The organism is Chryseobacterium sp. A321 (assembly GCF_054489265.1).
Genome location: NZ_JBTMWZ010000001.1, coordinates 1,553,777 through 1,784,462 on the forward strand (window position 1 = coordinate 1,553,777; position 230,686 = coordinate 1,784,462).

General features: G+C 40.5%; 193 protein-coding genes, 2 tRNA genes, 1 other RNA gene and 1 pseudogene (2 of these 197 cut by a window edge). 116 read left to right on the forward strand and 81 right to left on the reverse strand.

Translation table 11 applies throughout. The annotated features are described in order from the left end of the window. On the forward strand, positions 1-176 hold the 3' portion of the coding sequence (locus ACX3PZ_RS07350; protein WP_459083817.1) for an alanine/glycine:cation symporter family protein. 1,273 nt of this gene lie to the left of the window's left edge; the window shows 176 of its 1,449 coding nt (coding positions 1,274-1,449); the start codon falls outside the window, past its left edge; its stop codon occupies positions 174-176. A gap of 78 nt (positions 177-254) precedes the next feature. Here ACX3PZ_RS07350 and metG read toward each other — a convergent pair whose 3' ends face one another. Beyond that, complete coding sequence (gene metG / locus ACX3PZ_RS07355; protein WP_459112364.1) at positions 255-2,282, reverse strand: methionine--tRNA ligase; 2,028 nt, start codon at positions 2,280-2,282, stop codon at positions 255-257. Positions 2,283-2,683: 401 nt separating this feature from the next. Between metG and ACX3PZ_RS07360 the strand changes: the two genes are divergently transcribed. From ACX3PZ_RS07360 to ACX3PZ_RS07400, 9 genes are all read left to right on the forward strand, one after another. Next, a complete protein-coding gene (locus tag ACX3PZ_RS07360; RefSeq protein WP_459083819.1) occupies positions 2,684-5,428 on the forward strand; it encodes a SusC/RagA family TonB-linked outer membrane protein in 2,745 nt (914 codons plus the stop codon). Between the two features lie 15 nt (positions 5,429-5,443). Then, complete coding sequence (locus tag ACX3PZ_RS07365) at positions 5,444-7,060, forward strand: RagB/SusD family nutrient uptake outer membrane protein (protein WP_459083820.1); 1,617 nt, start codon at positions 5,444-5,446, stop codon at positions 7,058-7,060. Positions 7,061-7,083: 23 nt separating this feature from the next. Beyond that, positions 7,084-8,217 (forward strand): SusE domain-containing protein, encoded by a 1,134-nt coding sequence (locus ACX3PZ_RS07370; RefSeq protein WP_459112365.1) that lies wholly within the window; start codon positions 7,084-7,086, stop codon positions 8,215-8,217. Between the two features lie 18 nt (positions 8,218-8,235). After that, positions 8,236-9,642: a SusE domain-containing protein gene (locus ACX3PZ_RS07375; protein WP_459112366.1), complete on the forward strand. Its 1,407-nt coding sequence runs from the start codon at positions 8,236-8,238 to the stop codon at positions 9,640-9,642. Positions 9,643-9,727: 85 nt separating this feature from the next. Then, a complete protein-coding gene (locus ACX3PZ_RS07380; RefSeq protein WP_459112367.1) occupies positions 9,728-11,884 on the forward strand; it encodes a glycoside hydrolase family 97 protein in 2,157 nt (718 codons plus the stop codon). A 64-nt stretch (positions 11,885-11,948) separates the two neighbouring features. Further along, positions 11,949-13,808: a glycoside hydrolase family 13 protein gene (locus ACX3PZ_RS07385; RefSeq protein WP_459112368.1), complete on the forward strand. Its 1,860-nt coding sequence runs from the start codon at positions 11,949-11,951 to the stop codon at positions 13,806-13,808. A 5-nt stretch (positions 13,809-13,813) separates the two neighbouring features. Further along, positions 13,814-14,320 carry a nuclear transport factor 2 family protein gene (locus tag ACX3PZ_RS07390; RefSeq protein WP_459083825.1) on the forward strand — a complete coding sequence of 169 codons (507 nt, stop codon included), beginning with the start codon at positions 13,814-13,816 and terminating at the stop codon, positions 14,318-14,320. Between the two features lie 37 nt (positions 14,321-14,357). Beyond that, positions 14,358-15,731: an MFS transporter gene (locus ACX3PZ_RS07395; protein ID WP_459083826.1), complete on the forward strand. Its 1,374-nt coding sequence runs from the start codon at positions 14,358-14,360 to the stop codon at positions 15,729-15,731. Positions 15,732-15,902: 171 nt separating this feature from the next. Continuing rightward, positions 15,903-16,652, forward strand: coding sequence for an SDR family NAD(P)-dependent oxidoreductase (locus tag ACX3PZ_RS07400; RefSeq protein WP_459083827.1), 750 nt, complete (start codon positions 15,903-15,905; stop codon positions 16,650-16,652). Between the two features lie 82 nt (positions 16,653-16,734). Here the strand turns inward: ACX3PZ_RS07400 and ACX3PZ_RS07405 are convergent, their stop codons facing one another. After that, on the reverse strand, positions 16,735-17,085 hold the full coding sequence (locus tag ACX3PZ_RS07405) for a DUF488 domain-containing protein (protein WP_459083828.1): 351 nt from the start codon (positions 17,083-17,085) through the stop codon (positions 16,735-16,737). A gap of 151 nt (positions 17,086-17,236) precedes the next feature. On the opposite strand from ACX3PZ_RS07405, the gene ACX3PZ_RS07410 reads away from it, so the two are divergent. Beyond that, positions 17,237-17,950, forward strand: coding sequence for a pirin family protein (locus tag ACX3PZ_RS07410; RefSeq protein ID WP_459083829.1), 714 nt, complete (start codon positions 17,237-17,239; stop codon positions 17,948-17,950). 93 nt (positions 17,951-18,043) lie between these two features. On the opposite strand, the gene ACX3PZ_RS07415 is transcribed toward ACX3PZ_RS07410, so the two are convergent. Continuing rightward, complete coding sequence (locus tag ACX3PZ_RS07415; RefSeq protein WP_459083830.1) at positions 18,044-18,910, reverse strand: DUF808 domain-containing protein; 867 nt, start codon at positions 18,908-18,910, stop codon at positions 18,044-18,046. Between the two features lie 387 nt (positions 18,911-19,297). Between ACX3PZ_RS07415 and purM the strand changes: the two genes are divergently transcribed. From purM to ACX3PZ_RS07445, 6 genes are all read left to right on the forward strand, one after another. Beyond that, positions 19,298-20,305 carry a phosphoribosylformylglycinamidine cyclo-ligase gene (gene purM / locus ACX3PZ_RS07420; RefSeq protein WP_459083831.1) on the forward strand — a complete coding sequence of 336 codons (1,008 nt, stop codon included), beginning with the start codon at positions 19,298-19,300 and terminating at the stop codon, positions 20,303-20,305. Beyond that, positions 20,305-20,877 carry a phosphoribosylglycinamide formyltransferase gene (gene purN, locus ACX3PZ_RS07425; RefSeq protein WP_459083832.1) on the forward strand — a complete coding sequence of 191 codons (573 nt, stop codon included), beginning with the start codon at positions 20,305-20,307 and terminating at the stop codon, positions 20,875-20,877. Before purM ends, purN begins: the two co-directional genes overlap by 1 nt. 40 nt (positions 20,878-20,917) lie before the next feature. Beyond that, complete coding sequence (gene purH / locus ACX3PZ_RS07430) at positions 20,918-22,432, forward strand: bifunctional phosphoribosylaminoimidazolecarboxamide formyltransferase/IMP cyclohydrolase (RefSeq protein WP_459083833.1); 1,515 nt, start codon at positions 20,918-20,920, stop codon at positions 22,430-22,432. A 64-nt stretch (positions 22,433-22,496) separates the two neighbouring features. Then, entirely contained in the window at positions 22,497-23,735 is a 1,239-nt protein-coding gene (purD, locus tag ACX3PZ_RS07435; RefSeq protein ID WP_459112369.1) for a phosphoribosylamine--glycine ligase, read from the forward strand. Positions 23,736-23,808: 73 nt separating this feature from the next. After that, complete coding sequence (guaA, locus tag ACX3PZ_RS07440; RefSeq protein ID WP_459083835.1) at positions 23,809-25,338, forward strand: glutamine-hydrolyzing GMP synthase; 1,530 nt, start codon at positions 23,809-23,811, stop codon at positions 25,336-25,338. Positions 25,339-25,469: 131 nt separating this feature from the next. Further along, a complete protein-coding gene (locus tag ACX3PZ_RS07445; protein ID WP_459112370.1) occupies positions 25,470-26,396 on the forward strand; it encodes a L,D-transpeptidase in 927 nt (308 codons plus the stop codon). Positions 26,397-26,424: 28 nt separating this feature from the next. Here ACX3PZ_RS07445 and ACX3PZ_RS07450 read toward each other — a convergent pair whose 3' ends face one another. Continuing rightward, on the reverse strand, positions 26,425-27,756 hold the full coding sequence (locus tag ACX3PZ_RS07450; protein ID WP_459112371.1) for a PDZ domain-containing protein: 1,332 nt from the start codon (positions 27,754-27,756) through the stop codon (positions 26,425-26,427). A gap of 192 nt (positions 27,757-27,948) precedes the next feature. After that, entirely contained in the window at positions 27,949-29,262 is a 1,314-nt protein-coding gene (gene ahcY / locus ACX3PZ_RS07455; RefSeq protein ID WP_459112372.1) for an adenosylhomocysteinase, read from the reverse strand. Positions 29,263-29,313: 51 nt separating this feature from the next. Between ahcY and ACX3PZ_RS07460 the strand changes: the two genes are divergently transcribed. Continuing rightward, positions 29,314-29,973 (forward strand): 4'-phosphopantetheinyl transferase family protein, encoded by a 660-nt coding sequence (locus tag ACX3PZ_RS07460; protein WP_459112373.1) that lies wholly within the window; start codon positions 29,314-29,316, stop codon positions 29,971-29,973. Here the strand turns inward: ACX3PZ_RS07460 and ACX3PZ_RS07465 are convergent. The 5 genes from ACX3PZ_RS07465 to ACX3PZ_RS07485 all read right to left on the reverse strand — a co-directional run bounded on the left by ACX3PZ_RS07465 (position 29,907) and on the right by ACX3PZ_RS07485 (position 36,439). Continuing rightward, a complete protein-coding gene (locus tag ACX3PZ_RS07465; protein WP_459112374.1) occupies positions 29,907-32,210 on the reverse strand; it encodes an FUSC family protein in 2,304 nt (767 codons plus the stop codon). The genes ACX3PZ_RS07460 and ACX3PZ_RS07465 overlap by 67 nt on opposite strands. Before the next feature lie 63 nt (positions 32,211-32,273). Beyond that, positions 32,274-33,455, reverse strand: coding sequence for a hypothetical protein (locus ACX3PZ_RS07470; protein ID WP_459112375.1), 1,182 nt, complete (start codon positions 33,453-33,455; stop codon positions 32,274-32,276). 14 nt (positions 33,456-33,469) lie between these two features. Further along, positions 33,470-34,309, reverse strand: a complete 840-nt coding sequence (locus tag ACX3PZ_RS07475) for a type 1 glutamine amidotransferase (RefSeq protein ID WP_459112376.1) — start codon at positions 34,307-34,309, stop codon at positions 33,470-33,472. A 20-nt stretch (positions 34,310-34,329) separates the two neighbouring features. After that, positions 34,330-35,463 (reverse strand): carboxylate-amine ligase, encoded by a 1,134-nt coding sequence (locus tag ACX3PZ_RS07480; protein WP_459112377.1) that lies wholly within the window; start codon positions 35,461-35,463, stop codon positions 34,330-34,332. 19 nt (positions 35,464-35,482) lie between these two features. Continuing rightward, entirely contained in the window at positions 35,483-36,439 is a 957-nt protein-coding gene (locus tag ACX3PZ_RS07485) for an ATP-grasp domain-containing protein (protein ID WP_459112378.1), read from the reverse strand. Between the two features lie 247 nt (positions 36,440-36,686). Between ACX3PZ_RS07485 and glgB the strand changes: the two genes are divergently transcribed. From glgB to apaG, 7 genes are all read left to right on the forward strand, one after another. Continuing rightward, the gene (gene glgB, locus ACX3PZ_RS07490) at positions 36,687-38,597 is read left to right on the forward strand and encodes a 1,4-alpha-glucan branching protein GlgB (RefSeq protein WP_459112379.1); all 1,911 of its coding nucleotides are present in this window, start codon (positions 36,687-36,689) and stop codon (positions 38,595-38,597) included. A gap of 79 nt (positions 38,598-38,676) precedes the next feature. After that, a complete protein-coding gene (locus ACX3PZ_RS07495; RefSeq protein WP_459112380.1) occupies positions 38,677-40,095 on the forward strand; it encodes a glycogen synthase in 1,419 nt (472 codons plus the stop codon). Positions 40,096-40,172: 77 nt separating this feature from the next. Next, positions 40,173-41,444 carry a glucose-1-phosphate adenylyltransferase gene (locus ACX3PZ_RS07500; protein ID WP_459112381.1) on the forward strand — a complete coding sequence of 424 codons (1,272 nt, stop codon included), beginning with the start codon at positions 40,173-40,175 and terminating at the stop codon, positions 41,442-41,444. A gap of 81 nt (positions 41,445-41,525) precedes the next feature. Next, positions 41,526-42,563 carry an SRPBCC family protein gene (locus tag ACX3PZ_RS07505; RefSeq protein WP_459112382.1) on the forward strand — a complete coding sequence of 346 codons (1,038 nt, stop codon included), beginning with the start codon at positions 41,526-41,528 and terminating at the stop codon, positions 42,561-42,563. Between the two features lie 113 nt (positions 42,564-42,676). Further along, positions 42,677-45,466, forward strand: a complete 2,790-nt coding sequence (locus ACX3PZ_RS07510) for a 2-oxoglutarate dehydrogenase E1 component (RefSeq protein WP_459112383.1) — start codon at positions 42,677-42,679, stop codon at positions 45,464-45,466. A 60-nt stretch (positions 45,467-45,526) separates the two neighbouring features. Then, positions 45,527-46,768, forward strand: a complete 1,242-nt coding sequence (odhB, locus tag ACX3PZ_RS07515) for a 2-oxoglutarate dehydrogenase complex dihydrolipoyllysine-residue succinyltransferase (RefSeq protein WP_459083853.1) — start codon at positions 45,527-45,529, stop codon at positions 46,766-46,768. Between the two features lie 114 nt (positions 46,769-46,882). Further along, positions 46,883-47,269 (forward strand): Co2+/Mg2+ efflux protein ApaG, encoded by a 387-nt coding sequence (apaG, locus tag ACX3PZ_RS07520; RefSeq protein WP_459083855.1) that lies wholly within the window; start codon positions 46,883-46,885, stop codon positions 47,267-47,269. A gap of 5 nt (positions 47,270-47,274) precedes the next feature. Here apaG and ACX3PZ_RS07525 read toward each other — a convergent pair whose 3' ends face one another. From ACX3PZ_RS07525 to ACX3PZ_RS07540, 4 genes are read right to left on the reverse strand one after another with little or no spacing between them, the layout of a single operon-like run. Continuing rightward, complete coding sequence (locus ACX3PZ_RS07525; RefSeq protein WP_459112384.1) at positions 47,275-47,832, reverse strand: 3'-5' exonuclease; 558 nt, start codon at positions 47,830-47,832, stop codon at positions 47,275-47,277. Continuing rightward, entirely contained in the window at positions 47,829-49,220 is a 1,392-nt protein-coding gene (locus tag ACX3PZ_RS07530) for an alpha-amylase family glycosyl hydrolase (RefSeq protein ID WP_459112385.1), read from the reverse strand. Before ACX3PZ_RS07530 ends, ACX3PZ_RS07525 begins: the two co-directional genes overlap by 4 nt. 40 nt (positions 49,221-49,260) lie before the next feature. After that, the gene (locus ACX3PZ_RS07535; RefSeq protein WP_459083858.1) at positions 49,261-50,241 is read right to left on the reverse strand and encodes a glycosyltransferase family 2 protein; all 981 of its coding nucleotides are present in this window, start codon (positions 50,239-50,241) and stop codon (positions 49,261-49,263) included. A gap of 13 nt (positions 50,242-50,254) precedes the next feature. Next, on the reverse strand, positions 50,255-51,136 hold the full coding sequence (locus tag ACX3PZ_RS07540; protein WP_459083859.1) for a lysophospholipid acyltransferase family protein: 882 nt from the start codon (positions 51,134-51,136) through the stop codon (positions 50,255-50,257). Between the two features lie 89 nt (positions 51,137-51,225). Here ACX3PZ_RS07540 and ACX3PZ_RS07545 point away from each other — a divergent pair, with 89 nt between their 5' ends. After that, a complete protein-coding gene (locus ACX3PZ_RS07545) occupies positions 51,226-51,801 on the forward strand; it encodes a thioredoxin family protein (protein WP_459083860.1) in 576 nt (191 codons plus the stop codon). 194 nt (positions 51,802-51,995) lie between these two features. Here ACX3PZ_RS07545 and ACX3PZ_RS07550 read toward each other — a convergent pair whose 3' ends face one another. Next, positions 51,996-53,363, reverse strand: a complete 1,368-nt coding sequence (locus ACX3PZ_RS07550; protein WP_459112386.1) for an aldehyde dehydrogenase family protein — start codon at positions 53,361-53,363, stop codon at positions 51,996-51,998. A gap of 73 nt (positions 53,364-53,436) precedes the next feature. Between ACX3PZ_RS07550 and ACX3PZ_RS07555 the strand changes: the two genes are divergently transcribed. Next, entirely contained in the window at positions 53,437-54,249 is an 813-nt protein-coding gene (locus ACX3PZ_RS07555) for an SDR family oxidoreductase (RefSeq protein WP_459112387.1), read from the forward strand. Positions 54,250-54,252: 3 nt separating this feature from the next. On the opposite strand, the gene ACX3PZ_RS07560 is transcribed toward ACX3PZ_RS07555, so the two are convergent. Beyond that, positions 54,253-55,152: a CorA family divalent cation transporter gene (locus tag ACX3PZ_RS07560; RefSeq protein WP_459112388.1), complete on the reverse strand. Its 900-nt coding sequence runs from the start codon at positions 55,150-55,152 to the stop codon at positions 54,253-54,255. Between the two features lie 300 nt (positions 55,153-55,452). Between ACX3PZ_RS07560 and ACX3PZ_RS07565 the strand changes: the two genes are divergently transcribed. Then, entirely contained in the window at positions 55,453-56,475 is a 1,023-nt protein-coding gene (locus ACX3PZ_RS07565; RefSeq protein WP_459112389.1) for a 3-oxoacyl-ACP synthase III family protein, read from the forward strand. A 79-nt stretch (positions 56,476-56,554) separates the two neighbouring features. Here the strand turns inward: ACX3PZ_RS07565 and ACX3PZ_RS07570 are convergent, their stop codons facing one another. The 3 genes from ACX3PZ_RS07570 to ACX3PZ_RS07580 form a co-directional block, all read right to left on the reverse strand. Further along, positions 56,555-57,043 (reverse strand): copper resistance protein NlpE, encoded by a 489-nt coding sequence (locus ACX3PZ_RS07570; protein ID WP_459112390.1) that lies wholly within the window; start codon positions 57,041-57,043, stop codon positions 56,555-56,557. 190 nt (positions 57,044-57,233) lie between these two features. Further along, a complete protein-coding gene (gene pruA / locus ACX3PZ_RS07575; protein ID WP_459083866.1) occupies positions 57,234-58,859 on the reverse strand; it encodes an L-glutamate gamma-semialdehyde dehydrogenase in 1,626 nt (541 codons plus the stop codon). A 182-nt stretch (positions 58,860-59,041) separates the two neighbouring features. Next, a complete protein-coding gene (locus tag ACX3PZ_RS07580; protein ID WP_459112391.1) occupies positions 59,042-60,595 on the reverse strand; it encodes a M20/M25/M40 family metallo-hydrolase in 1,554 nt (517 codons plus the stop codon). A 184-nt stretch (positions 60,596-60,779) separates the two neighbouring features. On the opposite strand from ACX3PZ_RS07580, the gene ACX3PZ_RS07585 reads away from it, so the two are divergent. Beyond that, the gene (locus ACX3PZ_RS07585; protein ID WP_459112392.1) at positions 60,780-62,546 is read left to right on the forward strand and encodes an aminopeptidase P family protein; all 1,767 of its coding nucleotides are present in this window, start codon (positions 60,780-60,782) and stop codon (positions 62,544-62,546) included. A 144-nt stretch (positions 62,547-62,690) separates the two neighbouring features. Here ACX3PZ_RS07585 and rplS read toward each other — a convergent pair whose 3' ends face one another. Next, the gene (rplS, locus tag ACX3PZ_RS07590; RefSeq protein ID WP_459083869.1) at positions 62,691-63,047 is read right to left on the reverse strand and encodes a 50S ribosomal protein L19; all 357 of its coding nucleotides are present in this window, start codon (positions 63,045-63,047) and stop codon (positions 62,691-62,693) included. Positions 63,048-63,203: 156 nt separating this feature from the next. Here rplS and ACX3PZ_RS07595 point away from each other — a divergent pair, with 156 nt between their 5' ends. From ACX3PZ_RS07595 to ACX3PZ_RS07605, 3 genes are read left to right on the forward strand one after another with little or no spacing between them, the layout of a single operon-like run. Beyond that, positions 63,204-63,341 carry an SDR family oxidoreductase gene (locus ACX3PZ_RS07595; protein ID WP_459112393.1) on the forward strand — a complete coding sequence of 46 codons (138 nt, stop codon included), beginning with the start codon at positions 63,204-63,206 and terminating at the stop codon, positions 63,339-63,341. Positions 63,342-63,352: 11 nt separating this feature from the next. Beyond that, positions 63,353-64,051: a CoA transferase subunit A gene (locus ACX3PZ_RS07600; RefSeq protein ID WP_459112394.1), complete on the forward strand. Its 699-nt coding sequence runs from the start codon at positions 63,353-63,355 to the stop codon at positions 64,049-64,051. A 5-nt stretch (positions 64,052-64,056) separates the two neighbouring features. After that, a complete protein-coding gene (locus tag ACX3PZ_RS07605) occupies positions 64,057-64,713 on the forward strand; it encodes a CoA transferase subunit B (RefSeq protein ID WP_459112395.1) in 657 nt (218 codons plus the stop codon). A gap of 133 nt (positions 64,714-64,846) precedes the next feature. Here ACX3PZ_RS07605 and ACX3PZ_RS07610 read toward each other — a convergent pair whose 3' ends face one another. Both ACX3PZ_RS07610 and ACX3PZ_RS07615 read right to left on the reverse strand, forming a co-directional pair. After that, positions 64,847-65,392 carry a helix-turn-helix domain-containing protein gene (locus ACX3PZ_RS07610; RefSeq protein WP_459112396.1) on the reverse strand — a complete coding sequence of 182 codons (546 nt, stop codon included), beginning with the start codon at positions 65,390-65,392 and terminating at the stop codon, positions 64,847-64,849. 153 nt (positions 65,393-65,545) lie between these two features. After that, complete coding sequence (locus ACX3PZ_RS07615; protein WP_459112397.1) at positions 65,546-66,637, reverse strand: TerC/Alx family metal homeostasis membrane protein; 1,092 nt, start codon at positions 66,635-66,637, stop codon at positions 65,546-65,548. A 353-nt stretch (positions 66,638-66,990) separates the two neighbouring features. Between ACX3PZ_RS07615 and ACX3PZ_RS07620 the strand changes: the two genes are divergently transcribed. Further along, positions 66,991-68,097, forward strand: coding sequence for a M14 family zinc carboxypeptidase (locus ACX3PZ_RS07620; protein ID WP_459112398.1), 1,107 nt, complete (start codon positions 66,991-66,993; stop codon positions 68,095-68,097). Positions 68,098-68,110: 13 nt separating this feature from the next. Here ACX3PZ_RS07620 and ACX3PZ_RS07625 read toward each other — a convergent pair whose 3' ends face one another. After that, on the reverse strand, positions 68,111-68,569 hold the full coding sequence (locus ACX3PZ_RS07625; RefSeq protein ID WP_459112399.1) for a DUF4920 domain-containing protein: 459 nt from the start codon (positions 68,567-68,569) through the stop codon (positions 68,111-68,113). A gap of 86 nt (positions 68,570-68,655) precedes the next feature. Between ACX3PZ_RS07625 and ACX3PZ_RS07630 the strand changes: the two genes are divergently transcribed. From ACX3PZ_RS07630 to ACX3PZ_RS07645, 4 genes are all read left to right on the forward strand, one after another. Continuing rightward, complete coding sequence (locus ACX3PZ_RS07630; protein ID WP_459112400.1) at positions 68,656-70,065, forward strand: APC family permease; 1,410 nt, start codon at positions 68,656-68,658, stop codon at positions 70,063-70,065. Positions 70,066-70,306: 241 nt separating this feature from the next. After that, complete coding sequence (locus ACX3PZ_RS07635) at positions 70,307-71,143, forward strand: 1,4-dihydroxy-2-naphthoyl-CoA synthase (RefSeq protein ID WP_459112401.1); 837 nt, start codon at positions 70,307-70,309, stop codon at positions 71,141-71,143. Positions 71,144-71,173: 30 nt separating this feature from the next. After that, positions 71,174-72,106 (forward strand): 1,4-dihydroxy-2-naphthoate octaprenyltransferase, encoded by a 933-nt coding sequence (gene menA, locus ACX3PZ_RS07640; protein ID WP_459112402.1) that lies wholly within the window; start codon positions 71,174-71,176, stop codon positions 72,104-72,106. A gap of 59 nt (positions 72,107-72,165) precedes the next feature. Next, complete coding sequence (locus tag ACX3PZ_RS07645; RefSeq protein WP_459112403.1) at positions 72,166-72,846, forward strand: metal-dependent hydrolase; 681 nt, start codon at positions 72,166-72,168, stop codon at positions 72,844-72,846. Positions 72,847-72,854: 8 nt separating this feature from the next. Here ACX3PZ_RS07645 and ffs read toward each other — a convergent pair. Further along, an RNA gene (gene ffs, locus ACX3PZ_RS07650) (signal recognition particle sRNA small type) lies at positions 72,855-72,952 on the reverse strand. Positions 72,953-73,026: 74 nt separating this feature from the next. Between ffs and ACX3PZ_RS07655 the strand changes: the two genes are divergently transcribed. The 8 genes from ACX3PZ_RS07655 to ACX3PZ_RS07690 all read left to right on the forward strand — a co-directional run bounded on the left by ACX3PZ_RS07655 (position 73,027) and on the right by ACX3PZ_RS07690 (position 80,679). After that, entirely contained in the window at positions 73,027-73,608 is a 582-nt protein-coding gene (locus ACX3PZ_RS07655; protein ID WP_459112404.1) for a DUF4199 family protein, read from the forward strand. A gap of 52 nt (positions 73,609-73,660) precedes the next feature. Next, entirely contained in the window at positions 73,661-74,611 is a 951-nt protein-coding gene (locus ACX3PZ_RS07660; RefSeq protein ID WP_459112405.1) for a glycosyltransferase family 2 protein, read from the forward strand. 1 nt (position 74,612) lies between these two features. Beyond that, positions 74,613-75,317, forward strand: a complete 705-nt coding sequence (locus ACX3PZ_RS07665) for a GIN domain-containing protein (RefSeq protein WP_459112406.1) — start codon at positions 74,613-74,615, stop codon at positions 75,315-75,317. Between the two features lie 13 nt (positions 75,318-75,330). Next, entirely contained in the window at positions 75,331-77,043 is a 1,713-nt protein-coding gene (locus ACX3PZ_RS07670; RefSeq protein ID WP_459112407.1) for a phospho-sugar mutase, read from the forward strand. A 259-nt stretch (positions 77,044-77,302) separates the two neighbouring features. Then, on the forward strand, positions 77,303-78,556 hold the full coding sequence (locus ACX3PZ_RS07675; protein WP_459112408.1) for a pyridoxal phosphate-dependent aminotransferase: 1,254 nt from the start codon (positions 77,303-77,305) through the stop codon (positions 78,554-78,556). 56 nt (positions 78,557-78,612) lie between these two features. After that, a complete protein-coding gene (kdsB, locus tag ACX3PZ_RS07680) occupies positions 78,613-79,362 on the forward strand; it encodes a 3-deoxy-manno-octulosonate cytidylyltransferase (RefSeq protein WP_459112409.1) in 750 nt (249 codons plus the stop codon). 33 nt (positions 79,363-79,395) lie between these two features. Further along, complete coding sequence (locus ACX3PZ_RS07685; protein ID WP_459112410.1) at positions 79,396-80,067, forward strand: LolA-like protein; 672 nt, start codon at positions 79,396-79,398, stop codon at positions 80,065-80,067. Positions 80,068-80,106: 39 nt separating this feature from the next. Then, positions 80,107-80,679, forward strand: coding sequence for a glutathione peroxidase (locus ACX3PZ_RS07690; protein ID WP_459083888.1), 573 nt, complete (start codon positions 80,107-80,109; stop codon positions 80,677-80,679). A 53-nt stretch (positions 80,680-80,732) separates the two neighbouring features. Here ACX3PZ_RS07690 and ACX3PZ_RS07695 read toward each other — a convergent pair whose 3' ends face one another. After that, a complete protein-coding gene (locus ACX3PZ_RS07695) occupies positions 80,733-81,383 on the reverse strand; it encodes an NAD(P)H-binding protein (protein WP_459112411.1) in 651 nt (216 codons plus the stop codon). 89 nt (positions 81,384-81,472) lie between these two features. Here ACX3PZ_RS07695 and ACX3PZ_RS07700 point away from each other — a divergent pair, with 89 nt between their 5' ends. Then, positions 81,473-81,826, forward strand: coding sequence for an MmcQ/YjbR family DNA-binding protein (locus ACX3PZ_RS07700; protein WP_459083890.1), 354 nt, complete (start codon positions 81,473-81,475; stop codon positions 81,824-81,826). Positions 81,827-81,971: 145 nt separating this feature from the next. Here the strand turns inward: ACX3PZ_RS07700 and ACX3PZ_RS07705 are convergent, their stop codons facing one another. After that, entirely contained in the window at positions 81,972-82,895 is a 924-nt protein-coding gene (locus ACX3PZ_RS07705; protein WP_459112412.1) for a bifunctional riboflavin kinase/FAD synthetase, read from the reverse strand. A gap of 216 nt (positions 82,896-83,111) precedes the next feature. On the opposite strand from ACX3PZ_RS07705, the gene atpD reads away from it, so the two are divergent. Next, on the forward strand, positions 83,112-84,617 hold the full coding sequence (gene atpD / locus ACX3PZ_RS07710) for a F0F1 ATP synthase subunit beta (RefSeq protein ID WP_459083892.1): 1,506 nt from the start codon (positions 83,112-83,114) through the stop codon (positions 84,615-84,617). Between the two features lie 50 nt (positions 84,618-84,667). Next, entirely contained in the window at positions 84,668-84,949 is a 282-nt protein-coding gene (locus tag ACX3PZ_RS07715; protein WP_459083893.1) for a FoF1 ATP synthase subunit delta/epsilon, read from the forward strand. Positions 84,950-85,038: 89 nt separating this feature from the next. Here the strand turns inward: ACX3PZ_RS07715 and rnk are convergent, their stop codons facing one another. The 3 genes from rnk to ACX3PZ_RS07730 form a co-directional block, all read right to left on the reverse strand. Beyond that, positions 85,039-85,449, reverse strand: coding sequence for a nucleoside diphosphate kinase regulator (gene rnk / locus ACX3PZ_RS07720; RefSeq protein ID WP_459083895.1), 411 nt, complete (start codon positions 85,447-85,449; stop codon positions 85,039-85,041). A 95-nt stretch (positions 85,450-85,544) separates the two neighbouring features. Beyond that, positions 85,545-86,801, reverse strand: a complete 1,257-nt coding sequence (locus ACX3PZ_RS07725) for an aminotransferase class I/II-fold pyridoxal phosphate-dependent enzyme (protein WP_459112413.1) — start codon at positions 86,799-86,801, stop codon at positions 85,545-85,547. 98 nt (positions 86,802-86,899) lie between these two features. Continuing rightward, entirely contained in the window at positions 86,900-87,937 is a 1,038-nt protein-coding gene (locus ACX3PZ_RS07730; protein ID WP_459112414.1) for a PLP-dependent cysteine synthase family protein, read from the reverse strand. A 213-nt stretch (positions 87,938-88,150) separates the two neighbouring features. Here ACX3PZ_RS07730 and ACX3PZ_RS07735 point away from each other — a divergent pair, with 213 nt between their 5' ends. The 5 genes from ACX3PZ_RS07735 (at position 88,151) to kdsA (ending at position 95,613) form a co-directional block, all read left to right on the forward strand. Then, positions 88,151-91,633: a glycosyltransferase family 117 protein gene (locus ACX3PZ_RS07735; protein WP_459112415.1), complete on the forward strand. Its 3,483-nt coding sequence runs from the start codon at positions 88,151-88,153 to the stop codon at positions 91,631-91,633. Between the two features lie 401 nt (positions 91,634-92,034). After that, positions 92,035-92,613, forward strand: a complete 579-nt coding sequence (locus ACX3PZ_RS07740; RefSeq protein WP_459112416.1) for an ATP-binding cassette domain-containing protein — start codon at positions 92,035-92,037, stop codon at positions 92,611-92,613. A gap of 660 nt (positions 92,614-93,273) precedes the next feature. Then, positions 93,274-94,071 carry a GLPGLI family protein gene (locus tag ACX3PZ_RS07745; RefSeq protein ID WP_459112417.1) on the forward strand — a complete coding sequence of 266 codons (798 nt, stop codon included), beginning with the start codon at positions 93,274-93,276 and terminating at the stop codon, positions 94,069-94,071. 149 nt (positions 94,072-94,220) lie between these two features. Beyond that, positions 94,221-94,769, forward strand: coding sequence for a DUF1697 domain-containing protein (locus tag ACX3PZ_RS07750; RefSeq protein WP_459112418.1), 549 nt, complete (start codon positions 94,221-94,223; stop codon positions 94,767-94,769). 34 nt (positions 94,770-94,803) lie between these two features. After that, positions 94,804-95,613, forward strand: coding sequence for a 3-deoxy-8-phosphooctulonate synthase (kdsA, locus tag ACX3PZ_RS07755; RefSeq protein WP_459112419.1), 810 nt, complete (start codon positions 94,804-94,806; stop codon positions 95,611-95,613). A gap of 39 nt (positions 95,614-95,652) precedes the next feature. Here kdsA and ACX3PZ_RS07760 read toward each other — a convergent pair whose 3' ends face one another. From ACX3PZ_RS07760 to ACX3PZ_RS07785, 6 genes are all read right to left on the reverse strand, one after another. After that, positions 95,653-97,170 (reverse strand): GNAT family N-acetyltransferase, encoded by a 1,518-nt coding sequence (locus tag ACX3PZ_RS07760; RefSeq protein ID WP_459112420.1) that lies wholly within the window; start codon positions 97,168-97,170, stop codon positions 95,653-95,655. Positions 97,171-97,267: 97 nt separating this feature from the next. Further along, positions 97,268-98,641, reverse strand: coding sequence for an MATE family efflux transporter (locus ACX3PZ_RS07765; protein WP_459112421.1), 1,374 nt, complete (start codon positions 98,639-98,641; stop codon positions 97,268-97,270). Between the two features lie 127 nt (positions 98,642-98,768). Then, complete coding sequence (locus ACX3PZ_RS07770) at positions 98,769-99,953, reverse strand: sigma-54-dependent transcriptional regulator (RefSeq protein WP_459112422.1); 1,185 nt, start codon at positions 99,951-99,953, stop codon at positions 98,769-98,771. Positions 99,954-100,059: 106 nt separating this feature from the next. After that, positions 100,060-100,719 carry a YggS family pyridoxal phosphate-dependent enzyme gene (locus ACX3PZ_RS07775; RefSeq protein WP_459112423.1) on the reverse strand — a complete coding sequence of 220 codons (660 nt, stop codon included), beginning with the start codon at positions 100,717-100,719 and terminating at the stop codon, positions 100,060-100,062. Positions 100,720-100,983: 264 nt separating this feature from the next. Next, complete coding sequence (locus ACX3PZ_RS07780; RefSeq protein ID WP_459112424.1) at positions 100,984-101,664, reverse strand: SIR2 family NAD-dependent protein deacylase; 681 nt, start codon at positions 101,662-101,664, stop codon at positions 100,984-100,986. Then, entirely contained in the window at positions 101,661-102,068 is a 408-nt protein-coding gene (locus ACX3PZ_RS07785) for an acyl-CoA thioesterase (RefSeq protein ID WP_459083908.1), read from the reverse strand. Before ACX3PZ_RS07785 ends, ACX3PZ_RS07780 begins: the two co-directional genes overlap by 4 nt. A 150-nt stretch (positions 102,069-102,218) precedes the next feature. Between ACX3PZ_RS07785 and ACX3PZ_RS07790 the strand changes: the two genes are divergently transcribed. Next, positions 102,219-103,085, forward strand: coding sequence for an aldo/keto reductase (locus tag ACX3PZ_RS07790; RefSeq protein WP_459112425.1), 867 nt, complete (start codon positions 102,219-102,221; stop codon positions 103,083-103,085). A 245-nt stretch (positions 103,086-103,330) separates the two neighbouring features. Here the strand turns inward: ACX3PZ_RS07790 and ACX3PZ_RS07795 are convergent, their stop codons facing one another. After that, a complete protein-coding gene (locus ACX3PZ_RS07795) occupies positions 103,331-103,804 on the reverse strand; it encodes a 23S rRNA (pseudouridine(1915)-N(3))-methyltransferase RlmH (protein ID WP_459112426.1) in 474 nt (157 codons plus the stop codon). 31 nt (positions 103,805-103,835) lie between these two features. Between ACX3PZ_RS07795 and ACX3PZ_RS07800 the strand changes: the two genes are divergently transcribed. Then, complete coding sequence (locus ACX3PZ_RS07800; protein ID WP_459112427.1) at positions 103,836-104,888, forward strand: YihY/virulence factor BrkB family protein; 1,053 nt, start codon at positions 103,836-103,838, stop codon at positions 104,886-104,888. A gap of 141 nt (positions 104,889-105,029) precedes the next feature. Here ACX3PZ_RS07800 and nhaA read toward each other — a convergent pair whose 3' ends face one another. The 3 genes from nhaA to acs form a co-directional block, all read right to left on the reverse strand. Next, positions 105,030-106,196: a Na+/H+ antiporter NhaA gene (gene nhaA, locus ACX3PZ_RS07805; RefSeq protein ID WP_459112428.1), complete on the reverse strand. Its 1,167-nt coding sequence runs from the start codon at positions 106,194-106,196 to the stop codon at positions 105,030-105,032. Between the two features lie 14 nt (positions 106,197-106,210). Then, on the reverse strand, positions 106,211-108,415 hold the full coding sequence (locus ACX3PZ_RS07810) for a RelA/SpoT family protein (protein WP_459112429.1): 2,205 nt from the start codon (positions 108,413-108,415) through the stop codon (positions 106,211-106,213). Between the two features lie 571 nt (positions 108,416-108,986). Next, positions 108,987-110,894, reverse strand: a complete 1,908-nt coding sequence (gene acs, locus ACX3PZ_RS07815) for an acetate--CoA ligase (protein ID WP_459112430.1) — start codon at positions 110,892-110,894, stop codon at positions 108,987-108,989. A gap of 240 nt (positions 110,895-111,134) precedes the next feature. Here acs and ACX3PZ_RS07820 point away from each other — a divergent pair, with 240 nt between their 5' ends. From ACX3PZ_RS07820 to carB, 6 genes are all read left to right on the forward strand, one after another. Beyond that, a complete protein-coding gene (locus ACX3PZ_RS07820; RefSeq protein WP_459112431.1) occupies positions 111,135-111,698 on the forward strand; it encodes a helix-turn-helix domain-containing protein in 564 nt (187 codons plus the stop codon). Between the two features lie 169 nt (positions 111,699-111,867). Further along, positions 111,868-114,279 carry a heavy metal translocating P-type ATPase gene (locus ACX3PZ_RS07825; RefSeq protein ID WP_459112432.1) on the forward strand — a complete coding sequence of 804 codons (2,412 nt, stop codon included), beginning with the start codon at positions 111,868-111,870 and terminating at the stop codon, positions 114,277-114,279. A 54-nt stretch (positions 114,280-114,333) separates the two neighbouring features. After that, the gene (locus tag ACX3PZ_RS07830; protein ID WP_459083916.1) at positions 114,334-114,552 is read left to right on the forward strand and encodes a heavy-metal-associated domain-containing protein; all 219 of its coding nucleotides are present in this window, start codon (positions 114,334-114,336) and stop codon (positions 114,550-114,552) included. Positions 114,553-114,836: 284 nt separating this feature from the next. After that, entirely contained in the window at positions 114,837-115,736 is a 900-nt protein-coding gene (locus ACX3PZ_RS07835) for an aspartate carbamoyltransferase catalytic subunit (RefSeq protein WP_459083917.1), read from the forward strand. Positions 115,737-115,849: 113 nt separating this feature from the next. Then, on the forward strand, positions 115,850-116,932 hold the full coding sequence (gene carA / locus ACX3PZ_RS07840) for a glutamine-hydrolyzing carbamoyl-phosphate synthase small subunit (protein ID WP_459112433.1): 1,083 nt from the start codon (positions 115,850-115,852) through the stop codon (positions 116,930-116,932). A gap of 9 nt (positions 116,933-116,941) precedes the next feature. Then, positions 116,942-120,121 carry a carbamoyl-phosphate synthase large subunit gene (gene carB, locus ACX3PZ_RS07845; protein WP_459112434.1) on the forward strand — a complete coding sequence of 1,060 codons (3,180 nt, stop codon included), beginning with the start codon at positions 116,942-116,944 and terminating at the stop codon, positions 120,119-120,121. 169 nt (positions 120,122-120,290) lie between these two features. Here carB and hisIE read toward each other — a convergent pair whose 3' ends face one another. Genes hisIE through hisG form a run of 8 tightly spaced genes read right to left on the reverse strand, consistent with a single transcriptional unit; the run spans position 120,291 to position 127,187 of the window. Further along, positions 120,291-120,878, reverse strand: a complete 588-nt coding sequence (gene hisIE / locus ACX3PZ_RS07850) for a bifunctional phosphoribosyl-AMP cyclohydrolase/phosphoribosyl-ATP diphosphatase HisIE (RefSeq protein WP_459112435.1) — start codon at positions 120,876-120,878, stop codon at positions 120,291-120,293. Beyond that, positions 120,875-121,630 (reverse strand): imidazole glycerol phosphate synthase subunit HisF, encoded by a 756-nt coding sequence (hisF, locus tag ACX3PZ_RS07855; RefSeq protein ID WP_459112436.1) that lies wholly within the window; start codon positions 121,628-121,630, stop codon positions 120,875-120,877. The genes hisIE and hisF overlap by 4 nt, the downstream gene beginning before the upstream one ends. Continuing rightward, positions 121,624-122,337 carry a 1-(5-phosphoribosyl)-5-[(5-phosphoribosylamino)methylideneamino]imidazole-4-carboxamide isomerase gene (gene hisA, locus ACX3PZ_RS07860; RefSeq protein ID WP_459083922.1) on the reverse strand — a complete coding sequence of 238 codons (714 nt, stop codon included), beginning with the start codon at positions 122,335-122,337 and terminating at the stop codon, positions 121,624-121,626. The genes hisF and hisA overlap by 7 nt, the downstream gene beginning before the upstream one ends. Then, complete coding sequence (gene hisH / locus ACX3PZ_RS07865) at positions 122,334-122,912, reverse strand: imidazole glycerol phosphate synthase subunit HisH (RefSeq protein WP_459112437.1); 579 nt, start codon at positions 122,910-122,912, stop codon at positions 122,334-122,336. Before hisH ends, hisA begins: the two co-directional genes overlap by 4 nt. Further along, a complete protein-coding gene (hisB, locus tag ACX3PZ_RS07870; protein ID WP_459112438.1) occupies positions 122,909-124,000 on the reverse strand; it encodes a bifunctional histidinol-phosphatase/imidazoleglycerol-phosphate dehydratase HisB in 1,092 nt (363 codons plus the stop codon). The genes hisH and hisB overlap by 4 nt, the downstream gene beginning before the upstream one ends. Beyond that, entirely contained in the window at positions 123,993-125,018 is a 1,026-nt protein-coding gene (gene hisC / locus ACX3PZ_RS07875) for a histidinol-phosphate transaminase (RefSeq protein WP_459112439.1), read from the reverse strand. Before hisC ends, hisB begins: the two co-directional genes overlap by 8 nt. Before the next feature lie 3 nt (positions 125,019-125,021). Then, on the reverse strand, positions 125,022-126,308 hold the full coding sequence (gene hisD, locus ACX3PZ_RS07880) for a histidinol dehydrogenase (RefSeq protein ID WP_459112440.1): 1,287 nt from the start codon (positions 126,306-126,308) through the stop codon (positions 125,022-125,024). 21 nt (positions 126,309-126,329) lie between these two features. After that, entirely contained in the window at positions 126,330-127,187 is an 858-nt protein-coding gene (gene hisG, locus ACX3PZ_RS07885) for an ATP phosphoribosyltransferase (RefSeq protein ID WP_459112441.1), read from the reverse strand. 294 nt (positions 127,188-127,481) lie between these two features. On the opposite strand from hisG, the gene ACX3PZ_RS07890 reads away from it, so the two are divergent. From ACX3PZ_RS07890 to ACX3PZ_RS07965, 16 genes are all read left to right on the forward strand, one after another. After that, a complete protein-coding gene (locus tag ACX3PZ_RS07890; protein ID WP_459112442.1) occupies positions 127,482-128,066 on the forward strand; it encodes a DUF2911 domain-containing protein in 585 nt (194 codons plus the stop codon). Between the two features lie 109 nt (positions 128,067-128,175). Then, positions 128,176-129,222 (forward strand): bifunctional transcriptional activator/DNA repair enzyme AdaA, encoded by a 1,047-nt coding sequence (locus ACX3PZ_RS07895; protein ID WP_459112443.1) that lies wholly within the window; start codon positions 128,176-128,178, stop codon positions 129,220-129,222. Between the two features lie 52 nt (positions 129,223-129,274). Then, positions 129,275-129,820, forward strand: coding sequence for a GNAT family N-acetyltransferase (locus ACX3PZ_RS07900; protein ID WP_459112444.1), 546 nt, complete (start codon positions 129,275-129,277; stop codon positions 129,818-129,820). A 108-nt stretch (positions 129,821-129,928) separates the two neighbouring features. Next, the gene (amaB, locus tag ACX3PZ_RS07905; RefSeq protein ID WP_459112445.1) at positions 129,929-131,479 is read left to right on the forward strand and encodes an L-piperidine-6-carboxylate dehydrogenase; all 1,551 of its coding nucleotides are present in this window, start codon (positions 129,929-129,931) and stop codon (positions 131,477-131,479) included. A gap of 37 nt (positions 131,480-131,516) precedes the next feature. After that, a complete protein-coding gene (gene lat / locus ACX3PZ_RS07910; RefSeq protein WP_459112446.1) occupies positions 131,517-132,854 on the forward strand; it encodes an L-lysine 6-transaminase in 1,338 nt (445 codons plus the stop codon). 132 nt (positions 132,855-132,986) lie between these two features. Then, complete coding sequence (locus ACX3PZ_RS07915; RefSeq protein ID WP_459112447.1) at positions 132,987-135,968, forward strand: amidohydrolase family protein; 2,982 nt, start codon at positions 132,987-132,989, stop codon at positions 135,966-135,968. 14 nt (positions 135,969-135,982) lie between these two features. Continuing rightward, positions 135,983-137,278 (forward strand): amidohydrolase family protein, encoded by a 1,296-nt coding sequence (locus tag ACX3PZ_RS07920; RefSeq protein ID WP_459112448.1) that lies wholly within the window; start codon positions 135,983-135,985, stop codon positions 137,276-137,278. Between the two features lie 108 nt (positions 137,279-137,386). Next, entirely contained in the window at positions 137,387-137,623 is a 237-nt protein-coding gene (locus ACX3PZ_RS07925) for a DUF2007 domain-containing protein (RefSeq protein ID WP_459083936.1), read from the forward strand. 144 nt (positions 137,624-137,767) lie between these two features. After that, positions 137,768-138,310 (forward strand): GNAT family N-acetyltransferase, encoded by a 543-nt coding sequence (locus ACX3PZ_RS07930; protein ID WP_459112449.1) that lies wholly within the window; start codon positions 137,768-137,770, stop codon positions 138,308-138,310. A 30-nt stretch (positions 138,311-138,340) separates the two neighbouring features. Then, the gene (locus ACX3PZ_RS07935; protein ID WP_459083938.1) at positions 138,341-138,910 is read left to right on the forward strand and encodes a sugar O-acetyltransferase; all 570 of its coding nucleotides are present in this window, start codon (positions 138,341-138,343) and stop codon (positions 138,908-138,910) included. A 198-nt stretch (positions 138,911-139,108) separates the two neighbouring features. After that, the gene (locus ACX3PZ_RS07940; RefSeq protein ID WP_459083939.1) at positions 139,109-139,570 is read left to right on the forward strand and encodes a GbsR/MarR family transcriptional regulator; all 462 of its coding nucleotides are present in this window, start codon (positions 139,109-139,111) and stop codon (positions 139,568-139,570) included. Beyond that, positions 139,563-140,756, forward strand: a complete 1,194-nt coding sequence (locus ACX3PZ_RS07945; RefSeq protein ID WP_459083940.1) for an efflux RND transporter periplasmic adaptor subunit — start codon at positions 139,563-139,565, stop codon at positions 140,754-140,756. The genes ACX3PZ_RS07940 and ACX3PZ_RS07945 overlap by 8 nt, the downstream gene beginning before the upstream one ends. Before the next feature lie 68 nt (positions 140,757-140,824). Next, positions 140,825-143,971 carry an efflux RND transporter permease subunit gene (locus ACX3PZ_RS07950; RefSeq protein WP_459112450.1) on the forward strand — a complete coding sequence of 1,049 codons (3,147 nt, stop codon included), beginning with the start codon at positions 140,825-140,827 and terminating at the stop codon, positions 143,969-143,971. A 34-nt stretch (positions 143,972-144,005) separates the two neighbouring features. Further along, positions 144,006-145,418 carry a TolC family protein gene (locus ACX3PZ_RS07955; RefSeq protein ID WP_459112451.1) on the forward strand — a complete coding sequence of 471 codons (1,413 nt, stop codon included), beginning with the start codon at positions 144,006-144,008 and terminating at the stop codon, positions 145,416-145,418. Between the two features lie 110 nt (positions 145,419-145,528). Beyond that, positions 145,529-145,602, forward strand: a tRNA-Ala gene (locus ACX3PZ_RS07960). Positions 145,603-145,914: 312 nt separating this feature from the next. Then, positions 145,915-146,670, forward strand: a complete 756-nt coding sequence (locus tag ACX3PZ_RS07965) for an SHOCT domain-containing protein (protein ID WP_459112452.1) — start codon at positions 145,915-145,917, stop codon at positions 146,668-146,670. Between the two features lie 53 nt (positions 146,671-146,723). Here ACX3PZ_RS07965 and ACX3PZ_RS07970 read toward each other — a convergent pair whose 3' ends face one another. The 6 genes from ACX3PZ_RS07970 to ACX3PZ_RS07995 all read right to left on the reverse strand — a co-directional run bounded on the left by ACX3PZ_RS07970 (position 146,724) and on the right by ACX3PZ_RS07995 (position 152,574). Beyond that, the gene (locus ACX3PZ_RS07970) at positions 146,724-147,386 is read right to left on the reverse strand and encodes a hypothetical protein (protein WP_459112453.1); all 663 of its coding nucleotides are present in this window, start codon (positions 147,384-147,386) and stop codon (positions 146,724-146,726) included. 274 nt (positions 147,387-147,660) lie between these two features. Further along, a complete protein-coding gene (locus ACX3PZ_RS07975) occupies positions 147,661-149,967 on the reverse strand; it encodes a hypothetical protein (protein ID WP_459112454.1) in 2,307 nt (768 codons plus the stop codon). Beyond that, complete coding sequence (locus tag ACX3PZ_RS07980) at positions 149,960-150,262, reverse strand: hypothetical protein (protein ID WP_459112455.1); 303 nt, start codon at positions 150,260-150,262, stop codon at positions 149,960-149,962. Before ACX3PZ_RS07980 ends, ACX3PZ_RS07975 begins: the two co-directional genes overlap by 8 nt. A gap of 4 nt (positions 150,263-150,266) precedes the next feature. After that, complete coding sequence (locus ACX3PZ_RS07985) at positions 150,267-150,599, reverse strand: helix-turn-helix domain-containing protein (protein ID WP_459112456.1); 333 nt, start codon at positions 150,597-150,599, stop codon at positions 150,267-150,269. A 104-nt stretch (positions 150,600-150,703) separates the two neighbouring features. Further along, on the reverse strand, positions 150,704-151,369 hold the full coding sequence (locus ACX3PZ_RS07990; RefSeq protein WP_459112457.1) for a hypothetical protein: 666 nt from the start codon (positions 151,367-151,369) through the stop codon (positions 150,704-150,706). Positions 151,370-151,371: 2 nt separating this feature from the next. Continuing rightward, positions 151,372-152,574, reverse strand: a complete 1,203-nt coding sequence (locus tag ACX3PZ_RS07995) for a tyrosine-type recombinase/integrase (protein ID WP_459112458.1) — start codon at positions 152,572-152,574, stop codon at positions 151,372-151,374. 116 nt (positions 152,575-152,690) lie between these two features. Between ACX3PZ_RS07995 and ACX3PZ_RS08000 the strand changes: the two genes are divergently transcribed. Further along, positions 152,691-152,766, forward strand: a tRNA-Ala gene (locus ACX3PZ_RS08000). Positions 152,767-153,000: 234 nt separating this feature from the next. Here the strand turns inward: ACX3PZ_RS08000 and ACX3PZ_RS08005 are convergent. Next, the gene (locus ACX3PZ_RS08005; protein WP_459112459.1) at positions 153,001-153,573 is read right to left on the reverse strand and encodes a DUF3667 domain-containing protein; all 573 of its coding nucleotides are present in this window, start codon (positions 153,571-153,573) and stop codon (positions 153,001-153,003) included. Between the two features lie 467 nt (positions 153,574-154,040). Between ACX3PZ_RS08005 and ACX3PZ_RS08010 the strand changes: the two genes are divergently transcribed. The 6 genes from ACX3PZ_RS08010 (at position 154,041) to ACX3PZ_RS08035 (ending at position 165,245) form a co-directional block, all read left to right on the forward strand. Continuing rightward, positions 154,041-154,952, forward strand: a complete 912-nt coding sequence (locus tag ACX3PZ_RS08010) for an NAD(P)/FAD-dependent oxidoreductase (protein WP_459112460.1) — start codon at positions 154,041-154,043, stop codon at positions 154,950-154,952. Positions 154,953-155,161: 209 nt separating this feature from the next. Beyond that, positions 155,162-156,313 carry a Pycsar system effector family protein gene (locus ACX3PZ_RS08015; RefSeq protein WP_459112461.1) on the forward strand — a complete coding sequence of 384 codons (1,152 nt, stop codon included), beginning with the start codon at positions 155,162-155,164 and terminating at the stop codon, positions 156,311-156,313. A gap of 12 nt (positions 156,314-156,325) precedes the next feature. Continuing rightward, a complete protein-coding gene (gene ppk1, locus ACX3PZ_RS08020; protein ID WP_459112462.1) occupies positions 156,326-158,368 on the forward strand; it encodes a polyphosphate kinase 1 in 2,043 nt (680 codons plus the stop codon). After that, the gene (locus ACX3PZ_RS08025) at positions 158,365-159,225 is read left to right on the forward strand and encodes an SdiA-regulated domain-containing protein (protein WP_459112463.1); all 861 of its coding nucleotides are present in this window, start codon (positions 158,365-158,367) and stop codon (positions 159,223-159,225) included. The genes ppk1 and ACX3PZ_RS08025 overlap by 4 nt, the downstream gene beginning before the upstream one ends. 2 nt (positions 159,226-159,227) lie before the next feature. Beyond that, positions 159,228-162,836 carry a BamA/TamA family outer membrane protein gene (locus tag ACX3PZ_RS08030; protein ID WP_459112464.1) on the forward strand — a complete coding sequence of 1,203 codons (3,609 nt, stop codon included), beginning with the start codon at positions 159,228-159,230 and terminating at the stop codon, positions 162,834-162,836. Positions 162,837-162,881: 45 nt separating this feature from the next. Continuing rightward, positions 162,882-165,245, forward strand: a complete 2,364-nt coding sequence (locus ACX3PZ_RS08035; protein WP_459112465.1) for a hypothetical protein — start codon at positions 162,882-162,884, stop codon at positions 165,243-165,245. A gap of 34 nt (positions 165,246-165,279) precedes the next feature. Here ACX3PZ_RS08035 and ACX3PZ_RS08040 read toward each other — a convergent pair whose 3' ends face one another. Together ACX3PZ_RS08040 and ACX3PZ_RS08045 are read right to left on the reverse strand one after the other, a co-directional pair. Beyond that, entirely contained in the window at positions 165,280-168,426 is a 3,147-nt protein-coding gene (locus tag ACX3PZ_RS08040; protein ID WP_459112466.1) for a DEAD/DEAH box helicase, read from the reverse strand. Further along, positions 168,423-168,803, reverse strand: coding sequence for a (deoxy)nucleoside triphosphate pyrophosphohydrolase (locus ACX3PZ_RS08045; protein WP_459112467.1), 381 nt, complete (start codon positions 168,801-168,803; stop codon positions 168,423-168,425). Before ACX3PZ_RS08045 ends, ACX3PZ_RS08040 begins: the two co-directional genes overlap by 4 nt. Positions 168,804-169,073: 270 nt before the next feature. On the opposite strand from ACX3PZ_RS08045, the gene ACX3PZ_RS08050 reads away from it, so the two are divergent. Further along, complete coding sequence (locus ACX3PZ_RS08050) at positions 169,074-169,886, forward strand: GLPGLI family protein (protein ID WP_459112468.1); 813 nt, start codon at positions 169,074-169,076, stop codon at positions 169,884-169,886. A 19-nt stretch (positions 169,887-169,905) separates the two neighbouring features. Here the strand turns inward: ACX3PZ_RS08050 and ACX3PZ_RS08055 are convergent, their stop codons facing one another. Further along, the gene (locus ACX3PZ_RS08055) at positions 169,906-170,676 is read right to left on the reverse strand and encodes an XRE family transcriptional regulator (RefSeq protein WP_459083953.1); all 771 of its coding nucleotides are present in this window, start codon (positions 170,674-170,676) and stop codon (positions 169,906-169,908) included. Between the two features lie 62 nt (positions 170,677-170,738). Between ACX3PZ_RS08055 and dinB the strand changes: the two genes are divergently transcribed. The 3 genes from dinB to ACX3PZ_RS08070 all read left to right on the forward strand — a co-directional run bounded on the left by dinB (position 170,739) and on the right by ACX3PZ_RS08070 (position 175,680). Beyond that, positions 170,739-171,887 (forward strand): DNA polymerase IV, encoded by a 1,149-nt coding sequence (dinB, locus tag ACX3PZ_RS08060; RefSeq protein ID WP_459112469.1) that lies wholly within the window; start codon positions 170,739-170,741, stop codon positions 171,885-171,887. 11 nt (positions 171,888-171,898) lie between these two features. After that, entirely contained in the window at positions 171,899-174,958 is a 3,060-nt protein-coding gene (locus ACX3PZ_RS08065) for a DNA polymerase III subunit alpha (RefSeq protein WP_459112470.1), read from the forward strand. Between the two features lie 284 nt (positions 174,959-175,242). After that, a complete protein-coding gene (locus tag ACX3PZ_RS08070) occupies positions 175,243-175,680 on the forward strand; it encodes a cold shock domain-containing protein (protein WP_459083956.1) in 438 nt (145 codons plus the stop codon). A 131-nt stretch (positions 175,681-175,811) separates the two neighbouring features. Here the strand turns inward: ACX3PZ_RS08070 and ACX3PZ_RS08075 are convergent, their stop codons facing one another. From ACX3PZ_RS08075 to ku, 3 genes are read right to left on the reverse strand one after another with little or no spacing between them, the layout of a single operon-like run. Next, the gene (locus ACX3PZ_RS08075) at positions 175,812-176,381 is read right to left on the reverse strand and encodes a DUF421 domain-containing protein (RefSeq protein ID WP_459112471.1); all 570 of its coding nucleotides are present in this window, start codon (positions 176,379-176,381) and stop codon (positions 175,812-175,814) included. Between the two features lie 33 nt (positions 176,382-176,414). Continuing rightward, positions 176,415-178,919 carry a DNA ligase D gene (gene ligD / locus ACX3PZ_RS08080; RefSeq protein WP_459112472.1) on the reverse strand — a complete coding sequence of 835 codons (2,505 nt, stop codon included), beginning with the start codon at positions 178,917-178,919 and terminating at the stop codon, positions 176,415-176,417. A gap of 3 nt (positions 178,920-178,922) precedes the next feature. Beyond that, positions 178,923-179,708: a non-homologous end joining protein Ku gene (gene ku / locus ACX3PZ_RS08085; protein WP_459112473.1), complete on the reverse strand. Its 786-nt coding sequence runs from the start codon at positions 179,706-179,708 to the stop codon at positions 178,923-178,925. Between the two features lie 404 nt (positions 179,709-180,112). On the opposite strand from ku, the gene ACX3PZ_RS08090 reads away from it, so the two are divergent. Beyond that, complete coding sequence (locus ACX3PZ_RS08090; protein ID WP_459112474.1) at positions 180,113-180,412, forward strand: hypothetical protein; 300 nt, start codon at positions 180,113-180,115, stop codon at positions 180,410-180,412. After that, positions 180,409-181,002: a hypothetical protein gene (locus tag ACX3PZ_RS08095; RefSeq protein WP_459083961.1), complete on the forward strand. Its 594-nt coding sequence runs from the start codon at positions 180,409-180,411 to the stop codon at positions 181,000-181,002. The genes ACX3PZ_RS08090 and ACX3PZ_RS08095 overlap by 4 nt, the downstream gene beginning before the upstream one ends. Before the next feature lie 242 nt (positions 181,003-181,244). Here the strand turns inward: ACX3PZ_RS08095 and arsB are convergent, their stop codons facing one another. From arsB to ACX3PZ_RS08140, 9 genes are all read right to left on the reverse strand, one after another. Continuing rightward, positions 181,245-182,321, reverse strand: coding sequence for an ACR3 family arsenite efflux transporter (gene arsB, locus ACX3PZ_RS08100; protein ID WP_459112475.1), 1,077 nt, complete (start codon positions 182,319-182,321; stop codon positions 181,245-181,247). A 3-nt stretch (positions 182,322-182,324) separates the two neighbouring features. Continuing rightward, on the reverse strand, positions 182,325-182,936 hold the full coding sequence (locus tag ACX3PZ_RS08105) for a low molecular weight phosphatase family protein (protein ID WP_459112476.1): 612 nt from the start codon (positions 182,934-182,936) through the stop codon (positions 182,325-182,327). A 14-nt stretch (positions 182,937-182,950) separates the two neighbouring features. After that, complete coding sequence (locus tag ACX3PZ_RS08110; protein ID WP_459112477.1) at positions 182,951-183,424, reverse strand: DUF6428 family protein; 474 nt, start codon at positions 183,422-183,424, stop codon at positions 182,951-182,953. Between the two features lie 91 nt (positions 183,425-183,515). Continuing rightward, the gene (locus tag ACX3PZ_RS08115) at positions 183,516-183,845 is read right to left on the reverse strand and encodes an ArsR/SmtB family transcription factor (protein ID WP_459112478.1); all 330 of its coding nucleotides are present in this window, start codon (positions 183,843-183,845) and stop codon (positions 183,516-183,518) included. 317 nt (positions 183,846-184,162) lie between these two features. Next, the gene (locus ACX3PZ_RS08120; protein ID WP_459112479.1) at positions 184,163-184,519 is read right to left on the reverse strand and encodes a DUF2200 domain-containing protein; all 357 of its coding nucleotides are present in this window, start codon (positions 184,517-184,519) and stop codon (positions 184,163-184,165) included. Between the two features lie 6 nt (positions 184,520-184,525). Further along, a complete protein-coding gene (locus ACX3PZ_RS08125) occupies positions 184,526-184,672 on the reverse strand; it encodes a hypothetical protein (RefSeq protein ID WP_459112480.1) in 147 nt (48 codons plus the stop codon). Between the two features lie 72 nt (positions 184,673-184,744). Next, a complete protein-coding gene (locus ACX3PZ_RS08130; protein WP_459112481.1) occupies positions 184,745-185,107 on the reverse strand; it encodes a helix-turn-helix domain-containing protein in 363 nt (120 codons plus the stop codon). A gap of 11 nt (positions 185,108-185,118) precedes the next feature. Beyond that, entirely contained in the window at positions 185,119-185,412 is a 294-nt protein-coding gene (locus ACX3PZ_RS08135; protein WP_459112482.1) for a type II toxin-antitoxin system HigB family toxin, read from the reverse strand. 240 nt (positions 185,413-185,652) lie between these two features. After that, positions 185,653-186,315 carry a hypothetical protein gene (locus ACX3PZ_RS08140; protein ID WP_459112483.1) on the reverse strand — a complete coding sequence of 221 codons (663 nt, stop codon included), beginning with the start codon at positions 186,313-186,315 and terminating at the stop codon, positions 185,653-185,655. 171 nt (positions 186,316-186,486) lie between these two features. Between ACX3PZ_RS08140 and ACX3PZ_RS08145 the strand changes: the two genes are divergently transcribed. The 3 genes from ACX3PZ_RS08145 (at position 186,487) to ACX3PZ_RS08155 (ending at position 189,229) form a co-directional block, all read left to right on the forward strand. Next, positions 186,487-187,074, forward strand: coding sequence for a C40 family peptidase (locus ACX3PZ_RS08145; RefSeq protein ID WP_459083974.1), 588 nt, complete (start codon positions 186,487-186,489; stop codon positions 187,072-187,074). 132 nt (positions 187,075-187,206) lie between these two features. Continuing rightward, a complete protein-coding gene (locus ACX3PZ_RS08150; protein ID WP_459112484.1) occupies positions 187,207-188,019 on the forward strand; it encodes a 2,3,4,5-tetrahydropyridine-2,6-dicarboxylate N-succinyltransferase in 813 nt (270 codons plus the stop codon). 97 nt (positions 188,020-188,116) lie between these two features. Beyond that, positions 188,117-189,229 carry a glycosyltransferase family 4 protein gene (locus ACX3PZ_RS08155; RefSeq protein ID WP_459112485.1) on the forward strand — a complete coding sequence of 371 codons (1,113 nt, stop codon included), beginning with the start codon at positions 188,117-188,119 and terminating at the stop codon, positions 189,227-189,229. On the opposite strand, the gene ACX3PZ_RS08160 is transcribed toward ACX3PZ_RS08155, so the two are convergent. From ACX3PZ_RS08160 to ACX3PZ_RS08195, 8 genes are all read right to left on the reverse strand, one after another. Further along, positions 189,226-190,419, reverse strand: coding sequence for a BaiN/RdsA family NAD(P)/FAD-dependent oxidoreductase (locus tag ACX3PZ_RS08160; RefSeq protein ID WP_459112486.1), 1,194 nt, complete (start codon positions 190,417-190,419; stop codon positions 189,226-189,228). The two genes, ACX3PZ_RS08155 and ACX3PZ_RS08160, sit on opposite strands and share 4 nt — an antisense overlap. A gap of 150 nt (positions 190,420-190,569) precedes the next feature. After that, on the reverse strand, positions 190,570-190,914 hold the full coding sequence (rplT, locus tag ACX3PZ_RS08165) for a 50S ribosomal protein L20 (protein WP_194739238.1): 345 nt from the start codon (positions 190,912-190,914) through the stop codon (positions 190,570-190,572). 122 nt (positions 190,915-191,036) lie between these two features. Then, positions 191,037-191,234 carry a 50S ribosomal protein L35 gene (gene rpmI / locus ACX3PZ_RS08170; RefSeq protein WP_459083978.1) on the reverse strand — a complete coding sequence of 66 codons (198 nt, stop codon included), beginning with the start codon at positions 191,232-191,234 and terminating at the stop codon, positions 191,037-191,039. 132 nt (positions 191,235-191,366) lie between these two features. Then, on the reverse strand, positions 191,367-191,930 hold the full coding sequence (infC, locus tag ACX3PZ_RS08175; protein WP_459084016.1) for a translation initiation factor IF-3: 564 nt from the start codon (positions 191,928-191,930) through the stop codon (positions 191,367-191,369). A gap of 45 nt (positions 191,931-191,975) precedes the next feature. After that, positions 191,976-193,919: a threonine--tRNA ligase gene (gene thrS / locus ACX3PZ_RS08180; RefSeq protein WP_459112487.1), complete on the reverse strand. Its 1,944-nt coding sequence runs from the start codon at positions 193,917-193,919 to the stop codon at positions 191,976-191,978. A gap of 48 nt (positions 193,920-193,967) precedes the next feature. Further along, complete coding sequence (locus tag ACX3PZ_RS08185) at positions 193,968-195,767, reverse strand: DUF4153 domain-containing protein (protein WP_459112488.1); 1,800 nt, start codon at positions 195,765-195,767, stop codon at positions 193,968-193,970. Positions 195,768-195,852: 85 nt separating this feature from the next. Further along, the gene (locus ACX3PZ_RS08190) at positions 195,853-196,440 is read right to left on the reverse strand and encodes a BlaI/MecI/CopY family transcriptional regulator (RefSeq protein WP_459112489.1); all 588 of its coding nucleotides are present in this window, start codon (positions 196,438-196,440) and stop codon (positions 195,853-195,855) included. Next, positions 196,437-197,066 (reverse strand): phosphatase PAP2 family protein, encoded by a 630-nt coding sequence (locus ACX3PZ_RS08195; RefSeq protein ID WP_459083982.1) that lies wholly within the window; start codon positions 197,064-197,066, stop codon positions 196,437-196,439. The genes ACX3PZ_RS08190 and ACX3PZ_RS08195 overlap by 4 nt, the downstream gene beginning before the upstream one ends. Before the next feature lie 113 nt (positions 197,067-197,179). On the opposite strand from ACX3PZ_RS08195, the gene pdhA reads away from it, so the two are divergent. The 5 genes from pdhA (at position 197,180) to ACX3PZ_RS08220 (ending at position 204,341) form a co-directional block, all read left to right on the forward strand. Further along, positions 197,180-198,184: a pyruvate dehydrogenase (acetyl-transferring) E1 component subunit alpha gene (pdhA, locus tag ACX3PZ_RS08200; RefSeq protein WP_459112490.1), complete on the forward strand. Its 1,005-nt coding sequence runs from the start codon at positions 197,180-197,182 to the stop codon at positions 198,182-198,184. 94 nt (positions 198,185-198,278) lie between these two features. Continuing rightward, complete coding sequence (locus ACX3PZ_RS08205) at positions 198,279-199,910, forward strand: pyruvate dehydrogenase complex dihydrolipoamide acetyltransferase (protein ID WP_459112491.1); 1,632 nt, start codon at positions 198,279-198,281, stop codon at positions 199,908-199,910. Between the two features lie 97 nt (positions 199,911-200,007). Further along, entirely contained in the window at positions 200,008-200,673 is a 666-nt protein-coding gene (locus ACX3PZ_RS08210) for an ABC transporter ATP-binding protein (RefSeq protein ID WP_459083985.1), read from the forward strand. 180 nt (positions 200,674-200,853) lie between these two features. Next, entirely contained in the window at positions 200,854-201,465 is a 612-nt protein-coding gene (locus ACX3PZ_RS08215) for an inorganic pyrophosphatase (protein ID WP_459083986.1), read from the forward strand. Positions 201,466-201,608: 143 nt separating this feature from the next. Next, positions 201,609-204,341: a sodium-translocating pyrophosphatase gene (locus tag ACX3PZ_RS08220; protein WP_459112492.1), complete on the forward strand. Its 2,733-nt coding sequence runs from the start codon at positions 201,609-201,611 to the stop codon at positions 204,339-204,341. A gap of 212 nt (positions 204,342-204,553) precedes the next feature. On the opposite strand, the gene ACX3PZ_RS08225 is transcribed toward ACX3PZ_RS08220, so the two are convergent. The 3 genes from ACX3PZ_RS08225 to ACX3PZ_RS08235 all read right to left on the reverse strand — a co-directional run bounded on the left by ACX3PZ_RS08225 (position 204,554) and on the right by ACX3PZ_RS08235 (position 208,175). Further along, the gene (locus ACX3PZ_RS08225) at positions 204,554-204,829 is read right to left on the reverse strand and encodes a hypothetical protein (RefSeq protein WP_459083988.1); all 276 of its coding nucleotides are present in this window, start codon (positions 204,827-204,829) and stop codon (positions 204,554-204,556) included. A gap of 630 nt (positions 204,830-205,459) precedes the next feature. Further along, on the reverse strand, positions 205,460-207,094 hold the full coding sequence (locus ACX3PZ_RS08230) for a TIGR02391 family protein (RefSeq protein ID WP_459112493.1): 1,635 nt from the start codon (positions 207,092-207,094) through the stop codon (positions 205,460-205,462). Then, positions 207,081-208,175 carry a DNA cytosine methyltransferase gene (locus ACX3PZ_RS08235; RefSeq protein WP_459112494.1) on the reverse strand — a complete coding sequence of 365 codons (1,095 nt, stop codon included), beginning with the start codon at positions 208,173-208,175 and terminating at the stop codon, positions 207,081-207,083. Before ACX3PZ_RS08235 ends, ACX3PZ_RS08230 begins: the two co-directional genes overlap by 14 nt. A gap of 991 nt (positions 208,176-209,166) precedes the next feature. Here ACX3PZ_RS08235 and ACX3PZ_RS08240 point away from each other — a divergent pair. The 16 genes and pseudogenes from ACX3PZ_RS08240 to ACX3PZ_RS08315 form a co-directional block, all read left to right on the forward strand. Further along, positions 209,167-209,268: a transposase domain-containing protein gene (locus ACX3PZ_RS08240; RefSeq protein WP_459112495.1), complete on the forward strand. Its 102-nt coding sequence runs from the start codon at positions 209,167-209,169 to the stop codon at positions 209,266-209,268. A 343-nt stretch (positions 209,269-209,611) separates the two neighbouring features. Continuing rightward, positions 209,612-210,694, forward strand: coding sequence for a DNA polymerase III subunit gamma/tau (gene dnaX, locus ACX3PZ_RS08245; protein WP_459112496.1), 1,083 nt, complete (start codon positions 209,612-209,614; stop codon positions 210,692-210,694). A 101-nt stretch (positions 210,695-210,795) separates the two neighbouring features. Then, a complete protein-coding gene (locus tag ACX3PZ_RS08250) occupies positions 210,796-211,404 on the forward strand; it encodes a hypothetical protein (RefSeq protein ID WP_459112497.1) in 609 nt (202 codons plus the stop codon). Between the two features lie 89 nt (positions 211,405-211,493). Beyond that, entirely contained in the window at positions 211,494-212,576 is a 1,083-nt protein-coding gene (locus ACX3PZ_RS08255) for a chorismate mutase (protein ID WP_459112498.1), read from the forward strand. Between the two features lie 10 nt (positions 212,577-212,586). Further along, complete coding sequence (gene rsgA / locus ACX3PZ_RS08260) at positions 212,587-213,510, forward strand: ribosome small subunit-dependent GTPase A (RefSeq protein WP_459112499.1); 924 nt, start codon at positions 212,587-212,589, stop codon at positions 213,508-213,510. 190 nt (positions 213,511-213,700) lie between these two features. Further along, the gene (locus ACX3PZ_RS08265; RefSeq protein ID WP_459083994.1) at positions 213,701-214,117 is read left to right on the forward strand and encodes a nucleoside-diphosphate kinase; all 417 of its coding nucleotides are present in this window, start codon (positions 213,701-213,703) and stop codon (positions 214,115-214,117) included. Positions 214,118-214,572: 455 nt separating this feature from the next. After that, positions 214,573-214,776 carry a helix-turn-helix transcriptional regulator gene (locus tag ACX3PZ_RS08270; RefSeq protein ID WP_459112500.1) on the forward strand — a complete coding sequence of 68 codons (204 nt, stop codon included), beginning with the start codon at positions 214,573-214,575 and terminating at the stop codon, positions 214,774-214,776. Beyond that, the gene (locus ACX3PZ_RS08275; protein ID WP_459112501.1) at positions 214,776-215,108 is read left to right on the forward strand and encodes a HipA N-terminal domain-containing protein; all 333 of its coding nucleotides are present in this window, start codon (positions 214,776-214,778) and stop codon (positions 215,106-215,108) included. Before ACX3PZ_RS08270 ends, ACX3PZ_RS08275 begins: the two co-directional genes overlap by 1 nt. Continuing rightward, positions 215,101-216,027, forward strand: a complete 927-nt coding sequence (locus ACX3PZ_RS08280; protein ID WP_459112502.1) for a HipA domain-containing protein — start codon at positions 215,101-215,103, stop codon at positions 216,025-216,027. Before ACX3PZ_RS08275 ends, ACX3PZ_RS08280 begins: the two co-directional genes overlap by 8 nt. A gap of 225 nt (positions 216,028-216,252) precedes the next feature. Then, positions 216,253-217,641, forward strand: a complete 1,389-nt coding sequence (gene mnmE, locus ACX3PZ_RS08285) for a tRNA uridine-5-carboxymethylaminomethyl(34) synthesis GTPase MnmE (protein WP_459112503.1) — start codon at positions 216,253-216,255, stop codon at positions 217,639-217,641. Positions 217,642-218,474: 833 nt separating this feature from the next. After that, positions 218,475-218,774 (forward strand): helix-turn-helix domain-containing protein, encoded by a 300-nt coding sequence (locus ACX3PZ_RS08290; RefSeq protein WP_459112504.1) that lies wholly within the window; start codon positions 218,475-218,477, stop codon positions 218,772-218,774. Then, the gene (locus ACX3PZ_RS08295) at positions 218,764-219,945 is read left to right on the forward strand and encodes a DNA cytosine methyltransferase (protein ID WP_459112505.1); all 1,182 of its coding nucleotides are present in this window, start codon (positions 218,764-218,766) and stop codon (positions 219,943-219,945) included. The genes ACX3PZ_RS08290 and ACX3PZ_RS08295 overlap by 11 nt, the downstream gene beginning before the upstream one ends. Beyond that, entirely contained in the window at positions 219,945-220,964 is a 1,020-nt protein-coding gene (locus tag ACX3PZ_RS08300) for a DNA cytosine methyltransferase (RefSeq protein ID WP_459112506.1), read from the forward strand. The genes ACX3PZ_RS08295 and ACX3PZ_RS08300 overlap by 1 nt, the downstream gene beginning before the upstream one ends. Before the next feature lie 7 nt (positions 220,965-220,971). Then, positions 220,972-222,639 carry an McrB family protein gene (locus tag ACX3PZ_RS08305; RefSeq protein WP_459112507.1) on the forward strand — a complete coding sequence of 556 codons (1,668 nt, stop codon included), beginning with the start codon at positions 220,972-220,974 and terminating at the stop codon, positions 222,637-222,639. Then, positions 222,636-224,414 carry a hypothetical protein gene (locus ACX3PZ_RS08310; protein WP_459112508.1) on the forward strand — a complete coding sequence of 593 codons (1,779 nt, stop codon included), beginning with the start codon at positions 222,636-222,638 and terminating at the stop codon, positions 224,412-224,414. The genes ACX3PZ_RS08305 and ACX3PZ_RS08310 overlap by 4 nt, the downstream gene beginning before the upstream one ends. Positions 224,415-224,864: 450 nt before the next feature. Beyond that, positions 224,865-225,080, forward strand: a pseudogene (locus tag ACX3PZ_RS08315) (transposase); the annotation flags it as partial. Between the two features lie 216 nt (positions 225,081-225,296). Here ACX3PZ_RS08315 and ACX3PZ_RS08320 read toward each other — a convergent pair. Continuing rightward, on the reverse strand, positions 225,297-225,815 hold the full coding sequence (locus ACX3PZ_RS08320; RefSeq protein WP_459112509.1) for a helix-turn-helix domain-containing protein: 519 nt from the start codon (positions 225,813-225,815) through the stop codon (positions 225,297-225,299). Positions 225,816-226,859: 1,044 nt separating this feature from the next. Here ACX3PZ_RS08320 and ACX3PZ_RS08325 point away from each other — a divergent pair. Both ACX3PZ_RS08325 and ACX3PZ_RS08330 read left to right on the forward strand, forming a co-directional pair. Beyond that, positions 226,860-228,128 carry a TlpA family protein disulfide reductase gene (locus ACX3PZ_RS08325; RefSeq protein WP_459112510.1) on the forward strand — a complete coding sequence of 423 codons (1,269 nt, stop codon included), beginning with the start codon at positions 226,860-226,862 and terminating at the stop codon, positions 228,126-228,128. Between the two features lie 18 nt (positions 228,129-228,146). Next, positions 228,147-230,686, forward strand: the 5' portion of a protein-coding gene (locus tag ACX3PZ_RS08330; RefSeq protein WP_459112511.1) for a SusC/RagA family TonB-linked outer membrane protein. The gene runs 658 nt beyond the window's last position; 2,540 of the gene's 3,198 nt are visible here — the first part of the coding sequence; it begins with the start codon at positions 228,147-228,149; its stop codon lies beyond the right edge, outside the window.

Sequence of the window (230,686 nt, forward strand, 5' to 3'; positions counted from 1 at the left end):
GGGGTCTTGGGGATATCGGTGTTGGAATCATGGCATGGTTAAACATTATCGCCATCCTTATTCTACAGAAAAAAGCCTTTGTGACTCTCAAGGACTATGAAAAACAGAAGAAAGAAGGAAAAGATCCTGTCTTTGATCCTAAGAAGTTGGGAATCAAAAACACCACCGAGTGGTAAAATTTCTTTCCTTATAAACACAAAAAAAACTCCAGTCACGCTGGAGTTTTTTGTTCTTGGTATAGGAATTGAGGTCGCTTAATTGATCTCTACTCCGTTGTCAACCTCGATTTCAGGGTTTACAAAAGTAAGCTTCCCATCAGGCTTTTGCGTGAGCAGTAGCATTCCCTGGCTTTCGATACCGCGGATCTTACGAGGCGCTAGATTCAGGAGGATGCTTACTTGTTTTCCAACACATTCTTCCGGTGTAAAGCTTTCCGCGACTCCAGAAACGACCGTACGGATGTCAATTCCTGTATCGACCTTAAATTTTAAAAGTTTGTCTGCTTTCTCCACTTTCTCTGCCTCTAAAATGGTGGCGGTACGAATGTCCATTTTGACAAAATCGTCGTATGAGATTTCTTCTTTCATAGCACTTGCGTTAGGGTTGGTTTTGGTATTGCCTTTTTTGGTATTCTGAAGCTTCTGCATTTGCGCCTCTATGGCTTCGTCTTCTATTTTTGAGAAGAGAAGTGCGGGCTCACCTATTTCGTGTCCCTTCTCTAATAGTACGGAACGTAGCTCCTGCCATGGCAACTTCTCTAAATTGAATTGAGAGAGTAACTTCTGGGAAGTGAAAGGAAGGAAGGGTTCTGAAAGGTGCGCAAGAGCAGCCGCAATCTGGCTAGAGACGAAAAGAGTTTGCGCCGTTTTTTCCTCGTCCGTTTTAATGGTTTTCCAAGGTTCGTTCGTTTGAAGATATTGATTTCCAAAGCGAGCGAGATTCATAAGGGCGCTTAGTGCATTACGGAACTCGTAATTTTCTAAGAAATTTGAAATTTCTGATTTCGCTTTTTCAATCTCTTGAAGTTCCTCTGTTTTCGGTTCGTAAGCAGGAATTTTGCCTTCGTAATATTTATGGACCAGAACCGCAACTCGGTTAATGAAATTTCCAAAGATGCCGACTAGTTCTGAATTGTTTTTTGTTTGAAATTCTTTCCACGTGAAGTTGTTGTCTTTGGTCTCTGGAGCTGACGATAAAAGGGCATAGCGAAGGGTATCTTGCTGGTCTTTAAAATCCTCTAAGTACTCATGCGCCCACACCGCCCAATTTCGGGAAGTGGATATCTTTTCGTTTTCTAAATTAAGGAATTCAAAAGCAGGGACATTGGTGGGAAGGATGTAATCCCCGTGCGCTTTAAGCATGGAAGGGAAAATGATGCAGTGAAAAACGATGTTGTCTTTTCCAATAAAGTGCACCAGGTCACTTTGCTCACTTTGCCAATAGTCTTTCCAGTTTTTCCCGGTCTCATTCGCCCATTCTTGGGTAAATGAGATGTACCCAATAGGCGCGTCAAACCAGACGTAGAGAACTTTCCCTTCCGCTCCTTCTAAAGGGACAGGGACTCCCCAGTCTAAATCTCGGGTCATGGCTCTTGGACGAAGACCTTGGTCGAGCCAAGATTTTACTTGACCGTATACGTTGGATTTCCAATCGGACTTATGCCCTTTTAAGATCCACTCATCCAAAAAATCTTGGTATTCTTCCAAAGGAAGGTACCAGTTTTTTGTTTCTTTTAAAACCGGAACTTCGCCTGAAAGCATGGATTTTGGATCTAAAAGCTCACGAGGGGAAAGCGTGGAGCCGCATTTTTCACATTGGTCTCCATAAGCGCCTTCTTGTCCGCAATTGGGACAGGTGCCCACGATGTATCGATCGGCAAGAAACTCTCCTGCTTGGAGGTCGTAATATTGCTCGGAGGTTTCTTCTTGAAACTTGTCCTTATTATATAGTGTCGTGAAAAAATCTTGACTTACTTCAATGTGTTTTGGAGACGTGGTTCTTGAGTAGTAATCAAAAGAGATTCCTAATTGCTCCAAAGAGCTTTTCAAAATCTCATGGTATTTGTCCACGACGTCTTGAGGCGTAATGCCTTCTTTTTTTGCGCGTATGGTAATAGGGATTCCGTGTTCATCACTTCCCCCTATAAAGGCCACTTCTTTTCCTTGGTTTCGTTGAAACCTTGCATAGACGTCCGCGGGTATGTAAACACCAGCCAAATGTCCAATATGCAATGGTCCATTGGCATAAGGGAGAGCAGCGGTAATAAGTTTTCTTTGCGACATGCGATTTTCGTATTTCAGGCAAAGATAAGGTATCTTAAGACGGTTTTAAAATTTTCAAATAGAAGACTCTTAATTTTTTTTTTTTTAACAGAGTAGTGCTATTTTTCCCAAGTAACGTTAAGTTTTGGTTAAATGTTTGTTTAATGTTTTTCTATATGGTAAATATTATGCTAAAAATAAGATATTTTGTAAAATATTAAATATCAATCTTTTAATTTTATATTATTGACAAAAAACAGATAATTATCATAATTTTTTAACTTTATTTATATTAATGATTTGTTAATGTAATTTTGATTAAATTAGACCACTGATTCCTATGTATTCAGATTTCATACATGACCCAACCATGATTCACGAGATGAAAAACAATAGAATATTAATCCTTAAACTTTATATTTGTGAGAAACTATAGTACAGTTTTGAAAATTGCGCCCGCATTTTTGCTTGCTGGAACAATGCTACAAGGACAAACAACCGATACCTTGAAAGGGGATCGTGAGACCGCCATTGAGGAGGTTGTTTTGATTGGTTACGGACAACGAAAAAAATCAGATCTGACAGGATCGATTGTTTCTGTATCCGAGAAAGATTTTAATGGAGGTGCTACTTCACCTGAACAATTAATTCAGGGAAAAGCGCCCGGTGTTGCAATTACTGGAAACAGTGGAGCACCAGGGGCTGGTTCTACCATTCGTATTCGAGGGGGAGCTTCCCTTAATGCAAACAGTTCTCCATTAATAGTGATAGACGGTGTGCCACAGGACTTTAACGGAGTGTCTGGTGCCTCGGATCCACTTTCTTTAATTAACCCGAACGATATCGAGACCTTTGATATCTTGAAAGATGCTTCGGCAGCGGCCATTTATGGGAACCGTGCATCCAACGGGGTTATTTTAATTACAACCAAAAAAGGAAGAGGGGGTGCACTTCGAATCAATTTCTCCACAATGGCCTCCGTATCAACCAAAATGGGGAATGCGGATGTACTAAGTGCAGATGAGTACAGAACCTTCGTAAATCAAGTAGGATCAGATGCAGCGAAAGCTTTGCTGGGAACGGCTAATACGAATTGGCAAGACCTAATCTATCAGTCTGCATGGGGAACCGACAATAACCTTGCAATTTCGGGAGGTATTAAAGGACTTCCGTACCGTTTGTCCATTGGATACAATGAGCAGAACGGGATTGTGAAAACCAACGAGTTTAGAAGAACGTCCGTCGGGTTGAATTTAAACCCAAAATTCTTTGACAATCACTTAACCGTGAATGCAAGTATTAAAGGATCCTTCACAGACAACCGTTTTCCAAACGGAGGAGCGATTAACAACGCGATCTATTTTGACCCTACGCAGTCGGTCTACATGGACGATCCTCGTTTTGGAGGCTATTTCGAATGGCTGAATGCGGACGGTGGACTTAACACGGTATCGAATAGCAACCCAGTGAGTCAATTAAATGCGACGGTAAATAAGGGATCAGTGTATCGACTAATGCCAAGTATTCAATTAGACTATAAATTTCACTTCCTTCCTGATTTGCGATGGAACGTGAATTTAGCGTACGATTATTCAAAAGGATACGGAACTAACCGTACCGCAGGTTTAAGTGGAGCCGGTCGTGGATTTGACAGTGTAGGTCCTTACGAACAAGAAAAGAAAAACAAATTACTAGAGACTTACCTTAACTACGTTAAAACCATTACGTCTCTTGATACCAACATCGATTTAATGGCAGGGTATTCCTACCAAGATTTCTATCGTGAAAATCCTGCAGGGGTTTCTGTGAGAACCAACGTGGAAACAGGAGTAGCCGAATTAACTCCTTTTAGAGAGTATGCAGATCAACTGACACTACTTTCCTTCTTTGGTCGTGCCATCTTTACGATCTCCGATAAGTATATCGTAACGGGATCCATTCGTCGCGATGCTTCTTCTCGTTTCTACAACGGAACGACGGACAATTTATGGGGGAATTTCCCAGCGGCTGCTTTTGCATGGAAAATTAACGAAGAAAATTTCCTTAATGAGTCGAAAGTCGTTTCTAATTTGAAATTAAGATTAGGATACGGGGTGACAGGTCAGCAGGAAGTAGGAGGTTCTTATCCTGCATTCGCTCGTTACAATTTAAGTAACGATACGGCGGAGTATTTATTTGGAGATGCATTCTACCCAATGTACCGTCCACAACAATACAACCCGTACTTAACTTGGGAGAAAACCTTAACAAAGAACATTGGTCTTGATTTCGGATTCTTAAACAACCGCATTAGCGGTTCGGTAGATGTATTCCAGAAAGACACAGAAGATTTGATCGCTTATGTTCCAGAGGCTGCGGGTGGACTTAGTAATTACAACACCAAAAACGTGGGAGATATGACCAACGAAGGGGTGGAGGTAATTCTAAACTTCACGCCAGTGAAAACGGAAAATGTAACTTGGGATGTGAGTGTGAATGCAACGCATTACACTTCAGAGATTACGAGTCTTTCAGACCAAGTGGCTGCGGATTTCAAAATCCAAGTGGGAGGACTTTCCGGCGGAGTTGGAAACAACATTCAAGCGCACAGTGTAGGTCGCGCACCGTATTCTTTCTACGTCTTCAAACAACTTTACAACGACCAAGGAAAACCTGTTCCTGGAGCCTATGTTGACATAAACCAAGACGGAGTTATCAACGATAGTGATAAGTATTTTTACAAATCCACTACGCCGGATGCGCAGTTGGGATTCTCCACAAGACTTGCGGTTGGAAACTGGGATTTAAGTACTTCGCTTCGCGCTGTACTTGGAAATTACGTGTATAACAACGCGGCTTCCAATAGTTCCATGGCTTCACTTAGAACCAATGGCTATTTGCAAAACGTGTATAGCTCTACGGTGGATTATCAATTCCCACAATTAAACCTTTGGTCTGATACCTTTGTGGAGGATGCTTCCTTCTTAAGAATGGACAATCTTACTTTAGGGTATAACTTTGGTGAAGTATTTGGCAACCGTAGTAGTCTTCGTGTTTATGGTATGGCACAGAATGTCTTTGTGATTTCGGATTATACAGGAGTGGATCCTGAAATTTTCGGAAACATCGACAATGGATTCTACCAAAGACCGAAAGTGTATTCACTAGGACTTAATTTTCAATTTTAATTAATTTACAGACAGATGAAACTTTTTAATATAAAAGCCAAACGTATCGTAGTGGGAGCTCTAGGTCTTTTGCTGGCCTTTTCTGCAGCGTCTTGTATGAAAGATTTGGAAAGGGAACCTATCACAGATCCTTCTTCTACGAACTTATATACCGACTTTAACAATTACCATAGTCTTCTTGCGAAACTTTATGGCGGTCTAGCTGTAGGGGGACAAGAAGGAGGTGATGGAAATTCAGATATTGGCGGGATTGATGGAGGATTCTCCAGCTACATGCGTCAAATGTTCTACCACCAAGTGCTTCCCACAGACGAAGCGAAAATAGCTTGGCAAGATGGAACTTTGCCTCAGATGAATACACAGACTTGGACTGCGTCCAATGAATTTGTAGCCGCATTGTACTACCGTATCTACGGTGAGATTGCCTTTACCAATGAGTTTATTCGCAATACAACGGATGAAAGATTAGCCGCAAACGGAATTACAGGCGCGGATCTAGAGGAAGCGAAAACGATGCGTGCAGAAGCACGTTTCCTAAGAGCTCAATCTTACTACCACGCCCTAGACCTTTATGGAAACGTTCCTTTTGTGGACGAAAACTACATGTCCGGTGGCCCAGAAAAACCAGCAAGAATCGAAAGAGCTGCTTTGTTTGATTGGGTAGAGAGCGAACTTCTAGCGGTTCAAAATGACCTTAAGGAGCCAAGAAGCAATGTGTACGGAAGAGTAGACAAAGCAGCAGCTTGGGCTGTTCTTGCTAGACTTTACTTAAATGCAGAAGTCTATAAGGGAACCCCTCGTTATGACGATGTCATTACGTATACAGAAAAGATCATAAATGCAGGGTACTCTTTGAAGAAAGATGTTGTGGATGCAGTGGATTACGGATACCAAAATCTCTTTATGGCGGACAACCATTTGAACAACCCAGAGGTGATTTTTGCGATTAACTACGATGGAAACAAAACCAGAACCTTTGGAGGAACTACTTTTTTAGTGCATGCTGCCATTGGGGGATCGATGCCTGCATCTGACTTCGGTGTGAACGGAGGTTGGGGAGGTCTTCGTGTGACCAAACAATTTGTCGGGTTATTCCCAGAGGATGGATCGGACAGAAGAGGTCGTTTCTATACAAACGGACAATCTCTTGACATTTCTGAGATAAGCGATTTCAAACAAGGATACGCTTTTATCAAATACAAAAATATCAATTTCTCTGACGGATCTGCTGGATCGGATACGGGAGGTGATTTCGTAGATGCGGATCTGCCCCTTTACCGTCTTGGTGATGTATACTTAATGTATGCAGAAGCCACCGTAAGAGGAGGAAATGGAAACATCGGTCTTGCAAAAGAATATGTGAATCAGTTACGCACAAGAGCAGGAGCTACTCCTGTGGTAAGTCTTAACTTAGATTTCTTACTAGCCGAACGTGCCCGCGAGCTTTCTTGGGAAATGACGCGTAGATCCGACCTTATCCGTTTTGGTAAATTCACAGGTTCTAGTATGCTTTGGCAATGGAAAGGCGGCTCGAAAGAGGGAGCTTCCGTAGCGGATTACAGAAAACTGTATCCGATTCCAACGAACGACGTGATTGCCAACTCGAATCTTATTCAAAACGACGGTTATTAATTCGAACCCAAACGATAGTTACAATGAAAAAACAAACGATAATACAAAAGGGGTTACTCGCATTAGTGATGCTGTTAGGCCTAATGGCCTGCCAGGACCGAGAGGAACTCAACATAAGCAATGAAACGCCAGCCATATTGATGGACCTGAGTTCTGAATCTTTATTTTTAGATCAGAATTTCCCAGACAATCCGGCGCTCAACGTTTCTTGGCAACAAGCGAAATATACGCAGCCTACGGAAGTGAAATACAAAATTGAAGCTTCGACTACAGAGGGGTTTGAGGAGGCCTATACCCTTGGAACGGTGACCGGATCCATCCGAACCGTTACCTACACGGTTTCAGAAATGAACAAAGCGGCTCAAACTCTGGGAATTCCAGCCGGAGAAGAAGGAACTATGTATTTAAGAGTGTCTTCTTACATTGGCGACGGTGGTGAATACCTATCTGTACTTTCCAACGTGACGCATCTAACCATTACGCCGTACAATTTGGTGTATCCAACCTTCTACCTCGTTGGAGACGCCTCGTATGTGGGATGGAGTGCAGGCGACGCACAGGAGCTATACAAATCGGAAAGCAAGTCGATTATCTATACGTATATGGAAAAAGACAAAGGCTTCCGTTTCTTAGGTCAGAAAGACTGGAACCCAATAAATTATAGTATTGATTTAGCCGGAACCAAAGACGGGTATCGTTACTTTAAACAAGTATCCGATAACCTCGTTCAAGACGGTGAGGAAAACATGAAATTCACCCAGGACACCGGGATTTACAAAGTAGAGATCGACGCTGCAGCAGGCGTACAGTCTCTAACCGTTGAAGCCTCTCCTGTAAAAGGATTTGATTTCCCAGTAATTTATTTAGTAGGTAGTGTAAATGCATGGGCTGCAGAAACAGCACTTCCTATGGCAAAGGTTTCTGCCGGTGTTTATACAATTGATATCACGCTTGCGGACAACGAAGAGTTTAAATTCCTCGGCCAACAATCTTGGGGTGATTTAGAGTGGGCGAACATCCTTAAGGACAACGCGGGGCACTCTGGATTCCTAGGACCGAAAGGAGACAATGGAAACATCCAATTCTCTGGCGGTGGAGCAGAGTACACGATCACTGTGAACCTCAAAGCAGGTACTTATACAATTGTTGCTAAATAATAAATAGAGAAGAACAATATGAAAACGATATTTAAATTTATAGTTCTCGCTTTGGTATTTCCAATCGTCTTTCAGGCGTGTCGGGACGATGAGTTCACCCTGGGCGAGAAAGAGCCTAGTTTTGAGCTCTACAATACAACCCTCGCGAGCAATGTTTTATACCCTACTATGGAAAATAACAGTTTCCGTTTGGTTTGGGACAGCAGTTTAGGCGGTGGAAATAGCTACGTAGTAGAACTTTCTAGCGCAGAGGACTTTAGTACAAAAGTAGAATTAGGTAGTTCCGATACCACGAGTTTAACCACTACGATTGGAGCCTTAAACGAAGCGGCGATTGCCGCAGGTTTACACCCGTACGAAAGCCAGAAGGTGTTCTTTAGAGTGGTTTCTGGATCGAATGTGTCCAATGTGATTTCAACAGACCTTACCACTTATCCCACGGCGAAACCAATCCTTACAAGTCCTAGCGCAGGAGCTGAATTTGTACTGGATATTAAAGCTCCCGATGAAATTGCAACGACAGTTACCTGGAGTGATTATGCCTACGGTACCAAGGTAGACTACCTGGTGGAAGTGGCCCTTGCAGGTTCTACGGACTATGTAGCTGCTGGAACTGTAGCCGATGCGACGAGTTTAGCGCTTACAAACAGGGAGTTCAATGATGCCTTAATGAAGTTAGGACTTTCTCCAGACGTATCTGCAGAGGTTGACCTTCGCGTTTCTGCGAACACAAGCTCTGTAGGAGGAACTTTACTTGCCGTTTCTGCACCGGTTAAGATTACGGTAACTCCGTACGTAGCCTATAAGGATTTATTCCTTGTGGGAGAAGCCGTCGAGGCAGATTGGAGCACTAACAATAACAACCATCCGCTTTACCGAGATTCTGAGAATGTAAATAAATTTTATTACACAGGGTATTTTAAGGCCGGTGGATTTAAAGTTCTTGAGCAGTTAGGGGACAATACTTGGCATCCTCAGTGGGGAGTAACCAATGGAGTAGTTCATCCGAGCAATCCAGACGGTACCAATGAGCCAGGAACCTTCGTGATCCCTACGGCTGGATTCTACACATTTGAGCTGGATATTCGTGAGAAAACGTATAGCATTGAAGCGTACACAGGCGCGCAAAAAATCTATCCTGTTATGGGGATTATTGGACACAGTACGGCTCTAGGTTGGGATGCTCAAACCGCTATGGTTAACTCTACCTTTGATGTACACCAGTGGAGTATTACCGATATAAGTCTTTCTGTGGGTGAATTCAAATTCAGAGCGAACGACAGTTGGGACGACAGCTGGGGAAGTTCTAACCCTATCTCAGGCGTTGGTCTTTATGGAGGACCGAACATTCCTGTGAATGAAGCGGGCGTCTATGACATCTTTTTCAATGACTTAGACGGTCGATACATACTGATCAAAAAATAGGGGAGAAATCTTTCTGTTAAAAATGAAAAACTGTTGCTTTTAGCAGCAGTTTTTTTTATCTTTCATGTTCATTAAAAAATCTATAATGCATAAATTAAATCTGAGCATCGTGGCTTTGCTTCTTGGAGGTATATCCCTTCATGCTCAAACACTTAAATCACCAAACGGAGAGTTTGAAATGAATTTCAAGCTGAAAGAAGGTGTGCCTTATTACCATTTAAAATACAAAGGGGAAACGGTCGTTGAAGATTCAAAATTAGGACTCAGACTTTTCGATGACAAAGGAATTGAATTTGCAAGTGCCATTGATAAGAATTCTTCTAGTCCCACGGACCTTCTAAGTAGTTTCGAGAAAACGGCAGAAAAAACGGATTCGAAGAACGAAGTATGGAAGCCTATTCTTGGAGAGAAAAAGGAGTATGTGAACCATTACAATGAACTTGCCGTTACGCTAGATCAGCCTGCAAACAAGCGCCACATCGTAGTAAAGTTTAGACTTTTTAACGACGGACTCGGTTTCCGTTATGAGTTTCCAGAACAGGAAAATCTAAATTATTTCCGTTTAAAAGAAGAGGACAGTGAGTTCGACCTACCTTGGGACACCAAAACGTGGTGGATTACGGGAGATTACGATTCTCAAGAATACAAATACATGACCACCAAACTCTCAGAGATTCCTGCTCGTTGGGCGACTTCTTTTGATAGCAATGCGTCACAAAAACCGGTGGAAAATTCGGTTCAATCTCCGGTCATGTTGAAAAAAGAAGGAAAAAATCCACTTTATTTGAACATTGCGGAAGCTGCGGTGATTAACTATGCCGCTTCCCATTTGGAAGTAGACGCAAGTGAATTTAAATTCAAAACCCATTTGACTCCGGATGCGCAAGGCGTAAAAGGGTATTTACAGACCCCGGCCGTGTCACCCTGGAGAACGGTGATTGTATCGGACAAAGCAGAAGAGGTTTTAGAATCGAAAATGCTTTTCAATTTAAACGAACCTACCGCTTATACAGATACCTCGTATATCAAGCCTACGAAGTACATGGGCGTATGGTGGGAAATGATTATTGGAAAGTCCAACTGGGCGTATTCCACGGCTAAAAATGTTCATTTAGGCAAAACCGATTTCTCTAAATTGACACCGAATGGCAACCATGCAGCCAACACCACGAAAGTAAAAGAGTACATTGATTTTGCGTCTAAACATGGATTTGATGCCCTTTTGATTGAAGGATGGAACGAAGGATGGGAAGATTGGTTTGGAAATTCCAAAGAATATGTTTTTGATTTCATTACTCCTTATCCTGATTTTGACATTGACGAACTCAATTCGTATGCCCATAAAAAAGGCATGAAGCTTATGATGCACCATGAAACTTCAGGTTCGGCTACGAATTATGAACGTTGGGCAGACAAGGCCTTCGCCCTAATGAACAAATACGATTATCCTTCTGTGAAAACAGGGTACGTGGGAGATATTATTCCTCGTGGAGAGCATCATTATTCTCAGTGGACCAACAACCATTACATCCGAATTGCGGAGAAGGCAAACGAATATAAAATCATGGTGAATTCACACGAAAGTGTGCGCCCTTCAGGACAAAGCCGTACCTACCCGAACTGGGTGGCTGCGGAGGCCGCTCGAGGAACTGAGTATGAGGCTTTCGGTGGAAACGATCCTGAGCATCAAACCATTTTGCCATTCACTCGTTTCATGGGAGGGCCGATGGATTACACGCCTGGAATCTTCCAAACGCAACTTAACTACTATTTTCCAAACGATACTCGTTTTGTAAAAACCACGTTGGCCAAGCAATTAGCTCTTTATGTGGTGATGTATTCTCCACTTCAAATGGCAGCGGATTTACCGGAAAACTACGAAAGACACCTGGATGCATTCCAGTTTATAAAAGATGTAGCTGCGGATTGGGACGATACGAAAATTCTGTCGGCAGAGCCGGGAGATTATATCCACACGGCTAGAAAAACCAAAGGAAAAGACCAGTGGTTTGTCGGAGGGGTAACAGACGAAAACGCAAGAACCTTCACTGTGGATTTCTCTTTTCTTCCTAAGAACAAGAAATACGAAGCGGTTATCTACAAGGATGGAAAAGATGCGGATTACATTACGAATCCCCAAAGCTATGAGATTGTGAAAAAAACAGTCACAAGCAAGACAAAACTTCCTATTCATTTGGTGAGAAGTGGCGGATATGCCATTTCTGTGAATCCGATTCAATAAATTCCATTTTGCAATGAAAGGCGCCGTAAGTAGCGTCTTTCATTTTTTAATTCCGATTTAGATTATGAAAAAATTATCCCTCCTTTTTCTTTTGCTTTCCTTTAGCCTCACCCTGGCTCAACTCAAAAAAGTGGAACCCGCTTTTTGGTGGAAAGGCATGGAAAACACAGACCTGCAGATTCTCCTTTATGGCCCCTCCATAGCGAATCAAACCCTTGAACTTTCAGGCGGTTTAAAACCAAAAGCGGTTGAGAAAGTCGAAAACCCGAACTACCTTTTTGTGACAATTGATACAAAAGAGGTTCTAGGAGACGATTTTAAAATTACATTGAAAGAAAACGGAAAAGTAAAAAGTACGTACAAATACGAACTGAAGACCCGAAAAGAAGGCTCCAAAATGCGCAAATCGTATACCTCTGCCGATGTGATGTATTTGATTATGCCGGATCGATTCGCAAATGGCGATCCTTCCAACGATTCGCAAAAGGATTTGATTGAAAAAAGCAATCGCAATGCTCCTGGAGGACGTCACGGTGGAGATTTAAAGGGCATTCTTAATCAACTCGATTATTTAGAAAACCTAGGCGTGAGCGCCCTTTGGCTGACGCCCGTGAATCAAGACAATGAGAAAGGGTATTCCTACCATGGATACGCTCAAACGGACCTTTATAAGATTGACGCTCGGTACGGGAGTAACGAGGATTACAAAAAACTCTCTCAGGAACTTAACAAACGCGGTATGATGCTCGTTCAGGATTATGTGACCAACCACTGGGGAATTTCTCATTGGATGATTCAAGACCTACCGGAACAAAATTGGATTCATCAGTTTAAAGACGGAGAAGGGCGCTATGGATTTAAACGCTCCAACTACCGAATTACTTCACAAATGGATGGGAATGCATCGGAAGTGGACCGAAATGGAGCTCTCAACGGGTGGTTTGATACCACGATGCCCGATTTAAATCAAGCAAACCCCCGGTTGCTAACGTATTTGACGCAGAATGCCATTTGGTGGATTGAATATGCAGAACTTGGAGGACTTCGAGTGGATACGTATCCCTACAATAACAAAGAAGCGATGGCGAAGTGGGCAAAAGCCCTCACGAATGAATATCCAAACCTTAACATCGTAGGAGAAGCCTGGATGCAATCGCCAGCGCACATTTCGTATTGGCAGAAGGATTCAAAAGTAGGGGAAATTGATCAGTACAACTCTAATTTACCCTCGGTAATGGATTTCGCTCTTTATACAGAGCTGCCTTCTGCTTTGAAAGGACCGGCGTCATGGGACAAAGGAATGATGCAGATTTACAATTCCTTAAGCAATGATTTTCTTTATCCCGATGTAAATAACCTTTTGGTCTTTTTTGAAAACCACGATACGGAAAGACTTAATGAAATTTTCGGTGGAGATCCCGCCTATTATAAACTTGCCTTAAGTCTCATTTCAACCGTTCGAGGAATTCCTCAAATTTACTACGGTTCTGAAATAGGGATGCGCGGAGAAAAATCAAAAGGAGATGCGGACATTCGTCGTGATTTCCCTGGCGGATGGGCGAGCGATACGCAAAATGCCTTTACGGAATCTACACAGACACCCGAGCAAAAGGAATACTACGCATTTACCAAAAAGCTTCTCAATTGGCGTAAATCCGCCGAGGTGATTCATTCCGGAAAAACCACGCATTATATGCCTACGGAAGAGGTTTATGTCTATTTCCGGTATACGGATAACAAGAAAGTAATGGTGGTACTAAATAACAACGAAAAACCTGTCGATTTATCCTTAGCGCGCTTTAAGGAAAGTCTCGAGGGGATTCGTAGCGGAAAGGATGTGCTTTCTGAAAAAACCTTCTCCATTTCTCCTGATCAAACCCTTACGGCCCCTGCTAAAAACGCGCTTATATTAGAACTAAACTAGAGCTTATGAAACCCTTTTGTTTTATCCTTATCCTTTTTCTAAGTTCCACGCTTAGCGCTCAGTCTTCTATAAGTAAAGAAGCACAAAAAGAAAAAGAAGTGGGAGTCCTTTTGGACCGCTTTCATAAAATGGCAGCAGAGGCGAATTTTCAGGAGTACTTTAAACTCTTTGCTAAGGACTCTGAGTTTATCGGTACAGACGCCCTAGAAACCTGGAACAAAGAGGAATTTATGGCCTATGCGAAGCCTTATTTTGATAAGGGCAGAGGATGGAGCTATTTTCCCCTTAAACGAACGATACACCTAAGTGAAGATTCCACGTGGGCTTGGTTTAGTGAGGTGCTCGAGAGTCACTATGGGCTCTGCCGAGGTTCAGGGGTCTTGGAATGGCAACAGGGGGAGTGGAAACTTCGTCAGTATGTGCTTAGTTTGACCGTGCCTAATTCGGTGGCCGATCAAGTGGTGGAAATAAAATCGTCACAAGAAGCGCTGCAAAAGGAAAAACTTAAGTAAATTTGACTTCCTTAGTCAATGATAATAATTAGTCTTTATGTCCAAATCTATAAAACCAAACCTGTCCCTTGCTCAGATTATTAACATGAGTATGGGATTCTTAGGAATCCAAATGGCCTTCGGCCTTCAAAATGGAAATGCCAGTCGTATTCTACAAAGCTTTGGTGCGGATGTGCACCATTTGTCCTGGTTCTGGCTAGTCGCTCCGATTACGGGCTTAATTGTTCAACCCATCATTGGCCATATGGGCGACCATACTTGGAGCGAAAAATGGGGCAGACGCAAACCCTATTTCTTAATAGGAGCCATTTTGACTGCCGTAGGACTTGTCTTACTTCCTAATTCCGCTTCTGTAGGGGTGTTTTTAGCAGCAGGAGTGCTGCTTTTTGCGGTTCTCTTCCTCGCACTAATGGATGCATCCATTAACGTGGCGATGGAACCCTTTAGAGCTTTGGTAGGCGATATGCTTCCCAAGCACCAAGGAACCATTGGCTTTTCGGTTCAAACCATTTTGATTGGAATTGGTGCTGTGATTGGCTCTAACATGCCCTTATGGTTAACAAAACTGGGGGTTTCCAATGTCGCCGCAGAAGGATTTGTTCCTAATTCTGTAATCTACTCCTTTTATGTAGGAGCGGTTATTCTCATTCTTACCATTCTCTATACCATTTTTACCACAAAAGAATACTCCCCAAAGGAGTTCGCTTCCTTTTCGAAAGAGGTTGAGGTTTCGCTGGAAAAACCTAAATTTTCAGATATCGTGAAGGATTTTACAAAAATTCCTCCTCTCATGAGAAAACTTGGACTCGTTCAGTTCTTTTCCTGGTTTGCGCTCTTTACGATGTGGGTTTATACGACAAGTTCCATTGCCACTCATCATTTTGGGCTTTCGCCCTCTGATGCCTCGTCTGCCGAGTTTAATGAGGCTGGGAATTTAGTAGGGGTACTCTTTGGGTATTACAATCTATTTGCCATTGGATTTGCTTTTTTACTCACTCCACTGGCAAGGAAAATTGGGAAGAAGCAAACCCATGCCCTTGCCCTGTTTTTTGGAGGATTAGGACTTATCTCCATGTATTTCATTAAAGACCCAGGGTATTTGTGGATTTCCATGATTGGGATCGGGTTTGCTTGGGCAAGTATTTTGGCTATGCCTTACTCGATGCTTATTCATGCCATTCCGCAGCACAAAATGGGTGTGTATATGGGAATCTTCAATTTTTTCATTGTCCTTCCTCAGATCGTGAACGGAATTATTGGTGGACCGATTGTGAGCTCGTTTTTTGGAAACCATACCATGGGCTATCTAATGGTGGGAGGGATTGCGATGTTCGTTGCCGCCGCTTGTTCCTTAAGCTTAAAAGGAGTAGGAAAGGAAGGGGAAATTGAGAATTCTGTAGAGCTTTCCTAAGAGAAAAAGCTCCCTTTTTTCGTACTCATAAGATTTGTTAAACTCCGGTATTTCTTTGGTTTTGAGTGAAATCGGTCGTAACTTTCCTATGTTCCTTTCGATAAGACAATCCCTTGTTTTAGGGGGTCTGGGAGGGGAAGTAGATAGAGTTTAACAATTAAAATCAAAGGTATGAGTTTATTAGGTGGAAAAGTAGCGCTTGTGACGGGCGCAGCCTCTGGAATTGGAAAAGCAATTGCAGAAATTTACGCCAAAAACGGTGCGAAAGTAGTGGTCTCTGACATTGATTCCAGAAGTGGAGAGACCTTTGTGGAAGAATTAAAGGCCCAAGGGGCTGAGGCCTTATTTGTGAAGGCCAACACGGCGGACGCAGGTGAGGTTGAGCAGCTTGTTGAAAAAACAGTGCAACATTTTGGTCGTCTTGATATTGCTTGCAACAATGCGGGAATCGGTGGCGAACTAAACCCTACAGGGGATTTGAGTTTAGAGGGTTGGAAAAAAGTCATTGACATCAATCTAAACGGTGTGTTTTACGGAACTAAATTCCAGATTAATCAGATGCTTAAGAACGGAGGAGGAGCCATTGTGAACATGGGATCCATCCATAGTATTACGGGTGTTTTGGGATCGAGCGCTTATGCAGCGGCTAAGCATGGAGTCTTAGGCCTTACCCGAAGCGCAGGTTCTGAATATGCCTCGAAAAATATTCGAATTAATGCAGTGGGCCCAGGGTACATTGATACGCCGCTTTTGGATTCTCTAGATTCACAGACCAAAGCCCTGCTCGTAGAGAAGCATCCTCTAGGTCGTTTAGGGAATGCGCAGGAAGTGGCCCAATTTGTACTGTTTTTAAGTTCCGATCTTGCCACGAACATCAATGCAGGGTATTATGCAATTGACGGCGGGTATACCGCTCTTTAAAGCTTAAATCACATTCTCAGGAAAGGCTTTTGCCTTCTCCGGAGAATGTGATTTTTAGATTCTTTTATATCTTTAAAGAAATTCACTGGTATTTTTCAATAAACTCCTTTAAGGTCGGAAGTTCACTTTTTTCAATCGGTTTTCTCGAAGTAAGTAGCGTGATTGTATCGTGGGCTTTAAGTAGGTCTAAAAAGGGAAGAGAATTAGGATTCGCTTCTAACTCCTCCCGGTATAGCATCGAGAACTCTTCATAAGAAACTTCCTCCTTATGGTAGGACTGCCTTAAGGCGGTCGTAGGAGAAATTTCTTTGGCCCAGTAATCAATTTGGGCATCGGATTTTTTGAGGCCTCGAGGCCACAATCGATCCGCCAGCACCCGAAACTCATCCTGCGGTTCGACATCGTCATAGGTTCGTTTGGTTCTTATTTTCATTTTGTCTTACCTTTTGCTGTTATCTTTACGAAAGTTACGATTTTGATTTTAAAAAGGAAATCACGCGAGGAACTTTCTTATCGTAGGTCAATGCACCGCAAGGATCCATTGCGCATCTTTGCAGTACCAAATTAACCTATATACATACATTATGAAATCAACAATTTTTAAAGCAGACTCTAGAGGAATGGCTGACCACGGATGGCTTAAGAGTTTTCATACGTTCAGTTTTGCGAATTATTACAACCCAGAGAGAATGAGTTTTGGCGCTTTGCGCGTACTCAATGACGATACCGTAACTCAAGGGATGGGTTTTGGAACTCACCCGCACCGAGATATGGAAATTATTTCCATTCCTTTAGAAGGAGATCTTGAGCACAAAGACTCGATGGGAACCAAGGCGGTTATTCGCAAAGGTGAAATTCAGGTGATGAGTGCCGGGACGGGAATAATGCACAGTGAGTACAATAAAAATGCAAACCAACCTGTTAAATTCCTTCAAATTTGGATCGTACCTAATAAGATGGGGGTGACTCCTCGATACGATCAAATCAACATTGAGAAAGAGGCAACGCCGAATGAATTTCAACAAATTCTTTCTCCAAGTCCAGAGGACGCGGGGGTTTGGCTTCACCAAGATGCTTGGTTCAATCTTGCAAAATTTTCAAGTGGAACTTCTAGAAAGTACACCTTAAACAAAGAAGGAAACGGCGTTTTTGTCTTTGTGCTCAAAGGAAGTGCGAAGATTGGAGATATCGAACTTTTAGAAAGAGATGCCGTAGGACTAGAATCTTTACTTGATTTTGAATTGGAAGCACTTGTGGATTCAGAAATCCTTCTAATGGAAGTACCTATGCAATTCTAATAGGAGTTAAATCACAAACTAGTGACTAAATAATAAGCCGTCTCGATACGTAATCGGGACGGCTTATTACTTTAGCTTCGCATTAGAGTAGTCTTAAGCCTTCTTTTTGGGAAAAAGCTTTTTTCCAAATCCGAGAACGAGGACCATTAGGGTTCCCGCTACAATCCCCAATAGAAATTGCTTTATCATGGCCGGTATCTCTGGAAAGAGGTGGTGGATAAATTCCACATTGTGATCGAAGATTCCTCCAGAAACAAGCAGTAAGGCAATGGTTCCAATGATACCAAGTGCCTTGATTACGATGGGTAGAGCTTTGACTAAAATTTCACCGAATGTTTTAAAGATTCCTTCGCCCTCCGATCTTTTGATCAGCTTGTAGCCCACATCATCCATTCTGACAATCACAGCCACGATGCCGTACACGCCAAGGGTCGCTATAATGGCAACAACGGAAACCGTGATGATTTGAATCATTAAGGACTGATGTAAGACCGTTCCTAGTGCAATTATGACAATTTCAATCGACAATATAAAGTCTGTAGATACTGCCGATTTGATTTTCGCTTTTTCGTTCTCAGAGTTGCTCGCGTCTTGTTCCTCGATGACCTCCACAGCCTTTTTAGATCGGTGAAAAAGAAACTCTACAATTTTCTCCATTCCTTCGTAGGCAAGATAGAGCCCTCCAAAAATGAGGATCACGGTGATAGCAGGAGGGTAAAGTGCTTGAAGGACAAAAGCAATGGGAACAATAATGAGTTTGTTCACAAAGGATCCTTTCATAATAGAAAGGAGTACAGGCACCTCCCGTGAGGAGAGGAATCCCGTTGCCTTTTCTGCATTGACCGCTAAGTCATCGCCAAGGATTCCTGCGGTTTGTTTGGTTGCTACTTTGGAGGCGACGGCCACGTCGTCCATTAATGCTGCGATATCGTCAAGTATTGCGAAAAATCCGGATGCCATAAATTTGAATATGTGCAAAAATAACTTTTTCTTGGGAAATTAGTTTACAAAACCTCGCAAAACACTTCTAAAATCCAGGGTTCCAAATTCAAAGTGGATTAATTGCCGTAATTATTTTTTAATGAGCCTAAAAACCCTTATTTTCGCAGAAGTAAAATTTAAGAGTTTTGAATCAGTCTCCATGCTATTTTCAGTCGGTGAAATTCCATACGAATGAGTCATGCATATGTGCTGAGTAAAAAATGACGCCGATGGTCTTAGGATAGTCGGCTTTTTTATTTAAGGTACCTGAACACAGGGCAGGTTCAAGAATCCTGATTTTAGATGAATTTAGTAACTTTAATGCGTCCTTTCAAAAAAGCAAAGGCGAGAAAATGAGCATTTAATATGAGCAATACGTACAAATCCGCAGGTGTAGACAAAGAGGAAGGGTATAAAACAGTAGATAAGATTAAGTCTGCAGTCGCAAGTACCCACAATAAAAATGTCCTTAACAATTTAGGAAGTTTTGGAGCGTTTTATGAAATTGCCGGGTATAAAAATCCAGTCTTAGTATCGGGTACCGACGGAGTCGGAACCAAATTAAAAGTGGCCTTAGATACAAAACAGTACAGTTCCATCGGCATTGATTGTTTCGCGATGTGTGCAAACGATATTGTATGCCACGGTGCGAAACCTTTGTTTTTTCTCGATTACCTCGCTTGTGGGAAGCTCGACTCGGAGGTAGCTGCAGAAATTGTCATGGGAATGGTCCATGCTTGCAAAGACAATGAATGTTCCCTAATTGGAGGAGAAACCGCAGAAATGCCAGGTATGTACCAAGTAGGAGACTACGACGTAGCAGGATTCTGTGTAGGGATTGTGGAAAAAGATGAAATTATTGACGGCTCCGCTATTAAGCGTGGGGATAAAATTATTGCCTTGCCGAGTTCAGGATTTCATAGCAATGGGTTTTCACTCGTTCGAAAAGTATTTCCAGACTTCCATGAAACCTTTGAAGGGAAGCCTTTGCATGAGACACTTCTAGTCCCAACCAAACTTTATTACCAATCCATCAAGACCCTTCGCTCTGAACTTGCGTTATGTGGAATCGCTCACATTACCGGTGGGGGACTTATTGAAAACGTACCTCGCATCATTCCAGAAGGATTGTGCGCTCGCATTGAGGAGAATTTGATCCAAGTGCCAAGCGTAATGTTAGAGTTAGAAAAACGAGGCGGAATTGAGCGCCTAGAAATGCACGGTACCTTTAATATGGGAGTGGGCATGGTCGTTGTAGTGGATCCTAGTTTAGAATCGAAGGTGCTTGAACTCCTTCCCGATTCGTACACAATTGGAGACATCACAGAAGGCACTGAAAAAATTGATTTGGTTTTTGGAAACCAAAAGGCATAATGAAAAATATAATCGTACTGGTCTCTGGAGGAGGAACCAATTTAGAGCAAATTCTTAAATGCATTGAAACGGGTGAAATTTCAGGGGCAAGAGTGAGTCGTGTGATTGCGGACCGGGACTGCTACGCATTAAAAAGAGCGGAAAAATGGGGAATAGAATCCTTTATTGTACCGCGCGGAGAAGAACTCAGCGAAAGAGTGAGTGAACTCATTCCTGAAAAGACGGATCTTATTGTATTGGCAGGGTTCTTGTCCATACTGAGCAAAGAATTTTGCGAGCGTTTTGAAAGGCGCATCATCAATCTTCATCCCTCCCTTTTGCCTAGGCATGGAGGCGCAGGTATGTGGGGGCCAAAAGTACATCGGTCTGTCCTAGAATCTGGCGACAAAGAAAGTGGGGCCTCTGTTCATTACGTGAGCCCAGAGGTCGATCTAGGAGAAGTCATTCTACAAGAAGCCTTTGCTCTGGAGCAGGGAGAGACTCCTGAATCTTTGGCTGAGAAAGTACATGCGGTTGAGTACCGAATCTTTCCTTTGGCCATTCAAAAGGTTTTAAACCAAGAACGAAAGTAAAATAGAGAAACTATCTTATTAAAAGTAAATATTGAATCGAATGAAAAAACGCGCGTTATTAAGCGTCTCAGACAAAGGGGGACTCGTAGAGCTTGCTCAATTTCTAGAGGCGAACCAGTACGAACTTATTTCCACAGGAGGAACTTTTAAATTTTTGAGTGAGGCAGGACTTCATCCGATCGGCATTGAAGAGGTGACCGATTTCCCTGAAATGCTAGACGGAAGAGTCAAAACTCTGCATCCTAAAGTTCACGGAGGCCTACTCGCGGTTCGTGACAACAAAGAACATATGCAAACGGTGATCGACCATGAAATTGGTCTGATCGACCTCGTGGTAGTGAATTTGTATCCGTTTTTTCAAAATGTAAACAAGGACATTTCTCTAGCAGAGAAAGTAGAATTTATTGATATTGGAGGTCCCTCTATGCTTCGTTCGGCTGCGAAAAACTTCGACAGTGTGACGGTTTTGACGGACACTGCGGATTACGCAAGGGTAATGGAGCAAATTGCTTCTAAGGGAAATACCACGCAAGACACGAGAAAAGAATTGGCAGGAAAGGTGTTTAATTTAACCTCTGCGTACGATGCAGCCATCGCAAGTATGCTACTGGACGACCCGTCCCCAGCTTATTTAAATGCATCCTATCAAAAAGTAGCCGATCTTCGCTACGGAGAAAACCCTCACCAAGCGGCGGCCTATTATGTGTCGACCTTTGAAAATGGGGCGATGAAAGATTTTAAGCAGTTGGGAGGAAAAGAACTTTCGTTTAACAATCTGCGCGACATGGATCTTTGTTGGAAAGTCGTTCAGGAATTCAAGGACGAGAAAGCGTGCTGCGCCGTAAAACATTCCACTCCTTGCGGGGTGGCTGTAGGAGAGTCGGCAGTGGATACGTATAAGAAAGCCTTTGAATGCGATCCTGTTTCCATTTTTGGAGGGATTGTGGCCATGAATTACAAAGTGGATAAAGCCACAGCAGAGGAACTTAATAAGACCTTTTTAGAAATCGTGATGGCCCCTGAGTTTGACTCAGATGCACTTGAGGTTTTAAATCAAAAGAAAAATTTAAGAGTCATTCAAATTACCAATCCACTTGTGGATCAAAAAACATGGGTGAAGATCGACGGAGGAATGTTAATACAAGACACCGATTCCAGCTTCTCTCAGGATTTAGAGGTAGTGACTGTATTTAAGCCCTCAGAGGAGCAGAAGAAAGCACTTCTTTTTGCTCAAAGAGTGGTTAAGTATGTAAAATCCAATGCGATTGTGGTTTCGAACGGAACCCAGGCCTTAGGCATTGGCGGCGGGCAAGTGAATCGAATCTGGGCGACAGAACAGGCAATCACGAGAGCGAAAGAAAAATTCGACGGAGAACTTGTTTTGGCTTCGGACGCCTTTTTCCCTTTTAGAGATGTCGTAGATTACTGCGCTAAGATGGATATTAAAGCGATGATTCAACCGGGTGGAAGTTTGAGAGATGAAGAAAGCATCGAGGCTGCCAATGAACATAGCATTCCGATGGTGTTTACAAAAATGCGCCACTTTTTGCATTAAGCTTTCCAGATAAAACAACAAAATCCGTAAGTTTGTCTTACGCAAAAATGAATACAATAACACTATGAGAGTACTAATAGTAGGAGAAGGCGGTAGAGAATCTGCCCTCGCAGTAAAATTAAAAGCCGATCCAAGAGTCACCAAAATGTTCTTTGCGAAAGGCAACGCAACGACCGATGCTTTAGGAAAAAACGTTCCTGAATCCAGTGTCGTTGAACTACGAAACTTAGCCATAAAAGAACAAATTGATCTTACGATTGTAGGACCTGAGGCTCCCTTAGTGGAGGGAATTGTGGATGAATTTAGAGCGCACGGATTAGCGATTTTCGGAGCCAAGCAAAGGGCTGCCCATTTGGAAGGAAGCAAGGCTTTCTCTAAGAAATTCATGCAAACCTATGGAATTAAAACAGCCTCCGCTCAAATAGTGGATTCCTATGAAGCTGCGAAAATGGCGATTGAGAAGCATGCGTATCCCCTCGTGATCAAAGCCAGTGGACTTGCCGGAGGGAAAGGTGTTGTAATTTGCGATACTTTGGAAGAAGCGCAAGCAACGATTCATGACTTTATGATCCGTAGAATTTACGGAGATGCAGGAATTCAGCTGGTCATTGAAGAATACCTAGAAGGCTTCGAAGCCTCTATTATTGGTTTTTCCAACGGAAGTAAAATTTTTACTTGCATCCCTGTAAAAGATTACAAAAAAGTGGCAGACGGAGATCGCGGTGCTAACACCGGAGGAATGGGAAGCGTAGCTCCAAGTCCTCAGTTTACAGCTCAGCATCAGAAAGACTTTGAAGAGTTAATTCTAGCCCCTACGATGGAGGGATTAAAAGCAGAGCTTTTGGATTTTAAAGGATTTATCTTCTTTGGTCTTATGATCACGAAAAAAGGATGTTATCTTCTAGAATACAACATGCGTATGGGAGATCCCGAAACACAAGTGATCTTACCCCTTATGGAAAACAAACTACTTGATGTGATCCAGGACTGTCTTGCAGGAAAAGAAGTGGAACTTAAATTCTCTGATAAAAAAGCAGTATGCCTTGTCATGTGTTCAGGGGGCTATCCTCGGAACATTGAAACCGGCTTTGAAATTCACGGGTTAGACCATGTGAAAGACAGCCAAGTTCTCTTTGCAGGTGCAGCGCGTCATGCGGACCGAGTGGTGACCACAGGAGGTAGAGTTTTAAACCTTGTTGCCACAGGAGATACCTACGAAGAGGCAAGAAACAAAGTCTACAAAGATGCTTTGCCCGTAAACTTTGATTACGGTTTTTACCGTGAGGACATCGCTAAATTTTAATTTTTAGGATTCTTAGGAGTTCCTAACACGGGACTCCTAAGGATTCTTCTTTATAAATCACCAACTTTTACCTATGAAAAATGGTATTCTTATTCTGGATTTTGGAAGCCAGTACAATCAGTTAATTGGACGTCGAATCCGGGAGATGGAAGTCTATTCGGAAATTATCCCTTACTATACGCCAATCGAAACTATTCTTGAGAAAAACCCAGTGGGAATTATTCTTTCGGGAGGACCTAGTTCCGTGAATTCAAAAGAAGCGCATTTGATTGACAAGGCTCTTTTCGATGCAGGTATTCCGATTCTTGGAATTTGCTACGGAATGCAGCTTACTACGCACCTTCTAGGAGGGAAAGTAACCAAGGGAGAGAAGGCGGAATATGGGAAAAGTGAGTTCGAAATCATTCGAAGTAGCCCCCTTTTCACAGGCATTTCAAGAAGATCCACTGTGTGGATGAGTCACTTTGATGAAGTAGAAGAGGTGCCAGAAGGATTTGAAATCTCAGGCCGAAGTGGCGTGATTGCCGCGATGGCAAACGAAAAGAAAAACATTTTTGCCATTCAATTTCATCCGGAAGTAACCCATACAGAGGAGGGAGCAAGAATGCTTGAGAACTTTGTTTTTCAAATATGCAAAGCCAAACAGAATTGGAAACTTACGGGCTACATTGAACGCACCATTCAAGACATTAAGCAAAAAGTAGGGGATCAAAAAGTGATTTTAGGTCTTTCGGGAGGAGTCGATTCCTCCGTAGCTGCGGTCCTTATTCACAAAGCGATTGGCGATCAACTTCAATGTATTTTTGTCGATACCGGACTTTTGCGACTAGACGAAGGGAAAAAGGTCATGGAAAACTACGGTGCCCATTTTCAAATGAAGATTGATATGGTGGACGCCTCCGAGCGCTTTTTATCCAAATTGGAAGGCGTTTCGGATCCAGAAGCGAAACGTAAGGTCATTGGAAATGAATTTGTAGCCGTATTCGACGAAGAGGCTAAAAAATTTGAAGGAGCTAGCTTCTTGGCGCAAGGAACCATCTATCCCGATGTCATAGAGAGTCAGTCTGTCAATGGACCTTCCTCGGTCATTAAATCTCACCACAACGTGGGAGGACTACCAGAAGAAATGAAATTACAGCTTTTAGAGCCCCTTCGTGAACTCTTTAAGGACGAAGTAAGGAAAGTAGGTGAGGAGCTCGGCATTCCGCACCATTTGGTGTACCGTCACCCGTTTCCAGGACCGGGATTAGGAATCCGGATTCTTGGGGCTGTCGATTCAGAGAAGGTTTCTATCTTGCAAAAGGCGGATGATATATTTATTGAAGAACTCTACAAAGCAGATCTTTACGAGAAAGTATCTCAGGCCTTTGTGGTGCTTCTTCCGGTGAAATCGGTCGGAGTAATGGGAGACGAACGAACGTATGAATATACCGCGGTCGTTCGCTCTGCAAACACGATTGATTTTATGACGGCAACCTTTAGTAAACTCCCATGGGACTTTTTAGAGAACGTTTCCAACCGAATCATCAACGAAGTAAAAGGAATCAATCGGATTGCGTACGATATCTCGAGCAAACCGCCTGCGACCATTGAATGGGAGTAATTCTGAAACAATAATTTAAAATTAAATAAATCCTTTGAAGTTTTTCGAAGGATTTGTTTTTTTGTCCTCGTAAAGGCGTTTTGAGGTAGGTTTGGTATCAAAATTGAAACCATGATTCGAAACGGAAATAGATGAATCATAGGAAAAAACTTTTCGCCATCGGAGCCCTTATTTTAGGACTTTGTGTCACGCTTATCGGTTGCAAAAAGAAGACGCAAGAGCTCCCGAAACCAGAGCCCAAGAAAGAGACGCCCGTACCAAAAAAGAAAGAAAAGGAATTAATGAACTATACGAGTTTTGTTTTTCCCAAGTCAAAGCATGCAAAAGATTCAGCGATGGCCGTTTTTACCCAAACCTACGACAAATCTCAGCAGCATACCATCTTAGCGTTAAACCGTTTGGATTTAAAAAACAAATGGCGAGCAGACTCGCTTATTATTCCCAAAAGCATAGAGAGTGATTATCTGAAGTACACTCCATTTCCATTAGAAGTGGAACTGTTGAAAAAAGTGGATAAAATAGCTCTGTTTTCATATCCTCTTATGGCCTACGCCCTTTATGAACACGGCAAACTTGTCAAATGGGGCCCCTCCAGTATGGGAACAAAGCGGGCCCCCACCAAAAAGGGGCTTATGTTCACGAATTGGAAGAAAGAAGTGGCCATTAGTACAGTGGACTCTAGCTGGAAACTGCGTTGGAATTTCAATATTCACAATACCCTTGGTATCGGATGGCATCAATATGACTTGCCGGGTTTTCACGCCTCGCACTCGTGCCTTCGTTTGTTAGAAGAAGATGCGAAGTGGATGTACTCATGGGCGGATATGTGGGTGATTACTCCTGACGGATCCGAGGTGGTTGCAAACGGTACGCCTGTGATTGTATATGGAGATACGGATTTTAAGACTAGACCTTGGCTCAACCTTGTGGAGGATCCTGGCTCGAACGAAGTATCCGAGAAGCAATTGGCAGACGAAATTTCTCCCTTTTTAGAGGACATTCTTTCCTCCCAAGAGAATCGACTCAAAGTACGTCAAGAAAGAGAAGCTAGGAAATAGAAAGGAAAAGAATTCAGATAAGACTCCATCACTCTCTATAGGGGATGGGGTCTTCCAAATAAAAGAAGATACTTTGGGTCTGGTAATCTCGCTCAATTTCAAAGGTGATTTTGCGTCCTGCTTCGGATTTTAGAACTTCAAAGATTTGTTTAAGGGAATAGGTGCTTGCTTTTTTCCCATTAATAGAAAGAATTTTATCCCCTTTTCGAAGGCCTGCTTTGTAGGCAGGAGAATCCGGACGAGATCCTGAAATTGAATACTCAGGTTTTAAAACAAAGCGATACTGAAAAGCGGAGGGAGCCGTATAGACTCGATCCCCACTCGAACTAGAAGTTGGCTTTTGTTGGCTTTCCACTTGAACCAAATCCTCGCCCCAAAACATTCCGTCGTGCTTAATGTCGAGTCCACTCATGTTAAAATGAAAAGGATCGGAGAAGAACTTGTTTCTCTTGAAAGAAATCGTTTTTTCAGGGTAATTGAGTACCACGGTAAATCTTCTAAGGGTTTCACTTCCGATGGATCCTTTGCGGTCGGCTACTAATTTTAAGTGTTGAATGGAGAACTCATCGGGCATGGCTGTGAGAGGGTAGAGCAGTTCATAGTCTGCTAAAACCAAGCGGTGGATGCGACTTCTTTTTCCATAAATATCTCCACTAAACCCTCGTCCTAAAAAATCATCGATGTTCGGTCGGTTGTATTGGAAGTTAGGAATGACACTTGGAAATAGCCATAGGGCATCGCTGTTGCCTAAATCGATCAGCATTTTTGAATCGTTAAGTTCACGGGTTTGCTCGATGCCGGCCTGCACATACGGCTTGTTAAGTTCAAGACTTAAATCTAGTGTAGAGTATCTTCGATTCAATTTTGGAGGATCGCTAGGGTCGTAAAGAGTGATTTTTTTTCGAACGTAATCGATTTTAACCACATGATCTTTAAAGAAATGATAGCCAAGGATTCCATTGACAGGAATTCCCACATGCGAGGAGAAATTGAATTCTTCGTCTAGAATCAAATAGATACTATGCCGAAGGTCGACTAAGTTTTCCCCAATTTGTACACGGTTGTTTACCGCCAGCAAGCCTTCAATCTGGACATTGTCTCCAAGTCCTGAAAATCTCATTTTTTCCACTTGGTTAAAGTCCACTTCCTTATTTTCTAAACTAAACAAAAGCGTCTCGTTTACGCCCGAATCTAGAAGGAAAGTGAGCTGCACTCCGTTCACGGTCACGGGAATGAAAATAAGGTTATTAATGAGTTGAAAGGGAATCTCAATTTTGCTTTTCCCACCCATTAGTTGAAAATGACTTTGCGAATACAAAGTGCTTGCAAGGAGTAGAAAAAGCAAACGAATCCATTTCATTCTTTGAAATTACAAAATAATTCCAAAGAAATATAGAGTTTTCGTATTTTTTAGTAGCCGCTAGAAAATGGATTTGGACCTGAGGTGGCCTGCACTTCGGTCCCTACGCCCTTTTTGATTTTTTCAAATAAAAAGCGATTTCAAAAAATGAAATCGCTTCGATAGATAAGCTATAAAAGATCCATGGGTATCTTAGTAGCGGTAGTATTCTGGTTTGAATGGTCCCTCTACTTCTACGCCAATGTAAGCTGCTTGTTCTTTGCTTAAAGTCTCTAGTTCCACTCCTAATTTATCTAGGTGGAGTGCAGCCACTTTTTCGTCTAGATGTTTAGGAAGCATGTAAACCTCGTTTTCATAACGATCGCTATGAAGCCAGAGTTCAATTTGAGCCAGGGTTTGGTTTGTGAATGAGTTACTCATTACAAAACTTGGGTGGCCCGTGGCGCATCCTAGGTTCACCAATCGACCTTCCGCCAAAAGGATTAGCTCTGTTCCATCCACATTGTAAATGTCCACTTGAGGTTTTACGGTGGATTTTGTGTGTCCGTAGTTTTTGTTTAACCAGGCCATGTCTAATTCATTGTCAAAGTGACCAATGTTACAAACGATGGTTTTGTCTTTCATGGCTCTAAAGTGCTCTTCACGTACGATGTTGAAGTTTCCTGTAGTGGTGATCACGATGTCTGCAACCGGAGCTACAGTCTCAAGTCTTTTCACTTCGTATCCGTCCATAGCCGCTTGAAGGGCACAAATCGGATCGATCTCCGTAACCGTCACAATGGATCCCGCTCCACGGAAAGAAGCTGCAGTTCCTTTTCCTACATCACCGTAGCCACAAACCACGACACGTTTTCCTGCAAGCATCACATCGGTAGCTCTACGAATGGCATCCACAGCCGATTCTCTACATCCATACTTGTTGTCAAATTTAGATTTTGTTACCGAATCGTTTACGTTGATGGCTGGCATGACAAGAGTTCCGTTTTTCATTCTCTCGTAAAGTCTATGGACTCCTGTAGTGGTTTCCTCTGAAAGTCCTTTTACCCCTTTGGCAAGTTCAGGGTACTGATCAAAAACCATGTTGGTTAAATCTCCTCCGTCGTCCAATATTAGGTTTAAAGGTTTGCGGTCTTCTCCAAAGAACAAAGTTTGCTCGATACACCAGTTGAATTCTTCCTCGCTTAGACCTTTCCAAGCATAAACGGGAATACCCGCTGCTGCGATTGCTGCTGCCGCGTGGTCCTGCGTAGAGAATATATTACAAGAGGACCAAGTCACATCGGCTCCTAAGGCCACTAGGGTTTCGATTAGAACCGCAGTTTGAATGGTCATATGAAGACATCCTGCAATGCGGGCTCCTTTTAAAGGCTGCTGCTCACCGTATTCTTTACGAAGAGCCATTAGTCCTGGCATTTCTGCCTCCGCCAATTGTATTTCTTTGCGACCCCACTCTGCTAGGGAAATGTCCTTAACTTTGTAAGGGACGTATTTAGTTTCCGTACTCATTATCTCGAATATTTTTTGCAAATTTACGAACTAAATCTCTCTCAGCAAAATATGCCATTTTATCAGGATTTCACCACCGAGAATGCTCAAATTCTTTTTTGGAAGTACGAATCTACCGATACGTTTGATCTTCCAAACCTTTTGGGACGAGAAACGCAACAGCAGGTAGAGAATTACCATCCCAAGAAGCGATTGGAATACCTAATGGTGAGACAAATGCTAAAATTAAATCGTCCCGGGCATCGCATTTTATACAAAAGCATAGGACAGCCTTACCTCGATCCAAAAGATGCTTTTGTGTCCATTACCCATTCGTTTCCTTTTGCGGCCTTGGCGATCTCACAAAGGCGCGTAGGGATTGATATTGAACAGATTATGCCTAAAATCAAACGAATTGAGCATAAATTTTTGCACGACTCGGAGATTTCTTGGACTCGAGGGGAGTTTCAAGTGGAATTCTTAACGGTGATTTGGGTGATTAAAGAAGCGCTTTACAAGCTGCATCCGTCCAAATATTGGTCTTTAAAGAAATACTATCGAGTCGAACCGTTTTCCCTTGAGGATTTATCGAAGGTTCGCTGTGAGGTCTTCGATACGCATTTTAAAGACTCGTACATAGCAAGGGTGCAAAAAATAGAGGACTATTATTTTGCCATCATTGAAGAGCACCACGAGCTGAATTTTCCGTTAAAAGCCAATGCGCTGTTATAATTGATTTTCAAATACAATTCAATCGTTTTTTTCTGTTCGTGCGCAACGTCGTAAATAAGTTCTAGAATTTCTTGAATGCTGCTTAACTGCGTTAAGTAGGTGATTTTTTGAGGGTCTCTCAGGTTGTGAAATTCTTTTTCTTGAATTTCAGATTGTCTTTTTTCGAGTAAGGGTTTTACAGGATCTCGAGGTTTAGGATCTTGAACTGGAGTGGGGGCGTGGGCTAAAGAATCTCCCTTTAAAAGCCATTCCGTCATTTCTAGTTCAAACACGATTCGTTTGTGCCAATTCTCAAAATCAATTTCAGAAAACTGAGGCTCCTGCGCCGCGTATTGGGCTAAGGAAGCTGTATAGGCCGTCAGCAGATGTGAGGTGGTCACAAATTGATGCACTTTTTGAAGTTTGTGCTGTTCTTTTTTCGGATCGGAAAGCATTCGCTGAAAATTATCCGAGAGATTTGCAAGGTCAATCATAGCCTCCTTTCGTCTCAATTTGTAGAGGTGAACATTGGTTTGTCCTTTTTTTAGTACGTCGACTACGTTCGAGAAATAAGCTTTGTTGGAGCGACTTAGTTTTTGCATCAAATCTAAATTCTGCGTATGCTCCCAAAGAGGCAAAACAAAATAAGAAACCAAAAAAACGAGTAAAGCTCCAATGGCCGTATCCAAAATACGGTCTTTGAAGATTCCATTTACATTGCCAGGATTTAAAAAATTAAAGGCAATAAAGATGTACACCGTCATAAAGAAGACGGCCCATGAATATTTTCCTTTTAAAAGAGCAAAGCATAAAATCATGCATCCTAGCATAAGGGCAAGTAAAACGCCAGGAGATACCACAAACTGAAGAAGAACATAAGCCGTGATGGCTCCGAGTATGGTGCCGTACAATCTGCGAAGGTTTCGGTGTTTTGTGGCGCTATAGGCAGGACGCATTATCGCAAGAATCGTAATTAAAATCCAGTAGGAGTGTCCAATGCCGAGAAAGGAAAATTGAGAGACTAAATAGCCAAGGACAAGTGCGACCGTAAGACGAATTGAATGCCGAAAGTGAGCCGATTTTAAAGAGAGGTTGTCCCTTAGAATACTAAGTTTTAAAGGAGCTTCTTTCGGCACAAATTTCTCTAAATCCAGGCCCGAAGATAAACTCTTGGCAATTTTGGTGTCTTGTTCAAGAACTCGATAAATCGTTTTAATCTGGTCTTTTAATTCTGTAAGTCGTTTTAGAATGAGACGAAGCGCCATGAACTGAGACAGATTCTGGGCGGTCAATTTCTGGTTTCGCAGCTCGAAATACGCGTTATACACCAGATCATGCTCGTGTTCAATGTCGTGGATAGGATGGGTTTTAATTCCACTTTGAAGCGCAAGTCCAATGTTGGTTATTTCCTCAGACAGTCCCATTAAATAATGACGAATGTAGGGGAGGATGTTTTCATCGTGGAACTGCTTTTGAATCTTCTCGTAGTTTTGGTCTGTCGTAAAGAGCTTCTCGTAGAGATCGATCGAATTTAAGAAAACAAGCATAAGTACACGGCTTGTGGTCGTGGATTCGTTCACCATCGTTCGGGTCTTAAAAACAAGTTCTCGGGTTTCCTCCTGCAAATTTTTGATTTCGATCTGTTTGGTAATGACCTCGCTATAGAGTGACTCATAGTTGGGAAGAGGAAGGTAGAATTTGGCTCTGATTTGCAAGTATTCCGCAAGCTGCAAATAGTTTTCTCCAATCATTTGCCCCGCGAGTTTATAGGGTTGAATTTTGCTCATCACAAGAAAGACGAGCACAAACCATAGACTGCCTAAGGTGTAGATGAGGATGCTTTTTAGTAGGTTCTCCCCAATGAGATGCCCATCGAGGAAGATCGAGAAGACCACAAGGGACAAACTCCCAATGGCCATTAGTCGCTGTCCGTAGATGCCCACAATGGAAAAGGCAAGACCTAGGATTACAATTCCGACGAGTGCAAGAGACGGATGGCTTTTAAAAACAGAGGCAAGTAAAGCCGCTACACTAAAGGCCAAAACGGCTAAAATGAGCGAGTTTCGACGACGGATAAAAGGGCCTGGTTGGTCTGCAAATCCGATGAAACTCGTGGCAAGTGGGAATAAAAAATAGTCTTTCAAGAGACCAAAGTAGGCCAGAATGAGGCTGGGAATAACGATGGCAAGTGCCATTCTTGTCCCTGCGTAGAGATATTGAGAGAATAAAAATTTTTGTAATTCCGCTTTGTAGTTCACCTAGGCAAATTAAGGATAATTTATCCTATATAAAAATCTCTTGCCGGCTTTTTTCAAAGGAATTTAAGGTTCGAAAAAAGCAGCGGAACTTCCGATCCAAGAGTCCTCTTTTTTGGCAAAGCTCATGCCGGCCATCGGGCTTTTGGTCATGCGTACAAGCGTATCCCACAAAACGGGTCTTTCCTCTTGGGAAGGGCAGAGGTACAGGAGCCTGATTTCCGCTTTTGAAAAGCCTCCGTCTAAATCTTTGAAAAGATCCGCGTACGTTACTTTCTTCTGCAGAATGTAATTTTCAGGATCCCGAATCTCCAAAAGGTCTGTTGGGCTGGGCGTTAAATTTACCCCTGCACCTGCGAAGGAATAAAGAGGTTTTAAAACGAAATCAGAAAGGGATTCGTGCGATGGAAAATCACGAGCAAAGTAGCTCTTGGGAATGTAGCGATTGCTTAGCCTAGGAAGTAAAATTTTAGAAATCATGAAAAACCAGTTGGGGTGGGTCACCCATTCTACGTCTAGTTCCTCTTGGAATTGAAATTCTAGCGGTAACCCCTTATGCTTAGCAAGTTCATCAAAAATCACGCGGTTGTAAATACGTCGAATTGGAATTTTCTTGCCCTTGCTTTCATAGAATAAATTTTTTCCTTCTTTCTTTACTTTCGTGATGCAAACCGTGGGGAAACCAAAATGCTTCTGAGTAAGAGCAAAATCAATATTCGTTTTCTGATTTTCAGGATACAGCTCTAACAGGACAACCTCCCGCGGGTCATGCGGACCCAAAAGTACAGATTTTAAAAGAGCAAGAGGATCTTCTACATCGGTGGATTTTTCTAAACTTTTCAAAAAAGGGTAGGTGCATTCATAGGCCCCGGTTAACTCGTATTGAAAAGAAAGCAAAGAAGGAAATCCTTGCAACTCAATTAGCTGCGGCTCTAGTTCTCCCTTTTTGTTTTGACAGATTGCAAAGTCAATGGCCAGAAAATGAGAGAATGAATTGCAATTCGGAACTTTGAGCTCTGCGGGTATCGCCTGCTCGAGCGATTCCTTAGAGAAATGCTCGATCTGAGCTAAGATCGACTCACAGGTGGACCTTAATTGGTCCTTAAATGAAAGGGGTAGAAATATGGGGGTTTCCGAAATTCGAAAAGAAGCAGACTGCTTCGCACGTTGTTGAAGTTCCTCTAGCACGCGTGCCTCAGATTCCTTGCTGTAGGCGGAATTGAATCTATTTCGTAAGTGCTCAATCATTTTTTTCAGCAAGTTTAGGAATCGTAGTGGCTTTCCGATTCTTTCGTTAAGTCTTTGATACTATCGCTTAAAAACTGGGGCAATAGAGTGCTTTGGGTGAGTTTGATTTTATCGGGATCCTGTGCCTGCTCAAGAGTCAGGTCTAATTTTTCCTGTCCGAAATTTTCAATCATGGCCTTTCTGTTGTCTTGATCCTTTAAAACCTCGAGTATCGCTTTATCCTCGGCTTCTGGATGAAACTGCGTCCCTACAATATGAGGGGAGAATCGAGCCGCCATCACAGCGCGTTCGAAATCGACGTGCGGACGAATCTTTTCCAGGGCAAGGATTTCAACTCCCCGTGCTTCTAGAACAGGGTAGTTCGGTTCAATAAATTGATAGCCTCTGGAATCAACTGCATAAAAAGGATCAGGTAGGTAAGCGAAAAGGGGCTCTTTGTCTCCCTTTTCTGTTTTGTGTACAGGCATGATTCCAAAGCCATAAGAATGTCTTTTGCTGATTGTTCCTAGTTCCCAATGCAAAATGGCCAATTGGAAGGAGTAGCAAATTAAAAAGAGAAACTTTTTCGTTTTCTGGTTTTGGTTGTGATTCCAAATCTCATCTAAAAACTGAAAATAAGGAGCCTCCCAAGCTTCTAAACTTGGATGTGGACTTCCAGGTCCACCTGAAGAGAGGAAGATGTCAAAATCCTCTACGCGAGGTAGCTGCCTTTCGACTCGTACTTCAAAAGTTTCTACTTGAATCTCCCGAGAACAGGATAACTCAAATTTTTGAATGAGGTCTACTACGTTTTTGATCCCTTGGTTAGGGATTTGGTTGTTTAAATCAAGCAGGGCGATTCTTATGGGTTTCATCTGTACGGGATTGCAAGGTTCTACTCGGTACTTGAAATGGGGATGTCTAGGGGCGTGGGAATGCCAATCTGGGTTTCTTCAATCATATAATCCACCACTTTTTTTAAATCGTTTGTCTCTTTATACACCTGCAAGATTCGATCGGCTCCTGTTCCATGCCTGAGAATTTCTCGAGCGTACTCAACCTCCTCTCTAGAACCGAGTTCATCAACGACATCGTCGATGAATTCTAAAAGTTCCTCTAGAAGCAGTTCGTAAGGAACGGCGGATTCCTTGCCAAAGTCAATGAGTTCGCTGTGAATTCCTTCTTTAGCAGCGCGCCATTTGTTTTCACTTATGAGCAGACGGCGGTAGGTTCGAAAGGTAATATTCTGCTGATGCAGTTTGTAAAGCTTTACGGTGAGCGCCTGCATGATGGCGGCCAAACAAACCGTTTCCTCCACACGAAGGGGCATATCGCAAATGCGAAATTCAATGGTAGGATAAACGGGATGAACTCTTAAATCCCACCATATATTTTTTGCGTTATCGATGGCTCCCGTTTTTATCATAAGTTCAATGTACTCATCAAGTTCTGCGATGGAGTGGAAATAACTGGGTATTCCTGTTCTGGGAAATTTTGCGAAGACTTCTTGTCGATAGGATTTAAAGCCTGTATTTCTCCCAATCCAAAACGGAGAGCTTGTGGACAGAGCATAAATGTGCGGTAGAAAGTACCGCATTGCATTTTGGATTTTGAGCCCTTCGCTTCGGGAAGGAATACCGATGTGCACATGCAGCCCGAAAATCAGGTTGCTTCGCGCCACATCGCCCATGTCTTCCACAATCTTATCGTAACGAACCTGACTTGTAATGGTGCTAGCTCGCCATTGTGAAAAGGGATGGGTTCCGCCTCCGCAAACTCGTAAATCTTGTTCGTAAGCAGTTTTAATAAGCTTATAGCGTAAATCGTAGAGTTCTGCTTTGGCCTGTTTTATACCTTCACAAATGCCGGTTTCCATTTCTACGACGGATTCGTGCATCTCGTGTTTTAGGTGCTCTTGCAGAGTGGCCTTTCCACCCTCAATGATTTTTGAGACATGAGAAATCAGATCTCGACTTTCTTTGTCAATGATCTGGTACTCTTCTTCTATGCCAATGGTAAAGGTATGCATGCTTTGGGCGATAAAGTTATTAAAAGTCTTTTAAAGAATCCTTCACAAATTCACCCCAAGGGATAAAGGGTTTTCCTTCCCTATGCAAATTCGCTTTTTCAAGGGCAAACTTTGCTACGTGCTCCACAACCCACTCAAAGTTTTGATCTCCTACCCTTGTTTGATCCGCATCCGGTGCGGGGTTGCAAAAGTCGATGGCATAGGGAATCCCATCCCTGATTGCAAATTCAACGGTGTTAAAATCATACCCTAAAGCTCGATTTATTCGCAAGGTTAAATCAACGAGTTGAGCATAAAGTTCGGGGTGGGTGTCTTTAGAAAAGACTTGGTGGGTTAGATAGCGGGAAGAAGGCTCGTTTTTAGGTTCGTAAGGCATAATGTGAACATAGGTTTGCCCTACACAATACACTCGAAAATAAGAATCAAATTCAATTTCTTCTTGAAGCATCATCACCAGTTCATCGGTTTGGCCATAAAAGGTCCAAAACTCTTCTCTGGATTCCAGGCGATAAACGTTTCTCCAACCCCCGCCATCATGGGGTTTTAAGTAGCAAGGAAAGCCAATGCGATTGAAAATGCTCTCCCAATCTAGAGGATAGGATAAATTCCGAAAGGAGGTTTCTGAGGTGTTTACCGGTCTTTTGTGGGAGGGGAGCAGCATGGTTTTAGGCACAGGAATAGAGAGAGTGGTCATAAGCGTATTGTTGAAAAATTTTTCATCGGCACTGCTCCAAAAAGGATTGTTAATGACGTAGGTGCCTAAGGCAGCTGCATTTTTTAAAGAGGCTTTGTAGAAGGGTACATCGTGGGAAATGCGATCTACAATGACGCTGTAGCCATAGTCCTTTCCTTGTTCTAACTGGTCTATTTTTACAGGTTCGGCAAGGACTTCCCCCTTGGAAAGTGTTTTGATTCGCTCGAGAAATGCCCAGGGGAAAGAATCTTCCATCCCAAACAATATTCCTATTTTCTTCATTCTTTGTGCTCTAATGCGACCCGTGTGGAGCCCTAAAGGTTCGTGTAAAGCTAAGGTATTGCTTTTCCCTTGTTTGGCAAAGTCGAATTCGGGGAATTCTGTGCCTGGCCGATTTTCTTTCTAATTTCCAAGCCACGATCGAGAAAATACTTTCTTTTTGATCCCCAAAATCTTTTTTTCTTTTTTGTCTCCATAAGTGCGATATATTCGTAAATTAGAGTCTTATTATTAATGCGATTTGAGCGATATGGGACCAGTCAAAGTTTATTCTTTATTTTCAGACGAGGATGTTTATCTTTTTCGCCAAGGAAAGCATTATCGCCTTTATGAAAAGTTTGGGGCACATACCCTTGAGCACGAGGGCAAAAAAGGTACTTATTTTGCCGTTTGGGCGCCCCATGCAAAAAAAGTTTCTGTCATTGGAAATTTTAATTCGTGGCATTCGGAGTCCCATGCACTTTTCCCACGTTGGGATGGATCGGGGATTTGGGAAGGATTTATTGAGGGCCTCTCTTGGGGTACACTCTATAAGTATGCGATTCGGACCTCGAAAGAAGAACTCTTAGAAAAAAGCGATCCTTTTGCCCTTAGTTGGGAGCAAAATCTACAGGCCTCTTCCTTGATTTCAAGTACCTGGTACGAATGGAAGGATAAGGCGTGGATGGACAGGCGTGCGGCTGTAAACAGTCTAAAGGCACCGCTCTCTGTCTATGAACTGCATTTAGGATCTTGGAAGCGAGATCCCAGTAGTCCTTCTCGCTTTTTAAGCTATAAAGAGATTGAAGAATCTCTCGTACCCTATATTCTCGAAATGGGCTTTACCCATGTCGAATTTATGCCTGTGATGGAGCACCCTTACGAACCGAGTTGGGGCTATCAAATCACGGGTTTTTTTGCGGCCAACTCTCGTTTTGGTTCACCTCAAGATTTAATGCATTTAATTGAAACGCTGCATCAAAATGGAATCGGAGTCCTTTTGGATTGGGTGCCTTCCCATTTTCCGGGCGATGCCAATGGACTTCATTACTTTGACGGTACTTACCTGTACGAACATGAGGATCCTCGCAAAGGATTTCATCCCCAGTGGAATTCTCATTTGTTTAATTACGGAAGACCTGAGGTTAAGTCCTTTTTGATTTCCAATGCCCTGTTTTGGCTAGATCGGTACCATGTAGATGGACTTCGCGTGGATGCGGTCACTTCCATGCTTTACTTGGATTATGCAAGAGAAGAGGGTGAGTGGATACCCAACGAGCACGGAGGCAATGTGAATTTAGAGGCCAAAACCTTTTTAGAAGAATTTAATACGGCTGTGGGAGCGTATTTTCCCCACACCCTTACAATAGCAGAAGAAAGTTCCGATTTTCCTCAGCTCACAAAACCGGTTTCAGAGGGAGGCGTAGGCTTTCATATGAAATGGATGATGGGATGGATGCACGATACACTTAGCTATTTTTCGAGTGAGTTTTTCGCTCGAAAAGAATTGCATCATAAACTTACTTTTTCAAGTGTCTATAAGGACAACGAAAGGTACATGATGCCCCTTTCGCACGATGAGGTGGTGCACGGAAAAAGTCCCCTGATCTACAAAATGCCGGGAGACGAATGGCAAAAGTTTGCAAACCTAAGGGCGCTCTACACCTATATGTTTACGCATCCGGGTGCAAAACTACTTTTTATGGGTGGAGAATTTGGGCAAACGAGTGAGTGGGATTTTTCCCAAAGTTTAGATTGGTCCTTGTTAGAGCACAAGGTTCATCAGGGGCTTCAGTTTCTCGTGAAGGATTTAAATTTGCTGTACAGAAGTCAAAGAGCACTCTTCGAAGCGCAGTTTAGTCCTGAGGGCTTTGAATGGGTAGAGGCAGACGATCTTGAGAATTCAGTTTTTGCTTATCTTAGGAAAACGTTCTCAGAAACCAAGGAGTATGAGCAGATCCTCGTGATTTTGAATCTTAAACCTAATGTCCTAGAGTACCGTTTGGGAGCAGATTATGGAACTTCGTGGGAGGTTTTACTGAATTCGGACGATCCTAGCTATGGAGGAAGCGGACAAAAAGTGAAGTTCTCGAACGTAGAGTCCCACGATTGGAAGAACCAAAAGGAGAGTTTTAAAATAAGTCTTCCTCCTTTAAGTGCTGTCGTGTTAAAACAAGTTTAAGCGCCAATAATAAAGCAGTAGGCTCTCCCTGCTTTTCGAAAGTGAAAGCATGCAGTATTCAACTATAAAGAAATAAGGTATGAGAATTTACCATCTTTCAATGGAATGTTACCCAGTCGCCAAAGTAGGCGGCTTGGGAGATGTCGTTGGGGCACTTCCAAAATACCAAAATAAAATTCCAGGAATAGAGGCCCGCGTAATTATGCCCTGGTACAACCGAGACTATGTCCACAGCCATGCGTTTGAATCGGTCTTTGAAGGATGGATTCATCAGAATCAGAAGGGGTATTTTTTTGAGGTTTTAAAACAAAAAGAGTGTACTCTTGGTTTTGAACTATACCTTGTTCGAATTCCCGGTCTTTTGGACCGAGAGAATCCCTACGGGTATTGGGATGAGAGTCAGCAATTTTTAGCATTTCAGCATGCGGCCCTTCATTATTTATGTGAAAGTGGCGAAAAAGTGGACGTACTGCATTGCCACGATTACCACACAGGTCTTATCCCCTTTATGGTGGAGCACTGCCCTGAATTTGAAGCGCTTCGGGGAGTCCTTACCTTTGGAACCATTCACAATGGAGAATACCAAGGACAAATGCATTGGGAGATGCTTTCTTACTTTCCTTTGGTTCGCGACCGATCTCACTTGGGACTCTTAGATTGGGATGGGAAAATTAATCCCCTTGCATCCATGATCAAATGTGCCCATGCCTTTAATGCGGTTTCGAGCGGGTATATGGAAGAATTGCTCTCGGAGTTTAAAGGCTTAGAGCATTTAATTCGAGCGGAAAAATCCAAAGCGTTTGGGATTATCAATGGCATTGATACGGAGCTTTGGGATTCGCAAACAGATCCTTATTTGCCTTATACGTTTTCCAAAGAAAATGCCCTTAAAGGCAAAGCAAAAAACAAAGCCAAAATTTGTGAAGAGTTTGGTCTGAATCCTGAGCTTCCACTCTTTGGGTTCATTGGGCGTTTTGCGGGTGAAAAAGGAGCGGATTTTCTACCCGAAATCATCGTAGAAAGCATTGTGAAAACGTATGGCGCGCTTAATATTATCGTATTGGGCTCCGGAGACAAAGCTTTAGAGCATTCCCTTGCAGAGTTAAATGAGAAGTTTTCTAATTTGGCTCTTGGACTTGGGTACAATGAAGGACTTTCCCATCAAATTTATGCGTCTTGTGATTTCCTGCTCATGCCCTCAAGAGTAGAACCCTGTGGGCTGAATCAAATGTACGCAATGCGCTACGGTACCGTACCGATTGTTCGCTACACCGGGGGGTTAAAAGATACCGTTCAGGACGTGAGTACAGGAGGAGCAGGATTGAATTTCACTTATGCGAGCGCAGAGGCCTGTGTGGATGCGATGATGAGAGCCTTAAGTCTCTACCAAGATTCTCGAACGATGGAGTTGCTGGTTTACGCAAACATGAATTTTGATTTTTCATGGGAGCGTTCCGCACATAATTATGTAACTTTATATCAGAAATTTGAAGCGTAAAATGCAATTAATTGTGGATTTTTACGAGCACAAACGACACCCAAGTTTTTTAAAACCTTTACACAAAAGTATACCCTATGAAACCGAATGTAATTTCCATTGTTTTGGGCGGTGGGCGCGGAAGTCGCCTCTTTCCATTGACGCAATCCAGAAGTAAGCCTGCCGTTCCTATCGCAGGGAAATACCGTCTCGTGGACATTCCGATTTCCAATTGTTTGAATTCGGGATTTAACCGAATTATGGTGCTTACTCAATTTAATTCGGCCTCCTTAAACTCTCATATTAAGAATTCCTATCACTTCGATATCTTTAGTCGAGGTTTTGTGGATATTCTGGCGGCGGAACAAAATATGGATAGCGAAGAGTGGTTTCAGGGCACCGCCGATGCGGTGCGTCAAAGTATGCGGCACCTGGAAAAGTACGATTTTGATTACGTGCTCATTCTTTCCGGCGATCAGCTGTATCAAATGGATTTTAGAGAGATGATTGATTTTCATATCGCACAAAAAGGAGACATTACAATTGCAACCATACCGGTGAACGCAAAAGATGCGCCTGGTTTTGGAATTTTAAAATCCAATGAGGATAGTGCCATTGATTCGTTTGTAGAGAAACCCAGTGAGGAGGAACTGTCCGAATGGAGAAGCGAAGTCTCTGAACAAAATAAAAACAAAGGAAACCATTATTTAGCCTCGATGGGGATCTATGTCTTCAACAAAGGCATTATTAGAAAAATGTTTGAAGAGGATCCCGGCGATGATTTTGGAAAGGACTTAATACCGAATGCCATTGCAAAGGGATACAAAACCCTTAGTTTTCAATATGACGGGTATTGGACCGACATAGGTACCATTGAATCTTTCTACGAGGCCAACATTGATCTCGCACAGGATTTTCCAAAATTCAATCTCTTTAGTAGCAAACCGATTTATTCAAGAGCGAGAATGCTACCGCCTACCAAAATTTTAGGCTCCTATGTGCAGCGCGCTGTCTTTGCGGACGGGTGCATTATTATGGCCGATAAGATTGAGAATTCCGTCATTGGAAACCGAACAAGAGTCGACAAGGGAAGTACGGTTCTAAATTCCTATATGATGGGATCGGATTTTTACCAATCTACGTTGGATATTGTAGAAAATGACCGCACGGGTGAACCCAATCTTGGCATTGGAAAATATTGCTATATAGACCGCGCGATCATTGATAAAAATGCGCGCATTGGTAACCACGTGAAGATCATTGGAGGGAAGCACCTCCAAGACGGAGATTTTCATACGCATTCCATTAAAGACGGTGTTGTGGTGATTAAGAAAGGTGCTGTGATTCCAGAAGGAACTCAGATTGGTTGATTTAAAAATTAGTTACACAATTATTTTTCGTTAGCGGGGGGCAGGAGTTGCTCACTCGCTAGCGAATTGTTATTTTTGCCCATGCGTTGGATTCGATTTGCCTTTATTTTTGCGGCTCTTATTTTGCTAGGATACGGCCTGTCTCTTCTTTTTGAGAAAGGCAGCACACAGTATACGATTGAAAAAAATGTCGACTATCCCCTTGAGAAAGTGTTTCCGATGTTTCGAGACTTAAAGCAATTTGCAAGATGGAACGTTTTAGTAAAAGGCTCAGAGTCCTCACAGATTCATTTTTTTCGTCCTTACGAGGGGAAAGGCGCCTCGCTTCATTATTTTGATCCGAAAAACAACCATACGATGGAAATGTTTCTTCGTTACGAAAATCCCAATTCCACCCTTCGCTACCAACTTTTTGAAGGGACGGAGAGTCTTCCCTATCTGATCGATTTAAAGTTCAAAGAATTGGGTCCAAATCAAACCAAAATTCTTTGGAGCGTCAAGACCCCGAGTCGGTCTGTTTTTAAAAGTTCACTTAGCCGATGGAACGAAGAAGAATTTAGAAAGATCGTGGACCAAAGCGTACTGACGCTTTCTTCGGTTTTGAGTAATCGCGTAGATAGGGACCAATTGCTCTCCAAAATCACCTACGATTCTCTTATGGTAGAGGAGCAGCAGGGAGCCTTATTGGTGGGCGTCAACGTGAGTACTTCCAACCATGGCGACGCCCTGTTCAAAAACATTGTTTTGAATCACAACAAAGTCTTTAATTACATTACTACCGATTTGGGCAAAGACGAGGAAGAATTTGGCTTTCCAATCTTAGTTTCGCAGGCTCAGAATACAAAATCGAGCGAAGTCTCGTACTTTTATGGGTTTCCGGTGTCAAAACGCAGTGCGCTTTCCGACAATAGTTTTAGTTTTAAAACGCTTAATGCCGCGAAAACCTATGTGCTTTATTACAAAGGACCTTTTGAAAAAAGACAAAGGGCTGTGGCCAAATTAGTAGCAAAAGCAAAGGCAGACTCCCTTCGTTATGGGGAACTCTCGCAGCGATTTTTTCAAGCGCCGAAAGAAAACGCAGAGGTGAATTTAAAATTGTCACTACCCGTTTTTCGCTAAGGCGAAAAAATGGGAATTCACGCATAATTATTTTAGCGCTTTCATTCCCTTTGGGTCATAGAAATTTATTAAATTTGTAAACTAACATTTTTATTGAACAGAAACTGTAAATAATGGATCGATTTTCCTTTCTAAACGCAGCACATTCTCAACTCATTGAGGATTTGTACCAAAAATATTTAAAATACCCGGATTCTTTGGAGCCTTCTTGGAAGGCCTTTTTTCAAGGTTTTGACTTTGCCTTAGAGAATTATGGGGAAGATGGGCCCCCGGTAGTTTCTAGATCCTCCTCACTTAATACGACTCAAAGAGCTGTAAGTTCAAATCCGGCGGTGGGTCAAGGAGAAATTCCTGAAGAAATTGTCAAAGAATTTAAGGTTTTGGATTTGATAAATGCGTACCGATTACGAGGGCATCTTTTTACACAAACCAACCCCATTCGTGAGCGTCGCCATTTTGAGCCGACTTTAGCGATTGAGAACTTTGGCCTTAGCCAGGGGGATTTGTCTTTAAAGTTTAATTGCGCCACCCAAACCGGGATGCCTAGCGCAGCCACTCTTCAAGACATTCTTACGCATTTACAGAAAATTTACTGCGATTCCATCGGAGTAGAGTATATGCATTTAGACAATGTAGAGGAAAAGAGCTTTGTTCAACAATGGTTGCAAGTCAATGAAAACCATCCGACGCTTTCTGCGGACGAAAAGGTCGAAATTTTGCAAAAATTAAACCAAGCAGTTGCCTTCGAGAATTACCTTCACACGAAATTCGTAGGGCAAAAAAGGTTTTCCTTAGAAGGAGGAGAATCTCTAATTCCTGCTTTAGATCAACTCATTACACGTTCCTCTCAACTCGGTGTGGACGAAGTAGTACTAGGGATGGCTCACCGAGGAAGATTAAATGTACTCACGAATATATTTGGAAAATCCTACAAACAAATCTTTTCTGAATTTGAAGGAAAAGAATTTGAAGAGGATGTTTTTTCAGGAGACGTAAAATACCATTTAGGTTCGTCCAAACGAATTGTGACGGCAAACGGAGAAGAGGTTTCCATTAACCTAACTCCAAACCCGTCCCACCTTGAAACTGTAGGATCCCTTGTCATGGGAATTTGCCGTGCGAAAGTGGATCATTTGTACGGGGGAGATTTCTCCAAAGTACTTCCTATCGTAATTCATGGAGACGGTGCGATTGCCGCGCAAGGAATCGTATACGAAGTTGCACAGATGATGTCACTTGAAGGATACAAGACAGGAGGAAGTGTTCATATTGTCGTGAATAACCAAGTTTCCTTCACCACGAACTATGTGGATGCCAGATCGTCCAACTACTGTACGGACATTGCGAAAGTAACGAGTTCCCCGGTGATGCATGTCAATGCAGACAATGTGGAATCGGTCGTGCATGCCATTCGCTTTGCGGCAGAATTTAGAGCGAAATTTGGAAAAGATGTATACATTGACTTACTAGGATACCGTAAATACGGACATAACGAAGGGGATGAACCTCGTTTCACCCAACCGAATCTCTATAAGGCCATCTCAAAACACCCCAATCCACGTGAAATTTACAAGACTCAACTTGTGAAAGAAAATGTGGTTTCGGAAGAGGTACTTAAAGCGATGGAAACGGACTTTAAAGCCCTACTTGATGAGGATTTTGATGCCTCAAAACAAATCGAGAAGAACGTCATGGACATTTTCATGAGCGAAGCTTGGAAAAAATTCCCTCTGGGGAAAAGAGGGGGTCTACAAGAGCCGGTGAATACCAGTTTTAATTTAGAGACTTTAAAAGACTTAGCCGTAAAAATGGTAAGTCTTCCGAAAGATAAAAATTTCATTAAGAAAATTACGCGTCTTTTTGATCAGCGACTTAAGATGATTGAAACGGATTCCTTAGATTGGGCGATGGGAGAGTGGCTTGCCTATGCAACCTTACTTAACGAAGGCCATGACATTCGAATTTCAGGGGAAGACGTAGAGAGAGGAACTTTCTCGCACCGTCATGCAATCGTAAAAACAGAGGACACGGAAGAAGAATACATCCCGTTAGATCATTTAGGAGATACCTCCTTCCAAATCTACAATTCCCACCTTTCTGAGTACGGAGTTCTAGGATTTGATTACGGATATGCCATGGCTTCTCCAAACACCCTTACCATTTGGGAGGCGCAGTTTGGTGACTTTGTCAACGGTGCCCAAATTATTATTGACCAGTATTTAGCGGCGGCTGAAGAAAAGTGGAAAACACAAAACGGACTTGTGATGTTACTTCCACACGGATCCGAAGGCCAAGGGGCGGAGCATTCTTCTGCAAGACTTGAGAGATTCTTAGGACTGGCTGCGAATGAAAACATGGTGGTCGCCAACATTACTTCACCTGCCAATTTCTTCCACTTATTAAGACGTCAATTAAAGTGGAATTTTAGAAAGCCTTTAATTGTCATGTCTCCAAAATCTCTTTTACGTCACCCGAAAGTGGTTTCGAAATTAGAAGATTTTGCGCAAGGTGGATTCCAGCCTATTTTAGACGATCCGATCGCGAAAGCCGAGAAGGTGAAAAAAGTAGTGCTTTGCAGTGGAAAACTATACTTCGAGCTTTTGGCTAAACAAGAAGAACTCGGAAGAGAGGATGTTGCGATTGTTCGTTTGGAACAGATTTACCCAATTCAAGAGGATAAAATGCAAGAAATTCTTCAGAAATATAGCTCAAGAACAGAGCTTGTTTGGGCTCAGGAAGAACCAGAGAACATGGGAGCATGGTCTTACATTCTTCGAAATTTCCGCAAGGAAAATATTGAAGTGGTCGCTCCGATTGCAAGTGGATCGCCTGCACCGGGTAGCCATAAGATGTACGACAATAACCAAGCCGATATCCTTCAGCGCGTGTTTACTTCGGCTTAAATTAAAAAGTACCGTCTTTAGAAAATCAATAAAATAATTAACGAAAAAAAACATTCAAATATGTCAATTCTAGAAATGAAAGTTCCTTCACCGGGCGAATCCATTACAGAGGTTGAAATTGCAACCTGGTTAGTGAAAGACGGTGACTACGTAGAAAAAGACCAGCCAATTGCCGAAGTAGATTCTGACAAAGCGACCCTAGAACTTCCTGCAGAGGAAAGTGGGATTATTACCTTGAAAGCAGAAGAAGGTGATTTGGTAGAAGTGGGTCAAGTGGTATGTCTTATCGACCGATCGGGACAAAAACCGCAGGCAGGTGCAGAGGCTCCGAAAGCAGAAGCACCAAAAGCGGAGGCACCAAAACAAGAAGCTCCGGCACCCGCAGCACCGAAACAAGAAGCACCTAAATCGGATTCTTACGCAGCAGGTACGCCTTCTCCGGCCGCTAAAAAAGTACTAGACGAAAAGGGAATTGACCCCTCTACAGTATCTGGAACTGGACGTGATGCTAGAATTACAAAAGAGGATGCGGTAAACGCAAACCCTTCTTTTGGAGCTGTATCCGCAACTTCAGGTTCAAGAGAAATGACCACGACGAAACTCTCTATGCTTAGAAGAAAAGTGGCCAGTAGACTCGTTTCTGTGAAGAATGAAACCGCAATGCTAACTACTTTTAACGAAGTAGACATGTCTGAAATTTTTAGAATTCGCAAAGCGCACAAAGAAGAATTCACAGCGAAGCATGGTATAGGACTTGGATTCATGTCTTTCTTTACGAAAGCAGTTACAAGAGCCTTAGAAATGTATCCTGACGTGAACGCTTCGATCGACGGAGATTACAAAATCAATTACGATTTTGCAGACATTTCGATTGCCGTTTCGGGTCCAAAAGGACTGATGGTCCCTGTACTAAGAAATGCAGAGAACATGAGTTTTAGAGGCGTAGAGGCAAACATTAAATCTCTTGCAGACAAAGTACGTGAAGGAAGCATTAGTGTAGACGAAATGACAGGTGGTACCTTTACCATTACCAATGGAGGTGTATTTGGATCGATGCTTTCGACACCAATTATTAACCCACCTCAATCTGCGATCTTAGGAATGCACAACATACTTCAAAGACCTGTTGCCATTAACGGACAAGTGGAAATTCGTCCGATGATGTACCTGGCAATGTCTTACGACCACCGTATCATTGATGGAAAAGAGTCCGTAGGGTTCCTTGTGGCGGTGAAAGAAGCCATTGACAATCCGTTGGAATTCCTACTCGGCGGAGACGAACGCAAAGGACTAGAACTCTAAGTTTTCCTTTTTTAAATAAGTATAAAATCCTGCAGCTAATTAGTTTGTAGGATTTTTTTTGGGTTCGATATCGACTTAGGCAACCTTTTTGCAGCCATTGAACAAAAACCTGGCATGGAGTCTAAAACGAGTTTCAATATTAAGGTAACCGCGCGCCCTGTATACGACAGCAAAAACAGCTATCCACTCGAGAATCGATTTGTCTTTCGGTACGATATTACCATCGAAAATCTGAGCAAAATTCCCATTCAATTGCTAAGAAGGGAATGGTTGATTTACGATTTAGGTTTCGGATTTACCGAGGTGAAAGGAGAAGGGGTCATCGGACTTACGCCTGTAATTTTACCAGGGCATGATTTTGACTATTTTTCCAATGTACTCTTAAGCTCTGGCGTAGGGTATATGACAGGTGAGTATCAATTTCGAAACTTACTCACTCAGGAACTTATCCACGTCGAAATTCCAAAGTTCAAATTGCATTCTTTGGTTCTGTGCAATTAAAAGAGTTAAAGCTTTTTAATCTGCTTTTGAAACACAGGCAGGATTTCCTCGGTCGAGGTAATGATAAGTCTCTCAAAGCCGAGCAGCGCTAATTTAGCGCAAACTTCAGCATCCTCGCCCGCACGGTGGTGTTTAAACTCCAACTGATGTGCAAGGGCTAAATTCTTTAAACTATAACTTCCTAAACCTTTCCATGAACGTTTGGCCACTTGAATGGAACAGAGGTAATTTAATTTGGGAGTAAAGAGACCGTAGTGTTCCAGACTCGCTCTTAATACGCCTGCATCAAAGCCCGCATTGTGCGCTAGGATAAGGTTGCCATAAAGTAGATCGTATATCTCATCCCAGATCTCTGCAAAGGTCGGAGCGTGTGCGACGTCACGAGGCTCAATTCCATGCACTTCAATGTTACGGGGATGGAAATACGGAAAACTGGGCGGTTTAATAAGCCAGGTTTTGGTGTGTACAATTTTTCCTTGTTCCACTACGGTGACCCCAAGCTCACAAGCGGAACTTCTTTCATGGGTCGCCGTTTCAAAATCGATGGCGCAAAAATCAATCATGGCTTCGAGTTTATTTGACTGAGCACTACATAGGCCCAAGGTTCTAAAACTAGGCTTTGGTTAGGGCTTAGGGTTTGTTTTTTGCCCTCAAACACATTTTCGTACTCTCCGCTATGCTCGCGTAGATCTAACGTGAAATTTTGAGCTGTAGGGCTTAGATTTACAACTGTAAGGACTTTGTCTTCGTTTTTTTCTCGGACAAAACTAAGTACGTGGTCTTTTTTTGAGTTGGTAATGCGCTGCATTTCTCCGCCCCATTTGCCATTCCATAAGGCTTGGTTTTGATGTTTCAATCGAAATAGCGTGGTGTAAATAGCGCGGTTCTCATGCGCTTGCCACGAGATCGGATCTTTCTCAAAAAAATCAAGAGAACGAGAAAGTCCTGCTTCTTGTCCATTATAAACTAGGGGCATTCCATCGAGGGTGGTCATGAGCACCATCGATGCTTTCAGTCCTTCTTTGAAATTGAGGTTTTGATTGCCTTCCCATGAGTTTTTGTCGTGGTTGTCCGTGAATTGAAGTCGGATGGCTTCTGTGGGAAAGATAGACACATGTTCTGCGATATACCCTTCCGTGAGCGGAAAGATAGGCGTATGCTTGGTTGCAATCTGATGAAGTACATTGTAGAGCTCCCATGCGTAGGTGGCATCAAACGCATGGCGATGGAGCTCCTTGTCCTGCGCTTCCGCGAGAAGAAATACCGGCTTTATTTCTTCTAGTTCTGCTCTTGCATTTTCCCAAAACTCAAGAGGAACGAAACTAGCCATGTCACATCGATAGCCGTCGATATCAAACTCCTCGACCCAGTAGGCAAGGGCTTTAGTCATGTATTCTCTTAAAGCAGGTTTTGAATAATCAAAATCAATTATATCGTCGTAATCTCGCCAAGGTGTAGGCTGAAACTCTCCCCTAGAATTGCGCAAATACCAATCCGGGTGGTCCGTCACAAGAGCATTGTCCCAACTGCTGTGGTTTGCCACCCAATCGAGAATGACATGCATTCCTTGGGCATGAATGGCCTCGACCAATTCTTTGAAATCTTCTTTGGTTCCAAACTCGGGATTGACTCCGTAATAGTCTTTCACCGAATAGTAGCTCCCTAAGGTTCCTTTGCGGTTTTTTTCTCCAATAGGGTGAATCGGCATGAGCCAAAGAATGTCAATACCCATTGCTTTTAACTCGGGCAGTGCTTTTTGAACCGCTTTAAAATTGCCTTCTTTCGAGAATTGTCTTACGTTGAGTTCGTACAGTGTAGCGTTTTTAACCCACGAAGGAGTGTTTAGCTCTACATAGGGTTTAGGCTGGTAGTTGGGTGCCCTTTTTTGGGCGGCAATTATCGTTAGACAGAGGAAAAGGGAAAGGCTAACAAAAGAGCGAAAACATCTCATCGGTTTGGAATTAAGAGTTCAATTTACTTAATTCCGAGCGTTATTTCAAAAGAAAATGTCTGAAAATAAGCCATTTGCTTTGGTAGTATTTTTTCATTTGGTAGGCTCCTCTTCTCTTCCAGGTTTCTTTGGCCTCTTTATAGAATGCAAAGTGCGCTCGTACCACGGCCCAAAGGTGAGGCAGTCCGTTTTGGATTCCAAAACGAATGCCTGCAATTCCATCCAGACAAAGGCGAAGAAAAATCAGGCCTAGTAAAGAAGGGAAAGGAAGGTTCTTAAGCAGCATGGATAGGTTGTTGCGGAAGTTTAGATAGGTCTTTTGTGGACTTTGCTTATTTAGGGTTCCACCCCCCACATGGTACACGCTCGAAAATCCCGTATAGAAAATTTTTCTCCCCGAATTTTTGAGTCTCCAGCATAGGTCAATTTCTTCCTGATGGGCGAAAAACCGCTCGTCAAATCCCCCTTGTACCCAGAAATCTTTGCTTCGAATAAAAAGACAGCAGCCAGAGGCCCAGAATATTTCCGTTTGGTCGTTGTATTGACCTAGGTCTTTTTCAAGGGTGTCAAATTTTCTTCCACGGCAATAAGGATAGCCTAAATTGTCAATCAGTCCGCCTGCAGCACCTGCAAATTCAAAGGTATCCTTTTGCGAATAGCTAAGGATTTTGGGCTGAATTGCGGCAATGTCAGGACGCGCGTAGAAGAGTTCAAGTGGCGCAGAAAGCCAGTCTGCAGTCACTTCTACGTCGGAATTTAAAAGACAATAGAATTTCGCTTTGATCTTTTTTAACCCTTCGTTATATCCTGCGGCAAAGCCATGATTTTGCGCATTGACCACGATTTGAACTTGAGGGTAATTCTCGTTCAAAAAGTCAATCGAATCGTCGCTCGAGGCGTTGTCGATCACATAAATTTGGGCACCTTCTGAGTGCATTGCAACCGAGGGAAGAAATTTTTCGAGCCATTTTTTTCCGTTCCAATTCAAAATGGCAATGGCTAAATCAGGAGTTGAAGTCATAGGAATCAAAGCGTTATAAGGGCGGAAGTAGACTTTTAATCTGCTTTTGGTATTTCCACCTGCGGTGGGACCAAAGGTAATTTGCAGGTCTTTTTTGAATGGTATTTTCTAAAAGATGATGGAATTTTTGTACCACTTCGAAAGGAACAAAGTGCTCCTGTTCAGGGTAAATTCTTTTGTAGTTAATTTGGTAATAGCCACGTTTTACCTTTTTCATCTCGCAATAAATGAAGATAAGATCCTTTCGTGTGGCGAGCTTATCGTACCCAATAAACACCGGGGTCTCTTGATTTAAAAAATCAAGACCTTTGTCTACATTCATGTGGTGGGGGGATTGATCCGCGACAAACATATAGACGGAGTCCCCGTCATTGGGATGACTTAAAATATGTTTTATGACGTCTTTATCTTCAAGAGACTGGTTTTGAAATCGGTTTCGGATTTTCAAGATCTGCTGATCCCAAAACGAATTGTTGATTTTTCGATAAACCGGATAGGAGTGGGATTGAGGAAGCGAGGTGGCTAATGCAGAAATCCACTCCCAGTTAAAGACATGACCCGCTAAAAGGATGACGTTTTTCCCTTCCTCTTTTGCTTCTTGAAATAAGTTCTGATTGATATGCTGTACACGTACTCTCAATTCTCGCTCTGTAATGCTCCAAAGCTTTACAGTTTCCACAAGATAATCCGTAAAATTTCGATAGAATTCTTTTTGAATTTTCGAGATTTCTTCTTTGCTTTTTTCTGGAAAGGCATTCTGAAGATTGGTTCTCACTACTTTTTTTCGGTACCCGATCAAATAATAATTTAGAAAGTACAGAATATCAGACATGCCGTAATGCAACCACAAGGGAAGTTTTGAGATCCAAAGGAATAAGCGTAAGAGTACCTTCATAAAGTGTACAAATTTAAGAATTAAATCCCGAGACAAAGTAAAGAGTAAAATAAAAGCTGTATTTTTGATTCCAATTTGAACTTATTAAGATGAAAAAAATCAAAATTTTAGCCCTCGCCGTCTTTTCTTTAACCCTTTTTTCTTGTGCAAAGAAAAGTGAAACGGGCAAGACGACAGTGGACTCTACATTAGTTGAAGTGCAGGATAGTGCGGCAATTGCTGCGAAGAAGAAAGCGGATCAAGAAAAAGAAAAGGCCGCTCTTCCCAAGCCCTATAGTGAGACAGAAGATGCAGAAGCCAAAATTAAAGAACTCGTGGTGCAAGCTCAAAAAGAAAACAAGAACATTATACTTCAAGCCGGTGGGAACTGGTGTATTTGGTGTTTGCGATTTAATCAGTACGTGCAAACCACGCCAGAGTTAAAAGAAATTATTGATCAGAATTACCTTTATTACCATTTGAATTATTCGCCAAAGAACAAAAACGAAAAAGTTTTTGCAAGCTATGGGAATCCTGGGGATGAGTTCGGCTATCCTGTTTTTATCGTCCTTGATAAAAACGGAAAGCAAATTCACACCCAAGAGAGTGGAAGTTTAGAGCAGGATAAGGGCTACAGCCTAGAGAAGGTGAAAGCATTTTTCAATGCGTGGAAGCCAAAGGCATAAGCGGCAACGGAAACAAGAAAGATTCGTCTAGGGCTCAGCTGTAAAGCGAGCCCTTTTGCTTTCTTATCCAGTACAAAAGGCGATTTTATAGTTTCGGTTTAGAAAAAAGAGTAGGCATTACTTCCCAAATTAAATTTTAGGTCGTATTCAAAGGATGCCATTTCGGTAGCAGAATCCTAAGCTACGGCGCACACTCAAATTGACATAAGTCTTTTAATCCATTTTAATTTGGACTTCGAGTAGGGAGGATATTTAATTGAGGGCTCTCCCCAAGTGGTTCGCTTAAGTATTGATTTTTCATGGGAAAAAGTGAGAAAGCCCTTTTCTCCATGGTAACTGCCCATTCCTGAAGAGCCCACTCCGCCAAAGGGTAAACTCGGATTGGTGAGATGCATAACGACATCGTTTATGCAGCCCCCACCAAAGGAAAGCTGAGTTAAAAAGGCCTCTTTTTCCACATTTCGATTTGAGAAAAGATAGGCCGCTAGAGGTTTTTCGTCGTGAAGTACGCTCTGAAGAGCCTGTGAAAAAGAGCTGTATGAGAGGATCGGTAAAATAGGTCCAAATATTTCTTCTTGCATTAACGGACTCTGCCTAGTGACGCCGCGAATGACGGTAGGTTCAAAATAAAGGGTTTCTTTATTTCGATTGCCCCCATAATAGGGATCCTCTCCCTCTAAGAGGCCTTCCAGCCTTTCGAAATGAGAAGGGGTGACGATCTTCGCGTAATGCGTACTTTGGGCTTCGTATCGAAACTTCTTAAGGTAATGTGTCACGTGCGACAAAAACTCGGATTCAATTGCAGAGTCTATTAATACATAATCCGGTGCCACGCAGGTTTGTCCCGCATTTAGAAATTTTCCCCACACGATTCTTTTGGCTGCTGTTTTTAGATCGGCAGAACGCGTAACGATCGCAGGAGACTTCCCTCCAAGTTCGAGAGTGACAGGGGTCAAATGTTTCGCGGCAGCTTCGTAAACGATTTTCCCGACTTTGGTGCTTCCTGTGAAAAAGATCTTATCCCATTTGTATTCTAGTAGTTCACTTGCAACTTCTTGTCCTCCCTTTGCGCAGTAAAAGGAATGAGATGAAAATGTGGAGTTGATTAGACTAGTGAGGAGTGCCATCGTGTGAGGTGCATGTTCACTCGGTTTTAGAATCACCGTATTCCCAGCCGCAAGGGCAGCGATTGCAGGGCATAAGGAGAGTTGAAGCGGATAGTTCCATGGAGCCATGACCAAAACTGAGCCTAAAGGCTCTAGATAGATGCGGCTTTGTCCTGGAAGGTTTGCAAGGTTGGTTCTTACTCTCTTAGGCTGAGATAAAGAACGGAGATTCTTCAAATAGTAACCCAGTTCACTATAAACCATAGAAAGTTCGGTTGCATACGTGTCGAATCGGGACTTACCCAAATCTTTCTCAAGCGCTTCATAGAGTAGATTTTCATTTTTCTTGAGCGTAGAATTGAGAAGTTCTAATTGAATTCTTCTGAATTTTAAATCTTTGGTCTTATGCGACTGAAAAAAGGTTCTCTGGGTAGAGATTATATCTTGAAAGTTCATTATATTTAATTGCTTATTTGTAAAATTAGCACTTTTTAAATTCATTAAAGGAAACTTAGAAAAAGGAATTTATATGAACTTTCAACATAAAACCGTCCTGATTACGGGAGGTGCATCTGGCATCGGAAAAATTATGGCTAGAAAAAGCCTTGAAAGGGGCTGTAAATCCCTTTTGCTATGGGATCTAAACCTGGAGGCCCTTGAGGCGGTTTCGCAAGAATTTGAAAGTCTAGGCGGAAGCGTGGATATCTATAGGGTAGATGTTTCTAAAAGCGAGGAAATTACGCAGGCAGCAAAGCAGGTTTTTGAAAAGCACGGCGCAGTGGACGTTTTGATTAACAATGCAGGCGTTGTTTTTAAAGGCTATTTTCATGAAAACTCGGGTTTTCAGATTGAGCAGTCCCTTCGGGTTAATTCCACCGGCCCTATGCTAATTGCGAAAGAGTTTCTAGGACCGATGATGGCTAAGAACAGCGGCTCCATCTGTAATATTGCCTCTTCGGCAGGACTGATTTCAAATCCGAAAATGGCGGTCTATGCGGCCTCTAAATGGGCGTTAACCGGCTGGAGTGACAGTCTTCGTCTGGAGATGGAGGAGCTCAAAAAAGAGGTGCATGTCACAACCATTATGCCCTTTTTCATAAATACGGGAATGTTTGACGGCGTAAAATCGAAGCTACTTCCGATTTTGGATCCGGAAAAAACCTCCGAAAAAATTATGAGAGCCATTGAAAAGCATTCCGGATTACTAGCACTCCCGCTTCCTTATTGGTTCATAAGGCTTACGCAAGGGATTTTACCTGCTAAAGTATACCAATGGGTTATGCGTGATGTATTTGGGATTTACGACACCATGAATGAATTCAAAGGACGTACTCCAAAATAATGCTTACCATTTTCGCCGTTTTACATAAATGTATGTGACAATCACAATGGTGGCCATGACAAGTAGCACCCCAATGTACCCGTACGGGCTACTTAGCTCGGGCATGTGTTGAAAATTCATTCCGTAAAGTCCCACGATAAAGCTAAGGGGTAAAAAGTACATAGAATAGATGGCAAGAACCTTCATCACATAGTTGGCTTTCTGGTCCGAAATGGCCAAGAACAGGGAAATCAAATTTGTGATTTGAGAGAGCATATGCTCATAATCGGTCATGACATCAACGTATTTATCATGTAGGTCGGTCGATTGTGTACTGGACAGCTCAAGATGCGCAAACTTTTCAACCCACTGAGAGGAATTGTTAAGGATACGGATCGAGAGTCCGATTTTTCTCTTTAGTTTGTAGAGTCCTCGAAGTTGGTTGGCTCGGTCCCCTTTCTTCAAAAAGATTTGCTCCTCTTTTTTGTTTAAGATTTCAAAAATATCCTGAGATTCTTGATCAAAGGTTTGAATGACTTCTAGAGCAATCCTAAGGAGAATATCCTCCGCGCGGAGGGGGTTCTTTTTGGAGTGCAGATACTCTTTTGCTTTTTGTATGCTTGTGTTGGGAAGTCGGTGAACCGTAATGATTTTCGAACCCATTAAAAAAACACCAATTTTTGTCGAGATGTCGCTTATCGCATTGTGCGCACCTTGGGTTGAACCTGTGCTTTCCCGAACAAGGAAGAATTCGAGATTTTCGTCTTTTTCGTATTTCGGTAGGTGATTGGGATCGACCACGTCTTCTAAGAGAAGTCGTCCAATCTTATGTTCCTTGTGGAGATTTTCTAAGTCCTCTGCACTCGGTTTTTCCAGATCTAGCCATTGGCACTGGTCATTTTGATAAAGGGTTTCTAAGGGCATCTTAAAGGGGAATAGGTTGGAGGTGCTGCAAGTTTAGATAACGAATTTAGTACAAATTTTAACATAAGAGATTGCAATGTGTAAATTTATACTGTCTTTTTTCGAACTCGAGCGATTCCCTCGCAATGCGTTTACCCGTCGCCCACGCTTTGCACGTCGTGAAAATTCATAAGAAAGAGTTGAAAAAAAATCCATTCTCACTCTTTTTCTTATATTTACTGTAATTTGTAAGGGGTCTTAAGAATCAACTTACTTACTTAGAAAAAGAAAGAAAAGCAAAACGATAAACGAATACGAATTATGATAAGAAGTATCATCAAAGGGACTGGATACTATGTTCCCGAGAATGTCGTTACGAATGACGATTTGTCAAAGTTAATGACCACAAACGATGAATGGATCACAGAGAGAACTGGGATTAAACAGCGTCATCACCGAAAGGAGCGTAACGATGCCGAAGAAACGACTTCCTATTTAGGGCTAAAAGCAAGTCAAATGGCCTTAGAGAATGCAAAATTAGAGGCGAAAGACCTTGATTTCATCGTTTTTGCAACGCTCTCACCGGATTATTTTTTTCCAGGATGTGGAGTCTTGCTGCAAGAACAACTAGGCTGTGGTACCATCGGTGCACTCGATGTTAGAAACCAATGCTCAGGCTTTGTTTACGCATTAAGTGTTGCAAATGCTTTTATTAAATCAGGTACGTACAAAAACATTTTGGTGGTAGGAGCAGAGGTGCATTCCTTTGGACTTGATTTTTCCGACGAGGGTCGAGGGGTTTCGGTCATCTTTGGTGACGGTGCGGGAGCCGTGGTTCTTTCTCGTGCTAGTGAAGACGAGAAAGGAGACATTCTCTCCTTCAACATGCACTCTGAGGGGAAATATGCCGAGGAGCTGTGCACGAAATTTCCAGGATCTAAGTACGGATGGAGCGATCGAATGAGACTTGAGCCAGAGGCGGTTACAAGCACTGAAATATATCCCTACATGAATGGAAATTTCGTATTCAAGCATGCCGTCACAAGGTTCCCTGAAACGATGCAGGAAGCCCTTGCTGAGGCAGGTAAAACGGTAGAGGATCTAGATGTATTCATCCCGCATCAAGCGAATTTAAGAATTGCGCAGTTTGTTCAAAAGAAATTGGGTTTAAAAGACGATCAGGTTTACAACAATATTGAGCGATTTGGAAATACCACTGCCGCTTCAATCCCTTTAGCGTTTGCAGAGGCTGTGGAAAAAGGAAAGGTAAACAGGGGAGACCTTGTGCTACTTTCTGCTTTTGGAAGTGGCTTCACATGGGGAAGTGTCTTGTTTGAATATTAGAAGAAAATACAATTTAAAAAAAGACTACTTGATTCATTTTCAAGTAGTCTTTTTTGTATAGACGTGTCTATTTGAAGAATTACTTTTTCATTAGTTTGTATTGCGGGTTGAAGGTTCGATCCCCAACTTGGGTTACTTGAAATAGGTGTCCTTCCGCGACAAAGTACACAGAGGGAGTAGGCGTATTGTCCTTTTCGTTTGCCTTGAGGCTAATGTAGGACCCGTCTTTACTAAACTGAAATGTGCCTTCTTCCTTAAATTCTGCCCCATCCTTTGGATCTGCCCCTTCATACACTTGATTTAAGGTGTACTTACCGTCCATATTTAAAGTAAGAGTCGTTTCAATTCCGCTACAAGAAGCGCACGGAAGTGTGCCTTTATAGGTGCCTTGCCAATCTAAAGAGTTCTGCGTGGTATCTCCAGTAGGAATCTCTTGTGCACTTGTGGAATCCTCTAGCGAGGCTATGGTAATGGTATCCGCAGGGTTTGTAGTCGTCTCGGTTTGTTTTTTCTGGCAAGAACCTAGAAAGAGTAAGAATGCTGCAGAAAGTATAATCGGTTTTTTCATCTTGTTTATTTGAAGGTATAGATTCAAAAATTGTGCTAAAGGCATTGTGCGGGTGCTTTTATTTGCATTTTAAAAGCGCAGTGCATTTCCCGTGTTCTTGCTATTTTGCTTATTCAGTCTTGCAAGAAGTGGGTAAAACAAAAGACCCCGCTTTGCGCGAGGTCTTTCTAAGAATTAATTCTTCTTTGGCTTAGCCTAAGAAAGGGTATTTGTAGTCTTTTGGAGAAACAAAGGTTTCTTTGATTGAACGAACAGAAACCCAACGAAGAAGGTTCATTTTAGATCCTGCTTTGTCATTGGTTCCTGAGGCTCTAGCCCCTCCAAAAGGTTGTTGTCCTACAACGGCACCCGTAGGTTTGTCGTTAATATAGAAGTTACCGGATGCATTTTCAAGTGCCGTGTATGCCTCTGCAATCGCGTAACGGTCTTGAGCGAAAATGGACCCTGTTAGAGAGTAAGGAGAGGTTTGATCTACTAACTCTAAGGTTTCATCCCAAGCTTTGTCTTCGTATACATAAACCGTAAGAATAGGGCCAAAGATTTCTTCGCAGATACTTTCGTACTGAGGATTGGTGGTTTCGATCACGGTAGGTTCTACAAACCATCCTTTCTTACCATCGCATTTCCCTCCGAAAATAACTTTTGAATCTTTTGATTTTTTAGCTCTCTCAATATACCCTTCACATTTGTCAAAGGATTTTTTATCAATCACTGCATTGACAAAGTTCGATGGATCTTCTGGAGATCCCACTTTGATAGTCTTTAATTGAGCGTCCATTACTTTTTTCACGTCTTTCCACAAAGATTTAGGAAGGTACGCTCGTGAAGCAGCTGAACATTTTTGACCTTGGTATTCGAAAGCACCTCTTACAAGGGCTGTTGCCACGGCTTCTACATTGGCAGAAGGGTGAACCATTACGAAGTCTTTCCCTCCGGTTTCTCCTACGATTCTAGGGTAGGTTTTGTATTGGTGGATGTTTTCCCCAATCATTTTCCACATGCTTTGGAAAACAGGCGTGGATCCAGTGAAATGAAGTCCAGCAAAGTCTGGGTGAGAAAGAACGCGTTTCGCGGTATCTGCTCCGTCTGCAAAGACCATGTTGATTACTCCAGCAGGTAGACCAGCTTCCGTAAGCACCTCCATAATTACTTTTGCAGAATAGATTTGCATGTTGGAAGGTTTCCAGACCACTACATTTCCCATTAGAGCCATACAGGTTGGAAGGTTCCCAGCGATAGCAGTAAAGTTAAAAGGAGTAATTGCAAAACAAAATCCTTCCAACGGTCTGTATTCCGAACGGTTCCAAATTCCTTCGTCAGAAACAGGCTGTTCGCTGTAGAGTTCAGTCATGAATTCTACGTTGAAACGTAGGAAGTCAATAAATTCACAAGCCGCATCAATTTCCGCTTGGTGTACGTTTTTACCTTGACCAATCATGGTCGCTGCATTCAATTTATCGCGGTAAGGTCCTGCAAGTAAATCGGCTGCTTTTAAGAAGATCGCTGCGCGGTGTTCCCACCCTAGAGCATTCCATTTTTCTTTCGCATCAAGAGCTGCTTTAATGGCACTGTCTACATGCTTCATGTTCCCCTCATAGTAGAATCCAAGATTGTGCTTATGGTCTTGAGGAGAAGAGATTTTTACCTCGGTTTTGGTAGTCACTTCTTTTCCACCAATAATCATTGGAATTGCCACTTTTTCTTTCCACATTTTTTTGTAGGTAGCAATGAGTGATTTTACTTCCGGAGAACCCGGTTCGTAAGTTCTTACCGGTTCATTCACTGCGAATGGCACCTGAGAAATAGCTTTAGACATATTTTTATTGATTTTTAGATTAAAATTTGAGTATGTACAAAGTTAAGGGATTTAAGTGGAAAGACAAAGTTTCTACGAATGAGAAACGCCGTGAATGGCCTTGCTTTTTCATATCCCGTGCGGGGTAAAACAAAAAAATCCGCCTAGTTTAAAAACCAGACGGACCTATAGAAAATTTAAATTTAGTCAAGACCTCCTTTGCGGGTAGGTTCTGATACTTTTGGCCATTCCATTTGTTTCCCAGTTCTAGGGTTCATTGGAAGGTTGATTTTTTGGTTGGAAGACTTTTCAGGATCCTCGCTTGCCATGTAAGTCAAAATTGCGATTAGAGCGACGTTGTTTTTGATGTCGTCAAATACGATCTTGTCGTACGTGTCTCTTTGCGTATGCCAAGTGTAACTTCCATACGCCCAGTTAAGAGATCCTAGCATAAAAGCAGGGGCGCCAGCCGCTACGAAAGAAGCGTGGTCACTTCCTCCGCCGCCGGGAGTTCCTGGGAAGGTAAAGTTAATGTCTCGGGTCAATTTGGAAGGCGCTGCGCTAAACCAACGTCCTAAATAATCGTAAGCATTTAAGAAACCTTGTCCACTTACGTTTTGAACTCTTCCCGTTCCGTTGTCTTGGTTGAACACCGCTTGGATACCGTCCATTTTGTCTTTGTGCATCGATACATAGCCTCTTGATCCATTAAGGCCTTGTTCTTCACTTCCCCATAATCCTACGATAATGGTACGTTTTGGGTTCGGGTAGTATTTTTTAAGAATACGGGCTACCTCCATCATAGTAATGGTACCCGTACCGTTGTCGGTCGCTCCGGTTCCTCCGTCCCAAGAGTCAAAATGGGCAGAAAGAATCACATATTCATTTGGTTTTTCACTTCCTTTAATTTCAGCCACGGTGTTGAATGTCGGTGCCATTCCGTGGTCTTTGCTTGAAGTTACGATGTTAAGTTTTGGAGTAATCCCATTTTGAAGCATACGGTAAAGTTGTCCGTAATCTTCTAAAGAGACGTCTACTACAGGGATTTTTTTCGTTCCTGCTGAGAATATTTTATTCACCCCAAATCCGCGGCTCCAATTGCTCCACACAAGACCTGCAGCACCAGCCTCTTCAAAAGGCTTGTTAAGACTTCTCCATGAGAGTCCTAAAACCGCAAGACTTTCGTTCCATGCTTTGCTTTCTGCGCGAGTTCTTTCTTGGTAAGCCTTGTAAGATTCTTCGGTTGCAAATTCTTTCCAATTGTAATCGGGTCTACCGCTTGATTGGTATTGAGATACCATCACAAGTTTTCCTTTTACTTGGGGAAGCCATTTTTCGAATTCCGCCTTGGTTTTGAATACAGGAAGCATGATGACTTCCGCAGTCACTCCTTTTGAACTTGTTGCAGGGCTGAAAGCCAGCTGCATGGACTCTAGAGATTTTGTGTATGGATACACCATCGTAGCAGAGGAAGTTCCTCTTTCCCATGATTTCCATTCTCCCCACTGCTCATTTTTAGCCTCAATGCCCCAAGTCTTGAACTTGGCTACTGCCCAGTCGTGGGCTTGTTGCATTTTTGGACTTCCCACAAGTCTAGGGCCGATCCCGTCTAGTAACTCAAACGCAAGGGGTTCAAGTTGAGAGTTTTCATAGGTTTCTTTCATGATTTGATCCACCATAGCCTGCTGATTCTGAGCTGCTACGAGGCCTACCGTAAGCGATAGGGAAACCGTCATAATTCGTGTAAAATTCCTCATTAATTAAATTTTTGATGAAGATATTAAAAATATTTGAAATAAAACGCTTACACTGCGCTGATAGTCGCGCTTTTACGCAATTTGCTTATTGAATTCATCTCAGCGCTTTGTTAAAAAAGGTCTTCTCGAAAAGGGTTTAAAAAAACTAAATTCCGTAACTTTAACGTTTTAATACTTAAAGAATATGACTTCAAAAGAAAAAGTGGCTTTGCTTCGCAAGGAGATGGAAGCCAAAAATATCGATGCCTTTGTGGTGTTTTCCGCAGATCCACACATGAGCGAATATTTGCCTGAGCAGTGGAAAGAACGCGCATGGCTCACTGGGTTTACAGGATCCGCCGGATTTGCGGTTCTTACTAGAGACAAGGCAGGTGTTTGGACGGACGGACGTTATTTTATCCAAGCCCCGAAGGAGCTGAAAGGATCTGATTTTGAACTTATGAAAATGGGAGCGGAGGGAGTTCCTGATTATGTTACGTGGCTCAAACAGGAAGTGAAAGAAGGAGGAGTGGTTGCCACGAACGCCTTTGCAGCTGCCAATAGCAGTTGGGAGGAAATGAGCCAAGGCTTAAAGGACAAAGGAATTACCCTTGTGGATCTTCCTTTGTTAGATGCAGTTTGGACCGAGCGAGGAGAAGAAATCAAAAACCCTGTTTTTGTGCATCCTTTAGAACGCGCAGGCCAAAGTGTAGAAGATAAATTAAGTGCGATTCGTCAAAAAATGGAAATGCAAAATGCAAATCTGCATGTGATTTCAAGTTTGGACGATGTGGCTTGGACCTTAAACTTAAGAGGAAGTGATGTAGAATGCAATCCTGTTTTCTTAGGATACGTTGTGATTTCTCTAGACTCTGCTTATCTATTTGTTGACGAATCGAAAGTGGATCAGGAGGTTAGAAACCATCTGAAGGCAGCCTCGGTCGAGATTAAACCTTACGAAGAATTGTATCCGTATTTAAAGTCACAAAAAGGGAAATCGGTTTTGGTTTCTCCAAACAGCAACCAAGCTATTTTTGTGGCCTTAGAAGGAAATGAAATCCTTAAAGCCCCAGTTCCTGGAAATTTAATGAAAGCCATCAAGAATGAAACCGAACTAGAAGGGTTTAGAACCGTGATGATTCGCGACGGTGTGGCGATGGTTAAATTCTTACATTGGCTTACAACGTCTGTGGGAACAGAGGTAATGAGTGAATATTCGATCGCTCAAAAACTACAAGGCTTTCGTAGTGAAGGAGAGAACTTTGTAGGAATTAGTTTTGGTAGTATTGTGGGATACAAAGGCAACGATGCCATTCCGCATTATGCACCTTCCCAAACCGCTAGTGAGATCGTAGAGGCCAAAGGAAGTATTTTAGTGGATTCCGGAGGTCAGTACCTAGAAGGAACAACAGACATTACCAGGACTTTTCCTTTAGGAGAGGTAAGTGAGCAATACAAACAAGACAGTACACTTGTGCTTAAAGGGATGATCCGCCTTTCTCGCGTGAAATTCCCAAAAGGAACGAAAGGAGTGCATTTGGATGCCATTGCAAGACTTCCTTTATGGATGGAAGGGAAAGAGTACAACCACGGTACCGGACACGGAGTTGGAAGTTTCATGAATGTTCATGAGGGTCCACAAAACATCCGTAAGGATATGAATTTTCAAGATTTAATCCCAGGAATGGTCGTGTCAAATGAGCCAGGACTTTATATTGAGAATGAGTACGGAATTCGTCATGAAAACCTAATTGCAGTGAAGAAATCTGAAACGACTGCCTTTGGAGAGTTTTACGAGTTTGAAACTCTCACGATTTGTCCTTTCTTTACCAGTGCGATTCAAAAAGATCTGTTGGATGAGGAGGAAATTGAGTGGTTAAATGAGTATCATAGATGGGTATCTGAAAAACTCTCTTCTCACCTAAATGGAGAAGTAAAAGAATGGTTCCTAGAAATGGTGAAACCGATCTAAGACCTTTTCTCTAATCTATATATAGAAAGTCGCCTATTTTTGGGCGACTTATTATTTTGTGGCAACGTCCAGAGTTCTATGAAACGAAAAACCACCAAAGCGTGAAGCTTAGGTGGTTTTTCTATCGTTGTAGTCTGAATTACCTTATTTCTTTTTGTAACTAGCGTCTTTAATTCTCGCTTTCTTACCTCTAAGATCTCTGAAGTAAAAGATTCTAGCTCTTCTTACTTTACCTCTACGGTCTACTTCAATTTTTTGAAGGGCAGGAAGGTTAAGTGGGAAAACTCTCTCTACTCCAACCTCACCACTCATCTTACGAATGGTAAATGTTTTGGTACCTCCGGTTCCTCTTAATTGAATTACGGTTCCTTTGAAGAACTGAGTTCTTGTTTTGGCACCTTCTCTAATTTCGTAATACACAGTGATGGTGTCACCGGCTTTGAATTCTGGGAATTCTTTTTTTGTAATGTACTTGTCTTGTACGTACTGTAATAAATCCATTTTTTAATAAAAAAAATATGTCAAAGCTAAGCAACATGCACGTCCTTCGTCAGAGGTTGGTTAACAGGTTGCAAAAATACAACAAAATTTTAATTCTGCAACTATTTATTGTGAGTCGACTTGCATTTCTTCGTTTTAATTTCAATCCTGTCCATCATGCTAAAGAAGAATGCTGTAAAAAGTTTCGTTCCTATAGAGAAAATTGCAGAGTTATGCGTATTTTTAGCAACAGATAACGCAAGTGCGGTTTCCGGATCGGCCTTAACCTTAGATGGCGGCTGGAGTGCACAATAAAAGTAAAGACAATGATTGATAAACGAGTTAACAATGCAAAAGAGGCCACAGCGGACATCCAAAGCGGCATGACCCTCATGCTAGGAGGCTTTGGACTTTGCGGCATTCCAGAGAATAGCATTGCCGCCTTAGTGGAATCGGGTATTAAAGATTTAACCTGCATTTCTAACAATGCTGGGGTTGATGATTTTGGATTAGGTTTACTGCTGCAGAAAAAACAAATTAAAAAGATGATAGCCTCCTATGTAGGAGAAAATGCAGAGTTTGAGCGTCAGATGCTAAGTGGAGAATTGGATGTAGAACTTACTCCACAGGGAACTCTTGCTGAAAAATGCAGAGCGGCTCAAGCAGGAATTCCTGCCTTTTATACACCTGCCGGATACGGTACGGAAGTAGCTGAGGGTAAACAGGTCCAAGAGTTTAAGGGTAAAATGCATATCTTAGAGCATGCGTTTGAGGCGGATTTTTCCATTGTGAAAGCTTGGAAAGGAGACCATGCAGGAAACCTTATTTTTAAAGGAACCGCTCGTAATTTTAATTTTCCAATGGCCGGTGCCGGGAAGATTACCATTGCCGAAGTGGAAGAGCTTGTGGAGCCTGGTGAACTAGATCCCAATGAGATTCACATACCAGGAATTATGGTTCAAAGGATCTTCCAAGGAGCTCAATTTGAGAAAAGAATCGAACAACGTACCACCCGAAAAGAATAGGTCAAATGCTTACAAAAGAACAAATTGCACAACGAATCTCAAAAGAGGTAGAAGATAGATATTACGTCAACCTAGGCATTGGAATTCCGACCCTAGTGGCAAATTATGTCCCTAAAGATTTGAATGTTGAATTTCAAAGTGAGAATGGAGTCCTAGGAATGGGCCCTTTTCCAAGAGAAGGGGAAGAAGATGCGGATTTAATTAATGCAGGAAAACAGACCATTACTACGCTTCCTGGAGCCTCGTTCTTTGATTCTGCCTTTAGTTTTGGAATGATCCGAAGTCAAAAGGTTGATTTAACGATCTTGGGGGCTATGGAAGTTTCAGAAACAGGGGATATTGCCAATTGGAAAATTCCTGGAAAAATGGTCAAAGGAATGGGAGGCGCTATGGATTTGGTGGCTTCTGCCGAGAACATTATCGTCGCGATGATGCATACCAACAAAGCAGGAGAGAGCAAGGTACTAAAGAATTGTACGCTGCCCCTTACCGGCGTAAGATGCGTGAAAAAGATTGTTTCTAACCTAGCGGTGATGGAAGTGACTCCCGAGGGACTTTTGCTCTTAGAAAGAGCTCCTGGAGTTTCTGTGGAGGAAGTGATTGCATCCACTGAGGCGAAGCTCATCATCAAAGGAGACGTTCCGGAGATGCAGTTCGACTAACTTAAAAATAGAAGAAGCACAAATCTAAATTATAAAGCTCTGTGAAAGCAGATTAAAAATAGACCAAGTGAAAACTTGGTCTATTTGTTATTTAGGTATTTCCATAGAAAAGAGTCTGAAAAAGTAGCCCTACTTACGGCTCAAAGCTCTCAAATTTTCCATTTTCATAGAATAACACAATTCTCTTGACTTTATTAGGTTCATTCTTAGAGGGTTGCGTTTCATTTTCACGACCGTTTTCTTCTAATGGCTGAGAATCGCTTAAAAGAGAACCTAGCGAACTAGCGGACGATTTAGGCAATTCTGGCGCTCTTTCTACTTGAGGGTTTGGAAAGGAAGAGGGCAAAATACGGTCTTCAGTCTCGGTCACACCAAAGTTTTCATCGTTAATTAAAGCAAATAAATCGGGCATCGATGGGGTTGAAACCGCTTCGATCTCACCTTCTTCTTGCTGTGGCTTCGTAGGGGAGAGCATCTCGCCTTCGCCCAGTATGAGCCATTCCCATTGCAATTCCGGGTATTTTTCTCTCACTTTCATTAAGAAGTCGAGTGAAGGTTTGTTTCGTCCCGAGGTAATGTGGGAAATGGAGGAGCGTTGAACTTCCACGGCATCTGCAAATTCAGAAGCAGAAAGCTGAGTGTACTCAATAATTTCAGAAATTCTCTCATTTAAGCTCATAACAATTGCGTATTTACTAATTACAAATGTAAAACATTCTTTTACAATACTAAAATACAAATGTAATCATTCACCGCAATTCATAAGTTACAAAAGTAAAACCAACGCTTAAAGCATTGGTTTTACTGTATTTACGAAATGTATAATTGTAAATTAATGTCGGAAATTCTCGTCATTTTCAGGATCGTATTTGAGTTTACGCTCCTTTTTCTGTTCTGGGAAAACCAGGGATGCAAGGATGCTTAAGGCTAAAATCGAGACGATAATAATTAAAGAATGGAAGGTTTGAAAGCCCCAATCTTCAAGCGTATGATGAAAGATCATCTTGAGTCCGATAAAGGTTAGTAAGAAGGAAAGACCTACTTTTAAAAATCTGAACTTGTCTAGTACACCTGCTAGAAGGAAGAACATGGAGCGCAGTCCTATAATTGCGAATATGTTCGAGAAAAATACAATATAAGGATCGTGTGTAACTGAGAAGATCGCAGGGATGCTATCCACGGCGAAGATTAAATCAGTGGCTTCAATGATTAGTAGAACAAGGAATAGGGGAGTCATTTTCTTAACTCCATCGATTACAACAAAAAAGTTATGCCCTACAAATTGATTATGCACCTTAAAGTACTTGTTCGCAAATTTAACTACTGGGTGCTTTTCAGGATCAATTTTATCTTCCTGATCTTTCTGTAAGAACATCTTTACTCCGGTGATTACTAAGAAGGCACCAAATACATACATAATCCATGAGAACTTTGCAATTAGCGCCGCCCCTAGGAAGATAAAGATAAAACGAAGGACAATGGCTCCTAAGATACCCCAGAACAAAACACGATGATAGTTCTTTTCAGCGACCCCAAAGGCTGTAAAGACAAGGATCATAACAAATATATTATCTACCGACAAGGCGTACTCCACAATATAACCTGTAAGATACTCTAACCCCAGGTTTTGATTATAAAGCTGTAAAGAATGCTCAAAGTTGCCAGGTATGATTTTAATGGGATGTTTATGCCTTGTGATGACTTCCTGCAATGTTTGCATAGAATCGATGCCATGGAGTAGGTGACCATACGTGGTCAAAAGGAAATAAAACCCCATAGAAAGAAGGACGACGAAAAAGCTCATAAGACCCGCTTTTTTCATCGTGACGATTCCTTCGGATTTACGACCCATGTTAAGGTCAATGGCCAATATAAAAAGAATAAAAAGTAGGAATCCTCCAAGGAATAAAAGTTCGTTGTTCATAAAAATAAATATAGGGGCAAAGATACTTAAAAACTCAGTTTTATCATAATTTACAAATGTGTATAACGGTGAAGTCCTGAGGGAGTTTACAAGTATGCATGTTTAAAATAATAACTCCAAAATGGCGGAAATCCTACTTGTTAACACTTAAAGCACATGTGAAGTAAGTATTTAGTAGAATAATATAACTAATTGAAAATAAGTATTGTAATTGTATACGAATGAATTTATCGCAATCCACAAAATTATCCACAGACATTCTGACATTTTGACCTGTTTGATGAATTTAGGAATGTTAATCATTGTGGAAACTTAAAAAAAATCTATTTTTGATTTTTGTAAATTGAATGACTATGAGTTTTGAATCCTTTTATAGGCCCTGTCCTAATTTCCCTAATCGCTATATTTCGCCCCAGAGTGTAGAAAAATTCGTACAGGAGAATCTGAGCGGTTTACTATCGAAGGTCGGAGTCTCGCATGAGGGAAGAACCATTTATAAAGTTTCCTTAGGAACCGGAAAAACCCGTGTGCTTGCTTGGTCGCAAATGCATGGAAATGAGAGCAATTCAACGCATGCGCTATTTGATATGCTTTACACTTTGGAAGAGCTTCCCTCCCTCAAACAGGATCTTTTTTCTCGAATTACCTTAGATTTCATCGTCATGCTAAATCCTGACGGATCTTTCCGTTGGACTAGGCGTAATGCGCTTGATATTGATCTAAATAGAGATTATTTGTACAACTCAAGTCTTGAGTTTCCTATTTTGCGTAAGATTGCGCAAAGTGGATCCTATGATTATGGACTCAATCTACATGAACAAAGGACCCTTTTCTCGACGGACGGACTGCATCCAGCAACCCTGAGTTTTCTTGCGCCTGCAGAAAATAAAGAGAGGGAGGTTACTCCTACAAGAAAGAAGGCCATGGCGGTCATTGCCGAACTTGGAAAGTTAATGCAAGGATTGCTTCCTAATCAAGTGGCACGATACAACGATGAATTTTATCCAAGTTCCACGGGGGATAATTTCACGAAAATGGGCCTACCAACAATCTTATTTGAAGGAGGTCATTTTCAGGGGGACTACTTAAGAAAAGAAACTAGAAAGTATTATACCATCTCCCTTTATTATGCCTTGCAACTCATTGCTGAATTAAAAGGGAGTACAGAAGGGTATGAAGCGTATTTTGAACTTCCGGAGAATAAAGAGTCCCATTATGACCTTATCTATCGAAATGTCAAATTAGAGACCTCATACGATTGCATACTCGACATCGCGGTTCAATACCGTGAAGTCAAAAAGGAAGAGAATCCGGATATTTCGTTTGTGCCCATCGTAGTAGAAGTGGGAGATTGCAGTTCGAAAAAGGGATGGGTAGAAATCGATTGCACTGGGAAGAAATTCAAATGTTCCCGAAAGTATCCGAAGTTAGATGAGCCTATGGATTTTGAAATCATCTAGTGGATGGAATTAGTTAGTCTACGACTTGAATGCCGCTAGCTTCGATTCGGATTTGCGCAGAGTCGCTGGATTTAGCACTTTCTTTCGTTCGCTGTTTCTCTTTTGCAATTCCTTCTAATAGGACCTGTTTGCCTCGAATGTCTTGAGGGACGAAAAAACCATAATCTTTCATTTCGACTAAGAATTTTTCGTTTTTTGGCGTTTTAATGACGATCCAACACCCTTTGTTTTCACAAACCTGGGTGACTTCACCCTGAAGTGTTATTTTTTTACTGGACTCTGCGTTTGCAACCTTTTGTTGAGTGGGGTTTAAGGATTTGGTACCCGTGGAGGAACCCACTTTTTCACCAAATGTTTGGCCTTTTTGTACGGATTTAGAGGGAATTAAATTGGAAGAATCCTCCTTTTGAGCAAGGACAAAGGTACTCAGGCCCAAGAGTAAAATGATTAGTTTACTTTCAATATATTTCATGGTGCGGCAAAAATAGTTAAATTTTTATAAGTCACCATGCCCATTTTTTTAATTATTTGATATATTTACCTATTCAAACTAATTTTATGAAAAAACAATTAAAGCTGTGGGACGGAATCATGCTCGTGATGGGGTCGATGATCGGGAGTGGAATTTTTATCGTCAGTTCCGATATGATGAGAAATTTGGGATCCGGCTATTGGCTTCTCGTCGTATGGGTGATTACGGGGATCATGACCATCTCGGCTGCAATCTCTTACGGGGAGCTTTCTTCCATGTTTCCTAAAGCGGGCGGGCAGTACACCTACATGACGGAAACCTTTGGCAAAAGGACGGGGTTTTTGTACGGCTGGGGTCTTTTTACCGTGATTCAAACCGGTACGATTGCTGCAGTGGCCATGGCTTTTGGAAAATTTACCGCTTATTTAATTCCGGCTTTGAATGATTCTGATCCTTTGTTTCAAAGTGGAAGCTTTCGAATTACGTATGTTCAAATCTTAGCGATTGTCATTATCTTACTTCTTACTTATATCAATACCCGAGGCGTAAAAAACGGGAAACTTTTGCAAAATGTATTTACCGCCAGTAAGATTTTAGCCCTAGTGGGAATCATTATTTTTGGGTTCTTGCTTATTAAAAACTCCCATTGGACAGAAAACCTAAGTATGGGGTGGAACGCCTTTCAGAATTTAGGAGAGCAGGTTGGAAATGATTTGGTTTCCACCCAATGGAAACCCATTAGCGGAATGGCTTTAATGGGTGCTATTGCAGCGGCCATGGTAGGTTCTGTTTTTAGTTCTGTTGCCTGGGAAAATGTTACGTTTATGTCAGGGGAAATGAAAAATCCCAAAGTGAATATTGTGCGCTCGATGGTGATAGGAACCAGCGCAGTGATGGTGCTGTATTTGCTTGTGAATTTCGTGTATCTAAATGCATTGGACCGGGATGGAATGGCCTTTGCGGATAAAAATAGACCCGCTGTCGCCGTCGCCGAAGTAATGCTAGGAACAGGAGGAACTGTTGTGATGGCCCTTTTGGTCATGATCTCTACATTTGGATGCATCAACGGGCTTGTTCTTGCGGGTGCGCGGGTGTACCAATCCATGGCAAAAGACGGTCTTTTCTTCAAATCCGCAAAAGAGAATAATCGTTTTGATGTGCCAGGAAGATCTTTGTGGATGCAAGGTGGCTGGGCCTCTGTGCTTGCCCTCTCGGGCCAGTATGGAGATCTTCTAGATATGATTTCTTTTGTTATTGTGCTGTTTTATATGATTACAGTCTTTGGGGTTATTTACCTTCGATACAAAAAACCAGAACTTCCACGTCCTTACAAAGCATGGTTGTACCCCGTCACACCTTTACTTTATCTTTTGATTGGATCTGCGTTCTGTATTTTACTCATCCTTTATAAACCTCAGTACACTTGGCCTGGATTTTTGCTCATTCTGGCAGGTCTCCCGGTGTATTATTTTGTGAATAGAAAAAAAGCCAAATAGACACTAAGACTTGCTTTGTAGCTGGAATTCTTTCTTTTAAATAAGACTTCGCTTCTTTCAAATTCTCCAAAGAGTTCTCAGTCAACTAAAGGACTTAGTAATAGAAAAAACGGGAATAATCCTTATAGAAAGCCTTACGAGCCCTAGCTCTAAGGCTTTTATCTATTTCAAAGCTCTTTTGCATTGATTTCTTCTTTTAAATTGGTCTTCTTTTGCCTATTTTTACCAAAAATTTATCGACATGACGAATTGGAAAACTGTGAAGGAATTTGAGGACATAACTTATAAGAAAAGCGGTGGGGTAGCCCGCATTGCCTTTAACCGACCAGAGGTTCGCAATGCCTTTCGACCGAAAACAACCTCAGAACTTTATGAGGCTTTCTTTGATGCCTCCGAAGACCCGTCCATCGGAGTTGTTTTGCTCACGGGGGAAGGACCCAGTCCGAAAGACGGAGGCCACGCATTTTGCAGTGGTGGAGATCAAAAAGCCAGAGGGCAAAAAGGCTACGTAGGAGAAGACGGTAGACACCGACTCAATATTTTAGAAGTACAGAGACTCATTCGTTTCATGCCTAAAGTGGTCATTGCCGTGGTCAACGGATGGGCCGTAGGAGGAGGACACTCCCTTCATGTGGTTTGCGATTTAACGCTGGCCAGTGAAGAGCATGCTATTTTTAAACAAACGGATGCGGATGTGACTAGTTTTGATGGTGGATATGGATCGGCGTATCTAGCTAAAATGGTAGGTCAAAAGAAAGCCAGAGAGATCTTTTTCCTTGGACGCAATTATAGTGCGAAGGAAGCCTTTGAAATGGGTATGGTAAACCAAGTCATTCCTCATGCAGAGCTTGAAACTAAGGCCTACGAGTGGGCTCAGGAGATATTAGGGAAATCCCCAATGTCGATTCGCATGCTTAAGTTCGCGATGAACTTAACGGACGATGGGATGGTGGGACAGCAGGTTTTCGCCGGCGAAGCTACACGTCTTGCTTACATGACGGACGAGGCCAAGGAGGGTCGAAACGCCTTTTTAGAAAAAAGAGATCCTGACTTTGGAAAAGACCAATGGATTTCGTAGAGAACAACTTATTAAGTAGAGAAAATAAGAATGACAGAATGGATTAAAGCGGCACGTCTAAGAACACTACCTTTGTCGGTGAGTGGAATTATCGTGGGCTCGTTTATCGCCAAATGGCGTTTGGAAGAAAGAGGAGAGTTTTGGGATTGGAGCTTGTTTGCACTGGCACTTCTCGTCACACTCCTTTATCAAATTCTATCGAATTTTGCCAACGACTATGGTGATGGCATCAAGGGAACCGATGCGCTTCGCTCTTCGAAAGCAGAAGCAAGGGCCGTAGGTTCGGGAAAAATTACGGCCGCCCAAATGAAAAAAGCAGTGATCGTCTTGGCGGGTCTCTCGTTTTTAGCGACGCTAGCACTCTTGTACCAAGCCTTTTGGCGTTATGGACTCACCAATGAGTTCTATCTCTTTATGGGACTTGGAGTCGCCTCTATACTTGCTGCCATCGGGTACACGGTAGGTAAGAAGCCTTACGGATATTTAGGTCTAGGAGACCTAATGGTCTTTTTATTTTTTGGGCTCGTGGCGGTGATGGGAAGTTACTTTCTATTTACCAAATCCTTTGACTACGATGTTCTTGTGCCTGCAGCGGCCATTGGCCTGCTTGCTACAGGTGTTTTGAATTTAAATAACATGCGGGATTTTGAGAGTGACAAGGCATCGGGAAAAAAGACCTTTGCGCAGAAAATTGGATATCGGTATGCAATGGTCTACGAAATGGTTCTTTTGCAACTGCCTATTATTCTTATTTTGGTATTTTTGATGCTCAATCAATTCCACGAAAAAGGCCAATATTATGCATTTATCGTCATGATTATGCTCTTTCCTATGGCGGCCTTGCGACGACGCATTTTGCAAACCAAATCCCCAGAGGAACTTGACCCGTTCCTAAAACAATTGGGTATTCAGACTCTAACCGTAAGTATCTTACTAGCGGCAGGGCTCACTTTTTTTAATTAATGCTGCGTTCACTTTTTTGGCTTTAGAAAAACGAAGGAGTGAACTTAAAATAAATACAAATGAAAATACAATTTTTAGGACAAAATTGCTTTTTGTTTACCTACAAAGACCAAATAATTTTAACCGATCCTTTCTATTCGTTTCAAGAGAAACTCTCAGGTTTTCAACTCGAGAACCAAAAAATCGATTACATTTTGATTACCCATGCTCATGGAGACCATATCGCGGATGTGGAGAAAGTTTTGCAGAGGTATCCAGAGGCTGTGGTGATTGGACAACCTGAAATTTGCGGCTATTTTAAAAGCAAAAACCAAATTGATATCAATTTAGGCGGTTCTGCAAAGCTGGAGGATTTAAAGATTACCATGCTCCCTGCGCAGCATACGAGCTCATTTCCAGATGGATCTTATGGGGGAGTAGCTTGTGGGTATATGTTTCGTTATGAGGGTAAAAACCTATATTTTGCAGGCGATACAGGTGTGATGGCTGATATGGCCATCTTCCCAAAAGAGTTTGGTGCCATTACAGCTGCTATTCTTCCGATTGGGTCGCATTACACCATGTGTGCGAACAAAGCTAGTTTCGCTGCATCGGAACTCTTAAACACGCCCCGTGTAATCGGTTGTCATTTCGATACGTTTGATGCGATTAAAATTGACCATGAGTCATCTCAGGCAAGATTCAAAGAAAAAGGAGTGGAGTTGGTTTTGCCTAAAGTAGGGGAAAGTTTTGACGTATAGGCATAAAAAAACGGCAAGCGATCTACATCACACCGCTACAACCAATTACCTTTGCTGCGTTCCCGCCCTGGAGGATTCTCAGGAGCTGGTTGTGTAGGACTTGCCGAGTGCAAAGATAAGGCAATTATTTAAAATTCAAAATATCCATTCAAAATTATTAACCAATTCTAATTTCAATTTATGTTCAAAAATGTTTATACCACTGGATTCATGCTCTTTATCGTCGTCATGATCGGTTTTTTCATTACCAATATATTTTTTAGAGACATCAATTACTACCGAACATCAATCACACTTAGTGCTTTTTTCTTGCCCTTTGTCTTTGCTTTAGGGGCTTTTTTCTCCGTCACAACCTTTGTGAGAAATTCGGAGAAGGTAAGTTTCAAAGAAGCCTACGGAAGAGCTTTCATGCCTATGTTCGTCGGGGGTCTGCTTTCAATCGCCTCTATTTTTGTGTATTTAAATTATGTGGATAAAGACAGTAAGGATCTTTTAAACTACCAATACATCGAGAGCTTTGAACGCTCACTCGATGAAGAATATAACAAAGGAAAGAATGTCTTTAAACCCGAGAGTGAGGAGATGAAAGACATTGAAAAGAAGTACGCTCAGGGGAAACAGCGGATTGAAAACAAAAGACAAGTAGGGGAAGATATGTTTTCCATGAAATACTTTGGGTATGTTTTTGCCGGCTACTGCGCCTTTTTCCTTTTGTTTTCTTTATTTTTTGGATCTTTTTTCAGAACGAGAACTTATGCGTAAATTTGCGTAAGCTCAGTTTTTTAATCGCTTGTTAAATTCTAAATATTATCGTTTGAATCTGTCTCTAGTAATTCCGCTACTCAATGAAGAAGATTCCCTAGAGGAACTCTTTACACGGATTGACACGGTCTGCCGCACTGAAAATCTTAGCTATGAACTGTGGTTTGTAGACGACGGAAGTACGGACCTTTCGTGGAGCATTATTGAAAATATTAAAATTCAGCACCCACAGGTGCACGGAATTCGTTTTGCTAAAAACTATGGAAAATCGCAGGCACTGCATGCGGCTTTTCAAAGGGTGGAAGGGGATGTCGTGATCACCATGGATGCGGATTTGCAAGATTTCCCTGAGGAAATCCCCGAACTCTACCAGATGGTTCTCGAAGGGGGATACGATATTGTTTCCGGCTGGAAGAAAAAGAGGTTCGATAACGTGATGACTAAAAATCTGCCTTCCAAGCTTTTTAATGCGGCGGCAAGAAAAGTGTCCGGCGTTAATTTGCATGATTTTAATTGCGGATTAAAAGCTTATCGCAAAAAAGTAGTGAAAACCATAGATGTGCATGGTGATATGCACAGGTACATTCCGGTACTAGCCGCCAATGCAGGGTTTAGGAACATTACGGAAAAACCGGTTCAGCACCAAGCTCGACCTTATGGCGTCTCTAAATTTGGAACCGAACGTTTCATTCGAGGCTTTTTGGACTTAATTACCTTATGGTTTATGAGTCGATTCGGAGCAAGACCGATGCACTTTTTCGGAGCCTTGGGAACCCTAATGTTTGTGGTGGGACTGCTTAGTGCTTTAGGGCTAGGTATTTCCAAATTGATTAACGTTTCCAAAGGAATTTATGGGAGTCTAATTGCCCAAAATCCATGGTTTTATATTTCCTTAACCATGATGACTTTAGGAACCTTACTTTTTATTGGAGGTTTCCTTGGAGAACTTTTGATCCGAACCAACCGAGATCACGAAAATTACCATATTGAAGATGTAATCTAAAATGAAAAACAGTCCATTTTATTTGATCCTACTGCTTCTTTTAAGCGCATGTGGAGAGGTTTCACCGAAAGGCGATCTAGAAACCAAAGAAGTTCCTATTGAAAGTTTTAAAACGCTAGAATTGGAGGGGAAATTCCGTGTGTTTTATGTTCGAAATAACGCGAATCAAATCTATATTGAAACCTATGGGAACTTCATCAAAAACTTAGACATTAGTCAAAAGGACGGGGCGCTCTCGATCAAAGAAAAGAGAGCAACCAAGGGCGGAGACTTTTATAATGTGACGATCTATTCTTCCTCTGCGCCCACCTCTATTGAAGTGGGAGATCAAGTGGAGCTTTCCATATCAGGTGCAATTCAGGGGGAATCCTTAGCACTGAAATTAAAAGACCAAGCCAAATTTATTGGACAGCTGGAATTTGCAAAAACTTCTGTCGATATGAGCAGTCTGGCGAGAGCCAATTTCTCAGGTTCCTCGAATTTAGCGCAAATTAAGATTCAAGATACAGCTCACATTATTGCCCCTTATTTTGAAATCGGTACGCTAAAACTAGAGGCTCAAAACGGTCCTTATGTTGAGGTACACGCTGTGGATACCTTGAAGGGGGAAATCAAAAACACGACAAAGCTTCTGTATTACAATACGCCGACCACAGCCTTGAAAAAAGAATCCACGGTTCAAGTAGAGCAAAAGCAGTTAAATTAAAAAACCAAGTGATATGACAACATTGGAAAAAGCAAAATTATGGCTGAGCGATCCTTTTGATGCTCAGACCCAAGGACTAGTTCAGGCACTTATTGATTCCAATTCTCCGGATTTAGAAGATAGTTTTTATCGAGAGTTAGAATTTGGAACCGGAGGCATGAGAGGTATTATGGGGGTAGGGACCAACCGTCTCAATCGCTATACGCTTGGTCAGGCTACACAGGGTCTTGCCAATTACCTGCACGAGCAATTTCCTTCAGAAGAAATCAAAGTAGCGATTGCGTACGACGTGCGTCACAATTCTAAAGAATTTGCAAAACTCGTAGCCGATGTTTTAACGGCCAACCGAATTAAAGTGCTTTTATTCAAAGAGCACAGACCCACACCTGAGCTTTCCTTTACGGTTAGAAATAAGAACTGTAACGCAGGAATCGTACTTACTGCATCGCACAATCCTCCAGAATACAACGGCTATAAAGTATATTGGAACGACGGAGCTCAAATCGTGCCGCCGCATGACGAAGCGATTATAAGAGAAGTTTACTCTGTGAAATTTGACGAAATCAAATTTAGTGGAAACGACGCCCTAATTGAATGGCAAGATGAAACGGCGGACGAGGCTTATATTGAGGCTTGTATAGAGAATTCTATCTACCAAAAAGTAGGCTTTGAAGATTTAAATATTGTCTTTACCTCTATCCATGGGACGACCTATACAACCGTTCCCCAAGCCCTAGAGAAGGTGGGATTCAAAAAAATAGATTTGGTCAAAGAACAGATGATTCCAAGTGGGAATTTTCCGACCGTGAAAAGCCCAAATCCTGAGGAACCTGCTGCCCTAGAAATGGCCTTAGATTTAGCGAAATTGACCCATGCAGACATCGTCATTGGAACGGATCCGGATGGCGACCGCTTAGGGATTGCCGTTCGAAATCTAGAAGGAGAAATGCAGCTTCTCAATGGCAACCAGTGCAATACAATCCTTACCTATTACATCCTAGAACAGTGGAAAAGGAAGGGCAAGATTAAGGGCAAAGAATTCATTGGTTCCACCATTGTAACCTCGGATATCTTCTTTGACATTGCAGAGAAATTTGGAGTGGACTGCAAAGTGGGACTCACCGGATTCAAATGGATTGGAAAAATGATTCGGGATCATGAAGGGGAGGAGAAATTTATTTGTGGAGGCGAGGAGAGCTTCGGCTTTATGACAGGGGACTTTGTGAGAGACAAAGATTCCTGTGGATCGATCCTTTTGGCCTGTGAAATTGCCGCTTGGTGCAAATCCAGAGGGACCACAATGTTTGAATACCTAATTGAAATTTATGAGGATCTTGGCCTTTATTACGAGGGACTAATAAACGTGGTGAAGAAAGGGCAACAAGGAGCTTTGGAAATTCAAGAAATGATGCGTGAGTTCCGCGAGAATCCACCAAAAACGCTTGCGGGTTCTCCTGTGGAAGAAATAAAAGACTTTCAGTCTCAGAGCTCTACTCGGGTATCCACTGGGAAAACAGGTCCAATGGACGGGATTCCAAAGAGCAATGTACTGATCTATTATACGATGGACGGAACCAAAGTCTGCGTGAGACCCTCAGGAACCGAACCTAAAATTAAGTTCTATGTATCGCTAAAAGATACCTTGGACAAGAAAGAAGAATTTAATTCTAAAATTGAAAAATTAGAACTTAAATTGCAAGAAATAAAAACGGACTTAAATCTGTAAATGATTTCTAATAGTGCGGTCTTCTTAACTGAAGACCGTATTTTTTTTGATAAATCTGAGAGGTAAAGAATAAGAATGGCCTCTCGGTTCAGAATTATTTTTGTATTTTTGAAAGCCTGAAATCGGTAGATTAACCGATTGATTTATAAGAGGATATGTCTTACACTTGCCTTTTTGAGAATTTCAGATGGACGAGTGTATTCGGCAAAAGCGTTAGGCAAACGATAGAAAGTAGTACAAAACAAAATCCCATAGAAAAGTGAAAGTATCTCGACTCGCCGCCCATTTGATCGGCTCGGAAATCATTAAGATTGGAAATCAAGTGAATGAAATGAAAGCCCAAGGGGCCGATATCGCCAATTTAACGATTGGAGACCTTAATTCGGATTTGTATCCCATTCCTAGCTTTTTAAAAGAAAGGATTGAAATTGCGTACGATCATAATTTGACAAACTATCCTCCTGCCAACGGAGTGAAGGAGCTTCGAGAGGCCATTTCTGTCGATTTAGATTCTCGTTATGGGTTAGACTACAGTCCAGAAGATATTCTAGTGGCCGGAGGGTCAAGACCCCTAATTTATGCGGCGTTTCAAACGTTAGTAGATCCAGGAGATAAGGTGGTATATCCAGTACCTTCCTGGAACAACAACCATTATTCTTACCTTTCACAGGCAGAAAAAATTGAAATTCAAACCTCAGAAGAAAATTTCTTTCTCCCTACCGCGAGCGAGTTAGAACCGCATTTAAAGGGCGCTACACTTTTAGCGCTTTGTTCTCCATTGAACCCGACAGGGACCATGTTTTCGAAATCACAATTGGAAGAAATTTGTGAGTTGGTCGTGAAGGAAAATGAATCAAGAACTTCAGATCAAAAGCCTCTTTACCTTTTGTACGATCAGATTTATGCCCTTCTTACGTTTGACAAAACTCATTTCAATCCCGTATCGCTCAATCCAAAAATGCGTGCGTACACTGTTTTTATTGACGGAAGTTCCAAATGCTTTGCCGCCACCGGACTTCGCGTGGGATGGGGCTTTGGTCCGAGCGAAGTGATTTCCAAAATGAAAGCTCTCTTAGGTCACGTAGGAGCTTGGGCTCCTAAACCTGAACAGAAGGCGGTGGGTGAGTTTTTAAAAGAAAGTGAAAAGGTAGATACCTATGTAGAGGAGTACAAGGGCAAATTAAACGAAAGCCTTAAAACGCTTCACGGGGGAATTCAAACTCTTAAAGAAAAAGGATTTTCGTTAGACAGTATCGAGCCGATGGGAGCTTTGTACCTAACGGTGAAGCTTGATTATTTAGGCAAAAAGCAGCCTAATGGTAGTTTGATTGAATCTTCCAGCGATCTGGTTTTCTATCTAATAGAAAACGCCGGCGTAGCCTTGGTTCCTTTCTCCGCCTTTGGCGCGAGCCCTGAAATGCCCTGGTTTAGAGCCTCGGTAGGAGGATTAAGCCTTGAGCAAATTAAGGAGCTCTTTCCTCGATTGGAAGCGGCGCTTTCTAAATTGAACTAAGTGAGTATTCATTCGATCGTGCGTAAAGAGCACACCTTATTCTAAAATCTCTATTTATGAAAACCATTGCAGTGATCCCCGCTCGCTATGAGGCGAGCCGTTTTCCAGGCAAACTCTTAGAAAAACTAGGCGATCGGTCCGTTATTTTAACGACCTATCAAAACGTGGTGGAAACAGGACTGTTTGATCAGGTCCATGTGGCCACGGACAGCCCACTTATCTATGAGGAAATTGTATCCCACGGAGGAAATGCGGTGCTAACAGGGGAGCATGAAACCGGTAGCGATCGCATTGCAGAAGCTATTAAGGATTTAGACTGTGATATTGTGATCAATGTGCAGGGTGACGAACCCTTTTTGAAAGCAGGTCCTCTTGAACAGCTCATTTCTGTTTTTGAGCAGGATCCGAATAAAGAAATCTCTTTAGCCTCGCTAAAAATTGAGATGAAAGAGTGGGAGGATATTGAAAATCCAAACCATGTCAAGGTCATTACGGATGAGAAAGGGTATGCCCTTTACTTTAGTCGTTCAGTTCTTCCGTTTCCGCGGGAACGAAGTGAAAAAGTCCACTATTACAAGCACGTAGGGGTGTATGCCTTTCGAAAAGAGGCACTTCTGTCTTTTGCCTCGCTGGAGCAGAAACCCCTTGAAATTTCAGAAAAAATCGAGTGTCTTCGGTACCTTGAACACGGGATGAAAATAAAGATGGTAGAAACCGATTTTGTAGGCGTCGGGATAGACGTACCTGAGGACTTAGAAAAAGCGAGAGCCCTGTTAAGTTCTGGGAAGGAAAACAACTCGTTTTAAATAAAAAATTTTATCTTTGGTCATTAATCAAATATGAAAGTACTCTATAAAATACTCTTTGTTCTCTTTGTGGGTTTCTCACAATTTGCGTTTTCACAAACAGGCAAGGAAATTATTGAAAAAAATATTGAGCTCTCCGGAGGTCTTCGCAATTGGAAGTTATTGAACTCTGTGATTCTTTCTGGAAAAGTCACCTTAGGAATCAAAGATGAGTATCCGATTCGGATCTATCAACAGAGACCCAATTTAACCAAAACCATGATTACCATTGGTAAGAAGAACATGGCCATTGAAGGGTACGACGGAAAGGACGGGTATGCGATGAATTACGCGGCAAACAAGCTTCAGAAGTATCCAAGCTATAGCCCTGAGAGTTTTGATAATGATTTTATTGATTTTGAAAACAAGGGGTTTCAAGCCAAGTATTTAGGGAAAGAAAAGGTAGGGGATAAGTACTGTTATAAAGTCGAGCTACTGAAGAATGTGAACCGCACGGTGTATTATTTTGATACGAAAACCTACATGCTTTTAAAAGAAGAAAAGAAAGACGAAACCCTTTTGTATTCGGATTATGAAAAGGTAGGCAATTTGCTGTTTGCACATCGTATTGCGAGTGAAACCGAAGGTGAGCAGTCTGATTATGTAATGCTCATTACAAAAATAGAGGTGAATAAGGAGATTCCAGCCTCTGCATTTAAATTCTAATTCAAAACGGATTAGTAGAAACCTAAAAATAAGGAAACGATGAAAAAAGTATTTATTTTATTGTTGTCCGCCTTGAGTATTGTGCAGTCGTGCATGAACCAGAAAAGCGAAACATCAAAGGAAAAAACCAAAGAGCAGATGGGAAAAACAATATATGACTTTAAAGTAGAGAGCCTTGACGGAGGTGAGATTAATTTTGCCGATTTTAAAGGCAAAAATATTCTGATTGTCAATACGGCCTCTGAGTGTGGATTTACGCCTCAGTATGCCGATCTAGAAACCTTAAGCAAAACCTATGGGGATAAACTTGTGGTGGTAGGATTTCCAGCAAATAATTTCGGTTCTCAAGAGCCCGGAACGAACGAAGAAATTGGTGCATTTTGCGAAAAGAATTTTGGAGTAACCTTTCCAATGGCTGCCAAGGTTTCTGTAAAAGGAGACGACACAGCCCCTATCTTTAAATACCTGACGGAAAAAGAACTCAATGGGGTAAAGAATACCACCATTCTATGGAATTTTACAAAATTCTTACTAGACGAAAATGGAAAACTAGTGGATACTTATATTAGTACGACCAAACCTACGGACCAGGCGATTACGAAGCACTTATAATAGAGCACTTTGTCTATCTATACTAAGAGCCTTCCAAAAAATGGAAGGCTTTTTTATGGCTTTTTAGCAAAGCTAAATATGGATCCTAGAGAGATGACCGATTCTCCACTGGATTTTATTTTGGTGCTATGAACCATCGCTTGTGCAAGGGTGCTTGTTTTTAAGGGTCTTAGCTTTTGCAGTAAATGCAATCGATTGAGAAATTTAAGAACCGTGGCACCCAAAACTTCACTGGGTCTATCGCTCTTTTTACGCTCTAGCATGCCCGGTTGAAAAACGGTAAGTTTTTCAAAGTGTAAAGAGCGGATTTCCTGTTCCAATTCCCCTTTCATTCTTGAATAGAAAAGTTTTGAATTTTCATTCGCTCCGTACGAAGAGATTAAAACAAAGTGTGGGACGTGGTTTTCTCGGCATCCTTTGGCAAAGTCGAGTTGATACCCAAAATCGACCTTACGCTGCGCCTGTTTTCCTCCTGCAGCCTTAAGTGTAGTACCAAGACAGGAGAACGCCACTTCGCCCTGAAGTAGAGACTTCCAAGCTTGTGGTTTTTCAAAGTCAACGATCTCTACATGGAGTTTTGGATCCGTATAGTCTAAAGGTCTTCTAGAAAAAACATGGACGGAATCAAAATCAGGATCTCTTAGTAGCTGCTCCACTAAATCTTGACCGGTAGCGCCCGTGGCGCCGATTACAAGTACTTTCATTTTTTTCTTGGTATAAGTACCGAATTTACTACTTTTGAATTACATTTTGAGCCACTGCCCTTAAACTATAATTTCAAAATTACGTCACTATGGATGCAGAACAGATTCGCACGTATTGTCTCGGAAAAAAGGGAGTCAGCGAAAGTTTTCCTTTTAATCAAACCACTTTAGTCTTTAAAGTGGGAACAAAAATGTTTTTGCTTCTTTCACTTGATGCCGTTCCTTTAAGCTTTGCGGTTAAGACCGCTCCAGATTGGAGCGAGCAGCTGCGGGAATCTTATAGTCAGATTAAGGGGGCCTACCATATGAACAAGACCCATTGGAATTCTGTAGAGCCAGAAGGCGTCCCAAGCGACCTGTTATTTAAATTAATAGACCATTCTTATGAGTTGATTTTCAATTCGCTAAGCCGTAAGGACAGGGAAGGGATTTTAGAAGGGTAAGGGATTAACTGAATCTGTTTTTAAGAGGAAACAATCTTTTAAATACAAACGAGATTCAGCGTTACTCCTTAACCAAAATAAGTGAAAGTCTTTATACGCAAAAGCTGCTACCAAGGCATGTTGTACTGGAATTAAATAAAACCTTTTAATCCAGGAAAAAATCTCTGGATTTACGTTCGTCCTCTTTTAGTTTTTCTACTAGTGACTCAAGGCCTTCAAATTTTACTTCTTCGTGAAGAAATTCTTTAAAATGCACTTCCAGTTGCTGTCCGTAAAGATCTTGGTTAAAGTCAAGCAGATTGACCTCCACTGTGAGACGCTCTCCTCCAACCGTAGGGTTCGTTCCGATGCTGAGCATTCCTTTGTGCGGTATTCCTTTATGGAAAACCTCGACAATGTAGGCGCCTTTTTGGGGAAGGAGTTTTAGGGGACTCACCTCGAGGTTTGCAGTAGGGTAGCCAAGGGTACGTCCTAGTTTTTTTCCATGAACCACAGTTCCCGTGAGACTGTAGTCATACCCTAGCATGGCATTGGCCTGCCCAATTTTTCCTTCTTCTAATGCTTCCCTAATTTTAGTCGAAGAAATCGTTTCCAAATGAAGGTTTACGGCTTCCATTTGTTCGACTTCAAAACCTAATTTCGGAGCGAGCGATTCAAGAAGTTGAAAATTTCCGCTGCGGTTTTTTCCAAAGACATGGTCGTATCCGACGATAAGATGTTTCACTTTTAACCGTTTCACGAGGATTTCCTCGACAAATTCGGTACCGCTTAGGTTTCTAAATTCCGGAGAAAAGTCTTGGATTTGGAGAAAATCAATCCCTAGAGTTTCGAATCGATGGCATTTTTCCTCCAAGGTGCTAAGCAGTTTTAAAGAATCATTGGGATTAAAAACGAGTCTTGGGTGCGGCCAAAATGTGAGAATACCAGTTCTTAATTGGCGAGACTCGGCGCGTTCTTGAAGTTTCTTTATAATGGACTGATGCCCTAAATGAACTCCATCAAACATGCCAAGAGAGAGTGCCACAGGGCCACTGCTCATATTCTCCTTTATATTTTGGTATACTTCCAAGCGATTTAATTTAGGTGCAAAAGTAATAAATTGAAATGAGCTTCAAACCATGAATGCGCGAGACCCGTTGGAAGACCCAGGCAAAATCGTCAGTACTTTGATTTTTTGCTTTTTAAGAAAAGAAGGAGCAGATAAAAATCATGATAAAAATCTTGGAAATTGAAATTGCAAATCTGTTAAATATCATTATATTTGCACTCAAGAAAAAATTTAGCAATGGCAAACCAAATTAAAGGAAAAATTTCTCAAATTATTGGTCCGGTAATCGACGTTGTTTTTGGAGATGCTCAAGAGCTTCCCAATATTTATGACGCGCTGGAGGTGACCTATTCAAACGGTGAAAAGTTGATTCTAGAGGTAGAGCAACACATCGGTGAAGATTCTGTACGATGCATCGCAATGGATGCTACGGACGGTCTTCAAAGAGGACAGGAAGTGATCGCCCTAGGAAATCAAATTACCATGCCGACAGGCGAAGGGGTATACGGTCGACTTTTCAACGTGGTGGGTAACGCCATTGATGGACTTCCTTCCCTTTCAAAAGAAGGCGGACTTCCAATTCACCGAGAAGCTCCTAAATTTGACCAATTAACCACTTCTGCAGAAGTACTATTTACAGGGATTAAAGTAATTGACCTTGTAGAGCCTTATGCAAAGGGGGGTAAAATTGGACTCTTTGGTGGTGCTGGAGTAGGGAAAACCGTACTAATTCAGGAATTAATTAATAACATCGCAAAAGGACACGGAGGACTTTCCGTTTTTGCTGGAGTAGGAGAAAGAACCCGTGAAGGGAACGACTTGCTTAGAGAGATGTTAGAATCAGGCATTATAAAATACGGAGACGATTTCATGCATTCTATGGAAGAAGGCGGATGGGATCTATCCAAAGCGAATCTGGAAGAAATGAAAGATTCAAAATGTACTTTCGTTTTTGGTCAGATGAACGAACCTCCAGGAGCAAGAGCTCGTGTAGCGCTTTCGGGTCTTACCATTGCTGAGTACTTTAGAGATGGAGATGGAGAAGGTCAAGGAAGAGACGTACTTTTCTTCGTAGACAACATTTTCCGATTCACTCAAGCAGGTTCCGAAGTTTCTGCCCTTCTAGGACGTATGCCGTCTGCGGTAGGATACCAACCGACCTTAGCATCTGAAATGGGTGCGATGCAAGAGAGAATTACTTCTACTAAAAACGGATCGATTACTTCTGTACAGGCGGTTTACGTACCTGCGGATGACCTTACCGACCCGGCTCCGGCAACAACGTTTGCCCACCTTGATGCAACCACCGTACTTGATAGAAAAATTGCTTCCCTTGGTATTTATCCAGCGGTTGATCCACTTGCTTCTACCTCAAGAATCTTAACTCCTGAGATCTTAGGAGCTGAGCATTACGATTGTGCACAAAGAGTAAAAGAAATTCTACAGAAATACAAAGCACTTCAAGATATTATTGCAATTCTTGGGATGGAAGAACTTTCAGAAGAAGATAAACTTTCTGTAAACCGTGCAAGAAAAGTTCAGAGATTCTTATCTCAACCTTTCCACGTAGCAGAACAGTTTACAGGTCTTAAAGGAGCCCTTGTAGACATCAAAGACACCATCAAAGGATTCAATATGATTATTGATGGAGAGTTAGATCAATATCCAGAAGCGGCCTTTAACCTTAAAGGAACCATCGAGGAAGCGATCGAAGCAGGTCAGAAAATGCTTGCAGAAGCGTAAGAAGTTAAAAGCGCTTTATGCCTAAAGCTTAAAGCCCAAAGCAAAAACGTATGAATATTAAAATTTTAACTCCAGAGTTCGTTGTATTTGAAGGAGAAGTGAAATCCGTTTTACTTCCTGGAAAAGCAGGTGAGTTTCATATCATGAAGAATCACGCAGCCATCGTTTCTTCTTTAGGGTTTGGTAAGATCAAACTTTATACGAATGAAATTAGCGATGAGTTTGCTAAATATTTCACGAAAGAGAATGAGAAAGACTCTGTCTTCTCTTACGAGATCAAGAGCGGTGTCGTGGAATTCAATCATGAAAAAGGAATTATTCTAGCTGACTAAGCTTAAAAGAGTATAAACACAAAAAAGACCTCTACTTATTGTAGGGGTCTTTTGCTATGTGAAAGCTAGGTGATTTTCTAACTCGAAGTTTACGCTTCGTAATCACCCTCCGCTTCCGGTTGGTAAATAATTTGATCAATGATAATCTTAGTGGATCCTGAAGGAAGCTGCCAATCGATTTCATCGCCTACTTTGTATCCGATCAGTGCGATGGCTACAGCTGAGAAAATAGAAATTTTCTTTTCTTTTATATTGGCTTGACTTGGATAGACGAGTTTGATTTCGTTTTGTGTTTTCGCATTTGCAAAATGGAATTTCACTACGGAGTTCATCGTGATCACATCCGATGGAACATCCTTGGGATCTACAAGTTTTGCAGATTTTAGTTCCTTGGATAGTTGTTCTGCTTCCGCTGGTTTTATGCTGCCGTCTTGTTTTGCAGAACTGATGCATTGGAAAATCTTTGCATAGTCGTTTTTGTTTACAATTAGATTGTTCATATTAAGTTGGTTTTGGTTTATAGACGTAAAAAAACCGTTTGAATAGTTTCAAACGGTTTTGTATAGTACTTTAAAAAAGTTTACAAGGTTTAAAACTATAAGTTTTGTTTCTCTATTAATTCTGCTTTTTGTTTGTAGTATCCGTCGGTTAGTTTGCTATGGATGGCTTCAAATGCAGCAAGTGTTTCATTGATTTCAGCATCTGTATGAGATGCAGTTGGAATTAATCTTAAAAGAATCATTCCTTTTGGAATTACAGGGTAGATTACTACGGAAGTGAAAATTCCGAAATTTTCTCTTAAGTCTTTCACTAGTAGAGTAGCCTCTACTGTGGAACCTTGCATCATTACGGGAGTTACGCAAGTGTTGGTTTCTCCAATATTGAATCCTCTTTCTTTAAGACCCGTTTGAAGTTTGATTACGTTTTCCCATAATTTCGCTTTAATTTCCGGTCTCGTTCTCAAAAGTTCTAAACGCTTAAGTCCACCAATAACCATAGGCATGGTTAGGGATTTTGCAAAGATTTGAGATCTAAGGTTGAATTTAAGGTAACGGATGATTTCTTTATTCCCTCCAATAAAAGCGCCGAATCCTGCCATTGACTTAGCAAAGGTAGAGAAGTACACATCAATTTGATCTTGACATCCCTGTTCTTCGCCCGCTCCCGCTCCGGTAGCCCCTAAGGTTCCGAACCCGTGAGCATCGTCAACCAAGAGTCTAAAGCTGAACTTTTCTTTTAGAGCGCATATTTCTTTTAGTTTTCCTTGCTGTCCTCTCATTCCAAAAACACCTTCCGTAATGACAAGAACTCCACCGCCTTGCTCTTCGGCCACTTTCGTAGCTCTGGCTAGGTTTTTCTCTAAGCTTGCCATCTCGTTATGCTTAAAGGTAAAACTTTTCCCCATGTGAAGTCTCACACCGTCTACGATGCAGGCATGAGAATCAGCGTCGTATACGACAACATCGTGTCTTGATAAAAGAGCATCAATGGTGGAAACCATTCCTTGGTATCCGAAGTTTAATAAGTAAGCGGATTCCTTCTTAATGAAAGAAGCAAGTTCTCTTTCTAATTCTAAGTGTTGATCTGTTTCCCCAGACATGGCTCTAGCGCCCATTGGGTAAAACATTCCGTATTGTGCAGCTGCTTTTGCATCTGCCTCCAAAACTTCGGGATGGTTACAAAGTCCTAAATAGTCGTTCGCCGACCAAAAAATAACTTCCCGTCCTTGAAATTTCATTCTAGGTCCAATCGGCCCTTCTAGTCTTGGGAAAATAAAGTATCCTTCTGCATAATCTGCAAATTGTCCTAGAGGTCCAGGATTCTGCTCGATGCGATCAAATATATCTACCATTAATTGAGTAATTTATTAAGTTTCAAAGTTACTGAAAATTTACATATTTTTTGGTCTTTTGCTAGGGCAAAGACCTGAGAGTTAACCCCGTTTTTCTCTTAGTCTGCACATTCCGGTGCAAGGGGAGAATCGGCACTGGTCTCAAGCGTAGTTTGAAAGCCTTGCTCAAGCATCCACTCGTCGCTATAAACTTTGGTCATGTAGCGAGAACCGTGGTCTGGAAAGATTAGTACGGCAAGATCCGTAGAGCGTAAATCATTCTCCTCACAATACTGCAAAAAGCCTTGCGTTACGGCTCCCGTGGTATAGCCTCCCATAATGCCTTCACGCAGAGCAATCTCTCGCGTGCGGTACGCAGAGTCCTCATCGTTGACGCGAACATAGGAATCAATTTGATCAAAAAGGAGAGCGCCGGGAATTAAATTTTTTCCCATACCTTCAATTTGATAGGGACCAATCTCTTCAGGGTTTATTTTCCCTGTATCAAAATAGCCTTTTAAAATAGAGCCTACAGCATCCACACCAATTACCTTGATGTTTGGATTTTGTTCTTTCAAATATTTTCCCGTACCCGTTAAGGTGCCTCCTGTTCCAGTACAAGCAAAAAGATGCGTGATCTTTCCTTGGGTTTGTTCCCAAATTTCAGGACCGGTAGTGAGGTAATGTGCCTCTGTGTTGAGTTCGTTAAAATACTGATTTATGTATACAGAATTCGGAGTGGCTTTCGCAATGCGTTTGGCCACTTCATAATACGATCTTGGATCCTCAGGAGCGACATTTGCAGGGCAAATGTGTACTTCGGCCCCTAGGGACTTAAGAAATGCGATTTTTTCAGGTTTGGTTTTGTCACTCACGGCAAGAATACACTTGTATCCTTTCACGACACTTACCATGGCTACGGAAAATCCCGTGTTTCCGGAGGTCGTTTCCACAATAATAGATCCTTCTTTTAGAAGTCCTTTCTTTTCTGCGTTCTCAATGATATGAAGCGCAATGCGGTCTTTTGCACTATGTCCCGGATTGAAAGCTTCAATCTTTGCATAGACAGTAGCCTGCGTGTTTTCAGTCACATGATTAAGTTTCACCAAGGGTGTTTTCCCAATCAGCTCCAGAATGTTATTGTAAACTTTTGTCATTTTAAATGGTGCTAAAAAGCATGGGCAAAAATACGAAAAATTATTGATTTAGGGGAACGTTGTCCTTTCTTTTCCCAAGCAAACCTATGCACTTGACAGGATGTATACGAGAGAATAGAAGTCTTAAGAATCGCTTATAGACATAAATTTAGGGAGCAAGAACTCACGCTTTTAAGATAAAAAATCCTATTTTCGCATCATTAATATATAAGAATGAAAAACTGGACGTTTAAGACTTGGAATACGGTCTTAGGATGGGGTGTATTTGGGGTATCTTTACTTACTTACTTTCTTACAATGGAGAGAAAGTTTAGCTTTTGGGACACAGGAGAATACATTTCTTCCGCTGTGAAACTAGAAGTAACCCACGCACCGGGAGCTGCACTCTTTCAATTGGTAGGAGCGGTCTTCGCGATGTTCGCCTTAGGGGATGGAGCCAATTATTCTCTCGTTATTAATGCGATGTCTGCTCTTTTCTCAGCCCTTACCATTCTTTTCCTTTTCTGGACTGTGACTCATTTGCTCAGTCGAATTATAAGCAAAGAGAACGCCACTCTTTCACTCAATCAGCAAATCACCATCCTTTTCTCTGGACTTGTAGGCTCTTTAGCTTTTGCTTTTTCCGATACGTTTTGGTTTTCAGCGGTCGAAGGAGAGGTTTATTCGATGGCTTCTCTGTTTTTAGCCCTGATTTTATGGTTGATCACCAAGTGGGAGTCTCAGTATGGCGAGAAAGGAAATGAGCGATGGCTCATTTTAATTGCCTTTACCGTTGGGCTGTCCGTGGGTGTGCATATGATGGCCATGCTCGTGATTCCTGCCGTCTGCCTTATTTACTATACGAGAAACTATGAGTTCAGCTGGAAGAGTTTTCTCTACGCCAATTTAATCACTCTAGGGGTGCTTATTTTCGTGTTTAAGCTGATTTTCCCTGCGGTGATGAGTCTTTTCGGAAAAATTGAAATCTTCACAGTGAACGGTCTTGGACTTCCTTTTCACTCCGGTACACTGATTGCGTTTTTGCTTTTGCTCGGAGGAGGCTATTTTGTCTTAAAGTTTGCGAGAAAAAAATCCTCCCTGGTTCAAACCTCTGCACTTTCTGTAGTGTTCATGATCATTGGTTTTTCATGCTGGCTTGTGATTCCAATCCGTGCGAATGCGAATCCACCCATGAACCTAAACAATCCAGACAACGCTATTGGAATGCTCGATTATTACAACCGAGTGCAGTATGGAGATTGGCCTATATTCAAAGGACAAAACTATACGCAGGCTCTTGATTTTGATGGCATGGCCAAAAATGAGGATGGGTCTTACAAACAAAACAAAACGGGAGACGTCTACGAGAAAGATGAATCGACGAATTCTTATAGAAAAGTAGGAGAGCGTTTCAATTACGTGTATTCCCCTGAGCATATTTCCCTAATGCCTCGTATGTTTAACGACGATAAGGATGTCATGGCCAATTATATCTCTATGTACGGCGCGCCTGACTTTACCTTTAATTTCGATAATCCAGATTATGCCGACTCTCAAGAAGCCCATCAGATTTTTGATGAGTTAAGAGCCAAGTATGAAAGTGGCGAAATCACGGTAGACGACTACCTTCAAATTAAGCCTTATAATCTAATCAATGTACAAAGACCTTCGTTTGATCAAAACCTTGATTATTTTATTACATTTCAAAATGGATACTATTTTGTTCGTTACCTCATGTGGAATTTTGTAGGTCGTCAGAACGACCTTGAAGGGCATATGGAGAACAACCGAGGAAACTGGATCTCCGGTATTTCCTTTATCGATAATGCCCTTTGGGGAAGCCAGGATAAGGTTCCTGCAAAATACAAAAACGAAAGTACAGTGGCCTTCTTTTTCCTTCCACTTCTTCTCGGACTTCTAGGAATGTACTTTCAATTAAATAAGGATTTTGGCCGTTTTTATGCGATTCTAGCCCTGTTCGTGTTAACTAGTGTGGGAATTATCTTTTATACGGGTGTGAAGCCTTTTGAACCGAGAGAAAGAGACTACGCGATGGTTGGTTCTTTCTATGCCTTTGCTCTGTGGATAGGGCTAGGGGCAGGTGCGATCCTATTTGAATTGCAAAAGAAAGTGAAATCCAAAGCGGCACTACTTGTAGGAGGCGTGGTACTTTTAGGAGTTCCTGCCATGATGGGCTTCCAGAATTATGCATCTCACGACCGAAGCGGTCGTTCGACGGCATATGACTTTGCCTATTCCACCCTTAAAAGCTTACCTGAGAATGGAATCCTGTTTGTTTATGGAGACAACGATACGTATCCGGTTTGGGCAATCCAAGAAACAGAACGCTTTAGAGATGACGTAAAAGTGGTTAATTTCACGCTTCTCTCAACACCATGGAACATTGATCAGGTCAAAAGAAGAACTTATAACTCGATGCCGATTCCTTCCACTCTGACTCATGCCGAGTACAGAGAAGGAGTAAACGATCAGATTTATGTCATGCAAAAAGAGATGTGGCAAGAATTACTTAATGATCCAGGCGCCAGAGGACTTTCAAGCGCAGAGATGCAAGAGTTTCAGAAATTCAAGGACATGGATTCCATGCCGATTAAAGAAGCGCTTGCGTTCTTCAAACAAAAATCTCCAGGTAAGGATGCAATCCTCAAACTTCTTTTTGGAGATAGCAAATACGAGCGGTTCAATATCCTTCCCGTTTCGAAATTGGTGATTCCTGTGAACAAGCAAAATGTGCTGAAAAGCGGAATTGTAAAACCTCAAGATCAGGATAAAATTGTAAGTGAGATTACAATTGATTATACGCGAACCAATTTGTTTAAAAACAATTTGATGCTCCTCGATATCCTAGCGAACTTTGATTGGAAGAGACCCATCAGTTTCTCTACGGGTGGCGTTTATGACAATGAGAATATTTTCTATTTAAATGAATATTTACAGTACGATGGATTCTCTTATCGATTAGTTCCTATTCATACGCCTGCAAGTGGAACGGGTGAAATGGGTAGAGTAGATGGAGAGTCCCTGTATTCCATTGTGAAGAATTACCGTTGGGGCAACTTCAAGGATCTTTCTGTGCATTTTGATGAAACCTGTACGCAGAATATTATCGGATACAGAAACTCTGTAGCTCGCGCCTCAGAGGCGCTTGTGAAATCAGGACAAAAAGCCAAAGCAGTTGAACTTCTTGATTTAGCTTCTAAGGAAATTCCCGTTAAAAAATACAACGATCCGCGCTCTTTAAGTACACTTGTGTACGGATATATTCTTGCCGGACAAGACCAAAAAGGACTTGCCTTAGCTGAGGACTTAATCAAAGGGATCTTCGACGAATATGATTACTATACAAGTCTTTCTAAAGAGGAGCAGCGCTTTGCTGGGCGCGCCCTTCGGACCAAGCCACTAGAATACTCAATGGTGATAAGTGCTGTTAGCGAAGGATACGAAGCAAGAGGTGAGAGCAAAAAAGCCTACGACTATCTTGTAAAAGGTCTTACGCCGATTGACAAGCGCTATTCCACTCTAATGAAAGATTTAGAAGCAATGGGCAAACAAAAAGCGTACAGTGAAGCCGATAAACTTCAGAATATTATTCCTTTTTATCATTATTTGTTTGAAGCCTTTAAGCCATACGATTCAACCTTTGGTCCAGAAAGACTTAAGCAGATTGAGACTCAGCTAATGCAGGTTACTCAGTAATTTGTAAATTCCATCAAATGAATCTAAATTCATTTCGCTACGTATCTATTTCATCAATTGGCTTGATTTTATGCATTAGTGATCAAGTTTTGAAAATTTTAGTAGCAAAATCGAATTTCATAGATTTTTTTACTATATTAGACATCGGAATTTCATTCAATCTATTTCAGTTTTAAAGATTTTGCAAGAATAAAGGCAAAATTTTTGACAGCTAACTGCCTTACAACTTGTTCAAAAACAAATAAATGCACAGATAAGCCTACTAATTTTGGAGTAATTGGTTGTTATGCCGAGTGTGGAATTGATTGTATTGACTCTTTGTTATAAGAAGAAGCTGCACCATAAATTTTTATAATGTAGAAAATGGTTAAGTCCATTTTCTGCATTTTAATGATATAGAAATGAAGATTAAAGTAAGCAAATTTAAATATGGTAAAAACTCAATTATTGAAAATCTCGATTTAGAGATTCGTAATAATGATAAGATTGCCATTGAAGGAAAAAACGGTATTGGTAAATCCACTCTTTTTAATTTAATTGTTGGAAAAAATAAATCTAAAATCGAGATCGAGAACCCAAAAAACTATGGTTATTTTGGAAAAGATTCGAATTTAAATTTGGAATCTACCTTAGAAAAAGAAGTAAGATTATTTGATAAAGAAATTAATTTCGAGAAATATGGAAGGCTCGTTGAAGGACTCAACTTCGATAAATTCAAAAATAAAAAAATCAAAAACTTATCTCAAGGGAATCAAATTAAGGCAGAACTGATTTTTACATTGTCCTTAAAAAGTAAAGAAATGTTTTTGCTCGATGAACCCACAGAAAGCCTTGATAGAGAATCAATTCTGTTTTTATCAAACTATATAAAAGAGAGCAGTCAAATTTTCATAGTAATATCTCATGATAAAGAATTTGTCAATGATTTTAGCACTATAAAATATACATTTGAAAATAAAAAATTAGCTCGAAATGTATAAAATCGCAACCCAATTTTTTACTTCGATAAAAAACATTTTATCCCTTTTAATCGCTACACTCCTAATAGGACTGCTTTATGTTCTCTATTTAGAGACAAGCCATAGCGCAAATTTAAACAACCATTTTTTCGGGGCCGGTTTTGTGACGATTCCAGCGTTGTCTTTTTTTCTATTTTATTTTAATACGCTTTTCAGAAATAATTATTTTCGGTTTTTAAAAATAAATGTGAGGACGGCTTCTTTTTTTAGATATAGCTTTTATATTATTTTCTTTCTGACAAGCGTGCTTACTATTGTATCGCTTTTCATTTATTTCATTCTTAACTGGGTTTATATAGAGGGTTTTTCGCTCAGTTCATTAGATATAAAAAATGCGATATACCTTTTTGTTTTCAATTTGTTACTCTGTAGTTTATCGTTCCTAATCAATTCCTTTACCACAAGTTTTTGGGCATTTTTTGCGATTATTTTCTATTTCTTTTTTGAGGATTTCTTGGTCTTATTTCTCAAAAATAACAACCTACTTTTTTCCGATTATTTGCCTCAAAAGAGTTTAATTGACATATTTAGATCCACTGATATACATTTTATTTATATCGTCCCCTTCATATATATAGGTGCTTTGGCACTATTTATTTATAAAAAAAATTATAGATTATTATGAGAAAAATACTACTTTTAGGATGTTTGTTTTTTTTCGTTTTTGGTTTTGCACAAAACAGATATAAATATGTTCTCAATTTCAAAATTGATTCTACGAATAGAGATTTCGTTCAACAAGAAGTTTTTAATTTAGATATACTAGATCATAAATCGATGTTTTATAGTGAATCACTTGCTAAGTTAGATTCAATAAGGACGGTTAGTTCCTCGCTTTATAAAAAAAATGTTCCTGAACCTAAACTAGATTACATAATCTCTTTTGATTCAAAAGAAAATAAACTATTTTTTAATGAAACGATTGGATTCTCAATGGTACAGGTTGAAGATCCTCGAAAAATAAAATGGCATATTACCTCACGAACGAAACAGATCGGTAATTACCATGCGCAAAAGGCGTATGCTGAATTTGGAGGAAGAGCATGGACTGCGTGGTTCACCTCTGACATCCAGGTTCCTGAAGGTCCTTATAAATTTAAAGGACTTCCTGGTTTAATTCTTAGGATTTTTGATAGCGAAGAAGATTACAGTTTTGAGTTGTTTCAAATTCTAAAGCTAGATAAACTGTATGATTTTAAATCTTTCGAAAAGCTGGGGATAAAAACGATTAAAGTGGATTATACCAAGTATCTTGAGTTAAAGAAAAAGTTCATTGAAAGTCCTGAAACGGCATTATTTCAGATGCCGGGCTATTCCAATTTAAATATTCCTGCCGATGAAATGAGAAACTTAGTTGAATCGCTAAAAAACAGAAGAGCCAAATTTAATAATACAATCGAACTTTCTTCAACAAAATAGAAGAACTTGCAGCATATCGATAATTAAAAGCATCCTCTAAAGCGATTTAGAGGATGCTTCACTTTTTTCTAAAATGTCAGAACTTTTTAATTTCCAATGCCTAGGCAGGTTTCCAAAATTAGCCCTATTTTTGTATTCTATAAACTGGGATGAAGCCTCTTATAAAATACTGCGCTTTTCTTCGAGCCATTAATGTAAACGGCTCACGAATTAAAATGCAATCCTTGGTTCATGCACTAGAAGGAAAAGAGCTATTTAATGTAAAAACCGTTTTAGCCTCAGGCAATGTACTATTTTTAAGTTCGCTGCCTAAAGGGGAGCTAAAGGCATTCATAGAAAACCGACTTCTAGAAAATTTTGATTTTCTCTCGAAGGTGTTTCTTTACACTAAAGTGGAAATTGCGCAGCTGCTTCAAAACGATCTGCTAGAAGCGAAAGAGAGTGTTCATACTTATTTGGTTTTAAGTGAAAAAGAGGGAGAATGGCTTCTAGAACAGGTGAAAGAAGAAGCTTTATTAGAAGGGGAAACTCTTGCAGTTTCAAAAGGTCAATTGTACTGGCAGGTTCCGAAGAATTCAACGGGAGACTCGGGCGTGTCTAAGAAGTTTGCGAGACGATCGATAAAGACTCTTCTCACCACAAGAAATAGAAATACGCTAGAGAAAATATATAAGCAACTAAGTCAAATGGAGTCCTAAGTATAGAGCTCCCAAAAATGAAATACAAAGATCTATGATTCAATTTTTAGAGAACATTAAGCATAAGGATTCAAAGAACTTTTTTCTCATCGCAGGCCCTTGTGCCATTGAAGGAGAAGACATGGCTTTTGAGATCGCAGAGAAGATTATAGACCTTAGCGATAAGTACAAAATCCCTTATATTTTTAAAGGAAGTTTCAAGAAGGCAAACCGTAGCCGTATTGATTCCTTTACAGGAATAGGAGATGAGAAGGCACTTGAGATCATCAAAAAGGTAGGAGATCATTTTCAGATTCCTACCACCACAGATATTCATGAGATTGAACATGCAAATCTAGCCGCTCAGTATGTGGATGTTCTTCAAATTCCGGCGTTCCTTGTAAGGCAAACAGATCTTGTTGTAGCAGCCGCTAAAACAGGGAAATGTGTTACACTAAAAAAAGGACAATTCTTATCTCCAGAAAGCATGAAGTTCGCTGTGGACAAAGTAAAAGACTCAGGAAGCGAGAAAATGGCCATCATTGAAAGAGGGAACTCGTTTGGGTATTCAGACTTGGTGGTGGATTTCCGTGGAATTCCAGTGATGCAAAATTATGCACCTGTAATTTTAGATGTGACCCATTCTCTTCAACAGCCAAACCAAAGTTCAGGGGTAACGGGAGGACGTCCAGAACTTATTGAAACCATTTCGAAAGCAGGAATCGCTGTAGGAGCAGACGGAATCTTTATTGAAACACATAAAAATCCAAGTGTCGCCAAATCAGATGGTGCCAACATGCTTCAACTCGATTTGCTAGATAGTCTTTTGGAAAAACTAACAAGAGTGAGAGAAGCGATCCTATAAACCGATTTTTAATAACTAAAATTAAATCCAGAGTTCTTTTTAAGACTCTGGATTTTTAAGTAGATTCACGTGGTAAAGATCGTTTCTGCGATCGCTTAAAGTGCGCACTGCGCCGTTATGATGCAGTTCTTTTAGAAGATTTAGATCCACATCTACAATCAGGGTCATTTCTGTATTGGCGGTGGCTTCTCCTTTAAGAGCGTTAGAAGGGAACTGGAAATCAGAAGGGGTAAAGACGGCTGCTTTCCCATACTGAATATCCATATTGTTGACCTTCGGTAAATTCCCAACACAACCAGCAATAGCCACGTAGCATTCGTTTTCAATCGCTCTAGCCGCAGCGCAGTGTCTTACGCGTGTGTAGGCATTTTGCGTGTCTGTAAGGTAAGGAACAAACAGTATTTTCATTCCCATGTCAGCCAAAAGCCTTGGAAGCTCTGGGAACTCGACGTCGTAACATAGGGCAAGTCCCACCTTTCCACAATCCGTGTCAAAGACTTTAATTTCGTTTCCGCCTTTCATTCCGTAACATTTCTTTTCGTTCGGTGTAATGTGGATCTTTCTGTATTCGTCCACTTTTCCATCGCGATGAAGAAGGTAGGATACATTGTAGATTTCTCCGTTTTCTTCTAGGGGCATACTCCCCGCAATAATATTTACGTTGTAGCTAATGGCAAACTCGGAGATCTTTTTTTTGATTTGCTCGGTTAGTTTGGCGAGTTCAAGCATACTTTCCCTTTCTGAGAGATGGTTGAAAGGAGCGAGCAGAGGGGTGTTGAAAAGTTCAGGAAACAGCACGAAATCCGATTTGTAATCGCCCATGACATTAACAAAGAATTCCACTTGTTCGTAGAACGCTTCAATGGTAGGGAAATGGCGCATTTGCCACTGGACAAGGCCCAGTCGAACCACGCTGTCTTGCATGGTGTTCGGCCTTTTGCTGTAATAGATATTGCTCCATTCTAATAGGACTGCATTGTCTTGCGAGGAACTGTCTCCAGGCAAGTAATTCTTAAGAATGCGGATCGGCTGAAAACTATTGGAGAGCTGAAAGGTAAGAACAGGATCGTAGATTTCTTTCTTACGAACCTTTTGTATGTACTGTCTTGGAGTGAGCTCCTTCATGTGCTCATGGTAGTTCGGAATTCTTCCTCCAATGACGATGGATTTTAAGTTTAAATTTTCACACAGTTCTTTTCTAGCATCGTATAACCTTCTTCCGAGTCGCAAGGATCGGTACTCGGGATCCACAAACATTTCAATTCCATACAGGACATTTCCTGAATTGTAATGCGTGTTGAAGGTAGAGTTGCCTGTGATTTCCGCATAGGTATGGTCATCGCCATAGAGCTCGTATTGCACAATAATCGAAAGGCTGGCGGCAGCTACTTTACCATTGACCGTCACGCAGAGCTGACCGTCAGGAAAGATGGAGGTTAATTTTTGAATGTTTCGCTTGTCCCAAACATCGTCCCGCATTTCAGGATAGGACTTTTTCATTACCTCTATTAAACTATCGTAATCGTCTACATTTAATCTTCGAATGTCAACTTGCATGGTGAATTATTTGGCTGAAATTTACAAAAAATATGCCGCCTATTCTCTACGAACAAGCGAAGTGGAAATTAAGACCCATTCTTTAGAAAAGTAGGGCTTAGTGAGAAATCCTATTTTGCGAGAGCTTTAAGAATCGGTACACTAAGAGAACGGCCGAGACGGTGAGACCAAACCCAAGAGCGATCCACATACCCCATGCGCCCATGTTAAGAGTCACACATAAAAAGTATCCCAGGGGAATGGTAAGAATCCAGTAAGCGAAGAAGGTAAGATAGCTTGGGATTTTCACATCCTGTATCCCTCTTAAAATACCAAGTGCCGTGACTTGAACTCCATCGGAGAGTTGGAAGAGAGCCGCAATTATCATTAGCTTAGAGGCAAGTTGGATAACTTCGACATCTTCCTTCTTTGTGAAAAAGGTAGGCAGGATGTCTCGTCCAACCACAAAGAAAAGTCCACAAAGGAGCATGAAAAGGAAAGAGAGTTTGAGATTGTTGATTCCTACGGCGCGTAGCTCTACAAATTTTCTCTCCCCAAACTTACGTCCTACGAGGACTGTAGAGGCGACCGAAAACCCAATACAAAGGTTGAAGGTAAAGGAAGCCATGCTTAAGGCAATTTGGTGGGAAGCAATGTCTTTTGCACTCACCAGCCCGCAAATAAACGCAGCACCCGCAAAGGCGGTGATTTCGAAAAACATTTGAAAAGCGGTCGGAAGACCGATTTTAAGCATTTTTTGAAACATCGTGGTTTTAAGTTCACTTAACTTAATTCTAAAATCCTTGATATAGCGTTTGGTGGTAGAATGTTTTAAGAGAACATAATATAAGAACACCATCATGAAAATCCTTGCAATTAGCGTGGCTAGTGCTGAGCCTTTTACGCCCATCTCAGGGAAGAAAAACATTCCCTTGATAAAGACATAGTTCAAAGCAATGTTGATCACATTCGCAATGATCGTGGCCTTGGTGACCCCAATGGTGTATCCGAGCCCTTCTGAAACTTCACGAAGGGTTTGAAAGGCCATAAAAGGAAGGATACTAAAGGCCATCACCGAAAGAAAAGAAATGGTGTCCGGAATAATTTCCGGCGGTTGGTTCATATGATGGAGAAGAGGCGTAAAGGCTAAAAGTAAAATCATTAGCGCAAGACCTACGAGCATATTTAAAACAAACCCATGGCGAAAAACAGAATTAATCCGCTCGTGTCTTCCTCGGCTATGCGCCTGAGAGACAAGGGGAGGAATGGCAAAGGAAATTCCAAGACCAAAAATGAAAATCGAAATAAATAGGGCATTCCCAAGGGATACGGAGGCTAGGGCATTTGCACCTAGTAATTTCCCCACAATGATATTGTCAAATAACTGGACCGATACTTGACCTAATTGAGTAACCATGACCGGAAGGGCAAGGGTAAGGGTTTCTTTGGTGTAATTTCGATTTAAAAAAGCCATGTGGATTTTTTTTTGCAAAAATAAGGATTCTCTTAGTACTTCAGTACGTTAATTTTAGTTCTTATTCGGAATTTGTTTCTCTCCAAAAAAAAGGAGAGTCACTTAACGTTTAAGTGACTCTCTTTTAAGTTTTGAAGGCGCTCGTTTACTTTCGTACAAAAGCACTCACGTCCTCAGCAGTCACAGGATTGTTTCCTAAAATGATTAAACGCTCAACGACGTTCCTCAGTTCCCTAATGTTTCCAGTCCACGAGAAGGCTTCTAGGGCTTTGATCGCTTTGGAATCGAACTGATGAATCGGAACCCCGTTTTCATCTCCGATTAATTTAGAGAAATGCTCCACAAGAAGTTGAATGTCTTCTTTTCTCTCGTCAAGGGGTGGAACATAAATTTCAATCACAGAGAGACGGTGGTAAAGGTCTTCTCTAAAGCGTCCGGCTTCAATTTCTTTTTGCATGTCTTTGTTGGTAGCGGCAAGCACACGCACATCGACTTTCACTTCCTTATCACTTCCTACTGGGGATACTTTGCTTTCTTGCAAAGCACGAAGCACTTTTGCCTGGGCAATTAAACTCATGTCCCCAATTTCATCTAAGAAGATGGTTCCGTTATTGGCTAATTCAAACTTCCCCTGTTTGTCCTTGATGGCTCCTGTAAAGGATCCTTTCACATGACCAAAAAGTTCGCTTTCAATTAATTCGGAAGGAATTGCGGCGCAATTCACTTCAATCATTGGGCCTCTGCTGCGTTCACTTTGCGCATGAATCGCATGAGCGACTAATTCTTTCCCTGCTCCGTTTGGACCTGTAATGAGTACGCGCGCATCCGAAGTTGCGACTTTGTCGATCATGTCTTGGATCTTCTTTAATCCTTGGCTCTGACCGATCATTTGGTATTTTTTATTAACCTTTTTCTTTAAGGTTACGTTTTCTTTCTGAAGGGTTTTGTTCTCTTTGAAGAGTTTCTCCTTGTCTAATGCGTTTTTCACGCTCGTGATAAGGCGATTGATATCAATCGGCTTTGAGATGAAATCGTAAGCGCCGTCCTTTAAGCAATCCACTGCGACGTCAATATCCGCATGTCCTGAAATCATTACGAATGTAGATTCCGGCTTTAGGATTAAAGCCTGCTTTAAAAGCTCTGTACCCGAGAGCTTAGGCATTTTGATGTCAGAAATTACTAACGCATAATCGTCTTTTTCGATCAATTTATAGCCTTCGAGACCATCTTGCGCAACGGAAATCTCGAAATTGGGTAATTCGTCCGAAAGTATATTTTGAAGTACGCCTGCGATGGCTTTTTCGTCTTCGACTATGAGGATTTTTTGCATAAAGGCAAATTTACATTTATAATTTGAGGATATAAAATTTTGAACGAAGTTCTTACAAAAACGTTTCCCTTTGAACCCTTCTTTCAAAAGGGATTTTTAAAAGCAGCTAAAGCGAATAATCTCTCGCACCAAACAGGGCAGACCCCACTCTTACTAGGGTAGCACCGCATTCGATGGCTAAGGGATAATCTCCACTCATGCCCATGGAAAGCGTATTAAACGGATAATAGAGACTGAGGCTATCGTAAAGATGCTTTAAGAATTGAAATTCTTGCTTCACTTGGTTTTGATCCTCGACAAAAGAGGCCATGCCCATTAAGCCTTTTATCTCCACAAATGGAAACTCTCCATTTTTCCACTGGGCTAAAAGTTCTTTGGTTTCATTGACCTCGAGACCGTATTTGGTATCCTCTTGGGCAATTTTCACTTGAAGCAAAACCTTTATTTTTCGGTCTATTTTTTCGGCCTGCTTGTTTATTTCTCGAAGTACTTTTTCAGAATCAACACTCTGAATGGTGTCTACGAAAGGCACGACGAATTTTACTTTGTTCGTTTGCAAGTGTCCGATCAAATGCCACTGAATATCTGAGGGCAAAAGAGGCTGTTTTTCGACAAGTTCTTGAACTTTGTTTTCTGCAAAGATCCGTTGTCCTAAAGAGTAAAGCTCTTTAATAGGCTCAATCGGATGGGTTTTCGAGACTGCCGCAAGAGTCACTCCCTCTGGGATATTGCGTTTTACATTTTGAAAATTAGCTTCAATAGACATAGTGAAAAGATTAAGAAAAAGGAATTGCTTTTGGGAAAGGGCAAAAGGCCCTTTGCAACAAAAGCAAAAATACAAAATTATTATCCATTTCCTAAAGATAGGAAACTTAGGAGTAGCACCGTTAATACGGTCATGTTCCTGCTTTGTTAGGGCTTTGTTTTTTTAAGGTTTTTTTCTCTGTTAGTTCAATTAAACAGATTCATTGTTTGTAATTGCAGCACACGCTTCGGACTCTTCGGCTTTACGTTCTTCCCTAAGTTCAGCCTAGATTGTAGTAAGTACTTCTTGAAAATGAATCATCCCTTCGATAGCATCCTTCTCTATATGGATGTGGTTTCTTCCGATCGACTGCTTTTCTTGCGGATCAATTCGATAAAGGGGAGTTCTGTTTCGAAGTTCTAAAAGAAGGCCTGCTGCAGGATAGACCTGTAGCGAAGTGCCAATGATAAGACAAATATCCGCATTTTGAACGAGCCGTATAGCCTCATCCATAGCAGGAACTTCTTCCCCAAACCAAACAATGTGAGGACGAAGTTGGGAGCCAAATTCATCCGTATCCCCAAGCTTTAAGTCCTCCACCCAAGGGTAGAGTGGTAAAAGGTTGTCGGTTGAACGTACTTTCGAGAGTTCACCATGCAAATGCAGAACGCTTGTGGATCCAGCGCGCTCGTGCAAATCGTCCACATTCTGAGTAATAATCTGAACCTCAAAAAAAGATTCTAGTTCAAAAAGGATTTCATGCGCCCGATTGGGCTTTGCGTTCTTTAATTGCGAGCGCCGCATATTGTAAAAATCAAGAACTTTCTGAGGATCTCTTGCAAAGGCCTCTGGCGTTGCAATCTCTTCAATCCGAAAGTTCTCCCAAAGCCCGTCAGAGTCTCGGAAAGTTTGAAGTCCGCTTTGCTGCGAGATGCCGGCTCCGCTTAATACCACTAGTTTTTTCACAACTCGATTTCTCCTCTGTTTTTTAAACGCTCTGCAATAAATTCAATCTGAGTTTTCCCATGCCTAGTGGGTTTTCCCTCCTGGTCCACACCCACAAAAATAAGTTTTTCAATGGTAATAATGGTCTGGCGAGTCATCATGTTTCTCACTTCGCAATGAAGCGTAATGGAGGTGTTCCCAAATTCCGTGGCTTCAATACCGATTTCAATAATATCCCCTTGTTTTGCGGAACTAATGAAATTGATCTCTGAAATGTATTTTGTGACGCAGCGAGGTGTTTCAAGTTGGACAATGGCATAAAGTGCGGCCTCCTCGTCAATCCACTGCAAGAGTCTTCCCCCGAAAAGCGTATGGTTGGGGTTTAAATCCTCCGGTTTAATCCATTTTCTAGTGTGGTAGTTCATAAGTACTTTTTCACAAATTTAAGGGGAATAATTTGAACTTACCTAGGCTTTACAAGGCAAAAGAGAATTATTTAAAAAGAAGTCGAAGTTAGCTTTGGGTTTTAGTGTAGGCACTTCTCTAAACTTTCCTAAATTTGGAAAAAATTTAAAATGAAGTTTTCACCACTTATTGTTGGCACGATGCGTTGGAGTTCTTGGGGAGTTAGCCACCCCAAGCCAGAGATTCAAACTTTGATCGAGTCGTGTCTAGATTTAGGATTGTATACTTTTGATTCCGCAGATATTTATGGGGGATATACTTGGGAAGAGTCTTTTGGCAAGGCGCTAGGGGAAATGAATTTGCCCCGTGAATCGTATCAGCTTATTTCCAAAGGAGGCATTAAATACAAGGGTGGGGCAAGACCCTATGAAGTGAAGGCTTACGATCTTTCCAAAGACTATCTTATCCAGTGTGTAGAGCAGAGCTTAAAGGATTTGAAAACAGAATATTTGGATTTGTTCTTACTGCACAGACCCTCTCCCTTAATGGATCCTGAGGAAGTTGCAGCGGCCTTTTCTCTTCTTCGATCTAGTGGAAAAGTTCTTAATTTTGGAGTGAGTAATTTCTCAACCTTAGAATTTGATTTCTTATCGAAATGCTTCCCCGAACTTTGTACCAACCAAATTGAAATTTCTCTTACCCAGAGTGATGCCTTCTTTGATGGGCGCATCCTTCAGCAGCAAGCCCTAGGGCTACAGCCTACAGCATGGAGCCCACTGGGAAGTTATTTTTCGAGTGACGATGAAAAATCGCAGCGCATTCGTGCCGTACTTATTTCTCTGTCGGAAAAATACGGGGCTAGTGAGGCCGAGCACTTACTTAGTTTTCTGAGAAAATCTCCAGCCGGAATTATCCCAATTGTAGGTAGCTCCAAAGTCGAGTCTATTCAAAAGCTAGCCAGTTCGCTGAATCTAACGCTCAGCGACGAGGATTGGTTTATTCTTTTAGAAGCCTCTCGGGGAAGAAGAGTTTTGTAGTCTAAAACAAAAATCCGGCTCTACCTTTTGGATAGAGCCGGACTCAAAAAAAATCATGAAAACTATTTTAGTGAATTCTAAAATTTTGTTTAGCAATTATCTCATTTATTAACTCGTGTAAGTACTAGCAAATCCTATGACAAACTCGTAGAAATTAGGGCCTTAGGAGCTGATTTAACACAAAATTAAAACTAAGTGCCCTGATTTAACGCTAATTAACACTCTCCTTTAGTAGGAGGAAAGGCCTAATCGTTATGATAGGGTTTGCCTTTTTGAATTTGGTCCGCTCGGTAGAGCTGTTCGATTAAAAACAGTCTTACCATTTGATGCGTAAAAGTCATTTTGGAAAGAGCCATTTTTTCATTGGCTCTATCGTAGAGACCTGGGGAGAAGCCGTAGGCGCCTCCAATGACCAGATGAATTTTCTTCACAGAGCTGCCCATCCAATCGTCAAGTTTTGTAGCAAACTCTCGCGAGGTGTACTGTTTGCCTTTCTCGTCAAGCAAAACGACTAAATCGCCAGGTTCCATGTGCTCGAGAAGTAGCTTTTCTTCTTGTTTCTTTAAAAGTTCGACACTTAAATTCTTCGTGTTTTTTACATCGGGAATTTCAATAAATTCGGTATTCCAATGCCTTGGCAATCGTTTCAGATAATAGGTAATTAAAGCGTCAATTTCTTTTTCTTGTGTCTTTCCAATGGAGAGAATATTAATTCGCATTTCTTATCTTTGTCGCACAAATATACCCTTAATGAGCGTAAAAATTCCGAAATTCATCAGAAAAATCCAGGATTTCTTTGAAGGAATTCATATTCCTTTTCTAGGAGTGTCGCTTTACAAAATGTTTGAGATTTACATTGAGGGAATCTTTAAAAACCAAATTGGAAGGAAGTCGGCAGCCATTTCTTGGAACTTCGTATTTTCCTTATTTCCCTTCATTTTGTTTTTGCTGTCCATACTTCCTTATTTGCCTCACTACGATAAATTGCAATTTTACATTTTTGAGATTTTGATGCAAAAGATTTTCCCTGGACGTATTGAAGGGGATGTGGTAACTTACATCGAACAGAACATTATTCCCAACACCTCGAGTATCAGTAACATCACGATTCTTTTAGCACTTGTCTTTGCCACCAACGGCACCTTTGCCCTGATTGACGGGTTTAACGAACAGACCAAGGAGAAGTTGAGCGACGTAAAGGAGTTTCTATTGGCCTTTGCCATTACCATTGGGTTTATCAGTGTGATGTTACTAGCCATTTTCGGAATCTATTACTCTGAGGTCGTCTTAAAGCTTTTTACGCCCGAATATGCGATTTCGTGGTTTGTGCAAAACCTATCAGCAATTATTGGTCTTATTTCGTTTCCGCTATTTTACTTTGTTCTTTTGGCCCTTTTTTACTGGCTCGGCACTGTGAAATTGACAAGGTTTCGCCAGGCCATTCCCGGGGCCATTCTAACCACCATTCTTTTTATTCTCACTACATACCTTTTTGCTATTTATGCAAGAAATTTCGCACGTTACAATGTGCTGTATGGGTCGATCGGCACCATGATTTTACTTATGGTGTGGGTGAATGTGAATGTTTATTTGCTTTTGTTTGGAAACGAATTAAACTTAGCCATTCGCCGCATTCGCTTAGAGAAATTAGTCTCTGACGAACTCCTAAAAGAAGCAGAGAACTTTTCCCCTCAAAATGAGCCTGAAGTGGAAGCTTCAAGTGAACACCAAATTGACCTTATTTCCGATTCTAAAGAAAGTGAGGGGGAAAAAGACCCGCAGGGTCCAAACTTACCCTCTTAAATGTTTAAAACCCTTTTAGAGAGTGAATCCTTTTCTAAGCTCACTTTTAATTCAGTAGGTATAGTAGACGAAAAGCAAAAAGTCATTCTAAATCTCGGTTCAGAATGACTTTTTGTCTGTTGTTAGTATTAGACTAGCTACTTAGGCGGATTCGAGTTCTTTTTTGGCTCGCTTCTTTCCAACGGATTTTAAGATCATATACCCCGTTAACCCCGAAATTGCAGAGGCAATAAGGATTGCGAATTTTGCTTCTTGTTGAAGTTCAGGATGCCCTTTGAAAGAGAGTAGGGCGATGAAGATGGACATGGTGAATCCAATTCCTGCGAGAAGCCCCGTCCCAATCATTTGAGACCAGGTGCTTTTATCAGGAAGGCTACTGAGTTTAAGTTTTATAGCAATATAGGAGAAGAGATTGATTCCAACCACCTTACCTACAAAGAGTCCAAGGACAATTCCATAGCCAAAGTTGGTGAACAGTCCATCGACCATGCCGGATTCAAGTGCGATGTTCACATTGGCCAGTGCGAACAAAGGCATAATGATAAAACTAACCGGCAAATGAAGTTTTCCTTCCAGTTTTTCCAAAGGCGATATTTCCGTTTCTGAAGCGTTCGTAGGAATGGTAAAGGCTAAAATAACCCCTGCGATAGTCGCATGGATACCCGAATGGTGCATGCAGTACCATAAGAAGATTCCAGGGATCAGATAGAAGACATGTTTTTTTACTTTGAAGTAGTTTAATAAGACAAGCAAGATTGTGATTCCAAGGCAAATCAAAAGGTAATTTAGGTGCAGTTGTTCCGTGTAGAAAAGAGCAATCACGACGATAGCCCCTAGGTCATCTACAATAGCGAGTGCAGCTAAGAATATTTTGATAGAAGTCGGTACGCTTTTTCCAAGTAGGGAGATAATCGCTAAAGAGAAGGCAATGTCCGTGGCCATCGGAATGGCCCATCCGTTCTGCGTGTCTGTACCTGCATTAAAGAGAAGGTAAATGAATGCCGGAACAATCATACCCCCTAAGGCGGCCACAATAGGAAGGGAGGCATTTTTGAAACTGGATAATTCTCCTTCCACAATCTCACGCTTGATCTCTAGCCCCACCACGAGAAAGAATACAGCCATAAGTCCGTCGTTAATCCACATGCTGATGGAATAGGGGCCCAATTGATAATTGAGTAGGTCTTCAAAGGCAGGGCCTAGCGAGGAATTCGCAATCATGAGCGAGAGGAAGACGCAAAAGAGAAGAAGGATTCCAGAGGATTGATTGTGCTGGAGAAAGTTTTTAAAATACTGGGTAATTTTCATGAATATTTATTAAGTTAAAGCCGCTTCACACGACTGATTCCGTTTATGTTTTTTAATTGCTTAAAGGTTTCTTCTAGCTGACTTCGGTTCCTTACCTCGAGATTAATGGTTCCTGTAAAGAGCCCATTATTGGAAGATATGGTCATGCTTTTCATGTCCATGGCCATGGAGTTACTAATGACCTGTGTAATGTCATTAATCATTCCTAGGCGGTCCAGACCTTCAATTTCAATTTTGACTCGGTTCTTGAAGCTTTCTTCATTGACCCATTTGGCGGGCATGACGCGGTAATCGTATTGGGCTCGTAGGTTAATGGCATTGGGACAATTGTCGCTGTGAACCTTGATGCCTTCAGAGATGGTGATAAAACCAAAAATTTTATCCCCTGGAATGACGTTGCAGCATTTGGCAAAGCTATAGTTGAGTTTCTCTTCGTCTTTTCCAAAGACAATCAAATCTAAATTGCTATTGCCATGCTCCTCGAATTCTTCGTTTTTGGTCGGAGATTTCCGGAAGCGATTGATTAAGTTGTTAAATACGTTTTTACTCTCGATGTACTTGCGTAAATCTCCTGTATCGAGAGTGCCTTCTTGAAAGCCAAGGAAAAGTTCCTGAGAAGTCTTTAAGTTGAAGTACTTCTGCATTTTGTTAATTTCTTCGTCGTTGAATGGAAGTTTAGCATGCCGAAGCTTGCGTTGTAGCATTTCTTTTCCCTCGGTAACGGCGCTGCTTTTTTGAGAATTTAAATACGCTTTGATTTTGCTTTTCGCTTTCGAGGTGACCACGAACTCTAACCAGTCCAGTTTTGGTTTCTGGTTTTGGGAGGAAAGAATATCCACCTGATCCCCGTTTTGAAGCACATGGGAGATCGGAACTAATTTTCCATTGATTTTTGCACCCAGGCATTTGGTTCCCAAATCCGAGTGAACGGAAAATGCAAAATCTAAGGCCGTGGAACCGACCGGTAAAATCTTAATTTCCCCTTTTGGAGTAAAGACAAAAACTTCTTTTGAATAAAGATTTAGTTTGATGTTGTCAAGAAGTTCGGTCGTACTTAAGTTTTGTTGCTGTTCAAGGACTTCTCTAATTTCACTGACCCAACGTTCAAAATTCTGATCGTCTGAATTGTTCTTAAAGCCTTCCTTGTAACGGTAATGCGCAGCGACGCCTTTCTCCGCAATCTCATCCATGCGCTCGCTTCGAATTTGAACTTCAATCCATTTTTTGTCTGGACCTAGAACGGTGAGGTGTAAACTTTCATACCCTGTGGAACGAGGCCTTGTAATCCAATCCCGCATTCGAAGGGGATTGCTGTGGTAGAGGTCTGTGACAATCGAGTAGATTTTCCAGGCGAGGAATTTTTCGTTTTTCGCATCGGATTTGTAAATAATGCGAATGGCGTAATTGTCAAATACTTCTTCAAAGGGAACGCCCTGCTTGAGCATCTTTCTGTAGATGGAAGAGATGGCTTTCGCTCGTCCTTTGATTGTGAAATTGAGTCCTTCTTCGCCAAGACGCTCAGAGACTTCCTTTTTAAATTCTTCAACGTACTTTTCCCGGTTTTCTTTTGCGAGTTCCAGTTTTTCTGTGATTTCGTTATAAACCTCGGGATTGTTGTATTTGAGAGAAAGATCTTCTAATTCACCTTTCAAATTATAAAACCCTAAACGGTGGGCTAGAGGCGCATAAATATAGACGGTTTCGGAGGCAATCTTTTTTTGTTTGTCTGGCGCCATGCTCTCTAAGGTTCGCATGTTGTGAAGGCGGTCCGCAATCTTAATAAGAATTACTCGAAAGTCCTGCGAGAGGGTTAAAAGTAATTTTCTATAGTTCTCTGATTGAATCGAGATGTTCTGATGGTTCATCACAGAGATTTTGGTCAGACCGTTTACGATGTCCGCAATTTTCTTTCCAAATCTCTTTTCTAAATCTTCATACGTGTAATCTGAATCTTCTACCACATCATGAAGCAGGGCGCACGCAATGGAGGTGGCCCCAAGTCCGATTTCGTTGGCAACAATCTTTGCCACCTCAATCGGATGGTAGATATAGGGTTCTCCCGATTTTCTACGTTGGTCTTTGTGGGCATCCAGTGCGAGATCAAATGCACGACGAATTAGCTTGTTCTGCTCCTCGTCAAGAGTTCGGTATGTATTGGAAATTAAGTCCTTATAGCGGGCCAGAATTTCTTTGTTTTCTTGTTCTAGGTCGTATATCATCTGCGCAGTTCTTTAACCCTACGAATGTAGAAAAAAAACAGTAGAACTCCAACAAAATAAAGAGACTAGAGCCTCATTCGTATGTGAACCAAAAGAGCAGGACTAAGGAATCGCATTCGCCTAGAAACCCAACAGAAATCTGAGAATAGAAAAAAGCAAAAGAAGCTGGGGACTAAAAGCAAAAAAGTCCACTTGCACGCAAGTGGACCGTATTGAAAAAATTTAATTTGATAAGAAAAACACTGTTATTTGGATCTTTAACGTATGTTCTTTTAAATCGTTGCAAAACTACGGCCAAAAATGGAAAGTTTTAACAGTTTCTAATAGAATTAACAAATAATTAATAATATTCGGTATCTATAATAATGAAATCGTAATTTTAGTCCTGATCCTTTACAAGAAGTCCTATGGAAAGTGTTATTCTCTCAACGAAAGACAATTTATAGGGCTAAAATTGTCTTTTTTAAAGCTGCAACAATTTGTAAACATCTATAAAGAAGCGTAGTTAGCAAGGGTTTTAAAGGGTTTTTCTAAGGTATTTTTTCTTCACTCCAAACCATAGAGCTTAAGTCTACACTTTTTCGTTCTTAATCTCTTCGACCACTTCTGGATTTAGAAGAGTAGAAATATCCCCAAAGTTGCTTTGTTCTCCCTCCGCGATTTTGCGCAAAATACGCCGCATAATCTTTCCGGATCTTGTTTTGGGAAGCGAGGAGACAAATTGTATTTTATCAAGCTTCGCAATCGGTCCGACCGTGTCTGAGATGAGCATGTTGATTTCTTTTTTGAGATTTTCTCGGTCTCGGGATTCACCACTTTCTTTTAGAGTCACGAAGGCGTAAAGTCCGCTGCCTTTGATCTCATGAGGATAGCCTGCGATGGCTGATTCTGCCACGGCGGGGTGTTGGTTAATGCTTGCTTCAATCGGAGCGGTTCCTAAATTATGTCCGGAGACAATAATCACGTCGTCTACACGCCCTGTAATTCGGTAGTAGCCTGTTTCGTCCCTTAGGGCGCCATCTCCTGTGAAATACTTGCCCGGAAAGGCAGAAAAGTAAGTTTCTACATACCTTTTATGGTCTTTCCAAATGGTGCGCGCAATGCCGGGCCATGGAAAACGTATGCAAAGGTTTCCATCTACTTGGTTGCCTGTAATTTCATTTCTTTTCTCATCCATTAACACCGGCTGTATCCCAGGAAGAGGTAGGGTTGCATAGGTAGGTTTGGTGGGCGTAACAAAAGGAATAGGAGAGATCATGATTCCTCCCGTTTCCGTTTGCCACCATGTATCGACTATAGGGCATTTTTTGTTTCCTACGTGGTCGTTGTACCAATGCCATGCTTCATCGTTAATCGGTTCTCCGACGGATCCAATCACACGCAGTGAACTTAGGTCATGCTTTTCCACCCAGTCCGTGCTTTCCTTCGCTAGCGAACGAATGGCCGTAGGCGCCGTATAGAACTGAGTTACTTTATGCTTTTCAATGACTTCCCAGAAACGGTCTGGCTCTGGGTATGTAGGGACTCCTTCGAACAGTACTGTGGTGGCTCCACAAGAAAGGGGGCCGTAGAGTATGTAGGAATGTCCAGTAATCCAACCGATATCCGCCGTACACCAATACACGTCATTTTCCTTGTAGTTGAACACATTTTTGAAAGTGTATCCCGTGTAAACCATATAGCCCGCGGTCGTATGAAGCATTCCTTTAGGTTTGCCGGTGGAACCGGAGGTGTATAAAATGAAGAGCGGGTCCTCCGCGTCCATAATTCTAGAAACAAAATCACTAGAGGCCTCCTTGTACAGCGGCTCGAGCCATAAATCTCGTCCTTCTTTCATATTCACTTCTGTGCCGGTTCTCTTTACGACGAGCACTTTATGGACTCCCGGAGATTTTTCGAGCGCTTTGTCCACAATTCCTTTTAAATCAATGGATTTGGACCCTCGAAAACTCCCGTCGGAACAAACCAGTAGTTTCGCTTCGCAGTCGTTCATTCGGGAGGATAGCGCTGAATCCGAAAATCCAGCAAAAATAACGGAATGAACAGCGCCCAGTCTCGCGCAGGCAAGCATGGTCACGGCAAGTTCAGGAATCATAGGAAGGTAGATGCAAACTCGGTCTCCTTTTTCGACCCCTTGCTCCTTTAGAACATTCGCCATTTTGCAGACCCGCTGATGCAGTTCCTTATAGGAAATATGCTGAGCTTCTTCGCTAGGGTCATTGGGTTCAAATAAAATCGCCGTTTTATCCCCTCTTTCTTGCAAGTGCCTATCAATGCAATTTTTCGTGATGTTTAATTTCGCATTTTTAAACCACTTGATTTTTGCTTTTTCCATGTCAAATTCAAGAACCTTGGTCCAACGCTGGTACCAAACAAAGCCTTCGTCTGCAACTTGATCCCAGAATTTTTTCGGATTTTTAATGGATTTCTTGTACTGTTTGAAATAATCGGGGAGATCGTCGATATAAAAATTCTTCATTTTATTATTTTAAAGTTTGAATACAATTTCATTTGATTTTTAAAATTACCATTATTTTTAGTTCGAGCGAAGTTTCAAATGGAAAATTTGATAAAAAAAGAGAAGTGGGAAAAGACCTTGGGGAGAAAATAGAGGGAGTTTCCTTTGGGCGGCATGGGTCATTGCCTAGAATCCTTAGAAGGAAATTTCCGAATCGGAAAAGATAGTTGTACTTTTGCTACTTGTCTAGACCCCTTTCTTATGGCTCAGATTTTTATTAAAAACATGGTATGCGATCGCTGCATCTTAGTGGTGCAAAGCGAACTGGATAAACTTGGGCTAAAAGCTAGGCAGGTAAAACTAGGCGAGGCCGAGCTAGAGAAAGACTTAAGCAAAGAGCAGAAGTTGGCTCTGGAGGCCTCTTTAAAGCCTTTAGGGTTTGAACTTATTGATGATAAAAAGAAGCAACTTGTAGAAAGCATTAAGACTCTTATAATAAAGCTAGTGCATAGGGAGCAAACGGAGTTAAAAACCAACTTGTCCAATCACTTAAGCGATCTGCTGCACCATGAGTATAGCTACCTTTCTAATTTGTTTTCTGAACTAGAGAAAACCACGATTGAAAAGTATTTTATTGCGCAAAAGATTGAAAGAGCAAAAGAGTTACTGGTCTACGATCAGCTAACCTTAAGTGAGATTGCAGATCAACTGAATTATTCGAGTGTCGCTTATTTAAGCAATCAATTTAAGAAAATCACAGGGCTCTCTCCCAGTGATTTTAAAAAGCAGACCACAAACCAAAGGAAATCACTTGATTCTCTTTAGGGCCTAAGCGCGCGGGACTGTGCATAGGAATTAGAGGGTTAAAACGCTTGTTTTTAAAAGATTTATGCCTTCCTATTTCAAAAATCTTACAATTCAATTCCACAAAACTACAACCTTTCCTAGCTAGGGAAGTCGCAACTTTGTAGTGTAATAAAAACCTAGAATAGAAATGGCAACGAATAAAGACTTAATTTATCTTCCCCTTGAAGACGTAGATAGTGAACACTGCGCTCTTATAGTGGACAAGGGACTCTCCCAAGTAAAAGGAGTGGAGAGTCATAAAGTGGAACTCAATAACCGCCGAGCGGTATTGACGACAGAAAATAACGAGGTGGTCATAAGAGCGGTGCAAGCGATCAAAGACCTAGGATACGGCGTGACTACGGTAAAGGCCACGGTTCCCGTCCTAGAGATGACCTGCGCTTCGTGCGCCAGCAGTGCGCAAAACATTATAAAAATGCAACCTGGAGTGGTGGATGCTTCCGTGAATTATGGCACCGGAAATTTGGTGTTAGAGTATTTGCCAGGCACGACCGATCTTCTAAAGCTTAAAAAAGCACTTCAAAACGGAGGATACGATCTTTTGATTGAAGAGGAGGCCTCGGTGAATGAAACTTTAGAGAAGATTCAGGAAAAAAAGTACAAAACCTTAAAACAAAAAACCCTTTGGGCGGTTCTTTTGTCCTTACCGGTGGTAATCATTGGGATGTTTTATATGGACATGCCTTATGGAAACGAAATCATGTGGCTGTTTTCAACGCCCGTCGTTCTTTGGCTCGGTAGGGATTTCTTTATCGGCGCTTGGAAACAAATGAAGCACCGGTCCGCGAATATGGATACGCTTGTGGCTCTGAGTACTGGAATTGCCTACGTGTTTAGTGTATTCACTCTGCTCTTTCCTGAGTTTTGGACGAGCCGCGGATTAGAGGCGCACGTGTATTTTGAAGCGGCCGCCGTTATTATTGCCTTTATCCTACTAGGGAAACTATTAGAAGAAAGAGCGAAAGGAAATACGTCTAGTGCAATCAAAAACTTGATGGGTCTTCAGCCTAAATCCGTGACCTTGATTTCTTCAGACAAAACGCAGAGAGAAATACCGATTGAAGAGGTAAAAGTAGGAGATGAAATTTTAGTGAAGCCGGGCGAAAAAATTGCAGTGGATGGAATTGTATCGCTAGGCAGTTCTTATGTGGATGAAAGTATGCTCAGTGGAGAACCCGTCCCAGTTCAAAAAAGTGAGAATGAAAACGTATACGCAGGAACGATTAACCAAAAAGGGAGTTTTCAATTCAAAGCCCAAAAAGTAGGGAAGGATACGATGCTTGCTCATATTATTAAGACCGTACAAGATGCGCAGGGAAGCAAAGCTCCCGTGCAGAAGTTGGTTGACAAAATCGCAAGTGTCTTTGTACCTGTGGTCATCGGAATTGCCCTACTTACCTTTGGATTCTGGCTCGTACTTGGAGGTGAGAATGGAGTGGTCCAAGGGCTGCTTGCTGCGATCACCGTGCTTGTGATTGCCTGTCCTTGTGCCCTTGGACTCGCGACGCCGACTGCCATTATGGTAGGTGTAGGAAAAGGAGCTGAAAATGGAATCTTAATAAAAGATGCCCAGAGTCTTGAACTTACGAAAAAGGTGAATGCCATCGTACTAGACAAAACAGGAACCATTACAGAGGGGAGACCTCAGGTAACTGCCTCCGAATGGCTTGAAGGACAAGAGGACAAAAAATCCGTTTTGCTAAGTCTTGAGAAGCAGTCTGAACATCCTCTTGCGGACGCGGTCGTAAAGTATTTAGAAGGCGTTCCAAAGGCCGAAGTTTCCGGTTTTGAAAGCATTACGGGGCAAGGAGCGAGCGCACTTTATGAGCAGCAGACTTATTTCGTGGGCAATTTAAAATTGCTTTCCGACCATGCCATTGAAGTGAGCCCTGTTTTAGAGCAGCATGCGGAAAAGTGGGCTAAGCAGTCCCAAAGCGTAATTTGGTTTGCGGATGAGCATAAAGCGCTCGGTGTGCTGGCTATTGCAGATAAAATCAAAGAAACCTCGGTGCAGGCGATCGAGCAATTGAACAAAATGGGCATTGAGCTCTATATGCTTACAGGCGATAACGAGGCGACGGCAAAAGCCATTGCACAGCAGACCGGCATTGCAAACTACAAGGCTCAAGTGATGCCGCAGGACAAAGCGGACTTTGTGAAAAAACTCCAAAGGGAAGGGAAAACTGTGGCCATGGTTGGGGATGGAATTAATGACAGTACCGCTCTTGCCACGGCCGACGTAAGTATTGCCATGGGGAAAGGATCTGACATTGCAATGGATGTGGCTAAAATGACCATTATTTCTTCTGATCTCCTTAAAATTCCGCAGGCGATTAAACTCTCGAAACAAACCGTGGCTACCATTAAGCAAAACTTATTCTGGGCCTTTATCTACAATCTTATTGGCATTCCAATTGCAGCAGGAATCTTATATCCTATCAATGGGTTCCTTTTGAATCCTATGCTAGCAGGAGCTGCCATGGCGCTAAGTAGCGTAAGTGTAGTAAGCAATAGTTTGCGCCTAAAATGGAAAAAGTAAATACCTGTAGAATCAAACAACAACAACAATAATTTTAATAAAATCAATTGAACAATGGAAAACAAAGAATTTAAATTTAAAACCACCTTAGATTGTGGAGGGTGCGTCTCTAAAGTGCAAGGCGATTTAGACTCTGCCTCTGGGATTGAAAAATGGAATGTAGATACCTCGAATCCAGACAAGATTCTTACAGTAGAATCGAGTGGGATTACTGAGAAGGAGGTGATGGATATTGTAAAAGCAAAAGGATTCGAAGTAGAATCGATTTCTTAAGCGATAGCCCCCCCCTTAAGGGTGCACGTTTCCCACAGCGGCCGAAGTTTTTTAAGACGAGATGGAGACAGAAATAGAAAAAATTGAGGGGGAAAGAAAATTTATCGCCTCACAATTTTTTACTTTTCAAATTAATTTCTATCTTTGCACTCAATGTGTAAAACGCTACATTTTGATCGCAAATCAAGAGGCATGGATGCCTCAGGAAACATATTTTTTATAACGAACGAAGTCTTTTTGGCTTCGTTTTTTTTTGTAATTTTAAGGAGAAATTTTAATTCAAAATGATAAAACTTTCAAAACTCAGCAAAGAATCCATTGAGAGGATCCTTGAAGATAGCTTGGCATTTGCTAAGGGAACGAAAATACGTGCAAAACAGCCCATTTTTGTGGCCAACTTATTTTTTGAAAACAGTACTCGAACCGTTGTGAGTTTTGAAATGGCCGAGCGCAAACTAGGACTGGAAGTGATTCCTTTTGCGGTTCAAACCAGCTCACTCAACAAAGGAGAAACGCTATTCGATACAGTGAAGACTCTAAAAGCTTTAGGGCTTGATTTACTTGTGATCCGACATCCAGACGATAATTATTACGAAGATTTAAAGTCCATTGAAATCGGGATTGTGAACGCAGGGGACGGAACCGGCCATCATCCAAGCCAAGGTCTATTGGATTTGGTCACGATCAAACAAGAGTTTGGAAGTTTTGAAGGACTCACCGTAGGAATTGTTGGAGATGTAAAGCACTCTCGAGTGGCAAACTCTGATGCAGAAGCGCTTAGACGATTGGGAGCAAAAGTGCATTTTTCAGGACCGGAAGATTGGTTCGACCAAGGAGCCATGATGAACGGAACGTACCGAAATTTTGATCACTTAATTCCAGAAGTCGATGTGTTAATTATGCTGCGTATTCAACACGAGAGACATACGACGAAACATCCCATTTCAAATGCAGAGTACTTATCGAAATACGGACTCACAAAAGCCCGCATGGAGGCTATGAAACCCAATGCAATTGTGATGCATCCTGGGCCTGTGAATAGAGGAGTGGAGATGGAAAGCGAACTTGTGGATAGCGAAAAATCAAGAATTTTCAAACAAATTGAAAACGGCGTGTATACGCGCATGGCGATTTTAAAGCATGAGCTTGAATTGCAAGGATTTGAGTTTGAAACGTACAGCTAAAAAAGGTAGAGGTGCTAAGGTCTGAAGAGAGAAGCAGAGCAAAGCGATAGAAAGGAAAAGTAATCATACAATAAAGAAAGCAAGTCTTGCCAAAGACGCGCTAAAAAAAGAGAATGAAAAAGAAATTAGTATTAGAATCGGGCGAGGTTTTTCACGGCATTGGATTTGGTGCGGATTTATTGAGCGAGGGTGAAGTGGTGTTTAACACAGGAATGACGGGGTATCAGGAATTAATTTCCGATCCTTCGTATTGCGGTCAGATTGTGACCATGACATATCCTTTAATTGGGAATTACGGAATCAACCGTGACGATTTTGAAAGCATTGAACCGGGAATCAAAGGTTTGGTGGTCAAAGAGCTTTGTGATTATCCTTCTAATTTTAGAAGTCAAATGTCGCTTGATGAGCTCTTAAAATCGAAAAACATTTCTGGGATTCAAGGCATTGACACCCGACAATTGACAAGACTCATCAGAGACAAAGGAACGTTAAGAGGACGAATTGCAAACTTTGATGCCAATGAAAGCGAGATAGTGGCGGAATTAAAGGCCCTTGAGATTGAAAAAAAATTAGTGGAGCAGGTTTCTACAAAAACACCTTATGCGGCACCAGGTAGAGGTTTTAGAGTTGTAGTCGTTGATTTTGGAGCGAAACTTGGCATCATTCGAGAACTCTCCCATAGAGACTGCGATATTATTGTGGTGAATCAAAACGCGTCCGCTTCTGAAATTTTAGCTTTGCATCCCGACGGAGTGATGCTAACCAATGGACCTGGCGATCCCCAGGACGTGGTGGGGGCGCAGGAGATGATTCAAGGACTCTTAGGCAAGGTGCCTATCTTTGGAATCTGTCTAGGGCATCAGCTCATTTCTTTAGCTTGTGGAGCCAAAACCTTTAAGCTGAAATTCGGACACAGAGGAGCAAACCATCCTGTACTGGATTTAGAACGAAACACCGTAGCAATTACTTCTCAAAACCACGGATACGCAGTGGATTCTGCGAGTTTGGAAGGAACCGGCCTTGTGGAAACGCACGTGGCCTTAAACGACCGAACAAACGAAGGAGTACGTCACACGGAATATCCTTGTTTCTCGGTACAGTATCACCCAGAGGCCAGTCCAGGTCCAGAAGATGCAAATTATTTATTTGATGAATTTATCAGCCTAATGGAGGCGTTTACAACGAAAAGAGCTTAAGACAAGAAAATGAAGAGAACGGATATAAAAACGATTTTAGTAATTGGCTCAGGTCCGATTATTATTGGACAAGCGGCAGAATTTGATTATGCAGGAACCCAGGCCTGTTTGGCACTAAGGGAGGAGGGATACCGCGTAATTTTAATTAATTCCAATCCCGCTACGATTATGACCGATGTGGAAATTGCGGACAAAGTATACATTGAACCTATTTCCCTTCCTTTTGTAAGTCACATTATTCGCAAAGAAAGACCGGACGCCTTACTTCCTACCTTAGGAGGGCAAATTGGTCTGAATATGGCGATTGAATTAGAAAAATCAGGAATCTTAGAAGAGTGTGAAGTGGAGGTTCTTGGAACCAAACTTTCTGCCATCAACAAAGCAGAGGATAGAGATCTTTTCCGAGAATTAATGAACGAGTTAAACGAGCCGGTTCCAGAGAGTGACATTGTCACCACCGTAGAAGGAGCCATTTCGTTTGCAAATAAAATAGGGTATCCTGTAATTGTTCGTCCTGCCTTTACGATGGGAGGAACCGGGGGAGGAATTGCAGATACAGAAGCCCAATTAAAAGAAATCACAGAATTAGGACTTAAATATTCGCCAGTAACTCAATGTTTAATTGAGCGTTCGATTGCGGGATTTAAAGAAATTGAATACGAGGTGATGAGAGATGCAAACGACAATGCAATTGTGGTTTGTAACATGGAAAACATTGATCCTGTAGGAGTCCATACAGGCGATAGTATCGTAGTGGCTCCTTCACAAACGCTATCCGACAGAGAGTATCAACTGCTTCGAAATGCTTCTTTAAAAATTATTCGTGCCCTTGGCATCGAAGGAGGCTGTAACGTGCAATTGGCCTTAGATCCTCATTCCTTCAACTATTATATCATTGAGGTGAATCCGAGGGTATCGCGTTCTTCTGCTTTAGCCAGCAAAGCGACCGGGTATCCGATTGCGAAATTAGCAGCGAAGATTGCCGTGGGATTAACCTTAGATGAAATGATGAACCCTGTCACTGGAAAAACCTATGCCTGTTTTGAACCTGCACTGGATTACGTGGTGACCAAAATTCCTAGGTTCCCATTTGATAAATTCGAAACGGCAGACCGTCGTCTCTCTACTCAAATGAAGGCTACAGGGGAGGTTATGGCAATCGGAAGAACCTTTGAAGAAAGTATTCAAAAAGCGATTCGTTCTCTTGAGACGGGTATTCGCCACTTAGGACTTAAGCAAAAACAAGCACAGGAGTTAACGCCGGAAGATATTGAAAGACGCATTCGAGTATGTGATGACGAAAGACTCTTTGTCATCGGTGAAGCGCTAAGACGTGGATACGACTGGATGCAAATTGTAGAATGGAGTAAAATTGATCCGTTCTTCATTTGGAAGCTAAAAAAATTAGTGGATTTTGAAAAGACCATTTCCAGCAGCAAAATGGATCTTGAGGTTTTAACCGATGCAAAAAAATTAGGGTTTTCGGATAAAAACATTGCGTTTCTCTGGGGAATCACCCAAAGAGAAGTTTTCGAGTTTAGAAAAAGAAGTGGACTTATGCCGGTCTACAAAATGGTAGATACGTGCGCAGCTGAATTTGAAAGCGAAACTCCGTATTTCTACGGAACCTACGAACAAGAAAACGAAAGTGTACGAAGCGGCAAAGAAAAAATCATTGTACTGGGTTCTGGACCTATCCGTATTGGGCAAGGAGTTGAGTTTGATTACGCGACCGTACACAGTGTATGGGCCATTAAGCAAATGGGGTACGAATCCATCATTATCAATAACAACCCGGAAACGGTTTCCACCGATTTTTCGATCTCAGACAAACTCTACTTTGAGCCTTTGACCGAAGAAGACGTGATGAATATTATTGAGCTAGAAAAACCCAAAGGGGTCATTGTTCAATTTGGTGGACAAACCGCCATCAACCTTGCGGACAAACTAGCAAGTCATGGCGTTCAAATTCTAGGAACCAGTTTAGAAGACTTAGACCGTTCTGAGAACCGGGATAAATTTGAAAAAGCACTGCAGGAAATGGGCATTCCGATGCCCAAAGGAAGAACCTCCTTTTCGAAAGAAGGAGCTATTGAAATCGCAGATTCGATTGGATATCCTGTTTTAGTGCGTCCAAGTTACGTTTTAGGTGGACGCGCGATGGAAATTGTATACAACGAAACGGAACTAGCGCACTATATGGAAAATGCGGTAGAAGCCAGTCCTGAACATCCCGTTTTGGTCGATAAATACATGACCGGAAAAGAAGTTGAGGTAGACGCCATTTGCGACGGAGAAACGGTCGTGATTCCAGGAATTATGGAGCATATTGAGCGCGCAGGAGTTCACTCTGGGGATTCCATTGCGGTGTATCCTCCGCAGAATATCAACGAAAAGTGCATGGCACAATTGATTGATTACACTGAGCGTTTAGCGAAAGGTCTTGGCGTCATTGGATTAATGAATGTTCAGTACGTCTTATTTGAAGATCAGGTTTACGTCATCGAAGTAAATCCAAGATCGTCTCGTACCGTACCATTTTTGTCAAAAATCACAGAGGTACCTATGGCGAATTTAGCCACCAAAGTGATTCTTGGAGAGAGCTTAAAATCACTGGGCTACGAAAGTGGACTGGTAGAGGCAAAAGAGGGAGTGTATGTAAAAGTTCCTGTCTTCTCCTTTTCTAAGTTAACCAAGGTTGATACTTCATTAGGCCCTGAAATGAAATCTACTGGGGAGGTCATGGGGAAAGACACGACTTTAGAAAAAGCACTTTACAAAGGCTTTATCGCAGCAGGTCGACGTGTTCCGCTTCACGGCGCGATTCTCTTTACAGTAGCTGACAAACACAAGGAAGAAGCGGCCGTTTTTGCACGTCGTTTCCACGAAGTAGGCTTTAGAATTTGGGCCACTCAGGGGACTGCAAAATACTTTCAGGAAGTCGGTATCCCGGTAAAAATAGGCTATAAAATTGGACAGGAAGATGTCAACCTAATTGACCTTATTCAAAAAGGAAAAGTTCAATACGTAGTGAATACAACCACGAAAGGAAAACAAGCCGAACGAGATGGATTCCAGATTCGCCGTATGAGTGTGGAGAATGGAGTACCTTGTCTTACTTCCATGGACACGGTAGAGGCAATACTCAAAGTGATTGAGAGTATGAGTTTCAAGATGCAACCTATGTAAAAAGTATCCTCATAATAAATAGCACATCCTTCGCATTCGCGAGGGATGTGTCGTTTAAAGGAAAAAAGTATTTCAAACTGAACTAGAAATTAGGGTCATTGAAGACCGAATTTATAAAGTTCAGAAATTACGATCCTATTTCGTTTTTGCGAATTTAGGATTAAGGGTCTTATTTATTTCTTTCGGACAAGACACGTTCTATTTCTTCCAAGGAAAGATCTTTAGCTTTCAATAAAATCAAAAAATGATACAATAAATCCGCTGCTTCGTTTTTAAATAATTTCTCATTATCGTCTTTTGCTTCTATCACTAGTTCTACAGCTTCTTCACCCACTTTTTGAGCTACCTTATTGATACCTCTTTTGTACAATGTGTTGGTATAAGAAGTTTCTACGTTATTATCAATTCTTTTGTGAATCGTTTGTTCCAGTTGGTACAAAAAACCTTTTGAAGATCCTGAGTTGAAACAAGATGTATCGCCCGTATGACAAGTAGGTCCCATTGGATTTGCCATAATAAGTAAGGTATCCTGGTCGCAATCCAAACGGATGGTTTCTACGACAAGAAAATTTCCAGACGTTTCTCCTTTCGTCCATAAGCGGTTTTTACTTCGGCTGAAAAATGTGACTTTTCGTTTTTCAACCGTTTGATTGTATGCTTCTTGATTCATAAAACCAAGCATCAATACCTCCATGCTAATGGCATTTTGAATAATAACAGGGATCAGTCCGTTGCCTTTGTTAAAATCTATGTTCATAATTTGACCGGAATATTTTGTGAGTTTAAAAATTGTTTGAGTTCAGGAATGGAAATTTGTCCGTAATGAAAAACACTTGCGGCTAAAGCTCCTGTGGCTTTTGTGTGGTTTAAAACATTTGCAAAATCTTGCATACATCCTGCTCCTCCTGAAGCGATCACGGGTACAGAGACGCTTTCAGAGATTTGTTTTGTAATGTTTAACGCAAAACCCGATTTTGTACCGTCATTGTTCATAGAAGTAAGCAGGATTTCTCCTGCTCCAAGTCTAACACCTTCTTGAGCCCATTTCACCGCATTCCATCCGGTTTCAATTTTTCCACCGCTTCGGAAAACAATCCATTTTCCATCAATAAATTTTGTATCGATAGCCAAAACCACACATTGATTTCCGAATTCATTGGCAATTTCACTGATGAGTTCAGGATTCAGAATCGCAGCCGAATTCACACTTATTTTATCGGCACCTGCATCAATAATCATTTTTGCATCTTCTATACTGTTAATACCTCCACCGACGGTAAACGGAATGTTGATTTTCGAAGCAATGCGATTGACCAGCTGTAGAAGTGTTCTACGTTTTTCCAATGTAGCAGTGATATCTAAAAACACCAGTTCATCAGCCCCTTCTTCCACATACCGCCGAGCCAGTTCTATCGGGTCACCCGCATCCCGAATCGCTTCGAAGTTGATGCCTTTTACGGTTCGTCCGTCTTTGATGTCCAGACAAGGAATGATTCTTTTCTTCAACATAATTGCGATATTTCTTTTAATTGAATTGTTTGTTCATATATAGCTTTTCCTATGATCGCTCCTTCACACCCCATTTCTTTGAGTTGTATCAGGTCTTGAATTGTAGTAATGCCACCACTTGCGATTAGTTGTATTTTAGTTTCAGATAAAATTTCTTCGTACAATCCACAAGCAGGTCCGGAAAGCATCCCGTCTTTGTCTATATCCGTTACAATGCTGTATTTTGCTCCTTTTTCTGCATATTCTGTAATGAATGTCAAAACATCTAATTCGCTGTTTCTTAGCCAGCCGTGGGTCGCTATTTTTCGATTTTTACAATCCGCTCCCAGAATAATTTTATCGGCTCCAATGCGTTCTAGCCAGTCTATCATCCATTCGGGTTTTTGGACAGCAATGCTTCCCACTGTAATTTGTTTAGCACCCGCATTAAAGGCCGTTTCAACATCATTCAGAGATTTTATTCCACCACCGAAATCAATTTGCAGATTGGTTTTTGCAGCCAGCAATTCCAAAGTTTTGTAATTGACAATCTGCCCTGATTTTGCTCCATTCAAATCGACCAGATGTAAATAATTGATTCCAAAATCTTCAAACATTCTGGCCACTTCCAACGGATTTTCATTGTATATCTTTTGCTGATTGTAATCGCCTCTAGTCAGTCGAACACATTTACCGTCAATTATATCTATAGCGGGAATAATTCTCATAATTCAAGAAAGTTTTTTAAAATTTGTAACCCTGTTGAGGCCGATTTTTCGGGATGAAATTGAGTAGCATAAAAATTATCCTTTTGCAAAGCAGCACTGAAGGGTAAGATATAGTGGGTTGTAGCCACTGTGTGTGAACATAATTCGGCATAAAAACGATGGACAAAATAGCAATCGTTTTCTGACGAAATATCTTGAAACAATTCTCTTTTGACAGCGGTGAAATTATTCCAACCCATATGGGGGACTAAATCTTCAGGAGGAAATTTTCGAACCTTTGTTTTGAAAATTCCCAATCCGTCGGTATTTCCTTCTTCTGAAAACTCGCACAACAATTGCATGCCCAGGCAAATTCCCAAAACAGGTTGTTTTAGATTTTTTATTACTTCATCTAAACCTCTTTCCCTTAAATATTTCATTGCGGAACCCGCTTCTCCAACGCCCGGAAAAATCACTTTTTCGGCGGATTGCAAAAGTGCAATATCATCGGTTACAAGGGGTTTATAACCCAAACTTTTTATGGCGTTTTCTACCGAAGTGGTATTGCCTGCATTGTATCTTAAAATAGCGATCATAGGGTTCCTTTTGTGCTAGGAATGTGGTAATTTTCTGTCTTACTTACTGCCATTTTTATTGCTTTCGCAAAGGCTTTGAAAATGGATTCTATCTTGTGATGTTCGTTGGTTCCCTCTGCTTTTATGTTCAGATTGCACCGGGCCTGGTCACTGAAAGATTTGAAAAAATGAAAAAACATTTCTGTGGGCAAATCGCCTATTTTTTCTCGTTTGAATTCCGTTTCCCACACCAGCCAGGGACGACCACCAAAATCAATTGCGACCTGAGCCAAACAATCATCCATAGGCAGTAAAAATCCGTAGCGTTCTATTGCTTTCTTATTCCCTAATGCCTGCAAAAATGCATCTCCCAAAGCAAGGGCTGTATCTTCTATTGTGTGGTGTTCGTCTATTTCCAAATCTCCTTTTACCTGTATATTCAAATCCAAATTACCGTGTTTGGAGAGCTGCTCCAACATATGGTCGAAAAAGGGCAATCCTGTTTGTATAGCGGATTTTCCTGTTCCGTCCAGATTTACTTCAACCGAAATGTCCGTTTCAGAAGTTTTGCGTTGAGTTTTTCCGGTTCGGGGTTGATTTTTTAAAAAATTATAAATTTTATTCCAATCGGTAGTCGTGAAGGTGGCATCTACCACAGTATTTTCACTGATAAAGATGGACTGTGTTCCAAGATTTTCTGCAAGTTGCACATCGGTTTTTCTATCGCCGATTACAAAGGAATTTCTCAGGTCGTAATTGCCGTAAATATACTTGCCAAGCATACCCGTTTGAGGTTTTCGGGTAGGTTTGTTTTCGTATTCAAACGACGCGTCAATATAGACGTCCTTAAAGAGTACACCTTCATCTTTCAAAGTTTGAAGTATAAAATTCTGGACAGGGTAGAAGGTGGTTTCGGGAAAAGAATCCGTTCCCAAACCGTCTTGATTGCTCACCATTACCAATTCGAAATCCAATTCCCGGGCTATTTTGGATAAACAACTAATAGCAAACGGTAAAAATTGCAATTTTTCAAAGCGGTCAATCTGAAAATCTGCCGGCTCTTCGATGAGGGTGCCATCTCGGTCTATAAATAATACTTTTTTAGTCATTGCTGATTTGTTTTAAAGCGGTTATTAATTTTTGATTCTCCTCCTGGGCTCCAACCGTTATTCGAAGACAGTTTGGAATTGCGATATGTCTGTTTCGGGTAATTATTTGTTTTTTTATCAATTGAGTATACACGTCATTTGCATCGTTTACTTCAACCAATAGAAAATTGGCCTCGGAGGGATAAATTTTAGAGATGATTTTTATTCCTTGTAATTCCGTTAAAAGGTTGGATTTTGCTTTAAGAATTTCGCTTCTGTTTTTCTCGTATTCTTCCAATTTAGTCAACGCATCTAGCGCTATTTTCTGATTGATGGCACTGACATTGTATGGTGCTTTCACTTTATTGAAATAGGACAATACAGGTTCGTTCATATAAGCAATCCCAAGGCGGATTCCTGCCAGTCCCCATGCCTTGCTTAGTGTTTGGCTGATAATTAAATTAGGATATTGATTCAATTTTTCCAGAAACGAAACTTGATCGCAAAAATCGATATAAGCTTCATCAAGGATGACAATTCCATTGAATTGTTGTAAAATAAATTCAATGTCCGTTGGATTGATGAGATTTCCTGTGGGGTTGTTAGGCGAGCAGATAAAAATTAATTTCAAATTTGGATCTGATAACCAAGGTTCAATCGTTTTTCTGTCTATCTGAAATTCTTCGTTCAAGGGAAGCTTGATGAGCTGCACCGCATTGATATTTGCCGAAACTTCATACATGCCATAAGTAGGTGTAAATGTCAAGGCTTTGTCCTGGTTGGGTTCGCAAAAAATACGCAAAGCAATATCAATTATTTCATCGCTTCCGTTTCCGATAAAGATTCGCTTGGACGGAATGTTTTTAATCTCTGACAATCGCTCTTTTAATGCTCTTTGGTAAGGATCTGGATAGCGGTTGTAAATGCCGAATGGATTTTCATTTGCATCCAGAAAAACGCCTTGCTTTTCGGAGTAATCCTCTCTCGCACTTGAATAGGGAGCAAGAGTACGGATGTTTTTTCTGATTAAATTTTCCATAGTCTACTTGTTTAATTTCTTAAGTCGGATGCTCACAGCGTTTTTATGTGCGGTTAATTGTTCTGCCTCTGCCATAATTTCTACGGTAGCCCCAATGTTTTGAAGACCTTTTGGGGTGATATTTTGAAACGTGATTTTCTTTACGAAGCTATCGTACGAAACACCGCTATAACTCTTGGCATATCCATTGGTTGGCAATGTGTGATTGGTTCCACTTGCATAATCTCCGGCACTTTCACAGGAGTAATTTCCAAGAAAAACGGAACCTGCATTTTGAATTTTATCACCATATTCTTCTGCGTTTTCAAGGGCCAAAATCAAATGTTCAGGAGCATAATTATTGCTAAAATCGATACATTCCTCCACTGAATTGAACCATACGGAAAAGCTGTTTTCCAATGTTTTTCTTGCGAGATCAGCTCTTGATAAAGTACTCAATTGCTTTTCCAAAGCAAGATTTACTTGCTCGATTAGGGGTTTATAATTCGTTGCAAAAACTACCTGGCTGTCCGTTCCGTGTTCTGCCTGTGAAAGTAAATCTGCCGCAATAAATTCTGGGTCTGCATTTTCATCTGCAATAACCAAAACTTCACTGGGTCCTGCAGGCAAATCGATCGCAATGCCGTTCTTTTGAACAAGTTCTTTTGCTTTGGTTACATATTGGTTACCGGGTCCAAAAATTTTATCTACTTTAGGAATGCTCTCGGTTCCATAAGCCAAGGCAGCGATGGCCTGGGCACCGCCGATTTTATAAATTTGGTTAATACCCAAAAAGGAAGCGGTGTACAAAATGGCTGGATTAATCGTTCCCTTTTGATCACAAGGCGTACACAAAACAATGTTTTTGCAACCTGCAATTTGTGCAGGAATTGCCAACATCAGCAGGGTTGAAAATAGGGGAGCAGAACCGCCAGGTATATAAAGTCCTACATTTTCTATAGCCACGTTTTTTCTCCAGCAAGTCACACCTTCCATGGTTTCCACAGGTATTTCTGCAACTTTCTGAGAAGCGTGAAATTTGTAGATGTTGTTATAGGCAATAGAAATCGCCTGTTTCAGTTCGTTTGAAACCTGAGAGTTTGCTTGCTCGATTTCGGAGGAACTTATTTTTAGATTGCCTAAGTTGAATTTATCGAATTCTAAGGTAAATTCCCGAAGGGCAGCATCGCCCATGGTCCGTACTTTGTCAATGATATTGGCTACGGTGTCATCTAAGTTTCTCTTTTCAATCAAAGGTCTTTTGGCTAAATTTTGCCATGTAGATCTTGAGGGATTATTCAAGTATTTCATTATGTTTTTTTTTGAGTTCGTTTACACAATCATTTTTTCGATAGGAATGACGAGAATTCCTTCAGCTCCGGCTTCTTTTAATTCGTCTATGATCTCCCAGAATTTGTCTTCTCTGATAACAGAATGTAAGCTGCTCCAACCTTCCCTTGCCAGGGGTAGAATGGTCGGGCTGTTCATTCCTGGAAGAATTGTTTTGATTTTTTCCAGTTTAGAATCGAGGGTATTCAATAAAATGTATTTGTTTTCTTTGGCTTTCTGAACGGACTGGATTCGGAACAACAGTTTTTCTAAAATCTGTTTTTTGGATTCTTCTAAATTAGGATTTGCCACCAAAACCGCCTGACTTACCAGGACTTTCTCTACTTCTTTTAACCCATTCGAAAGCAGGGTGCTACCGCTGCTTACAATATCGCAGATACCGTCTGCTAAACCGATTCCCGGTGCAATTTCCACACTTCCTGATATAACTTCTATCGTTACTTCGATATTCTGTTTCTGAAAATATTCCAATAAAATATTGGGATAGGAGGTTGCGATGCGTTTGTTTCTGAAAAATTCCAAGCTGTCGTATTGTGTTTCTTTAGGAACTGCCAGACTCAACCGGCAGGAAGAAAAACCAAGCTTTTCAACGAGATTGATAATCTTTTTACTTTCAACCAGAACATTTTCTCCTATGATGCCTATATCAGCTACTTGTTGTTCGACGTATTGGGGAATGTCATCATCTCTTAAAAACAAAATTTCAATTGGAAAATTAGTAGCTTCCGTGATTAGTTTTCCACCGCCATTTGGAAATTTAATTCCGCATTGTTGCAGTAGATTGATTGATTTTTCGTTAAGTCTGCCACTTTTTTGAATGGCAATTCTAAGTTTACTCATTTTTCACTAGTATTAAATGTTTGAGTAAATCTTAAATGGGGGATGACCTGTAAAAAAGAAAAATCCCGTTTGATTTACTCAAACGGGATTAGATTTAGATATTTTGAATTTACAGCATATCATTCTCAGCTCGCTTGAGTGCAAGGATGAAAATGATGATGTAATTGATTAAACATTCTTTGTGTTTTAAATTAGGGGGCGAAGATAAATATTTTTTTGTTATTCAAACAATTATTTTTTTTGTTTTCTAATAAAACTATAAAATTCACTACCTTTAAATCCTAAATCAATTCTATGAAAAAGATTCTTATAACCAGCTTTCTTTGCGGTTTTTTATTTTCTCAGGCGCAGTACACGCTTCCAGCGCAAAGCCCTAGGCAGAAAATTGAACAACAATTTTCTCTAACCAGTATTTCTGTAGACTATGGTCGTCCGGCGGTGAAAGACCGGGTGGTTTTTGGAGACTTAGTTCCTTATGATGCTGTGTGGCGCGCGGGAGCGAATTCCTCGACAAAAATTACCTTTGGTGAAAAAGTGAACTTTGGTGGCGTGGATGTCCCTGCGGGAACGTATGGTCTTTACATTGAGCCCTCCAAATCGCAGTGGCGAGTCATCTTAAATAAGGACTCTCAAAGTTGGGGAACCCAATACAACAAAGAGCTTGATCTTTACAGTGTAAAAGTTCCTAAGGTGGACTTAGCTCAGAAAGTGGAGTGGTTTACCATTTCGATTGAGCCTGTGGATACAACGCATGCAAATCTAACCTTTGCATGGGATAAATCTTCCGCTACGGTACCCGTCAGTGTACAAAACGCGGATAAGACAAAAGCCATTGTAGAGAAGCTCGGGGAGATTAGATCGATTGAGCGTGCAAAATAAGGTAAGGGTATAGGTAAGACGAGCATCGCAAAAAAAATAGTTGCTTAATTTTCGGTTGCACCTGTAGGCTCAGCCTTTTACCTTTGTGACTAGTTAATCGCAAATGTCAATGAAAAACTTAAGTTCTCAAATCATGTACCAGGCCAGTTTGGACAAAAATCCAGATTTTGAAGGGGTATTTTGGATGGGTGTGAAGACCACAGGAATCTTCTGTCGCCCCACATGCAGCGCCCGAAAACCTAAAGCCGAAAACGTGGAGTTTTTTCAAAACACAAAGGATGCAATTTTAAAAGGATACCGCCCCTGCAAAGTTTGTAAGCCCCTAGAGAATCCAGATGAAACTCCCCAGTACATTCAACAAATTTTGAAGGAACTAAGGGAAAACCCTGCCTTAAAATTTAAAGATTACGATTTGGTAAAACGGGGGATTGACCCCTCTACGATGCGAAGATGGTTTCAGAAGAACCACGGAATGACCTTTCAGGCATTTCAAAGAATGTTTCGTTTGAATACGGCTTTCAAAAAATTGCAACAAGGAGAAAATGTGATGGAAACAGCTTATGATAGTGGTTTTGAGAGTTTAAGTGGATTTAGTGAAAGTTTCAAAAATATTTTCGGGGTTTCTCCGAAAAATTCAAAAACGCAAAGAATTATTGATTTAAAAAGAATCGAAACCCCGATAGGAACCATGTATGCAGCGGCAACCGAAGAGGGCATTTGTATGCTCGAATTTACCGATCGAAGAATGCTGGAAACTGAATTTAAAGATTTAGCAAAATCCCTCAATGCCACCATTATTCAAGGGGATAATCCCCATTTTGATACCTTAGAAAAAGAACTTTCAGAATATTTTGAAGGGATTCGTAAAGAATTTACGGTTCCACTTTCCCCTGTAGGAACCGAATTTCAGAAAAGTGTTTGGGAAATTTTAAGGAAGATTCCATACGGTGAAACATGGAATTATCGAAGGCAATCGGAAGTTTTGGGCGATGTGAAGAAAGTCCGCGCCGTGGCCAATGCAAATGGAATGAATAAGATTTCCATATTAATCCCTTGCCACCGCGTAATTGGAAGTGACGGGACTTTAACGGGGTATGGCGGTGGAATTTGGCGCAAACAAAAATTACTAGAATTGGAAAAATCAATTCTTTTTTAATCTCCTTGAAGCCCACGGGTATTTCTAATAAACAAAGATAAATTCTCTTCCCATGATTCCCAATCTACAACCTACTTTAGATACAAAGAACTACCAACTAGTTCCTCTTGCCAAGTCCGATTTTGAAGCCTTGTATGCAAGTGCGAAGGATCCCGAAACTTGGAGTCAACATCCCAATCCGAACCGCTACAAACGAGAAGTTTTTCAGAACTTCTTTCAAGGGGCTCTCCAAAGTGGAGGAGCCTTTAAAGTGGTTCGAAAAAAGGACGGTGTGGTACTTGGTTCTACGCGGTTTTACGATTACAATCCACTTAATAGCGAGATTTTAATTGGATATACCTTTTACAATCCTAAGCATTGGGGACAAGGCGTAAATCGGGAAGTAAAGGAGGCCATGCTCAACTATATTTTCGATTTCATAGACACCGTAGTGTTTCACGTAGGGCGAGAAAATGAGAGATCCAAACGGGCAATGGAAAAATTGGGAGCCCTAAAGCGTCGAGAGTTGGAAGTAGCGTACCACGGAGAGTCGCCCAAAATCAATATAGAGTATGAAATCTCTAAATCCAGTTGGACAAAGCGCAAAAGCGGAAGCTGATTTGCGCTTCTTTCTTTTGAGTAAAACGGTCTAAAGTCTTTTTAATGCTAAAAAATTTGTTCATTCCTTGGATAGTTTTTATATTTAGAACCATAGAATTGAAAAATTATGGCAAAAAAAGAATCAAAATTTTCGATTGATAAATCACTAGAACGTTTAGGGATTTCCAAAGAAAATAATGGAGTGAATATGGGGGGCAAATCCTTTGCGAAAGGCGATGTGATTGAAAGCTATTCCCCGGCAGATGGTAAACTGATCGCAAAGATTAAAACCGGTAGCCTTAGCGATTTTGAGAAAGTAATTTCCAAGGCGAAAGAAGCCTTCAAAGAATTTTCCCGTATCCCAGCTCCCAAAAGAGGAGAGCTAATCCGCCAATTTGGAGAAAAGCTTCGTGAAAACAAACAAGATTTGGGTAAACTCGTGTCTTACGAGATGGGGAAATCCCTCCAAGAAGGTCTAGGAGAAGTGCAAGAGATGATTGACATCTGTGATTTTGCCCTAGGGCTTTCTCGTCAACTTTACGGATACACTATGCATTCTGAAAGACCCTCTCACCGTATGTACGAACAGTACCATCCGTTAGGAATTGTAGGGGTGATTTCCGCTTTTAATTTCCCAGTAGCGGTTTGGAGTTGGAATACAGCGCTTGCCTTAGTCTGTGGAAACGTGGTGGTTTGGAAACCGTCCGAAAAAGTAGGACTTTGTGCTTTGGCCTGTCAGAACCTATTAAACGAAGTTTTAAAAGAAAACAAAATGCCACAGGGCATTTGTAGTGTTATTGTAGCGGACCATACTGTGGGCGCAGCGCTCGTAGAAGAAACAAGCATTCCACTTGTGTCCTTTACGGGATCTACCAAAGTAGGAAGAGAAGTAGGGGTCAAGGTTCAACAAAGGTTTGGGAAGTCCATCTTAGAATTAGGTGGGAACAATGCCATCATTATTTCAGAGCATGCCGACATCGACATGTCCGTGATTGGAGCGGTGTTTGGAGCTGTAGGAACTGCAGGACAGCGCTGTACCTCTACCCGAAGACTCATTATTCATGAGAGCCTATACGACCAAGTGAAAGAGCGACTTGTAAAAGCCTACGCCCAACTTAAGATTGGAAACCCTTTGGATGTAAACAACCACGTAGGACCGCTTATTGATCTTTCCGCAGTGAAAAATTACCAGAGCTCCATCAAAAAATGCGAGGAGCAAGGTGGAAAATTCATTGTAAAAGGAGGCGTGTTAAAAGGAAAAGAATACGCTTCAGGATGCTACGTAAAACCATGTGTTGCGGAAGTCGAAAACCATTTTGAAATCGTACAGCACGAAACGTTTGCTCCGATATTGTACCTAATCAAATATAAGACGTTAGAAGAGGCCATTGAACTGCAAAATAGCGTTCCTCAAGGTCTATCCTCAGCCATCATGACTCAAAATCTTCGCGAAGCGGAACTTTTCCTTTCTGCTCAAGGTTCGGATTGTGGGATTGCGAACGTAAACATTGGAACCTCAGGTGCTGAAATTGGCGGTGCCTTTGGTGGAGAGAAAGAAACAGGAGGAGGTCGCGAGAGTGGCTCCGATGTTTGGAAATACTACATGAGAAGACAAACCAATACAATCAACTACGGTCTGGATCTACCTTTGGCCCAGGGCATCACGTTCGATTTATAAATTCAAACCCTAATTAAGCACCAAATACAAATTTATTATGCATACAGAAAATCACCAAGATTCCATCGCTCCTAAAGACGTACAAAGCGTACTAGCCAGACACCTACTTGTGGACGGTTTTGATTTTGTAATGGACATTGAAAAATCCCATGGATCCTATATTCATGACAGTCTTTCGGGTGAGGATTACTTGGATATGTTTTCGATGTTTGCTTCCGCATCCATCGGATACAACCATCCTTATCTTTTAGAGCATGTGGGTTGGCTTGGGAAAATGGCCGTGAATAAGCCTACCTTGGCAGACGTATACAGTGTAGAATACGCTGAGTTTATGGAAGTCTTTGAAAGAGTGGTCGTTCCAAAGGAGCTTCAATACGCTTTTTTCGTTTCGGGTGGAACTCTGGCCGTGGAAAATGCGATGAAAGCAGCCTTCGACTGGAAGACAAGACTCAATATGGAGAAGGGACAGAATTTAGAGGCAGATATCTGCATCCATTTCCGTCAAGCTTTTCATGGAAGAAGTGGGTACACCCTAAGTCTTACCAATACGTCCGACCCAAGGAAACATCAGTATTTCCCTAAATTCGATTGGCCAAGAATTTTAAATCCTCATTTGAGTTTTCCAATCACTGAGGAAAACTTACAAGAGACCATCAAAAATGAACAGCTTGCCATTTTGAACATTGAGGAAGCCATTTTAGCTAGTCCCGGTCGTGTTGCCTGCATTATCATAGAACCCATCCAAGCGGAAGGGGGAGATCATCATTTCCGAGATGAGTTCTTTCAAGCGCTACGCAAAATTTGTGATGAGCACGAAATTTTGCTCATTTTTGACGAAGTACAAACGGGCATTGGCATGACAGGGAAAATGTGGGCATTTGAGCATTTTTCCGTGAGACCCGATCTTATTGCCTTTGGAAAGAAAACCCAAGTTTGTGGCGTTCTCGCGAACAAAGAGAAGATGGACCGTATCCCAAACAATGTATTTAGAGAAAGTTCAAGAATCAATTCTACGTTTGGAGGAAACTTCATTGATATGATGCGACTCAAACTTATTCTGGAAGTGATTGAAAAGGATAACCTAGTGGAAAATTCACGTTTGGTAGGGGAGAGCCTGTTGAAAGGACTCGAAAATCTTGCTCATAAATACCCAGAGCAGGTTTCAAACCCTAGAGGTCGTGGACTCATGTGCGCGATTGATTTGAAAGGTCCTGAAACCAGGGACCGCTTCCGTGTTAAGCTTTACGAAGAAAAAGTAATACTACTCGCTTGTGGAGAGCAGTCGCTTCGTTTCAGACCGCACTTAACGGTATCGAAGGGGGAGATTCAAATGGCAATTGACAAAATGGATCAGATTTTAGCCGCAGGATTTTAAGAACCTCGTTAAATTTTATTAAAAACTTGAGTACCGCACAAAATTGTGCGGTATTTTTTGTGAATCCACGGGGATATTTTAATAATAATGTCTACTTTTGATACTTTGATTTTTTAAATCCCTCTTAAAACTATGAAAAAACGAATCCTATCCAGCTTGGCACTGCTACTGGCCGTGCACACTTGGGCGCAAGTAGGCTACTGGCCAAACGACACGAAAGGCAAGGACAAAAGTCTTTATGCCTTGAAGAACATTACCCTTTACCAAGATTCAAAAACAGTGATCCCTGAGGCTGTTTTGGTCTTTCAAGAAGGAAAAGTCGTGGCCTCAGGCAAAGCCTCCATTCCTAAAGGAGCGGTTGTTATTGATGGCAAGGGCGCTTTTGTGTATCCCTCTTTTATCGATCCCTACGCGAGTGTAGGAGTGGAGAAAAAACAAAGAAAGCAGTACGATCCAGGTAGCAGTTACCTTCCTACAGATGCAACTTCTGCCGCCTACAACGATGCGGTGAAAGCCGACACGAGAGCGGTAGAAACCTTTACAAACCAATCCAAGGACTTTAATGCGTACTTAAGCCAAGGGTTTGGGTCGGTTCTTAGTTTTAATGAGGACGGGCTGGTCCGCGGATCCGCCGTTCTGATCGGACTAGGAGAAGGGACAAGTGCTGAAAAAATCATTAAAAGCGATGCCGCTTTAATGCTCTCCTTTTCAAAAGGGAGTTCAAGACAGGCGTATCCTTCCTCTCTTGTAGGTTCCATTGCGTTACTTCGCCAATTGTACTTAGATGCAAAATGGTATGAGAGCTCTAAAGATTCAAAAGCTCTAAATGCAAACCTAGAAGCTTTTAATCAACTAAAAGACCTTCCTACCATTGTAGAAACCTCAGAAAAGTGGGACGTTCTTAGAGCGGACAAAATTGGAGATGAAACAAGTCGTCAGTTTGTGTTTTTAGGTTCGGGGAACGAATACCAACGTGCAAAAGAAATTAAAGCCACTGGCGGTACCCTTATATTGCCCCTAAATTATCCAAAACCTTACCAAATAAAAGATGCGCTTGATGTCGAAGTTCTTGATGTAGCAGCCCTTAAACATTGGGAGCTCGCTCCTTACAATGCGGTGTATCTTGCTAAAGAAAATGTCCCTATTGCTTTTACAATGAACGGACTTTCAGACAAAAGCAAGTTTTTAACCGAACTTCGCGCTTTGCATGAAAAAGGAATGAGCAAAGAACAGTTGTTAGAATCGCTAACCAAAGTTCCTGCAAAGCTTTTAAAAGAGGAGAGACTAGGGAGCCTAAAAGCAGGCTCACTTGCGAATTTCTTTGTAAGCTCAGGAGATCTATTTGAAAAGGAAACTGAGATTTATGACAATTACGTAATGGGAACCCGCTACCAGATTACCCAGCGTCCGACGCAAGACATTCGGGGAACCTATAAGTTAACTTTGAACGGGCAATCCTATGATTTAAAAGTAAAAGGCAAGTTGACAAGTCCACAAGCTGAAATCTCTCAAGGAACAAAGAAAGGCAAAGTGAAACTTGCTTTTGCGGACTATAAACTGGCCATGGAGCTTAAACTTCCAAACGATTCCCTTCAGAACTATCGTTTGATGTATGAACTCGATCGATATAAAAATGCAAGCGGTCGCGCTTTAAATAAAAACGGACTGCCCGTGCCGTATTCTCTAGTACAGACTCAGGGGTTTTCACCTGAACCTCAAAAGCCCAAATCTCCTTTAGACCAGAAGGTCGGAGAAATATGGTATCCGTTCTCCGCGTTTGGATCGAGCGAGATTCCAAAAGCTGAGGATTATTTAATCCAAGGAGCCACGGTCTGGACCAACACAGAGAAAGGCATCGTTGAGAATTACGATGTAAAAGTATCCAAAGGGAAAATTGTAGCCGTCGGCCAGGGACTTTCTGCAGGTGGAGCCAAGGTGATTTCAGGAAAATCCATGCACCTTACAAGCGGGATTATTGATGAGCATACCCACGTGGGAATTACTCGCGGAGTGAACGAAGGGGGAACCAACAATTCTGCGGAAGTAAGAATGAGCGATGCCATCAATCCGGATGACGTCAACTTATACCGCCAACTTTCAGGGGGAGTTACCATTGCGCAGCAGCTACATGGGAGTGCCAACCCTGTGGGAGGGCAGTCTTCACTGATTAAGTTCCGGTGGGGAGAGGATCCTACTCACATGCAGTACAAAGGAGCCAAGCCTTTTATTAAATTTGCCTTAGGGGAGAACGTCAAGCAGGCCAACTGGGGAGGAAATCCAAATCGTTTCCCTCAAAGTAGAGCCGGCGTAGAGCAAGCCTTTGATTTCTGGTTCACCCGCGCGAAAGAATACGGAGAGGAAAAAAGAACAAACAAAAATTACCGTAAAGATCTTCGACTGGAAGCTATGTTAGAGATCATAAACAAAGAGCGTTTTATCACCTCGCACTCGTATGTACAAAGTGAAATTAACATGCTTATGGAGGTAGCAAATCGTTTTAATTTTAGAGTGCAAACCTTTACCCATATCTTAGAAGGATATAAGGTTGCAGACCTTATGAAAGCGCACGGAGCCAATGCTTCCACCTTCTCCGATTGGTGGGCTTATAAAGAAGAAGTGAGAGACGCTATTCCGCAAAATGCGGCCCTATTACTAGAAGCGGGCGTAAACACGGCCATTAATTCGGACGATGCGGAAATGGCGCGCCGACTCAATCAAGAGGCTGCTAAATCCGTTAAATACGGAGGCGTGTCTCAAGAAGCTGCCTGGAAAATGGTTACTTTAAACCCAGCGAAAATGCTTATGATTGATGATCGGGTAGGTTCTATAGCTGTGGGAAAGGATGCGGATCTCGTCCTTTGGACAAACAATCCTTTAAGCATTTATGCCACTGTGGACAAAACCTTCGTAGATGGAACTTTGTACTTTGATGGGCAAACCCAAGCCTTGAAAGACCAAAAAGTGAGAGACGAAAAAAATAGAATTGTGCAAAAGATGCTTTTCTCAGACGATCAAAAGTCTGGCAATACAAAAGCGGTAAGCAAATCAGAGCCGGTTCTTTATCACTGCGACACCTTGGAGGAGCATTTATTGTCTGAAACTCATTCTCATTAATTAATACAGAACCTATGAACTCATCAAAACGTACTCTATATAGTTTATTTGCCTTTTTCATTAGTGTAAGTAGCTTTGCGCAAAGGCCAAAACCTGCTCCTGCGCAATCGGCGCCCATCGCCATTACGGGGGCCACCTTGCATACGGCAACCGGCCAAGTGCTTCCCAGCACGACGCTTGTGTTTGACAAGGGAATCATTACCTCCATTGGAGGCGTAATTCCTCAAGGAGCACAAGTCATTGAAGCCAGTGGAAAGCACGTCTATCCCGGGTTTATCCTTGTGAACAATTCCTTAGGACTCGTGGAAATATCGGCCACGAAGGCCACCGTGGATTTTAGGGAGTCCAACGGTCTTGTGCCGGAAGTAAGAACTTTAATTGCCTTTAATACGGACAGTCACGTAATTCCGACGGTGCGTAGCAACGGAGTTCTTCTTGCTCAGCCTGTGATGGAAAGAGGGCTTCTTTCGGGAACGTCCTCGATTATGCAGCTAGACGGGTGGAACTGGCAAGATGCTGTGGTCAGCGAGGACAATGTGCTTCACATGAACTGGCCGACCATTTATCGACTAAGTGACGCCAAAAGAAGTAAGCAGCTGAACGATCAAAGAGACCAAGATCTCTTAGAGCTTAAGAGTCTTTTCCAACGGGCGAAATCCTACGACAAGAATTCGGGGTATAAAGAATTTAAATTGCAAAGTATAGCGCCTCTATTTACAGGGGAGAAGATTCTCTTTGCAGCCGTAAGCGGTCCAAACGAAGCGCTAGAATTAATTAAATTCACAAAAGATTACGGGGTGAAAAAGACCGTTTTAATTGGAGATTCCTCTCTAGAATCGGTCCTTGATGAAATCAAGGCTAGTGGCTATCCACTGATCGTCACCAATCCTCACTCGTTGCCTACGAATGCATCCTCTTCCCCTAGGCTACCGTATCAGTTCGCAAAAATGGTGTCTGACAAAGGAATTCTGCACGGACTGGATTACAGTGCACGGAAGGATTTCTCCGATTCAAGGAATCTTCCCTTTCTTGCAGGAACCACGGCGGCGTATGGATTAGATAAGGAAAAGGCTCTGCAAAGTGTTACCTTAAATCTAGCCAAGATGCTCGGTATCGAGAAAACGCACGGGAGTTTGGAAGTGGGAAAAAGCGCCACGTTATTTATTTCTGAAGGAGATGCGCTTGATCAACTTACCAATCAGGTGACTCGCGCCTTTATTGATGGAAGAGATATAGAACTCAGAAACCACCAAACCACCCTTTATGAGCGATATCAGGAAAAAATAGAGGGGAATAAAAGTCGAAAATGAAACCGGTAAGGAAAACCGTCTTTTAACAGATTTAATGTTAAGTTTTGGTAAACTTGTTAAATTAAAGCTAAATTTTTCGTATATTTAGACTCTATTAAATGAATTACTATGGAAAGAAAGACCAGAGTTTCGGTATTTGAGAGTGCAATTCAGCAAGAAATTCAACTCGTAAAATCGAAATTAGACGAAGCCGGAATAGAGAATGCAGTGGAAAATGCATACATGACTTTTACGACCACACCGACAGCGAATATGCTTAGTGTGAAAGTAAATTTGAATAAAGAGCAAGAAGCTTTTGATATTATTGACCAGTGGCTCCTAGAGTCTAAGGCCACTCAGAATTAACCAAATTGTTTCATATAGTAAATTTTAATTTTATTGAAACCGTGATGCAGGAGCATCGCGGTTTTTTTCATCTAAGCAGAACTTCTTTTCTCTAGGTCAAAAATAAAGTAGCTTTGCTAAGAGAATTCCAAAATGACAGAGAGTATGAAAATTGACAATCCTGAACTTACCTTTAGAAAAGCCACGATGGAGGAAATCCCCCAAGCGTGGTCCATTATTAAATCGGGAATTGAACTGCGCAAAAGTCAAGGTTCAAAACAGTGGCAAGACGGCTATCCCAATGAGGATTCTATCGTAACGGATATTGAAAAGGGATATGGCTTTTTCATTGTGAACGGGAAGGAGATAGTAGCCTATTGTGCCCTGATTGAAAACTACGAACCTGCCTACCAGGACATAGAAGGAGAGTGGTTTACTCAGGGAGAGTTTCTTGTGGTGCATAGAATGGGAGTGAGTCCAAGTGTAAGTGGAAAAGGATACGGGAAAATGCTTCTGCTTTTTGCGCAGAATTATGCCTTGCAGCGTGGGATTCCCTCGATTAAAGTGGATACGAATTTTGACAATGTGGCTATGCTAAGAATTATAGACTCCCTTGGATATACCTACTGCGGGGAGGTTTTTTTTCGAGGAGCTTCTCGAAGAGCCTACGAAAAAGTACTATCTAAGGAGAAATCTATTCAAAAATAAGAAGACAAAAGTCTCACGAATAACAAGGCAATGGACGAAAAAGAAAAATGCATGCGGGGTCTACTGTACGATGCAAACGACCTTGAGTTAGTGGAGGAAAGATTAAAGTGCAAAGTGATTCTTCAAGAACTAGAGCAGCTCTCCCCAAGGGAAATCCCTAAGAGGAGAGAGGTTCTATCTTCTCTTTTAGGTTCGACAAAGGAAAATTTCATCCTGGAGTCAGGATTTAAGTGTGACTATGGCTATAACATCCATGTAGGAGAAAATTTTTTCGCCAACTTTAATTTGGTGATTCTTGACGAAGCCCGCGTGGAGTTTGGTGACCATGTGCTCATTGGACCCAATTGCTCCTTTTATACCGCGCTGCATCCACTCGAGTACGAAAGCCGAAACTTAGGAGTGGAAACGGCAAGACCCATTAAAGTGGGAAATAACGTGTGGCTCGGTGGAAATGTAGTGGTGTTGCCCGGCGTTGAGATTGGTGAGAATTGTGTGATTGGTGCAGGAAGTGTGGTTTCCCGTTCGATTGAATCGGGAATGCTTGCCTTTGGAAACCCTTGCAAAGCGGTCCGTAAGATTATACAAAATCCAAAGGAGTAAAAGAGTCTTTGTCTCTATTTCACGAGCAAAAAAAGGAGGCAAAATAAAGCAGGTTTCTGTTTGGAATGAGCATAAAAGGAGAGGGCCGTTTCTTGCGTGCTGGTTTATAGAACTTATTTATTTTATCGATAATCTCAATTGGTTCGGTAATTTACGAACCAAAATTAGTACCTTTGCCCACGTAAATTTATACCCTTTATGCGCAGTCGTATTGCAATCGATCCCTCCCTGTTTGAGGATTTTGTTTCGTTCTATGGCGAGTTTTTTCACTTGCCTCCATTGGCGGCGAAAATTCAGGCGTTTCTAATCTTTGATTTTGACCGCCAGGGAGTCACTTTCGAAGAATTGGTGGAGGCTTTTTCGGCAAGCAAAAGCTCCATCTCAACCAATTTGCATCTGTTATTGGAAATTGGACTCATCAAGGAAATCCCAAAGGAAAGTAGAAAACGTTTTTTCAGTATTAACAATGAATTTATCCGTCTACGTTTTGAAGAGCTTTTGGAGCGATTAAAATCAGAGCGTTCGCTTTTTGAAAGGCTTATGGTATTTCGCGGCACGCAGGGAGAATATTCCAAAGAAAAATACGAAATTTACAGCAACCTTATTGAAAATAGTATCGCAAATATAGAAAACTCACTAAGACAATTATACAATGAATAAACGAATCGTTTTATTACTAGTAGCCTCTTTAGCGTTAGGGGCTTGTAAGAAAAAAGAAACTCAGGCTCCAAGTCAGACCAAAGCTGTTAGCAGCGTGAAAGCTCAAACTCGAAGCGTGACCGGATACACTTCCTTTCCGGCTAGTATTCAAGGGCGTGTGAACAATGACGTGCGCGCGAAAATCCAAGGATACATTACTCAAGTACTTGTGGACGAAGGTCAGTTTGTAAGCAAAGGACAACCCCTTTTTCGTTTGGAAACCAATACCCTTAATCAGTCCGCTTCTGCGGCAAGAGCAGGGATCGGAGCTGCAGATGCGAGTGTAAAAGCAGCCCAAAGTGCTGTCAATGCAGCGCAAGTCGAGGTGAATAAAATTAAACCGCTAGTCGATAAGAACATCATCTCTAGTGTTCAGCTTCAAACCGCTCAAGCGAATTTAGCGGGTGCCCAAGCGCAGCTTTCGCAAGCCATTGCAGCCAAAGCACAGGCAAGTGCAAACTTCCAAGGCGTTCAAGCGAATATCGATTATTCTGTGATCCGTTCTCCTATTTCAGGGGTTGTGGGTAAATTAAATCAACGGACTGGTAGTCTTGTGGGACCTTCCGACCAGCAGCCGATTACCACGGTTTCGGATACGAGTGAACTTTATGCCTATTTTTCCATGAATGAAACGGAGTATTTGAATTTCTTAAAGAATTCTTACGGTTCTACCATGAGTGAAAAATTGAAAAATATGCCTGCTGTAGAATTGCAGATGGCAAACGGTGATATTTATTCGCATAAAGGAGTAATTAAAGCCGTTACAGGCCAAATTGACCCTAGCACAGGAACCATTCAATTTAGAGTGTCGCTTCCGAATCCAGAAAAAATGCTAAGCAATGGGAACACGGGAACGATTCTTCTTCCTAAAACCTATACGAACGTTCTTGTCATTCCTGAGACGGCGACTTACGAACAACAGGGACTTGTTTACGTGTACAAAATTGTAAAAGATACGGCTACTAGCGCGGTCATTCAAGTGACGGACAGAGTGGATAACCTTGCCATTGTGGAAGGAGGTTTGAAAGAAGGCGAAACCGTCGTAGCAGAAGGTGTGGGGAGCTTAAGACCAGGAACTCCTGTCAAAGCAAAACCTGTACAATTGGATGACATTCTGAAGGCCATTAAAACCCAATTTAACAATTAATAAGTGCAAAGTGAACTCGGCTATTTGGAAATTAAATGAAGGACAAATAGCCAAAATCCAAGATAAAAATGATAAAACGATTTATAGATAGACCCGTACTCTCGACCGTAATTTCGATTATGATCGTGATCCTCGGTATTCTGGGACTCATGGCACTGCCTGTAACCCAGTATCCAGACATTGCCCCACCTACGGTAAGAATCTCCGCAAACTATACGGGAGCGAACGCGCAAACGGTAATGAATTCGGTTGTAATTCCGATTGAAGAGCAGGTCAACGGGGTAGAAGGGATGGATTATATTAATTCCACAGCCCAAAACAATGGATCGGCATCGATCCAGATCTTTTTTAAACAAGGAGTTGATCCAGATATTGCGGCCGTAAACGTTCAAAACAAGGTACAACGAGCCATGCCTTTACTTCCTTCTGAAGTAACGCGCTCCGGGGTGATTACTCAGAAGCAGCAAACCAGTGCGCTTATGTTCCTAACGTTCTATACGAGCAATCCGGATTTAGACGAGACCTGGCTTCAAAACTATTTGAACATTAATGTCGTTCCTGGACTAAAACGGGTTAACGGTGTTGGGGATGCGATGGTATTTGGAGGCAAGACTTATTCCATGAGAGTTTGGCTTGATCCTTCCAAAATGGCGGCGTACGGTATTGAACCTACAGAGATTTCTGCCGCGATTAACGAGCAATCTCGAGAAGCAGCTGCGGGATCTTTAGGGGAGAATGACGGAAATTCCTTTGAATATGTAATTACCTACAAAGGGAAATTTGACGAAGCTTCGGAATATGAAAACATCGTAATCCGCTCCCTTGGAAATGGACAGTTTTTACATTTAAAAGACGTGGCAAAAGTAGAACTTGCCGCACTTTCTTATTCTGGAATTGGAGAAAGTAATGGAAATCGTTCCATCAGTATGGGGATCTTCCAAACACCGGGCTCCAACGCACAGGCCATTATTGAAGACATTAATGTTTTTCTAGAGCAACAAAAAGGTTCGTTTCCAGAGGGCATTGGATACAACATTAACTTTGATACCAACGAATTCCTAGAAGCTTCCATTTCAAAAGTAGTGACCACCCTAATTGAAGCCTTTCTACTCGTATTCTTAGTAGTTTATATTTTCCTTCAAGATTTCCGTTCTACTTTGATTCCGGCCATTGCGGTTCCGGTATCCATTGTCGGAACGTTCTTCTTTTTAAATTTACTTGGCTATTCCCTTAACCTATTAACTCTCTTTGCCCTGGTTCTCGCCATTGGAATTGTGGTCGACGACGCCATTGTCGTGGTAGAAGCCGTCCATGCGAAATTAGAGCAAGGAATCACCGACGCGAAAAGAGCCACGGTGGAGGCCATGGACGAGATTACAGGAGCGATTATTTCCATTACCCTCGTAATGGCAGCCGTTTTTATTCCTGTAACTTTCTTAGAAGGTCCTACAGGAGTCTTTTACCAACAGTTTGGGATTACCCTAATTATTGCGATTTTAATTTCGGCTGTAAACGCCCTAACGTTAAGTCCAATGCTTTGTGCGCTTCTCCTTAAGCCGAATGCACATCACCACAAAGAATACACGGAATTAAATGTCCGAGATAAATTCTTCTATAAATTTAACGTAGGATTCAAATCCATCACCGATCGTTACGGTCGATCGTTCCTCTTTTTAATTCGCCACAAATGGGTTACCCTTATCATTTTTGGATTAGGAGGACTTACCTTCTGGTGGGCTAATTCTTCGATGCCTTCTGGTTTCATTCCAAGTGAAGACCGAGGAATTATCTTTGCAGACATTCAGCTTCCGCAAGGTGCCTCCATGGAAAGAACCTATTCGATTTTGCAAGATCTTCAAAAAGAAGCTCGGAAAATTGACGGCGTACAAAACGTTACCTTTAGTTCGTCTCGTGGTTTTATGTCCGGACAAGGTTCCAACGTAGGGCAGGCCTTTATTAAATTAAAGCCTTTTAAAGAAAGAACTACGGATGCCACAAGTGTACAAGGAATAACTGGTCAGTTGTTTGGACTGGCTCAAAAGTATCCCGATGCAAAAATGATTTTCTTCTCTCCTCCAAGTGTCCCTGGATTTGGTCAGAGTGAAGGGTTTAATTTTGAGCTTTTGGACCGTTCAGGTGGAGAGTTATCCAACTTAAGTACCGCTGCTCAGGATTTCATTGCAGAACTAATGAAGCGTCCAGAAATTCAGTTTGCTTCCACTTCCTTCAATACCAACTACCCTCAATACGAGATAATCATTGACATCCCTAGAGCAAAAGATGTAGGCGTTTCTGTCAACAGCATTTTGAGTGCGATGCAAGGGTATGTAGGAGGAATTTACGCTTCGGATTTCACGAAATACGGAAAGCAGTTTAGAGTAATGATTCAGGCCTTGCCTGAGGATAGAGCAAATGCTCAGGACTTAAGCAAACTCTATGTGAAAACAGCGAGTGGGCAAATGACACCGCTTTCTCAATTTGTAACTCTAGAGCGTACCTTTGGTCCTCAATCGATTGAGCGTTACAACCTCTTTACTTCGGTTGGGATTAGTGGATCCAACGCACCGGGTTATTCCACTGGAGATGCAATTAAAGCTGTGCAGGAAGTACAAGCTAAACATTTATCAACCGATTATGATGTTGAATTTACGGGGCTTTCCAAGGAAGAAATGAAAGCAGGTTCCCAAACTTATGTAGTGTTTCTGTTAAGCTTCCTATTTGTGTACTTCATTCTAGCGGCTCAATACGAAAGTTTCATTCTTCCGTTTGCCGTCATCGTGTCCCTTCCTTTAGGAGTTATTGGAGCATACTTTGGTCAGAGCATTATGGGACTTGAAAACAACATCTATTTCCAGATTGCCATTATCATGCTTATTGGACTCTTAGCCAAGAACGCGATTTTGATTGTGGAATTTGCTGTTCAGCGTAGGCATAAGGGTGAGAGCATTGCTATGTCTGCAATCAATGCGGCTAAAGCCAGACTTAGACCGATTCTAATGACCTCCTTTGCCTTTATCTTCGGGATGCTTCCCCTTGTGTTCGCAAGTGGAATTGGGATGGTTGGAAACCGATCCATTGGTACCGGTGCAGCTGCAGGACTACTGATTGGAACCTTTGTAGGTCTATTGGTTATTCCCGTGCTTTACGTCATCTTCCAATGGCTTCAAGAAAAAGTAGTACCTCTTAAAAAAGAAGTGATTAATTTGAACGAATAAGGGAGAAAAACCTTAAAAATAAATTAAAAAGACAATGAATATTTATATACAAGCAAAATCGGTTATTCTTCCCCTAGCTCTAGGAGTGCTGCTTACTTCGTGCGCAACCGCCACAAAGTATGAAACGCCTCCTCAGGTGGTAGAACAGACCCTTTATAGGACAGATCAGCTGCCTCAAGATTCTCTGAGCTTTGGCGATGTATCTTGGCGTGAAATCTTTACGGATCCTATTTTGCAAGGGCATATTCAAAAAGCCTTAGACAACAATATCGACGTGCGTATTGCCCTTCAAAATATTGTGTCCGCAGAAGCTTATTTAAAGCAAAGCAAAGCGGCTTATCTGCCAACTATTAACATCGGACCGAACTATACGTTCAACACCCAATCGTTAAATACGCAGTCCGGTCAAATGCTTTCTGAGCGTACGCACAATTCGCAGTGGGACCTAACGGGCGCCTTAAATTGGGAGATTGATATTTGGGGGAAGATGGCCTCTGAGCAGCGTGCACAAATGGCTTCTTATCTAGGAACCGTTTCCGCTCACCAATCCATTAAAAGCGATTTGGTAGCTGCCGTAGCCGCCTCTTATTTTCAGTTGCTCACCTTTGATGAGCAAAAGAGAATTATTAACGAGACGATTTCACTTAGAGAAAAGAACCTAGAAACCACCCAAGCACTTAAAGATGCGGGATCACTAACGGAAGTGGCCGTTCAGCAAAGTGAAGCTTTGGTGCATAATGCGGAGTCTCTTTTAATCAACATTGATATCCAGATTGAACTTCTGGAAAATACGATGAGTCTTTTGCTTGCAGAACCCTCTGCAGCGATCACTAGAAGTACGCTTGAGGATCAGAACTTGCCCATCGCACTTGATCTTGGGTATCCTAGTCAATTGCTTAGCAACCGTCCTGATGTGAGAATGGCAGAACTTAATTTGGTGCAAGCCTTTGAGCTTTCAAAAGCAGCCAAAGCGCAATTTTACCCACGTCTTACCATCACAGGAAGTGGGGGGCTGCAATCCAAAGACATAGACAATCTCTTTAGTGCAAATTCTCTTTTTGCCAATGTGGTAGGAGGTTTGTTGCAACCTGTTTTAAACAAAAGACAGATTAAAACACAATACGAAGTAAGTTTAGCGAACAAAGAAATTGCCTATTTAAACTTTAGACGATCTGTTTTAACGGCAGGAAAAGAAGTTTCTGACGCCATCAAAATGTACTCTTCCCAAGATTCATTTATTGCCTTAAAGCAAAAGGAATTAGACGCATACCGTAAAAGTGTCGAGTTTTCGCAAGAACTTGTAAATTATGGGATGGCCAATTACTTAGAAGTACTTAATGCCTCGGTCAATCAACTCAATGCGGAGCTTAATATCTCGAATGCCCGATATGCAAAAATGCAGTCCGGAATCGAGCTTTATAGAGCTTTAGGAGGAGGTTGGAAGTAATCCATTAGCAAATAAAGCAAAGCGCGGGGAAATATTGATCCCTGCGCTTTGCTATTTTTAAAATATTACCTATTATTGCAATCTGAATTCAGATCTTTCTGATTTAGAATGGGGGATTGGCGCAGTTGGCTAGCGCGTTTGACTGGCAGTCAAAAGGTCACGGGTTCGAATCCCGTATTCTCCACTTTGATAATCAAGCACTTACAAATTTGTAGGTGTTTTTTTATTTTACATTTCAACACAATTTCAACACAAAATTAAATTAAGTACTTTTTCAGATACTGGAATTACGAGAAGAGATAATTCAAAAAATGTTATATTTGGTAAAATTAATAACCACAACAGAACATCCATTGATTTTCGACCATCGTATTTGGGCAGATGCACTACAACAAGGTTGAATTTGATTTAATTACAAATTCCAACGAACCTCAATAACTTGTTTAGAATATCACTTGAAATAACACGTTACTGAAAATTTACAAAAAAAACAAAAATGCAAAGCAATTATTCAGACCTTGAAAAACTCGCTGAATTAAGAGATAAGGGAATCCTAACTGAAACGGAGTTTAATGAAAAAAAATCAGACATCTTAAAGCAAAAAACTAATAGTATTCAACCTCCTAAAAAGAAAAATACAGGGTGTTTAAAAAGCTTGGGTGTCTTATTCCTAATTTTTTGTGGTTTCTCATTGATATTTTCAATCTTTGAAGAAGAAAAAAATACAACCGAACAAGCCGCGACAAAAATAATCGAAACTGATAACAAAGAATTTATAGTACCAGAACTTGATAGTCTCATCAACCAGTTAGAGAATGAAAAATATACTGATGACATCAGCAATGTGAATTCGATTATTTCATCTCTCAAGGTTTTCGGAACCATGTATAGCAAATATGAGAATCATGAAGATTTGGAAGTTCAGAAAAAGGTAAAAGAATTTAAAAAAGCGGTCATCGATTATCAAGTGCGAATGCTTCCACAAATGAGAAAGACATACATTGATCAAGCCGATGAAAAGTTGTGGCGCTCAAATATAGAAGTTCAATCCATGGGAGGTTCTCATAAAACAATTCAGTTAACGGGAGCAATTTTGGCAAACAATGCGAATAAAGAGGACATTCTTAAATCAATGCGAGAAATGTTGGACGATTTACGTTTTCAACGTGTCAACATGAAATGGTACAAGTATGATAAGGAATTCACCTATTTTGAATTGAAAAATCCGTCAGATAAAGAATTGTATCATTAACTACAAAATTTCCAACTTGTAATTAACGTGCAAAAAGCGATTCAATGGTAAATCTAGGTTATCTCGGCCGCTTCGGAATCCATTAAAATGTTTTCAATAGCTTTTAACTGGTCTGCTGGCAGGGTTCTTAATTTCTCTTCTGTCAAAGTGAAGCCGTTGATCTGTATGTAATTATTTTGCGTTCCGATACGCTTGCTAGTTTGACCAGAAACAAACTCCAGAAATAAACGCTGTGCACTTACATTTCCTTCGATTGCGCTTTTCGTCATCGCTCCAATTACACGGTCTGTCATCATTGTAAATTGTGCGGTGTATTGTTTATAATGCTTGGAAGATTGAAGAGTTTCCAAATGTTTGTTTATTGTTGGTCTCGATAAATCTGTCATTGTTGCAATGTGCGTTCTGGTCGGAAAACGGCCATAGGCTGAAACATAATTTTCAATGCATCTGGAAATTGTAAGATGGTTTATTTCCCAGACTGTAAATTTAAATTCGTCTTTCGAATAAAACTCCAGTTGCTCTTCGAGTTTCTTTAAATACTCATCTTTTTCGTGGTGTTTTAGTGAACAAAGTTTTTCATTTACAACCATACTGAAAACTTTCCTTTCTTCTGCAGTAAGTTTATCAAACTGTTCTTTTGGTACTGGATTTTTAGAAAGTAAGCGTTTCGCTTTCCTTTCCATTTTTGTAAAGTTTTGTAAAGTGCTATTTTTCATTTTTCATTAATATTTTGTTTGTGGAGGTGTCACTCCTTACACCTTGAGCACACCTAAACTAGTTCGTAAGTGGCTGTAAGTCAATTAGCATTACACCCGTTACACCTAAAATAAAGTAATACTAAATAATAAATATTGTTTTTCTGTTTTTACAACTTTTTTATTTTCCGTGTGCGTAAACTTTAAAATAGGTGTCATAGGTGTGATTAATATTGATAATCAATCTGTTATGAAGCCATTTGGGTGTCATTTAGGCGTGTTTCTGTTACACCCGTTACACCTTTTTCCAAATTTTGTTACTTTGCACATAGTCCAGACCTAGTTCTTTAAATTCTATAAACGTCTGAATGTGCTGTTTTGCATTATTCTGGTTATAGATAGGCTGGTACTGGTAGAGTACTGATTGCTTATGAATCATAAGAAAGTCACTCACACAAAAAGAATCTTTATATTTTAGCACTTCTAAAACTCGTTCCATTTCTTGAAGCTTAGCATCATTCGAAAAGTACGCTAGAAAATTGTCTCCTCGCTTGTCATAATCAATAGACCTAAGGCCACTTTTTAAGAAGACTTGCACGCAATAAAACCCAAAATTAAAGAAGGCGTTCCATTCCTTTGCGCTCCAGTCACTAAAGAAGGTTTTTCCAAAGTGGTCTATGGGTGTATTTTCAATATTCCAGTAATTCGTGAATTTATACTCTCTAAAACGTCTATTTGTAGAGCTGGCTTCCTTATCATAGCGAAATGCCCAGTTTGTAGAAATCACAAATTTAGGGGTATACTCAAACGGAATAGTATTTCCTCTAGTTCCTTTTCGCTGGCAAAATATTGCGTTCGAAATATTTGTATAAAGTGCATTATAGTTAAAATTTCTAGGGACGTCATCAATGTAATAAATGTCGTGTTCGGGTTCTAGGTCTGCATGGACGTGAATGTAACTAGGGTCGTACTCTTCACCACCTTTAAAAATTGTAGGTCTAAAATAAGATAAGGCCGTTTGCACAATACTTTTTCCTCGTCCTCCATTTCTGCTTTCTCCATCTGCTCCTTCATCTGATAAGATTATAGCGTAGTTTTTAGCTAGGTCTTTATGGTTGCTAATAAGATACCCAAACATAGAAAAGAAAGCATTTACCACCTCTTCTTTATAGTCCGTTCCCGTACATGCTAGTGTTAAAAACTGTTCAAACTCGGACCGCTCTTTCTCTCTGGGAATGATCTCTATTTCTTTCTTCTGTGTCGAATGCTTCGGAAAAAATCCGTTTATTTCTGCATAGGGTATAAGTTTTATTTCGTCAGAAGTTATTCTAACAATTCCATTATTAAAAGGAATGTCAACTCTATTTTTAGTGTCTCTGTGATAAGTGAGTGGAATAGGGTCTAGCAATAGTAAAGAATCTTTGATTTTGGTCGTGGCTTCCTTTGCTATAGTGTTTTCCAGCTTGCTGGTGTCTAGCTCATTGATATTGCTCTTGAGAAATGATACTAGGTCTGTTTTATGACTGTAAGGCTCTATAATCTTATTTGTGTTTTTAACTAGGGTCACCTCATCACGGCCCTCAATGGCAATACGGATAAATCCCTCTTGCTTTAAAAATTTAGCATATTGAAAAGGTGAAGTGTTTCCGAAATAATCATAAAAATTTACTGGAGCTTCTAAAACTTCTGGCGGTGTGAATTCCTTTACCTTAAATTTAATATGTCCAAACTCTAGCTTTTCGCACTCATGAGAATCTAAAGTTATTATGCCGTCATGAAGCCTAACAAAGTGGTCTAAGTTGTTTTCACTTACAAACTGCTCAATGTAAAACTTTTCATGCTTAGTCATGTCTTCAAAAAGCTTTCCTCTGGTATTAAATCGCTCGTCGGTTATGACCTCTTCAACTCTTTCACCATAGATAGGCCTTAATTGTCTTCGTACGTCCTCTATTTTCGCTCCTTTTGCTTCATGGTGCATGTTTAGTAACATATTAAATTTAGCCTTCTCTATTCGCTCGTAAACGTTAAAAGGCTCAATACCTAGCTCCATAAAGATAAATGTCGGGTTTGCTTGTGCTATGTCGTACTCCTTTATTTTGAAAGGCAGTTTGGCCCTTAGGACCTTTGGTATTTGCGTTAATGGATTGTATTCTCGGTTGCCTTCTCGCTTTACTCCGAACATGTCATCGTAAATAGGTGGGTAGCAATTAGAGAGCTTTAATACCATGAATAAAACATACTTGTCATAAAGTTCTAGGTCGAAAGGCTTAAAATCGGGGTTCTCGTCGCATTGCTTATAGTATTCCTTCAACTGGTCTAAGTCATGTCGAAAATACCTTAAATCTAGTGCTTTGCCTTTGCGGTACGAATCAACGTATTTTTGATAATCATTATTAATTAGAGGTGCTCTGGAAATGTATTTATAATAAATAAGCATTGCTTCATCAAGATCGTTTCTAAACTTTGTAGAGTGTTCAATAGCATCGTAAAGTCCGAAATTTACTTTTCTGCTTTTTGAATTCTCCTTAGCTCTAATAATTAAATCCTTTTTCCAGCTTTCTACAAATGACGTAAAGCTATTAGTATTATATTCTTTAGTCATTGCCTTGCTGTTTTAAATATTCTAGGTAAACTCGTTCGTTAGTCGTGTAGAATCCAGCTCTATAGTGCGAAATAGGACAAAGGCCTTTATAGACTAAGTAAATTCTATTTTCCTTTCTTAACTCAGCAACTCTTCTACAAACATTTGGTCTCTCCACATTGGTGAGGAGTGCTACTTGAAACATAGTATTTGGCTTGTCGTAGAATGCATTGGAAACTTTTTCCTTTTCAGTTTTAAATTGCTTATCTTTACCATGCCCTTGATTATTAAGGCTTTGGTGTCTCTTCTTTGCCATTGCCTTATTTTTTTTGGGTTAATAAAAATGAATCTACTTCTTGGAAAATGTCTTCACTCGTTTTCTTCCTTCCAGTTTTAAGGTAGGCAATAAGCTCACTAGGGGAAAAGTAAAGCCTATTTCCTCTTCGCATCGCTGGAAGTTCACCTCTTGAAACTTTGGAATAAATTGTAGGAACTGCAAGGCCCAGTAGTTCGCTGGCTTCTTGCATCATTATGGGCCGTTCTATGACCTCATTAGTGGAAGTCTGTTCAGACTTGAAAAGCTCTTTTAGTTCTCTAACCTCTTGGGTTAATTGCATTACCGCATCGGGTAAATCATTGAAAGTTAACATCATTACAAAGTATTTTATTTGTTTACTTTGTAAAATTCAAGGTGCTTTTTTGGGTGCAACTGGGTGCGATTGCACTAAAAAATGCCCTATTTCATAACTATCTGGTTTTAAAGTTGCTTGCTTTGTAGATACTCTTCGACTTCTTTCGGAAAATTTGTGAGTTTTAAAACTATTTCTCTCCAGTCTTCACTATAATTATTTATCAAAATATCACTTGTTTCTAAATTGACTGTTGCTAAAATCTTTAGCCATGCTTTATAGAAAGTATTAGAATCTCCAGTCCATTTTGTATTTTTGGAATCTTTTAAAACAGTGGACTTGGTGCGATGGAATGCGCCTTTCTTAGCCATAACCTCAAAGTAATATGTTAATGCAAAATGCTTACATGACACTTTGATGTTACCTTCATCGTTCAAGCCTTGTTCTACTTTGCTATTTTTCTGTGCTACAATTTCTTTATAAGCTGAAATTAGATGAAACCTAATATAGTCCACTTCATCGGGCGAAAGGTTTCCATGGTATAAATTATTAGTTACTCTTGGCAAATGCACCCAAGACTGCACATCTCCTTTAATAAATCTTGCATTACTCATCTTCATGTCATGGTCCATTGCCTCTATAAACAGAATCAATCCATTGAAAAACTCGCTAATAGAATAATGGTCTACTTTTGCTTTATTCCATTGCCGAATAAAATAATCCTTCAAAATATCCCTACTACTTCTATTTAGATAGCCTTCTAATACAATTTTCACATAATTAATTTCTTCCATAATTACAAACCTTCTATTAACGCATCGGTTTTACCTTTCACAACTTCGCTTTCGAATCCAGCTAGATAGCTTTCTGTTACTGATATTTTACTATGTCCTAGTAAATTGCTAATCATGGAAATGTCAGAACCAGATCTTTGTAAAATCGTGGCGAAGCTGTGTCTAGCTGTGTAAGTGGTAACTTTTTGGTCTAGTTCTAGTTTTTCAGAAATACGCTCCATGTATTTATTAATGGTCTTCGTTAATTGTTGGTGAACTTTACGCTGGTCTTCTGCTGTCATTTTACTATTTAAGTAAGGAAAAATAAAGCCTTTTCCATTAATTGAAGGCGAACCATATTTAGAAATTACGGCCTTACTTTGTGGCTTTAAATGTATTTCTATCGGGTCTTCGTCTTCTTTGGTATTTGCAGTTTTTGCTCTTTGGTAATAGAGAATGTCTCCTCTAAGATTTTCCCACCTTAATAGACAAAAATCTTTTACATTCATTCCATTACATAAATAAAGAAAAGTCCAAATGTCTCTAGCTTTTTCTTCTGCTTTGGTAGTGGCTTTATACTTAAATATTTTAACTATGTCGCTCATGTTTAAAGCCTTCTTAATGTTTTTGCCGTTAGGAATCTCATATTTTCCACGTCCAAACGGGTATAAGCTCGAGGAAATATTCTGCTGGTTATAGATAGCTCTTAAATTTCTTAGATAAATTCCTATGGTAGTTTTACTTTTGCCACTATCTAGCATTGATTTTTCGTACTTTTTTAAAAGGGAAGGGGTAATGTCTGCAAAGGTTATTTTCTCTTTAAAATCTAGTAAGCTTTTTAAAGCATATTCGTAAGTAATTGCAGTTCCTATTCTACCTTCGTCTTTAAGCTCTGAAACTTTGTTATTGAAGGCTTGTATTATGTCGCTGTGTGTGTCTCTGTCTGTGTAAAAAGCTTTCTCGAAACTATCATAGGTAAATACTGGAAGCGTTTCTAGAATCGTGTCTGCTTTGGCCTTGAAGGCTGTTAGTTTAGTATAAATTTCTTTTTGTGCTGTATTACGTCTCTTTGAAAACATAACACTATTAAACTCTTCTGGTGTAAGTTCCAGTTCAATAGGGTAATGCTTTCTTTTTCTGTTAAAGTAAACTTCTAGTTTTACCTTACATTTTCCGTTCTGCTTTGGGTGATACTTGTCAATAAAAAAATTTATCCTTGCTTCCATTTCAACACAATTTCAACACAAATATAGCAAAACTCCACAAAACAGTCAAATATTTCAACACAATTAAAAATATAAAAAAGCCTTTAAATAAGGTTGTTATAGTGTATTTGTTTTGTGAATAAGGTTTTAATTTTGTATCAAAAAACTTGACTGGCAGTCAAAAGGTCACGGGTTCGAATCCCGTATTCTCCACGTAAACCCTCTTAAACTCCCGTGTTTAAGAGGGTTACTTTTTTTGGCGTGCCAATCAAGAAACCTTCGTTTCATTCACAACAGTCCCATTTAAACGAAGTTGGGCAAAAGCCGCCTTATTGCATTAAGATTCACTGCACGGACAAACCTCAGCGATTCGTTCTCACTGGAAAATCTAAAAACAAAGAGAGATAATCGCACCTACATCGATTATCTAATTGTACCATAAAAAGATTAAGACTTTATATTGTCTACCGCGAGTCCCACAAAGACGACTAGCGAATAGAATACGATGACCCCTAGGAAATAGGCCATAAAGACCTTGAAATAATTCATTTTGGATTTGCGGCCGTAAAAGTCTGTAATCGCATAGAGGGTATAAATAATCGCTAGAATACCTCCAGTGATAAATAATTCTACGCCGAAAATCCAGTGTATAAGGCCTGCCAAACCAAAAATAAGCATAGAAAAGCCCATCACGTAACTTAGGAGTACTAAAATCTCAAAAAAGTTATACTTCGGTTTTCTGAAAAACCACTTCAAAAATAAAGCGATGAAAAGACCCATAAACAAATTGGAATACCCGTAATGGTCTTGAATCCATGTAAGGATTTTGGCTACCGTAGAACCATCAAGCTCCCCGTAATTAATAGTATGGTGTTTCACTAAGCTATAAAGTAAGGAGGTTACAATTAAGAATAGGATGGGCTTTATGAGCTTCTTTCTATTTAATTTTAGATACGCTCGTATGCTTTCTCCTGGTCTAATAAAAAGGGCCTTAATGGTATAGAAAATTCCAGTGTCCATATGCAATACATGCTCAATTTCGTGCACTATGTATTTGGCATCGATCCGCTTTAATTCAGAGGGAGTTCCGCAGTTTGAACAAAATTTGCCTGTTAATTCTGTTCGACATTGGTTGCAATAGTTCGTGAGTAGCTTTGGTTTCGAGAGGTTAATTTCGTTTTAGATCTTGGTTTAATAAAAGAGCAAATAGGCAGACGCTATTTTAGTTTGTGAAATCTACAGTTGCAGAAGTCTGCCCGATAACATGCTTTGCACTAAAGTCTTTTTTTCAGTCTCTCAAATGTAATTATTTTTCTTGATACAAAGAGTTTGCATTTTGTAGGTTTTCCTTAAAATTCAACTCTCAAAGACGAGGTTCTCCATACCTCATTCCTTTAGCGCATCATTTAACTTAGTAGGATTTTCTAAAACTTAGAAAAAATCCTCTAACTTTATCGGATCCAACACTCAATAAATACCGTGAATTTATGAATAACAATCCAATTTTCGATGCCATTGTGGTAGGAGGGAGTAGCGCGGGACTCTCCGCTTCGTTAGCCTTAGGAAGAGCTCGCAGAAAAGTGCTCCTTATTGACAGTGGCTTGCCTTGCAATCGCATGGCACCCCATTCTCATAATTTTTTCACTCGTGACGGTACTCCTCCTTTGGAGCTTCTGTCGACTGCTCGCGATCAATTAAAACTTTACAAAACCATAGAGTCTGTAGAGGATTTAGTGACGGGAGTCGAGAAGACAAAAGAGGGCTTCGACGTAAAAGCGGAATCCGGTAAAACCTGGAGCACAAAGAAAATGGTCTTTGCTACAGGGATAAAGGATATTATGCCTCCCATTCCTGGATTTATAGAGGCTTGGGGAATTTCCATTATCCATTGTCCTTACTGCCATGGATATGAATACCGAGATCAGAAAACAGGCATTCTTGCGGCGGGCAAAAGCGCCTATGAAATGGGGAAATTAATCTCCAATTGGACCGGAGATTTGACGATTTACACCAATGGGGAAGAGGAGCTTTCAGAAGACTACAGCAGGGCTATAACGAAGAAAGGAATAAAGATCGTAGATCGCAAAATTAAAGAGCTGGTGCAAGAGAATGGAAAGCTTAAAGCGGTTTTGTTTGAGGACGACTCGAGCGCAGAACTGAGCGTTTTGTATGCGCATCCTGAATTTGAACAGCATTGTAAGCTTCCCATAGACCTAGGCTGTGAACTCACAGAGCAGGGGCACATCAAGGTGGATATGATGACGAAAACTTCTGTGGAGGGCGTGTTTGCTTGTGGAGACAACTCAAGCTTTATTCGCTCTATTGCAAGTGCGGTCTTTGCGGGAAGCATGGCCGGTGGCTCGCTGAATGCTGAGTTAATTAATGAGGTATTTGAATGAAATTAGGGTTGCTATTATTGATAAAGACTAAGACATTCATTTCATATAACCTGCTTTTAAAATCCTTATATTTGTTACGAATTCAATTAACGTCGTTTTTTCTTGCAAAATCGTACGATTGTCTTTTTCGAGCGAGGTATCGCATCCTTAAGAGCAGAATTGCAATTCAAAAATGAGTATAATTCTTAACCTTCTTACGAGACAACCCTATGGAATATTCACTGCTTTTACAAAAGGCGGCTCAGTTTGCACAAGAGTTCTTAGAAAAGCATGACCTGACGAGACTCAGTTTTCATAATGAAATTCATCTGAAAGAGGTCGTGGAAGCGAGCCGAAAAATGGCGATGCATTATTCACTCTCTGAGCGTGACACCGCCATTGTAATGTTAGCCTCTTACTTTCATGACCTTGGTTATTGTCAAGTGGGGCAAAAAGATCACGAACTTCGTGGCGTAAAAATCGTCGAGGAGTTTTTAACAGGAGAGGGAGTCGATCAGGAGATGATTGCTGTGGTAAAGGAGTGCATTTTAGCTACAAAAATGCCTCAAGAACCCAAAAATCTTTTAGAAGAAATCGTGTGCGATGCAGACCTTTTCCACTTCGGTAAAGATTGGTTCGAATACAGAAATAAACTTCTTCAGCAAGAAGCGAAGGCTTGTGGGGGAGAGTTTACGAAAGAAGACTGGCGTTCTTCCACCATTGCCTTAATGGAATCTCACCGATATCATACAGACTACGCAAAACAAAACTTGGAATCCAAAAAGATGGAAAACCTTCAAATGCTCAAAGAAAAGCAGAGAACCGATGTACTTGACAAAGATAAAAAAGCCAAAAGACCGGATCGGGGCATAGAAACCATGTTTCGAATCACCTCTACAAACAATCAGCGTTTAAGTGACATGGCCGACAATAAGTCTAACATTCTCATTACGGTGAACTCCATCATCCTTTCAGTCGTCATTGCCATGCTTCTTCGGAAACTTGACAACAACGCTCACCTTATTTTCCCCACTGTTATTTTACTCTCCATTAGTTTAGCCACCATGGTTCTCGCGATTCTCGCGACCCGTCCTACGATTCCGAAAGGATACTTTACAAAAGAGGATTTAGAGGCCAAAAAAGTAAACTTGCTCTTTTTTGGAAATTTTCATCGAATGGATTTAGAAAGCTATCGTGAGGGAATGCATGAGGTGATGGAAGATAGAGACTTTTTATACAACACTCTCATCCGGGATGTCTATTCTCAAGGCGTCGTTTTAGGACGAAAATTTAGATTGCTTAGACTTGCATATAACGTTTTTATGTTTGGGTTGGTACTTTCTGTACTGGTCTTTTTAGTGGTTGTAATCCTTAATCAATAATTGAGTAAAGACATGGCAGACCCTATTTTGCCTTACTATATGGACCGCGATTTAAGTTGGCTCCATTTTAACGGAAGGATTTTAGATGAGGCGGCACTAGAAAGTGTTCCTTTACTCGCAAAGATTAATTTTCTAGCGATTTTCTCTTCCAATTTGGATGAATTTTACCGCGTACGAATGCCTGTGCTTTCTGCGCTCAAAAAACTAAGGAAAGTAGCAGATCCACTCATTGGAACCATTGAAACTGGGATTTACGCACAGGCCACAGCGCTCATTGAATTGCAACAAGAGAAGTATGGGGAGATCATCCGAACTCTCATTTTACCTCAGTTAAGCGAAAAAGGAATTTTCCTTCTATACAACCAACCTTTTCCGCAAGAAATTAAAAGAGAAGCGCGTGAGTACTTCCATACGAGAATAGCAGCTTTTCTCCAGGTGAAATCTATGGCGCAGTCCAGTCTCTATATTGAAAATAACAAACTATATAGCGCGATTTCCTTTGAAGGGGATTCAAGTATCTACATTGTAAACATTCCTTCGAACTCATTAGATCGCTTTCATGTCATTGAAAAACCGGACTCTAAATACATTGTCTTCATAGACGATATTCTAAGAGAGAATATCGGGGTCTTGTTTCCAGGCAAAACCGTTCAGGGTTTCTATACCTTTAAAGTAACTCGAAATGCCGATTTGCATTTAGAGGATGAATTTGAAGGGGATCTTCGCGTCAAAATTGAAGAGCAGATTGCAAAAAGAGACTATGGCCTCGCCACAAGACTACTGTATCAACCCGACATGCCGAAGGAAATTAGAGATTCCTTATTGTCGCATTTAGGCCTAAAGAAGCGAAGCGCAATGAAGGGTGGGTTCAACCATAATCTTAAAGATTTTTTTCAATTCCCAATCTCGAATTCCGAATGGAACTATTCTCTTCAACCCGCTTTGGCTCTGGGCGAATTAAGCGAAGAATCTCTTTTTGAAAGATTAGAAAAAAAAGACCTTTTGGTGAGTACGCCGTATCAGTCGTATGATCCTATTCTTCGCTTTTTTAACGAAGCTTCGCTTGATCCTAAAACGCAGGAAATTTGGATTTCCATTTACCGTGTGGCGAAAAACTCTCAGATATTAAATGCCTTGATTAGCGCGGCAAAGAACGGAAAGAAAGTTACGGTTTTTGTTGAGTTAAAAGCTCGCTTTGATGAAGGCAATAACATTCGATGGGCAAAAAAACTAAGGAAAGCGGGCGTCCATGTTCTTTATAGTTTACCGAATCTTAAAGTTCATGCTAAAATTGCCCTGGTTCAGCGAAAAACCGAAGAAAATGAGCCTACGTATGTAGGACTGCTTTCGACTGGGAATTTAAATGAAGTGACTGCGGGAGTCTATGCGGACCATATCATTCTAACGGCAAACCCTCAGCTATTAAGAGAGCTAAGAGATGTCTTTGAAGTGCTGTCTCAAAGAGACGAGCAGCAAAGAAAACCCTTCGAATTTAAACATCTACTCGTGGCCCAATTTAATATGCTTGAAGAATTCACAAGCCTTATTGACAAGGAAATTGAGGCGGCAAAACAGGGAGATGAGGCCAAGATTCTTCTGAAACTTAACAACTTAGAAGACAAGGGCCTCATACGTAAGCTCTATGAAGCGAGTGAGGCAGGCGTAAAAATTACGTTAATCGTAAGAAGCATTTGCCGTTTGGTTCCAGGCGTGCCCGGGATGAGTTCTAATATCACCGTGAGGCGTTTGGTGGATCGTTACCTAGAGCACAGTCGAGTCTTTGTCTTTCATCAAGGGGGAAAAGATCTCATGTACATGGGATCTGCCGATTGGATGCGCCGAAACCTATACAATCGAATTGAAGTTTGTTACCCGGTCTTAGATCCCGACCTAAAGAAAGAGATCTTCATGTTCCTCGATTTTCAACTTCGAGACGATGAGTTCGCCGTAGAACTGGACCAAAATTTACACAATGTACCCCTGGAATCCCTGGAGGGGGTTCGCGCACAGAAGGCGATTTACGACTATTTAAAATCAAACAAGACCACTTTATGAAAAGTAAGCTATTTTCCCCTATTAGAGTATTACTGTTAGCGCTGGTTTCCTTAAACTCCTGCGCACAGAGTAGCGATGCCAAGTACAAAAGCCCTAAGAATTACGATTTAACCCAACCTAAAGCAGAACCTTTATGGGATGCTCTCCATGAAATTTCAGCCATTGGATTTTGGGGAGACACGCTTATTGCTGTAGAGGATGAAAATGGAATTATTTACAAGTTTACACCCTTTTCGAAAAAACTGGAACAGACCCAATTTGCCCCAACGGGAGACTATGAAGGTATTGCCATCGCGAATGACTTTGTCGTGGTGCTTCGTAGTGACGGAACGCTCTTTTCCATCCCTAAAAAGGAGCTTTCTAAAGAAAAGACTAATCTAGCAAGGGAATGGAATAGTCTGCTCCCAAAAGGAGAGTATGAGTCCCTTGCATACAATGCAAAAGACGCCCTTCTTTACGCAGTTTGCAAATCCTGCTCCGTGGATAAGAAAAGCGATAAAACCTCAGGATATAAACTTTCCCTTTCCCGTGAGGGTGAAATTAAAAAAGTAGGAGAGTTTACCCTCGAACATTCCTTACTAGATTCTTTCTCCTCCTTGAAAGGAAAGAAATTTAGACCCTCCGCCTTAGGTCAAAACCCGAAAACAGGGGAGTGGTATTTACTTTCTTCAGTGAACCAAATGCTCGTTGTTTTAGATGACAAAATGAGTCCAAAGGCAGCCTATGCACTGGATCCGAAGCTTTATAACCAACCCGAAGGCCTTGCATTCGATAAAGATGGCGCCTTATTTATTAGTAACGAAGGGGGAAGCAAAACAAGTAGACCCAGTCTCTTAAAGTTTAATTTAATTCCTTAGCCATGCGACGTTATTTTACTCTTACCCTTTTGCCTTCTGTTTTTTGCGCGCTCTTTGCGCAAAGTGAAATCCAAAGTAGGGTCCTTCTCATTGGAGATGCGGGAGAACTGAATTATAAGCAGCAAACGGTGATTCCTAAAGCGGCCGATTTAATCTTAAAAGATAAAACCACGGTTTTCTTTTTAGGGGATAATATTTATCCTCGAGGCATGGGACTCGAGGGAACGGAGGATAAAAAGAGAGGAGAAGACATACTTCGCTCTCAGTATGGACCCATGCGCGCAAAAGGGGCTCCTGTCTATTTTTTACCGGGCAACCACGATTGGGATAAAATGGGCAAACAGGGACTTGCAAAAATCAAAGCGCAGGGCGATTTTTTAGCCTCTCAAAATGACCCTAAGTTGAAGTTAGTCCCTTCTAAGGGATGTCCAGATCCCATTGAGATTCCGATTTCAAAAAAGGTAGTGGTCATTGCCTACGATAGTGAATGGTGGCTTTTTCCCTATTCCAAAGAGAATCCAGGAGCGGACTGTCTTTGCACTACAAAAGAGCAAGTGGTAGACCAGTTGGAAAACTTACTCTATAAAAACAAAGACAAGACGATTCTTCTTACCTCCCACCATCCGTTCCTGTCCAACGGCGTGCACGGTGGGAATTTCGAGTTAAAAGACCATATTTTTCCCTTGACGGCTATTAGCGGAAATTTATATATTCCTATGCCGGTAATAGGTTCTCTTTATCCTTTACTGCGTCAAACTGCCTTTTTGAATGCCGAGGACTTGGCTCATCCCGATTATAAGGATCTTATTGAAAGAGTGAGTGGGGTGTTTAAGGGATTTTCAAATGTAATATATGCGGCCGGACATGAGCATGGACTGCAGCTCATTAAGGATCCCAAACTCAATTATCAAATTGTGAGCGGATCAGGTGCAAAGAGTACTTTTATTAAAAAGAATCCAAATTCACTATTTGCTAGCAAAATGCAAGGGTTCGTAAGTGTGGATTTTATGGACGATCGATCCACAGTGATTTCCTATTATACATACCACGAAGGAAAGGTGGACAAGGCCTTTGCCTACAGTGTGCCTTTTGTCGAAGAACAACCCTACCAAATGGGCACTAAGAGCCTTACCTTACAAAAAGACAGTGTGACTGTAAGTGCCAACAAAGAGTTTGATAAAGTAGGGAAATTTCACCGCAAGCTCTTCGGAGAAAACTATCGAAAAGAATGGGCAGCTCCTACGAAGCTTCCCGTGATTCGTGTCTCGGAAGTGGCGGGTGGACTTACGCCATTGAAAAGAGGAGGGGGCATGCAAACGATTTCTCTTCGTTTAGAGGATCCGACAGGAAAACAGTGGGTTCTTCGAAGTGTCAATAAAAACTCAGAATCTTTAATTCCCTCTACGCTTCACGACACGTTTGCAGAAGATCTTTTAGACGATGCCGTCAGTGCACAGCATCCTTATTCCGCGCTTATGATGCCGCCTTTGGCCCGCGCACTTGGAGTGCCCTCCACAAAACCGGTTATCGGAATTGTGGCGGAAGATTCCGCCCTAGGCGTCCACAATTTAGATTTTGCGGGAACCTTAGCGCTTTTAGAAGAGCGAGAGCCCCTGGGCAAATCAGACAATACGCCCAAAATGCTTGAGAAAATCTACAATGATAACGACGATACGTTTGGTGCCAAAACCTTTGTTCGTTCTAGAATGCTTGATCTATTGGTAGGAGACTGGGATCGGCATGGAGACCAGTTTCGCTGGTTTGATCAGTTGCCTGGAAAAGACAAAGATTATGAGGTGGTTCCAAGAGACCGAGATCAAGTACTGCGTTTAATGGATGGGTTTTTCCCACGACTAGCCTCTCGTTCTTGGTTTGCGATGCCTGCCAACCGAGGCTTCGCCCCTGAGATTCGAGCGGTTAATTTTGCAATGCTCAAATCGGATTTCTTAAACGCTCACCCGAAAATGCAATTTACGGAGGCCGAGTGGAAAGAACTGAGTCGTGAATTTGTAGAAAAAATTTCCGATTCTGTTTTAGAGCAAAGTGTACGATCGCTCCCAAAATCTTCCTATGACATTCGAGGAAAAAGTCTTTTAGAAGATTTGAAAAAAAGAAGAGACCAAATGCCTCAGAGTATGGAGACCTACTACCGTTTTATCAATTCCATTGTAGACATTCGTTTGACCAACAAAGACGAAAACGTGATTGTAAAAGAGAAAAGTGGGGGGCTTCAGGTGACCATCAACAAAATAAATAAAGAAGGTGAAATTAAAAAGGAGCTCATGAACAAATGGTACGATCCTTCTCTCACCCAAGAAATTCGTCTTTATTTAGAAGCAGGAGCGGATCGAGTGAAACTCGAGCCAAGAGATTCTAAAATAAAATTGCGCGTCATCTCAGGGAAAGACAAGAAAAACTTTGTCGTGACGGAATCTAAGCGATCCATTGATCTGTATGAGTACCAGTCCGAAGCGACGTACACGGATTTGTATTCAAAACTTTCTCATCACAAAGGAAAGGACAGCACGATGGTGGGTTTTGTTCCCGTAAATCTTCGCAATTCCACCATGCCACTTGTGAGCGCGGGATACAATTTAGACGATGGAATCATGCTTGGCGGAGGATTCAAATACACGCACCAGCGTGGATTTAGAAAAACGCCATATACCCATACGCAGCAAGTGCTCGTAAAAGCAGCCCTTGCCACAGGTTCCTTCAAGGTGGATTATAAAGGACGCTGGAAAGAGCTGATCGGCAAAGCCGATCTCAGAATTGATGCCAGCGCGTATGTACCCAACAACACGCAAAACTTTTTTGGCCTTGGAAATGAGTCGATCTATGACAAAGAAAACCACGAATTGCGCTACTACAGAGCTCGCTATAATCTCATAGAATTAAGTCCAAGCCTTTCTTGGGAAAAACCCAATTCTGAATTTAGAATAGGACCTGCCCTTGAATATTATAGTTTAAATAAAGAGGACAACGAAGATCGTTTCCTTTACAGTGGACTGGTCAATACCTATGACAAAAACACACTAGACCAAGACAAACTTTTTGTGGGTCTTATCGCACAATACGAAAGGGACTCACGAAACAGCAAAATTCTTCCTTCTGCTGGAGGCTATTTAAACTTGAAAGCACGAGGGTTTACAGGCCTAAATCAAGAGTCTCGATCGTTTGGACAACTGACGGGTGAATTTGCATTTTACAAGGCCGTAGCAAAAAATTCCATTATTTTTGCAAACCGAATTGGGGGAGGTCTTACCCTAGGCAGTCCTACCTTTTATCAGGCACTTTATTTAGGAGGCCACGACAATTTATGGGGCTATAGAAATTACAGGTTTGCGGGTGAGCACATGCTTTATAACAATTTAGAAGCCCGTATTAAACTCTTAGACATTGGAAGCTACTTGCTTCCAGGACAACTAGGACTCATCGGCTTTTATGACGTTGGAAAAATGTGGGCCAAAGGGTTTAACAGCTCAAGAATTCACCAAGGCGTGGGCGGAGGTCTCTACTACTCTCCGGCTCAACTTGTAGTCGTTCAATTCGTCGGGGGATACTCTAGAGAAGGGTGGAGTCCTTACGTAACCCTAGGACTAAGGTTTTAAATCCACTACGAGAAAGTAAACTTATATTTTAGAATCGAAAATTTAATGATAAAACAGGATACGATTAAAATTGAGACATTTGAAAAAGATCTTGAAAGGCTTCGAGTAGAACTCTCCTTTGAGCCTTTTTTAAAGTATCTAGGTGAGCGAGTCAAAACGGAATCTCCCACGAAAGCCGCTCAATTAAATAGGCTTATCGAAAGCTTAGAAAAGGCATTGCGACTGAAAGGAACTCTTTCGGTTGAGAATTTTCCTGATTTTGAAAAAGAATTTGAACTGATTCAAGAATTTTTAGTCCCCCCAATTGCGAGTGAAGAAGAAATCCTTTTAGGCTTTGGGATCCCTATAAAGCGCCAGTGTTTTTACGGAACGCCTGCTTTTTTCTCCATCATGCAGGGCGGGTTATGCACCACAGATTTAACCCAGGAATCGCTCCAATCCGACAGAGATATAAGAAGAATCCCTTACCTAACTCTCTTCAAAAAATATTACGGATTTAAATTCGTAAAAAAGCAAACTTTCGTACGCTCAATTTTAGATACGAAAACCGGACTAAACAGATACTATGAGATCTCCGTGGACGATCAATTTATTGAGGTTGAAAATGAGGGAGAAAAACTAGAACTTTCCAACCTAAAAATAAGCCAGCTATCAGACACTTTAAATTACGAGCAATTAGAGGCACTAATTCCACTCTCTAATTTTAGATTTAAGGGATTTTCCATTATATCGGTCACGGACATCACCAGTGCCTACGCCATTGAGCGCATCAAAGAACTCATCATGGGCTCGCAAGTTAGTTTTAAAGACGAGCGACTCATTAAGTCACTAAAAACCATTGTAGGGGATAAAGACATTGAATTTGAACTCATTCCTTATCTAAAACTAAACAAGAAACCGGTCTTAAATCTATCTCAAGAGAGATACGAAAGTCCTATTTTAGAGATGTTTAGAAGGCGAAAAATCAGTTTTGATACCCTAGGGGAAAAGATTGAAAAACTTGTAAAGAATCGAGTTCGTATTTTGGTTAACACGGGGGTCTTGTCTACGGAGGAGGAATTTGGGTTCATTACCCGAGGGCTAAAAGCCCTCAAAGTGCATTCCTATGCCCTTACTCCGATCTACCATCATACCAAGCTAGTGGGTGTATTTGAAATCTATACGAAAAAGAAAAATCACTTTTTAGACGAAAATGTGCTTCCGAAACTAGACGGTGTGAGTCCCTTATTAGCGCAGATTCTAGAAAATGCGACGGTGGATTTTGAACTTAAGATTGATCAAATTATTAAAGATAAGTTTACATCCCTTCAACCGGCCGTGCAATGGAAATTTAATGAGATTGCGCTGGAATACTTACAAAGTATAGAAGCGGACAAACCCGCTCCTGCCATTGGAAGTATTAGTTTCGAAGAGGTCTATCCGCTCTACGGTGCCATTGATATCAAAAATTCCACCCTCGAAAGAAACAGTGCCTTTGCCACAGACACGGAGTTCCAATTAGAGTATCTCAAGTCCGTGCTTCAAAAGCTAAGTGAAAAGATGGGTATTGGAATACTCGAGGAAATGATCTTTACGTGCAACAAGCTAATTGAGCGCTTAAAACTAGAGTCCATGGACCGAATTCAATCTCGTGTAATGGATTTTCTAGAAAGAGAAGTAAACGATGTTCTAGCGCATTTTAAAAAACTAAGTCCAGAAGCTTTTAAACTCATTTCAGAGTATGAAGCAGCCGTGGATCCACACAAGGGAAAAGCCTTTGCAAGCCGAAGAGAACTGGAACAGTCCATTCAACTGATTAATTCCTCAATTAATGGGTACTTGGAATTTTTCAATTTGGAGATTCAGAATTCGTATCCGAGTTATTTTGAGAAATTTAGAACCGACGGAGTCGAGTACGACATTTATATTGGTCAATCCATTGCGCCGCGCAAACCCTTTAATCCTCTTTACCTAAAAAACATTCGTCTCTGGCAACTTACCTCCATGGCTGCCATTGCGGGCATTACCAAGAATTTATTGCCGCAGATGAAAGTTCCCCTTGATACCACTCAATTAATTTTCGTGAATGGGAATACCATCGACATTAGCTTTAGAACGGACGAAAGACGTTTTGATGTCGAAGGAAGTTATAATATTCGCTACGAGATTATTAAAAAACGAATCGATAAAATAACCCTTAAAAACAGCCTAGAAAGACTTACTCAACCTGGGAAGATTTCTTTAGTTTTTATGGGCTCAAAAGAAATGGAAGAGTACAAGGGATATATCCAGTTCCTTCAAAACAAAGGACTCTTACTAGACGATTTAGAAGTATTAGAGCTAGAAGAACTTCACGACGTTAATGGACTCAAAGGTCTTCGTGTAGGAGTTAATTTCGATCAAATGTTGGATTTTAGCCTTTCTCTTTAAACCTAAAGTAGAACAAAGCAAAGAGTCAGATTCTTTATCCAATGGCCATCTTTGCGGAGGCGGTCCATAAAAACTCAGGTATTGGTTTTTGCAACTCCCAGGTAATGGACATGGGGTATGAACCTTCGTGCTTCAAGAAATCTCCAAGACCTACGAAAACGTATCCGCTCGTGAGCCCAAACTCATCTTTATTCGATTCTCTTACAAAGAGAAGAATTTTTTTATCTAGTTCTTGTTGGTTTATGTAAGATTGCCCTTTGGGAGTGGATTCTGACACTGTGTTTTGAGATTGCCAGTGGAACTTCGTTTCATTGATCGCATAATCTTCATACATGGTTGTAGGGGAGAAGTCTCTTTCCGACTTCTGTAAATTAATGAAAAGGACCTCGGTGTTAAGGGCTTTGTTAAGGGCTACTCCTTCACGATTCGAACTTCTCTTCTCTACATTGCTTATTCTAAAAGCGGCAAGAATTTGATCTCTTGTATATCGGGCATGGAGCTCGAGAGGAAGCTCGTAATTTAAGTTTTCACAAGGGTACTCCTCAAAATCGATAAGAGAAATTCTTAGCTCTAAGTAGGCTTTCATTTCCTCTACGTAGTCTTTATTTTGTCCTATCACCTTTAAAGAATCGAGTAGATTTGTGGGCGCTTTATCCGCTTCCCAAAAATCAAAATGCAGCATGGTTAATCTTAATCGATCCAGCTCACTGAGCTGTGTTTCGTCGATTTCAAAGTTCTTTTGAACTAAATCTAAAAGGAATCGGAAATAAGAAATAGAGTTCGTCGCTGCCCATTTTTTACCGAGCAGTCGCACATAATTATTTTCAAAACTAGGGTCGTACTCTTTTTTGATGCCTGCGGCCGCTTGTAAAGCGGTCCAGGAAAATCGTAGATAGAGCCTTTGAAAAGGGAGATGGTTTAAGGTTACGAAGTTGGATAAGGTTAGGGGAAGGTTCGTTTGATTTACGTACTGTTCCAGTCTTCGAACAAGATCTTTTTTCCTGAGGGAAGTGGCCTTTTTAATATTGGCTAAGATGACCTCTTTTGCTTTTTTCTCTAGAACAATTGAGCAGCCTAAAGGGAGGTGCATAAAATCGTTTTCAATCTCTTTTTGGACTGAGGTGGTAGTTTTGCCAATCAGCGCTCGGAATTTGGATTCGAAATCGTAGTTCTCGTTCGCGTTGCCTACGAAATCAAGGACTGTGAGAGATTCTTTTCCGTCGTAGAGTCTGAGTCCTCTTCCTAATTGTTGAAGGAAGATCGTTAAACTTTCTGTAGGTCTTAAAAAGAGAACGGTATCTACCTGTGGAATATCCACGCCTTCGTTAAACATATCGACCACGAAGAGATAGTTGATTTCTTTGGTTTTAAACGCATTAAGAATTTCGATTCGGTCCTGTGAATTGCTAGAGGTAAGAACCCCTGCCTTCAGGCCCGCAATCTCAAATTTTTGCTGCATGAATTTGGCGTGTTCTACACTAATACAAAAGCCTAGAGCCGTTAAATCGTGTAGATCTTTACAATACTTGTTTAGGTTGTCAATGATGTCTCGAACCCTTTGGTCGTTGGAGGTATAGATTTTCGTTAACTCTACAGGATCGTATTTTCCTCGTACCCATTTAATATGCTCAAGATCGACAGAATCGGAAAGCGCAAAATATTGAAATGGGGTTAGAAGCTTGTTGTTAAGCGCATCAGGCAATCGAATTTCTGCGGCAATTTGATTGTCAAAATTGGATAATATGCTTTTTCCGTCAGCCCGCTCTGGCGTGGCGGTAAGACCTAAAAGGATTGTTGGTTGCATCCATTGCATGACTCTTTGATAGCTCGAGGCCTCCGCATGATGCACTTCATCAAACACGATGTAATCGTAATAGGTTGAGGAGAGCTCATTGTTTTTGATTTTGTTGGTGAGTGATTGAATGGTTGCAAACACATTTTCGTTGTAGATAGGCTGGTAGCCGTCTCCTAAAAGTTCTCCAAAATTCTGATCTTTCAAAATATTGCGAAACGTGTGCAGGGCTTGTCTTAAGATTTCAATTCGATGGGCTATAAACAGAAGCCGAGCGTTTGGGTTTTCCGATTTGAAGCGTTTGAAATCAAACGCAGAAATCATTGTTTTTCCCGTACCTGTAGCTGCGACCACAAGATTGCGATATCTTCCATGAGTTTGCCTTTCAACTTGCAGTTTGCTTAGTATTTCTTTCTGATAGTGATACGGCTTTAGATCAAAAAAATTAAGAACTTGAGAATCGATTCGTCCGATTTTGTTATGACTTAGTGTCTCGGATAGTTTTTCAAAATGCTTAGTTGGATCATAGGTTTCAAATTCAGGATTCTGCCAGTAGGTTTCAAAGGTTTTTTGAAACTTATCGATAATGTGTGGGATTTCCTTTGTGGTAATCTTTACATTCCACTCAAGACCGTCGGTCAAGGCCGATCTGGAGAAATTGGAAGAACCTATATACCCTGTATGGAAACCTGAATCACGATGAAATAAATAGGCTTTTGCATGGAGCCTTTCGTTTTGTGTATTGTACGAAACTTTGATTTCTGTATTAGGAAGTTGAGCAAGTTCTTGGATGGCTTTAGAATCCGTAGCGCCCATGTAGGTGGTCGTAATGACCCGTAGTTTGCCTCCGTTGGAAGTGAATTCCTTGAACGCCTCTTTCAAGATTACAATAGCTTTCCATTTAATGAATGAGACCAAAAGATCGACTCGATTCGAGGAGCGGATTTCTTTTTTTAGTTCCGTGTCTAAAGAGAGACCCAAGTTTCCTCCGGTAAAGAGTTCACTTTGGGTAAGTCGGGTCGTTGGGGTGATTTCTTTAAGGCGCAGATCTAGATTCGAATAATGAGAATCCATTTTATGGAAGACGGCCATTAGAATGCGACCGTTCCCGTCAATTAAATCGGGCTCAAAATTGTATTGAGAAATCTCACGATTAAGAAACTGGATTAATCGGTTGCTAATCTCAATCTGCTTTTCTAAAATGAGGTCCTTTTTGGCTACCTGCTGAAAAGCTCTCGAAATCACTTCTTGCAAATGGAAAGAGAGAGTCCGGATGGCTTCTTCTTTGTCAAGTTGCACTTCATTGAGATAGTACGTATCCTTTTGCAGAGAGTTTAATTTTTCGCGTAATGAGGCTGTAATTAGCGCTTCGTAGATTCCAGTGTTCATAAGGAGATTAGTTTTTTTACAATCGGTACATCCGCTTCTGCCCAATCATAACTTTCAAGTGTCTCTAAGCTTACCCATTCAACTTGGGCGTGCTCTAAAGGCTCTAAAGCTCCCGATTTTAGTGAGCACAGAAAGGGATAAAGAGTAATTTCAAAAGTGGGATAACGATGCTCTACGCTCGGTAGGGCTTGACCCACTTCTATAGTAAGACCTAATTCCTCTTGAATCTCTCTTTTTAGACATTCTTGTTTCGATTCGCCCTGTTCAATCTTGCCTCCCGGAAATTCCCATTTTAAAGGCAAAGTCATTGTGGAGGATCGTTGACAGATAAGGATTTTGTGATCGTGCTGTATTATGGCACAAGTAACGTGAATCATTAGGAGGCTTGGTATTCGTTTTTAAATCGGAAAGCTAAATATAATGAATTGTTTGGAATGGAACTCTCTGAAGTTTAAAAAATAGGATTCATTCGCATCTCGATGGGAAGGGCTTACGAACTTGGAGTTATAAGTAGGTTCATTTTATATTCCAATTTTCTGCGGTTGGTAATTGATTTTCATCAAATGCCATATTTGTAGAGAAAACATAGAGTGGGAAGACAGGGATTTATTACTTTTAGAAATCTTTTGTTCAATACCTAAGGAACTATGAAAAAACTACTTTTACTTCTAGCGCTCAATCTCTTTAGTATGGCGATATGCCAAACCCATAGATTCCTGTATGAGCTGAATATCAAAAAAAATGGCTTCGAAGAAAAGACAAACATGGCCCTAGATATTGACAAGGATTTCGTAAAATTTTACGATTATGAATTTGTGCTAAGGGATTCTATAAACAAGGTAACAGGAGAGAATTCCGAGGCTTATTCTGAAATCGATCAACGTTTGTATCGAAAAGCCGGCAGCTTTGAAAATAGGAATATGTTTCGCCAAGGCTACGATTATTACGCGATTTCCTCAAAGGATAAAATGGATTGGAAGATAGAAAACGAGCATAAAAAAGTGGACAACTTTGAGCTTCAGAAAGCCACTCTTACTTTTGGAGAAAGACAGTGGACGGCTTGGTTCTCTCCTGAAATTCCTTTTCAGGAAGGCCCCTATAAATTTCGGGGACTTCCAGGACTCATCTTTGAGGTTTACGATTCTGAGGACATTTTCCACTATTCGATGGTGAAGAGTGAAAATCTTGAGCAGTCCTACGACACCCATAATTTCCTAGAAACGCACTATGGAAAGAAACCCATCTCAATCACTCAAAAACAGTGGCATACCTTGAAGCTAGATCATTTCAATAACATTGTGGAAGTGCTTAATCGACTCCGAGAAAACGGTGTTTCCATTGCTACGAAAGACGAGCTTGCGACCAAAGAAGAGATAAATAAGAAAAGAAAATCCCTTCAGGATAATATCAAATCCTATTACCTGCCCATAGAAAAAGACAGGGCGATTCCTTACCCTTAGGGAAGCCGGCCCCTAGGAGCTAAGACTTTTTCTCTTTCTTAAGTTCTGCGATTTCTTTCTTCAAACTGAAAAACATTTCTTTAATGGAGCTTGCATCCAAAGACGAAGAGCCTAGCTCTTCCGTGTTGATGCTAGCGGCATATTGCCAGATTTCTAAAATCTCGGAATTTTTAATTTGATAGGGTTCGTAGAACTCATTGTCTGCCGCTACGCTAATGCCATTCGAGTCTCTCCCTTGGTAACGCTTGTAGGTAATTCCCTCATTTCTTGTAATGAAAATATAGGTTTTCCCTTTCGTTAATTCCTTAATCGATTCTACGTATTGCCCTACGATGTAGGTTCCTTCATTAAAAGGAGGCATTGAATCTCCCTCCACAGGGAAGGCTCGAAAGTTTCCGTTTCTTAAGAAGGGGAGTGAGATGGTTTGCAAACTCTCAATGTACTCAGGATCGGAGTACCCATTTAAATAGCCCATCGAGGCTCGGTGGGGAATGATTTCAATCTGCTTGTCTCCTCCGGAGTTCACCCGAATTGGAAGTACGATTCGGTTGTCCGGAAGAGAAAGAATCTTGTCAATGGGATATTTCTTCAAATCCACAGAAAGCAGCAAATCAATACTGATCTTATAGAATCGAGAGATCCGGATTAACAGTTCTAAAGGCGGTTCGGAGGCCGCATCCTCGTATTTGGCGTAACGTCCTCTTGTAATAAGAAGTTCGTCTGCGATGTTCTGCTGAGAGCGACTGAGTTGCCCTCTGAGATACCTGATGTTATCGGCAAAAATTGACATTGATATAAATTATATCAACAAATATACGAAAAATTGTTACAAATCGTGATAATTTTGACCCCATGAATCGAGCAATTGTACACATGGATTTGGACACGTTTTTCGTGTCCTGTGAAAGGCTTTCCAATTCAAAGCTTAACGGGGTTCCCGTTATTATTGGAGGGGGAGATCGGGGGGTCGTAGCTTCTTGTAGTTACGAGGCTCGGTACTTTGGGGTGCGCTCTGCTATGCCTATGAAAATGGCCTTGCGCCTTTGCCCAGAGGCAAAGGTGATAAAAGGCGATATGGAGTATTACTCTAAACTCTCGCACGAGGTTACGCAGGTGGTTCAAGAGAAGGTTCCTTTGATGGAAAAAGCCAGCATTGATGAATTTTACCTGGATCTCACGGGGATGGATCAGTTTTTTGGCTGTTACAAATGGTCACAACAGATTGCTCAATCTGTGACCCACGAGACAGGACTTCCTATTTCCTTTGCGCTCTCTACTAGTAAGACCGTTTCTAAGATTGGGACAGGAGAGTCCAAACCTCTAGGCTGTTTGGAGATTCAGGAGCCTAGCATTCGCCCTTTTTTAAATCCACTTTCCGTACGAAAAATCCCCATGGTGGGAGACGTGACCTTTCAGCTTTTGTCTCGAATTGGCATTCGAACCATTCAAACGCTCTCAGAGATGCCCGTCAGAGTACTTCAGCAAATGATTGGAAAAAACGGGATTGAACTCTGGAAAAAAGCAAACGGAATCGATCTCTCTCCCGTGGTTCCTTACGCCGAGAGAAAATCCATCTCGAAGGAGCATACCTTCACGAGCGATACCATTGATTTAATAGAAATTCGGCGACTGATCTCGGCCATGGCCGAGTCGCTTAGCTACCAACTGCGAAAAGAAAAATGGCTTACCTCTACGGTCGTGGTGAAGATTCGGTATTCCAATTTTGACACGCAGACGCGTCAGGTCAAAATTCCTTATACCTCGCTTGACCATTCCATTAGTCGGGTGGCTTTAGAGCTCTTTGAGAAGCTCTACACCCGACGTATGCGTTTACGCCTTATAGGACTTCGTTTAACCGATTTGGTGCACGGGACTTACCAAATGAATCTTTTTGAGGATTCAGAAGAGCTCATTAATCTCTACCAATCCATGGATGGGATTAAAAACCGCTTTGGAAAATCGGCCGTAGGAAGAGCCTCTGGATTCAAACTTAAATCCTAAATCGAAGGAGTATGTTTTTAAACTGTCATTCTTACCATAGCCTTCGCTACGGTACGCTTTCCATAGACCAGATTGTAGAAGAGGCCTTCTCGAAAGGCGTCTCTACCTTGGTGTTGACAGATATTAACACCGTCACAGGCATTTATGATTTCTACAAAGCTTGCAAGTCAAAAGGCATAAAGCCTCTAGCAGGAGTAGAGGTTCGAGAAAAAGACGATCTGTATTATCTTGTCATCGCAAAGCGTTTTGAAGGTCTTTCGGAGATAAATGAACTTCTCACTCGCCACCACTGTGAAAACGAACCCCTGAGCCCCTGGGCTCCTGAGTTTAAGGATTTGTATGTCGTGTATCCCTTAGCGCATTTTCCAAAGACCTTAAGGCCTAATGAGTTTATAGGGGTAAACCCCTCTGAGATTAACTTTTTACTCCGTCCTGATCTACGCGCGTTTTTTGAGCGTATGGTGGTCCTTCATCCGGTCACGTTTCGCACGAAAAAAGAGTACAATCTTCACCGGATTCTTCGAGCCATTGAGCACAATGTGCTGCTTTCCAAATTAGAACCCCACCAGTTTTGTCAGTCCACAGACTGTTTTGTTTCGCCCCAGGAGTTAGAAGCTCAGTTTAGCCGTTATCCCCAAATCATAGAGAACACAAAACGAATTTTAACCCAAGCAAAATTTGAATTTGAATTCTCTCTGCCGAGAAATAAAAAATTCTTCACCCGCAGTCGAGAAAGCGACCAAACGCTTTTAACTCGACTCGCTTACCTAGGGTTCAAAAGGCGGTATGGAGTAAATCATCAGGAGGCAAAAGCGAGAATTGAGAGGGAACTCAAAGTCATTCACGAACTTAATTTTAGTGGCTATTTTTTAATCACTTGGGACATTATTCGCTACAGCAACTCCAAAGGCTTTATGCACGTAGGAAGAGGCTCGGGAGCGAACTCTATTGTGGCGTACTGCCTAGGCATTACAGACATTTGTCCCCTGGAGCTCAATTTGTATTTTGAACGGTTCTTGAACGAAAACCGCAAAAGTCCGCCTGATTTTGATATCGATTGGTCTTGGCAGGATCGAGATACAATCTTAGAGTATATTTTCCAGCGATACGGCAAAAACCATGTGGCTTTCTGTGGAACCAATGTGGAATTTAAATACCGCTCCATTTTTAGAGAAGTCGGAAAGGTTTTTGGTCTTCCCAAGGACGATTTGGATTTACTGGCCAAAAACCCCATGCTGACCCACGAGAAAAGTAAGGTGGTTAGCACGGTGCAAAAATACGGAATGCTCCTAGAGAAATTCCCCAACCAGCGCAGCATGCACAGTTGTGGAATTTTAATCTCAGAGGAGCCCTTAACCAATTACACCGCGCTTGAAATGCCTCCCAAAGGATTTCCAATTATTCAGTTTGACATGCATGTGGCAGAGGAAATTGGGTTTGAGAAATTCGATATTCTTTCTCAAAGAGGCCTTGGAACCATCCATGACACGGTGCAGATGATAGAGAAGAACCAAGGAATTAGGGTGGACATTAAAGACACTCGACTCTCTAAGGACACTCCACAAACCAATGCTTTTTTAAGTCTCGGAAAAACCATTGGCTGCTTTTACATTGAGAGCCCTGCGATGCGGGGGCTTCTTCGAAGGCTTAAATGCGACAACTACAAAACGCTTGTAGCGGCTTCCTCAATTATTCGACCTGGAGTGGCTAAAAGTGGCATGATGCGAGAGTTTATCTTTCGCCATAACCATCCCGATCGCTTTGAATACTTTCACAAAGTCTTTGAAGAGCAGCTGGGAGACACCTACGGGATTATGGTCTATCAGGAAGACGTGATTAAAATTGCTCTTCATTTTGGCGGGCTCAGTGCTGCGGATGGCGACATCTTGCGCCGGGCGATGAGCGGCAAGGGCCGCTCTTTAGCGGCATTAAAGAAAGTGAAAGATCATTTCTTTGAGTCCTGCAAGAAAAAAGGACATCCCGAGCCGCTCTCGCAAGAGGTCTACCGCCAGATTGAATCCTTTGCGGGGTATAGCTTTTGCAAGGCGCACTCGGCTTCCTACGCAGTAGAGAGCTATCAGAGTCTCTATCTGAAAGTACATTACCCGATTGAGTTTATGGTCTGCGCCATTAACAACCAGGGAGGATTTTACCGAACGGAAGTCTATGTTCACGAATGCCGAATGGCCGGAGCTCACATTCACAATCCCTGCGTGAACAAAAGCCTCTATAAGACCACCCTTTATGGAAAAGAGGTCTACCTAGGCTTTATGCATCTTCAGAAACTAGAGGTGAAACTAGCGAGTCTTCTGATTTTAGAGAGGGAGAAGAACGGAGACTATCTTTCCTTAGAAGATTTTGTAAGACGGGTTCCCGTAGGAATTGAAACCTTGCAGATTCTTATTTTCATTGGCGCCTTTCGCTTTACAGGGAAGGCGAAAAATGAACTTTTGATTGAAGCTAGACTTTTGCTGATTCACTTTAAACCCGAATACAGAGGGCCGAGTCTTTTAGAAGAGCCGATAGAGCCTTACACGCTTCCTTCGTTAGAGAGAACGGATTTTGAAGATGCGTTTGATGAGATTGAACTCCTGGATTTCCCAGTGTCTTGTAGTATTTTTGATTTGCTTCAAACCTCTTACCGTGGAAAAGTAAAAGCCAAGGATCTTTTGGATCACCACAAAACGGAGGTAAAGATGCTCGCGTATCTTATTTCCAGAAAGCATGTACCCACTAAGAAAGGCACGATGTATTTCGGTACCTGGATTGACTCGAACGGGGATTATTTTGATACGGCGCATTTTCCGGATACCCTGAGTCAATATCCCTTTTTAGGAGGTGGGGTCTATCTTCTACTGGGGCGAGTCGAGGTAGAGTATCACTTTCCCACCGTAACGGTTTTCAAGATGGCCAAGATGCCTTTTATTGCAGACCCTCGGTATGCGTACGACAAAGAAAAGTCGAGAGAGACCGAAAAACAATTGAAAGAAGATGTAAGTCCCACGTGGAGAAAACCTTATCCGAGTGAAAAAGACATTGGACTGCCTCGAACTCAAATGAAAAGCGAGTAGGGGCAAAGGCGAGTTAATCCCCATCTCAAAATCAAATATTTCTCTGAAACCAAGCCATGTAGCGAAAGTGTCGTTAATTTTTTGTACCTTTGCAGATAAATTACAAAGCGACGGTTACTTTATGCTTTTACCGAGGAGTAAATCTTAATAGCCACTTTTCAGTTTTCAAATTTTTAGCTGCAACTTTTTAATTTAAACTTTAAGAGAACTTAAAGTACAGTTTGTGCAAATGTGCAAACTATAAACAGCTCTCTACTTCAATGAAACAAAATACAATATAATATATGTCAGATTCTTTCTCTAAAAAGGAAAATTTAAAAAAGAAATTACAGAAACAAAAAGAAAAAGCACTCAAGCGTGAGGAGCGTAAAACTCAAAACAACAAAGGAAAAGAGCTTGACGACATGCTTCTTTATGTCGATGAGTTTGGTCAATTAACCTCTACACCGCCGAGCCAGCAAGAAAAAATCGAAGTATCTCTAGAGGATATTCAACTAGGAGCGGCTCCAATTGAAGCGGAAGATCCAATCAAAACAGGAATTGTTACTTTCTTAAGTGACAAGGGTTATGGTTTTATCACGGAAAATGATACGAAAGAAAACATTTTCTTCCACTTGAACAACGTGGAAGGAGAGCTTAAAAAAGGAAACAAAGTACGCTTTGAAAAAGAACGTTCACCAAAAGGATATTCTGCCTTAAACATCACGATTGTTAAGCAATAATTAAAAGGGTAGGGATCTACCGCTTTATAAAACTATATAAGCCTCATTCGAGGCTTTTTTTAGCTCCCTACTTGAAAAAAATCATCCATCCACCAGCAGAGCCTTCGAACCCCGTACTCTAAAACTAGCTTTTAGTTCACTTCTTGCTCCTTAATGTTTTCAGGTAAAATTGAATTTTCAAATTTTGGGTTCTCAAATTTGTAAATGCTTATTTCGCCTGATTCTTCATAGTAGGCATATTTGATTTCGGATAAGTACTCAATTCCCTGCTGCCGAAGAAGCATGTAGACTTCGTTTTCATCAATGTCGTCTAGCTTAAAATTCTCTTTCAAGAGCTGACCGTTTTCTACCAATTTGGTCACTTTGGGGTGAGTGAATTTTCTGACCGGTTCGTATTTGATTTCAATCGAAACGTAAATTTTTTGAAAAAGCGCAATGAGCGTAATGACCGAAAGGGAGACCGCTAAAGGAATGGAAGGATAAAAGGTGGCATCCCCCACAGAACTTCCCATTGCGACAATGAGTAGGATATCCGTACTCCCAATACCACCCACCACACGCTTTCCAATCCATCGAATCATTAAAATGGTATAGGTCATAATGACAAACACTCTCAAAATGATTTCGAGATAAATCTGGATTCCAAAATCTCCAAAAAACATTTTTTCAAGATCAAAAGTGTATTCGCTAGCTTCTATCATACTTTGTGTTTTTATTTAATTCAACGGGTAATTCTAACCCTTTGGGCTTAGGTTTTCTAAGGCATCCAATAGATCGATTCCTTCTCCGAGTACAGGTTTAAACAGATCTCCCTTCTTTTTAATTCTCTCAAGTGCGCTGTGAATCGTAAAATCGGTAGGGCTTAATCCTGATTTTACTTCGTTCCAATTGAGGGGCATAGACACAGGCGCATGGGGTTTAGGACGAACACTATAGACGCTAGCCAAAGTCTGTCCGAATCGGTTCTGCAAGTAGTCTAAATAGATTTTTTCTTTGCCTCGTTTTTTCAAATTTCTTTCTAGTGTGGTGAGCTCGGGGAGGAGCTGATTTACTTTCTGCATCAGGATATGGGCGAAGTTTTTCACTTGTTCAAACGAGTACTTTGCTTCCATGGGCAAATAGATGTGAATGCCCGAACTTCCTGAGGTTTTAGCGTAGCCTTTCACCTTCGAAAGATCAAGCACTTCTTTTACCGCCATGGCGGTTTCAATCACATGCTCGAACGTATTGTTCTCGGAGGGATCTAGATCCAGTGCTAACCACGTAGGGGTATGCAAATGATCCACAGTCGAATTCCAAGGATTTAAATCAATGCATCCTAAATTGTTTAGATAGGCTAAGTCTTCTTTTGTGTTGCCTATCAGATACAGATTGTCCTTATCGTTAGACTCAGATAAAATAGAGACCTTGTCCATCCATGTGGGCGCCTCCTTTCCCGCATCTTTATGGTAAAAGTTTAATTCTTCGATGCCATTTGGAAATCGGTTGAGCGATTGAGGCCTATGCTTTAAATGAGGTAAAATGTACTCCGCTACCGATTGGTAATACGCAATCAAATCGCCTTTGGTAATGCCACTTTCGGGGAAATAGACTTTCTTTTGATTGGTAAGTTTTACTTCTCTCTTTGATTTCGTTCCTTCCAAGAGTTTACTTGTCCTTGCATTCGAATCCTCAAATTCTTCTAAATCTTCAAGATCCTTGTCCGCTCGGATGCCTAAGTAAACCGGATGACGGAAGATTCCCTTCTTCGTTTTTTCTGTGAATTTAATCTCGCAAATAAGTTCGGGGCGAAGCCAAGTAGGTTTGCCATTGGTTTTCGGTACTTCTTCAAAAGGACACTCGTCCGTTTCAAGCGGTCTAAAGACTTCCCTTAAATTCTTTAACGTGTCGTCTTTAAACCCCGTACCTACGTGACCACAAAAGCAAAGCGCTCCTTTCTCATAAATCCCCATTATCAAGGAACCAAAATAGGAGCGTCCTGCTTTAGGCTCTGTATAGCCACAAATGAGGACTTCCTGTGTTTTGTGAAATTTGATTTTAAGCCAGTCTTCTGTACGAATGCCTTCTAGGTATAGGCTGTCCATTTTCTTGGCAATCATTCCTTCGAGTCCCAGGGTCTCTACTTGCTTAAAAAAATCTTTGCCTTTTTCTTCTACATGATCGCAGTATTTAACCACCTCATTTTCAATCAGGGCTTCTTTTAAAAGTTCCTTTCTCTCGATAAGAGAAAGCTTCTGCGTAGAATGTCCGTTGAGCCAAAGCAAATCAAATACTTGATAGCTAAGGGCGAGTTTCGAGTTTTGAACTTTGTTTTGAAGGAGTTGAAACTCCGGTTTGCCCTCCGCATTGAAAGCCACAATCTCCCCGTCCAAAACCATAGGGTATTTTTGATCTTCTAATGCCTTGACTATTTTTTCAAAGGACGCTGCGTAGGAGATTCCATTGCGCGAATAGAGTTTTATTTTGTCTTCTCGTAAATCGGCAATCCCACGGTATCCATCCCATTTGATTTCAAAAAGCCATTTTTTATCATCGAAGGCACGCTCACCTGTTTCTGCAAGCATGGGGGAAATATAACTAGAGAATCTTTCGCTAGCGGTAAAAACAGAACTAAAGTTCTTAACGGGCGTTTTTTTTTGAACCTTGCTCGCTTTTCCTGTGCTCGCTCGATTCAATTCTCGCTCGCTCACTTTCGAGTCCTTCGCTGCAAAATCTTCTGCATTATATCCCTGGGTGGCAAACGTATCGTTATGCTTAATTAAGAGCCAGGCATTTCCTTCTTTTGAATTTTTAATTTTCACAAGGGCAAATTCCCCTTTCAATTTCTGTCCGTGCAAATTTATCTTTATGGATCCGGATTGCAGTTCTTCAAGTAGTGAGGCCTCCTTGCTTTTTCCTTTCTTCGTATTTAAAGGCTCATAGGTTCCAGAGTCCCAAATTTCCACTTCGCCAGCGCCGTAGTTTCCTTTCGGAATCGATCCTTCAAAATCCTTGTAACTGTAGGGATGGTCTTCCGTTTGCATCGCTAGCCTTTTGTCCTGTGGATCTAAGGAAGGGCCTTTAGGAATAGCCCAACTCTTTAGAACGCCCTGCATTTCTAAGCGAAAATCATAATGCAAGCGGGAGGCAGAATGCCTTTGGATGACAAAAATAAGGGAGTCGTCCTTCTTTCCCTTACCGCCCTTAGGTTCGGAGGTCTGAGAGAAATTTCGCTTTTTATGATATTCTTCTAAAGGCATATTCTAGGAGGCTTTGCTGTCTTTGGATCCTTTTAAACTGGCTTTTAGTTGCGCCATTAAATCGACCACTTTTCCGGTTTCTTCTTTCTTCTCGGTCACTACTTTCGATGATTTTCCTTTTGCTTTCTTCTTGATGATTTTCATCAAATCCAAAGAGTAGTTGTCCTTAAATTCAGAGGGGTCAAATTTGGCTGAAGTTTGTTTGATTAAAGAAATGGCCATCTTTAATTCGGCGGCTTTTGGAGCTTTGTCTTTTGGGATTTTGAGTTCTTTGTAGTCTCTGATTTCCTGAGCGAATCGAAGACGATTCACGATTAATATCTTTCCTTCATACACACGGATCATACCAAAGATTTCTTTCTCCCGCATCACGAAAGTTCCAACCCCCGCCATTTTGGTTTTTAATAACGCCTGGACCAAAAGATTATAAACATTCTCTGCATTTTTTTGAGGCTCTAAAAAATAGGGGACTTCAAAGAGTACAGAATCGATTTCTTCTTCTTTCACAAATTTTTCAATGGCAAACGTTTTGGTCTTTTCTGGATTTGCAGCTGCAAAATCTTCCTCATCTAAAATCACATAGGAATCTTTAATCAAAAATCCTTTCGTGATGTCTTTCCATTTTACTTCTTTTCCTGTATTTTCGTTAACCCGCTTGAATTTAATGTTTGAATGATCTGTTTTGTCGAGCATATCTAAATCCAGCGTGCTGTCTTCTACTGCAGAATACATTTTTATGGGTATGTTTACTAACCCAAAGCCAATGGCACCGTTCCAAATTGATTTCATACTTTTTGCTTTATGTAAATTTAGTAAAATGCTTTGATACAGGATCCTGCGCTTAAAATATGTATCGGCAAAAGACCCTTTCTATCCGCATAGTCACTTTCTTATTACCCTTTTAAGTCAAGCCTTTTTGTTTTATCTACTTTAAACCCCACAAGGAAAGGGATTCAAATTTCGATTTGTCGTTCCATTTCTAGTACTTAAAACGTAAAAAGGGTAGAGCTTTGTTATTTCCTTAATACTTCCTACAACAAACGGGCCTTTTGCTTTATAAAAATACCTATTTGTAGGTATTTTATTGAGAATGTGAAAACTATACATTTGAATGTTTATTTAAGGCAGGGCTTTTCTTATATCCTGACGTCAGGGAGCTAAGTCCAAATTTCTAACGATTTAAAATTTAAACTATGTTAAAGATGCTATTTAATTTTGCACTGGCTTTTGTTGTATTGCAAAGTGCAGAACGTTGTGATTTTGCCGACTGGCTAGGTGAAGATTTTGCCGAGGGTGTGGAACAAGAGAAAGTGGACAATTCCACCTACACTTACAGATATAAGTGCGCGGTTGGAAGTGAGAATTCCGTTGAAATTCCAAATCGACTCTCCGCCACTTGTAAGAAGAACTGGGAGTTTTTTGCTAGAACCTACGGTTGTAACGAAGCCGACGATTTCGCAAAAGCCAACTCTCTAAAAGCTCAGTGTCCATGAGAACTTTAACGATTTTGATATTCTCTTTTCTACTAGGAATGGGTCAAATCCATGCGCAAGCCAGTCTCTCGAAAGGAACCTTTTCTATGGAGGGAGGGAATTACGTCTTAGATGCTGAATTGAAAGGCGGTAAACTTATCGTTTACGAACCCAATCGAACGACTCCCTATACACTACTTGCTGGCAATAAATACCAGTACTATCACGATAAATTTCAAAAGACGTATTACGTAGAAATTGTCGATCCTAATACTTTGCATTTTACCTCTTCTAATACCCAGGATACCTCCGTACTAAAACGGATGAATGCAACGGCTATAGTCACTTCAGGGGATGAGCATGATAAGTACATGGCGATCGCAGAAAAGTACCAAGCGTTGGCTGCAAATAAATCGGACGACGATCCAGAAGTGCAGGCTTACACATTTTGTGCAGCAAGTGCCCTTAGTGCAGCGATGAAAACTGAAAAAGAATTTCATGAATACGCACGACAGGCTGCCACAGTTTTAAAACAAATACTGGTCAATCCCAATAAGAACCCTTGTACGGATGCGATTCCCGATTTGGTATGGAAAAAAGCTGCCCTTTAGGCAGCATACAAAGTACTTAGTTTTTCAAACTAAATTTGGTGGTTTTGAAGCAGTCTGTGGTGGGCTGCTTCTTCTTTTTTGAACTAATTTTAACTGCAATGAGAGAGCGCATTTGGTTCAAAAGGGATGAGCATTACTTTTGAAATGGAAAAAAGCGAATAAATTTTAATAAATAGCTATGATAACATTTACGATACGAGCACATTTTGCGTCAAAGCATTCGGTACTCAGGCTCAGTAGACCTAAGGGGTTAACGAATTCGCACTCTCAATTCTTTTTTCCTGAGGGGTAGGATAATACTTCTTTTTAAGCCATAGGCTTACTCTCACTAGGGCGATTAGTACAGGAACTTCTACCAAAGGTCCAATGACCCCTACAAAAGCTTGTGGGGAATGGATTCCGAAGACGGCGATTGCAACTGCAATGGCTAATTCGAAATTGTTTCCCGTAGCCGTAAAGGCAATCGACGCATTTTTATCGTACGGAAGCCCAAGGGATTTGTTAACCCAGAAGCTTACGAAAAACATGAGTACAAAGTAGAGAATTAAAGGGGTGGCTACCTTAAGCACATCCATTGGCAATTCTACTATTTTGTCTCCTTTGAGACTAAACATGAGTACAATGGTAAAAAGCAGTGCATACAAGGTTAGAGGCGATATTTTCGGGATGAATTTCCGTTTGTACCATTCAATACCTTTGGTCTTAACAAGAATATAGCGACTTACAAACCCTGCTACAAAAGGAATTCCTAAATAGATGAGTACACTCTGCGTAACCTCTCTCATCGAAACGCTCACCTCGAATGTCCCTAAACCAAGCTTGCCAGGTAGTATGTTTATAAACAACCATACTAAAAAGCTGTAGGTAAACACTTGGAAAATACTGTTTAAGGCAATTAAGAGCGCCGCGTATTCACGATTGCCCTTTGCTAAATCATTCCAAACAATCACCATCGCGATGCATCTGGCTAGTCCAATGAGGATAAGACCTATCATATAATCCGGTTCGTCTCTCAAGAAAAGGACCGCAAGGGCAAACATCAAAATAGGTCCTACAATCCAGTTAAGAAGTAGAGAAATGCTAATCGTTCTTTTATCCTTTAATGCCATGGGCAGTAGGGAATAATCTACCTTAGCCAGGGGTGGATACATCATAAGGATTAGTCCAATGGCTAGGGGAAGGTTGGTGGTCCCAACCGATAAAGAATCCGTGATTTGAGAAACGGCAGGAAAAAAGTGACCGATTCCAATACCGATCCCCATCGCAAGAAAGATCCAGAGTGTAAGGTAGCGGTCTAAAAATTTTAATTTAGGTTGCATTCGCTATTTAATTTTTGAAAAGACATAAAACATTTCACTTGCGATCTGCAAACTTCTATCGGCGTAGACTTGCGATTGCTCTGGAGTTGAATCCGAAATTTTAGGATCTTCAAAGGGAATCCCAATCCTTTTTTCTGCCCCTGCAATAAAGGGACATGCCTCTTCTGCCTGTGAACAGGTAAGGATCGCTGCAAAGGAGGAAGTCGGATTAAACGCACTGTCGTACTTTTTAGAAAACCCCAGGATAGGCAAGGAATTGGCCTCAAATTTTATCGCGTAAACAGGGTTACTGCCTTCCCCAATTTTAAAAGCATCGAAGCCTTGGTTTAAAAGGGTTTCTGCTACTTTCGGATATAAGGCCGTTTCTTCTGTGCCTCCGGAATAGCAGGCCACTTTTTCAATTTTGAAGTGTGCGGCCGCGGCTTGCGCCCAAACTTGCGCCAAATGGCTTCTTCGGGAATTGTGAGTGCAAATGAAATTTAAGTTTATTTCCTTTTTCTCATCTGTTTTTTCCTGAATGAAATCAATCAGAGGTTGCAATTTAGTTCTGCGCTCCGCGCTGCTGAGCTGCTCAAATTGCAGCTGCTGGATTGTCTTTTCTAAGTTTGTGTTCATGGGAATAGGGTGGATTAACAGCAGCCTGAATTGGGTGAGCAGCTGGAGGTTGTATTCACGGTAAGTTCAGATAAATTTTTGCGTACTTTCTCCGTCGGGATTCCACAAGCCTCCTGAGCAAGGCATGCGGTTAATTTGTTTTTCAAAATGAAGGTATTGCCATCGAAATCTAAATCGTATTTTCCGATCGTACCGTCTTGGTATTCAACTTCAATCTCGGAATCTTCAATACCTAATTTTTCTTCTGACAAATTAATGATGCTTAGCAGCTTGCCCGGTTTTAAAAGATGCTCAAAATCATCTGCATTCCACAGCTGAAAGTTGATCGTTTTCTCCTTTCTAATGACGCCACCACAGTCAATGAAGTTCTTTTGAATTTGTCCTACTTCCGTGACGTGAAAATGCTCAGGAACGAAGGTTCCATTTTCTAATTTGAATTGCACATTCTCTAAAGTGGGTAAAATGGCTTTGATTTCAGATAGTTTCATGATAATTTAAATTTCTGTTTAATAAAAGATAATTGAAGGGCTACTTTTTTATATCAAGAGGTCATTGAGAGTATAGTGGATGAATTGGAATCTAACAACACGCATCCACATCGACGTTTTGGTCGAAGAATCCATTGATTTGCGCCTGAAACTTTTTCCAAACTTTTTCGTCGATACAATAACAGACCGATTTCCCCTCTACAGAGCCTTTTATGATTCCTATGTTTTTTAATTCTTTTAAATGCTGTGAAATTGTAGCTTGAGCTAAACCCAGTTCATCGACCAAGTCATTGCAAATACAAGCTTTTTGATTGATGATATACTGTAGGATGGCGATCCTTCCCGGATGAGCCAAGACCTTGAGTAGAGTGGCGAGCTTGTTTTGCTCTTCCGTATATAGATCTGTTTTCGTAATTCCCATTGTATGTATTTTGATATTGCAATATTACGATGATAATTGAAATAACAAAAGAAATTTTTACATTTTTTACGGATTGAGATTAATGTAGCCAAAAGGGGCTAATTAGAAAAATCCAGTTTCTTTGTTGATTAAAGTCTTTGAATTATATATCCTTAGTGATGATATTCAAAACTTAAAGATAGTAAAAACAACGATTTACAAAATGGTTCTTAGAAATAATAAAAAAAAGTAACCGCTATTGGAAGCCATATCTAAGAAATGAACTGAAGGCAGTGCCTTGCAACTTATATCTACTAGTCGATTATAGGTAGGGAGCCTTACGATCTTAAAATCTTTTCCATTGCCTTCCCTTTAGCCAATTCATCGATTAGTTTATCCAAATAGCGAATTTCTCTAGTTAGCTTTTCCTGAATTTCCTCCACGCGGTATCCACAAATCATACCTGTAATTTTTGAAGCATTCGGGTGGATTTCTGCTTTAGAAAAGAATTCCTCAAAACTGGTTTTATTCTCAAGATGAACCTGCAGAGTTTTCTTATCAAAGCCAGTCAGCCAAAAGATAATCTCATCTACTTCAGCCTGCGTGCGTCCTTTCTTCTCCGCTTTTTGAATGTAATGCGGGTAGACCACTGCAAAAGGCATTTTGTAAATTTTTTCTTTGTTTTTCTCGTGCATTGTACGCTAGGTTAGTTGGTATATGTATTCTTCAATCTCTTCTTGTCGTGCACTGGCAAACCCTTTGTCTCTTCCAATTTGCACAAAACCTGCCTTTTCTACTGAATCCGTACCAATAAGTCTTTGGAGGGTCTGGATCAAGACAATAGACATGAAAAAAACCAGAGCAAAGCAAGAAATTTATAGCACTAAAAAAGGACAGTATGTTTGACAGTCCTGGTGTTTTTATTGAAGAATAATATACGGATTGATGTTTAGTTTTTTATGTAGATTCTTGGCAACCTGTAAGGTAGGTTCACTTTTTCCCGAAAGATATTCGCTGACTCTGGAAGCACTTACACCAATAAGGTCTGCCAATTTTGCCTGTGTAATATCCATTTCGTACATACGGAGTTTGATAACGTCATTTAAAGACGGTGGTTCAATCGAGTAATGTTCGGTTTCGTATTCTTCCACCAAATCAGTCAAAAGGTCAAGCTCCATATAATCCGGATCCGTTGGAGGTGTCTCATCATCTACAATGTCAATCAATACGTCTATTTTTTTTAGAAGCATCTTGTACTGGGATTCTGATTTTATCCGTACCATATTATTTTTTTTTAAATCGTTTTACAATCAATTTTATCATATTCTTTATGTGTTCCGATAAACCTTATGTACATCATTTGTGGGGTAAAAAGAATTTTGACAACCATTCGGAAATCATTTCCCTTAATGTTAAAAACATACCTTTTGTTCCCGACATAATCTACACTGTTCACATCTTTTTTAATATCATTCAATCCTTTCCATTGAGCTGATTTGCTTGTTTTATACCAACTTTCCAATGCGGTTTTGGAAGTAGGATGAAGATGATAAAAATCCCTAATTGTTTTAATAGCAACAATCCTCATATAAAGAATTTATACAGCAAAGTTAAAAATTAAATTCCAATATATAGAATTAAGTTATAAAAATCAAAATAATATGAAAACATTTTCATTTCTAATATCACTAACAGGGATTCTTTTGATATGTGATCAGTAGAGTAGTAGACGGGGTTAAAAGTATAAATTTATAGGATTTCCAAGCGAAGGAAGCAAAAACTGATGGCTTCTTTTTCTATGCAGGTGCAAGCGTATACTTTGCTTGTTCTAAAATACAAAGCCCATGGCGCGAACGTCTTCGTTCTTTCTTAGGGCAGCAAAATACAGGGTCTGCTCTGCACCTTGCTCAGTTGAGGGAATATTTTCCAAAGCAAATCGAGCGGGTTTTTCTTCAAAAGAAAAATTATAGACTTTGAGCTTCGTCTGATAGGTTTCAAAATTCGCAGTGATGGCGATAAGTTCAAGGCTCTCATATTTTGAAAGAGAGGGGAGAAGAAGGGAGGTTTCAAAAAGATCTTTTGAAATCTTTAGGGATCCCTTAGGTCGAGGCATCTTTCCAAACTCAAACTCTCGTAACATTGTCTTACCTAGTTCCGTTTTCAGACCTCGGTAAACGCGCCGATCTCCTTTCGGAGTTAGAGCATCTAGATCTTTGATGAGGGTCATTACCTTTGCAAATTTTTGATATAGATATTTGTCCTCAGCAAAGGCCATATAGTCCCTAAGGGCTTCTCTTATCATTTTTCCAGACTTGGAACAATGTCCAAATTCAGAACTGTTCTGGCGAACCGCTGCATAGCTTTCCTTTTCTTCGTAGGAGGTTTTGTTAAATCCACTTTTACGACGAACCACATTTACGCCATTGAGTTGGTAGTAAACCAAATCTCCAATAGCGCCCTGGATTTCGATGGAACTTTTGTATTTCGCCATAAATGAATTTGCAAAAGAATTCAAATGTATAGATATTTTTAATTTTGACCTAATTATAGTATAGTTAATTTATAGTTGTAGTATAATCTATATTTCAATATATTTTCTATATTTGTAGAGAAAAGAGACTGGAATTTTGCTGCTCCTTTTTTAATTAAAAACCTTTCTGTGATGAATACACTCTTGCAAGCTCCAAAAGAAAACCTACTTAAATCCTTTGTTGGACTTACCCTAATAGCTTCTGTGGCTATTTCGTGTGGTACTTCTTCTCGCGCCGTGGGTCATAATCCGGTAGAGCGAGAGATACCTACGAAAACGGTAGAAAGGTCGAGTGGTCTGAGGCATTTAGAATCAAAATATGCCGGAAAGAATTCTTCTCAGGTAGAGGATCTACTGAAAGATGCGCATAAATACCTCGGAGCTCCCTACAAATACGGAGGGGATACGTCCTCAGGCTTTGATTGTTCGGGCTTCACTCTAGTCGTTTTTGAACAGAATGAATACAAATTGCCAAGACGCTCTTCGGATCAGGCCCTCACTGGAGATCCCATTGAGATTACCCAGGTGAAACCTGGAGATCTATTGTTTTTTGCTACAGGCGGAGGCTCAAGAGTTTCCCACGTAGGCATCGTGCACGATATTGGTGGCGATGGAGAAGTGAAGTTTATTCATGCTTCTACTTCAAAAGGAGTTATTATTTCCTCTCTAAACGAGACGTATTGGAACAAAGCCTACTTGCACGCTCAAAAAGTGCTTTAGAAATCTATACTTTCAATTACTTCCTACTTATTTCCAATTGAATTTGATCCTTTTTCAAGAAATGAAGAGGCAAGGTTTTTTAATCACAGCTTCTTTCCCTATTTTTGTTCTCAATTAATTACTTAATTTAAAATGAGTTTACAAGAAAGAATCGAATCGATCTGGGATAACCGCGATTTGTTGCAACAAGAAGAGAGTAAGGCGCTAATTAGAGAAGTGATTTCTTTATTAGACAAAGGTGAACTTCGTGTCGCAGAACCTACGGAAAAAGGATGGCAGGTGAATGAATGGGTGAAAAAAGCAGTTGTAATGTATTTCCCGATTCAAACCATGGAAACGATTGAAGTGGGACCTTTTGAATTCCACGATAAAATTCCACTCAAAAAAAATTACGCAGCAAAAGGGGTGAGAGTCGTTCCTCATGCAATTGCTAGAGAAGGAGCTTATGTAGCCTCTGGAGTCATTATGATGCCTTCTTATATTAACATTGGTGCGTATGTAGATTCCGGAACCATGGTCGATACTTGGGCAACGGTAGGAAGCTGCGCACAGATTGGTAAAAACGTACACCTAAGTGGTGGTGTGGGAATTGGAGGCGTTCTTGAACCGCTTCAAGCTGCACCTGTTATCATTGAAGACGATTGTTTCGTAGGATCTCGCTGCATCGTCGTGGAAGGAGTTCACGTAGAGAGGGAAGCGGTTTTAGGAGCCAATGTGGTTCTAACGGCCTCTACCAAAATTATTGACGTAACCGGAGACGATCCCGTCGAGTATAAAGGACGAATTCCTGCACGTTCGGTTGTAATTCCAGGAAGTTACACCAAAACATTTGAAGCGGGAGATTACCACGTGCCTTGTGCACTTATTATTGGCCAGAGAAAAGAATCAACCGATAAGAAGACTTCGCTTAACGACGCTTTAAGAGAAAACAACGTGTCTGTTTAACAGACCCAAGCTTATAGAGTAAAGTGGGTGCTTTTCTTGAAAGTATCCACTTTTTTTTACGTTATTTGTGGACTAATTCTATTTTGTTCGAAAGAAAATGAAAATTGCCTACGACGCGAAACGATTTTTTCATAACGCTTCCGGTCTTGGAAACTATTCTCGAGATCTCATCCGAATTCTTGCCCGTACGCCCAAGGAAAATCGCTATCTCTTGTATGGTAAATCCATTTCCGCACGAGGAGCGGAAATTCTTGGTAACTCCAAAGTAGAATTTAGATCCATTGGAAACGGAAAGCTCGCAAGGCTATTTCTGATGGGCAAATTAGCCCAGAGAGAAAAAGCGGATCTCTTCCATGGACTTTCTGGAGAACTCCCGATTCGATGGGAGAAGGAGCCCATCAAAAAGGTGGTGACCATACACGATCTTATCTTTCTAAAATTCCCTCAGTATTATTCCTTCTTCGATCGAAAAATCCATTATTGGAAATTTAAAAAAGCAGCAGAGCAGGCCGATTTAATCATTGCGATCTCCAACCAAACCAAAACGGATATTCTTTCTTATCTACCGGTGGATTCCCAAAAAGTACGGGTGGTCTATCAAGGATGCCACAAGGCATTCAAATGTGATATCCCACTACAGATTCTAGATAGCATTCAAGAAAAATACAAGCTACCTAGAGAGTTTCTACTGAGCGTAGGAACGATTGAAGAGCGAAAGAACCTTTTAGGTGTCATCGAGGCCCTTAAAGAACTTAAAGAAATCGAGATACCGCTTATCGTGGTAGGAAAACCCACTGCGTACCAAAAAAAGGTTCAAAAAGCGATAAAGCGTTATGGACTAGAAGACAGGGTTCATTTTCTAACGGGCGTAACCATGGAGGATTTAGCCTGTATTTATCGTCTCGCAAGCGTGTTTGTGTATCCAAGTTTTTATGAAGGGTTTGGCATTCCTGTCATCGAAGCCCTCTATAGCGGAACCCCCGTGATCACAAGCAACAACAGTTGTCTACAAGAGGCCGGAGGCCCTCATTCTCTTTATGTAGACCCGTACAGCAGCAAAGACATTGCAGCCAAGCTTCGCTATTTGTGGAGTCTGGAATCGGAAAGGAAATTGCGAGCAGAAAAAGGATTGGAATATGTTCAAAAGTTCTGTGATGAGACCATTGCTTCTCAAATGTTCGAGGTCTATCAGGAAGTTCTTGAGTCCTAAGGAAGGTCTTGCGTTTTGCTCTTTGCATTCGCTAAAATAGACTTCGCTACTCGAGCCCCTGAACTGAAACAACCCTGCAATAAGTAGCCCCCTGTGGGCGCTTCCCAATCTAGCATTTCTCCTGCGCAGTACACAGAAGCACACTCTTTCAATTCTAACGTAGGCGCTAAGGAAGAAAAGGCCACGCCTCCTGAGGTAGAGATCACTTCGTCGATCGGTCGATAGCCAAGAACTTCTACTGGAAAACTTTTAATGTGTTTTGTCAGAATTACGGGATCTAGATAACTTGTTTTATCAAGCGTCTTTAAAAGATTAAGAGCGGTTGTGGATAGTTTTAATTCTCTTTTAAGAATGGGACTCATCTTGGGCGCCTCTTTTAACAGGTTTAAGATTTCGGATTCGGATACACTCGGTTTTAAATCAAGAGTAAGAACGAGTGGAAATTCTCGGTGCCTTGTAAAGCGATTCATATAGTAAATAGAACTTCCTTCAATGCCGTATTTTGTAAATACAAGTTCCCCGATTTTTGAGGTGGATTCAAAAGAAACCTTCGTGTTCTTCAAATACTGACCTTGGAGGGTATGAAACGTAGCTTTCGTTTCATAGCCAGAGTTTGCAGACTCAAGCGGGATGATTTCAATCTTTTTTTCCTTCAGAAAAGAAATCCACTGGGCATTAGAACCGGTCTTCTTCCAAGAGCCTCCTCCTAAGGCTAAAACAAGATGGCTAAACTCTACGATCGTTTGTTTCCCTTTGTTCTCTAAGTATACTTTAGAGTTCTCAAAACTTACAAATCGATGCTCGTAATGAATCTGGACACCAAGTGAACTTAGTTTTTCTAACCAAGCGTTTAGAACCTCAATGGGTTTAAAGTTTTTGGTGGGAAAAATTTTGCCTGAACTCCCTACATACGTTGAGATTCCAATCTCGCCAAGCCACTGCGTGACTTGGTCATTGTCAAAGTCTTTCACGATCTCTTGCATTTCAAGGCGGTCGTATTGGGTGACAAAAGTGTCTATCGGTTCAGAATGTGTCAAATTGAAGCCTCCTTTTCCTGCCACAAGAAACTTGCGTGCAGCGGCCTTGTTTTGCTCATACACATGGACTTTTTTACCCTGAAGGGCAAGTTGGTAAGCGGCCATAAGTCCTGCAGGTCCGGCGCCAATGATCACAATGTGTTTTTCGTTCATGCTTGTGCAAAAGTAAGCATTTCTAAGAGATGCTTAAAGAAGTAGTCATGGGAAGTAGGAGAGAGTAATGGCAAAAGAGGTCACAGAAAAGAACAAAAAAAATCCTGAACTAAAAGTTCAGGATTCTCTATTGATAACAAAATTTTACATTTATTTTACTTGATCTACAACAGCTTTGAACGCTTCAGGGTGGTTCATTGCTAAATCAGCAAGAACTTTTCTGTTTAGTTCAATGTTGTTCTTTTTAAGAGCTCCCATAAATTGAGAGTATGACATCCCGTGCTCTCTCGCTCCAGCGTTAATTCTGGTAATCCAAAGGGCTCTGAAATTTCTTTTCTTCTCTTTTCTACCACGGTAAGCGTATTGCATCGCTTTTTCCACGGCGTTTTTAGCGACTGTCCAAACGTTTTTTCTTCTACCGAAAAAACCTTTAGCCAGTTTCATCACTTTTTTTCTGCGGGCTCTAGAAGCCACGGCGTTTACTGATCTTGGCATAATTAAATTGTTGTTTTTTTGAAAAGGGCGGCAAACTATTTCATTGCGCTTATTTGCTCCGTTTCAGGGTTAAAATTTTGAATTGGATAATTCTTATAAACCTAAAAAGGGTTATATAAAAACTACTTAATGGCTAATTGACGTTTCACGCTTTTCTCATCCACAGACGCAACATAAGACGTTTGCGTAAGATTTCTCTTTTGCTTCGTTTCTTTTTTTGTTAAGATGTGGCTTTTGTAAGCATTCTTTCTTTTGATCTTTCCGGTTCCGGTAAGAGCAAAACGCTTCTTAGCACCTGATTTCGTTTTTAATTTTGGCATTTGCTTAGTATTTGTTGTTATCAATATTGAGTTTGCAAAATTACGAAATATTTTGATACCACTGGCGATACCATGGGAAAAAGAGACCTCGAATCGAAATCTCTTTGTTTGCCCTTTCGTAATTAAGAAGATTTATTTGGCAGGTTTCTTAGGACTCATCATCATAATCATCCGTTTTCCTTCTAATTTAGGCATCTGGTCTACTTTTCCCACGTGCTCTAAATCTTGGGCCAAACGAAGAAGAAGAATTTCTCCTTGGTCTTTGTGAATGATGGAACGTCCTTTGAAAAATACGTAGGTTTTTAATTTAGAACCTTCTTCTAAAAATTTCTCAGCATGTTTCTTTTTGAACTCGTAATCGTGCTCGTCGGTTTGAGGTCCAAAACGGACTTCTTTCACAGTCACTTTTACCTGCTTCGCTTTTAGTTCTTTTTGTTTCTTTTTTTGTTCGTAGAGAAACTTTTTGTATTCTAATATTCGGGCAATGAACGGTTCTTGTTTGTCGGAGATGACCACCAAGTCGAGTTCGAGTTCTCTAGCCATGGCCTGAGCCTTCGCTAGAGGATATACTCCCGGTTCTACGTTTTCGCCCACTAAACGAACTTCCCTTGCGCGGATCTTGTCGTTAATCTGGTGAGCGTCCTCTTGGGGACGTCTCTGTGGGCCTCTACCTCTGTAATGAAATTTCTGTGCTATTGTAGTAAATTTTAAGTTATATTCTATTTTTGTGAACCAAAGCGCTTAGGCTTTCTGTCCAAATTCAGCATTAAATTCAGCTGCTTTTTTAAAGTAATTGATGAACTCTTCCACCGTCATAGTTCCAAGGTCTCCTTCGCCACGACGACGAACAGAAACGGTTCCTGCTTGGGCTTCGCTTTCCCCTACGACGAGCATAAAAGGTTGCTTCGCGAGTTCCGCATCACGTATCTTTTTGCCTGTCTTTTCGTTTCGTTTGTCAATTAGGCCGCTAATATCGTGATTTTCTAGTAATTGTGAAACTTTTTCTGCATATTCCACGTATTTTTCTGAGATTGGAAGCAGAATGAATTGGTCTGGAGAAAGCCACAGTGGGAAGTCTCCTGCCGTATTTTCGAGTAGAATGGCGATGAATCTTTCCATGGATCCGAAAGGAGCACGGTGAATCATCACCGGTCTGTGTTTCTCGCCGTCGTTTCCAATGTAAGTTAGATCAAAACGTTCCGGAAGGTTGTAATCCACCTGGATGGTTCCTAACTGCCAGCGTCTACCTAGAGCATCCTTTACCATGAAGTCAAGCTTCGGTCCGTAAAAGGCGGCTTCTCCGTATTCCACTACGGTGGTCAAGTTTTTATTTTTAGCCGCAGTGATAATCGCGGTTTCTGCTTTTTCCCAGTTTTCATCGGATCCGATGTACTTTTCTTTGTTCTCAGGATCGCGAAGCGAGACCTGAGTTACAAAATCTTCAAACCCTAAGTTTTTAAACACGTACATCACAAGATCAATCACGCCTTCAAATTCAGTTAAAAGTTGATCCGGTGTACAGAATAAGTGCGCATCGTCCTGAGTAAATCCTCTTACTCTCGTAAGCCCATGAAGCTCGCCACTTTGTTCGTAGCGGTATACGGTTCCAAACTCTGCAAAACGTTTGGGTAAATCTCGGTACGACCATTGGCCTACCTTGTATATTTCGCAGTGGTGAGGGCAGTTCATTGGTTTGAGCATGAACTCTTCTCCCTCGTTTGGAGTCTTAATGGTTTGGAAACTGTCCGCCCCGTATTTCTGGAAGTGACCCGAGGTTTTGTAGAGTTCTACATTCCCAATATGAGGTGTCATGACAAACTCATAGCCTGCCTTTTTTTGAGCCTCAGAAAGGAAGTTTTCTAATTTTTTGCGAAGCGCGGCCCCTTTAGGTAGCCATAGAGGAAGACCTGCACCCACTTTTTCAGAGAAGGTAAAGATGCCTAGTTCTTTCCCAAGTTTTCTGTGGTCTCTTCTTTTGGCTTCCTCTAAACGCTCAAGATACTCCGTAAGTTCTTTTTGCTTCGGGAAGGAAATCCCATAGACGCGGGTAAGTTGAGGATTCTTTTCGTCTCCTCTCCAATAGGCTCCCGCTGCATTAAGAACCTTCACCGCTTTCACAATGCCTGTGGAGGGAATGTGTCCCCCACGACAAAGGTCTGTGAAATCCGCATGGGTTACAAAGGTAATTTCTCCGTCGTTTAGATTGGAGATTAATTCGGTTTTGAAAGGGTTGTCAGCGTAGGCTTCTAAAGCCTCTGCTTTTGAAACTGCGTAGAGTTTGAAAGTAGAATTCTGCTTGGCATTTTCAAGCATTTTCTTTTCAATTTTTTCAAAGTCTTTTTCGCTTAAAACTTCTTCTCCAAAGTCTACGTCGTAATAGAATCCATTCTCGATCGCAGGTCCAATGGTAAGTTTCGCTTCCGGATAAAAAGCAAGAATGGCTTGAGCCAGTAAGTGGGCGGAAGAATGCCAAAAGGCTTTCTTTCCCATGGGATCATTCCAGGTTAAAAGCTGAACCGTAGAATCCGTCGTGATTGGGGTAGAGACTTCTACCTGCTGACCGTTTACGATCGCAGAAATAGTGTTTCTAGCCAGTCCTTCGCTGATGGACTTTGCAATCTCGAGGGGAGTAACTTTACTCTCAAATTCTTTTAGGCTTCCGTCTGGAAGTGTGATTTTAACCATGTTCTCGCTTGAAATTAAATTATAAGCTGCAAAAATACGGATTTTCTGCTAATTCTTTCGAATTAGAATCGTGAATTGTAAAGGATCAAGGACCCACTCCGATCCCTTGGTCCCCGTCGCTCGAGCAGATAGAGTTTGAAAATGCAATTCAAACTTGTAATCTGCTAAAGAAAACTCGCTACTGATGGGTCCCGAGGAGATGGTACCTCCCTGATTTTTATAGGGCTGGGCCAAATTTTGTAGAGTAGGGAGAAGATCCTTAGAAACCGTTTTACCGTTTTCTAACTTTAGGGTGAATAGTAGAGAAGGACTGTTTGCATACGGACTGTAGGAAATATCCAATTGATCCTTTTCTAAAGGAAGACTAACCTGCGTGGGAACCTTAAAAGAATAGGCGTAATCAAATCCGCTCGTCTTTACGAGCTGAGGCTCAATATCGAGGGTAAAGCTTTTTTCTAGATCGTTAGGCTTTGTATTCGAAACATTCGTGAATTGATGTTTAAGTTTTGATTTGAAGTTCCAGTATTGACTTTCGGCGACTTCGGGACTTAAAATTTCAATCTGTTTCTTCGGAACCCATTTAGACACAGACGCCCACTCACCCCGCTGCGCCAAGAAATGGAATTTGTCTGCGATGCTTTCACTCTGCGTATCCGAAATTTTGTGATCAAACTGAATCTTGCCCTCTTTTAAGACCTTCGCTTCAGACAATTCCTTTTCAAGTTCGGATATCTGACTTCGTTTGGCACTTGAAAAAGCATTTAGATACGGCATAAATAGGGCGAAAGCTCCAAAGGCAAAAAGGGAAAGTGGAATGAATTTAATCGAGGCATTTTCCTTTATGCAAAAATACCCAACCACGCTGGTAAGCCAAAGGGAGAGAATCAAAAGGAAATACCTTGGTTCTGTGTATCCGTATTCTAGAATTCTGGTAAAAAGGGCTACGAAAAGAAGAACTAAGAGTGGAATTAACGAGAAGTAAAATATACGACTGAAAATTTTCACCCAGGACTTTGCTAGGTCGTTCTTTAAGGGATGCACGAGAAGCAAAGCGAGTTGTCCTACACAAGCATAAATTAAGATGAGATACGACACCCATCCTCTAGGAAGTTCCCACTGAATTAAAATTTTTGAGGCGTAGAGATACAGAATCACCACATAAATCAGGAGAAGAGGAATTAATATAAGTTGAGTAAAGAATTTGAGAGCGGGAGGGTAAGGGGTCGGTTTTTCCAGCTCCTGAATTCCTCCAGAACCAAATAGAAGGAAGATAAAGGTACTTCCGGTAATTGATAAAAAAAGGAAGATCTTAGGGTAGAGCGAGTCATCAAAGTTCAGCTCAAAGAGTTTGTCAACAGACAAAAGCGCGAGCATCACCCCACCGACCAAAACAAAAGTAAATACCCCCGTTAAAAAGACATTTAAAAAAAGTTGTTTGTTGTAAAACCAAAAGGATTTAGACTCCTTTTCTTGAAGGTAAGCCACAAACGATACAAGCAAATGAGAAAGTAGAAAAAGTCCGGCTAAAAGAAAAGCATCTGGAGGACCAAATTCTTTCTCTGTTTTCGGGAGAAAGAAGTAGAGACCCACCAGAGTTAAAAAGCCAATGCTGTAGAGCAAAACTTTCTTAGAATAGCGTTCTGCAGCCATTTTTAAAGCGAAAAACAAGGAGATTCCTAGGCAGGCTACGAAGGCAAGCACCGTGTAAGAAAAGGCCCATGACTCTTTCTCGTTTTCAATAGCGACCACAGAGCTTATCCCTGCAATAAGCGACATGAGCAGAATCAGTGGACTGGTTCGAACCAGATCTTTTGCATGGAAGAACAGCATTTGAAATTTTGTGTTCATTTTTATTCGATTTAGAAGTTTCGGAGATTAGCTTAGAAATGAAATTCTTTAAAGACGGGTGTTTGAAACTTTGAAACAAGAGACGCTATTTTCCTTTGGAGCCTTTTTCTTTTTTCTCTTTTTTGCCTTTCTTTTTAGAGGGCTTTGAGTCGCTTTTTTTGCTCTTGCTCTTTTTCCCTTTTTTCTTATTGACTTTCTCTAGTCCAGAGACAAAAGCTGCAATTTGCTCCTCGTATTTTTTGCGAGGTGACTTTTTAACTGAAGCTTTTGGGGTTACTGGGGTTTCCACTAGTGTAGATTCAGTAGGTGCAGCCTCCTTTGCAGGTTCCCTCGTACCCGAGACTGTAGTTCTTCCTAAAGAGGAGGAACTTGGGTTCATATATTCGCGCAGTGCCTCTAGAGACCCGTCAAAGAATTCCTTGGCAAGATTCTTCAATTTCTCCTTTAGGTAGGTTTCTTTGTCCACTCTTGCGATGTAGCGAAAGATTCGACCTTCCTTCTCTGTTCGCAAATAATCCTTTTCAATTAAAATCTTAAGGTAAGTCGAGACGGTGTTTTGATGAGACTTGGGCTCGGGAAGAGCCTCCATGATATCGCGAAGATAAGGACTCTCAAGAGGCCAAATTACGTGCATGAGCTGCTCTTCCGCAGTGGTAAGTGGACTTAATTTCATAGGGGCAATACGGATTGGGTTTGAATGTGAAAATAAAGATAGCAAATACTAACCACAAGGGCAATGCCTGAGCCAAAGAGCACTTCTTTTACGCTATGTCGTTTTAAAACGACACGGCTAACGCCGACTAGAGCCGCTAGGCCTAGCCAGGCGATTCCCACCACAGGGTTTATCGTAAAAAACAAAGCCGCAGCAAAGACATTAAAAGCGGTATGCATCGAGCTCTTGATCCAATAATTACTAATTTGCATAAGGAGCATGAGAACGAGAAGAAAAACCATGACTAGGTCGAGAGATCCAAATAGAAAATACGTCACGATCAAATAGGTGAGAAGGGCAAGTAAGAGAAACACATAAAGGCTTTTTCTTTGCAGTCGATTTGAGACGTCCATATTGGAGTAGCGACCTGTTTTTACGTTCCATACAATCCAAGCCGTCACGGGAAGAATTAAAAGACCAAGAATCGGTGAGAATTGCTTTATCGCCTCTTGCCATGTTAAAAACTGAGTCGCGAAATAAATAAAATAAAGTACTAACGAGGTTAGGGGGTTAAATAGATTCGAAATCCATTTTGCGGCATAGATCCACCAAGGCTCCGTTTTTTTAGGGGAAGAAGTCATTCTCATATTTGTAAAATCAAATTTAAACTATTTTCTTTAGATTGAAAATGCCTTTTTTAAGTTCACTCCTTACAAAGACCAAGTATTTTTCTTATTTTTGCCTCATATTTTCAATTACAATGAACGAATTTTCTAAAGAAGTTTACCTTAAGTGGTACTCCGATATGACGATGTGGAGACGGTTTGAAGACAAATGCCGCTCTTTATACTTAAAGCAAAAAATCAGAGGATTTTTACACTTGTACAACGGACAGGAAGCAATTCCTGCAGGGTTTACCCATGCCATGGACTTAACTAAGGACAGCATGATTACTGCGTACCGTTGTCACATTCACCCGATGGCTATGGGCGTAGATCCAAAAAGAATCCTTGCGGAACTTTGTGGTAAAGCGACTGGTACTTCAGGAGGAATGGGTGGATCTATGCACATCTTTAGCAAAGAGCACCGTTTTTACGGAGGACACGGGATTGTAGGGGGCCAGATTCCTTTAGGAGCTGGAATTGCCTTTGCAGACAAATACTTTGACCGTAAGGCCGTAAACATTTGTTTCTTTGGAGACGGAGCTTCTAGACAAGGATCTCTTCATGAAACGTTCAACATGGCGATGAACTGGAAACTTCCAGTGGTATTCGTGGTGGAAAACAACCAATATGCAATGGGAACTTCTGTGAAACGTACGGCGAATCACGAAGACATCTTTAAATTAGGACTTGGGTATGAAATGCCTTGTTTAGCGGTCGATGCAATGGACCCGGAAAAAGTAGCGGAAGCGGCCTACGAAGCGATTGAAAGAGCGAGAAGAGGAGATGGACCTACTTTTATTGAGGCGAGAACCTACCGTTATAGAGGTCACTCTATGTCGGATGCAGAGCCGTATAGAACGAAAGAAGAAGTGGCTATGGCCAAAGAGGACGACCCAATCGAACTCGTAAAACAAAGAATTCTTTCCAATGGATGGGCAAGCGAACAAGAACTTGAAGAGAAGGACAATGAAGCGCGCGCTTTTGTAGAAGAGTGCATCGAATTCATGGAGAATTCTCCTTATCCAGATCCAAACAAAGTATACGAATATGTATACGCGCAAGAGGATTACCCGTTCATTGATAAAATTGAAAATAACTAGAAATTAAGCGGATCTAAGAGTTGTAAAAGACCGCAACCTTTTGAAAAGGCAGGCTCTTTTAAGAACTCTTTAAATCTTAAACAATACAAAGACTATGGCTGAAGTAATTACAATGCCGCGACTTTCGGATACAATGACGGAGGGTACGGTTGCAAAATGGCACAAGAAGGTAGGAGATGCGGTAAAGGAAGGAGATATTTTAGCAGAAATTGAAACCGACAAAGCGGTGCAAGATTTTGAAGCAGAAATGGACGGAACCTTACTTTATGTAGGAGTTGCAGAGGGCGGTGCAGCCCCTGTGGATGCTATACTTGCCATTGTGGGAAAAGAGGGAGAAGACATTTCTTCTTTGAAAGCAGGTGGAAGCGAAGCTTCGTCAAGCGAGGCCCCGAAAGAGGAATCAAAAGCTCAGGAACCAAAAAATGAAGAAGCGAAAGTTTCTGCACCCGCAGAACTTCCAAAGGGCGTAGAAATCATCACCATGCCGAGACTTTCCGATACGATGTCGGAAGGGACTGTGGCAAAATGGAATAAAAACGTAGGCGATGCGGTAAAAGAAGGAGATCTTCTTGCCGAAATTGAAACCGACAAAGCCGTTCAGGATTTTGAATCGGAGTTTGACGGAGCCTTATTATACCAAGGAGTAGCCGAGGGAGAAGCTTCTCCTGTGGACAGCATCCTTGCCATCATTGGCCCTGCCGGAACAGACGTTTCGGGTATCGTGGCTTCTGGAGGTGTGAAAAGTGAACCTGCAAAAGAAGAGAAGCCTCAGGCTTCTACAGAAGCAAAAGAAGAACCTGCAAAAGCAGAAACTTCAAGTAGCGAAAGCACTTCGAATAGTTCTACCGATCGAATTGCGGTGTCTCCACTGGCTAAGAAAATGGCTAAAGACAAAGGCATTTCTCTCTCCGAAGTAAAAGGAAGCGGAGAAAACGGTCGCATTGTAAAGAAAGACATCGAAGAATTTGTTCCTTCCAGTGCAAAAGCAGAAAGTGCAGCGGCGCCACAAGCGGCAGCAGCAGCTCCTGCTATGCAGTTTACCCAAGGGGAAACCACCGAGACTAAAAATTCACCGGTTCGTAGCATTATCGCGAAGAGACTTGCGGAGAGCAAATTCACCGCTCCCCATTACTATCTGATCGTAGACATTAATATGGACAAAGCAATTGCAGCTCGTAAAGAAATCAACTCCTTGCCGGATACGAAAGTTTCTTTCAACGATATGATTATTAAAGCCACTGCAATGGCGCTAAGAAAACATCCTCAAGTAAATTCGACTTGGGCGACGGATAAAATCGTACACCACGGAAATATTAACGTGGGAGTGGCCGTAGCCGTTCCAGACGGACTGGTTGTACCGGTTCTTAAGAACGCGGACCAAATGAACTACACGCAGATTTCTTCTTCTGTGAAAGACATGGCCGGTCGCGCTAGAAACAAAGGACTTAAAGCAAACGAAATGGAAGGTTCCACCTTCTCTATTTCGAACTTAGGAATGTTTGGAATTGATACCTTTACTTCCATTATCAACCAACCGAATTCTGCGATTCTTTCTGTAGGAGCGATTGTGGAAAAACCGATTGTAAAAGACGGACAAATCGTCGTAGGAAACATGATGAAACTTTCCCTTGCATGCGACCATAGAGTGGTCGATGGAGCAACGGGAGCCGAGTTCCTTCAAACCCTAAGACAGTATTTAGAACAACCGATTTCCATCTTACTTTAAGGCAAGATTCGATAAGGAGAAAATAGAAAACCCTTTTAGAGCACAGATTCTAAAAGGGTTTTTTCTTTAATTGAAAAATTAGTGATATTTTTGACCCATGATCAAAGCGAGAAACATTCACAAATCCTACGGGGATTTAGAGGTCCTAAAAGGAGTGGACCTTCACATCAAAAAAGCAGAAGTCGTTTCCATTGTAGGGGAGTCCGGCGCCGGAAAATCTACCTTGCTGCAAATTTTAGGGACTCTGGATGCATCTACCAATCCCAAAGGCTTTGATACAGAAATCACCATTGACGGGCAGTCGTTCATTTCCATGAACGACAAAGAGCTCAGTCGATTTCGAAACGAGAACATTGGGTTCGTGTTTCAGTACCATCAGTTACTTCCTGAATTTAGCGCATTAGAAAATGTTCTTTTGCCTACTCGAATCTGTGGGAAAAACGAAAAAGAAAGTCTTCAAAAAGCCTATCAACTCTTCGAGGAGCTCAATATTATTGACCGAATTCACCACAAGCCGAACCAAATGTCCGGAGGGGAGGCGCAAAGAGCCGCCGTGGCAAGAGCCCTTATAAATTCTCCTAAGATCATCTACGCCGATGAACCCACTGGAAATTTAGATTCTAAAAACGCAGACGATTTGCATCAACTCTTTTTTGATTTAAGAGACCGTTACAAACAAACCTTTGTCATTGTCACGCACAATCCCAATTTAGCTGACATTACAGACCGTAAACTCGTAATGAAAGACGGGATGATTCTTTAGCCCCGAAGTCTTTGGTAAAATCAGAGTTTTATTACGATATTATTCGTAATTTTGCGCCGTTAAATTTTCGCTAGGTACGAAAGCCTGTTTTGCAGGTTTTTTGTCTCTTTGCTTGAGGGCAAAGGAAGTTGAAAATGCAAGAGAACTTAAGTTATTCAAGATTTAAATAACAGATTAAACATGATTCCAAATTTTAAGGCGCATCCATGGCACGGAATATCCGCAGGAGAGAACTCTCCGAATGTTGTGAATGTTTTCATTGAAATTGTGCCCAGTGACACAATTAAGTACGAGATTGACAAACAAAGCGGATTTTTAAAGGTAGACCGACCGCAACAATTTTCAAATATTATCCCAGCTCTATACGGTTTCATTCCTAGGACTTACTGTCACGACGAAGTGAAAAACCTTGCGATCGCCAATGGATCGACAGACGTAGCGGAGGGAGATTTAGATCCCTTGGATATCTGCGTTCTTTCTTCTCACAATATTTTGTCAGGAGGACTCTTAATGGAAGCGATTCCGATCGGAGGGTTTAAAATGATTGACAAAGGAGAAGCAGACGATAAAATTGTAGCCGTTATGGTAGGTGACCACGCTTTTGGGCATTTTAGAGATATTTCTGAGCTTCCCCAAGCGGAAGTGAGAAGATTAAAACACTATTTTCTTACGTACAAAAACCTTCCGGACGAACCTGCAAAATGTAGAATCGACGATGTCTACGGAGCAGAGCATGCCAAGGAAGTGATCGAAGCTTCTAAAAGAGATTACGCCAATAAATTTGGTGGATAGAGGGGCTATAAATAGACTCATTAATGAATAATAAGGGCAGAATTCCACAGGAATTCTGCTTTTTTTATAAGTATTTCGGGTGGGAGTGATACAGCGGCTGAGATTTTTCCTATATTTAACTCTTATTAACAAAATATTTTTCTATGGATTTATTCATTTTAGTTCCCCTATTAGGGCTCGTCGCGTTGGTGTATACCTTCTTGCAGAGTCGATGGGTGAGTAAGCAAGACGCCGGTAATGAGAGGATGCGTCTAATTAGTGGCCACATTGCCGATGGGGCCATGGCCTTCCTTAAGGCAGAATACCGCGTTATGGGGTATTTTGTAATCATCGTAGCCGTTCTTTTGGCCCTGATGGGCCTAAGCCACGAAAAATCGCATTGGAGCATTGGACTTTCCTTTGTGGCAGGGGCTATTTTTAGTGCCGCTGCCGGTTTCATCGGAATGAAAATCGCGACCAAAGCCAACGTTCGAACGGCCGAGGCTGCAAAAACGTCTCTTTCCAAAGCCCTTAAGGTTTCCTTTGCAGGAGGCTCTGTGATGGGAATGGGAGTGGCAGGACTTGCCGTTTTAGGACTGGGTGCCCTTTATTTAATCATCAAACAAATTTTTGCTCCTGGAGCGGCGACCGACTCTGTGGAGATGGAGCGCACGCTGGAGATCCTGATGGGATTCTCACTTGGAGCGGAATCCATTGCCCTGTTCGCAAGAGTAGGAGGTGGAATCTATACCAAGGCAGCCGACGTGGGCGCTGACCTTGTGGGGAAAGTAGAAGCGGGAATTCCAGAGGATGACCCTAGAAACCCAGCCACCATTGCGGATAACGTTGGAGACAACGTTGGAGACGTAGCCGGTATGGGCGCGGATTTATTCGGTTCTTACGTAGCCACCGTGCTCGCCACGATGGTTCTCGGTAGAGAAACCCTTTCGAATGACAATTTTGGAGGATTTGCTCCTATCTTACTTCCGATGATGATTGCAGGCATCGGAATCGTGTTCTCCATCGTGGGAACTCTGTTTGTGAAAATCAATGACGACGGAGAAGAAACCACGAGCAAAGTTCAAAATGCACTTAATTTTGGAAACTGGGGCAGTATCATTTTAACCGCCATAGTGACTTATTTCTTAACTCAATACCTTCTTCCGGACACGATGGAGCTTCGAGGCTTTGTCTTTACCAAAATGGGCGTCTTTGGAGCTGTAATGGTAGGGTTAATCGTAGGGACTCTCATGAGTATCATTACGGAATACTACACCGCCATGGGCAAAAGACCGGTCAAAAGCATTGTGAAGCAATCTTCGACAGGACACGCCACCAACATTATTGGAGGTCTGGCCATTGGAATGGAATCCACACTACTTCCTATCTTAGTGTTAGCAGGAGGAATCTGGGGTTCTTACCTGTGCGCAGGACTCTACGGAGTTGCCATTGCAGCCGCAGGGATGATGGCCACCACGGCCATGCAACTTGCAATTGATGCCTTTGGACCGATTGCAGACAACGCGGGAGGAATTGCAGAAATGAGTGAACTTCCAAAAGAAGTAAGACAAAGAACCGACATTTTAGATGCGGTCGGAAACACCACCGCTGCAAGCGGAAAAGGATTTGCGATTGCATCGGCTGCTTTAACCGCGCTTGCACTCTTTGCTGCCTTTGTTGGAATTGCAGGAATTGATGGGATTAACATCTACAAAGCAGACGTCCTTGCTGGACTTTTAATTGGAGCAATGATTCCGTTTATTTTCTCTTCTCTTGCCATTACGGCGGTAGGGCAAGCGGCCATGGCCATGGTGGAGGAAGTAAGAAGACAGTTCAGAGAAATTCCAGGAATTTTAGAAGGAACAGCAGAACCGGAATATGAAAAATGCGTTGCGATTTCTACGGACGCTTCCATTCGTAAAATGCTTTTACCTGGAGCTGTGGCGCTTATTTCGCCAATCTTGGTCGGGTTTATTTTCGGCCCTGAAGTTTTAGGAGGATTCTTAGCAGGAGCCACCGTAAGTGGAGTGCTTATGGGAATGTTCCAAAACAACGCGGGAGGTGCTTGGGACAACGCTAAGAAATCGTTTGAATCCGGAGTGGATATCAACGGAGAAATGCATTACAAAGGATCCGATCCTCACAAAGCCTCTGTCACAGGAGATACCGTTGGGGATCCCTTCAAAGATACTTCGGGCCCTTCGATGAACATCCTTATTAAACTCATGAGTATTGTTTCTCTTGTGATTGCGCCTACACTATCCTCGGTGCACCATGAAAAGATTGAAAAAGAAAGAATGGAAAGTCTAAATCGTCTAACGCTTGCGAGCGGAGCGGTTTTACCTTCTGATCTCGCATTTGGAGACGCGCAAGCGGACGCTCCTCAGAGTTTAGGAGAACTAAATGCAGACGGAGAGTTTGTCTATGATCTGGGAGAAATGAAAGAAATTAAACTTTCTAACGGAGAGACCGTTCAACTGGGATCCTTTAGTCAAATGAATTACTTGTACCAGCGTCATGAAAAGAAAGACAAGACTCTATTAAATGAGAACGAGTGGTTCACTGTGGAGAATTTGCATTTTGCCTCAGGGAGCAGCGATCTATTACCAGGATCACAAGACAACCTTTCGGCACTAGCCAAAATCCTTAAAGCAAATCCTTCAATGAAAATTAAAATTGGCGGGTATACGGATAACACAGGGAACGAAACCAATAACAAAAACTTATCGGAGCTTCGCGCCCAAAACGTAAAACTTAAGTTATTAGAACTTGGAATACCGGCTGCGAACTTAGAAGCGGAAGGATACGGATCTCTTCATCCTATGTGTCCTGAAAACGACACTGACGAGTGCAGGGCTCTAAACCGTCGGATTGATGTAAGAGTCTTAGAACTCTAACAAAGAGCATTCAAACGAATTACCAATTGAAAAGCCGTCCCTTAATTCTGGGACGGCTTTTCTCTTTTGGTTAGGATACGCCTTATTGGATTGTATCGAATACGATTTAAAAAAAAACGAAATAGATTGAAATGGATAGGTATACTCACGGCTATTTAGCAAATAAGCTTTTTGGATATCCTTAAACCGGTACCATTAGCTGAATTCACAATTTACGATTCATTTAAGCCCTCATGCTCGTTCTGATCTTCTGCTGCATCGTCATCGTTATTTTTCCTCTCATACTCTTCTAAGAGAACTAGAGCCTTTTCTAAATCCTCTCTCCTGATTTTTAGCTCGGTACCGCCAATGGTACTATTGAAGACGGGATAGACAGTGGAGATGAAATTATTGTTGATAAAGCAAGGGACCTGATGGAATTCAAGGAATGAAGCCACAAGCCAGGCTTCGCTTTCCGTGTTGTATGTTTTTAAAGTGAGTAGTTCCATATCTTTTTTCTTAAAAATATGAGTAAAGACCAAAGCACCTTATAATGAGTAGTTTATAAGATTGGAGAACTTTCTCTGTGACGATTTAGTTATGGTGCTTATTACAATTTTTTTCATCTGGATTAACTTGTAACTTATAGCAAAGATAATAATCCTCTTGTAATCTGTATAACATGAGCGTACTCACAAATCATTGCAAAATCTCATTTCAAGGGATTTTTAGTGAAAGATGGAAAACTTGCTCAAGCAAAGGCCAACGAGTTTCCCACATTCCAACAAAATTTTAAAAACGTCAGCAAGAAATTATCAACTAAAACTCTACTTTTGGGCGTGACTAAGTTGGGTGAGATTATATAGTCTTATTTGCGAAAAATTATTTATTATTATTATTAGCGATTACACAGGAGTCTGCAATTTGTACTTCGTAGTGCGGATACGTCACATATGGTAGCCGAACCCGAACTCTCATAGGTGTGAGAAGTATTAAAACTATCTATAATCACATCAAAATCATTCATTTAAGTGACCTCTTCAATAATATTATAATTGAAAAATATATGCATCTATTAAGGTTTTTCAAATCTTTTAGATAATATGAATTCAGAAAATGCTAGAATCTAAATTACAACTTCAGGGAGCAGGTTCGGCATCTTCCAACCTCTTAAATAAGTGAGATAATAAACTAAGCATATCTAGGCAGTCCTTTTCAGTAAAAAGCTTCGAATCTCGTAAATCTCCGATCTCTTCGTGAGAAATAGGATTTCTAGCTCCAGAGACGATTCCCATGGATAAAAATTTTTGTCCCTCTTCAATACATTTGTATGTCTCTACGTGAAATTTTGAGCCGTCTGGTTTATTAAATTTAGCTGTTACTTGTAATATTTTACCTAATCCAAACTCAGCTCCCATCATTGCGTGATCCGTTGCGTTTGTACTTTTTGATTTTACTCTAACTGTATTAATATATCTTTTAACCGCTTCTATGAAAGCTCTGTAAAAATCATTCCGCTTGTAGTCTTCTTCTGCCGCTCTTCTAATTTCAGGATGAAGATATCTCCAATGCAAATTTGCATATTCCGGCACAAGACCATGTATTAATTGAATGGCTTTTTGTTGTGTGATTTCGGATAATTCGGGAGTGTCATCTAATAGATTAACAATCGTTTCGACTTGATCCTGTACATTATCAGGTAAACGTTCAATCCACTCTCCTACATTAAAAGTCACCTTTTCATTAATAGCTTTTTTCTTTTTGTCTTTTCGAAATGCACGCCATTGTCTTTCGATTAAAGACAAACATGAAGCTAGATATTCTCTTAACTCAACTGTTTTGGGATTTTCCCAATCAATGGATTGTCTGTTTGTTGAAATAACATCTTCTTCCCAATTGTCAATGAAATCAACATTCAGCCATCCTGTTGCATAAGAATAAAAGTGACTGGATTCTGAAGGTCCAAAGAATTCTGGAATATTAACCATACGTCCATTTGCAAAAAGTGTTACTCCTCTCAAGTTTGCTTTAAGAGGCTTTTCGGTGGTAATTATTGTACCTTGAATTTTTCCTTTATCTGGATAGGGTTTTTGGTTAATCCTTATAATTTCCTCAATTTCCCATTTAAATTCTGGCTCAATTTTTTGGTATTTTGTTTTGCTATCTATTTTAATTGGCTCATCATCATTCAATGATATGTATATTATGAAATCATCCTGAAAATTAAATAACTTTGCTATGTTATCGGCGTAATCTTGTAAAGGAAAGGCGGTTTTTCTTTTTAATTCAGTTAAGGTAATAGTAGTCCCTTGTTCAGAATTCTTATTTTCTAACAATTTAAAATCAGGCTCATAATCTTTACCTGTTGTTTTTAAGATTTCATTCCAATGAAGGTTAAAACTAACTCCATCTGATTTTTGGAAAGTTTGAATATTTATTTTATCTCCGATGCCAAAAAGAGCCAATTTACCCAAGCCCTTTTTTCCTGTAGGAATTCTTCCACATTTTGATTCTTGCTTTTCCTCACGTCTGTTTCTTCCTATTCTAAGAAAATATTCATTTACTTCGTCAAAAGACATTCCAGTACCATTATCTTGAACAACAACCTTTTTTTCGTCTATGTCATACAATTTTATGTGAACTTCTGTTGCACAGGCATCATACGCATTTGCAATTAATTCAGCTAACGCAGGAGGCATTGTAGAATACATTTTAACACCAAGATGCTGTATGGTGTTTGCCTCAAATTTCATAAATAGTTTAGGTTCGCTCATTTTCTGTACTTTGGATTATTGCTTTACCAATAGCTGTTGCATATTTGGGGGGTACGGCATTACCAATCATTCTGGCGATATTTGCAACACTTGTTCCTTTAAATTTATAGGTTAACGGAAAGGACTGCAATGTTGCTCCCTCTCTTATAGACAACGCTCTGTCTTCTTCCGGATGTACAAATCTACCATTAGAAATACTGAAAAACTTGGTTGTAATTGTCGGAGCAGGTTTATTCCACCATAAGCGTCCAAACGTGTCTTTGAAAGAGTCATCTTTTCCATCAAAACATTTTAACTGCAACTCGGAATCGTTTGCAAAGCCTAATCTGTTTCCTCCGTCTTTTTCTACTTTTTTTAATCTTCTTTTATTGATGTCACTAATATTTGGAGCGGTATGAAGAAAATCCGAATTATCCTTATGTCCAGGCTCTATTTTAGGAAACCCATTGTCTATTCCTAAAACATCTTTTACGACAATTTTTTTCCCTTCTAATTCCATAGGCTTAATTTCATGCTGAGAAATACGAGTGGCAATTAGTGTAAACCTTTTGCGGTTTTGCGGAACACCATAATCATTTACATTATGGACTTTGAAGTGTGGATTTTCATAACCGTTATTTCTAAGCCACTCAATAAACTCGTCTAAACCACTTTCTTCTTTTCTTCTTAAAACACCTGGAACATTTTCTACAACAACATATCCGGGACGAAAATATTTTACAAAACGTGAGAATTCTATCAAAAGGTTTTTTGATTTAGATGACTTTGTTTTATTTGTATTAATGATGCTCCAAAACTGGCAAGGACTACAACCTATAAGTACAAGCTCATCATCATTCCTTTTTAAAGACAATTTTTTTTCAAGTTCTTTTTCTTTCAAATCGAAGACATCAGCTTGTATAAACTCTGCTCCCTTTATATTTGCTTCGTAGGTAGTTTTACAATTTTTATCAAAGTCAATTCCGGCAATAATCTGAATCCCTGCTTCCTGCATTCCAAAGCTCATACCGCCACCAGAGCAGAAGAAATCCACTGCTTTTAGTTTGTTGGAATTATCTATATGTTCGTTTTTCTTTTTCATACTTCAAAATCAAGTTCGAAATTGGTACTGTATATTGCTTAAAATGTTTTGTAAAGCTTGGTCCTTGTTATTCTTGTAAAGTTCGCATCCATTAACTACAATAACATTCCAAGCCTAACTTTTTAATTTTTCAAAATTTTCCTTATCTCTTTTTTTATTTCCTTCAATTTATTTCCTTTGAATGCATATCCTCCCTTTGTTATTACTTTTGCCGATACTAAAAGCTTTCTTACATTCACATTTAGAACTTTTGCTACATCAAACTATTTTTCTAGTGATGGCTTTCTTGCATTTTAACACCAAAGAGAAATAGTTGCTTGATTCTTGCCAAGCTTTTCTGCGAGCCATTTATTTTTCTTATTTCGCTTTGCCAAAAGTATCCTTATTCTATTCAATCCTTTGTAAGCAAAAACTATTTGTGTTTTAGGCAAAAATATACAAAAAAAAGCATAAAGAACATAAAGTATATGCAATATTCTGATTGAATTAAATATCACTCAAGAAGATGCTGAACTGATTATGAAAATTTCATATAATCCTTGCGGGAATAATCATTTGGAAATGCTTTTCGGAATATATAGCATAGACTTATACGCTTATACTACATTAACAAAATCCTACTTTATAAACTCCCAATATTTCCCTATGAAAAAGATTGGGTTAAAATAATCATCGGCAAATTCAAAATTGGAGAGATTCTTCAATGTGAGTTCTTGATCGTGTGTAAAAGGGTAGCATTGATGTTGTACCACATTTATTTTCATAGCAATGATTTCTTCAACTATAGCCATTCTGATTTTATCCGCAATCATAGGAGCTTGTATAAAAGGATCCGCAAATGGATCTCGACCGAGTATAAATATACACTTCCTAAAAGTCGGATCGGAAAAGATTGCTATGATGTTCCTAAAAATCGATAATAATCCGATCGAGAATACAATAAGATCTATTGCATTAGGTAGAAAGGACAAGCCATTTGCAGGTAGCAGTTATGATCTGCTCCTTTTTTCACACTTGCAAAAAGAACGACGTAAACCCAAATAAGTGGCTCAAGTACACTCTTGAGAATATCAGGCACGAAGGTCCAAACTAAGACTACTATTATATAAACCGTTGTACAGCAAAGGTTTTAATCGTTTAGCTTATCTTTGCCTTTTAATAGTCTTTTTTTTTAAATACTTTATTTCTAACAAATAGAAAAAAAGGCTCTTTGAAATTCTTTAAGATTCCATGACCTATAAAAGATGGAATTGGAAAGGCACTCAATCCTAAAGACGGGGCTATTTCCAGATACCGTAATTCATTTTGCTTAAATTCAAGAAGCGACTTGTACCCAAAAAGAGGAGGGACTCTGGAGATGAATTTGCCCTTTAGAAAGTTCGCAATAACTTTGACAAAGTTTGTTTTATTGCCAGAAAATTCTCTATTTTTGAAGAATGGAAAATTTCATCGTATCCGCCCGTAAATACCGCCCGCTAGAGTTTGATACTGTAGTCGGACAGTCGCACGTGACCGATACTTTGGAGCACGCGGTGGAAACCAACCAAATGCCTCAGGCACTGCTTTTCTGCGGACCTAGAGGAGTCGGAAAGACCACGTGCGCAAGAATCCTAGCTCGAAAAATCAATGAAAAGGACGGCTCGGTCTCCCAAGACGGATTCGCCTACAACATTCATGAATTGGATGCCGCTTCCAATAACTCAGTAGACGGCATTCGAGAACTCACGGATCAGGTACGTTACGCTCCCCAAGTAGGGAAGTACAAAGTGTATATTATTGACGAGGTGCACATGCTTTCACAAGCAGCGTTCAATGCGTTTTTGAAAACGCTTGAAGAACCGCCAGCGCATGCCATTTTCATCTTAGCCACGACAGAGAAACATAAGATCATCCCTACGATCTTATCCCGTTGCCAGATTTACGATTTCAAAAGAATCACGATTGAAGACATTCAGTCGCATCTAAAAAGCATTGCAGCGAAAGAAAACGTCTCCTACGAAGAAGACGCTCTTTATTTAATCGCTCAAAAAGCAGACGGAGCCTTACGGGACGCACTTTCTATTTTTGATAGACTAACGACGTTTTCTCAAGGAAACATTACCCTGGAGAAAGCTGCTGAAATTCTGAACATTTTAGATTACGATCAATATTTGAAAATAGCGGAACTTGCCCATACCGGAGACATTCCTGGGGTACTAGCACGCTTTGATCAGATTGTGAAAAAAGGATTCGATCCGCATATTTTCATTGCGGGTCTGGGAAGTCATTTCCGAGATCTTATGATGTCGCAGTCTGCGAGTACGTTAAATCTTATTGAACTAGGAGAGGCCACCAAGGCAAAATATGCGAAACAAAGCAAGGATTGGAGCGCTTCTGAGCTCATTGAAGGTATTGAAATTTGCAACCATGCCGATCTCAATTATAAGAACTCCAAGAACCCACGACTCACCGTGGAAATAGCCCTAATGCAGCTTTGCTCTTTGCAAGGTGCTGAGGCTCTTAAAAAAAAAAATTCCTAATTCTTCCCCCTCTTCTCTTTAAAGAAGGGGAGACTCAGAATTCAAATTCATCAAAAGATAGCCTCGAGAAGAAGGAGTCTCTAGCGACGCCTAAAGTACAGGTGCCTGAAAAGGCCCCTGCTATAGAGCCTATCGCAACTCAGACGATAGAAAAGAAGCCTGAGGCGAGCATCGAAATTCCGGAAACCAGCGTTAAGAGTCCTGAACCTACAGTCAAAATCCCTGCAACCATCAAGCCTTTATTGCAAGGCAAGAAATTAGCTTCTCGATTTAGCATTGAAGAGGCGCTAGATCCTAAGCAGGAGGTAAAGCAGAGCGAAGCGCTCGTGATAGAAGAGGAGCTCCCTACAAATCACTTTTCTCAAAGTGACGTGGATACCCACTGGGCTACATTCTTACTTCAATTAAAGAAAAAAGACAATCTCATTTACAATGCCATTGCAGGATTTCGTTTGGTGAAAACGGGCGAGGATACGATTGTCGTGCACCATGCATCGCAAACGGCAAGAGCTGAATTTGAACGCATCCAAGGCGACTTTTTCGGACCTTTTAAAAAGCAAGTGCATCACCATAAAATAAAGGTGGAGTATCAAAGAGATAAGAAACTAAAGAAAGAAATCGTGACCAAGCGCACCCTTTTTGAAAAGATGGCCACGGAAAATCCAGTATTAAAAGAAATGGATGCCTATTTTAAATTCGATCTTTCTTAAATTTGAGGCTCATATCTCAAAAGAATCAAGCAAACATTCAAACTATTTACAAACAAAAAGGGGAGATCCCCCAGGAGGAAAGGACGATTATGGAGTTACAAAATTTAAAAAACGAGTGGATCTCAGAGTTTAATTCACCACTTATTATTGCAGGGCCTTGTAGTGCGGAGAGCGAATCCCAAATGCTAGAAGCTGCCGAAAGAATCAAAAAAGCAACCAACCAAGTTCCGGTCTTTAGAGCGGGAATATGGAAGCCTAGAACCAAACCGAATGGATTTGAGGGAGTCGGTGTGATCGGACTGAACTGGCTTAAAAAGGTGAAGGAAGAGTTTGGATTTAAGACCGCTACGGAAGTAGCCAACGCAGGACACGTTCGCGCTGCATTAGAAGCGGATGTGGACATCCTATGGATTGGGGCAAGATCTACTGTCAATCCTTTTACGGTGCAGGAAATTGCGGAAGCATTAAAGGATACGAAAAAGCCTGTGCTTGTGAAAAATCCAGTGAACCCAGACCTTGCCCTTTGGATTGGAGCGATGGAAAGACTTTTAGGGCAAGGCATTGAAAACCTGGGCGCTATTCACAGAGGATTTTCAACATACCAGAAAACGAAATACCGAAACGTGCCGAACTGGCAAATTGCCCTTGATTTTAAAAATCAATTTCCAAACATTCCACTCATCGTGGACCCTTCCCATATTTGTGGTAACAGAACTGGACTTTCTTCCATTGCGCAAGAAGCACTTAACGTGGGTTACGCAGGCGCTATGATTGAAACGCATCCATCACCAGACGAAGCCTGGAGTGACGCAGCCCAGCAAATCACACCAGAAGTCTTAGCTGAGCTCATCTCAGGTCTTGAAATAAGAAAAGCAGGGATTTCAGGATACGAGGATGAATTAGGTTCTCATAGAACTCTTATATCGGATATTGATTTTCAATTGATTGAACTTCTTTCTCAGAGAATGAAAATTTCTGAGAAAATTGGTACGGTCAAGAAAGAAAACAACTTGGCTGTTTTCCAACCCGAGCGTTGGAAAGTAATTACCGATTATGCAGGACAAAAAGCGCAAGAAACCGGAATGAGTAAAGAATTTATTGAAAAGCTATTTAAAGCAATTCACGAAGAATCCGTGGAAGTGCAAAATAGTGTGATGACCACAAAACCGTAAACGACCACTTTTGAAAGGACTCATAATAAAATCCACAGGCAGTTGGTACCAAGTTTTGGACAAAGAAACCGGTATTATCTACGAGGCTAGAATTCGTGGAAAATTCAAGCTGATTAAAACTCGACTCACCAATCCCCTGGCCGTAGGGGATCGAGTTGAGTTCCAATTGGAAGCCGACGACATTGCCTGGATCACGCACATTGAGCCTCGAAAGAACTACCTCATTCGTAAATCCGTAAATCTATCGAAGGAGGCCCATATCATTGCCTCCAATATCGATATTGCTTGTTTTCTATTTACGGTAAAACATCCAGAGACTTCTCTTGGGTTTTTAGATCGTTTTCTTGCCTGCTGCGAAGCCTATTCCATCGAACCTCTTATTTTATTCAATAAAATGGACGTGCTCTCAGAGATGGAAAAAGAAATTACAGAAGAGATTGGTTTTATGTATCAGAAGATTGGATACAAAACTTTAAGTATTTCTTCCTACTCCAAATTGAACTTAGAGGACTTAATGGAGGAGCTAAAAGACAAAACGTCTGTCTTTTTCGGCCATAGCGGCAGTGGAAAATCCACGCTTGTCAATGCAATGCAGCCGGATCTGAATTTAAAAACCTCTGAAATATCGTTAGTGCACTTAAAAGGGAAGCATACCACCACGTTTGCCCAGATGCATTTTTGGTCCTTTGGAGGGCAAGTTATCGATACGCCGGGAGTCAGAGAGTTTGGTATGATAAACGTAGAGAAAGAAGAACTTCAACATTATTTTCCTGAGATTTTCAAAACAGGAAGACAATGCAAATTCCATAACTGTTTGCACCTCAATGAACCCAAATGCAAAGTGCTCGAGTCCATCGAAGAGGGAGAGATTGAGGAGTCTCGTTATATCACGTATTTAAAGCTGATGGAGGAGGCCGATGAGCAGGGTTATTAAAACAAAAAACCCAGCCGAAGCTGGGTAAAAACTAATAACCATGAAAACTCAAATTAAACATGAGAATCACAATTAGTATGATTCAATATCTGTGCCAAAAACGGTTCGCGAAAGTAGAAATAAAAGTTAAATTTTCTTAAGATTGTATTTCGTCAAATTTCGTACTTTTGCACCATCAAAAAACCTATATATGTCAAACATCACTTTTACAATGATTAAGCCGGACGCAGTTGCCGACGGACACATTGGAGCTATCCTTGGGAAAATCGCAGGCGCTGGATTTAAAATCAAAGCCATGAAGCTTACCCAACTTACAGTAGCAGACGCTAAGAAGTTCTACGAAGTCCACGCAGAAAGACCTTTCTACGGTGAACTAGTTGAGTTCATGTCTTCAGGACCTATCGTTGCAGCTATTCTTGAAAAAGACAACGCAGTGGAAGCTTTTAGAACTTTAATCGGAGCGACAAATCCAGCGGAAGCAGCAGAAGGAACCATCAGAAAAGAGTTCGCAAGAAGCATTGGAGAAAATGCCGTTCACGGTTCGGATTCAGATGAGAATGCTTTAATCGAAGGGCAATTCCATTTTTCAGGAAGAGAGATTTTCTAAGAAAGCTTGTATTTCAAAGTATAAAAAAGAATCAGAAGTTCGCTTCTGGTTCTTTTTTTTGGTTAAAATTTCTCTGCTTTGATTGAGATCTAAAAGGCGTGAAATTAAAATCAATGCGATACAGAGGTACTACGAAGAATCCTAAACTCAGAAAGACTTAGCCGACGCTCATATATAAGGCACGGGCGTGAGGCTGACTAGTGTTAGAGTTTAAAAGAAGATTCGCCGCTTTCTGTAACTCAATTAGTCAGCCTACGCTGTTTTCGTTTGATAAAATTATGGGGTAGAGATATTGAAATTTCTGCTTTAAATCTATTCAATGGGGAATAATGTTGTATTTTTTAACGCAAAAGTTATACCTCAAAAGGTATAAATGCTACTTTTATCCTTTTTCTATACCCGAAATGGTATCGTATTAATTTTTTGCGTATATTTATACCATTAAAGGTATATCTATGGATTCAATACGATGGTTTGTTAAACAAAAACGGAAAGAACTAAAACTCACTCAAGAAGATTTAGCGTTAAATGCGGGTGTAGGCTTGCGTTTTGTGCGTGATTTGGAACAGGGAAAGAAAACACTTCGCTTAGATAAAGTGAATGATGTATTGGCATTGTTTGGGAAACAAGTGGGTGTAATTGATAAAATCCGAGAATAATGGCACGAGAGGCAAAAATATATTTTCAGGATCAATTCGTCGGTATATTGAATGAGGGAGATAATGGATATTCATTCCATTATGAAAAGGATTATTTGGATAGTTCCAATCCCAAAGCCATCAGTCTAACGTTACCGCTTTCTCAAAATACCTATCATAATAAGGTGCTATTTCCTTTTTTTGATGGTCTAATTCCCGAAGGTTGGTTATTAGAAATAGGCGAAAAACACTGGAAACTAAACCCACGTGACCGTTTTGAATTATTAATCAATTTATGCAGAGATACTATTGGTGCTGTTTCTGTATATCCAATGGAAGAAAATAATGAGTAATTGTTTATTCTGCTATCAACCCGTTGAAACGGGTGAATATCATAGTGCTTGTTCCAAAAAATTCTTTGGTACAACAAAAGTTCCTGCGTTGGAATTAAACCAAGAAAAGTTAAATCAGTTAGCACAAATTACTGTAAATGAACGATTAGCTTTGACAGGAGTTCAGCCCAAAATATCATTAAGTTTAAACGGAGATCAAGGCAATAAACGTTTAACGTTAGTGGGACTGTGGGGTGATTATATCTTAAAACCACAATCTTCGGATTTTGCCTTTATGCCCGAAGTAGAAGATTTAACGATGCACTTAGCAAAGCTGTTTAAAATTGAAACGGCTGAACATGCTTTAATTCGAACGACTACAGGTGAATTAGCTTATATCACCAAGCGTTTTGACCGAGCAAAAGGCAAGAAAATCCATGTGGAAGATTTGTGTCAGTTATCTGAATTACTAACGGAACAAAAATATAAAAGCTCTTACGAGCGTGTGGGTAAAATCATCAAACAATATGCGACCAACTCGGGTTTCGATGCAATCAAATATTTTAGATTGGTCTTGTTTTCTTTTTTAACAGGAAACAATGATATGCACCTGAAAAACTTCTCATTGATGCATACCGATAAAGGTATTTTGTTTTCACCAGCTTATGATTTGTTGAATGTAAACCTCATTTACCCACACGATAAAGAGGATTTAGCTTTGACTTTAGGTGGACGAAAACGAAACATTAAACGTTCCGATTTTGACAAATTTGCTATGAGCTTAGGTATTGCGAAGATTGTTCGTGATAATATTTACAAAGATTTTTCTAAACAGTTTAATAATCTTCATGCTTGGATAGAGAGCTGTTTTTTAATTGATGAATATAAAGAACGGTATATTCAGATTTATGAACATAAATTGAAACAGATTAGTTTGTAATTTTTTACAATTTAACATGAGTTAGAAACAAAAACTCTGTCGCTTTACTTTCCATTCACAGAGACCTATCGTAGAAGGTATAATCATGTAGAAGGGACTCATTTCAATCCTTTAGATCTCACAATCCTGAATAATAATTATGGGAAGCGCAACGTTTTCTAAAGGCCAGAAATACGATAGAGTGGAATGTTTAAAAATCCAACCTTTATTTCGTATTTTTGTTTTATGAATCAAGATACGATCTGCGCACTAGCCACGGCCAATGGAATTGGCGCTTTAGGAATTATAAGAGTCTCTGGACCACAGGCCTTCGAAAACGTAAATCGATGCTTTGACGGAAAGGATCTAACCCTAGTGGATTCCCATACGGTGCATTATGGCTTTATTATGGAAAATACGGAGTCTATTGACGAAGTCATGGTCTCTGTATTTAAAGCTCCTAAAACATTTACCACAGAAGATTCTGTGGAAATATCGTTCCACGGATCTCCTTTTATAGCCAAGCGAGTACTGGAGGTGTTAATTAACTGCGGGTGCCGAATGGCCAAAGCAGGGGAGTTCACCATGAGGGCCTTTATGAATGGACGTATTGATCTATCGCAGGCCGAAGCCATTGCAGATGTGATTGCCAGTGAAAATGAAACTTCTCGTAAAGTGGCTTTAAATCAACTTAAGGGTGGGGTGTCAAACGAGATCTCCTTATTGAGAACGGACCTTTTAAATTTCACATCCCTTGTGGAATTGGAACTTGATTTCTCGGAAGAGGATGTGGAGTTTGCCGATCGCACGGCGCTCAGCCTGCTTCTTAATCGAATAGAAGAAAAACTGCGATCTCTTATTGAGAGTTTCCAATACGGAAACGCCATCAAAAACGGAGTGGATGTGGCCATTGTCGGAAAGCCGAATGCTGGTAAATCTACACTGCTTAATGCCCTTCTAAAAGAAGAACGGGCCATCGTTAGTGAAATTGCAGGAACCACTCGAGACACCATTGAAGAGGTGTTTCATATTAAGGGAACTGCCTTTCGGTTCATCGATACCGCTGGTCTAAGAGAAACGACCGACACCATTGAAGCGATTGGTGTTCAAAAGGCGAAAGATAAAATCTCTACAGCAAGTATCTTACTTTACCTTTATGATGAATTCGACAACACGACTGACGAAATTATAGAGTCCGTGAAGTCTTTTGCAAGAAAGGATCTTTTAATTCTGCTACTGCATAATAAAATCGACCTTTCTTCCTCAGCCAAAGAGGCATTTGATGTTACTTTAGCAGAGGCCTTAATTCCTGATTTGGCTGCCCAAATCATTCCTATCTCAGCCAAAGATCAAGTCGGATTAGAAAGCTTAAAAACAGAGCTGTCCTCGTATGTTGAGTCTCTAAAATCAGATGAGAACAACGTTATTATCACAAACCAACGCCATTTTGAATCTCTGAATCGTTCATTAGACTCAGTCGTAAGAGTAAAACAGGCAGTTAGTCAAAGTTTCCACACGGAGCTTTTAGCCTACGAGTTAAAATATGCTCTTGAATACTTAGGGGAGATTTCAGGAGAGTTTACCAATGACGAAGTATTAGGGAATATATTTTCTAAGTTTTGTATCGGGAAATAAATCGTAATTATCGATCATAAATAATAATAACTAATAAGTATAAATCGCTTAAAATTAATGTTTTAAACGGTTTTTTGTTTGTCTATTATTTATATTTGAATTGTATGCTTTGTTAATTTATTTGTACGTAATTTTCATTTAGCGTACAAAAGTACAAGGAAGTACGCCTAAATATTTATATAGGTGGAATTATGAAACATATTGAAAGGGTAATAAACGTGCTGAAATATTCAGAAAAAATGAACAAACATGTAAAGTGACATTCAAATCAGTACACTTTGCGATTATTGTGGAAATTCATTTATTGCTAAAACTATGGTTACACGGTTTTGTATTAAAACATGTTTGTAGTAAGACATGCAATAGTCGCTTCTATTGAATGAAAATACGTGAGGAAAAAATGAATAAATCTCACATTTTTTAGGGCTTAGATACTCCTCCATAATAACTTATTATTAAAACGTTGAATTCGTCGTGCAGGAACTGCCAAGTCTAATTGAAAATGGCATTGCTTAAGACATTCCTAGCACAAAAAATATTCCTTGAGAATGGAATTTATGCTGGAATAGAGTTCTTGCGTCATCAGCATATAACGACTACCGAAATTTATTCCCATAGTTGTTAGAGGACAATATTAATATGGATAATAATATTGAGATATGAGAAATAAGACATTTGAATTTATTGTACCTTTTGATATATAGATAATTATTATTTAACATTATTTATTCAGCATAAAGCAGCTTTAAAAATTTGTTACCATTCGAATGTTAGAATATTAGGAAAATAAGGTCAATTATTGTATTTTTGACCGCTTTGGTCAATTTTAAACTATGACAAAAATTGGAGATATAATACGGATAAAGAGAATAGAAATGGGTATCACTCAAAAAGGCTTAGCGTCACAAATTGGTGTGGATGTATCTTTTCTTTGTAAAATCGAAAAGAACGAGAAGAATATTAGCCTTAATAACTTACTTAAAATTAACAAAATATTACTATTTAATAATGATGATTTAAAAATTATTTTTTATTCTAAAAAATTAGTAGATATGCTCAATGATGAAAGTGAAGTGTTTAAAATCAAGGTGTTAGAGTTTTTACAAAAAAAAATAAAGAACAATGAAATATAAAATAAAAGAAGAATTTTTAAGTCAAATTCAAGATACTCAAAAACAAATTTTTGAAGATAATTTTTTAAACTTAAATAACAATTCCTTTGATATAGAAATAAAGAATAGAGGATACAAGGTTAATGAAAAAAAACCCATTTTCTTAGAAGGCATTTGTGCATTAAGCTTTTTCTCAGGTGGTGGAGGTTTAGATGTTGGAACACAATTAGCTGGTGTTAAGGTTATATCAGCAGTAGATTTTGATAAAGATAGTATTGAAACTCTAAAATCAAATAAATACTTTTCTCACGCGCAACACAAATTAGCGGATGTTAGTAATGTATCAGTAAATGATTATGCTAAATTAATTAAAAAAAACAATCCTGAAAAATTAATAATAGTTGGAGGACCACCTTGTCAACCTTTTTCAAAAGCTGGTTATTGGAAAACACATGAACATAGATTAGGTATGGATGACCCAAGGAATATGATTGGGCATTATTTAAGAATTATTTCTGAAATTCGACCTGATGGAGTCATTTTGGAAAATGTTGAAAGTTTATTGCACCCTAAAAACGTTGAACAAGTTGAAATTATATTGAATGAATTTAGCAGACTTGGATATGATGTCAAAATTAATAAAGCAAATAGTTTAGATTTTGGTGTACCTCAAAAAAGAAAAAGAGTTTTTTTTACGGCTTCTAAGAAAGGAATTATTCATCCATTAACATCAACTCATGGTGACGGTGAAAACCTCTTACCCTATGAAAGAGTTATTGATTGGCTTTACCCATATAGTGATGAAATTTTTAGTGACGGTTATGATTCTATTGAGGGGAAGTATTGTGAAAGTATAAAAAAAGTAAGTCCTGGCGAAAATTATATTTCTTTGACTGAGAGAAGAGGGCACTTAAGTCCTGAATTTATTGCAGGAAAAAGATATTGGAGTTTTTTATTAAAGTTACATCCATTATTATCTTCATGGACAATTATAGCAAGTCCAGGTCATTGGGAAGGTCCTTTTCATTGGGAAAACAGAAGGTTAAGAATAAAGGAAATAGCTGCAATACAAACTTTTCCTTCAGATTATAATTTTGTAGGTAGTAGAAGATCTATACATAAACAGATTGGTAATGCAGTACCTTCTTTATTAGGAAAAGAGATTGTTTCAAATTTATTAAAGAATATATAATGAAAATAATAAGTTTGTTTAGTGGTTGTGGCGGGTTAGATTTAGGATTTAAACGTGCTGGTTTTTCAACTGTTTTAGCTACAGATAATTGGGAAACTGCTACTAAAACTTTAGAATACAATAAACTTGCGGAAAAAGTTATTTGTGACGATATTAGAAATTTAAATTTCAAAGAATATTATAACAAAATTGATGGGATTATTGGTGGACCGCCTTGCCCTCCATATAGCCAATCTAGACACTATTTAAAGAATAAAGATAATGGCTTTGCCGATGAAAAAGCAGGCTTTGCAGTACCTGAATTCTTTAGAGTTCTTTCAGAAGTATCTCCTAAATTTTTTCTTTTTGAAAATGTTGATGGATTTATGTATAAAACACATAAAGACGCATTAAATTTTGTAATTGAAGAATCGGAGAAATTGGGTTATAATATTTCTTTTAAAGTTTTAAATAGTGCTGATTATGGAGTACCTCAAACGAGAAAAAGATTTATTTGTGTAGGTATAAAGAAAGAATATGGTTGTTTTTATTTTCCAGAGTCTGAATACATAGATCCTGCAAAAAATAAAGGCAATAAAAAAAATTGGATAACTTGTGGTGATGTATTGTCTGACTTTGACAATATAACAGACGAAGAAAGATCACAAAGGCCCGGTTCAAAAGATTATGAATTATTATTAGAAATACCACCTGGAGAGAACTATTTATTTTTTACAGAAAAGAAGGGATATCCTAATCCAAAATTCAAATGGAAATCACGTTATTGGACTTTTTTGCTTAAATTAACAAAGGAAAGGCCTTCGTGGACGATTCAAGCTAGTTTTTCTAATAATCAAGGACCTTTTCATTGGCGCAATAGATTTTTGAGAATTGAGGAAATAAAGAGATTGCAAACGATACCTGAAGATTATAAACTTGTAGGTGATTTTAAAGAACAATGGAGGCAAGTTGGCAATGCTGTTCCAACATTATTATCTTTTGTGTTAGCAAAAAAAATAAAACTAATTCTAAATAAATAATTTAAGTATGAGAGTAGAAATTAACCATGAGTCAGAATTTGAGGACTATAATGGAGAAGTACAATTATTGAGTATAGATAAAATTAGAGAAGTTTTAACTGAACTATTCTCTCAGAATCCATATAGATTACTCAACTTAGTGAATGATGGTTCTTTGTACTCTATTACATATCAAAATAAAATAACTGAAGAAGAGTTTAAGATAAATGTATTTTATGGTAATATAAGAAATGAAAGAAGGAATGAGAGAGAAAAAAAAATACAACTAAATAGGAAAGATCCAAGAAATCTAGATAATTCTATTATTTTGGGATGTTACTGCTATAAGAATACTGATGATTTAGATAGTTTAATTTTTGTAGGATGGAATATTGATAATAATACAAATTATCCTAGTAATCCAAGTTTGCGAGGATTAAGTGTTGATACTTTACAAAAGGCAAGATTTTTTGGTTTTTACAAGCATCAATTTGGAGCAAACTATATATGCGCTTTTTTGCCATCGTTTATATTTTATTATATTAGTAATCACGAAAATATTCATTCAATATCATTGCCTTTAGATAATATTCTTACATTAAGTTCAGAAAATATAGAAAATAGAGTTCCTGGTTTTAACAAAATTTACTTCGGACCTCCAGGTACAGGTAAGTCTCATACAATTGAGGAAGAATTAGAAAACCTTAATGTAAAAGCCTATAATTATTCAAGAGTTACATTTCATCCAGATTATGATTATCATTCTTTTATAGGAGGATATAAACCATTTACAGATAAAAAGGATAGTGATAAAATTAAATACGAATTCGTACCACAAGTATTTACAGATTTATATGTTAAGGCTTGGAGAAATACGAAAGAAGATTATTATTTAGTAATTGAAGAAATTAATAGAGGGAATTGCGCTGAAATTTTTGGTGATATATTCCAGTTATTAGATCGTAATCCTAAATACAATATTGAACCTTCAACTGAATTACGACAATTCTTGGAGGGACTAGAGCACGATTTAAAAGAAGAGATTGCAGAAGAAGCAGACAAAGTCAAATTTCTATTTGATGGCAAACTTCAAATGCCGAATAACTTATCAATTTTAGCATCGATGAATACTTCTGACCAATCTCTATACCCAATGGACTCTGCTTTCAAACGGAGATGGGATTGGCAGTATGTACCTATTGATTTAAAATGTGCTAAATCTAATTTCACAATAAAGGTAGATGATAATAAACATTATTCTTGGTTAGAATTCTTAGCTAAAGTAAATGATAGAATTTATAATGTAACCAAGTCGGAAGATAAACAAATAGGAAATTGGTTTATTGATGCTTCTAAATCTGGTAATATAATATCTAAAGATTTATTCATTAATAAAGTTCTATTTTATTTATGGAATGATATATTTAAAGACGAAGTATTTCATCCAGAAAATATCTTTATTGAGAAGAACAGTGACGGTTCTAAGTTAAAAGATATATCATTTAATAATTTTTATAACAAAGAAGATCAAGACAGATTATTAATTCATTTACTAAAAGATATTTTAAATGTTCCACCTCTTGTCATAAAAGAAGAAAAAGTTAATGAGTACGTTCAAGAAAATAACGTAAGTCCAGAAGCTGCTGAATCAAAACAAAAACATACAGAAAATAATCCTGAATCTGGCGAAGAGTGATGAGAATATTATTTGAAGGTGCGAAATACAATATCGATGATTTAGAAAAATGTTTTGGCGATAAATTTTATCATCAAATAGGAAGTCATGGATATATAGATGTGGTTGGTTACTACCATTCAAATGATAATCAACTCTACTATTTTCTGCCTAAATTATTTATTACGGATAACGATACGTTTTTAGATACGAATTTTCAGTATCAAAGTTTATTTAATGAAAGCGTAGAATCATTTTTAAAAAGGGACATTACCTTATTAAATTGGTTCCGTAAATTCTTAATCATATTTTATAAATCGTTAGCTGAATATAAGAATAGGGTTGATGGTAATATCATTCAATTAGGCGATACTTTACAATTGAGTTCGAACATTGGAAAGAATGAATTTACGTTTTTAGATTTAGTACTCTCTTTATTAAACTTCTATAAAAAGAACAGAGATTTCTTTATTTTTCATACCAAAGAACAGCAGTCTTTAAAACATAAAAAAGTCAATTGGAATAAAACCATTAGAAAGCAACAACCTGTATTTGTTGGTAATACTCCGATTTATGATAAACTAAATACAAAGGTTAAAAAGGTTAATAATGATGAAATATTAATGACCTATTTCTATTCAGTTTTAAATCATTTAAAAGATGAATATAAAGTAGATATACAGATTGATTGTCCTTATAATTTAATTAAAGGAAAACGTTTTGAAATCTTTTTAGAAACGGGTATATACAAGATTAAAAAGATCAAGAACAATTATTATTCTGATAAACTAAAAGCAATTTATAATCTATTAGTTTTATTCTTTGAGAAGTCATTTATTGGTAGTGTCAAAAATAAAAGTGATGATTTTATCATTGTAAAGAAATATCATAATGTTTTTGAAGATATGGTTGATAAGCTATTATCAGATTCATTTTCAGAGAGAAAAACGTCCAATGGTATTTCTTTAAACTTTTTAAAAAACAACCAAGATGGTAAGATATTAGATCATTTATTTGAGTTTGATAGCATACTAGATACAGATGAAAGTATTTTCTATATTGGCGATTCTAAGTATTATAAGCATAATTCTTACGTAAGAGATAATTCTATCTATAAGCAATTCACTTATGCAAAGAATGTAATACAATATAATATTGATTTGTTACAGGAAGATGCTAAAATACCTTCTTTAATTAATAAAAATATACGTTATAGAGATGATATTACAGAAGGTTATAGTATCTCTCCAAATTTCTTTATTCAAGGTATTATAAAGGATATAAATGATTATGATACAAACAGTTTAGTACAAAATATTGAAAAAGGTACTGAGAAAAATGCTCATTTTAAAGAGCGTCTATTCGATAGGGACACCTTATTCATAAATTACTATGAAATCAATTTTTTGTTTGTATTAAATAGCTATACTAATTATTCTCCTGATAAAATACTGGAAACAAGACAATTATTTAAAAATACATTTAAAACACATTTTAGAGCGTATTTTAAAAATCATAGTGGGTTTAATTTCTATGGATTTAATTTTAATTCAGAGCAGGAACTTAAAGAATTTGTCGATGTAGAATTTAGACATATTACAGGTAGAGTTATAAGAACGATTTCTAATCCGAATAAATTAATCTTAGCAATTAATCCAAGTAGAGAAAATAAACTAAAAGAAAAGAGTTTGCTAAATAGATTTGTCGTAACTAATAATCCAATTACTAAACAAAAAGAATTTGTATACAATACGAATAGCTCTATAAAACCGGCTATTACTGATTACGAAATTTAATAAGATTAGGTTATCGATGATTCAGATATTGAATTGATCCATTATATACTCAAAACTAAAAATAAATCCAATTACAGGTCATATATAAAGCGTTGTTGTAAAACATTTGAAACGAAATCATTTTTAAAACAAATAAATGTGAAGCCATAGTTTAGAAGGCGATTAACAAACATTTAAAATAATTGTAATTAAAGGAATAACACAAAATCATGTACCTCAATTGTATTATATATACTTTATAAACCATTGTAAATAAAGAGATATAAGGTGTTATATCGGGAATAGATACTGTAATACAATGAGCTACCTTGAAGATAGGCTTAAAATATAAATCTGGTAGTGTTTCACTAACTGTGTAAGTTGAAAAGTTATTCTGAAAAATTTTGAGTCCTTAAAAACTCAAAACTTTTTCGGAAATAACTTTTTACTATTTTTAAACTTTATACAGTTATGATTGACAAAGAAGAATTATTAAACAACAAGGAATTTTACAAATCCTTTAAGAACAGCGAAGATCTAACCTCGTTCTTCAAAACAATGCACAAACGAGCCGTAGAACATATGCTCGAAGCAGAACTAGATGACCATCTAGATACTGATAAACATCAAAAAACGAAAGATGGCAACTATCGCAATGGTCATCAGACCAAGAGGTACATGGTGAGTGGCGAAGAATTTGAAGAATTAAAAAAGGAACTAGCTGCAATTATTCTACTAACTAATTTTTGTTTAATAATCTATACCTATTTTTTTAGGAGGGGACATGGCTTTATTAATTGAAAAGCAATACTATGTTAGTTCATAATAGAGACTATTTTACAAAGTATAAATTGTCAAGGCTTAAATTTTATAATATTAACTGTACTTTAGAAAACATATAAATTATTTCTTCTGATACAACATTTCCTTCCCTCGTTTTCGTCCTGTAAAGAAGATAACAGCACTAAAAGCTTGTCTAGAAATAGTGTCCGTTACCCTCGTACTTTTTATAGAATCCTTTATTTCCACGGGTAACATTTTCCAAATATCCGATGATGTAAATTGGTCCGAAAGTTTATTTGAATTAATAATTTTCATAATTTGTTGGGGAAGATTAAGATTGGTCCTTCCGCTTGAATTAACTTTATCTTTTTTCAATATTGCAATTATCTTAGTAGATTCGGGCAACTCTATGATTTTTGGGATTTTGTTACTTGGATTTATAAAATCCCAGATCGTTAAACCATAAGCTTTTGCAATTGTGTGAACTTTATCAAAATCAATATTGCCTTTTCCTATTTCTATGGCACTATAGGCACTTTGCGTTAGCCCAGATAGTGTTGCAATTTCCTTTTGCGTAAAGTTAAATTGTTCACGATACTGCTTAATTAAAGCTCTAGTTCTGTTGTTTTGTGTGGTCAAAATTTTAAGTTGTTAAATATTTTAAATAAAATATGCTTATTACGATTTTATTTGTATCTTTGCTTCAGTTGGTTATAGATACTTATCTATAAGAAACTTTGAGTTCCGCCAAACTAAACGACCAATTTTAAGACACGGAACCCAAGGGAGCTAATTCCCCGTTGATTTTGTACATTTGCAAATGCGGGGGATAGTCCCTTGCTGGAAACTGTGTCTGTGGCGCTTGGTCGTGCCCGTTTGGCAGTGGAAGGTAAGGGATTGTCCTCCGCTATTTTTTTTATAGCACTTTTCTTTGAACTCATAATTTAATAATCTAGTGGATATTATGAGAACGCTATTATATCATTTACCATCTCAAGAGCAAAAGACTTTAAAAATCACGTTGTTCCAGATTTATAAAAGATTACCAGCGCTACCTACCTAAAAAGCACGGTTAAACAATAGTTACTAAATCAAAATCTGCAAATTTTACAAGACATGAACCACCTAAACCCCTAAATAAGGTAGTGGAACCTATAAAAGATAAACATCCAACATTGCCCACTTTTGAAAGTGGGGTAGAGACGAAATTGCCTATTTAGGTAACTGATCTTACATTCCTATTCAAAAAGCAACCCAGCCCTTCAATTTGAGGTTGACGGAACTTACTATCTGCTAATCTAACTCGCACGTTAAAAGTATGATGTTTTTTCCACTTACCCAAATCGATTGAAGATTGATTTGCGGGTAGTGTTGGTTTTTAGTTCAAACAATTTAGTCAGGTGTTCCAAACCCCTGATATCGAGCATCAAATGGCTATGACAGCCATTATTCACCCATCTTTACATTCATATCTTCATTATATTTTTTTGGGAAGGATTTTCCTTCGCAATGGAGAAGTTATATGCCGACGAGAGGGGAAATCTAACTCCCAAAAAAAAGACTTCGGTCAATTGCGAAATACTTACGTTTAAAAATAAAAATGCCCTTTCCCTAAAGTAGAAGCAATACGGGAAAGAGCGTGGTCTTATTAATTGTTTAACCAAAAAAACCAAGAACAAAACTATGGAAAAAAAGTTTTGCAGGGACATCATTGCCCTATTATTTTTAGTACTTCTATGCCTTAAGATTCCTGCGCAGCAGAGAGCTTTTAAAGTAGGAGATGTGCTCCCTGAAGATTTCTGGACAAAAACTCATCCCATCGTGAATAGTCCGAAAAAGACAACAACTTTTGGCGAGAATCGAGACAAATTGATTTTATTAGATTTTTGGGCAACATGGTGTGGCTCTTGTTTGCAAAGTTTTCTAAAACTACAACCAATTGAAAAAGAATTAGAAGGTCAACTAAAAGTGATTCCTGTTAGCTATGAAAGTAGAGAAACACTAGAAAAATTTTTTCAAACAAAAAACGGTAAGAAATACCACTTTATAGAATCGATATCAGATGATAAGATTTTAACTTCTCAGTTTTTGCCAAGAGCATACCCTTATGTTGTCTGGATCAAAGATGGAAAGGTTCTTAATTTGACAGATAGTGAACAGGTGACACCTGAGAATATTAAAAAAGTTTTACAAGGTCAAAATTCAGTACTTCAAACAGTATTGCAATTAGATAGCAAACGACCTATCATGCTGGCAGAACAATTTGACTTAGAACGAGATGCATCCCTTGTGAGTTATCAGTTTCTAGCAAAAGGGCTGATTCGTGCAATAAATTACGGCAATAAGTTTCATCGAAGTGGATCAATAACGTATGGACGCCAATTTAAAAATAGGCCCCTCATAAACATTTATAGAGGAATTGTACATGAGATTTTCCAAGCACAAGGAGATCAATTCAGTAGTAATAGGATAATTAATCAGAGTGAGAACGCTGATAAATTGCGACCTCCTCAATTAGACGATCCTAAAAAAAATGAAAAATATTACAGTTTTGAATTTACTGCTCCGATATCTAGAGCTAAGTCACTTTATCCCGATATGCTTAACTACTTAAATCAGAACACAGAATATCTGGCTGAAATAAAGAAAATTCGACGTAAATGTTTTGTTCTAACGAAGAACGCAAACTTTAATAAAAGTTCCTCGGCAGAAAATAAAGAAGGTGCTAAACCAAAAAAATCAGATTCGAAATATATTGTCAACGAACTTAATGAACTGCCAATTGTGAAATTCCCTTTAATTATTGAATCGGGTCTCGATCTTGAAATTTCAAAGGACATTCTAAAATTAGACAGTTTTGACGAGGTCAAACTTGCACTAGGTCAAGTTGGATTTAATGTGAAAGAGAGTGAAAGGGAACTCTTAATGCTTGTTATCACTGACCGTAAATAACCAAAATAAACTATTCCTATGAAAAATATATTATCAGCTTCCCTCATTGTATTATTCTCGTCTGTTTACGGACAACATACAGTGAGTGGTACCGTGATTGATCAGACAGACCAAAAACCTTTGACTGGAATTTTAATCACTTCGCAGCATTCAAAAACAGCGTCTCTCACTGATAAAAAAGGTGAATTTAATTTAAAAACTAGTGAATCAAAACTAACTATTTTGGCTTCTGGACAGGGCTATATTCCTCAAAAATTGGAAGTTGAATTGCCTTTATTGAAACCATTGAAAATATTTTTAGTTCCCAAAATTAAGGCAATTGAAGAGGTAATCCTATCTACAGGATACGAGCAGATTTCAAAAGAGCGCGCCACGGGATCGTATTCCGTTGTTGGTGATAAATTATTGAGAAAGCAAGTGACAACAGGAATTATGGAGCGATTACCTGCTATTGCCAATGGAATTACTATGAACAGTGGCCTAAGTGAAACACATCTAATGGTACGGGGGCTAAGCTCAATAAATGGACCTAAAAGCCCACTAATTATTGTGGATGATTTCCCTTATGAGGGGGATATGAACAACATCTCTCCTGACATGGTTGAATCGATCACCGTCTTAAAAGATGCAGCTGCCTCAAGTATTTGGGGTGCTAGGGCAGCAAACGGGGTTATTGTCATTACTACAAAAAAAGGGAAGTATTCACAACCATTAACTGTAGAATTGACCGTAAACACAACTTTCAGTGATAAACCGGATCTCACATATAATAGAAGGATGACAAGTTCGGAATATATTGATGTGGAGCGTGAATTATTCAGTCGTGGTTCATACAAAAGCAGAATAAATTCATCGTCACGTCCCGTTTTATCCCCGGTTGTAGATTTACTTAACCAAGCTGAAAAAGGGTTCATGACCTCTGAAGAAGCGGATCGTCAAATCGATGCGCTTCGTAAAATTGACATTAGAGATCAGTACCATAGATATATGTATACGCCACTACACAATCAACAATACGCATTGAATTTGTCGGGAGGTAGTTCCAATTTCAATTGGATTTCGTCTTTAGGATATGATGAAAATTTTGGAAACCTTTCTGAAGAATTCAAGAGGTTGAACTTCAGTTTGCAGAACACTTGGAAGCTGTCCGATCGAATCAGAATTCAACTTGGTGCACTCTATACACATACGAAGAATAAATCGGGACGAATAGGATTTGATAATGCGACGGTCGATGGAAATCTACAAATTCCATATTTACAATTTAGTGAAGAAAATGGGAAGCCTGCCGTGTTCTTGTCTAAATACAACCAACGGGTAAAAGATATGTTAGTGGGTAGTGGTCTTTATGATTGGAATTACTACCCCTTAACCGATTGGGAACATTCGCGAAGTACACAATCAAACGCAGAAGTTACGCTTAATACATCTATTCAATACAAAATTGTAAAGGGATTGGATCTTAATCTTAAATATCAATATCAGACAACAAATGAAAATAGCAGAACTTTATATGACGAGGAAAGCTATTATACACGTGACTATCTTAATGGTTTTGCTTATTATAATTCGTCCAATACGCTTAATTGGAATGTACCTAGAGGTGCAATATTAGACAAGTCCGTTGGAACTATTGGGGTAAATAATGTACGAGGACAACTAAATTACAATTATTCCTCTACTCGCCATGATTTTACTGCGATTGCAGGTGCAGAAGCAAGAGCCTGGAAATCGACCAACGATCAGGATAGGTTGTATGGATACGATGTAAATCGACAGACTGCATCAATCATTGATTATTTGACGCAATATCCTCATTTCATTACGGGTAGTAAAAGTTATGTTGCAAATCGACAGGGTATACAGGAGTTTAATAATCGATTTATTTCGATGTATGCGAATGCTGCATATGTTTTCGATAAAAAATATATACTTTCTGCTAGTGCGCGTCGTGATGCAAGTAATCTGTTTGGTCTAAAAACAAACGATCAATGGAATCCATTTTGGTCTGCTGGTTTTTCGTGGAACTTATCAAATGAAAAATTCTATTCTATTGCTTGGCTACCCAGTTTGAAATTCAGAAGTTCCTATGGCTTTAGTGGGAATATTGATCCTGCAATGGTTGCAGTTACAACTCTGATCTTCGACCAAAGTAAATCAATCGATACTGGAGGTGTAACCGCGCGAATATCTAACTTTTCAAACCCAAGTTTACGTTGGGAGACCTCTAAAATGGTAAATCTTGCGATAGATTTTGCATCAAAGAACAATCGTATCGCAGGATCTATTGATTATTTTATGAAGAACGGAAGTAATTTATTTGGTGAAGCTCCACTTGATGCGACTACGGGAATCAAAAGTATGCTTTGGAATGTTGCTGGTATGAAAAGTAAGGGGTTTGATTTAGAATTGAATACTCGAAATATAGTAAGTCGAAGTTTTTCATGGAATTCAATTTTGAATTTTAGTTCTGCGCGTGATCAAATCACAGAATACTATTTAAAAGATGTTCCAGCATCCTATTATGTTAACAAAGTGGGAAATTACTCAGCTGTATC

Coding starts and splice junctions, on each gene's coding strand:
- metG (WP_459112364.1), bottom strand. CDS start 2,282: ATGTCGCAAAGAAAACTTATTACCGCTGCTCTCCCTTATGCCAATGGA.
- ACX3PZ_RS07365 (WP_459083820.1), top strand. CDS start 5,444: ATGAAACTTTTTAATATAAAAGCCAAACGTATCGTAGTGGGAGCTCTA.
- ACX3PZ_RS07370 (WP_459112365.1), top strand. CDS start 7,084: ATGAAAAAACAAACGATAATACAAAAGGGGTTACTCGCATTAGTGATG.
- ACX3PZ_RS07375 (WP_459112366.1), top strand. CDS start 8,236: ATGAAAACGATATTTAAATTTATAGTTCTCGCTTTGGTATTTCCAATC.
- ACX3PZ_RS07380 (WP_459112367.1), top strand. CDS start 9,728: ATGCATAAATTAAATCTGAGCATCGTGGCTTTGCTTCTTGGAGGTATA.
- ACX3PZ_RS07385 (WP_459112368.1), top strand. CDS start 11,949: ATGAAAAAATTATCCCTCCTTTTTCTTTTGCTTTCCTTTAGCCTCACC.
- ACX3PZ_RS07390 (WP_459083825.1), top strand. CDS start 13,814: ATGAAACCCTTTTGTTTTATCCTTATCCTTTTTCTAAGTTCCACGCTT.
- ACX3PZ_RS07395 (WP_459083826.1), top strand. CDS start 14,358: ATGTCCAAATCTATAAAACCAAACCTGTCCCTTGCTCAGATTATTAAC.
- ACX3PZ_RS07400 (WP_459083827.1), top strand. CDS start 15,903: ATGAGTTTATTAGGTGGAAAAGTAGCGCTTGTGACGGGCGCAGCCTCT.
- ACX3PZ_RS07405 (WP_459083828.1), bottom strand. CDS start 17,085: ATGAAAATAAGAACCAAACGAACCTATGACGATGTCGAACCGCAGGAT.
- ACX3PZ_RS07410 (WP_459083829.1), top strand. CDS start 17,237: ATGAAATCAACAATTTTTAAAGCAGACTCTAGAGGAATGGCTGACCAC.
- ACX3PZ_RS07415 (WP_459083830.1), bottom strand. CDS start 18,910: ATGGCATCCGGATTTTTCGCAATACTTGACGATATCGCAGCATTAATG.
- purM (WP_459083831.1), top strand. CDS start 19,298: ATGAGCAATACGTACAAATCCGCAGGTGTAGACAAAGAGGAAGGGTAT.
- purN (WP_459083832.1), top strand. CDS start 20,305: ATGAAAAATATAATCGTACTGGTCTCTGGAGGAGGAACCAATTTAGAG.
- purH (WP_459083833.1), top strand. CDS start 20,918: ATGAAAAAACGCGCGTTATTAAGCGTCTCAGACAAAGGGGGACTCGTA.
- purD (WP_459112369.1), top strand. CDS start 22,497: ATGAGAGTACTAATAGTAGGAGAAGGCGGTAGAGAATCTGCCCTCGCA.
- guaA (WP_459083835.1), top strand. CDS start 23,809: ATGAAAAATGGTATTCTTATTCTGGATTTTGGAAGCCAGTACAATCAG.
- ACX3PZ_RS07445 (WP_459112370.1), top strand. CDS start 25,470: ATGAATCATAGGAAAAAACTTTTCGCCATCGGAGCCCTTATTTTAGGA.
- ACX3PZ_RS07450 (WP_459112371.1), bottom strand. CDS start 27,756: ATGAAATGGATTCGTTTGCTTTTTCTACTCCTTGCAAGCACTTTGTAT.
- ahcY (WP_459112372.1), bottom strand. CDS start 29,262: ATGAGTACGGAAACTAAATACGTCCCTTACAAAGTTAAGGACATTTCC.
- ACX3PZ_RS07460 (WP_459112373.1), top strand. CDS start 29,314: ATGCCATTTTATCAGGATTTCACCACCGAGAATGCTCAAATTCTTTTT.
- ACX3PZ_RS07470 (WP_459112375.1), bottom strand. CDS start 33,455: ATGATTGAGCACTTACGAAATAGATTCAATTCCGCCTACAGCAAGGAA.
- ACX3PZ_RS07475 (WP_459112376.1), bottom strand. CDS start 34,309: ATGAAACCCATAAGAATCGCCCTGCTTGATTTAAACAACCAAATCCCT.
- ACX3PZ_RS07480 (WP_459112377.1), bottom strand. CDS start 35,463: ATGCATACCTTTACCATTGGCATAGAAGAAGAGTACCAGATCATTGAC.
- ACX3PZ_RS07485 (WP_459112378.1), bottom strand. CDS start 36,439: ATGAAGAAAATAGGAATATTGTTTGGGATGGAAGATTCTTTCCCCTGG.
- glgB (WP_459112379.1), top strand. CDS start 36,687: ATGGGACCAGTCAAAGTTTATTCTTTATTTTCAGACGAGGATGTTTAT.
- ACX3PZ_RS07495 (WP_459112380.1), top strand. CDS start 38,677: ATGAGAATTTACCATCTTTCAATGGAATGTTACCCAGTCGCCAAAGTA.
- ACX3PZ_RS07500 (WP_459112381.1), top strand. CDS start 40,173: ATGAAACCGAATGTAATTTCCATTGTTTTGGGCGGTGGGCGCGGAAGT.
- ACX3PZ_RS07505 (WP_459112382.1), top strand. CDS start 41,526: ATGCGTTGGATTCGATTTGCCTTTATTTTTGCGGCTCTTATTTTGCTA.
- ACX3PZ_RS07510 (WP_459112383.1), top strand. CDS start 42,677: ATGGATCGATTTTCCTTTCTAAACGCAGCACATTCTCAACTCATTGAG.
- odhB (WP_459083853.1), top strand. CDS start 45,527: ATGTCAATTCTAGAAATGAAAGTTCCTTCACCGGGCGAATCCATTACA.
- apaG (WP_459083855.1), top strand. CDS start 46,883: ATGGAGTCTAAAACGAGTTTCAATATTAAGGTAACCGCGCGCCCTGTA.
- ACX3PZ_RS07525 (WP_459112384.1), bottom strand. CDS start 47,832: ATGATTGATTTTTGCGCCATCGATTTTGAAACGGCGACCCATGAAAGA.
- ACX3PZ_RS07530 (WP_459112385.1), bottom strand. CDS start 49,220: ATGAGATGTTTTCGCTCTTTTGTTAGCCTTTCCCTTTTCCTCTGTCTA.
- ACX3PZ_RS07535 (WP_459083858.1), bottom strand. CDS start 50,241: ATGACTTCAACTCCTGATTTAGCCATTGCCATTTTGAATTGGAACGGA.
- ACX3PZ_RS07540 (WP_459083859.1), bottom strand. CDS start 51,136: ATGAAGGTACTCTTACGCTTATTCCTTTGGATCTCAAAACTTCCCTTG.
- ACX3PZ_RS07545 (WP_459083860.1), top strand. CDS start 51,226: ATGAAAAAAATCAAAATTTTAGCCCTCGCCGTCTTTTCTTTAACCCTT.
- ACX3PZ_RS07550 (WP_459112386.1), bottom strand. CDS start 53,363: ATGAACTTTCAAGATATAATCTCTACCCAGAGAACCTTTTTTCAGTCG.
- ACX3PZ_RS07555 (WP_459112387.1), top strand. CDS start 53,437: ATGAACTTTCAACATAAAACCGTCCTGATTACGGGAGGTGCATCTGGC.
- ACX3PZ_RS07560 (WP_459112388.1), bottom strand. CDS start 55,152: ATGCCCTTAGAAACCCTTTATCAAAATGACCAGTGCCAATGGCTAGAT.
- ACX3PZ_RS07565 (WP_459112389.1), top strand. CDS start 55,453: ATGATAAGAAGTATCATCAAAGGGACTGGATACTATGTTCCCGAGAAT.
- ACX3PZ_RS07570 (WP_459112390.1), bottom strand. CDS start 57,043: ATGAAAAAACCGATTATACTTTCTGCAGCATTCTTACTCTTTCTAGGT.
- pruA (WP_459083866.1), bottom strand. CDS start 58,859: ATGTCTAAAGCTATTTCTCAGGTGCCATTCGCAGTGAATGAACCGGTA.
- ACX3PZ_RS07580 (WP_459112391.1), bottom strand. CDS start 60,595: ATGAGGAATTTTACACGAATTATGACGGTTTCCCTATCGCTTACGGTA.
- ACX3PZ_RS07585 (WP_459112392.1), top strand. CDS start 60,780: ATGACTTCAAAAGAAAAAGTGGCTTTGCTTCGCAAGGAGATGGAAGCC.
- rplS (WP_459083869.1), bottom strand. CDS start 63,047: ATGGATTTATTACAGTACGTACAAGACAAGTACATTACAAAAAAAGAA.
- ACX3PZ_RS07595 (WP_459112393.1), top strand. CDS start 63,204: ATGCTAAAGAAGAATGCTGTAAAAAGTTTCGTTCCTATAGAGAAAATT.
- ACX3PZ_RS07600 (WP_459112394.1), top strand. CDS start 63,353: ATGATTGATAAACGAGTTAACAATGCAAAAGAGGCCACAGCGGACATC.
- ACX3PZ_RS07605 (WP_459112395.1), top strand. CDS start 64,057: ATGCTTACAAAAGAACAAATTGCACAACGAATCTCAAAAGAGGTAGAA.
- ACX3PZ_RS07610 (WP_459112396.1), bottom strand. CDS start 65,392: ATGAGCTTAAATGAGAGAATTTCTGAAATTATTGAGTACACTCAGCTT.
- ACX3PZ_RS07615 (WP_459112397.1), bottom strand. CDS start 66,637: ATGAACAACGAACTTTTATTCCTTGGAGGATTCCTACTTTTTATTCTT.
- ACX3PZ_RS07620 (WP_459112398.1), top strand. CDS start 66,991: ATGAGTTTTGAATCCTTTTATAGGCCCTGTCCTAATTTCCCTAATCGC.
- ACX3PZ_RS07625 (WP_459112399.1), bottom strand. CDS start 68,569: ATGAAATATATTGAAAGTAAACTAATCATTTTACTCTTGGGCCTGAGT.
- ACX3PZ_RS07630 (WP_459112400.1), top strand. CDS start 68,656: ATGAAAAAACAATTAAAGCTGTGGGACGGAATCATGCTCGTGATGGGG.
- ACX3PZ_RS07635 (WP_459112401.1), top strand. CDS start 70,307: ATGACGAATTGGAAAACTGTGAAGGAATTTGAGGACATAACTTATAAG.
- menA (WP_459112402.1), top strand. CDS start 71,174: ATGACAGAATGGATTAAAGCGGCACGTCTAAGAACACTACCTTTGTCG.
- ACX3PZ_RS07645 (WP_459112403.1), top strand. CDS start 72,166: ATGAAAATACAATTTTTAGGACAAAATTGCTTTTTGTTTACCTACAAA.
- ACX3PZ_RS07655 (WP_459112404.1), top strand. CDS start 73,027: ATGTTCAAAAATGTTTATACCACTGGATTCATGCTCTTTATCGTCGTC.
- ACX3PZ_RS07665 (WP_459112406.1), top strand. CDS start 74,613: ATGAAAAACAGTCCATTTTATTTGATCCTACTGCTTCTTTTAAGCGCA.
- ACX3PZ_RS07670 (WP_459112407.1), top strand. CDS start 75,331: ATGACAACATTGGAAAAAGCAAAATTATGGCTGAGCGATCCTTTTGAT.
- kdsB (WP_459112409.1), top strand. CDS start 78,613: ATGAAAACCATTGCAGTGATCCCCGCTCGCTATGAGGCGAGCCGTTTT.
- ACX3PZ_RS07685 (WP_459112410.1), top strand. CDS start 79,396: ATGAAAGTACTCTATAAAATACTCTTTGTTCTCTTTGTGGGTTTCTCA.
- ACX3PZ_RS07690 (WP_459083888.1), top strand. CDS start 80,107: ATGAAAAAAGTATTTATTTTATTGTTGTCCGCCTTGAGTATTGTGCAG.
- ACX3PZ_RS07695 (WP_459112411.1), bottom strand. CDS start 81,383: ATGAAAGTACTTGTAATCGGCGCCACGGGCGCTACCGGTCAAGATTTA.
- ACX3PZ_RS07700 (WP_459083890.1), top strand. CDS start 81,473: ATGGATGCAGAACAGATTCGCACGTATTGTCTCGGAAAAAAGGGAGTC.
- atpD (WP_459083892.1), top strand. CDS start 83,112: ATGGCAAACCAAATTAAAGGAAAAATTTCTCAAATTATTGGTCCGGTA.
- ACX3PZ_RS07715 (WP_459083893.1), top strand. CDS start 84,668: ATGAATATTAAAATTTTAACTCCAGAGTTCGTTGTATTTGAAGGAGAA.
- rnk (WP_459083895.1), bottom strand. CDS start 85,449: ATGAACAATCTAATTGTAAACAAAAACGACTATGCAAAGATTTTCCAA.
- ACX3PZ_RS07725 (WP_459112413.1), bottom strand. CDS start 86,801: ATGGTAGATATATTTGATCGCATCGAGCAGAATCCTGGACCTCTAGGA.
- ACX3PZ_RS07730 (WP_459112414.1), bottom strand. CDS start 87,937: ATGACAAAAGTTTACAATAACATTCTGGAGCTGATTGGGAAAACACCC.
- ACX3PZ_RS07735 (WP_459112415.1), top strand. CDS start 88,151: ATGAAAAACTGGACGTTTAAGACTTGGAATACGGTCTTAGGATGGGGT.
- ACX3PZ_RS07740 (WP_459112416.1), top strand. CDS start 92,035: ATGAAGATTAAAGTAAGCAAATTTAAATATGGTAAAAACTCAATTATT.
- ACX3PZ_RS07745 (WP_459112417.1), top strand. CDS start 93,274: ATGAGAAAAATACTACTTTTAGGATGTTTGTTTTTTTTCGTTTTTGGT.
- ACX3PZ_RS07750 (WP_459112418.1), top strand. CDS start 94,221: ATGAAGCCTCTTATAAAATACTGCGCTTTTCTTCGAGCCATTAATGTA.
- kdsA (WP_459112419.1), top strand. CDS start 94,804: ATGATTCAATTTTTAGAGAACATTAAGCATAAGGATTCAAAGAACTTT.
- ACX3PZ_RS07760 (WP_459112420.1), bottom strand. CDS start 97,170: ATGCAAGTTGACATTCGAAGATTAAATGTAGACGATTACGATAGTTTA.
- ACX3PZ_RS07770 (WP_459112422.1), bottom strand. CDS start 99,953: ATGCAAAAAATCCTCATAGTCGAAGACGAAAAAGCCATCGCAGGCGTA.
- ACX3PZ_RS07775 (WP_459112423.1), bottom strand. CDS start 100,719: ATGTCTATTGAAGCTAATTTTCAAAATGTAAAACGCAATATCCCAGAG.
- ACX3PZ_RS07785 (WP_459083908.1), bottom strand. CDS start 102,068: ATGAACTACCACACTAGAAAATGGATTAAACCGGAGGATTTAAACCCC.
- ACX3PZ_RS07790 (WP_459112425.1), top strand. CDS start 102,219: ATGAAGTTTTCACCACTTATTGTTGGCACGATGCGTTGGAGTTCTTGG.
- ACX3PZ_RS07795 (WP_459112426.1), bottom strand. CDS start 103,804: ATGCGAATTAATATTCTCTCCATTGGAAAGACACAAGAAAAAGAAATT.
- ACX3PZ_RS07800 (WP_459112427.1), top strand. CDS start 103,836: ATGAGCGTAAAAATTCCGAAATTCATCAGAAAAATCCAGGATTTCTTT.
- nhaA (WP_459112428.1), bottom strand. CDS start 106,196: ATGAAAATTACCCAGTATTTTAAAAACTTTCTCCAGCACAATCAATCC.
- ACX3PZ_RS07810 (WP_459112429.1), bottom strand. CDS start 108,415: ATGATATACGACCTAGAACAAGAAAACAAAGAAATTCTGGCCCGCTAT.
- acs (WP_459112430.1), bottom strand. CDS start 110,894: ATGAAGAATTTTTATATCGACGATCTCCCCGATTATTTCAAACAGTAC.
- ACX3PZ_RS07820 (WP_459112431.1), top strand. CDS start 111,135: ATGGCTCAGATTTTTATTAAAAACATGGTATGCGATCGCTGCATCTTA.
- ACX3PZ_RS07825 (WP_459112432.1), top strand. CDS start 111,868: ATGGCAACGAATAAAGACTTAATTTATCTTCCCCTTGAAGACGTAGAT.
- ACX3PZ_RS07830 (WP_459083916.1), top strand. CDS start 114,334: ATGGAAAACAAAGAATTTAAATTTAAAACCACCTTAGATTGTGGAGGG.
- ACX3PZ_RS07835 (WP_459083917.1), top strand. CDS start 114,837: ATGATAAAACTTTCAAAACTCAGCAAAGAATCCATTGAGAGGATCCTT.
- carA (WP_459112433.1), top strand. CDS start 115,850: ATGAAAAAGAAATTAGTATTAGAATCGGGCGAGGTTTTTCACGGCATT.
- carB (WP_459112434.1), top strand. CDS start 116,942: ATGAAGAGAACGGATATAAAAACGATTTTAGTAATTGGCTCAGGTCCG.
- hisIE (WP_459112435.1), bottom strand. CDS start 120,878: ATGAACATAGATTTTAACAAAGGCAACGGACTGATCCCTGTTATTATT.
- hisF (WP_459112436.1), bottom strand. CDS start 121,630: ATGTTGAAGAAAAGAATCATTCCTTGTCTGGACATCAAAGACGGACGA.
- hisA (WP_459083922.1), bottom strand. CDS start 122,337: ATGAGAATTATTCCCGCTATAGATATAATTGACGGTAAATGTGTTCGA.
- hisH (WP_459112437.1), bottom strand. CDS start 122,912: ATGATCGCTATTTTAAGATACAATGCAGGCAATACCACTTCGGTAGAA.
- hisB (WP_459112438.1), bottom strand. CDS start 124,000: ATGACTAAAAAAGTATTATTTATAGACCGAGATGGCACCCTCATCGAA.
- hisC (WP_459112439.1), bottom strand. CDS start 125,018: ATGGAAAATTTAATCAGAAAAAACATCCGTACTCTTGCTCCCTATTCA.
- hisD (WP_459112440.1), bottom strand. CDS start 126,308: ATGAAATACTTGAATAATCCCTCAAGATCTACATGGCAAAATTTAGCC.
- hisG (WP_459112441.1), bottom strand. CDS start 127,187: ATGAGTAAACTTAGAATTGCCATTCAAAAAAGTGGCAGACTTAACGAA.
- ACX3PZ_RS07890 (WP_459112442.1), top strand. CDS start 127,482: ATGAAAAAGATTCTTATAACCAGCTTTCTTTGCGGTTTTTTATTTTCT.
- ACX3PZ_RS07895 (WP_459112443.1), top strand. CDS start 128,176: ATGAAAAACTTAAGTTCTCAAATCATGTACCAGGCCAGTTTGGACAAA.
- ACX3PZ_RS07900 (WP_459112444.1), top strand. CDS start 129,275: ATGATTCCCAATCTACAACCTACTTTAGATACAAAGAACTACCAACTA.
- amaB (WP_459112445.1), top strand. CDS start 129,929: ATGGCAAAAAAAGAATCAAAATTTTCGATTGATAAATCACTAGAACGT.
- lat (WP_459112446.1), top strand. CDS start 131,517: ATGCATACAGAAAATCACCAAGATTCCATCGCTCCTAAAGACGTACAA.
- ACX3PZ_RS07915 (WP_459112447.1), top strand. CDS start 132,987: ATGAAAAAACGAATCCTATCCAGCTTGGCACTGCTACTGGCCGTGCAC.
- ACX3PZ_RS07920 (WP_459112448.1), top strand. CDS start 135,983: ATGAACTCATCAAAACGTACTCTATATAGTTTATTTGCCTTTTTCATT.
- ACX3PZ_RS07925 (WP_459083936.1), top strand. CDS start 137,387: ATGGAAAGAAAGACCAGAGTTTCGGTATTTGAGAGTGCAATTCAGCAA.
- ACX3PZ_RS07930 (WP_459112449.1), top strand. CDS start 137,768: ATGAAAATTGACAATCCTGAACTTACCTTTAGAAAAGCCACGATGGAG.
- ACX3PZ_RS07935 (WP_459083938.1), top strand. CDS start 138,341: ATGGACGAAAAAGAAAAATGCATGCGGGGTCTACTGTACGATGCAAAC.
- ACX3PZ_RS07940 (WP_459083939.1), top strand. CDS start 139,109: ATGCGCAGTCGTATTGCAATCGATCCCTCCCTGTTTGAGGATTTTGTT.
- ACX3PZ_RS07945 (WP_459083940.1), top strand. CDS start 139,563: ATGAATAAACGAATCGTTTTATTACTAGTAGCCTCTTTAGCGTTAGGG.
- ACX3PZ_RS07950 (WP_459112450.1), top strand. CDS start 140,825: ATGATAAAACGATTTATAGATAGACCCGTACTCTCGACCGTAATTTCG.
- ACX3PZ_RS07955 (WP_459112451.1), top strand. CDS start 144,006: ATGAATATTTATATACAAGCAAAATCGGTTATTCTTCCCCTAGCTCTA.
- ACX3PZ_RS07965 (WP_459112452.1), top strand. CDS start 145,915: ATGCAAAGCAATTATTCAGACCTTGAAAAACTCGCTGAATTAAGAGAT.
- ACX3PZ_RS07970 (WP_459112453.1), bottom strand. CDS start 147,386: ATGAAAAATAGCACTTTACAAAACTTTACAAAAATGGAAAGGAAAGCG.
- ACX3PZ_RS07975 (WP_459112454.1), bottom strand. CDS start 149,967: ATGACTAAAGAATATAATACTAATAGCTTTACGTCATTTGTAGAAAGC.
- ACX3PZ_RS07980 (WP_459112455.1), bottom strand. CDS start 150,262: ATGGCAAAGAAGAGACACCAAAGCCTTAATAATCAAGGGCATGGTAAA.
- ACX3PZ_RS07985 (WP_459112456.1), bottom strand. CDS start 150,599: ATGATGTTAACTTTCAATGATTTACCCGATGCGGTAATGCAATTAACC.
- ACX3PZ_RS07990 (WP_459112457.1), bottom strand. CDS start 151,369: ATGGAAGAAATTAATTATGTGAAAATTGTATTAGAAGGCTATCTAAAT.
- ACX3PZ_RS07995 (WP_459112458.1), bottom strand. CDS start 152,574: ATGGAAGCAAGGATAAATTTTTTTATTGACAAGTATCACCCAAAGCAG.
- ACX3PZ_RS08005 (WP_459112459.1), bottom strand. CDS start 153,573: ATGGACACTGGAATTTTCTATACCATTAAGGCCCTTTTTATTAGACCA.
- ACX3PZ_RS08010 (WP_459112460.1), top strand. CDS start 154,041: ATGAATAACAATCCAATTTTCGATGCCATTGTGGTAGGAGGGAGTAGC.
- ACX3PZ_RS08015 (WP_459112461.1), top strand. CDS start 155,162: ATGGAATATTCACTGCTTTTACAAAAGGCGGCTCAGTTTGCACAAGAG.
- ppk1 (WP_459112462.1), top strand. CDS start 156,326: ATGGCAGACCCTATTTTGCCTTACTATATGGACCGCGATTTAAGTTGG.
- ACX3PZ_RS08025 (WP_459112463.1), top strand. CDS start 158,365: ATGAAAAGTAAGCTATTTTCCCCTATTAGAGTATTACTGTTAGCGCTG.
- ACX3PZ_RS08030 (WP_459112464.1), top strand. CDS start 159,228: ATGCGACGTTATTTTACTCTTACCCTTTTGCCTTCTGTTTTTTGCGCG.
- ACX3PZ_RS08035 (WP_459112465.1), top strand. CDS start 162,882: ATGATAAAACAGGATACGATTAAAATTGAGACATTTGAAAAAGATCTT.
- ACX3PZ_RS08040 (WP_459112466.1), bottom strand. CDS start 168,426: ATGAACACTGGAATCTACGAAGCGCTAATTACAGCCTCATTACGCGAA.
- ACX3PZ_RS08045 (WP_459112467.1), bottom strand. CDS start 168,803: ATGATTCACGTTACTTGTGCCATAATACAGCACGATCACAAAATCCTT.
- ACX3PZ_RS08050 (WP_459112468.1), top strand. CDS start 169,074: ATGAAAAAACTACTTTTACTTCTAGCGCTCAATCTCTTTAGTATGGCG.
- ACX3PZ_RS08055 (WP_459083953.1), bottom strand. CDS start 170,676: ATGTCAATTTTTGCCGATAACATCAGGTATCTCAGAGGGCAACTCAGT.
- dinB (WP_459112469.1), top strand. CDS start 170,739: ATGAATCGAGCAATTGTACACATGGATTTGGACACGTTTTTCGTGTCC.
- ACX3PZ_RS08065 (WP_459112470.1), top strand. CDS start 171,899: ATGTTTTTAAACTGTCATTCTTACCATAGCCTTCGCTACGGTACGCTT.
- ACX3PZ_RS08070 (WP_459083956.1), top strand. CDS start 175,243: ATGTCAGATTCTTTCTCTAAAAAGGAAAATTTAAAAAAGAAATTACAG.
- ACX3PZ_RS08075 (WP_459112471.1), bottom strand. CDS start 176,381: ATGATAGAAGCTAGCGAATACACTTTTGATCTTGAAAAAATGTTTTTT.
- ligD (WP_459112472.1), bottom strand. CDS start 178,919: ATGCCTTTAGAAGAATATCATAAAAAGCGAAATTTCTCTCAGACCTCC.
- ku (WP_459112473.1), bottom strand. CDS start 179,708: ATGAAATCAATTTGGAACGGTGCCATTGGCTTTGGGTTAGTAAACATA.
- ACX3PZ_RS08090 (WP_459112474.1), top strand. CDS start 180,113: ATGTTAAAGATGCTATTTAATTTTGCACTGGCTTTTGTTGTATTGCAA.
- ACX3PZ_RS08095 (WP_459083961.1), top strand. CDS start 180,409: ATGAGAACTTTAACGATTTTGATATTCTCTTTTCTACTAGGAATGGGT.
- arsB (WP_459112475.1), bottom strand. CDS start 182,321: ATGCAACCTAAATTAAAATTTTTAGACCGCTACCTTACACTCTGGATC.
- ACX3PZ_RS08105 (WP_459112476.1), bottom strand. CDS start 182,936: ATGAACACAAACTTAGAAAAGACAATCCAGCAGCTGCAATTTGAGCAG.
- ACX3PZ_RS08110 (WP_459112477.1), bottom strand. CDS start 183,424: ATGAAACTATCTGAAATCAAAGCCATTTTACCCACTTTAGAGAATGTG.
- ACX3PZ_RS08115 (WP_459112478.1), bottom strand. CDS start 183,845: ATGGGAATTACGAAAACAGATCTATATACGGAAGAGCAAAACAAGCTC.
- ACX3PZ_RS08120 (WP_459112479.1), bottom strand. CDS start 184,519: ATGCACGAGAAAAACAAAGAAAAAATTTACAAAATGCCTTTTGCAGTG.
- ACX3PZ_RS08125 (WP_459112480.1), bottom strand. CDS start 184,672: ATGTCTATTGTCTTGATCCAGACCCTCCAAAGACTTATTGGTACGGAT.
- ACX3PZ_RS08130 (WP_459112481.1), bottom strand. CDS start 185,107: ATGGTACGGATAAAATCAGAATCCCAGTACAAGATGCTTCTAAAAAAA.
- ACX3PZ_RS08135 (WP_459112482.1), bottom strand. CDS start 185,412: ATGAGGATTGTTGCTATTAAAACAATTAGGGATTTTTATCATCTTCAT.
- ACX3PZ_RS08140 (WP_459112483.1), bottom strand. CDS start 186,315: ATGGCGAAATACAAAAGTTCCATCGAAATCCAGGGCGCTATTGGAGAT.
- ACX3PZ_RS08145 (WP_459083974.1), top strand. CDS start 186,487: ATGAATACACTCTTGCAAGCTCCAAAAGAAAACCTACTTAAATCCTTT.
- ACX3PZ_RS08150 (WP_459112484.1), top strand. CDS start 187,207: ATGAGTTTACAAGAAAGAATCGAATCGATCTGGGATAACCGCGATTTG.
- ACX3PZ_RS08155 (WP_459112485.1), top strand. CDS start 188,117: ATGAAAATTGCCTACGACGCGAAACGATTTTTTCATAACGCTTCCGGT.
- ACX3PZ_RS08160 (WP_459112486.1), bottom strand. CDS start 190,419: ATGAACGAAAAACACATTGTGATCATTGGCGCCGGACCTGCAGGACTT.
- rplT (WP_194739238.1), bottom strand. CDS start 190,914: ATGCCAAGATCAGTAAACGCCGTGGCTTCTAGAGCCCGCAGAAAAAAA.
- rpmI (WP_459083978.1), bottom strand. CDS start 191,234: ATGCCAAAATTAAAAACGAAATCAGGTGCTAAGAAGCGTTTTGCTCTT.
- thrS (WP_459112487.1), bottom strand. CDS start 193,919: ATGGTTAAAATCACACTTCCAGACGGAAGCCTAAAAGAATTTGAGAGT.
- ACX3PZ_RS08185 (WP_459112488.1), bottom strand. CDS start 195,767: ATGAACACAAAATTTCAAATGCTGTTCTTCCATGCAAAAGATCTGGTT.
- ACX3PZ_RS08190 (WP_459112489.1), bottom strand. CDS start 196,440: ATGAAATTAAGTCCACTTACCACTGCGGAAGAGCAGCTCATGCACGTA.
- ACX3PZ_RS08195 (WP_459083982.1), bottom strand. CDS start 197,066: ATGAGAATGACTTCTTCCCCTAAAAAAACGGAGCCTTGGTGGATCTAT.
- pdhA (WP_459112490.1), top strand. CDS start 197,180: ATGAACGAATTTTCTAAAGAAGTTTACCTTAAGTGGTACTCCGATATG.
- ACX3PZ_RS08205 (WP_459112491.1), top strand. CDS start 198,279: ATGGCTGAAGTAATTACAATGCCGCGACTTTCGGATACAATGACGGAG.
- ACX3PZ_RS08210 (WP_459083985.1), top strand. CDS start 200,008: ATGATCAAAGCGAGAAACATTCACAAATCCTACGGGGATTTAGAGGTC.
- ACX3PZ_RS08215 (WP_459083986.1), top strand. CDS start 200,854: ATGATTCCAAATTTTAAGGCGCATCCATGGCACGGAATATCCGCAGGA.
- ACX3PZ_RS08220 (WP_459112492.1), top strand. CDS start 201,609: ATGGATTTATTCATTTTAGTTCCCCTATTAGGGCTCGTCGCGTTGGTG.
- ACX3PZ_RS08225 (WP_459083988.1), bottom strand. CDS start 204,829: ATGGAACTACTCACTTTAAAAACATACAACACGGAAAGCGAAGCCTGG.
- ACX3PZ_RS08230 (WP_459112493.1), bottom strand. CDS start 207,094: ATGAGCGAACCTAAACTATTTATGAAATTTGAGGCAAACACCATACAG.
- ACX3PZ_RS08235 (WP_459112494.1), bottom strand. CDS start 208,175: ATGAAAAAGAAAAACGAACATATAGATAATTCCAACAAACTAAAAGCA.
- ACX3PZ_RS08240 (WP_459112495.1), top strand. CDS start 209,167: ATGATCTGCTCCTTTTTTCACACTTGCAAAAAGAACGACGTAAACCCA.
- dnaX (WP_459112496.1), top strand. CDS start 209,612: ATGGAAAATTTCATCGTATCCGCCCGTAAATACCGCCCGCTAGAGTTT.
- ACX3PZ_RS08255 (WP_459112498.1), top strand. CDS start 211,494: ATGGAGTTACAAAATTTAAAAAACGAGTGGATCTCAGAGTTTAATTCA.
- ACX3PZ_RS08265 (WP_459083994.1), top strand. CDS start 213,701: ATGTCAAACATCACTTTTACAATGATTAAGCCGGACGCAGTTGCCGAC.
- ACX3PZ_RS08270 (WP_459112500.1), top strand. CDS start 214,573: ATGGATTCAATACGATGGTTTGTTAAACAAAAACGGAAAGAACTAAAA.
- ACX3PZ_RS08275 (WP_459112501.1), top strand. CDS start 214,776: ATGGCACGAGAGGCAAAAATATATTTTCAGGATCAATTCGTCGGTATA.
- ACX3PZ_RS08280 (WP_459112502.1), top strand. CDS start 215,101: ATGAGTAATTGTTTATTCTGCTATCAACCCGTTGAAACGGGTGAATAT.
- mnmE (WP_459112503.1), top strand. CDS start 216,253: ATGAATCAAGATACGATCTGCGCACTAGCCACGGCCAATGGAATTGGC.
- ACX3PZ_RS08290 (WP_459112504.1), top strand. CDS start 218,475: ATGACAAAAATTGGAGATATAATACGGATAAAGAGAATAGAAATGGGT.
- ACX3PZ_RS08295 (WP_459112505.1), top strand. CDS start 218,764: ATGAAATATAAAATAAAAGAAGAATTTTTAAGTCAAATTCAAGATACT.
- ACX3PZ_RS08300 (WP_459112506.1), top strand. CDS start 219,945: ATGAAAATAATAAGTTTGTTTAGTGGTTGTGGCGGGTTAGATTTAGGA.
- ACX3PZ_RS08305 (WP_459112507.1), top strand. CDS start 220,972: ATGAGAGTAGAAATTAACCATGAGTCAGAATTTGAGGACTATAATGGA.
- ACX3PZ_RS08325 (WP_459112510.1), top strand. CDS start 226,860: ATGGAAAAAAAGTTTTGCAGGGACATCATTGCCCTATTATTTTTAGTA.